This is a genomic window from Mesorhizobium sp. M0145 (assembly GCF_040322355.1).
Taxonomy (GTDB): domain Bacteria; phylum Pseudomonadota; class Alphaproteobacteria; order Rhizobiales; family Rhizobiaceae; genus Mesorhizobium.
The window spans coordinates 1-223,053 of record NZ_JAMYTK010000003.1 but is presented as its reverse complement, the minus strand read 5'-3'; the positions used below and the strand labels follow the sequence as shown (position 1 = coordinate 223,053).

226 protein-coding genes and 1 tRNA gene (1 of these 227 only partly in view) are annotated in these 223,053 nt (G+C 63.1%); 105 read left to right on the top strand and 122 right to left on the bottom strand.

The window, feature by feature from the left end; translation table 11 throughout:
* The 9 genes from NKJ28_RS08145 to NKJ28_RS08105 all read left to right on the top strand — a co-directional run.
* Window positions 1-429, top strand: partial view of a CocE/NonD family hydrolase gene (locus tag NKJ28_RS08145; RefSeq protein ID WP_352634914.1) — the end only. Its footprint begins 1,554 nt before the window's first position; only the last 429 of its 1,983 coding nucleotides appear in the window; its start codon lies beyond the left edge, outside the window; the stop codon is at window positions 427-429.
* 154 nt (window positions 430-583) lie between these two features.
* Window positions 584-2,173 (top strand): ABC transporter substrate-binding protein, encoded by a 1,590-nt coding sequence (locus NKJ28_RS08140; protein WP_352590913.1) that lies wholly within the window; start codon window positions 584-586, stop codon window positions 2,171-2,173.
* 16 nt (window positions 2,174-2,189) lie between these two features.
* Complete coding sequence (locus NKJ28_RS08135) at window positions 2,190-3,149, top strand: ABC transporter permease (protein ID WP_352590910.1); 960 nt, start codon at window positions 2,190-2,192, stop codon at window positions 3,147-3,149.
* A gap of 10 nt (window positions 3,150-3,159) precedes the next feature.
* On the top strand, window positions 3,160-3,984 hold the full coding sequence (locus NKJ28_RS08130; protein WP_352590907.1) for an ABC transporter permease: 825 nt from the start codon (window positions 3,160-3,162) through the stop codon (window positions 3,982-3,984).
* Complete coding sequence (locus tag NKJ28_RS08125) at window positions 3,984-5,669, top strand: ABC transporter ATP-binding protein (protein ID WP_023676216.1); 1,686 nt, start codon at window positions 3,984-3,986, stop codon at window positions 5,667-5,669. The genes NKJ28_RS08130 and NKJ28_RS08125 overlap by 1 nt, the downstream gene beginning before the upstream one ends.
* Window positions 5,670-5,762: 93 nt before the next feature.
* Window positions 5,763-6,602, top strand: coding sequence for an alkaline phosphatase family protein (locus NKJ28_RS08120; protein ID WP_352634912.1), 840 nt, complete (start codon window positions 5,763-5,765; stop codon window positions 6,600-6,602).
* A 131-nt stretch (window positions 6,603-6,733) separates the two neighbouring features.
* Complete coding sequence (locus NKJ28_RS08115) at window positions 6,734-7,297, top strand: sigma-70 family RNA polymerase sigma factor (RefSeq protein ID WP_352452243.1); 564 nt, start codon at window positions 6,734-6,736, stop codon at window positions 7,295-7,297.
* The gene (locus NKJ28_RS08110; protein WP_352634910.1) at window positions 7,294-7,962 is read left to right on the top strand and encodes an anti-sigma factor; all 669 of its coding nucleotides are present in this window, start codon (window positions 7,294-7,296) and stop codon (window positions 7,960-7,962) included. The genes NKJ28_RS08115 and NKJ28_RS08110 overlap by 4 nt, the downstream gene beginning before the upstream one ends.
* Complete coding sequence (locus NKJ28_RS08105) at window positions 7,952-9,391, top strand: S8 family serine peptidase (RefSeq protein WP_352634908.1); 1,440 nt, start codon at window positions 7,952-7,954, stop codon at window positions 9,389-9,391. Before NKJ28_RS08110 ends, NKJ28_RS08105 begins: the two co-directional genes overlap by 11 nt.
* A gap of 5 nt (window positions 9,392-9,396) precedes the next feature.
* Here NKJ28_RS08105 and NKJ28_RS08100 read toward each other — a convergent pair whose 3' ends face one another.
* A complete protein-coding gene (locus NKJ28_RS08100; RefSeq protein ID WP_352634906.1) occupies window positions 9,397-9,891 on the bottom strand; it encodes a DUF8737 domain-containing protein in 495 nt (164 codons plus the stop codon).
* Between the two features lie 79 nt (window positions 9,892-9,970).
* On the opposite strand from NKJ28_RS08100, the gene NKJ28_RS08095 reads away from it, so the two are divergent.
* Entirely contained in the window at window positions 9,971-10,879 is a 909-nt protein-coding gene (locus NKJ28_RS08095) for a LysR family transcriptional regulator (RefSeq protein WP_352568409.1), read from the top strand.
* A 79-nt stretch (window positions 10,880-10,958) separates the two neighbouring features.
* On the opposite strand, the gene NKJ28_RS08090 is transcribed toward NKJ28_RS08095, so the two are convergent.
* Window positions 10,959-11,981: a substrate-binding domain-containing protein gene (locus NKJ28_RS08090; RefSeq protein WP_352568411.1), complete on the bottom strand. Its 1,023-nt coding sequence runs from the start codon at window positions 11,979-11,981 to the stop codon at window positions 10,959-10,961.
* Window positions 11,982-12,032: 51 nt separating this feature from the next.
* Between NKJ28_RS08090 and NKJ28_RS08085 the strand changes: the two genes are divergently transcribed.
* The 7 genes from NKJ28_RS08085 (at window position 12,033) to NKJ28_RS08055 (ending at window position 19,112) form a co-directional block, all read left to right on the top strand.
* A complete protein-coding gene (locus NKJ28_RS08085) occupies window positions 12,033-12,185 on the top strand; it encodes a hypothetical protein (RefSeq protein ID WP_352634904.1) in 153 nt (50 codons plus the stop codon).
* Window positions 12,186-12,343: 158 nt separating this feature from the next.
* A complete protein-coding gene (locus NKJ28_RS08080) occupies window positions 12,344-13,699 on the top strand; it encodes an ABC transporter substrate-binding protein (RefSeq protein WP_352452249.1) in 1,356 nt (451 codons plus the stop codon).
* A 227-nt stretch (window positions 13,700-13,926) separates the two neighbouring features.
* Window positions 13,927-14,940 (top strand): carbohydrate ABC transporter permease, encoded by a 1,014-nt coding sequence (locus NKJ28_RS08075; RefSeq protein WP_023680221.1) that lies wholly within the window; start codon window positions 13,927-13,929, stop codon window positions 14,938-14,940.
* A 1-nt stretch (window position 14,941) separates the two neighbouring features.
* The gene (locus NKJ28_RS08070; protein WP_023680222.1) at window positions 14,942-16,096 is read left to right on the top strand and encodes a carbohydrate ABC transporter permease; all 1,155 of its coding nucleotides are present in this window, start codon (window positions 14,942-14,944) and stop codon (window positions 16,094-16,096) included.
* A 4-nt stretch (window positions 16,097-16,100) separates the two neighbouring features.
* Window positions 16,101-17,765: a beta-galactosidase BglA gene (gene bglA / locus NKJ28_RS08065; RefSeq protein ID WP_352568415.1), complete on the top strand. Its 1,665-nt coding sequence runs from the start codon at window positions 16,101-16,103 to the stop codon at window positions 17,763-17,765.
* A gap of 25 nt (window positions 17,766-17,790) precedes the next feature.
* Window positions 17,791-18,903, top strand: a complete 1,113-nt coding sequence (locus NKJ28_RS08060) for an ABC transporter ATP-binding protein (protein WP_352568417.1) — start codon at window positions 17,791-17,793, stop codon at window positions 18,901-18,903.
* The gene (locus NKJ28_RS08055; protein WP_352568419.1) at window positions 18,900-19,112 is read left to right on the top strand and encodes a hypothetical protein; all 213 of its coding nucleotides are present in this window, start codon (window positions 18,900-18,902) and stop codon (window positions 19,110-19,112) included. Before NKJ28_RS08060 ends, NKJ28_RS08055 begins: the two co-directional genes overlap by 4 nt.
* Here the strand turns inward: NKJ28_RS08055 and NKJ28_RS08050 are convergent.
* The 10 genes from NKJ28_RS08050 to NKJ28_RS08005 form a co-directional block, all read right to left on the bottom strand.
* Window positions 19,109-19,348, bottom strand: coding sequence for a DUF680 domain-containing protein (locus NKJ28_RS08050; protein WP_352454766.1), 240 nt, complete (start codon window positions 19,346-19,348; stop codon window positions 19,109-19,111). The genes NKJ28_RS08055 and NKJ28_RS08050 overlap by 4 nt on opposite strands.
* Window positions 19,349-19,415: 67 nt before the next feature.
* Window positions 19,416-19,622: a DUF680 domain-containing protein gene (locus NKJ28_RS08045; protein ID WP_023680226.1), complete on the bottom strand. Its 207-nt coding sequence runs from the start codon at window positions 19,620-19,622 to the stop codon at window positions 19,416-19,418.
* A gap of 71 nt (window positions 19,623-19,693) precedes the next feature.
* Window positions 19,694-19,897 carry a DUF680 domain-containing protein gene (locus NKJ28_RS08040; RefSeq protein WP_023680227.1) on the bottom strand — a complete coding sequence of 68 codons (204 nt, stop codon included), beginning with the start codon at window positions 19,895-19,897 and terminating at the stop codon, window positions 19,694-19,696.
* 442 nt (window positions 19,898-20,339) lie between these two features.
* Window positions 20,340-21,086 (bottom strand): FAD-binding oxidoreductase, encoded by a 747-nt coding sequence (locus NKJ28_RS08035; RefSeq protein ID WP_023680228.1) that lies wholly within the window; start codon window positions 21,084-21,086, stop codon window positions 20,340-20,342.
* Window positions 21,083-21,694: a molybdopterin-dependent oxidoreductase gene (locus NKJ28_RS08030; RefSeq protein WP_023680229.1), complete on the bottom strand. Its 612-nt coding sequence runs from the start codon at window positions 21,692-21,694 to the stop codon at window positions 21,083-21,085. The genes NKJ28_RS08035 and NKJ28_RS08030 overlap by 4 nt, the downstream gene beginning before the upstream one ends.
* Before the next feature lie 133 nt (window positions 21,695-21,827).
* Complete coding sequence (locus tag NKJ28_RS08025) at window positions 21,828-23,366, bottom strand: DegQ family serine endoprotease (RefSeq protein ID WP_352634901.1); 1,539 nt, start codon at window positions 23,364-23,366, stop codon at window positions 21,828-21,830.
* Window positions 23,367-23,722: 356 nt separating this feature from the next.
* Window positions 23,723-24,448: an MBL fold metallo-hydrolase gene (locus NKJ28_RS08020; protein ID WP_352568425.1), complete on the bottom strand. Its 726-nt coding sequence runs from the start codon at window positions 24,446-24,448 to the stop codon at window positions 23,723-23,725.
* A gap of 16 nt (window positions 24,449-24,464) precedes the next feature.
* Window positions 24,465-25,631 carry a diphosphate--fructose-6-phosphate 1-phosphotransferase gene (locus NKJ28_RS08015; protein ID WP_352620682.1) on the bottom strand — a complete coding sequence of 389 codons (1,167 nt, stop codon included), beginning with the start codon at window positions 25,629-25,631 and terminating at the stop codon, window positions 24,465-24,467.
* A gap of 79 nt (window positions 25,632-25,710) precedes the next feature.
* The gene (locus NKJ28_RS08010) at window positions 25,711-26,031 is read right to left on the bottom strand and encodes a putative quinol monooxygenase (protein ID WP_352568568.1); all 321 of its coding nucleotides are present in this window, start codon (window positions 26,029-26,031) and stop codon (window positions 25,711-25,713) included.
* Between the two features lie 218 nt (window positions 26,032-26,249).
* Window positions 26,250-27,014 carry a L,D-transpeptidase gene (locus NKJ28_RS08005; RefSeq protein WP_352634899.1) on the bottom strand — a complete coding sequence of 255 codons (765 nt, stop codon included), beginning with the start codon at window positions 27,012-27,014 and terminating at the stop codon, window positions 26,250-26,252.
* A 188-nt stretch (window positions 27,015-27,202) separates the two neighbouring features.
* Between NKJ28_RS08005 and NKJ28_RS08000 the strand changes: the two genes are divergently transcribed.
* The 3 genes from NKJ28_RS08000 (at window position 27,203) to xylB (ending at window position 30,806) form a co-directional block, all read left to right on the top strand.
* On the top strand, window positions 27,203-27,826 hold the full coding sequence (locus NKJ28_RS08000) for a LysE family translocator (RefSeq protein ID WP_352634896.1): 624 nt from the start codon (window positions 27,203-27,205) through the stop codon (window positions 27,824-27,826).
* Between the two features lie 8 nt (window positions 27,827-27,834).
* Window positions 27,835-29,160 (top strand): tetratricopeptide repeat protein, encoded by a 1,326-nt coding sequence (locus NKJ28_RS07995; RefSeq protein ID WP_023680237.1) that lies wholly within the window; start codon window positions 27,835-27,837, stop codon window positions 29,158-29,160.
* Between the two features lie 191 nt (window positions 29,161-29,351).
* Window positions 29,352-30,806: a xylulokinase gene (xylB, locus tag NKJ28_RS07990; RefSeq protein ID WP_352635050.1), complete on the top strand. Its 1,455-nt coding sequence runs from the start codon at window positions 29,352-29,354 to the stop codon at window positions 30,804-30,806.
* A gap of 38 nt (window positions 30,807-30,844) precedes the next feature.
* Here xylB and NKJ28_RS07985 read toward each other — a convergent pair whose 3' ends face one another.
* A complete protein-coding gene (locus NKJ28_RS07985) occupies window positions 30,845-31,207 on the bottom strand; it encodes a nuclear transport factor 2 family protein (RefSeq protein WP_352634894.1) in 363 nt (120 codons plus the stop codon).
* Window positions 31,208-31,317: 110 nt separating this feature from the next.
* Between NKJ28_RS07985 and xylA the strand changes: the two genes are divergently transcribed.
* The gene (gene xylA, locus NKJ28_RS07980) at window positions 31,318-32,643 is read left to right on the top strand and encodes a xylose isomerase (protein WP_352634892.1); all 1,326 of its coding nucleotides are present in this window, start codon (window positions 31,318-31,320) and stop codon (window positions 32,641-32,643) included.
* A 132-nt stretch (window positions 32,644-32,775) separates the two neighbouring features.
* Here xylA and NKJ28_RS07975 read toward each other — a convergent pair whose 3' ends face one another.
* Window positions 32,776-33,408 (bottom strand): TetR/AcrR family transcriptional regulator, encoded by a 633-nt coding sequence (locus tag NKJ28_RS07975; RefSeq protein WP_352634890.1) that lies wholly within the window; start codon window positions 33,406-33,408, stop codon window positions 32,776-32,778.
* Between the two features lie 93 nt (window positions 33,409-33,501).
* Between NKJ28_RS07975 and NKJ28_RS07970 the strand changes: the two genes are divergently transcribed.
* Together NKJ28_RS07970 and NKJ28_RS07965 are read left to right on the top strand one after the other, a co-directional pair.
* Window positions 33,502-34,158, top strand: coding sequence for an O-methyltransferase (locus NKJ28_RS07970; protein ID WP_352634888.1), 657 nt, complete (start codon window positions 33,502-33,504; stop codon window positions 34,156-34,158).
* Window positions 34,159-34,324: 166 nt separating this feature from the next.
* Window positions 34,325-34,534: a hypothetical protein gene (locus NKJ28_RS07965; protein ID WP_023680243.1), complete on the top strand. Its 210-nt coding sequence runs from the start codon at window positions 34,325-34,327 to the stop codon at window positions 34,532-34,534.
* A gap of 86 nt (window positions 34,535-34,620) precedes the next feature.
* On the opposite strand, the gene NKJ28_RS07960 is transcribed toward NKJ28_RS07965, so the two are convergent.
* Entirely contained in the window at window positions 34,621-35,601 is a 981-nt protein-coding gene (locus tag NKJ28_RS07960) for a GlxA family transcriptional regulator (RefSeq protein ID WP_352634886.1), read from the bottom strand.
* A gap of 76 nt (window positions 35,602-35,677) precedes the next feature.
* On the opposite strand from NKJ28_RS07960, the gene bcoG reads away from it, so the two are divergent.
* The 7 genes from bcoG (at window position 35,678) to NKJ28_RS07925 (ending at window position 43,683) form a co-directional block, all read left to right on the top strand.
* Window positions 35,678-36,589 carry a 3-dehydrocarnitine:acetyl-CoA trimethylamine transferase BcoG gene (bcoG, locus tag NKJ28_RS07955; protein WP_352451615.1) on the top strand — a complete coding sequence of 304 codons (912 nt, stop codon included), beginning with the start codon at window positions 35,678-35,680 and terminating at the stop codon, window positions 36,587-36,589.
* Between the two features lie 31 nt (window positions 36,590-36,620).
* On the top strand, window positions 36,621-37,250 hold the full coding sequence (locus tag NKJ28_RS07950) for an HD domain-containing protein (protein WP_023677594.1): 630 nt from the start codon (window positions 36,621-36,623) through the stop codon (window positions 37,248-37,250).
* The gene (locus tag NKJ28_RS07945) at window positions 37,247-38,320 is read left to right on the top strand and encodes a carnitine 3-dehydrogenase (protein ID WP_352464602.1); all 1,074 of its coding nucleotides are present in this window, start codon (window positions 37,247-37,249) and stop codon (window positions 38,318-38,320) included. The genes NKJ28_RS07950 and NKJ28_RS07945 overlap by 4 nt, the downstream gene beginning before the upstream one ends.
* A 4-nt stretch (window positions 38,321-38,324) precedes the next feature.
* Window positions 38,325-39,488, top strand: a complete 1,164-nt coding sequence (locus NKJ28_RS07940) for an acyl-CoA dehydrogenase family protein (RefSeq protein WP_352464604.1) — start codon at window positions 38,325-38,327, stop codon at window positions 39,486-39,488.
* Window positions 39,489-39,674: 186 nt separating this feature from the next.
* Window positions 39,675-41,753, top strand: coding sequence for an acetate--CoA ligase family protein (locus NKJ28_RS07935; protein ID WP_352634883.1), 2,079 nt, complete (start codon window positions 39,675-39,677; stop codon window positions 41,751-41,753).
* Window positions 41,746-42,528 (top strand): carnitinyl-CoA dehydratase, encoded by a 783-nt coding sequence (locus tag NKJ28_RS07930; protein ID WP_352464608.1) that lies wholly within the window; start codon window positions 41,746-41,748, stop codon window positions 42,526-42,528. The genes NKJ28_RS07935 and NKJ28_RS07930 overlap by 8 nt, the downstream gene beginning before the upstream one ends.
* A 216-nt stretch (window positions 42,529-42,744) precedes the next feature.
* Entirely contained in the window at window positions 42,745-43,683 is a 939-nt protein-coding gene (locus NKJ28_RS07925) for an alpha/beta hydrolase (RefSeq protein ID WP_352464610.1), read from the top strand.
* Between the two features lie 46 nt (window positions 43,684-43,729).
* On the opposite strand, the gene NKJ28_RS07920 is transcribed toward NKJ28_RS07925, so the two are convergent.
* The 3 genes from NKJ28_RS07920 to NKJ28_RS07910 form a co-directional block, all read right to left on the bottom strand.
* A complete protein-coding gene (locus NKJ28_RS07920) occupies window positions 43,730-43,996 on the bottom strand; it encodes a hypothetical protein (RefSeq protein ID WP_352634881.1) in 267 nt (88 codons plus the stop codon).
* A gap of 95 nt (window positions 43,997-44,091) precedes the next feature.
* Window positions 44,092-44,877, bottom strand: coding sequence for a DUF899 domain-containing protein (locus tag NKJ28_RS07915; protein ID WP_352634879.1), 786 nt, complete (start codon window positions 44,875-44,877; stop codon window positions 44,092-44,094).
* A 157-nt stretch (window positions 44,878-45,034) separates the two neighbouring features.
* A complete protein-coding gene (locus NKJ28_RS07910) occupies window positions 45,035-45,334 on the bottom strand; it encodes a hypothetical protein (RefSeq protein ID WP_352634877.1) in 300 nt (99 codons plus the stop codon).
* A gap of 355 nt (window positions 45,335-45,689) precedes the next feature.
* Between NKJ28_RS07910 and NKJ28_RS07905 the strand changes: the two genes are divergently transcribed.
* Window positions 45,690-46,436 (top strand): GntR family transcriptional regulator, encoded by a 747-nt coding sequence (locus NKJ28_RS07905; protein WP_023677587.1) that lies wholly within the window; start codon window positions 45,690-45,692, stop codon window positions 46,434-46,436.
* 164 nt (window positions 46,437-46,600) lie between these two features.
* On the opposite strand, the gene NKJ28_RS07900 is transcribed toward NKJ28_RS07905, so the two are convergent.
* The 5 genes from NKJ28_RS07900 to NKJ28_RS07880 all read right to left on the bottom strand — a co-directional run bounded on the left by NKJ28_RS07900 (window position 46,601) and on the right by NKJ28_RS07880 (window position 51,617).
* A complete protein-coding gene (locus NKJ28_RS07900; RefSeq protein WP_352634875.1) occupies window positions 46,601-48,259 on the bottom strand; it encodes an FAD-binding dehydrogenase in 1,659 nt (552 codons plus the stop codon).
* Between the two features lie 58 nt (window positions 48,260-48,317).
* Window positions 48,318-49,304 (bottom strand): Gfo/Idh/MocA family protein, encoded by a 987-nt coding sequence (locus NKJ28_RS07895; protein ID WP_352590821.1) that lies wholly within the window; start codon window positions 49,302-49,304, stop codon window positions 48,318-48,320.
* A gap of 139 nt (window positions 49,305-49,443) precedes the next feature.
* Window positions 49,444-50,019: a YceI family protein gene (locus tag NKJ28_RS07890; protein WP_352634873.1), complete on the bottom strand. Its 576-nt coding sequence runs from the start codon at window positions 50,017-50,019 to the stop codon at window positions 49,444-49,446.
* A gap of 68 nt (window positions 50,020-50,087) precedes the next feature.
* Window positions 50,088-50,666 (bottom strand): cytochrome b, encoded by a 579-nt coding sequence (locus NKJ28_RS07885; protein WP_352568460.1) that lies wholly within the window; start codon window positions 50,664-50,666, stop codon window positions 50,088-50,090.
* Between the two features lie 60 nt (window positions 50,667-50,726).
* Window positions 50,727-51,617, bottom strand: a complete 891-nt coding sequence (locus tag NKJ28_RS07880; protein ID WP_352568462.1) for a LysR family transcriptional regulator — start codon at window positions 51,615-51,617, stop codon at window positions 50,727-50,729.
* Window positions 51,618-51,722: 105 nt separating this feature from the next.
* On the opposite strand from NKJ28_RS07880, the gene NKJ28_RS07875 reads away from it, so the two are divergent.
* Window positions 51,723-52,718, top strand: a complete 996-nt coding sequence (locus tag NKJ28_RS07875) for an aldo/keto reductase (protein ID WP_352568464.1) — start codon at window positions 51,723-51,725, stop codon at window positions 52,716-52,718.
* 270 nt (window positions 52,719-52,988) lie between these two features.
* Here NKJ28_RS07875 and NKJ28_RS07870 read toward each other — a convergent pair whose 3' ends face one another.
* From NKJ28_RS07870 to infC, 9 genes are all read right to left on the bottom strand, one after another.
* A complete protein-coding gene (locus NKJ28_RS07870) occupies window positions 52,989-53,591 on the bottom strand; it encodes a nucleotidyltransferase family protein (RefSeq protein ID WP_352568466.1) in 603 nt (200 codons plus the stop codon).
* A gap of 108 nt (window positions 53,592-53,699) precedes the next feature.
* The gene (locus tag NKJ28_RS07865) at window positions 53,700-54,071 is read right to left on the bottom strand and encodes a hypothetical protein (RefSeq protein ID WP_352568468.1); all 372 of its coding nucleotides are present in this window, start codon (window positions 54,069-54,071) and stop codon (window positions 53,700-53,702) included.
* Window positions 54,072-54,099: 28 nt separating this feature from the next.
* Window positions 54,100-54,693, bottom strand: a complete 594-nt coding sequence (locus NKJ28_RS07860) for a prolyl hydroxylase family protein (protein WP_352568469.1) — start codon at window positions 54,691-54,693, stop codon at window positions 54,100-54,102.
* Window positions 54,694-54,703: 10 nt separating this feature from the next.
* Complete coding sequence (gene pheT, locus NKJ28_RS07855; RefSeq protein WP_352568470.1) at window positions 54,704-57,112, bottom strand: phenylalanine--tRNA ligase subunit beta; 2,409 nt, start codon at window positions 57,110-57,112, stop codon at window positions 54,704-54,706.
* A 106-nt stretch (window positions 57,113-57,218) separates the two neighbouring features.
* On the bottom strand, window positions 57,219-58,304 hold the full coding sequence (pheS, locus tag NKJ28_RS07850; protein WP_352451635.1) for a phenylalanine--tRNA ligase subunit alpha: 1,086 nt from the start codon (window positions 58,302-58,304) through the stop codon (window positions 57,219-57,221).
* A gap of 96 nt (window positions 58,305-58,400) precedes the next feature.
* The gene (rplT, locus tag NKJ28_RS07845) at window positions 58,401-58,802 is read right to left on the bottom strand and encodes a 50S ribosomal protein L20 (protein WP_006201247.1); all 402 of its coding nucleotides are present in this window, start codon (window positions 58,800-58,802) and stop codon (window positions 58,401-58,403) included.
* A 146-nt stretch (window positions 58,803-58,948) separates the two neighbouring features.
* Window positions 58,949-59,152 (bottom strand): 50S ribosomal protein L35, encoded by a 204-nt coding sequence (gene rpmI / locus NKJ28_RS07840; protein ID WP_006201248.1) that lies wholly within the window; start codon window positions 59,150-59,152, stop codon window positions 58,949-58,951.
* Between the two features lie 191 nt (window positions 59,153-59,343).
* On the bottom strand, window positions 59,344-59,985 hold the full coding sequence (locus NKJ28_RS07835) for a methyltransferase family protein (protein WP_352568471.1): 642 nt from the start codon (window positions 59,983-59,985) through the stop codon (window positions 59,344-59,346).
* Window positions 59,986-60,187: 202 nt separating this feature from the next.
* Window positions 60,188-60,724 (bottom strand): translation initiation factor IF-3, encoded by a 537-nt coding sequence (gene infC, locus NKJ28_RS07830; RefSeq protein WP_023677573.1) that lies wholly within the window; start codon window positions 60,722-60,724, stop codon window positions 60,188-60,190.
* A gap of 215 nt (window positions 60,725-60,939) precedes the next feature.
* Here infC and NKJ28_RS07825 point away from each other — a divergent pair, with 215 nt between their 5' ends.
* Window positions 60,940-61,707: an alpha/beta hydrolase gene (locus tag NKJ28_RS07825; protein WP_352568472.1), complete on the top strand. Its 768-nt coding sequence runs from the start codon at window positions 60,940-60,942 to the stop codon at window positions 61,705-61,707.
* A 2-nt stretch (window positions 61,708-61,709) separates the two neighbouring features.
* On the opposite strand, the gene NKJ28_RS07820 is transcribed toward NKJ28_RS07825, so the two are convergent.
* Window positions 61,710-62,723 carry a 1-aminocyclopropane-1-carboxylate deaminase gene (locus tag NKJ28_RS07820; RefSeq protein WP_352568473.1) on the bottom strand — a complete coding sequence of 338 codons (1,014 nt, stop codon included), beginning with the start codon at window positions 62,721-62,723 and terminating at the stop codon, window positions 61,710-61,712.
* A 170-nt stretch (window positions 62,724-62,893) separates the two neighbouring features.
* On the opposite strand from NKJ28_RS07820, the gene NKJ28_RS07815 reads away from it, so the two are divergent.
* The 4 genes from NKJ28_RS07815 to NKJ28_RS07800 all read left to right on the top strand — a co-directional run bounded on the left by NKJ28_RS07815 (window position 62,894) and on the right by NKJ28_RS07800 (window position 64,960).
* Window positions 62,894-63,358 (top strand): Lrp/AsnC ligand binding domain-containing protein, encoded by a 465-nt coding sequence (locus tag NKJ28_RS07815; RefSeq protein WP_352568474.1) that lies wholly within the window; start codon window positions 62,894-62,896, stop codon window positions 63,356-63,358.
* Entirely contained in the window at window positions 63,339-63,602 is a 264-nt protein-coding gene (locus tag NKJ28_RS07810) for a hypothetical protein (protein ID WP_352568475.1), read from the top strand. The genes NKJ28_RS07815 and NKJ28_RS07810 overlap by 20 nt, the downstream gene beginning before the upstream one ends.
* A 13-nt stretch (window positions 63,603-63,615) precedes the next feature.
* Window positions 63,616-64,104, top strand: a complete 489-nt coding sequence (locus NKJ28_RS07805; RefSeq protein WP_023677569.1) for a DUF2852 domain-containing protein — start codon at window positions 63,616-63,618, stop codon at window positions 64,102-64,104.
* 97 nt (window positions 64,105-64,201) lie between these two features.
* Window positions 64,202-64,960, top strand: a complete 759-nt coding sequence (locus tag NKJ28_RS07800) for a M48 family metallopeptidase (protein ID WP_352451640.1) — start codon at window positions 64,202-64,204, stop codon at window positions 64,958-64,960.
* Window positions 64,961-64,962: 2 nt separating this feature from the next.
* Here the strand turns inward: NKJ28_RS07800 and NKJ28_RS07795 are convergent, their stop codons facing one another.
* Entirely contained in the window at window positions 64,963-65,430 is a 468-nt protein-coding gene (locus NKJ28_RS07795; RefSeq protein WP_352634869.1) for a T6SS immunity protein Tdi1 domain-containing protein, read from the bottom strand.
* Window positions 65,420-65,638: a hypothetical protein gene (locus NKJ28_RS07790; protein WP_023677566.1), complete on the bottom strand. Its 219-nt coding sequence runs from the start codon at window positions 65,636-65,638 to the stop codon at window positions 65,420-65,422. The genes NKJ28_RS07795 and NKJ28_RS07790 overlap by 11 nt, the downstream gene beginning before the upstream one ends.
* 167 nt (window positions 65,639-65,805) lie before the next feature.
* On the opposite strand from NKJ28_RS07790, the gene NKJ28_RS07785 reads away from it, so the two are divergent.
* From NKJ28_RS07785 to NKJ28_RS07760, 6 genes are all read left to right on the top strand, one after another.
* The gene (locus NKJ28_RS07785; protein ID WP_023677565.1) at window positions 65,806-66,465 is read left to right on the top strand and encodes a phosphoribosylanthranilate isomerase; all 660 of its coding nucleotides are present in this window, start codon (window positions 65,806-65,808) and stop codon (window positions 66,463-66,465) included.
* Between the two features lie 33 nt (window positions 66,466-66,498).
* Complete coding sequence (gene trpB / locus NKJ28_RS07780; protein ID WP_352576311.1) at window positions 66,499-67,749, top strand: tryptophan synthase subunit beta; 1,251 nt, start codon at window positions 66,499-66,501, stop codon at window positions 67,747-67,749.
* Window positions 67,750-67,751: 2 nt separating this feature from the next.
* Window positions 67,752-68,591 (top strand): tryptophan synthase subunit alpha, encoded by an 840-nt coding sequence (gene trpA, locus NKJ28_RS07775; protein ID WP_023677563.1) that lies wholly within the window; start codon window positions 67,752-67,754, stop codon window positions 68,589-68,591.
* A 37-nt stretch (window positions 68,592-68,628) separates the two neighbouring features.
* Window positions 68,629-69,555, top strand: coding sequence for an acetyl-CoA carboxylase, carboxyltransferase subunit beta (gene accD / locus NKJ28_RS07770; protein ID WP_352634867.1), 927 nt, complete (start codon window positions 68,629-68,631; stop codon window positions 69,553-69,555).
* Between the two features lie 55 nt (window positions 69,556-69,610).
* Window positions 69,611-70,936 (top strand): bifunctional folylpolyglutamate synthase/dihydrofolate synthase, encoded by a 1,326-nt coding sequence (locus NKJ28_RS07765; RefSeq protein WP_352472565.1) that lies wholly within the window; start codon window positions 69,611-69,613, stop codon window positions 70,934-70,936.
* Window positions 70,937-70,997: 61 nt separating this feature from the next.
* Window positions 70,998-71,417, top strand: coding sequence for a VOC family protein (locus NKJ28_RS07760; protein WP_352634865.1), 420 nt, complete (start codon window positions 70,998-71,000; stop codon window positions 71,415-71,417).
* 48 nt (window positions 71,418-71,465) lie between these two features.
* Here NKJ28_RS07760 and NKJ28_RS07755 read toward each other — a convergent pair whose 3' ends face one another.
* The 13 genes from NKJ28_RS07755 to NKJ28_RS07695 all read right to left on the bottom strand — a co-directional run bounded on the left by NKJ28_RS07755 (window position 71,466) and on the right by NKJ28_RS07695 (window position 89,392).
* Window positions 71,466-71,747 (bottom strand): cupin domain-containing protein, encoded by a 282-nt coding sequence (locus tag NKJ28_RS07755; protein WP_023718287.1) that lies wholly within the window; start codon window positions 71,745-71,747, stop codon window positions 71,466-71,468.
* Window positions 71,748-71,879: 132 nt separating this feature from the next.
* Window positions 71,880-72,203, bottom strand: a complete 324-nt coding sequence (gene trxA, locus NKJ28_RS07750; protein WP_023677558.1) for a thioredoxin — start codon at window positions 72,201-72,203, stop codon at window positions 71,880-71,882.
* Window positions 72,204-72,276: 73 nt separating this feature from the next.
* Window positions 72,277-75,789 carry a double-strand break repair helicase AddA gene (addA, locus tag NKJ28_RS07745; protein ID WP_352590799.1) on the bottom strand — a complete coding sequence of 1,171 codons (3,513 nt, stop codon included), beginning with the start codon at window positions 75,787-75,789 and terminating at the stop codon, window positions 72,277-72,279.
* A complete protein-coding gene (addB, locus tag NKJ28_RS07740; protein ID WP_352634863.1) occupies window positions 75,786-78,923 on the bottom strand; it encodes a double-strand break repair protein AddB in 3,138 nt (1,045 codons plus the stop codon). The genes addA and addB overlap by 4 nt, the downstream gene beginning before the upstream one ends.
* Window positions 78,920-79,663 (bottom strand): nucleotidyltransferase family protein, encoded by a 744-nt coding sequence (locus tag NKJ28_RS07735; protein WP_352635048.1) that lies wholly within the window; start codon window positions 79,661-79,663, stop codon window positions 78,920-78,922. The genes addB and NKJ28_RS07735 overlap by 4 nt, the downstream gene beginning before the upstream one ends.
* A 56-nt stretch (window positions 79,664-79,719) precedes the next feature.
* Window positions 79,720-81,231 (bottom strand): tRNA (adenosine(37)-N6)-threonylcarbamoyltransferase complex ATPase subunit type 1 TsaE, encoded by a 1,512-nt coding sequence (tsaE, locus tag NKJ28_RS07730; protein ID WP_352576322.1) that lies wholly within the window; start codon window positions 81,229-81,231, stop codon window positions 79,720-79,722.
* A gap of 8 nt (window positions 81,232-81,239) precedes the next feature.
* On the bottom strand, window positions 81,240-83,801 hold the full coding sequence (locus NKJ28_RS07725) for a sensor histidine kinase (protein ID WP_352634861.1): 2,562 nt from the start codon (window positions 83,799-83,801) through the stop codon (window positions 81,240-81,242).
* Between the two features lie 188 nt (window positions 83,802-83,989).
* On the bottom strand, window positions 83,990-85,390 hold the full coding sequence (gene ahcY, locus NKJ28_RS07720; protein WP_023677552.1) for an adenosylhomocysteinase: 1,401 nt from the start codon (window positions 85,388-85,390) through the stop codon (window positions 83,990-83,992).
* 156 nt (window positions 85,391-85,546) lie between these two features.
* Entirely contained in the window at window positions 85,547-85,843 is a 297-nt protein-coding gene (locus NKJ28_RS07715) for an HPr family phosphocarrier protein (protein WP_023677551.1), read from the bottom strand.
* Entirely contained in the window at window positions 85,840-86,241 is a 402-nt protein-coding gene (locus NKJ28_RS07710; RefSeq protein ID WP_023677550.1) for a PTS sugar transporter subunit IIA, read from the bottom strand. Before NKJ28_RS07710 ends, NKJ28_RS07715 begins: the two co-directional genes overlap by 4 nt.
* 164 nt (window positions 86,242-86,405) lie before the next feature.
* Entirely contained in the window at window positions 86,406-86,852 is a 447-nt protein-coding gene (locus tag NKJ28_RS07705; protein WP_023677549.1) for an HPr kinase/phosphorylase, read from the bottom strand.
* Window positions 86,853-86,883: 31 nt separating this feature from the next.
* Complete coding sequence (locus tag NKJ28_RS07700; RefSeq protein ID WP_023677548.1) at window positions 86,884-88,668, bottom strand: sensor histidine kinase; 1,785 nt, start codon at window positions 88,666-88,668, stop codon at window positions 86,884-86,886.
* Window positions 88,669-88,690: 22 nt separating this feature from the next.
* Window positions 88,691-89,392 (bottom strand): response regulator transcription factor, encoded by a 702-nt coding sequence (locus NKJ28_RS07695; protein ID WP_023677547.1) that lies wholly within the window; start codon window positions 89,390-89,392, stop codon window positions 88,691-88,693.
* Window positions 89,393-89,734: 342 nt separating this feature from the next.
* On the opposite strand from NKJ28_RS07695, the gene NKJ28_RS07690 reads away from it, so the two are divergent.
* The 3 genes from NKJ28_RS07690 to NKJ28_RS07680 all read left to right on the top strand — a co-directional run bounded on the left by NKJ28_RS07690 (window position 89,735) and on the right by NKJ28_RS07680 (window position 92,612).
* Window positions 89,735-91,345 carry a phosphoenolpyruvate carboxykinase gene (locus NKJ28_RS07690; RefSeq protein WP_352590790.1) on the top strand — a complete coding sequence of 537 codons (1,611 nt, stop codon included), beginning with the start codon at window positions 89,735-89,737 and terminating at the stop codon, window positions 91,343-91,345.
* A gap of 80 nt (window positions 91,346-91,425) precedes the next feature.
* A complete protein-coding gene (gene arfB, locus NKJ28_RS07685; protein ID WP_023677545.1) occupies window positions 91,426-91,863 on the top strand; it encodes an alternative ribosome rescue aminoacyl-tRNA hydrolase ArfB in 438 nt (145 codons plus the stop codon).
* Between the two features lie 131 nt (window positions 91,864-91,994).
* Window positions 91,995-92,612 carry an alpha-ketoglutarate-dependent dioxygenase AlkB family protein gene (locus NKJ28_RS07680; RefSeq protein ID WP_023677544.1) on the top strand — a complete coding sequence of 206 codons (618 nt, stop codon included), beginning with the start codon at window positions 91,995-91,997 and terminating at the stop codon, window positions 92,610-92,612.
* On the opposite strand, the gene NKJ28_RS07675 is transcribed toward NKJ28_RS07680, so the two are convergent.
* The 14 genes from NKJ28_RS07675 to hisB form a co-directional block, all read right to left on the bottom strand.
* Entirely contained in the window at window positions 92,575-94,161 is a 1,587-nt protein-coding gene (locus NKJ28_RS07675; protein ID WP_352634859.1) for a hypothetical protein, read from the bottom strand. The two genes, NKJ28_RS07680 and NKJ28_RS07675, sit on opposite strands and share 38 nt — an antisense overlap.
* A 119-nt stretch (window positions 94,162-94,280) precedes the next feature.
* Window positions 94,281-95,855: a hypothetical protein gene (locus NKJ28_RS07670; protein WP_352634857.1), complete on the bottom strand. Its 1,575-nt coding sequence runs from the start codon at window positions 95,853-95,855 to the stop codon at window positions 94,281-94,283.
* Entirely contained in the window at window positions 95,845-96,240 is a 396-nt protein-coding gene (locus NKJ28_RS07665) for a GtrA family protein (RefSeq protein ID WP_023677541.1), read from the bottom strand. Before NKJ28_RS07665 ends, NKJ28_RS07670 begins: the two co-directional genes overlap by 11 nt.
* 7 nt (window positions 96,241-96,247) lie before the next feature.
* Window positions 96,248-97,018 (bottom strand): class I SAM-dependent methyltransferase, encoded by a 771-nt coding sequence (locus NKJ28_RS07660; protein ID WP_023677540.1) that lies wholly within the window; start codon window positions 97,016-97,018, stop codon window positions 96,248-96,250.
* Entirely contained in the window at window positions 97,018-98,025 is a 1,008-nt protein-coding gene (locus NKJ28_RS07655) for a glycosyltransferase family 2 protein (protein ID WP_352454814.1), read from the bottom strand. Before NKJ28_RS07655 ends, NKJ28_RS07660 begins: the two co-directional genes overlap by 1 nt.
* A 77-nt stretch (window positions 98,026-98,102) precedes the next feature.
* Window positions 98,103-99,062, bottom strand: coding sequence for a type I pantothenate kinase (gene coaA, locus NKJ28_RS07650; protein ID WP_023677538.1), 960 nt, complete (start codon window positions 99,060-99,062; stop codon window positions 98,103-98,105).
* An 18-nt stretch (window positions 99,063-99,080) separates the two neighbouring features.
* A complete protein-coding gene (locus tag NKJ28_RS07645) occupies window positions 99,081-99,407 on the bottom strand; it encodes a phosphoribosyl-ATP diphosphatase (protein ID WP_352634854.1) in 327 nt (108 codons plus the stop codon).
* A 36-nt stretch (window positions 99,408-99,443) separates the two neighbouring features.
* A complete protein-coding gene (hisF, locus tag NKJ28_RS07640) occupies window positions 99,444-100,238 on the bottom strand; it encodes an imidazole glycerol phosphate synthase subunit HisF (protein ID WP_352635046.1) in 795 nt (264 codons plus the stop codon).
* Window positions 100,235-101,071 (bottom strand): arginase family protein, encoded by an 837-nt coding sequence (locus tag NKJ28_RS07635; RefSeq protein WP_352634852.1) that lies wholly within the window; start codon window positions 101,069-101,071, stop codon window positions 100,235-100,237. The genes hisF and NKJ28_RS07635 overlap by 4 nt, the downstream gene beginning before the upstream one ends.
* A gap of 3 nt (window positions 101,072-101,074) precedes the next feature.
* Window positions 101,075-101,818: a 1-(5-phosphoribosyl)-5-[(5-phosphoribosylamino)methylideneamino]imidazole-4-carboxamide isomerase gene (gene hisA, locus NKJ28_RS07630; protein ID WP_023677535.1), complete on the bottom strand. Its 744-nt coding sequence runs from the start codon at window positions 101,816-101,818 to the stop codon at window positions 101,075-101,077.
* Between the two features lie 2 nt (window positions 101,819-101,820).
* Entirely contained in the window at window positions 101,821-102,111 is a 291-nt protein-coding gene (locus tag NKJ28_RS07625; protein WP_023677534.1) for a DUF1330 domain-containing protein, read from the bottom strand.
* Window positions 102,112-102,114: 3 nt separating this feature from the next.
* Window positions 102,115-102,765, bottom strand: coding sequence for an imidazole glycerol phosphate synthase subunit HisH (gene hisH, locus NKJ28_RS07620; RefSeq protein ID WP_023677533.1), 651 nt, complete (start codon window positions 102,763-102,765; stop codon window positions 102,115-102,117).
* Window position 102,766: 1 nt separating this feature from the next.
* Window positions 102,767-103,240: a DUF2628 domain-containing protein gene (locus NKJ28_RS07615; RefSeq protein ID WP_023677532.1), complete on the bottom strand. Its 474-nt coding sequence runs from the start codon at window positions 103,238-103,240 to the stop codon at window positions 102,767-102,769.
* A gap of 4 nt (window positions 103,241-103,244) precedes the next feature.
* Window positions 103,245-103,844 carry an imidazoleglycerol-phosphate dehydratase HisB gene (gene hisB / locus NKJ28_RS07610; RefSeq protein WP_352634850.1) on the bottom strand — a complete coding sequence of 200 codons (600 nt, stop codon included), beginning with the start codon at window positions 103,842-103,844 and terminating at the stop codon, window positions 103,245-103,247.
* Window positions 103,845-104,070: 226 nt separating this feature from the next.
* Between hisB and hslV the strand changes: the two genes are divergently transcribed.
* The 5 genes from hslV (at window position 104,071) to NKJ28_RS07585 (ending at window position 108,215) form a co-directional block, all read left to right on the top strand.
* The gene (gene hslV, locus NKJ28_RS07605) at window positions 104,071-104,622 is read left to right on the top strand and encodes an ATP-dependent protease subunit HslV (RefSeq protein ID WP_023677530.1); all 552 of its coding nucleotides are present in this window, start codon (window positions 104,071-104,073) and stop codon (window positions 104,620-104,622) included.
* Complete coding sequence (locus NKJ28_RS07600) at window positions 104,612-105,154, top strand: GNAT family N-acetyltransferase (protein ID WP_352634848.1); 543 nt, start codon at window positions 104,612-104,614, stop codon at window positions 105,152-105,154. The genes hslV and NKJ28_RS07600 overlap by 11 nt, the downstream gene beginning before the upstream one ends.
* A 4-nt stretch (window positions 105,155-105,158) precedes the next feature.
* Window positions 105,159-105,755 carry a DUF2585 domain-containing protein gene (locus NKJ28_RS07595; RefSeq protein WP_352634846.1) on the top strand — a complete coding sequence of 199 codons (597 nt, stop codon included), beginning with the start codon at window positions 105,159-105,161 and terminating at the stop codon, window positions 105,753-105,755.
* A 4-nt stretch (window positions 105,756-105,759) separates the two neighbouring features.
* Window positions 105,760-107,073, top strand: a complete 1,314-nt coding sequence (hslU, locus tag NKJ28_RS07590; protein ID WP_352454824.1) for an ATP-dependent protease ATPase subunit HslU — start codon at window positions 105,760-105,762, stop codon at window positions 107,071-107,073.
* A gap of 182 nt (window positions 107,074-107,255) precedes the next feature.
* A complete protein-coding gene (locus NKJ28_RS07585) occupies window positions 107,256-108,215 on the top strand; it encodes a DUF1402 family protein (protein ID WP_352576350.1) in 960 nt (319 codons plus the stop codon).
* Window positions 108,216-108,249: 34 nt separating this feature from the next.
* Here NKJ28_RS07585 and NKJ28_RS07580 read toward each other — a convergent pair whose 3' ends face one another.
* From NKJ28_RS07580 to NKJ28_RS07570, 3 genes are read right to left on the bottom strand one after another with little or no spacing between them, the layout of a single operon-like run.
* On the bottom strand, window positions 108,250-109,479 hold the full coding sequence (locus NKJ28_RS07580; RefSeq protein WP_352635044.1) for an NAD(P)/FAD-dependent oxidoreductase: 1,230 nt from the start codon (window positions 109,477-109,479) through the stop codon (window positions 108,250-108,252).
* Window positions 109,480-109,481: 2 nt separating this feature from the next.
* The gene (locus NKJ28_RS07575; RefSeq protein ID WP_352454826.1) at window positions 109,482-109,796 is read right to left on the bottom strand and encodes a MocE family 2Fe-2S type ferredoxin; all 315 of its coding nucleotides are present in this window, start codon (window positions 109,794-109,796) and stop codon (window positions 109,482-109,484) included.
* 40 nt (window positions 109,797-109,836) lie between these two features.
* On the bottom strand, window positions 109,837-110,967 hold the full coding sequence (locus NKJ28_RS07570; protein WP_352635041.1) for a fatty acid desaturase family protein: 1,131 nt from the start codon (window positions 110,965-110,967) through the stop codon (window positions 109,837-109,839).
* A gap of 133 nt (window positions 110,968-111,100) precedes the next feature.
* Here NKJ28_RS07570 and NKJ28_RS07565 point away from each other — a divergent pair, with 133 nt between their 5' ends.
* The 7 genes from NKJ28_RS07565 (at window position 111,101) to NKJ28_RS07535 (ending at window position 118,801) form a co-directional block, all read left to right on the top strand.
* Window positions 111,101-112,132: a LacI family DNA-binding transcriptional regulator gene (locus NKJ28_RS07565; RefSeq protein WP_023677522.1), complete on the top strand. Its 1,032-nt coding sequence runs from the start codon at window positions 111,101-111,103 to the stop codon at window positions 112,130-112,132.
* 310 nt (window positions 112,133-112,442) lie between these two features.
* Entirely contained in the window at window positions 112,443-113,384 is a 942-nt protein-coding gene (locus NKJ28_RS07560; protein WP_352451673.1) for a sugar ABC transporter substrate-binding protein, read from the top strand.
* 114 nt (window positions 113,385-113,498) lie between these two features.
* Window positions 113,499-114,575 carry an ABC transporter permease gene (locus NKJ28_RS07555; protein WP_292655972.1) on the top strand — a complete coding sequence of 359 codons (1,077 nt, stop codon included), beginning with the start codon at window positions 113,499-113,501 and terminating at the stop codon, window positions 114,573-114,575.
* A 2-nt stretch (window positions 114,576-114,577) separates the two neighbouring features.
* The gene (locus NKJ28_RS07550) at window positions 114,578-115,345 is read left to right on the top strand and encodes an ATP-binding cassette domain-containing protein (RefSeq protein WP_254815918.1); all 768 of its coding nucleotides are present in this window, start codon (window positions 114,578-114,580) and stop codon (window positions 115,343-115,345) included.
* A 68-nt stretch (window positions 115,346-115,413) separates the two neighbouring features.
* Window positions 115,414-116,415, top strand: coding sequence for an inositol 2-dehydrogenase (gene iolG / locus NKJ28_RS07545; RefSeq protein WP_352634844.1), 1,002 nt, complete (start codon window positions 115,414-115,416; stop codon window positions 116,413-116,415).
* Window positions 116,416-116,438: 23 nt separating this feature from the next.
* On the top strand, window positions 116,439-117,233 hold the full coding sequence (locus NKJ28_RS07540) for an SDR family oxidoreductase (RefSeq protein ID WP_352634842.1): 795 nt from the start codon (window positions 116,439-116,441) through the stop codon (window positions 117,231-117,233).
* Between the two features lie 476 nt (window positions 117,234-117,709).
* Window positions 117,710-118,801, top strand: a complete 1,092-nt coding sequence (locus NKJ28_RS07535) for a 3-deoxy-7-phosphoheptulonate synthase (protein WP_352634840.1) — start codon at window positions 117,710-117,712, stop codon at window positions 118,799-118,801.
* A 213-nt stretch (window positions 118,802-119,014) separates the two neighbouring features.
* Here the strand turns inward: NKJ28_RS07535 and NKJ28_RS07530 are convergent, their stop codons facing one another.
* A complete protein-coding gene (locus NKJ28_RS07530; protein WP_352634838.1) occupies window positions 119,015-120,124 on the bottom strand; it encodes a Gfo/Idh/MocA family protein in 1,110 nt (369 codons plus the stop codon).
* 151 nt (window positions 120,125-120,275) lie between these two features.
* On the opposite strand from NKJ28_RS07530, the gene NKJ28_RS07525 reads away from it, so the two are divergent.
* Window positions 120,276-121,121, top strand: coding sequence for a MurR/RpiR family transcriptional regulator (locus NKJ28_RS07525; RefSeq protein ID WP_023677514.1), 846 nt, complete (start codon window positions 120,276-120,278; stop codon window positions 121,119-121,121).
* Here NKJ28_RS07525 and NKJ28_RS07520 read toward each other — a convergent pair.
* Window positions 121,118-122,008 (bottom strand): AraC family transcriptional regulator, encoded by an 891-nt coding sequence (locus tag NKJ28_RS07520; RefSeq protein ID WP_352634836.1) that lies wholly within the window; start codon window positions 122,006-122,008, stop codon window positions 121,118-121,120. The genes NKJ28_RS07525 and NKJ28_RS07520 overlap by 4 nt on opposite strands.
* Before the next feature lie 138 nt (window positions 122,009-122,146).
* Here NKJ28_RS07520 and NKJ28_RS07515 point away from each other — a divergent pair, with 138 nt between their 5' ends.
* The 9 genes from NKJ28_RS07515 (at window position 122,147) to phnN (ending at window position 131,612) form a co-directional block, all read left to right on the top strand.
* Window positions 122,147-122,875 (top strand): SDR family oxidoreductase, encoded by a 729-nt coding sequence (locus NKJ28_RS07515; RefSeq protein ID WP_352619345.1) that lies wholly within the window; start codon window positions 122,147-122,149, stop codon window positions 122,873-122,875.
* 199 nt (window positions 122,876-123,074) lie between these two features.
* Window positions 123,075-125,009 (top strand): bifunctional 5-dehydro-2-deoxygluconokinase/5-dehydro-2-deoxyphosphogluconate aldolase, encoded by a 1,935-nt coding sequence (locus NKJ28_RS07510; RefSeq protein ID WP_352634834.1) that lies wholly within the window; start codon window positions 123,075-123,077, stop codon window positions 125,007-125,009.
* Between the two features lie 34 nt (window positions 125,010-125,043).
* The gene (gene iolD, locus NKJ28_RS07505; protein WP_352588519.1) at window positions 125,044-126,918 is read left to right on the top strand and encodes a 3D-(3,5/4)-trihydroxycyclohexane-1,2-dione acylhydrolase (decyclizing); all 1,875 of its coding nucleotides are present in this window, start codon (window positions 125,044-125,046) and stop codon (window positions 126,916-126,918) included.
* A 15-nt stretch (window positions 126,919-126,933) separates the two neighbouring features.
* Window positions 126,934-127,851 (top strand): myo-inosose-2 dehydratase, encoded by a 918-nt coding sequence (iolE, locus tag NKJ28_RS07500; RefSeq protein WP_352634832.1) that lies wholly within the window; start codon window positions 126,934-126,936, stop codon window positions 127,849-127,851.
* Window positions 127,852-127,877: 26 nt separating this feature from the next.
* Window positions 127,878-128,096 (top strand): DUF3329 domain-containing protein, encoded by a 219-nt coding sequence (locus NKJ28_RS07495; RefSeq protein ID WP_254815905.1) that lies wholly within the window; start codon window positions 127,878-127,880, stop codon window positions 128,094-128,096.
* A gap of 2 nt (window positions 128,097-128,098) precedes the next feature.
* Entirely contained in the window at window positions 128,099-128,911 is an 813-nt protein-coding gene (gene iolB / locus NKJ28_RS07490; protein ID WP_352619340.1) for a 5-deoxy-glucuronate isomerase, read from the top strand.
* Window positions 128,912-129,059: 148 nt separating this feature from the next.
* Entirely contained in the window at window positions 129,060-129,767 is a 708-nt protein-coding gene (locus NKJ28_RS07485; RefSeq protein WP_352619339.1) for a DUF1045 domain-containing protein, read from the top strand.
* Between the two features lie 79 nt (window positions 129,768-129,846).
* Window positions 129,847-130,986 carry an alpha-D-ribose 1-methylphosphonate 5-triphosphate diphosphatase gene (locus tag NKJ28_RS07480; RefSeq protein WP_352464729.1) on the top strand — a complete coding sequence of 380 codons (1,140 nt, stop codon included), beginning with the start codon at window positions 129,847-129,849 and terminating at the stop codon, window positions 130,984-130,986.
* Window positions 130,983-131,612, top strand: a complete 630-nt coding sequence (phnN, locus tag NKJ28_RS07475; RefSeq protein WP_352464731.1) for a phosphonate metabolism protein/1,5-bisphosphokinase (PRPP-forming) PhnN — start codon at window positions 130,983-130,985, stop codon at window positions 131,610-131,612. The genes NKJ28_RS07480 and phnN overlap by 4 nt, the downstream gene beginning before the upstream one ends.
* Window positions 131,613-131,703: 91 nt before the next feature.
* Here the strand turns inward: phnN and NKJ28_RS07470 are convergent, their stop codons facing one another.
* From NKJ28_RS07470 to NKJ28_RS07455, 4 genes are all read right to left on the bottom strand, one after another.
* Complete coding sequence (locus NKJ28_RS07470) at window positions 131,704-132,234, bottom strand: DUF2231 domain-containing protein (RefSeq protein WP_352634829.1); 531 nt, start codon at window positions 132,232-132,234, stop codon at window positions 131,704-131,706.
* Window positions 132,235-132,387: 153 nt separating this feature from the next.
* On the bottom strand, window positions 132,388-133,383 hold the full coding sequence (locus tag NKJ28_RS07465) for an ABC transporter permease (protein WP_023677502.1): 996 nt from the start codon (window positions 133,381-133,383) through the stop codon (window positions 132,388-132,390).
* A gap of 23 nt (window positions 133,384-133,406) precedes the next feature.
* Entirely contained in the window at window positions 133,407-134,951 is a 1,545-nt protein-coding gene (locus tag NKJ28_RS07460; RefSeq protein WP_352634827.1) for a sugar ABC transporter ATP-binding protein, read from the bottom strand.
* A gap of 114 nt (window positions 134,952-135,065) precedes the next feature.
* Window positions 135,066-136,028 carry a sugar-binding protein gene (locus tag NKJ28_RS07455; RefSeq protein ID WP_023677500.1) on the bottom strand — a complete coding sequence of 321 codons (963 nt, stop codon included), beginning with the start codon at window positions 136,026-136,028 and terminating at the stop codon, window positions 135,066-135,068.
* A 539-nt stretch (window positions 136,029-136,567) separates the two neighbouring features.
* Here NKJ28_RS07455 and NKJ28_RS07450 point away from each other — a divergent pair.
* Complete coding sequence (locus NKJ28_RS07450) at window positions 136,568-137,590, top strand: LacI family DNA-binding transcriptional regulator (protein ID WP_502902163.1); 1,023 nt, start codon at window positions 136,568-136,570, stop codon at window positions 137,588-137,590.
* 69 nt (window positions 137,591-137,659) lie between these two features.
* Window positions 137,660-138,802, top strand: coding sequence for an alpha-hydroxy acid oxidase (locus NKJ28_RS07445; protein WP_352634823.1), 1,143 nt, complete (start codon window positions 137,660-137,662; stop codon window positions 138,800-138,802).
* Between the two features lie 46 nt (window positions 138,803-138,848).
* On the opposite strand, the gene NKJ28_RS07440 is transcribed toward NKJ28_RS07445, so the two are convergent.
* The 3 genes from NKJ28_RS07440 to NKJ28_RS07430 form a co-directional block, all read right to left on the bottom strand.
* A complete protein-coding gene (locus tag NKJ28_RS07440) occupies window positions 138,849-139,163 on the bottom strand; it encodes an antibiotic biosynthesis monooxygenase family protein (protein WP_352634822.1) in 315 nt (104 codons plus the stop codon).
* 646 nt (window positions 139,164-139,809) lie between these two features.
* Window positions 139,810-139,886, bottom strand: a tRNA-Arg gene (locus NKJ28_RS07435).
* 312 nt (window positions 139,887-140,198) lie between these two features.
* Window positions 140,199-141,686, bottom strand: coding sequence for an ATP-binding protein (locus tag NKJ28_RS07430; protein WP_352455990.1), 1,488 nt, complete (start codon window positions 141,684-141,686; stop codon window positions 140,199-140,201).
* A 334-nt stretch (window positions 141,687-142,020) separates the two neighbouring features.
* Between NKJ28_RS07430 and rpmH the strand changes: the two genes are divergently transcribed.
* From rpmH to yihA, 5 genes are all read left to right on the top strand, one after another.
* Window positions 142,021-142,155, top strand: a complete 135-nt coding sequence (gene rpmH, locus NKJ28_RS07425) for a 50S ribosomal protein L34 (protein WP_008833937.1) — start codon at window positions 142,021-142,023, stop codon at window positions 142,153-142,155.
* Window positions 142,156-142,178: 23 nt separating this feature from the next.
* Entirely contained in the window at window positions 142,179-142,532 is a 354-nt protein-coding gene (rnpA, locus tag NKJ28_RS07420; RefSeq protein ID WP_352517615.1) for a ribonuclease P protein component, read from the top strand.
* A 13-nt stretch (window positions 142,533-142,545) separates the two neighbouring features.
* Complete coding sequence (yidC, locus tag NKJ28_RS07415) at window positions 142,546-144,357, top strand: membrane protein insertase YidC (protein WP_352517616.1); 1,812 nt, start codon at window positions 142,546-142,548, stop codon at window positions 144,355-144,357.
* Window positions 144,358-144,501: 144 nt separating this feature from the next.
* Window positions 144,502-145,140: a CatB-related O-acetyltransferase gene (locus tag NKJ28_RS07410; protein ID WP_352634819.1), complete on the top strand. Its 639-nt coding sequence runs from the start codon at window positions 144,502-144,504 to the stop codon at window positions 145,138-145,140.
* Window positions 145,137-145,796 (top strand): ribosome biogenesis GTP-binding protein YihA/YsxC, encoded by a 660-nt coding sequence (gene yihA / locus NKJ28_RS07405; RefSeq protein WP_031193748.1) that lies wholly within the window; start codon window positions 145,137-145,139, stop codon window positions 145,794-145,796. Before NKJ28_RS07410 ends, yihA begins: the two co-directional genes overlap by 4 nt.
* 21 nt (window positions 145,797-145,817) lie before the next feature.
* On the opposite strand, the gene NKJ28_RS07400 is transcribed toward yihA, so the two are convergent.
* Complete coding sequence (locus NKJ28_RS07400) at window positions 145,818-146,567, bottom strand: TetR/AcrR family transcriptional regulator (RefSeq protein ID WP_352455986.1); 750 nt, start codon at window positions 146,565-146,567, stop codon at window positions 145,818-145,820.
* A gap of 143 nt (window positions 146,568-146,710) precedes the next feature.
* Between NKJ28_RS07400 and NKJ28_RS07395 the strand changes: the two genes are divergently transcribed.
* The gene (locus NKJ28_RS07395; RefSeq protein WP_023677489.1) at window positions 146,711-147,889 is read left to right on the top strand and encodes an HlyD family secretion protein; all 1,179 of its coding nucleotides are present in this window, start codon (window positions 146,711-146,713) and stop codon (window positions 147,887-147,889) included.
* 67 nt (window positions 147,890-147,956) lie between these two features.
* Window positions 147,957-149,510: a DHA2 family efflux MFS transporter permease subunit gene (locus NKJ28_RS07390; RefSeq protein WP_245274730.1), complete on the top strand. Its 1,554-nt coding sequence runs from the start codon at window positions 147,957-147,959 to the stop codon at window positions 149,508-149,510.
* Between the two features lie 126 nt (window positions 149,511-149,636).
* Here NKJ28_RS07390 and msrB read toward each other — a convergent pair whose 3' ends face one another.
* From msrB to NKJ28_RS07370, 4 genes are all read right to left on the bottom strand, one after another.
* Window positions 149,637-150,137 (bottom strand): peptide-methionine (R)-S-oxide reductase MsrB, encoded by a 501-nt coding sequence (gene msrB, locus NKJ28_RS07385; RefSeq protein ID WP_023677487.1) that lies wholly within the window; start codon window positions 150,135-150,137, stop codon window positions 149,637-149,639.
* 174 nt (window positions 150,138-150,311) lie between these two features.
* Window positions 150,312-150,869, bottom strand: coding sequence for a fasciclin domain-containing protein (locus NKJ28_RS07380; RefSeq protein WP_352588546.1), 558 nt, complete (start codon window positions 150,867-150,869; stop codon window positions 150,312-150,314).
* 204 nt (window positions 150,870-151,073) lie between these two features.
* Complete coding sequence (locus NKJ28_RS07375) at window positions 151,074-151,778, bottom strand: anti-sigma factor (protein ID WP_352635038.1); 705 nt, start codon at window positions 151,776-151,778, stop codon at window positions 151,074-151,076.
* Complete coding sequence (locus NKJ28_RS07370; RefSeq protein WP_023677484.1) at window positions 151,775-152,314, bottom strand: sigma-70 family RNA polymerase sigma factor; 540 nt, start codon at window positions 152,312-152,314, stop codon at window positions 151,775-151,777. The genes NKJ28_RS07375 and NKJ28_RS07370 overlap by 4 nt, the downstream gene beginning before the upstream one ends.
* Window positions 152,315-152,440: 126 nt before the next feature.
* Here NKJ28_RS07370 and NKJ28_RS07365 point away from each other — a divergent pair, with 126 nt between their 5' ends.
* Together NKJ28_RS07365 and argB are read left to right on the top strand one after the other, a co-directional pair.
* On the top strand, window positions 152,441-153,937 hold the full coding sequence (locus NKJ28_RS07365; RefSeq protein ID WP_352634817.1) for an amidase: 1,497 nt from the start codon (window positions 152,441-152,443) through the stop codon (window positions 153,935-153,937).
* A 96-nt stretch (window positions 153,938-154,033) separates the two neighbouring features.
* Window positions 154,034-154,927 (top strand): acetylglutamate kinase, encoded by an 894-nt coding sequence (argB, locus tag NKJ28_RS07360; protein WP_023677482.1) that lies wholly within the window; start codon window positions 154,034-154,036, stop codon window positions 154,925-154,927.
* 16 nt (window positions 154,928-154,943) lie between these two features.
* Here argB and NKJ28_RS07355 read toward each other — a convergent pair whose 3' ends face one another.
* From NKJ28_RS07355 to NKJ28_RS07340, 4 genes are all read right to left on the bottom strand, one after another.
* Window positions 154,944-155,864 carry a hypothetical protein gene (locus NKJ28_RS07355; protein WP_352634815.1) on the bottom strand — a complete coding sequence of 307 codons (921 nt, stop codon included), beginning with the start codon at window positions 155,862-155,864 and terminating at the stop codon, window positions 154,944-154,946.
* A 143-nt stretch (window positions 155,865-156,007) separates the two neighbouring features.
* Window positions 156,008-156,745: a hypothetical protein gene (locus NKJ28_RS07350; protein WP_352634813.1), complete on the bottom strand. Its 738-nt coding sequence runs from the start codon at window positions 156,743-156,745 to the stop codon at window positions 156,008-156,010.
* 104 nt (window positions 156,746-156,849) lie between these two features.
* Window positions 156,850-158,397, bottom strand: coding sequence for a magnesium-protoporphyrin IX monomethyl ester anaerobic oxidative cyclase (gene bchE, locus NKJ28_RS07345; protein ID WP_352634811.1), 1,548 nt, complete (start codon window positions 158,395-158,397; stop codon window positions 156,850-156,852).
* 102 nt (window positions 158,398-158,499) lie between these two features.
* A complete protein-coding gene (locus NKJ28_RS07340; protein WP_023677481.1) occupies window positions 158,500-158,976 on the bottom strand; it encodes an Lrp/AsnC family transcriptional regulator in 477 nt (158 codons plus the stop codon).
* A gap of 140 nt (window positions 158,977-159,116) precedes the next feature.
* On the opposite strand from NKJ28_RS07340, the gene phhA reads away from it, so the two are divergent.
* Window positions 159,117-159,950 carry a phenylalanine 4-monooxygenase gene (phhA, locus tag NKJ28_RS07335; RefSeq protein WP_352634809.1) on the top strand — a complete coding sequence of 278 codons (834 nt, stop codon included), beginning with the start codon at window positions 159,117-159,119 and terminating at the stop codon, window positions 159,948-159,950.
* On the opposite strand, the gene NKJ28_RS07330 is transcribed toward phhA, so the two are convergent.
* The gene (locus tag NKJ28_RS07330) at window positions 159,945-160,445 is read right to left on the bottom strand and encodes a MarR family winged helix-turn-helix transcriptional regulator (RefSeq protein WP_023677479.1); all 501 of its coding nucleotides are present in this window, start codon (window positions 160,443-160,445) and stop codon (window positions 159,945-159,947) included. The two genes, phhA and NKJ28_RS07330, sit on opposite strands and share 6 nt — an antisense overlap.
* 93 nt (window positions 160,446-160,538) lie before the next feature.
* Here NKJ28_RS07330 and NKJ28_RS07325 point away from each other — a divergent pair, with 93 nt between their 5' ends.
* On the top strand, window positions 160,539-160,706 hold the full coding sequence (locus NKJ28_RS07325; protein ID WP_352588558.1) for a hypothetical protein: 168 nt from the start codon (window positions 160,539-160,541) through the stop codon (window positions 160,704-160,706).
* A gap of 49 nt (window positions 160,707-160,755) precedes the next feature.
* Here the strand turns inward: NKJ28_RS07325 and NKJ28_RS07320 are convergent, their stop codons facing one another.
* Entirely contained in the window at window positions 160,756-161,517 is a 762-nt protein-coding gene (locus NKJ28_RS07320) for a GGDEF domain-containing protein (RefSeq protein ID WP_023677477.1), read from the bottom strand.
* Window positions 161,518-161,678: 161 nt separating this feature from the next.
* Here NKJ28_RS07320 and NKJ28_RS07315 point away from each other — a divergent pair, with 161 nt between their 5' ends.
* On the top strand, window positions 161,679-162,386 hold the full coding sequence (locus NKJ28_RS07315) for a pyrimidine 5'-nucleotidase (RefSeq protein WP_352634807.1): 708 nt from the start codon (window positions 161,679-161,681) through the stop codon (window positions 162,384-162,386).
* A gap of 34 nt (window positions 162,387-162,420) precedes the next feature.
* Here NKJ28_RS07315 and NKJ28_RS07310 read toward each other — a convergent pair whose 3' ends face one another.
* Window positions 162,421-163,260 (bottom strand): LOG family protein, encoded by an 840-nt coding sequence (locus tag NKJ28_RS07310; protein WP_352634805.1) that lies wholly within the window; start codon window positions 163,258-163,260, stop codon window positions 162,421-162,423.
* Window positions 163,261-163,405: 145 nt separating this feature from the next.
* Between NKJ28_RS07310 and dapD the strand changes: the two genes are divergently transcribed.
* From dapD to NKJ28_RS07290, 4 genes are all read left to right on the top strand, one after another.
* The gene (gene dapD, locus NKJ28_RS07305; protein WP_352634803.1) at window positions 163,406-164,260 is read left to right on the top strand and encodes a 2,3,4,5-tetrahydropyridine-2,6-dicarboxylate N-succinyltransferase; all 855 of its coding nucleotides are present in this window, start codon (window positions 163,406-163,408) and stop codon (window positions 164,258-164,260) included.
* Window positions 164,261-164,290: 30 nt separating this feature from the next.
* Window positions 164,291-164,668: a DUF805 domain-containing protein gene (locus NKJ28_RS07300; protein ID WP_023677473.1), complete on the top strand. Its 378-nt coding sequence runs from the start codon at window positions 164,291-164,293 to the stop codon at window positions 164,666-164,668.
* A gap of 21 nt (window positions 164,669-164,689) precedes the next feature.
* Window positions 164,690-165,478 (top strand): hypothetical protein, encoded by a 789-nt coding sequence (locus NKJ28_RS07295; protein ID WP_352634801.1) that lies wholly within the window; start codon window positions 164,690-164,692, stop codon window positions 165,476-165,478.
* Between the two features lie 335 nt (window positions 165,479-165,813).
* On the top strand, window positions 165,814-166,914 hold the full coding sequence (locus NKJ28_RS07290) for a GGDEF domain-containing protein (protein ID WP_352634799.1): 1,101 nt from the start codon (window positions 165,814-165,816) through the stop codon (window positions 166,912-166,914).
* Here the strand turns inward: NKJ28_RS07290 and NKJ28_RS07285 are convergent.
* Window positions 166,904-167,935, bottom strand: a complete 1,032-nt coding sequence (locus tag NKJ28_RS07285; protein ID WP_352634797.1) for a 2-dehydropantoate 2-reductase — start codon at window positions 167,933-167,935, stop codon at window positions 166,904-166,906. The two genes, NKJ28_RS07290 and NKJ28_RS07285, sit on opposite strands and share 11 nt — an antisense overlap.
* Before the next feature lie 129 nt (window positions 167,936-168,064).
* Between NKJ28_RS07285 and dapE the strand changes: the two genes are divergently transcribed.
* Complete coding sequence (dapE, locus tag NKJ28_RS07280; protein WP_352634795.1) at window positions 168,065-169,264, top strand: succinyl-diaminopimelate desuccinylase; 1,200 nt, start codon at window positions 168,065-168,067, stop codon at window positions 169,262-169,264.
* 2 nt (window positions 169,265-169,266) lie between these two features.
* Window positions 169,267-169,875, top strand: a complete 609-nt coding sequence (locus NKJ28_RS07275) for a hypothetical protein (protein WP_023677470.1) — start codon at window positions 169,267-169,269, stop codon at window positions 169,873-169,875.
* Here the strand turns inward: NKJ28_RS07275 and truA are convergent.
* The 4 genes from truA to def are packed head-to-tail and all read right to left on the bottom strand — an operon-like array spanning window position 169,857 to window position 172,614.
* Window positions 169,857-170,612: a tRNA pseudouridine(38-40) synthase TruA gene (gene truA, locus NKJ28_RS07270; RefSeq protein ID WP_023677469.1), complete on the bottom strand. Its 756-nt coding sequence runs from the start codon at window positions 170,610-170,612 to the stop codon at window positions 169,857-169,859. The genes NKJ28_RS07275 and truA overlap by 19 nt on opposite strands.
* A gap of 18 nt (window positions 170,613-170,630) precedes the next feature.
* On the bottom strand, window positions 170,631-171,140 hold the full coding sequence (locus tag NKJ28_RS07265) for a GNAT family N-acetyltransferase (RefSeq protein WP_352634793.1): 510 nt from the start codon (window positions 171,138-171,140) through the stop codon (window positions 170,631-170,633).
* Entirely contained in the window at window positions 171,137-172,066 is a 930-nt protein-coding gene (gene fmt, locus NKJ28_RS07260) for a methionyl-tRNA formyltransferase (RefSeq protein ID WP_352635036.1), read from the bottom strand. Before fmt ends, NKJ28_RS07265 begins: the two co-directional genes overlap by 4 nt.
* A gap of 17 nt (window positions 172,067-172,083) precedes the next feature.
* Window positions 172,084-172,614: a peptide deformylase gene (gene def, locus NKJ28_RS07255; protein ID WP_023676950.1), complete on the bottom strand. Its 531-nt coding sequence runs from the start codon at window positions 172,612-172,614 to the stop codon at window positions 172,084-172,086.
* 103 nt (window positions 172,615-172,717) lie between these two features.
* Here def and NKJ28_RS07250 point away from each other — a divergent pair, with 103 nt between their 5' ends.
* Complete coding sequence (locus tag NKJ28_RS07250; protein WP_352568528.1) at window positions 172,718-173,980, top strand: DNA recombination protein RmuC; 1,263 nt, start codon at window positions 172,718-172,720, stop codon at window positions 173,978-173,980.
* 39 nt (window positions 173,981-174,019) lie between these two features.
* Here the strand turns inward: NKJ28_RS07250 and NKJ28_RS07245 are convergent, their stop codons facing one another.
* The 3 genes from NKJ28_RS07245 to NKJ28_RS07235 all read right to left on the bottom strand — a co-directional run bounded on the left by NKJ28_RS07245 (window position 174,020) and on the right by NKJ28_RS07235 (window position 176,386).
* Window positions 174,020-174,424 carry a GFA family protein gene (locus tag NKJ28_RS07245; RefSeq protein ID WP_352634790.1) on the bottom strand — a complete coding sequence of 135 codons (405 nt, stop codon included), beginning with the start codon at window positions 174,422-174,424 and terminating at the stop codon, window positions 174,020-174,022.
* Window positions 174,425-174,491: 67 nt separating this feature from the next.
* The gene (locus NKJ28_RS07240) at window positions 174,492-175,454 is read right to left on the bottom strand and encodes a cation diffusion facilitator family transporter (protein ID WP_352634788.1); all 963 of its coding nucleotides are present in this window, start codon (window positions 175,452-175,454) and stop codon (window positions 174,492-174,494) included.
* 122 nt (window positions 175,455-175,576) lie between these two features.
* Complete coding sequence (locus NKJ28_RS07235) at window positions 175,577-176,386, bottom strand: transglutaminase-like domain-containing protein (protein ID WP_023676954.1); 810 nt, start codon at window positions 176,384-176,386, stop codon at window positions 175,577-175,579.
* A gap of 214 nt (window positions 176,387-176,600) precedes the next feature.
* Between NKJ28_RS07235 and NKJ28_RS07230 the strand changes: the two genes are divergently transcribed.
* Complete coding sequence (locus NKJ28_RS07230; protein WP_013528464.1) at window positions 176,601-176,726, top strand: hypothetical protein; 126 nt, start codon at window positions 176,601-176,603, stop codon at window positions 176,724-176,726.
* Window positions 176,727-176,880: 154 nt separating this feature from the next.
* Window positions 176,881-177,195, top strand: coding sequence for a quaternary ammonium compound efflux SMR transporter SugE (gene sugE / locus NKJ28_RS07225; protein ID WP_352588587.1), 315 nt, complete (start codon window positions 176,881-176,883; stop codon window positions 177,193-177,195).
* 82 nt (window positions 177,196-177,277) lie between these two features.
* On the opposite strand, the gene NKJ28_RS07220 is transcribed toward sugE, so the two are convergent.
* Complete coding sequence (locus NKJ28_RS07220; RefSeq protein WP_023676956.1) at window positions 177,278-177,706, bottom strand: DUF6481 family protein; 429 nt, start codon at window positions 177,704-177,706, stop codon at window positions 177,278-177,280.
* Window positions 177,707-177,937: 231 nt separating this feature from the next.
* On the opposite strand from NKJ28_RS07220, the gene NKJ28_RS07215 reads away from it, so the two are divergent.
* The 3 genes from NKJ28_RS07215 to NKJ28_RS07205 all read left to right on the top strand — a co-directional run bounded on the left by NKJ28_RS07215 (window position 177,938) and on the right by NKJ28_RS07205 (window position 181,451).
* Complete coding sequence (locus NKJ28_RS07215) at window positions 177,938-178,999, top strand: LLM class flavin-dependent oxidoreductase (protein ID WP_352635034.1); 1,062 nt, start codon at window positions 177,938-177,940, stop codon at window positions 178,997-178,999.
* A gap of 133 nt (window positions 179,000-179,132) precedes the next feature.
* Complete coding sequence (locus NKJ28_RS07210) at window positions 179,133-180,293, top strand: AI-2E family transporter (RefSeq protein WP_023676958.1); 1,161 nt, start codon at window positions 179,133-179,135, stop codon at window positions 180,291-180,293.
* Window positions 180,294-180,449: 156 nt separating this feature from the next.
* Complete coding sequence (locus tag NKJ28_RS07205) at window positions 180,450-181,451, top strand: LLM class flavin-dependent oxidoreductase (RefSeq protein ID WP_352634785.1); 1,002 nt, start codon at window positions 180,450-180,452, stop codon at window positions 181,449-181,451.
* Window positions 181,452-181,607: 156 nt separating this feature from the next.
* Here the strand turns inward: NKJ28_RS07205 and NKJ28_RS07200 are convergent, their stop codons facing one another.
* Complete coding sequence (locus tag NKJ28_RS07200) at window positions 181,608-182,231, bottom strand: L,D-transpeptidase (protein WP_352634783.1); 624 nt, start codon at window positions 182,229-182,231, stop codon at window positions 181,608-181,610.
* A 254-nt stretch (window positions 182,232-182,485) separates the two neighbouring features.
* Entirely contained in the window at window positions 182,486-183,505 is a 1,020-nt protein-coding gene (locus NKJ28_RS07195; RefSeq protein ID WP_023676961.1) for a LacI family DNA-binding transcriptional regulator, read from the bottom strand.
* Window positions 183,506-183,722: 217 nt separating this feature from the next.
* On the opposite strand from NKJ28_RS07195, the gene NKJ28_RS07190 reads away from it, so the two are divergent.
* Genes NKJ28_RS07190 through NKJ28_RS07180 form a run of 3 tightly spaced genes read left to right on the top strand, consistent with a single transcriptional unit; the run spans window position 183,723 to window position 187,578 of the window.
* A complete protein-coding gene (locus NKJ28_RS07190; protein WP_352634781.1) occupies window positions 183,723-185,306 on the top strand; it encodes a sugar ABC transporter ATP-binding protein in 1,584 nt (527 codons plus the stop codon).
* Window positions 185,303-186,616: an ABC transporter permease gene (locus NKJ28_RS07185; RefSeq protein ID WP_023676963.1), complete on the top strand. Its 1,314-nt coding sequence runs from the start codon at window positions 185,303-185,305 to the stop codon at window positions 186,614-186,616. The genes NKJ28_RS07190 and NKJ28_RS07185 overlap by 4 nt, the downstream gene beginning before the upstream one ends.
* A complete protein-coding gene (locus NKJ28_RS07180; protein ID WP_254815861.1) occupies window positions 186,613-187,578 on the top strand; it encodes a substrate-binding domain-containing protein in 966 nt (321 codons plus the stop codon). Before NKJ28_RS07185 ends, NKJ28_RS07180 begins: the two co-directional genes overlap by 4 nt.
* A 68-nt stretch (window positions 187,579-187,646) precedes the next feature.
* Here the strand turns inward: NKJ28_RS07180 and NKJ28_RS07175 are convergent, their stop codons facing one another.
* From NKJ28_RS07175 to NKJ28_RS07150, 6 genes are read right to left on the bottom strand one after another with little or no spacing between them, the layout of a single operon-like run.
* Window positions 187,647-188,108 carry a MarR family winged helix-turn-helix transcriptional regulator gene (locus NKJ28_RS07175; RefSeq protein WP_023718174.1) on the bottom strand — a complete coding sequence of 154 codons (462 nt, stop codon included), beginning with the start codon at window positions 188,106-188,108 and terminating at the stop codon, window positions 187,647-187,649.
* Window positions 188,105-188,689: an amino acid synthesis family protein gene (locus NKJ28_RS07170; protein WP_023676966.1), complete on the bottom strand. Its 585-nt coding sequence runs from the start codon at window positions 188,687-188,689 to the stop codon at window positions 188,105-188,107. The genes NKJ28_RS07175 and NKJ28_RS07170 overlap by 4 nt, the downstream gene beginning before the upstream one ends.
* Entirely contained in the window at window positions 188,682-189,557 is an 876-nt protein-coding gene (locus NKJ28_RS07165) for a UPF0280 family protein (protein WP_352634779.1), read from the bottom strand. The genes NKJ28_RS07170 and NKJ28_RS07165 overlap by 8 nt, the downstream gene beginning before the upstream one ends.
* Window positions 189,554-191,098, bottom strand: coding sequence for a 6-hydroxynicotinate reductase (locus NKJ28_RS07160; RefSeq protein ID WP_352588604.1), 1,545 nt, complete (start codon window positions 191,096-191,098; stop codon window positions 189,554-189,556). The genes NKJ28_RS07165 and NKJ28_RS07160 overlap by 4 nt, the downstream gene beginning before the upstream one ends.
* Window positions 191,095-193,851, bottom strand: a complete 2,757-nt coding sequence (locus tag NKJ28_RS07155) for a molybdopterin-dependent oxidoreductase (protein ID WP_352634777.1) — start codon at window positions 193,849-193,851, stop codon at window positions 191,095-191,097. Before NKJ28_RS07155 ends, NKJ28_RS07160 begins: the two co-directional genes overlap by 4 nt.
* Window positions 193,851-194,711, bottom strand: coding sequence for an FAD binding domain-containing protein (locus NKJ28_RS07150; RefSeq protein ID WP_352539932.1), 861 nt, complete (start codon window positions 194,709-194,711; stop codon window positions 193,851-193,853). Before NKJ28_RS07150 ends, NKJ28_RS07155 begins: the two co-directional genes overlap by 1 nt.
* Window positions 194,712-194,983: 272 nt before the next feature.
* Between NKJ28_RS07150 and pncA the strand changes: the two genes are divergently transcribed.
* Together pncA and NKJ28_RS07140 are read left to right on the top strand one after the other, a co-directional pair.
* Window positions 194,984-195,583: a bifunctional nicotinamidase/pyrazinamidase gene (pncA, locus tag NKJ28_RS07145; protein WP_352634775.1), complete on the top strand. Its 600-nt coding sequence runs from the start codon at window positions 194,984-194,986 to the stop codon at window positions 195,581-195,583.
* A 40-nt stretch (window positions 195,584-195,623) separates the two neighbouring features.
* On the top strand, window positions 195,624-197,051 hold the full coding sequence (locus tag NKJ28_RS07140) for a sodium:proton antiporter (protein ID WP_352634773.1): 1,428 nt from the start codon (window positions 195,624-195,626) through the stop codon (window positions 197,049-197,051).
* On the opposite strand, the gene NKJ28_RS07135 is transcribed toward NKJ28_RS07140, so the two are convergent.
* The 8 genes from NKJ28_RS07135 to gcvA (NKJ28_RS07100) all read right to left on the bottom strand — a co-directional run bounded on the left by NKJ28_RS07135 (window position 197,052) and on the right by gcvA (NKJ28_RS07100) (window position 206,098).
* On the bottom strand, window positions 197,052-197,771 hold the full coding sequence (locus tag NKJ28_RS07135) for an ABC transporter ATP-binding protein (protein WP_352634771.1): 720 nt from the start codon (window positions 197,769-197,771) through the stop codon (window positions 197,052-197,054). It abuts the gene before it with no gap.
* Window positions 197,764-198,492: an ABC transporter ATP-binding protein gene (locus tag NKJ28_RS07130; RefSeq protein ID WP_352578164.1), complete on the bottom strand. Its 729-nt coding sequence runs from the start codon at window positions 198,490-198,492 to the stop codon at window positions 197,764-197,766. Before NKJ28_RS07130 ends, NKJ28_RS07135 begins: the two co-directional genes overlap by 8 nt.
* Complete coding sequence (locus NKJ28_RS07125; protein ID WP_352619435.1) at window positions 198,489-199,451, bottom strand: branched-chain amino acid ABC transporter permease; 963 nt, start codon at window positions 199,449-199,451, stop codon at window positions 198,489-198,491. Before NKJ28_RS07125 ends, NKJ28_RS07130 begins: the two co-directional genes overlap by 4 nt.
* Window positions 199,448-200,329 (bottom strand): branched-chain amino acid ABC transporter permease, encoded by an 882-nt coding sequence (locus NKJ28_RS07120; RefSeq protein WP_352455934.1) that lies wholly within the window; start codon window positions 200,327-200,329, stop codon window positions 199,448-199,450. The genes NKJ28_RS07125 and NKJ28_RS07120 overlap by 4 nt, the downstream gene beginning before the upstream one ends.
* Window positions 200,330-200,550: 221 nt before the next feature.
* Entirely contained in the window at window positions 200,551-201,855 is a 1,305-nt protein-coding gene (locus NKJ28_RS07115) for an ABC transporter substrate-binding protein (protein WP_352634769.1), read from the bottom strand.
* Between the two features lie 162 nt (window positions 201,856-202,017).
* Window positions 202,018-203,457, bottom strand: a complete 1,440-nt coding sequence (locus tag NKJ28_RS07110; RefSeq protein ID WP_352634767.1) for a hypothetical protein — start codon at window positions 203,455-203,457, stop codon at window positions 202,018-202,020.
* A 169-nt stretch (window positions 203,458-203,626) separates the two neighbouring features.
* Window positions 203,627-204,931 carry a nicotinate phosphoribosyltransferase gene (pncB, locus tag NKJ28_RS07105; RefSeq protein ID WP_254815847.1) on the bottom strand — a complete coding sequence of 435 codons (1,305 nt, stop codon included), beginning with the start codon at window positions 204,929-204,931 and terminating at the stop codon, window positions 203,627-203,629.
* Window positions 204,932-205,123: 192 nt separating this feature from the next.
* Window positions 205,124-206,098 (bottom strand): transcriptional regulator GcvA, encoded by a 975-nt coding sequence (gcvA, locus tag NKJ28_RS07100; protein WP_352634764.1) that lies wholly within the window; start codon window positions 206,096-206,098, stop codon window positions 205,124-205,126.
* Between the two features lie 183 nt (window positions 206,099-206,281).
* Between gcvA (NKJ28_RS07100) and speB the strand changes: the two genes are divergently transcribed.
* The 4 genes from speB to NKJ28_RS07080 all read left to right on the top strand — a co-directional run bounded on the left by speB (window position 206,282) and on the right by NKJ28_RS07080 (window position 209,609).
* Window positions 206,282-207,343, top strand: coding sequence for an agmatinase (speB, locus tag NKJ28_RS07095; protein WP_352588634.1), 1,062 nt, complete (start codon window positions 206,282-206,284; stop codon window positions 207,341-207,343).
* 137 nt (window positions 207,344-207,480) lie between these two features.
* Complete coding sequence (locus NKJ28_RS07090) at window positions 207,481-208,290, top strand: transporter substrate-binding domain-containing protein (protein ID WP_352588638.1); 810 nt, start codon at window positions 207,481-207,483, stop codon at window positions 208,288-208,290.
* A gap of 6 nt (window positions 208,291-208,296) precedes the next feature.
* Complete coding sequence (locus tag NKJ28_RS07085; RefSeq protein WP_352634762.1) at window positions 208,297-208,965, top strand: amino acid ABC transporter permease; 669 nt, start codon at window positions 208,297-208,299, stop codon at window positions 208,963-208,965.
* The gene (locus tag NKJ28_RS07080) at window positions 208,962-209,609 is read left to right on the top strand and encodes an amino acid ABC transporter permease (protein WP_023722520.1); all 648 of its coding nucleotides are present in this window, start codon (window positions 208,962-208,964) and stop codon (window positions 209,607-209,609) included. The genes NKJ28_RS07085 and NKJ28_RS07080 overlap by 4 nt, the downstream gene beginning before the upstream one ends.
* 16 nt (window positions 209,610-209,625) lie before the next feature.
* Here the strand turns inward: NKJ28_RS07080 and NKJ28_RS07075 are convergent, their stop codons facing one another.
* Window positions 209,626-211,029 (bottom strand): MATE family efflux transporter, encoded by a 1,404-nt coding sequence (locus tag NKJ28_RS07075; protein ID WP_352634760.1) that lies wholly within the window; start codon window positions 211,027-211,029, stop codon window positions 209,626-209,628.
* A gap of 234 nt (window positions 211,030-211,263) precedes the next feature.
* On the opposite strand from NKJ28_RS07075, the gene NKJ28_RS07070 reads away from it, so the two are divergent.
* Window positions 211,264-211,845: a histidine phosphatase family protein gene (locus NKJ28_RS07070; RefSeq protein ID WP_352635032.1), complete on the top strand. Its 582-nt coding sequence runs from the start codon at window positions 211,264-211,266 to the stop codon at window positions 211,843-211,845.
* Between the two features lie 14 nt (window positions 211,846-211,859).
* On the opposite strand, the gene NKJ28_RS07065 is transcribed toward NKJ28_RS07070, so the two are convergent.
* The 9 genes from NKJ28_RS07065 to gcvA (NKJ28_RS07025) all read right to left on the bottom strand — a co-directional run bounded on the left by NKJ28_RS07065 (window position 211,860) and on the right by gcvA (NKJ28_RS07025) (window position 221,970).
* Window positions 211,860-213,446 carry an FGGY-family carbohydrate kinase gene (locus NKJ28_RS07065; protein ID WP_352619426.1) on the bottom strand — a complete coding sequence of 529 codons (1,587 nt, stop codon included), beginning with the start codon at window positions 213,444-213,446 and terminating at the stop codon, window positions 211,860-211,862.
* Entirely contained in the window at window positions 213,443-214,126 is a 684-nt protein-coding gene (locus NKJ28_RS07060; RefSeq protein WP_352588650.1) for an HAD family hydrolase, read from the bottom strand. The genes NKJ28_RS07065 and NKJ28_RS07060 overlap by 4 nt, the downstream gene beginning before the upstream one ends.
* 15 nt (window positions 214,127-214,141) lie before the next feature.
* On the bottom strand, window positions 214,142-215,620 hold the full coding sequence (locus tag NKJ28_RS07055) for a mannitol dehydrogenase family protein (protein WP_352588653.1): 1,479 nt from the start codon (window positions 215,618-215,620) through the stop codon (window positions 214,142-214,144).
* Window positions 215,621-215,691: 71 nt separating this feature from the next.
* Window positions 215,692-216,462 (bottom strand): L-iditol 2-dehydrogenase, encoded by a 771-nt coding sequence (locus NKJ28_RS07050; protein WP_023676990.1) that lies wholly within the window; start codon window positions 216,460-216,462, stop codon window positions 215,692-215,694.
* Window positions 216,459-217,463 (bottom strand): ABC transporter ATP-binding protein, encoded by a 1,005-nt coding sequence (locus NKJ28_RS07045; protein WP_023676991.1) that lies wholly within the window; start codon window positions 217,461-217,463, stop codon window positions 216,459-216,461. The genes NKJ28_RS07050 and NKJ28_RS07045 overlap by 4 nt, the downstream gene beginning before the upstream one ends.
* Before the next feature lie 51 nt (window positions 217,464-217,514).
* Window positions 217,515-218,339, bottom strand: a complete 825-nt coding sequence (locus NKJ28_RS07040) for a carbohydrate ABC transporter permease (protein WP_023676992.1) — start codon at window positions 218,337-218,339, stop codon at window positions 217,515-217,517.
* Between the two features lie 207 nt (window positions 218,340-218,546).
* Window positions 218,547-219,419 carry a carbohydrate ABC transporter permease gene (locus NKJ28_RS07035; protein WP_023676993.1) on the bottom strand — a complete coding sequence of 291 codons (873 nt, stop codon included), beginning with the start codon at window positions 219,417-219,419 and terminating at the stop codon, window positions 218,547-218,549.
* A 114-nt stretch (window positions 219,420-219,533) separates the two neighbouring features.
* Window positions 219,534-220,844, bottom strand: coding sequence for an ABC transporter substrate-binding protein (locus tag NKJ28_RS07030; RefSeq protein ID WP_352634758.1), 1,311 nt, complete (start codon window positions 220,842-220,844; stop codon window positions 219,534-219,536).
* Between the two features lie 214 nt (window positions 220,845-221,058).
* Complete coding sequence (gene gcvA, locus NKJ28_RS07025; RefSeq protein WP_352634756.1) at window positions 221,059-221,970, bottom strand: transcriptional regulator GcvA; 912 nt, start codon at window positions 221,968-221,970, stop codon at window positions 221,059-221,061.
* Window positions 221,971-222,080: 110 nt separating this feature from the next.
* Between gcvA (NKJ28_RS07025) and NKJ28_RS07020 the strand changes: the two genes are divergently transcribed.
* Window positions 222,081-222,266: a hypothetical protein gene (locus NKJ28_RS07020; RefSeq protein ID WP_254815832.1), complete on the top strand. Its 186-nt coding sequence runs from the start codon at window positions 222,081-222,083 to the stop codon at window positions 222,264-222,266.
* A 75-nt stretch (window positions 222,267-222,341) separates the two neighbouring features.
* On the opposite strand, the gene NKJ28_RS07015 is transcribed toward NKJ28_RS07020, so the two are convergent.
* Window positions 222,342-223,053: sugar-binding transcriptional regulator (locus NKJ28_RS07015; protein ID WP_352634754.1), on the bottom strand; the 712-nt coding region annotated here is incomplete at its 5' end.

Sequence of the window (223,053 nt, the reverse complement as noted above, 5' to 3'; positions counted from 1 at the left end):
CGCCCGCCGGCGACAGGCGATGAGGTCACCTTCCCCGCCCCCGAAAGCGCCACGCCCTGGGCAACCGAAACGGTCCGCGCCGCCAATTCCGAGCGTCATGTCGATCGCCACGAAAAGACCGGAATGACCACGCTTTCCATCGTCGACGATTTTGGCGAGGTGCGCGACCTGGGGCATGGCCTCGCCAATGGCAGCGTCGCCAGAGAGACATGGGCGATCCATCCCGACAATCCGCTGTCAGCGTCGGGCAAGACGCATTGGACCCAGACGCTGTCGCGAAATGAATGGTCGGTGCGCACCGAAACCTTCGCCGAAATGCGCTCCGACGCGCAAAGCTTCATGGTTAGCGCCAGAATCGAAGCCTACGAAGGCGAAAAACTGGTCTTCGAGCGCAACTTCGAGGAGAAAATCCCGCGCGCATTGCTTTGAGCGCTTATAGCGATTGGTCCAATTGCGACGCACGATTTACGCCACGGCATGTCGCATTCGGTCTTGCTTACGGCTTTCCCTTACGGTCATTATTCTCCCGATAGAAATGAGAAAAACGACCATAAGGTCGGACCAACAGAGTGAGGAACTCAACATGTCGAACGAACTGGAATATCTGAGCCGGCGCGTTGCGTCCGGCAAGCTGAGCCGTCGCGATTTTCTCGGCCGGGCGGCAGCGCTCGGTGTCACCGCAACCTTCGCCAACTCGCTGCTTTCAAACGCGGCGCGTGCCGCAGGCCCGGTCAAGGGCGGCACGCTGAAGGCCGGCCTGGTCGGCGGCTCTTCGGCCGACAGCCTCGATCCGGCCCTGTTCCTGACCCAGGTGCCGTTCGCCTTCGGCAAGATGTGGGGCGAACTGATCGTCGAGCTTTCCCCGGAAGGCACTCTCGAGAACCGCATCGCCGAGGAGATCGGCTCGTCGGACGACGCCAAGACCTGGACGCTGAAAATCCGTGACGGCGTCGAATTCCACAATGGCAAGACGGTGACCGCCGAGGACGTGGCCGCCACGCTCGAACGTCATTCGGACGAAAAGTCGAAGTCCGGCGCACTCGGTTACATGAAGGGCATCGAGAGCATCAAGGTCAGCGGCAAGGAAGTCGTTCTGACGCTGAAGGAGGCCAATGCCGACCTTCCTTATCTGCTCAGCGACTACCACCTGATCATCCAGCCGAACGGCGGCAAGGACAAGGCCGACGCCGGCATCTCGGCCGGGCCTTACAAGGTCACTACCAACGAGCCTGGCGTGCGTCATGGCGGCGAGCGTTTCGCCAACTACTGGCAGAGCGACAAGATGGGCCATGCCGACCAGGTCGAGGTCATCGTCATTAACGATGCCACGGCGCGGACGGCCGCCCTGCAGGGCGGACAGGTCAACATGATCAACCGCGTCGAGCCGAAGATCGTCGACCTGATCAAGCGTCTACCCGGCGTCACCATCCGCAACCATGCCGGCCCTGGCCACTACGTCTTCATCATGCACTGCAACACCGCGCCATTCGACAATAACGATCTGCGTATGGCGCTGAAGCTGGCGATCGACCGCGAGGAGATGCTCGACAAGATCCTCAGAGGCTACGGCTCGCTCGGCAACGACTTCCCGATCAATGCGGCATACCCGCTGTTTTCCGATGATATCGAGCAGCGCAAATACGATCCCGACAAGGCAAAGTTCCACTTCAAGAAGTCGGGCCATGACGGCTCAATCTTGCTCAGAACATCGGACGTCGCCTTCCCGGGCGCTGTCGACGCCGCGCAGCTCTATCAGCAGAGCGCGGCCAAGGCCGGCATCACGCTGGAGATCAAGCGCGAGCCGGGCGACGGCTACTGGAACGAAGTCTGGAACAAGCAGCCCTTCTGCGCGTCCTACTGGGGCGGACGCTCGACGCAGGACCAGATGTATTCGACTGCCTACCTGTCGACGGCCGACTGGAACGATACGCGTTTCCTGCGTCCGGATTTCGACAAGATGGTGCTGGCGGCACGCGCCGAGCTCGACAACACCAAGCGCAAGGCGATGTATCGCGACATGGCGATGCTCGTTCGCGACGAGGGCGGCCTCATCCTGCCGATGTTCAACCAGTTCATCGACGCGACGGGCGCCAAGGTTGCCGGCTGGGTCGACGATCCGCATCAGGAGCTGATGAACGGATACGCTCTGGCAAAGTGCTGGCTCGAAGCCTGAGCCCGGCCTTGCGGATATGTCCTCACCCATCGTGAAACTTGTGGCCCAGCGCATCGCGCTGGGCATTCTGCTGCTGTTGGCCGTTTCGGTCCTGATCTTCGCCGGCACCCAAATCCTGCCCGGCGACGTCGCGCAAGCTATCCTCGGACAGTCGGCGACCCCGCAGTCGCTCGCCAATCTGCGCGAGCAGCTCGGTCTCAACGATCCGGCCTATATCCGCTATTTCCGCTGGCTCGGCGGCGTGCTCACCGGCAATCTCGGCACGGCGATGTCGAGCGGGCAAGATATTGCGACCTCGATCAAGGGGCGGCTGTGGAATACGTTGTTCCTCGCCTTCTGGGCGGCGATCGTGGCGGTGCCACTGGCGATCATCCTCGGCCTGATCGCAGTGCGCTACCGCAATGGCTGGGTCGACAAACTGATTTCCGGATTGGCGCTCGCCTCGACGTCCTTTCCCGAATTCTTCATCGGTTATGTGCTCGTCTATTTCTTCGCCGTGAAGTACCAGATCTTCCCGGGCATCTCGACCGTCTATGACGGAATGCCTTTCGGCGAACGCATTCTGGCGATCACGCTGCCGGCGGCGGCGCTGACCCTGGTGGTGCTCGCCCATATGATGCGCATGACGCGCGCCGCGATCCTCAACGTCATGCAGTCTGCCTATGTCGAGACGGCGGAGCTCAAGGGGCTGTCGGCCTTCGCCGTCATTCGCAGGCATGCCTTTCCCAATGCGATTGCACCTATCATCAACGTCGTCATGCTCAACCTCGCCTACCTGATCGTCGGCGTTGTCGTCGTCGAAGTGATCTTCGTCTATCCAGGCATGGGGCAGTATCTCGTCGACCACGTCACCAAGCGCGACGTGCCGGTGGTGCAGGCGGTGGGGCTGATCTTTGCCGCCGTTTACATCAGCCTGAACATCATCGCGGACATAGCGGCGATCGTCGCCAACCCGCGCCTCAGACATCCGAAATGAGGGGGCGGGTATGCTCGTCATAAAACGCATCCCCATCCCGGCGCTGATCGGGCTAGTGCTGACGGCATTGTTCGTGCTGGCGGCGATCTTCGCGCCATGGATCGCGCCGCATGGAAATGGCGAGATCATCGGCGATGTCTGGGAACCAATGTCGGCGACGCATTGGCTGGGCACCGACAATCTCGGCCGTGATCTGTTGTCGCGCATGATTTACGGCGCCCGCATCACCCTGTTCATCGCGGTGCTGGCGACGGCGCTGTCGTTCTCGCTCGGTGCCATCCTCGGCTTCTCGGCCGCGGTGTTCGGCGGCTGGTTCGACACGCTTCTGTCGCGTCTCGTCGATCTCCTGATGTCGATCCCGACATTGATTATGGCGCTTGTCGTGCTGTCGGTGCTGCCATCCAATTTGGTGACGCTGATCTTGGTCATGGGCGTTCTGGATTCGACCCGCGTCTACCGCCTGTCGAGGGCGGTCGCCGTCGACATCAACGTCATGGATTATGTCGAGGCGGCCAAGCTGCGCGGCGAAGGCAGCGGTTGGATCATCTTCCGCGAGATCCTGCCCAATGCGCTGTCGCCGCTGGTTTCTGAACTCGGCCTGCGTTTCATCTATGCCGTACTGTTCCTGTCGACGCTCTCCTTCCTCGGCCTTGGCGTGCAGCCGCCTAGCGCCGATTGGGGCGGCATGGTCAAGGAAAACAAGGACGGCATCGTCTTCGGCATAGCCGCCGCCCTCATTCCGGCGGCGGCGATCGCCGCACTGGCGATTTCCGTCAATCTGGTCGCCGACTGGGTGCTCAACCGCACGACAAGCCTGAAGGGAGGACGCGGGTAATGGCTGACAAGCAACCGAAGCCCGGGCAACCGAAGCCCGGGCAACCGAAGTCCGGCGTGCTGCTCGACATTCGCAATCTGCGCATCGAGGCCACGGTATATCCGCCGGGTGAGGCACCGAAGAACATCGTGCTGGTGCACGATGTCTCGCTGACGCTGGAGAAGGGCAAGGTGCTTGGCCTGATCGGCGAGTCCGGCGCCGGCAAATCGACCATCGGCCTGTCGTCGATGGGCTACGGCCGCGGCGGCGTGCGCATCACCGGCGGCGAGGTCATCCTCAATGGCCGCGACATCCTGAAGGGCGGCAACGAAGGGTTTCGCAAATTGCGCGGCCGCGAGGTCTGCTATGTCGCGCAATCGGCGGCAGCCGCTTTCAATCCGGCGCACAGGCTGATGGACCAGGTGGTCGAGGCAGCACTCCTGCACGGCACGGCGACGCGGGCCGAAGCCGAAAAGCGCGCCGTGGCGCTGTTCAAGAAGCTCAGCCTGCCGAACCCCGAAAGCATCGGCGAGCGCTTCCCCCACCAGGTCTCGGGCGGTCAGCTGCAGCGCGTGATGACGGCAATGGCGCTGTGCTCGGAACCCGACCTGATCGTCTTCGACGAGCCGACCACGGCGCTCGACGTGACGACGCAGATCGACGTCTTGGCGGCGATCAAGGATGCCATCCGCGACACGCATGTCGCGGCGCTCTACATCACTCACGACCTTGCCGTCGTCGCCCAGGTCTCGGACGAGATCATGGTGCTGCGCCACGGCCGGCTGGTCGAATGGGGCGGCACCCGCCAGATCATCAAGGAGCCGCGCCAGGAATACACCAACGCGCTGGTTTCGGTGCATGAGATCGAACACCAGGAGCAGAAGCCTGGCACGAGCCCGTTCCTGTCGGTCAAGAACATCACCGCCGCCTATGGCCGCAGTCACATCAAGGTGCTGAAGAACGTCTCGATCGATATTTTCCCCGGCCAGACGCTGGCGGTGGTCGGCGAGTCCGGCTCCGGCAAATCGACACTGGCGCGCGCCATCACCGGCCTCTTGCCGCCCGAACAAGGCACCGTCACCTTCGACGGACGGCCGCTCGCCAACCGGCTTGCCGACCGGCCGAAAGAGGATCTTCGCCAACTGCAGATGATCTACCAGATGGCCGACGTGGCGATGAACCCGCGCCAGACGGTCGGCACCATCATCGGCCGGCCGCTGGAATTCTATTTCGGTCTGCGCGGAAGGCAACGTGACGCCCGTGTCGCGGAACTGCTCGACAAGATCGAAATGGGCAAAGGCTATGTCGACCGCTATCCGGCCGAGCTTTCGGGCGGCCAGAAGCAGCGCGTCTGCATCGCCCGCTCGCTCGCCGCAAAGCCGAAGCTGATCATCTGCGACGAGGTGACCTCGGCGCTCGATCCGCTGGTCGCCCACGGCATACTGGAGCTGCTCCTCGGGCTGCAGAAAGAGGAAAACGTCGCCTATCTGTTCATCACCCACGACCTGGCCACGGTCAAGTCGATCGCCGATTCAATCGCCGTGATGTATCGCGGCGAAGTGGTGCGCTACGGCGCCAAGAGCACCGTGCTGACGCCACCCTTCGATGCCTACACCGATCTTTTGCTATCGTCGGTGCCAGAAATGGAGATCGGCTGGCTAGAGAAAGCGATCAAGGGACGGCGCATGGCCAGCGCGGGGAACTAGCGGGCCGCCCTTTGCGCCCGACGATCCTGTCCGGGCGTGGATTGAACGGCAGGCCCGCCCTGACTTTTCCGATTAAGCCGCATGGAGGCGCCCTTGGCGCTCAACACAAAACTATTGCTCATCATCCTCGACGGCGTGCCTTACCGGAACTGGCGACGGCTGATGGGCAATCTCGAAGGCTGGGTGCAATCAGGCGAAGCCCGCGTGTGGAAGATGCGCTCCGTGCTGCCGTCGACCTCGGCATCCTGCTATGCCTCGATCCACACCGGCGTGCCGCCTCAAGTGCACGGCATCCTGTCCAACGAGAACCGGTTTCGCGTCGAACAGCCGGACATCTTTTCCGAAGTCAGCAGGGCCGGCGGCAAGACCGGTGCGGTCACCCACTCCTACTGGTCCGAATTCTTTCGGGCCTATCCGTTCGACCTGGTCGAGGACATGGAGTTCGACCAGCCGGGCAGGCCGATCAGCCATGGCCGGTTCCACACCATGACCGGCTACAATGCCAGGAACCAGATGACGCCGAGCGACGTCGACCTGTTCGCGACGTTGACCATGCTGACCAGGCGCTACGGCATCGACTACGGCATCCTGCACAGCTGCACGCTGGACTCGATGGGCCACCGCTTCGGCCATGACTGCCACGAGATGGATCATGCCGTCTATGCAATGGACGCCATGCTCGCCGGCTTTCTGCCGCGCTGGCGGGAAGCCGGCTACGAGGTGATCGTCACCGCCGATCATGGCCAGACCGATCGCGGCCATCATGGCGGCCACGACGAGGAGATGCAGGATTTCGCACTTTACTACTTCGGATCCGGCGAGGGTCCGGAAGCCAATACGCTGCTCGATCAGCTGCAGCTCGCGCCGACGGCGCTTGCGCGCCTCGGCGTGCCGGTGCCGGCGACGATGAAGGCCGAGCCATTCCTGAGCTGAGCGCGCCCTCTTCTCCCTCTGGCAACGCTCCCGCTCTTCAGTTAGCCTCCGCAAATATACGGGCGGATGCGGTGAACCTTTTTGGGCCGATCAGCGACAGAGCAGGCAGGAGCCAGGCGGCTCGACCGGCGATGACGGCCGCGGAGACCGATCGCGCGCTTGTCGAGCGGGTCGCGAAAGGTGACCGTGCCGCCGTGCGGCTCCTGTTCATGCGCCACCACGCGCGGGTCTACCGCTTCGTGGCACGCCAGACGGGATCGGAACTGATGGCCGACGATATCGCGAACGAGGTGTTCCTCGAACTCTGGCGGCAGGCACCGGCCTTCGAGGGGCGCTCGGAGGTCTCGACATGGCTGCTCGGCATTGCCCGCTTCAAGGCGCTGTCCCTGCTGCGCAAGAAGAAGGAAGACTGGATCGACGACGATGACGCGGCCCAGGTCGCCGACGGCGCCGACACGCCGGAAGTCGTGACGATGAAGGAAGACAAGGCCGCCGCCTTGCGACGCTTTATCGATGCCATGCCGGAAGAGCACCGCACGGTGATCGACCTTGCCTATTATCACGGGCAATCGGTGAGCGAGATCGGCGAGGTACTCGGCATCCCGGTCGCAACGGTCAAGACCAGGATGTTCTACGCCCGCAAGAAACTCGGCGAAGCCCTCAAGGCCGCCGGTTACGACAGGGGGTGGCCATGAGCGCCGCTGAAAAAATGTCACGCCGCGACGAAATGGAAATGCTGCTGCCGTTTTATCTGAACGGCTCGCTGGAGGGCACCGAGCTCGAAGCCATCGAGGAATGGCTGGCGAGCGATCCGGCGGCGATGGCCGCACTAGGCGAGGCCGAGGCCGAATTCTCCGGCACCGCTGCCGCAAACGAGGCAATCCGCCCGCCGGCCGATGCGCTCAGCCGCTTTGCCAAGGCGCTCGACGCCGAGGCCGGCCCGTCCGGCGCGCCTGCGGCATCGTCCTGGCTGGCGCAAGCCTGGAGCCGCTTCATGGCGGTGCCCGCCGGGGTCGCCTGGGCCGCGGCCGCGGTGCTGCTGGCCCTGGTCGTCGCGCAATCCTTTGTGCAGACCGGCAACAGAGGTGGCGATTTCGAGATTGCCGGATCGGAGGACGATCTGGCCAAAATGCCGTTTGCCCTTGTGAAGTTCAAACCGGATGCGAAGCTGTCCGACATCATCGCTTTTCTCGACCAGAACCAGTTGAAGATCGCCGGCGGGCCGACCGCCGACGGCGTCTTCCGCATCGGCGTCCCGGCCAAGACCGCCGCCGACTATCAGAAGCTGCTTGGCCTTATCGCCGCCCAGCCTTTCACCGAAGCTGCCCTGGAGGGAAGGAAACCGGCTGATGGCGGCTGAGGCGGTCATTCGATTGACGGCGGCGATGACAATCTTCGCCGCGTCCGCAATGGCGCAGACCAATGACCCGAACCTCACCCAGGCTGAGATCGACTGCCTGAACGGGGGAAATGCTGCCAACGCCGACTGCGCCAAGGATGGCGGCGCCGTGAAGGATGGCGGCAAAGCGCTGGCTCCTGGAATAACGGGCGCGGTTTTTCTTCCGGACTTGATTGTCGACCTGTTCCCCAATCCTGCCGTAGTCACCGAGGCGCCTATACCTCCTGGCAATACTGCAACCCCACCCGCCGTCGCGCCGGCAATACAGGCTGCCGCGCCGGGCGGTCCGGTCGTAGCACCCACCGATCTTGTGGCAACCGAGCCGCCGCGCGCCGTGATCGGCGATTTCGTGTCCGACGAGGTGCTGGTCACGGTCAATGGCGATGCCGGCGCGGTCCAGCAGATCGCCGCCTCGTTCGGCCTCGAGATACGCTCGCAGCGGCAGTCGCGGCTGCTCGGCAACACGCTGGTGCGCTTCGGCATTCCCGATGGCCGCCCGGTCGGCGTCGTGCTGGCGCAACTTGCCGCCGACGGCCGTACGTTGCGGCGTGAGGCCAACCATGTCTACTCGCTGCAGCAGGCGGCCAGCATCGTCAATTATGCGTTCGAGCGCATCGCGCTCGATGCCGACAAAGCCAGCGGCGAGAATGTGCGCGTCGGCGTCATCGACACCGGCATCGACGACGGCAATCCGGCGCTCTCCGGCGTCATCGCCGGGCAGTTCGATGCCATGCCCGACGTGCCGATCAAGGCGCGCGACCACGGCACTTCGGTCGATGGACTGATTGCTGGCACCGGCGCGTTCAAAGGTATGGCGCCGGGCGCCAGGATCTATCACGCCCGCGCCTTCGAGGGCGGCAAGTCGACCATGGACGTCATCCTTTCGGCGCTCGACTGGGCGGCGGAGCAGGATGTCCGCATCATCAATATGAGCTTCGTCGGTCCGAAGAACGACCTGCTCGGCATCGCCTGCCGCAATGCGCGCGCGCTCGACATCGTGCTGGTCGCGGCCGCCGGCAATAACGGACCGAAGGCGCCCTATGGTTATCCGGCCGCCTTCGATGGCGTGATCGCGGTGACGGCCACCGATGCCAAGGACGGGCTGATGCCGCAGGCCAATCGCGGCGCCTACGTCTTCATCTCCGCTCCCGGCGTCGAGATGGTGGCGCCGAGCGGCGCCGGCTCCGATGTGGTGACCGGAACTTCCTTTGCAGCGGCGATCGTGACCGGCGCGATCGCCAATCTGTTGCATGCCGCACCCGACCGCTCCGCCGACTGGGTCGAGAAAGCACTTGCCGCCACGGCAAAGGATCTCGGCCCCAAGGGGCGCGACAATGATTTCGGCTTTGGGCTGCTGAATACCAAGGCGGCCGAGGCGGCGAAGGAATAGCCCGCTCAAGTCGCGTTTTGCTGAGGACGTAGCAGAAAATAGAATGCGGCGATGTGCGTTATCATCAGCAGCGGTACGTAGATGATCGGGATCGCGTAGGTGGCGCCCAGTTCGCCTGCGCGTGCAGGAAGGCCGATCTGAATGGCGTGGTAATAGTCGACGATGAGGTCGACCGTCCCTGCGACATTGAAGGCGACGACCAACGGCCAGAAGAGCGGGCGTATCCTCACCGTGAGCAGCGCCAGCATGGCCAGCACGCCAGTCGCGAAATCGCCGTAGGCGGCGAATACGGCGAAGTCGGTGGGCAGATTGGGGCTTACGACACCTGGAACCATGAAGACGAGCCCGAAGAAGCGGAAGCTGTGCAGCGTGGCGATGGCGCGTTGCGCCGCGACCCGGTCCATCGACCTGAGCCACGGCAAACCGTACGCGCCGAAGCAAAGCAGCCACGCGACGTAGCCGAGAACAAGGTGGGTTTGGAATACCATTTCCGTGGACATTTGGCTTCCTCAACAGTTGATTCACGCGGCTTTAAGCCCGCTACCGCAATTCGACTATCCGGTGTAATCACAACAACCTATGAAGCAGAACTACACAGTCCGACATGGTGCGCTGGAGGGCGTCGAGGCGTTCCTGGCCGTCGCCAGGCGCCTCAGCTTCCGCCGTGCCGCCGCCGATCTCGGCGTGACGCCATCCGCCGTGAGCCAAGCGGTGCGCGCGCTGGAAGCCCGTCTGGGCACGGCGCTGTTCGTCCGCACGACGCGGAGCGTTGGTTTAACCGAGCCTGGCCAGCGATTCCTCGACCGTGCCGGCCCGGCATTCGAAGAGCTTGTCGCGGCCGGCGAGGCCGCCCGCGATATCGGCCAGCGGCCGACCGGTCTGCTGCGCCTGTCTGTGCCCCGCGCTATCGTGCCGCTGATGCTGGAGCCGCTGATCGCGTCGTTCTGCCAAGCCTATCCTGAGATCGAACTGGAGATCGCCGTGAGCGACCAGATGGTCGATCTCGCGACCGGCGGGTTCGATGCCGGCATCCGCCTCGGCCAGCTCATCGCCGCCGACATGGTCGCGGTGCGGCTGACAGCGCCGTTCTCGTTCGTGGTCGTCGGCAGCCCTGACTATCTTGAGCGCCACGGCCGTCCCGAGCGTGTCGACGACTTGCGCCACCACGCCTGCTTACGCTTGCGCCGCTCGAATGGCAGCATCGCGCCCTGGTCGTTCATCGACGGCAACGGCGCGATCGAAGCGGTCGTCTCAGGCCCGCTGATCGCGCACGACTATTCGACGTTGGTCGGGGCTGCGTTGCGGGGCGTCGGGCTGGCGCAGACACCGCGACCACTCGCCGAAGGTCTGATAGCCGAAGGAAAACTCAAGTCGGTACTGGACAGCATCGCCACGACGACGCCGGGTGTCTTCCTCTATCATCCCGGCAAGCGCCAAGTCCTGCCGAAGCTGCGCGCCTTCATCGATCACCTCAAATCCGCGGCCTGAGACCAGGACGCACCCGCTGGTGCTGGCCAACAGCCGCCAAGAGTCGACCTTGGTCGTTCAGAGTGATTGAGTTATGCCCCTAGGCAGGTGCGCCGGCGACCGATCCCCTGACCACGAGATCGACCGGCCAGACCTCGCCGCGAGCGCCCTCCTCCAGGCCGGAAATCCGCGCCGCCAGCCGTTCGGCGACGCGTGCGCCGGCCAGGCGGATCGACGAACGTGTCGTCGACAGCGGCACCGAAAAATTTTCCGGCTTCAGCCACGGAAAGACGTCGTCATGGGCGATCAGCGACAGGTCGCCCGGAATAGTCAGGCCGAGATCGCGTACCGCGCGCACCACGCCGAGCGCCATGATCAGGCTGGAGCAGGCGATCGCCGTCGGCGCGTCGCTTTGTTCCAGCAAGCGCCTGGCAGCGCGATAGCCGTTCTCCTCGGTCATGGTCAGCGAACAGACATGCTGATCACGAAGCACCAGGCCGCTCGCCGCAAGCGCGCGGCGCACGCCGCGCTCGCGATGAATGGCGAAGGTCTCGCGATCGTCGCCATTGATCAGCGCCAGACGCCTGTGACCGAGCTGAACGAGTAGCCGCGCCGCCTCGTGGAAGGCGCCCTCATTGTCGATGTCGGTGAAGGGATAGTCGAAATCGAAGCCTTCGCTGCGGCCATGGACGATGAAGGGAATGCCGAGCGTATTGACGAGTGCCACCCGCCGGTCGGCCGGCCTCGGCGAGGAGATATAGACCGCGTCGACCTGCCGGTTGGCGACAATGCGGCGGTACGTCGTCTCCTGGTCGTCGACATCGGCCGGTGACAGCACCAGGTCGAGCTCGTGCGAACGCGCATAGTCGCCGAGGCCGGACAGGAACTCGACGAAATGCGGGTCGATGTCGACCGTCGTCCCCGTCGGCAGCACATAGCCGATCATGCCCGTCTTGCCGGTCGCCAGCCGGCGGGCGCTCGGATTGGGGCGATAGCCGTGACGCTTGGCGGCATCGACCACCCGCCGGCGCGTTTCCTCGTTGACTTCCGGGTACCCGTTCAATGCGCGGCTCACCGTAGTCTGCGAAAGCGCCAGCATGTGGGAGAGCTGCTTGAGGTTCACCGGAGGCCTCCAAACCTCAAAGCGCTTTTAATCTGAATCGAGCTGGCCGCTATGAACCGCCTTGCCGAGCGCAATGACCATACGCACGGTTCGGACCGGTTTGAAGCCGAATTTGCTGCTGCACCGCCAGAAAACTGTGCTGCAGCGCACTTTCGCCGGCACTCGACCGCAGAAATTAAGTCGATTAATTTGGCTTTCTCTTGACTCCGGATCAATTCAGTGGCGAGATCGAAATCACCAAAGCGCTTTGGAAGACCCTACGAAAGGTTGCAGTTCCTTTCCGACTGAGTCACAGTCCTGCAGCGCCGGCGAACGGAATGGAGGTTTCGTTCGGTGTTTGTCACCACTGGGAGGGAATACCGATGAAGAAAATGCTTCTGCTGGGCGCTGCGTTTGCCACGCTTGCGCTCGCCATGCCGGCGCAAGCCGAACTGAAGTTCAAGCCGGGCGAAGATCCCCGTTTCAACTGGGCCAACTACGAGGAGCTCAAGAAGGTCGACCTCAAGGGCGAGACGCTGACGATCTTCGGGCCGTGGCGCGGCGAGGACGAAGGGCTTATCCGCACCGTCCTCGATTACTTCTCCGAAGCCACCGGCGCCGAGATCAAGTACTCCTCGTCGGAGAATTACGAACAGCAGATCGTCATCGACACGCAGGCCGGCAGCCCGCCCAACATTGCCGTGCTGCCGCAGCCGGGCCTGATCCAGGATCTGGCATCGAAGGGCCTTTTGACGCCGCTCGGCGACGACACGGCCAACTGGGTCAAGGACAATTACGGCGCCGGCCAATCCTGGGTCGACCTCGGCACGTTCAAGGACAAGGACGGCAAGCCCGGCTTCTTCGCCTTTCCGTATAAGGCCGACGTGAAGTCGCTGGTCTGGTACTCGCCGGACAATTTCGAGGAAGCGGGCTACAAGGTGCCGAAGACGCAGGAAGAGCTTGCCGAGCTCGAAAAGAAGATCATCGCCGACGGCGGCACGCCATGGTGCATCGGGCTTGGTTCGGGCGGCGCCACCGGCTGGCCGGCGACCGACTGGGTCGAAGACATCATGCTGCGCACCCAGACGCCCGAGACCTACGACAAATGGGTTAAGAACGAAATTCCGTTCAACGATCCGGCAGTGGTCAACGCCATCGACATTTTCGGCAAGATCGCGACCGACGACAAGATGGTCGAGGGCGGCGCCAAGGCGGTTGCGGCGACCGATTTCCGTGACAGCCCGAAGGGCCTCTTCTCGGTGCCGCCGAAATGCTATCTGCACCACCAGGCATCGTTCATCCCGACCTTCTTCCCGCAAGGCACCAAGATCGGCGAGGATGCCGACTTCTTCTATTACCCGCCCTACGCCTCCAAGCCCGAGCTCGGCACTCCGGTGCTCGGCGCCGGCACGCTGGCCATGATCACTAAAGATAGCAAGAGTGCCCGCGCGTTCATCGAATTCCTGAAGCTGCCGCTCGCTCATGAGATCTGGATGGCACAGGGCGGCTTCGTGACGCCGTTCAAGTCGGTCAACAAGGACGCCTATGCTAGCGACGCGCTGAAGAAGCAGGGCGAGATCCTGGCCAACGCCTCGACCTTCCGCTTCGACGGGTCCGACCTGATGCCGGGCAAGATCGGCGCCGGTGCGTTCTGGACCGGCATGATCGACCTGGTCGGCGGCAAGTCCGCCCAGGACGTCGCCACTGACATCCAGAAAAGCTGGGACGCGATCAAGTAAGCGGCCGGCTTGAGTTCCCAATGTGATGTGGTCCGGGCCTCAAACGGCCCGGACCTTATCCGGTGTTGGCGTCGCGTCGATTGTCGTGAGCACAACGCATTCCGGCATGACGCGCGCCCAGTAACCTGCTTTCCGGCTGGTCGCGCTCCAGACAACTGAATCGGCGCATGATCCCGTCGCCAAAAGCCATTCTCGACTGGCGGATCCGTGCGCAGGGGGAGGGACCCATGGCGGCTCAGATTTTTTCGGCGATATTCGTCATCATCATCGGCGTGGGCGGCTGCGTCGCCTATTTCTGGGGCGCCAACAAGGCACTCGACACGATCTTTCCGGCGCGCGGCGTTTCCGGCAAGGCGGCGATTAACAATCTGCGCCGGCAGGGGGTGATCCGACCCTGGCTGTTCGTCGGCCCGGCGATGATCATCCTCACCATCTACCTGATCTACCCGGTGGTGGAGACACTGAGGCTGTCGTTCCTCGATCGCGGCGGCGCCCATTTCGTCGGCTTGGCCAACTATCAATGGGCGTTCGGCGACCGCGAGTTCCGCAACTCGATCCTCAACAACATCATCTGGCTGGCGGTGGTGCCGGCCGCCTGCACCTTCCTCGGGCTGATCATCGCCGTGCTCACCGACAAGATCTGGTGGGGCACCATCGCCAAGAGCCTGATCTTCCTGCCGCTGGCGATCTCGTTCGTCGGCGCCAGCGTCATCTGGAAATTCATCTACGAATATCGCGGCGACGGGCAGACGCAGATCGGTCTGCTCAACGCCATCATCCAGTATTTCGGCGGCCAGCCGCAGGTCTGGATCTCACTGCCGTTCTGGAACAACTTCTTCCTGATGGTCATCCTGATCTGGATCCAGACCGGCTTTGCCATGGTCATCCTGTCGTCGGCCTTGCGCGGCATTCCGGAAGAGACGCTGGAAGCCGCCGTCATCGACGGCGCCAACCCTTTCCAGATCTTCTGGAAGATCATGGTGCCGCAGATCTGGGGCACCATCGCCGTGGTCTGGACCACCATCACCATCCTGGTGCTGAAGGTTTTCGACATCGTGCTGACCATGACCAACGGCCAGTGGAACAGCCAGGTGTTGGCCAATCTGATGTTCGACTGGATGTTCCGCGGCGGCGGCGATTTCGGCCGCGGCGCCACCATCGCCATCATCATCATGATCGCGGTCATTCCGATCATGGTCTGGAACATCCGCCAGGCGAACAAAGAGACGGAAGGACATTGAGATGGCCGCGTCGACCGGAAAGTCCTTTGTCAGCCGTTTCGGCGTCCATATCGCCGTCTTCATCTTCGTTGCGATCTGGACGATCCCGACGCTCGGCATTCTGGTCTCGTCGCTGCGCGACAAGGATCAGATCATCGCTTCGGGCTGGTGGAACTCGTTCACCAGTTCCAGCCAGACGGAGGCCGGCCGGCTGCCGCCAGCCTCGGCGCAGGTCGAGAAGGAGGGCAAGTTCGTCCTGCAAGGCAATATCTTCGGCGACGGCCCGGCCCGCAACATCAGCGCCTTTGGCGTCAAGTCGGCCGCGCCGACGCAATATCCCGCCGGCACGACAGCCGATCTCGGCGACGGCGTCACCCTGCAGCTCAATGCCGACGGCAGTTTCGTCATGACCTCGCCGAAGGCTTTCGAAAGCGAACGCGGCCAGCGCGTCTATTACGCCTCGTCGGCGCCGCCGAAATTCACCACCGACAATTACGACACGGTGCTGTTTTCGGAAGGCATCGGCCGCTCCTTCATGAACTCGCTGACCGTCACCATTCCGGCGACCGTCATCCCGATCCTGATCGCCGCGTTCGCCGCCTACGCGCTGGCCTGGATGCGCTTTCCCGGCCGGGCGCTGCTCATCGCCGTCATCATCGGCCTCCTGGTCGTGCCGCTGCAGATGTCGCTGATCCCGCTGTTGAAGCTCTATAACGGCGTCGGCAGCTTCTTCGGCGTGCCGTCGAAGACCTATCTCGGCATCTGGCTGGCGCATACCGGCTTCGGCCTGCCTTTCGCCATCTATCTTCTGAGGAGCTATATTGCCGGCCTGCCACGCGAGATCATGGAGTCGGCGCGTATCGACGGCGCCAGCGATTTCGAGATCTTCGTCAAGATCGTGCTGCCATTGTCGTTCCCGGTGCTGGCCTCGTTCGCCATCTTCCAGTTTCTCTGGGTGTGGAACGATCTGCTGGTGGCGATGGTTTTCCTTGGTACCGAGGGCGACCAGATCGTGCTGACCGCCAAGCTCAATGCGTTGCTCGGCTCGCGCGGCGGCGACTGGGAGATCCTGACGACATCGGCCTTCGTCACCATCATCGTGCCGCTGATCGTGTTCTTCTCGCTGCAGCGCTATTTCGTCCGCGGGCTGCTTGCCGGCTCGGTGAAAGGAGGTTGAGATCATGCAATCCGCTTTGAAGGCCACCCCGAAGCCAGATCTCGCTATAGATCGCGACTGGTGGCGAGGTGCCGTGATCTACCAGATCTACCCGCGCAGCTATCAGGATTCGAACGGCGACGGCATCGGCGACCTCAGGGGCATGATCGGCCGGCTGGCCTACATCGCCTCGCTCGGTGTCGACGCCATCTGGATCTCGCCATTCTTCAAATCGCCGATGAAGGATTTTGGCTACGATGTGTCGGATTATTGCGATGTCGATCCGATGTTCGGCACGCTGGCCGACTTCGACGCGCTGACCGCAGAGGCGCATCGGCTTGGCCTCAAGGTGATGATCGACGAGGTGCTCTCGCACACCGCCGACATCCATCCCTGGTTCAAGGAGAGCCGCTCGAGCCGGAGCAATCCAAAAGCCGACTGGTATGTCTGGGCGGATGCCAAGCCGGACGGCACGCCACCCAATAACTGGCTGTCGATCTTCGGCGGCTCGGCCTGGCAGTGGGACACCAGCCGCCAGCAATATTATCTGCATAATTTCCTGGCCGAGCAGCCCGACCTCAATTTCCACAGCCGCGCGGTCCAGGACGCGCTGCTCGACGTCACCCGCTTCTGGCTGGAGCGCGGCGTCGACGGCTTCCGCCTCGATACCATCAATTTCTATTTCCACAGCCAAGGCCTGGAAGACAATCCGCCGCTGCCGCCCGAGCAGCGCAACGACCAGACGGCGCCGGCCGTCAACCCCTACAACTACCAGGACCATCTCTACGACAAGAGCCGGCCTGAAAACCTCGGCTTCCTCGAACGCTTCCGCGCCTTGCTCGACGAATACCCGGCGACGGCCGCGGTTGGCGAGGTCGGCGATTCGCAGCGTGGGCTGGAAGTGGTGGCGGCCTATACGGCCGGCGGCAAGCGCGTGCATATGTGTTACTCCTTCGACTTCCTGGCGCCGGAGAAGATCAGCGCGGCAAAGGTACGCTCGGTGCTGGAAACCTTCGGCAAGGTGGCCAGCGACGGCTGGTCGTGCTGGGCCTTCTCCAACCATGACGTGATGCGTCCCGCCTCGCGCTGGGCAGCCGGCGAGCCCGACCCGACCGCCTACCTCAAGGTCATCTCGGCGCTGCTGATGTCGTTGCGCGGCTCGGTCTGTATCTATCAGGGCGAGGAGCTCGGGCTCAGCGAGGCCGAGCTCAGCTTCGAGGATCTGCAGGACCCATACGGCATCCGCTTCTGGCCTGAATTCAAGGGACGCGACGGCTGCCGTACGCCGATGGTTTGGGACGGCGCTGCCCGCAATGGCGGCTTCTCGACGGCAAAGCCCTGGCTGCCCGTGCCCAGCAAGCACCTTGCGCAAGCCGTCAATGTGCAGCAAGGCGACGACGGCTCGCTGCTCGAGCACTACCGGCGCTTCCTGGCTTTCCGCCGCGCCCATCCGGCACTGGCCAAGGGTGATATCGAGTTCATCGAAAGCGAGGGCGACACCGTCGCCTTCACCCGCCGTGAAGGCAACGAGCAGATCGTCTGCGCCTTCAATCTCGGAGCAAAGCCGGCCGAAGTCGATCTTGGCGGCCGCTCATTGCAGCCCTTGCCGGGACACGGGTTTTCGGGACAGACTGGCGCCGGCACTATCCGCTTCGGCGGCTACGGCGCCTGGTTCGGGCGTATCGACTGAATTCAAGGAAGAACTGGAGGGTACCATGGCCGATGTCACGCTACGGCAAGTGAAGAAATCATACGGCAATCTCAACATTCTGCACGGCGTCGACCTCGATATAAAGTCGGGCGAATTCATCGTCTTCGTCGGTCCCTCTGGTTGCGGCAAGTCGACCTTGCTGCGCTGCATCGCCGGGCTGGAGGAGATCACCTCGGGCGAGCTCAAGATCGATGGCGAGATCGTCAACGACGTGCCGCCGTCGAAGCGCGGCATCGCCATGGTGTTCCAGTCCTATGCGCTCTATCCGCACATGACCGTCTACGACAACATGGCCTTCTCGATGAAGATCGGTAAGGAAAGCAAGGCCGAGATCGACAAGCGGGTGCGCCAGGCGGCCGAGATCCTGCAGCTGACCAAATATCTCGACCGCCTGCCCAAGGCGATGTCGGGCGGCCAGCGCCAGCGCGTCGCCATCGGTCGCGCCATCGTGCGCAATCCCAAGGTTTTTCTGTTCGACGAACCGCTATCCAACCTCGACGCGGCGCTGCGCGTCGCCACCCGCATCGAGATCGCCAAGCTCAAGGAGTCGATGCCGGCCACAACGATGATCTACGTCACCCACGACCAGGTCGAGGCGATGACGCTGGCCGACCGCATCGTGGTGCTGAAGGAAGGCCATATCGAACAGGTCGGCACGCCGATGGAGCTCTACAAGCGGCCCGGCAATCTGTTCGTCGCCCAGTTCATCGGCTCGCCGGCGATGAACATCCTGCCGGCGACGATCGACAAGACCGGCAACCCGACGGTCGTCAGCCATGTCGGCGGCCGCAAGGCGACGGTGCCGATCGCAACGCCTGCCTCGGCGAAAGGCGCTGCGGTGAGCTTCGGGGTGCGGCCGGAGGATCTGATGATTGCCACCGGCGCCGACTATTTGTTCGAAGGGACGGTCGATTACGTCGAGCAGCTCGGCGAGGTCCAGCTCGTCTATGTCGACATCGGCCGCGCCGACCTGCCGCTGGTGACCAAGCTGCCGGGCAATGTCGAGGTCAAGCGCGGAGCGACGCTGCGGCTGACGGCGGACGCCGGCGACCTGCATATTTTCGACGCGGACGGGCGCTCTTTCGCGCTCCATGAAGCAGAAGCAAAGGCGGCTTGAAGCAGGCGTTCTTCCGCCATGCAAAAAACAAGAGCGGCGGGCATGGCCCGCCGCTCTTGTCTGGAATTCCAGTTCGGCCGTTAGAGCGGTTCATCGTTTCACGGAACGCCGAACCGCTCTATCTCTTTGTTTTGACGCAATTCCCAAGGGAAAGCGCTACGCGCTTTTCCCGGGAAAACCGTTTCACACTTTTCCTGGAATTGCTCTAGTTGTTGCCGAAGAGGTTGCGGTCGGCGCCCTGAGGCGCGGACTTGGGCACATCGCCAGACGAATTCAGCAGCTTGTAGATCGGCGAATTGCTGTCACGTACCGAATACGTCTGCGTCTTGTCGACGTTGACGGTCGACTGCTTGTTGATGTCGGTCCCGCCAACATTGTCGTTGCGGGCATAAGCGCTGCCGGCGGCAATCAAGAGAGCGGCGGCAGTAAGAACAATCTTTTTCATTTTGGGTACTCCTGGATTTTCGAATCAAACGGCGGGCATGCCGCCGCCTTGATGGTGGGATCGGCTGTTAGTTGTTGCCGAAGAGGTTACGGTCGGCGCCCTGGACAACCGGCTGCTTTTCAGCCTGGTCCGACGTCTTGACGGAAGCCGTGTAGGAGCTGTCGACCGAGACAGCGGGCTGGTTGGCTCCGTTGGAACCAAAGTTGTCGCTGCCCGCGAAGGCGCTGCCGGTGATGGCCAAAACGGCGGCGGCAGCAAGAACGATCTTTTTCATCTTAATACTCCTGAATTTTTCAGATCCCCGGACGGCGGATATGCCCGCCGCCCTGATGCTGGGATCGGCTGTTAGTTGTTGCCGAAGAGGTTTCGGTCGGCGCCCTGGACAGGCTGCTGGTCAGCATGAGCCGGCTTCTGAATGGAAGCCGTATACGAGCTGTCGACCGAAGCGGCAGGCTGGTTCGCACCCTTGGAACCAAAGTTGTCGCTGCCAGAGAAGGCGCTGCCGGTGATGGCCAAAACGGCGACGGCGGCAAGAGCGATCTTTTTCATGTTAGTACTCCAGTATCTCAGTTTTTCCGTCCGTCCAGCGGCGTGTCTTGGGAGGAATTCGCGTCGTTCGGACAGCCCCGATGTGGGAAAGGCGATGGCCAGTTTCCAATCACGAAGTTGTTTGGTGTGGACCAAGAATCTACACCTTGAAATTGTGCCAGAGATTCCCTTCGCCACAATTTTATTGCTAAATATCAAGTAGATAGCCCATAGTATCGGTCTGGCTGCAAGGTGACTTGGGGAGGCAGCGTTCACAGCGTCCTGCACGCATTGTCAACAGAAACGAACCGTTCGGTTCGATTTTTTAAACCGATAAAAGTCGCAGCCGAGGCTCTTTGTCGAATCGTTAACCATTTCGGCCAAACGCGGCGTCGGCGTTGCGGCTGCTTTTGGCCTGCTTTATGCCGCCCAACAAAGGCAGCAACCGGGCAAGCAGAACCGGTCAGACCCCGTAGCGTTCGGTGCGGATGAGTGCCGCAGGCACCCCGGCATCGATCAGTGCCTCGGCGGCGGCCGTCACGAATGCGTTCGAGCCGCAGACAAAGGCGAGCTTCGGCGGCGCGGGCAGCCTCGTCATGGCTTGCACCATCATCGCGGCGTCGACCCGCCGCGCATGATCTGCCGGACGGCGGGCCGGCTCGCGCGTCAGCGTCAGCACCAGGTCGAAGCCATCCCGGCGCTCGGCGAGGTCGATCAACTCGTCGCGAAAGATCACCTCGTCCCAGACCCGCGCCGAAAACACCAAGGTGGCGGCGACCAGCGATCCCCGCATCGCCCGGTGACGGACCATCGACATCAGCGGCACCACGCCCGACCCGCCGCCGACGAGCAGGAGCGGTCCGCCATCGCCGTCGGACCAGACGAAATGGCCGCCGAGCGGCCCGCGCAATTCGACCTCGTCGCCCACCGCCGCGATCTCGTGAAAGAACGGCGAGACCTCGCCGTCCTCGAGTTTTTCAATCGCCAGTTCGATGGTCTCGCCGGTCTCCGGCGCCGAGGCGATGGAGTAGGAGCGGCGCGCCTGATAGCCGTCCGGCGCTGTCAACCTGACATCGACATGCTGTCCGGCATGGTAGACGAAGGGCCGCGACGGCTGCAGGAAAAAGCTGGTGACGCGCGGCGTGCGCTTTTGGATGCGGGTGATGGTGACCGTCTGCCAGGGCGACTGCGCCGCCGGTGCGTCGCTCATGGATCGTTCGTGTAGCGCTGCTCGCGCCACGGATCGCCGTAGATATGATAACCTCGCAATTCCCAGAAACCCGGCTCGTCACGCTCGGTGAACTGCAACCCGTTCAGCCATTTGGCCGATTTCCAGAAATAGAGGTGCGGAACGAGCAGCCGGGCCGGGCCGCCATGATCGGGGGTGATCGGCTTGCCCTCGTAAAGCAGTGCCACCATCGCCTTGCCGCCGGTGAGATCCTTCGTCGGCACATTGGTGGAATAGCCGTCGAAACCCAGCGCCAGCGTGAAGGCGGTGGGCGGCTCGATGCCGGCGTCGGCAAGGATGTCGTCGACCAGCACGCCCTGCCACGCGGTGTCGAACTTGGTCCATGCGGTGACGCAATGGATGTCGCGTGTCATCTTGGTCAAGGGCAGCGCGTTGAACTCGGCCCAGTTCCACTTCTTGATCGGCCGCGGCCCGTGCTTAAGCGTGAACGACCAATCCTCGGTGCGGACATGCGGCGTCGGGCCGGCCGACAGGACCGGGAAACCTTGCTCGAGATATTGCCCCGGCGGGATACGTGCATCCGTATCCGTCGGCGGCTTTCGTCCGGAAGAGAAGCCTCGGGTAACCATCGAGAATATCCGTTTGCGCAAGGTCCAATCGACCTTTGTCAGTTTTCTCGAAGACGCGTGCGCGGGCAACCGAAATCTTGGCTCCGGCCTGGCGGCAATGCTCTACATCGATCTTGGCAGCGCGGCGCCCGCTTCAGCCACTGGCGAAGGGGACGGCGACGAACATCTGGGCGTCGCCACGCTCGACAAGCAGCAGCACCGATTTCTTGCCAGATTTGGCAGCCTGCACAATCGCCTGGTTAGCCTGCCTGGCGTTCCTCACCGGATGCTGGTCGACGGCGACGATGATGTCGCCGGGCTGGATGCCGGAAGCCGATGCCGCCTTGTTCGGGTCGACGCGCTCGACCAGCGCGCCGTGCTGGTTGCCTGCCAGGTTCATTGCCTGGCGCACATCCGGGGTGACGTCCATCAGGCCGAGACCGAGCGCCGGTGCGCGAAGGCCCTGCTCCGTCGACGGCTGACGCCGATCGCCGGTCACCGATCCCGTTGCCATGTCGTCTTCGTTGCGCCCGACCTCGACGGAGATCTGCAGGCTTTGCCCCTGGCGCCAGACATTGAGGGTTTCCCTCGTGCCGGGCGCAACGTCGGCGACGGCGCGCGACAGATCCCTTGGATCCTTTATGTCGCGGCCGGCGAAACTGGTAATGACGTCGCCGGTCTCGATGCCGGCCTTGGCGGCCGGCGATCCGTCGCTGACCTGCGCGACCAGCACGCCGGCTGGGTGATCGAGGCCGATGGCGCTCGCCATGTCAGGCGTCACCGGCTGGATCTGGACGCCGAGATAACCGTACTGGATGGAGCCGCCCTTCATCAGCTTGGCGACGACCTTTTGCGCCTGGTCCGAGGGGATGGCGAAGCCGACGCCGACGCTGCCGCCATTCGGCGAAAAGATCGCCGTGTTGATGCCGACGACATTGCCGTTCACATCCGTTAGCGGGCCGCCGGAATTGCCCCGGTTGATCGGTGCGTCGATCTGGATGAAGTCGTCAAACGGCCCGCTATGCAGGTCGCGGCCGCGCGCCGAGACGATGCCGGCCGTGACCGTAGTGCCAAGGCCGAAAGGATTGCCGAAGGCGAGCACCTGGTCGCCCGGCATGAGCTTGTCGGAATCGCCCCATTTGATGATCGGCAAGGGCTTGCCGGCTTTGACCATGAGCACGGCAAGATCGTTCTTGGCGTCATGACCGATCAATTTGGCGGGAAGCTCGGTGCCGTCGTCGAGCGTCACCTTGATCGACTGGGCGCCCTCGACGACGTGATTGTTGGTGACGATGGTGCCGTCGGCGCCGACGATGAAGCCTGAGCCGAGGGCCTCGGTGCGCGGCGCCTGTTCCGGCGGTGTCTTGGGGGCGGGCTGTCCCTGGTCATCGAAGAAATGGCGGAAATAGTCGTCGAAAGGCGAGGTTCCGCCAAAGGGAGAGGCGTCGCTCATGGTGTCCGGCTGTTGTACTTTCATGACCGTCGCGATGGTCACCACTGCCGGTTTGTCGGCCGCCACGACCGGAGCGAACGAACCGCTGGGCGCCGTCATGCCGGTGACAGGTGGGGTCACTGTTGCCGCCAGGACATCATTCAGCCTGGGAGCGAGGGGCAGGGCGAAGGGGCTGACGATCAGCGCGGCGCCCAGCAGAGCGGCGACGCGATGTCTGCGAAGGGTCTGGATTGGTGACATGGCCGTTGTCCGGGCGAGAGATTGATCGGGCGCCGCAGCGTTCCGTCACCGGAATGCTCTATCGGCGTGTCGGCCTTGCCTGTCTCGCCTGGCACGGCGGCCGACCGGATCGACAGCCCCGCATCTAGGGCGCCGATCGTGGTTTCCAGATAATATTACGAAGATTTAATTTCCGGCTGGCAGCCGCCTTGCCGGGCTGGCGCCGAAACCCGAAACAAAAACCCGCCTTGCGGCGGGTCATTGGGGCGAATCAGCACCACACCTAGATTACTAGCATAGCTGCCGGCACAAAGCAAGAACAAAATAGCTGCGCAAGACAAATCGCTTCAGATTTGCGCCGCCTCAGCCGAGGCCTCCTATTCGCCTTTCCAGTCGGTCCGGCTGAGATAGGTGGTGGCGATCTCGCGCATCCGCCTGCCGTCGAAGCTCGGTCCATGGCCGCCATGGCCGATGCGGATCGGCAGCTCGAGCAGGCGCTGCATCGTGCGGCGATAGGCGGCACGATCCGAATCCGGCAGGTCGTCGATCAGCATGGCGTCGTAGATGGCGTCGCCGGCAAAGAACAGGCCGTCAGCCTCGTCGAACAGCGCGATCGAATCCGGAGAGTGGCCGGGCAGATGCAGGACGCGGAATTGGCGGTCGCCGAGGTCGATCCTATCGCCCTCGTCCAGGGTCCGGGCCAGAGGCGCCGGCTGAATCCTGTAATCGGCCGCCTTCCAGCCCTTTGCCGGCAGCCTGGAGACGGCGCCTTCCAGATCATGGAACATGTAGGCGTAGGTCACCGCTTCATCCATGCTGTCGAACTGTGCGGCGCTGTGGCGCGGCCCTGCCCGCAACGGAAACTCGTGCAGCGAGCCGACATGATCGAGATGGATATGCGTGGCGACGACGAGCAGCGGCTTGCCGGACGGCGTGTCGATCTGCGGCGCCAGCGGGCAGATCCCCATGCCGGTGTCGACCAGCAGGTCGACATCGCGGCCGCGCAGATGCCAGATGTTGGCGCGCACGAATTCGTGCACGAAGGGCTCGGTCAGCATCGTCGTCTTGGCGTCGACGATGGTTTTGCTGAACCAGCTGTCCATCAGATCAAGGCCGGCATCAGACGAACGGCTTGCCGACCTTGTACTTTTGCGGGACCAGCCGCTTCAGATAGGCCATCCCCGCATCGGACAGCCGGTTGACTTCCGGCAGCATGAAATCATCCGGCATATGGCGCGTCTTGCCGGCGACGTTCTTCAGCGGCACCTTCTTCAGCACGGTTTTCTTGCCGTCATATTGCAGCGCCACCGAACCGCCCCCCTCGTCGGCCACCGTGACCGCGAAGGCACCGGCATCGAAGGCCTCCTGCGCGTCCACCGCGCTGATGGCGCCGACATAGCCGCGCGGCATATAGCCGAGCGCATCGACGCGCGCCCGCTTGCCCGGCAATCCTTCGGCGAGCGCGCGCTCCAAGGCTGCCGGCAGGTCGCTGCCCGACAGCTTGACGTTGCCGTGCTGGTCGCGCTCCAGCCTTTCCGGCGGCACCAGGCTTTCGACCAGCGCTTTGCCGTCGGCGGTGCTGACGCCTTCGGAGACGGCAACGATGCAGCGCTTGTGGCGGTCGAGCGTTGCACGAACGTCGTCGATGAAGCCCGCCGCGGAGAACGGCCGCTCCGGCACGTAGACGAGATGCGGGCCGCTGTCCTGATCGAGCTGCCAGGCCGCGGACGCGGCCGTCAGGAAACCGGCATGCCGCCCCATGACGATGCCGACATAGATGCCCGGCAGAGCGCGGAAATCGAGATCGACCGAAAGGAATGCTCCAGCGACGAACTCGGCCGCCGACATGAAGCCGGGCGTGTGATCGTTCTCCTGGAGATCGTTGTCGATGGTTTTCGGCGCGTGGACGAAGGCGATCTTGCCGCCGGCGGCGTCGGTGAGGATCTGCTGCGTGCCCGAGGTGTCGTTGCCGCCGATATAGATGAAGGCATCGGCGCCGGCGTTCTTCAAGCCGTTGAGGATGAGGTCGCAATAGGCGGCATCCGGCTTGTCGCGCGTCGAACCAAGCGCGGCGCTCGGTGTCGCCGCGATCAGCCGCAGGCGGTCCTCGGGGATGGCGGAAAGATCGACGTAATTGCCGTCACGAATTCCGCGCACGCCGTGGATGGAACCAAGCACCTTGGCGCCGGGATGCCGCTTGCGGATTTCGAGCGTGGCGCCCACCACGGTCTGGTTGATGACGGCGGTCGGGCCGCCGCCTTGCGCGATGACAAAAGTTCCGGCCATTGTTCACGTCTCCCGGGCGGTGAAAATCGCAGGCACATTCGCCTGTCTTGCGGCATCGCGCAACGGCAGAGGCAGTGGGTCAGTTTGAAATCGGGCCACTCTTCGCCTGCAGCGCGATAGGATCCGTTTCGATGAGCCGAAGTGACCTGACCATACTCGCCGTCCGCGCCTTGTATTTGAGAAAGTGCGGCGTGGTCAGGTGGGCCTCATAGGCCGCCTGATCGGCGTAGCATTCGATCACGCGCACCTTTTCAGGCGTGCCTTTTACTGCCACCGCATGAAGGAAAAGCACGCCCGGCTCGACGCGTACAGAAGCCTCAATCTCTTCAGCAAGCAGGGCCTTGTAGCTGCCGATCTGCTTAGGATCGATTTCCAGTTCGGCTATCCTGACAAGCGGCATCAATTGCTTTCTTGCTTCTTGCAAGGGACCACGCATGGTCGGCTTCTCCGCTTCGCTCGCCTCGATCAGCGCAACGATGTCGCGATCTCCCAAAACTTGTCAGTCACGCGAGCGGACATGGCTGGGCAAGGCGAAGCGTCGCATGAATTCGCACAAAATTGTAGTACATGGGTGTGCAGCGCTGCCGGCAGAGTAATCGCTCGAGCCTTGGCCGCCGGTCAGACGACGACGACCGGATTCTTCTTGGAGACGCGGCTGTAGAGATCGATGATGTCCTGGTTGATCAGGCGCACGCAGCCCGACGACATCGCCTGGCCGATGCTCCACCATTCGGGCGAGCCGTGGATGCGATAGCCGGTGTCGCTGCCGTTCTGATAGATGTAGAGGGCACGCGCGCCGAGCGGATTGTCGAGGCCGCCCGGCTGTCCGCTTTGCCATTTCACCAGTTCCGGCCTGCGGGTGATCATCTCGGGCGGCGGGGTCCAGACCGGCCATTCCTTGCCGTACTGGATGTTGGCGCGGCCGGACCAGCGGAACCCGTCCTTGCCGATGCCGACGCCGTAACGGATCGCATCGCCGCCGGGCTGCACCAGATAGAGCAGCCGTTCCTGCGAGTGAACGACGATGGTGCCGGGTTGCTCGCCGGTCGGATCGACGACGATCTGGCGGCGGAACTCCGGCTTGACCTTGAGATAGGGCACTTCCGGCACATTGAAGCCACCGTCGGTGAGCGAAGCGTACATCACGTCGGGGCTGGTGATGTTCTTGTCGACGCTGATACTCGGACGGATGGGCCGGATCGAGCCGGTGGTGACGTCGTCGAGCTGGAGCGACGGCAGATCCAGCGTCTGGCTGCAGCCGGCGACGCCGAGCAGCGCCAGCGCACCGGCGCCGGACAGCACCGCGCGGCGGGAAAGCTGTATTTCGGTTTCGATTGCGTCGCCATTATGCGGCAGCGACAGACCTTGCGGCAACTCACGCATTTACCCAAACCCTACGCTGTCGGCGGGAAACACCATCCGGCCGGATAGCAGGCATTTTCACCAATCATGGTTGAAAAAGCGTGAAGGCCGGCCGCCTCGCGTTAACGAGGGGCTTTTTCGATTTTTGCCTCTTTACATCTGCGCGGGACCAAGGATTTATCCTCTTCTTTGAGCTCAAGGAGAAGAAAATGTCCTTCGAAAACTGGGCCGCCTTTGCCGCCGCCTCGGCAGTCCTTCTGGTCATTCCGGGCCCGACCATCCTGCTGGTGGTGTCCTATGCGCTCGGCCAGGGCTGGCGCACCGCGCTGCCGATGGCAGTCGGCGTGGCGCTCGGCGACTTCACCGCGATGACATTGTCGATGCTGGGCATCGGCGCGCTGCTGGCGGCGTCGGCCACCGTGTTTGCCGTGCTGAAGGTGATCGGCGCCGGCTATCTGATCTATCTCGGCATCAAGCTGTTTCGCGCCGGCGGCGCGCTCCGGGCCGAACCGCGCACCGATGCGGTGTCATCGGCGAAAATGACGGCGCACGCCTGGCTGGTTACCGCGCTCAATCCGAAAAGCATCACCTTTTTCGTCGCCTTCCTGCCGCAGTTCCTCGACCGGCATGCGGATTTCTGGACACAGATGCTGATCTTCGAGACGACCTTCCTGGCGCTCGCCTTCGCCAATGCCTTCGGTTATGCGCTGATCGCGGCAAGGGCGCGCAACGTGGTGCGCAACCCAAAGGCGATCCGCATCTTCAACCGCACCGGCGGCACGCTGCTGGTCAGCGCCGGGATCGCGACAGTGGCGATGCGCTCGGGCAACTGAGGCAAACCATGGCGGTGAGCGACGCATTTGGCCTGACGCTGTCTGGCGCGACGGAGGCCGGGTTCTCGTCCTACAGCCGGGCTGTGCGCGAATTGCAGTGCTTCATCGGCGATCCTGTCGGTTCCGTTGACCGGGCAATCGCCGAAGTTCCCGGCTTCGTCATGGCGCATGTGTTCAAGGGTTATCTCTTTGGCCTCGCCACCGAGCGCGAAGCGACGGCAGTGGCCAAGGCATGTCACGAGGCAGCGCTGCCACTTGCCGCGACGACGCGCGAGCAGGCGCATGTCGCCGCCCTTGGCCACCTTGCGGATGGACGCTGGCACGAGGCCGCCCGCGTGCTGGAGGATATCGCCATCGAGTTTCCGCTCGATGCGCTGGCGCTGCAGACCGGCCACCAGATCGACTTCTTCACCGGCAATGCGCGCATGCTGCGCGACCGCATCGGCCGCGCGCTGCCGTCCTGGCAGAGCGGCATGCCGGGCTACCATGCCATACTCGGCATGCAAGCCTTCGGGCTGGAAGAAATGGGCGACTACGCGCGCGCCGAAAAACTTGGCCGCACGGCGGTGGATCTCGAGCCGCGCGACGGCTGGGCCCAGCATGCGGTGGCCCATGTCATGGAGATGCAGAGCCGGCAGAAGGACGGCATTCTGTGGATGCGCGCCAATCCCGAAGCGTGGACGCGGGAAAGCTTCCTGCAGGTGCATAATTGGTGGCATCTGGCGCTGTTCCATTATGATCTCGGCGAGACCGACGAGGTGCTGGCGCTCTACGACGGGCCGATCTATGGCGAGCGCTCGACGCTGGCGCTCAACATGGTCGATGCCTCGGCGATCCTGTGGCGGCTGCATCTCGGCGGCGTCGATGTCGGCGAGCGCTGGACGGCACTCGCCGCCAACTGGTTGCCCAAGGCGAGCGCCGGCCATTATGCCTTCAATGACGCCCACGCGATGATGGCGTTTGTCGGCGCCGGCCTCGAAGCGCCGGCCCGCGGCTTGCTCGAGGCGCAGCGCGAGGCGATGCGCGGCAAGGACGACAACGCTGCTTTCACCAGGGATGTCGGCCATCCCCTGACGCTCGCCATCAAGGCGTTCGGCGAGGGCAATTATGCCGGGACGATCCGCTTGATCCGGCCGATCCGGGCAATCGCCCATCGCTTCGGCGGCAGCCACGCCCAACGCGACGTCATCGACCTGACGCTGATCGAAGCGGCATTGCGTTCCGGTGATGGCGCGCTGGCGAGGGCGCTTGCGGCGGAACGCGCGCTGGCACGGCCGGACAGCCCGTTGTCGGCACTGTTTTCACGGCGTGCAACCGCTCTCGCGGCGAATTGACCAAGGCCACATCTTGCCTTAAAAACTGCCCCGACCAGATTTTTTCGAGCGTCGAAAAAATCTTCGCGTGTTGACCGGGGTGCGTTTCCGGCGGCACGATTGCCGGGATATCTTCGCCGCCCGTGTCACAGGACTGGGCGGGGAAGCAAGAAAGACCGTCGCCGCCAGGCATGACGGACATGGGAGGAAACATGTATCTCGGCCTCGATCTCGGCACGTCGGGCGTCAAGGCGCTGCTGATCGATGCAAGGCAGAGCATCGTCGGTTCCGGCCATGCGCCGCTCGACGTGTCGCGCCCGCATCCCGGCTGGTCCGAGCAGAACCCGGCCGACTGGATCCGCGCCTGCGAAGCGGCGGTCGGCGAGCTGCGGTCAATGCATGCGAAGGAACTCGCGGCGGTCAAAGGCATCGGCCTTTCCGGCCATATGCATGGCGCCACTCTGCTCGATGCAGCCGACCAGGTGCTGCGCCCCTGCATTCTATGGAACGACACACGCAGCCACGCCGAGGCGGCCGCGCTCGATGCCGACCCGCGCTTTCGCAAGCTGACCGGCAACATCGTCTTTCCCGGTTTCACCGCGCCGAAGCTGGCCTGGGTCAGGAACAACGAACCGGCTGTTTTCGCCAAGGTGGCAAGGGTCCTGCTGCCGAAGGACTTTTTGCGGCTCTGGCTCGCCGGCGAGCATATTTCGGAAATGTCGGATTCGGCTGGCACGTCGTGGCTCGATGTCGGCAGACGAGCCTGGTCCGCCGAACTGCTCGCCGCCACATCGCTCGACGAAAGGCAGATGCCGTCATTGGTCGAAGGCACGGCCAAGGCCGGTGCCTTGCGCGCCGAATTGGCCGCCAAATGGGGCATGCAGGCGGGCATCCCGATCGCCGGCGGTGCCGGCGACAATGCGGCTTCGGCCTGCGGCATGGGCACGGTCGGCGCCGGCCAGGCGTTCGTCTCGCTCGGCACGTCGGGCGTGCTTTTCGCCGCCAACGCGTCCTATCTGCCCAACCCGGAAAGCGCCGTGCATACCTTCTGCCACGCACTGCCCGGCACCTGGCACCAGATGGGCGTCATCCTGTCGGCAACCGATTCGCTGAACTGGCTGTCGGGGATCGCTGGAAAAAGCGCCGGCGAGTTGACCGCCGAACTCGGCGATGCGCTGCAGTCGCCGACCGGCGTCTCCTTCCTGCCCTACCTGTCAGGCGAGCGGACGCCTCACAATGATTCCGTCATTCGGGGCGCGTTTACCGGGCTTGCCCACGAATCCGGCCGCGCGGCGCTGACCCAGGCCGTGCTCGAAGGCGTCGCTTTCGCTTTCCGCGACAGCCTCGAAGCTCTGGCCAAAGCCGGCACGACGCTGACCCGGGTGACGGCGATCGGCGGCGGCTCGCGCTCGCGCTATTGGCTGAAGGCCATCGCCACAGCGCTTGGCCTGCCAGTCGATATTCCAGCCGACGGCGATTTCGGCGCTGCCTTTGGCGCGGCCCGACTTGGCCTGATCGCGGCGACAGGTGCCGATCCGCGCGCCGTCTGCGCGGCGCCGGCGACCGACGCCACGGTCGAGCCGGTCGCCGCCCTCGGTGACGCCTATGCGCAAGCCTATCAGCGCTATCGCCAGCTTTATCCGGCGATCAGAGGCGCCACGGCGTGAACGGTTTCCCGCCCACGCCGCGGCCTGCCGAGAAGGCCTCATTGTGCCGGCACTTTGTCGAGAAAGCCGGTGACGCTTTTCAGCCGGCCATTTTCGATGACGCCGATATCCGTGCCTTCGATGACGGATTCGATGCCGTCCGGCCCAAGATTCCACGAAAAGCGGATGGTATCGGCGAAGCCGTCCGGCTTGCCTTTCAGCGAGAACCTGAAGCCGGCAAAGCGCTGCTGCACGCCGTCGATCAGCGCCGCGATGCCGTCATGGCCGTCGCCCCGCATGATCGGATCGCGATAGCCGACGTCCTCGGTGAAGGTTGCCTCGAGCAAGGCTTTTCTGCGCGCGGCGTCGCTCTCGTTCCAGGCGGCGATGTAATTTTCGGCAATGGTGTTGAGGTCGGTCATGGTCTGTCTCCTTCGTTGGGTGGCTTTGACATGAGCCTTTTCGACCAGCGTCAGCGCGAAACCAATTACGCCTGAGGTAATCAGGCCGAACCATGCGAGAGGAAAAGAACATGAGCAGCGGTTTTTTCGGCGACATCCAACAGATCAAATATGAGGGACCGGATTCGACCAATCCGCTGGCCTACCGGTTCTACAATCCCGACGAGATCGTCGCCGGCAAGCGGCTGGAAGACCATCTGCGCTTTGCCGTCGCTTATTGGCATTCCTTTGCCTGGCCGGGCGGCGATCCGTTCGGCGGCCAGACATTTGAGCGGCCGTGGTTTCCGAAGGCCGGCGGCACCGACACCATGGAGCTGGCCAAGCTCAAGGCCGACGTCGCCTTCGAGATGTTTTCGCTGCTGGGCGCGCCTTATTTCTGCTTCCACGATGCCGACGTGCGGCCGGAAGGCCGGGACTTTTCCGAAAGTGCGGCGCGGCTCGACGAGATCGCCGATTACTTCTCGGGAAAGATGAAGCAGACCGGCGTCAAGCTGCTGTGGGGCACGGCCAACCTGTTCTCCAACCGCCGCTTCATGTCAGGCGCCGCCACCAATCCCGATCCGGACGTCTTTGCCTATTCGGCGGCGACGGTGAAACACTGCATCGACGTCACCAAGCGTCTGAACGGCGAGAACTACGTGCTGTGGGGCGGCCGCGAGGGCTATGAGACGCTGCTCAACACCGACCTTGCCCGCGAGCAGGAACAGGCCGGCCGTTTCCTCAACCTGGTCGTCGATTACAAGCACAGGATCGGCTTCGAAGGCACCATCCTGATCGAGCCGAAGCCGCAGGAGCCGACCAAGCACCAGTACGATTACGACGTCGCCACCGTCTACGGCTTCCTCAAGCGTTTCGGACTGGAGAACGAGGTCAAGCTCAACATCGAGCAAGGCCACGCCATCCTGGCCGGCCATTCGTTCGAACATGAGTTGGCGCTGGCCAATGCGCTCGGCATTTTCGGCTCGATCGATATGAACCGCAACGACTACCAGTCGGGCTGGGATACCGACCAGTTCCCGAACAATGTACCGGAGATGGCACTCGCCTATTATCAGGTGCTGCAGGCCGGCGGCTTCAAGACCGGCGGCACCAATTTCGATGCCAAGCTCAGGCGCCAGTCGCTCGATCCGCAGGACCTGCTGATTGGCCACATCGGCGGCATGGATTGTTGCGCCCGCGGCCTCAAGGCAGCGGCACGCATGGTCGAGGACAAGGCGCTGTCCGCCCCGCTCGCCGAGCGCTATGCCGGCTGGGATTCGGCCGAGGCCAAGGCGATGCTTGCCGGCAAGCGCACGCTGGAGGAAATCGCCGAGCGCGTCGTCAAGGAGAAGATCGAGCCGCAGCCCAGATCCGGCCGCCAGGAATTGCTCGAAAACATCGTCAACCGGTACGTCTGAGGCGTACCGTTTTCACGGCCACATTGTTCAGCGGCCGCCGGCTAAAGACGGCTTTCCGCGGGGCTGAACCGACGAAGGTTTTGCCCCGTGTGAAACTCGCGTGGCCTGTTCGCTGACCGGGTTTGGCGCGTCTTAGCCGTGATCGAGGCCTCTCAGGTAGGCGCAGAACATGTCGGCCATGGCGTCGGCGTAGGCTTCAATCTCCGCGGGGGTTCGGGGCAACTCCGAGAACTGCTTCCCCACCGTGCTGAGCGTCGTCATGACCAGATCGCCGGCCAATTCGCGAGTCGCTTGCGCGGCGTTGGGCAACGCTTCCTGCATGAAGAGCTGGATGGTGCGGTCTCCGGACGCCCTTGCCGTCTGCGCCTCGGGCGCGTCGCGGTAAAGCGGTGCGGCGTCGTCGAGCGCCACACGCACCGCGGCCTCCTCACACTCCGAGCGGAGGAAGGCGTGGACCAGGTCGCGCAGCCGGTCAAGTGGCGGTTTCCTCACGTCCTCGAGGATGTCGCGCAGCAAATCGGTCGTCTGCCGCCATTCGTCGCTCTGGAGCCGGAACAGGATCGCCGCCTTGTTCGGAAAATACTGATACAGCGATCCGACACTGACACCGGCCTTCTCGGCCACCCGCGCCGTGGTGAAGCGCTGCGCGCCTTCCCTCGCCAAAACCTGAACAGCAGCCTGCAAAATCGCAGCGACGAGCTCCGCCGAGCGGGCCTGCTTCGGCTGTTTTCGCGAGGAAATCCGCGGACTTCGGTGATCGCTCATTGAGAGCCGCGCCAATGCGATTAGTGAATGCGAATGATTAGTCGTATTTTGAATGCCGCACAAGAACGCATTCAATTCCGACTGGAGACCGATATGACCACACTGACGACAACGCCGCTCGCGCCCCTGCTGGACCGCCTGTTCGAGGAAGCCGCCGCCGCAACGAGCCCCGCGGTGGCGGAACTCTCCGCCGAGGAGCGGATGCGCCTCATTCGAAGCAAGACCGAATACCTCGATTTCTATGGGCGGCTAAAGGACCTCTGGCTTCCCGTCTCGCGAGAGACCGGCACGCTGCTCTACATGCTGGCACGAGGCAGCGATGCACGGACGATCGTTGAATTTGGAACCTCGTTCGGCATCTCGACCCTGCACCTTGCCGCAGCCTTGCGGGACAATGGCGGCGGCCGCCTGATCACCAGCGAGTTCGAGCCATCCAAGGTCGCGCGCACGAGGAGTAATCTGACAGCAGGTGGTCTCATCGACATGGTGGAAATCCGCGAAGGAGACGCGCTGCAAACATTAAGCGTCGATCTTCCCGAAACGGTCGACCTGCTTCTGCTCGACGGCGCCAAAGCGCTCTATCCCGAGATCTTGAGTCTGGTTGAAAGCCGCCTCAGGCCGGGCGCCTTCGTCGTTGCCGACAACGCAGATCTTTGCCCCGAATACCTCGAGCGGGTGCGCTCGACCGGGAGTGGCTACATGTCCACGCCGTTCGGCGAGGATGTTGAACTGTCGATGCGGCTTGGCTGAAGCACTGCCTGACCTGCCGGAACGATCGTGCCCAAGATGGGCGGCGGCGGACAAAACTTTGCCCGGCATCGCCCATCAATCGCCTCGCTCTTGCCTTCAAACAGCCGTCACGAACCTCCTATAGTGTGGTTCGTGGCGGGATTCAGAAAGAAGGAGGCGAAACGATATGCAGCACGAACGCGAAATCGACGCCCTGCTCTCATCTGGCGAGGCTGGATCGATCATCGACCGGCTGATGGCGCTGCCGCACCCGAAACAAGGTGCGCTGAGTGCAAACGAATGGGATCGCGCGGTCGCCAGCCGCTTCGAGACCCATCTTGCGAGACAGATGCGCTCGCAGATCGACGGCAGCAGCGACCGCCAGGACGCTGCCTGATCTACCTTTGTCTATGCATGTCGTTATCCCAAAACCGCTCCGCACCCTCGGGTCAAGCCCGTGGCCAAGCTTTTGGGCGACATGCATTATCCCCGACGCAGCCTGACCGGCGCTTCGCCGAACGCTCTTGAAAACGCTCTGGAAAATGCCGCGGCGGACGAAAACCCCGTTCGCCCGGCAATGTCCGCCATGGCGATGCGCGTGTCGACCACCAGCCGGCGCGCGGCGCCGAGGCGCAGCCTGAGGTAATAAGCGCCGGGCGTTTCGCCGATCGACTTGCGAAAGATGCTTTCCAGCGTCCGTGCCGTCACCCCGGCGCGCTTTGCCACGGCGGCGACAGTCAGCGGCTGGTCGACATGCGCTTCCATCAGCCGGATGGCTTGCGCCAGCCTGGGATCGTAGCCGTCGAGACGGCCGAGCGAGACCAGCGGTTGCGCGTCCGTCGCGGCGCGCGCCTGGTCGTAGATGAAGACGCTCGCGACATCGAGCGCCACGGCCATGCCGAGCCGCGTGCGGATCAGATGCAGCATCAGGTCGAAGGTCGGCGAGGCGCCGCCGGTGGTGAACACCGGGCCATCGATGACGTAGCGGTCGGGGCGCACGTCGACGCCGGGAAAGGCCGACGAGAAATCCTCCATGTCCTCCCAGTGGGTGGTGGCGCTGCGCCCCTCCAGCAGACCCGCGCGGGCAACCAGCCAGGTGCCGGCCTCGACGCCGCCGCAGGCGCGTGCCGCGCGCGCCGCCCGGCGCAGTCCGGACAGCAGGGCCGATGTGGCGTAGTTCTGCGTGCCGAAGCCGGCGACGACGACCAGCATATCGGTTGTGTCAGCCGCATCGAAGCGGCCGCTGACCACCACCGGCAGGCCGCATGTGGTGACCGGCGCCTCGCCTGTCACCGAGACCAGCCTGAAATCGAACAGCGTCTCACCGGCAATGCGGTTGGCGGCGCGCAACGGATCGACGGCCGACGCGACGCACATGATCGACGAGCCGGAGAATACCAGCAGCGTCACCTTGAGCGGCAAACGCTCGGCCCGAAAGATCGTCGGTTTTTCGTTTTTGGTCACACGATCTTCGTAAAACGCAAAACAGTTTCCGGCAAGTCAGGCATTCTTGCCCTACGTTCTATTGGGAGAGAGTCCGATGCCGTTAGCGATGAACCGTGAGGTTTTCATTACCTGTGCCGTGACCGGGTCCGGCGGTTCGCAGGACCGCAGCCCGCATGTGCCGCGCTCGCCCAGAGAGATCGCCGATTCGGCCATCGAGGCGGCAAAGGCAGGTGCTGCAATCGTGCACTGCCATGTGCGCGATCCCGAGACCGGCAAGCCTAGGCGCGACGTGCATCTCTATCGCGAAGTAACCGAGCGCATCCGCGCGGCAGACGTCGACGTGGTGCTGAACCTGACCGCCGGCATGGGGGGTGACATGGTATTCGGCCCGCCGGAGAAGCCGCTGCCGCTGAACGAAAAAGGCACGGACATGGGCGGCGCGAGCAACCGCATGGAACATGTGCGCCAGTGCCTGCCGGAAATCTGCACGCTCGATTGCGGCACCATGAATTTCGCCGAGGCCGATTATGTCATGACCAATACGCCCGGCATGCTGCGTGCCATGGGCGGCATGATGACGGCGCTCGGTGTCAAGCCGGAGATCGAGGCCTTCGACACCGGGCATCTGTGGTTCGCCAAGCAATTGGTCGAGGAAGAAGTGCTGAAGCCGGACGCGCTGGTGCAATTGTGCATGGGCGTGCCGTGGGGCGCGCCGGACGACCTCAACACCTTCATGGCCATGGTCAACAATGTACCGTCGACCTGGAACTGGTCGGCCTTTGCCATTGGCCGCAACCAGATGGCCTATGTCGCGGCCGCGGTGCTGGCCGGCGGCAATGTCCGCGTCGGACTGGAGGATAATCTCTGGCTCGACAAGGGCGTGCTGGCGACCAATGCGCAGCTGGTCGAGCGGGCGGTCAGCATCGTGTCGAATATGGGCGCCAGGGTCATCGGCCCGGACGAAGTCCGCAAGAAGCTGAACCTGACGAAGCGCGCACCGCTTTGAAAAGCCGGTAGCCGGTTGGGAGGAGCCGCCGATGAAGACCGTGAAATTCACCGCCATGAAGGACGGCGACCGCGAGGACTATGCCTTCCTCACCGAGCACGAGATCGACTATGCGGCAAAGACCGGCGAGCGGCTGCTCGACGCGCTCGTCCAGCTTGATGCGGGCCTCTCGGGCTACAAGATCACCCGGCTCGGCCATTCACTGCAAGCGGCAACACGGGCCTGGCGCGACGGCGCCGACACCGACTGGATTGCCTGCGCCTTGCTGCACGATATTGGCGACATCTACGCGCCCTATAACCACGACGAGTATGCGGCGTCGATCCTGAAGCCTTTTGTGCGCGAGCAATGCACCTGGGTGGTGGAGAAGCACGGCGATTTCCAGCGCCTCTATTACGCCCACCACCTCGGCGGCAATCCACACGCCCGCGACCGTTTCGCCGGGCACATCTACTTCGACGATTGCGATAAGTTTTGCGAACGCTGGGATCAGTCGAGCTTCGATCCCGACTACGAGACATTGCCGATCGATTTCTTCCGGCCCTTCGTGCTCGAAGTGTTCGCGCGCAAGGCCTATGACGCATCCGTGATCCGTGCCGGCGAGCGTGTCGCCCTCACCGACCCCGCAACAGCCCGCACAAGAACCGGAGCTTCCGCATGAGCATCATCAACAAGGCGGCCGCGATCGGCGGCGGCGTCATCGGCGCCGGCTGGGTGGCGCGGCTGCTGCTCAACGGCATCGACGTGTCGATCTTCGATCCCGATCCCGAGGCGTCACGCAAGGTCGGCGAGGTGATGAAGGGCGCACGCCGCGCCTACAAGCAGATGCTGCCCGGCGGCCTGCCGAAAGAGGGCAAGCTTACCTTCGCCAAGACGATCGCCGAGGCGGTGGCCGACGCCGACTTCATCCAGGAAAGCGTGCCGGAGCGGCTCGACCTGAAGCACCGCGTGCTGGCCGAGATCGACCTTTATGCACCGGCCAACGCCATTATCGGCTCCTCCACCTCCGGCATCAAACCGACCGACATGCAGGTGGCGATGAAGAAGCACCCGGAGCGGCTGGTCGTCGGCCATCCGTTCAACCCCGTCTATCTGCTGCCGCTGGTCGAAATCGTCGGCGGCGAACAGACCTTTCCCGAGGCGATCGAAGTCGCCACGGAGATGTATGCCTCGATCGGCATGAAGCCGGTGGTGATCCGCAAGGAGATCGAAGCGTTCGTCGGCGACCGGCTGCTCGAAGCGGCCTGGCGCGAGGCGCTGTGGCTGGTCAAGGACGGCATCTGCACGGTCGAGGAGCTCGACGACATCATGCGCTACGGCTTCGGCCTGCGCTGGGCGCAGATGGGCATGTTCCAAGTCTATCGCGTCGCCGGCGGCGAGGCCGGCATGCGCCACTTCATGGCGCAGTTCGGCCCGTGCCTGAAATGGCCGTGGACCAAGCTGATGGACGTGCCGGAGTTCAACGATGAGCTGGTCGAGCTGATCGCCACCCAGTCGGACGATCAGGCGCACGGTCTGTCGATCCGCGAGCTCGAAAAGATCCGCGACGACAATCTGGTCGCCATCATGGAGGCACTGTCGAAGCAGAACAAAGGCAAAGGCTGGGGTGCCGGCGCCCTGCATAAGGACTACACCAGGCAGCTGGCCAAGCTCGCGGCCAAGAAGCCCACCGCCTCCAAGGCGGCCGAAAAGGCAAAGGCTGAAAAGCCGAAGAAAAGGAAGAAAGGCTGAGACCATGGATTTTGGTCTTTCGGAGGAGCAGAAGCTCATCGTCGAGACGACGCGGGCCTTCGTCGAGAACGAGCTTTACCCACATGAGCGCGAAGTGGAGCGTACCGGCGTGCTGCGCCGCGAGCTGATCGAGGAGATCAAGGCCAAGGCGATCGAAGCCGGCCTCTATGCCGCCAACATGCCGGCCGATGTCGGCGGCGCCGGGCTCGATACGGTGACCTGGCTGCTCTATGAAAAGGAACTCGGCCGCGCCAATTACGCGCTGCATTGGACCTGCGTGGCGCGGCCTTCGAACATCCTTCTCGCCGGCACGCTGGAGCAGCGCGAAAAATATCTGTTTCCCTGCATTCGCGGCGAGAAATGGGATTGCCTGGCAATGACCGAGCCGGGCGCCGGCTCCGATCTGCGCGGCATGAAGGCAACCGCCGTGCAAGACGGCGACGACTGGGTGCTGAACGGCACCAAGCATTTCATCAGCCATGCGGACCTCGCCGATTTCGCCATCGTCTTCATGGCCTCGGGTGAGGAAGAGTCTTCGCGTGGAAAACGCAAGAAGATCACCGCCTTCTTTGTCGACAAGGGCACCAAGGGTTTTACGGTGCGCGACGGCTACCGCAACGTCTCGCATCGCGGCTACACCAATGCCATCCTCGAATTCGACGATTGCCGGTTGCCCGGGGCCCAAGTGCTCGGCGAGGTCCACAAAGGCTTCGATGTCGCCAATTCATGGCTTGGCGCGACGCGCCTGCAGGTCGGCGCCACCTGCCTCGGCCGCGCCGAGCGGGCGCTTGGCCACGCCATCGAATACGCCGCGCAGCGCCAGCAGTTCGGCCAGCCGATCGGCAAGTTCCAGGGCGTGTCGTTCAAGCTCGCCGACATGGCGACCGAGCTGAAGGCCGCCGACCTGATGGTGTTCGAAGCCGGCTGGAAGTACGATCAGGGCACCGTCACCGACCAGGACATGGCCATGGCCAAGCTGAAGGCCACCGAGATGCTTGCCTTCGTCGCCGACGAGGCGATCCAGATCCATGGCGGCATGGGGCTGATGGACGATTTGCCGCTCGAGCGCATCTGGCGCGACGCCCGCGTCGAGCGCATCTGGGAAGGCACTTCGGAAATCCAGCGCCACATCATCTCGCGGGCGCTGCTGCGCCCGTTCGGGGGCTGAACAGCGCAATGTTTGCATTCCTTCCCACCCCCCTCTGTCCTATCGGACATCTCCCCCTCAAGGGGGGAGATCGGCCGCCATTCCTGATTTCGCCAGTTATTACCGTTGCATGCCTCGGGCCGGCGGCCCAGCTGCCAATCTCCCCCCTTGAGGGGGAGATGCCCGGCAGGGCAGAGGGGGGTCTTCGTGCACAGGCTTGAACGTCTTTTGCGGCCGAAATCGATCGCGGTCTTCGGTGGTGCGCAGGCTGCCGCCGTCGTCGCGCAATCGATCAAGATGGGCTTTGCCGGCGAGATCTGGCCGGTGCATCCGAGCAAGGCCGAGGTCGCCGGCCGCAAGGCCTATCGCTCGGTGGCCGAATTGCCCGGTGCGCCGGATGCCGCTTTCGTCGGCGTCAACCGGCACTTGACCATCGAAGTGGTCAAAGCACTGGCCGAGCGCGGCGCCGGCGGTGCGGTCTGCTTCGCCGCCGGCTTCCTCGAAACCGAGGCCTATGACGAGGACGGCGAGCGGCTGCAGGCCGAGCTGGTCGCGGCGGCGGGCCAAATGCCAATCATCGGGCCGAACTGCTACGGGCTCATCAACTATGCCGACGGCGCGCTTTTGTGGCCCGACCAGCATGGCGGCATCAGGCTGCCAGAAGGCGGTCGCGGCGTTGCCATCATCACCCAGTCGTCGAACATCGCCATCAACATGACGATGCAGAAGCGCGGCCTGCCGATCGCCTTTCTGATGACCGCCGGCAACCAGGCGCAGACCGGGCTTTCCGAAATGGCGCTCGGCCTGATCGAGGACGACCGTGTCACCGCGCTCGGCTTGCATATCGAGGCTTTCGATTCGGTAGCCGGCTTCGAAAGGCTGGCGGCACGGGCGCGCGAGCTGAAAAAGCCTGTCATCGCCATGAAGGTCGGCCGCTCCGAGCAGGCGCGGCAGGCGGCCGTTTCCCATACCGCGTCGCTGGCCGGCTCGGACGCAGCGTCCGGCGCCTTCCTGAAGCGGCTCGGCATCGCGCGCATCGATTCGATCCCGGCCTTCATCGAGGCGCTCAAGCTGCTGCACGTCACCGGCCCCCTGCCCGGCTACCGGCTGTCGTCGATGAGCTGTTCGGGCGGCGAGGCGTCAGTGATGGCCGACAGCGCCGAAGGCCGCTGGGTGACGTTTCCGCCACTCACCCCCGAGCACCGCGCGCATGTCAAATCGACGCTCGGGCCGCTGGTCGCGGTGGCCAACCCGCTCGACTACCACACCTTCATCTGGAACAACGAGCCGGCGATGACCGCCACCTTCACCGCGATGGTGTCGGGCGGCTTCGACCTCAACATGCTGGTGCTCGATTTCCCGCGCCCCGACCGCTGCTCGGACACCGACTGGTGGGCGACGCTGCGTGCCTTCGAATCGGCGCTGAAGACCAACAGCGCGCAAGGCGCGATCGTCTCCTCGCTGCCGGAGAACCTGCCCGAGGAATACACTGCCGGGCTGATGGCGCGGGGCATGGTGCCGCTGTTCGGCATCTCCGAAGCCATTGACGCCGCCCAGGCGGCGGCCTTCATCGGCTGGGCCTGGCGCGAGCCGCAGGCGCAGCCGATCGACACTTCGGCGTCCGGCGCGCCGGCCGGCGACCATGTCACGCCGGACGAGGCCGAGGCGAAGGCGCGGCTCATCGAGGCCGGGCTCCCCGTGCCGAAGGGCGAGCGCGCCGGCAACGCGGTCGAAGCTGTCATCTCCTCGATGGCGCTCGGCTTCCCGGTGGCGCTGAAGGCCCTTGGTGTCATCCACAAGTCCGAGCTCGACGCGGTCCGGCTCAATTTGAGGGATGCCGAATCCGTCAGCACCGCCGCCCACGATCTCGGCCCGCTCGGCACGGGCCTTTATGTCGAGCGCATGGTGCGCGACGGCGTCGCCGAGCTGCTCGTCGGCTTCACCCGCGACCCGATGTTCGGCGCGGTGATGACGCTCGGCACCGGCGGCGTGCTGGTCGAGCTGTTGCGCGACAGCGTCACGCTGATGCTGCCGGCGACCCGCGACGATATCGAGGCCGCTTTGCGCGGGCTGAAACTGTTCCCGCTGCTCGACGGCTATCGCGGTCGGCCGAAGGCCGATGTTGCAGCGGCAATCGATGCGATATCTGGCATTGCCGCTTTCGTGCAGCAAAACGCCGGCGAGATCGAGGAACTCGACATCAATCCGCTGATCGTCTGCACCGAAGGCAAGGGCGCCTGGATCGCCGATGCGCTGCTGGTACTTGGAGACAAGAAGAATGTCTGAAATCATTTCGACCCGCCGCGAAGGCGCTGTCCTCGAAGTCACGCTCGACCGGCCCAAGGCCAATGCCATCGACCTGAAGACGTCGCGGCTGATGGGCGAGACTTTCAAGGCGTTTCGCGACGATCCCGACTTGCGCGTCGCCATCGTCAAGACCGCCGGTGACAAGTTCTTCTGCGCCGGCTGGGACCTGAAGGCCGCGGCCGGCGGCGACGCGGTCGACGGCGACTACGGCGTCGGCGGCTTCGGCGGGCTGCAGGAACTGCGCGACCTCAACAAGCCGGTGATCGCCTGCGTCAACGGCATGGCGGTCGGCGGCGGCTTCGAACTGGCGCTATCCTGCGACCTCATCTATGCGTCGGACCACTCCTCCTTCGCGCTGCCCGAAATCCGCGCCGGCACGCTGGCCGATGCGGCGACGATCAAGCTGCCGAAGCGCATCCCCTACCATGTCGCCATGGACCTTTTGCTCACCGGCCGCTGGATGGACGTCGCCGAGGCGAATCGCTGGGGCCTGGTCAACGAGGTGCTGCCCAAGGACAGGCTGGAGGACCGCGTCTGGGAGATCGCGCGGCTGCTCGCCAGCGGCCCGCCGCTGGTCTTCGCCGCGATCAAGGAGACGGCCCGGGTCGCAGAATCGCTGACTTTCCAGGACGCGATGAACCGGGTGACGCGCCGGCAACTGTCGACGGTTGACGCACTCTACGGCTCGGAGGACAATCTCGAGGGCTTTCGCGCCTTTGCCGAAAAGCGCGATCCGGTGTGGAAGGGGAAGTAGTGGTATTGCAGGAATGATGGCGCTCACCCCCCTCTGTCCTGCCGGACATCTCCCCCTCAAGGGGGGAGATTGGATGTCATCATCGCTTTCGCCAATTGTCGACGCCGGAGAAAAGGCGGTTTCGCCGAAGCTGCCGATCTCCCCACTTGAGGGGGAGATGGCCGGCAGGCCAGAGGGGGGTGTTCAGGCGGATTCATTGCGATCCATCCAGCGCCCATGACCGACTACAAAACCCTCATCGACGCCGAGACCTGGGCCTTCATCGAGCGGACCAATTCTTATTATCCGCCCGATACGATCGACTACACCATCGCCGAGCAGCGCCAGATCTATAACCGGATGTGCCGCGAGTTCTTTGCCGGCTATCCCCAAGGCGTCACGGCGGAAACCACCGCCATTGCCACACCATGGCACATTCCGATCCGCGTCTACCGCGCCCCGGCGCCGGAAGCGGCGGCGATGGTGCTTTATTTCCATGGCGGCGGTTTTATCCTCGGCGGGCTCGACAGCCATGACGACCTCTGCGCCGAGCTTTGCAGCCGCACCGGCTACGAAGTGGTTTCGGTCGACTACCGGCTGGCACCGGAACACCTTCATCCGGCCGCCTTCGACGATGCCATCAGCGCCTTCGAATGGGCGGCGGCGACTTACGAGCGTCCTGTCCTGCTCTGCGGCGACAGTGCCGGCGGCAATCTCGCCGCCGCTGTCAGTCACGCAACGCGCGGCCATGCGCGCAAGCCGATCGGCCAGATTCTGGTCTATCCCGGCCTTGGCGGCGACAGCTCCGCCGGTTCCTACGTCACCCACGCGGAAGCGCCGATGCTTACCGCGCGCGACCTCGTTTTCTACAGGGACATCAGGACCGGTGGCGAGGATCGCACCGGCGATCTCACTCTGTGGCCGCTCGCCGACGCCGAGTTCGCCAATCTGCCGCCCACCGTCGTGATCACCGCTGAATGCGACCCGCTGTCGTCGGACGGCGAAGCCTATCGCGACCGCATCGTTGCCGCGGGCGGGCGCGCCTGGTGGCTCGAGGAGCCGGGGCTGGTGCATGGCTATTTGCGCGCCAGGCACACGGCCGGCCGCGCCCGCTCGAGCTTTACCCGGATTGTCGATGCGGTAGCGGTTTTGGGAAGGGGCGAGTGGATCTGGTGAGGGATGTCTTCCCGACCAGAACGGGCCTTTGTCGGCCGGTACAGCTCTATTTGCGGCGGCGTCGCCGGCCGGAAACCTGCTTCAGCCAAGGTCCTAAATGAAAGCCGCTCATCAGCAGGTACATCGGGACCATGCCGCCCAGCGGTGACGCCTCTTGCCCGGTCGAGCACATCATGTCCGGCGCTCCGCCGAGAAGCGTCAGCAGCGCCATGGTTGCGAGGGTCGGCGCGGCCGCAAAGGACAGCCAATCGGCTGCACTATGGCCGGCCGGGCTCGCATCGCCGGTGGATCCGCCTGCATGAATCTCGCTCATGTCCGTAGTCCTACATAGCGAGCGGGATGCGGTCGAACCGTGCATCCCGCTCCATCCATTTGCCCTAGCCGCATTTCCGCGACGCCAAAGACGTTCTATTCGGTGCGGTTCCGGAACGCGGCCTCTCCGGCGTCCGACACCTCGACCCACTTTTTGTCGGGAACGGCTTCGGCGCCGTAATTGTCGTGCCAGTTCCACCACTTGTACGTCGGCGTCTGCGGATAGCCCTCGGGCGAATCCTCCCAAACCTCCTGGCGGCCGAGCGGCGACAGGTCGAGATAGCTCCATACGGTCCCCATCGCCTCGTCACCGCGGTTGTTGATGAAGTAGGTGCGGAACACGCGGTCGCCGTCGCGGATGAACACGTTGTGGCCGTGCCACTCGTCAACGCCGAAGTCGGCATCGAAGCTGTCGGTGATGGTGTACCAGGGCATCTTCCAGTCCATCCGCGCCTTCAGCCGCGCAATGTCGGCCTGCGGTGCGCGCGAGGCGTAGGCAAGCGTGGTGTCGCGGGCGTTCAGATGGGCGAGGTTGCCGACCTCGTCCGCCCCCAGCGAACAGCCGCGGCAAGCGTGGTCGGGCCAGCCGAATACGCCGGGCTCGAAGAAGGCGCGGTAGACGATCAGTTGACGGCGGCCCTCGAACAGGTCGAGCAGGCTCACCTTTCCGTCGGGCCCTTCGAACGTATAGGTCTTCTCCACCGCCATCCACGGCATCCGCCGGCGCTCGGCGGCCAGTGCGTCGCGAGCCCGGGTCACGGTCTTCTCTTTCACGAGCAGCTGCTGGCGCGCGGCCTCCCACGCGTCAGGCGAAACGACCGGTGGTGTCTTCATCGCGAGCCGCGTCGTCTGCTCGCCTGTGCCATTCTGATGTGCCGTCATTGTGCATCTCCCTTGCTGGTCTGTCGCCGCATGCGCGACGTGTTGGGTCGTCAGATAGGATAGGGGCGATAGCGGATTGGCGAGAGTGACAAGTGTGACGCGATTCCGACGGGTCCGCTGATCACGGCCAATTTCGCCGCCCGCGACGCCCCTGCGCTCATTCGTGCCCGGACTGCTGAATGGGCCGAGCGCCGGCCAGATAGCGGTCATTGTCAAACGGCTCGGCGTGGTTGCTGTCCGGACTCCACAGCTGCCGGTGGGTTCGTGTGAGATCGCCGAGGTAGACATGCAGCGCACCCGATCGCGCACCGCCCGTATTCGCAACCGCATGCACGGTATTTGACGCCATGTGCACCACGGCAGGCGCTGCGATGTCCTGCCTTTCGGGAACATCGAGTTCGCTGCCGGCAACGGGATAGATGAAGTTCGTCTCGCTGCCCTTGTAGATGCCGATCAAGGCATCCATCAGGTGGTTGTGAGGCGGGTACTGCAGGCCGGGCGACAGAGTGATGTGATAAGATCGTCAGGTTCGGACTCGCATGCAGAAGCACCTCGTCGTCGTCTTCTTCGTGAGCGAGTGTTCCCGATGCGTGAAAGCGGTTGGTGTAGTCGCCCAGGACCGTCCTTACCGCTTCGAGGGGACCTGGCCCCTTCGCGGCATTGACGATATCATCGGCAGCGGCGTAGAGAGGCGAGTTGGCGGGTAAAGGCATATCAGTTATCCTCCCTGAGATGCTCAGATTATCAATCTGAGATGCTCACGCTAGCGAATGCTGATGCCAGCGTCAACCGGACAGCCAGACGGACAGAATATGAAAACGACGAAGTTGACCGCCGAACCGGCAAGGCCGGCCACGGTCGAGGCGACAGCACTGTCAGCCGCCGACGTCCTTCGCAGGGAACAGGCATATGAGCAGCTGAGGAACGACATCATTGCCTGCGTGTTGCGCCCCGGCGAAGCGCTGACGGAGAAACAGATCGGTGATCGATACCAGATCAAAAAGGCGACCATCCGCGCGGCGCTGGCCCGACTGATGCAGGAAGGACTGGTCAGGAGCGAGCCGCGCCGCGGCTACGTCGTTGCTACGCTCAGCCTGCGGGATGTCAACGAGATCTTCGATGTCCGCAGCTTGATCGAGCCGGAAGTGTTCAGGGTGGCGGCATCGAACATGACCGAGCGCGGGCTCGAGGATGTCAGGCTGGCAGCGCAAAAAGTGCTGAAGCCGGAGACGCTACGCAGCCACGTTGCCTTTCTTGCGGCCGACCGTGCCTTTCGTCTGGCCCTTGCGGAGCTCTCGGGAAATTTACGACTGGCGCATCTCCTGGACCAGATACTCGACCAGTCGGCGCGGGTTCTCCACCTCGGCTTCAAGTCCCGCGACTTCACCCAGTTGATCATCGCCCAGCAAAAGGAGCTGGTCCTTGCCTGCGAGGCAGGCGAGGTTTCCGCCATCGTCAAACTTGCCCGTTCGCAGTGCCTGTCTCTCAAGAAGCAGGTGCTCGAGGCTTTGCTTGCCGGTTCCAAGCTTCAAGACGTCAATTTGCAGCCCTTCGCCTAGAGCGGTTCCGGTTCTCCTGGAACCGGTAACCCGCTCTAACCATCTGTTTTGCCGCATTTATGCGGACGCCAAATGATTCCATTTTGGCTGCAAAATGCTCTAAGGGAAGTTGGCCATTCGGTGCAATCGCCACCTTGGCGCAACGGCCGCCGGCGGGCCTTGTTTCACCCCACCGCGCGTGCCGCCGCCCGTCCGGCACTGCGGCCGGAAAAGATGCAGCCGCCGAGAAACGTGCCTTCGAGCGCCGCATAGCCGTGCATGCCGCCGCCGCCGAAACCGGCGGCCTCGCCCGCCGCGTACAGCCCCTCGACTGGTTGGCCGCCGGCGCCCAGCACGCGGCTGTCGAGGTCAGTCTCCAGCCCACCGAGCGTCTTGCGGGTCAAGATGCTGAGCCTGACGGCAATCAGCGGGCCATTGGCGGGATCGAGCAGCTTGTGCGGCCTAGCCGTGCGGATCAGCCGGTCGCCGAGATAGGCTCGCGCGCCGCGCAACGCAGTAATCTGCATGTCCTTGGAGAACGGATTGTCGAGCTGCCGGTCGCGGGCGCGGATTTCGCGCTCAACCTGCGCCAGTTCGAGCAGCGGCTCGCCGCCGGCCACTGCGTTCATGCGGGCGACCAGCGCCGGCAAATCAGGCTCGACGATGAAATCCTCGCCCTTCTCCATGAACGCCTTGACCGGCGCGGGCACGCCGCTGGTGGCGCGGCCGAGCACCTGGCGCCAGCTCTTCCCCGTCAGATCGGGGTTCTGCTCGGAGCCCGACAGCGCGAACTCCTTCTGGATGATCTTTTTGGTCAGGATGAACCAGGAATGATCGAAGCCGGTGCTCATGATGTGGCTGAGCGTGGCCAACGTGTCGAAGCCGGGATAGAGCGGGACCGGCAGGCGCTTGCCGCGCGCATCGAGCCACAGCGATGACGGGCCGGGCAGGATGCGGATCGCATGATCGGTCCAGATCGGTGCCCAGTTCCTGACGCCCTCGACATAGTGCCACATGCGGTCGCGGTTGATCAGCCGGCCGCCGGCGGCTTCGGCGATCGCCAGCATGCGGCCGTCGACATGATCGGGAACGCCAGTGATCATGCGTTTCGGCGGCGCGCCCATCCGCTTCGGCCAATTCTCCCGGACCAGCTGGTGATTGGCGCCGATGCCGCCGGAGGCGACGATGACGGCCTGCGCCTTCAGCTCGAAATCGCCGGTGATCTCGCGCGAGCTCTTGCGGCCGCGCTCGGCATCGCTCGCCGCCAATAGGTCGCCGCGCACGCCGTCGACGACGCCGCCCGTCCGCGTCAATTCGTTGACCCGGTGACGGAATTTGAAGCGGATCAGCCCGCGCTTCTCGGCCTCGCGTACGCGCTGCGCGAACGGTTCGAGCACGCCAGGGCCGGTGCCCCAGGTGATGTGGAAGCGCGGCACCGAATTGCCGTGGCCGACGGCATTGCCGCCGCCGCGCTCGGCCCAGCCGACCACCGGAAAGAATTTCAGGCCGCGCTGCATGAGCCAGGAGCGCTTCTCGCCGGCGGCGAAGCCGAGATAGGCCTCGGCCCAGCGGCGCGGCCAGAGATCTTCCGTGCGGTCGAAGGCTGCGGTGCCCAGCCAGTCCTCGAGCGCCAGCTCATACGAATCGCGGATGCGCATGCGCCGTTGTTCGGGCGAATCGACAAGGAAGATGCCGCCGAGCGACCAGAATGCCTGGCCGCCAAGCGACTGTTCCGGCTCCTGCTCGACGATGATGGTCTTCTTGCCGGCCGCAGTCAGTTCGGCCGCAGCGACAAGGCCGGTAAGGCCGGCGCCGACAATGATCACATCCGCATCGTCGGACATCTATTTGGCCATGATCTTGTCCAAAAACCGGTCCCCACTTTTTGGGATCATGGCCGGCCTAGACTGTTTCCCAGCCTTCCTTCTCGCCGGCGCGGAAGATGGCATCGATGACCTTCTGGTTGAGCACCGATTCTTCCAGAGTGAAGACGCGGTCCTTGCCGCCCTGGGCCGCCCGCGCAAAGGCCTCGACTTCCAGCCGGTATTGCTGCGTGCCGGGAAAGCGGAACACCTGCGCCTCGCTGTGGTTCTGGTTGTGCAGCTCGACGCGGTGATGGTCGTAGAGCCCGGCGTTGAACGGTGAGAACACCTCGATGAAGCCCTTCTCGCCGTGCAAGACCATCACCTGGCGTGCCGCCATCTGCGTCGACAGGTAAAACGACAGCTCGAAGTCGCCGAAATCGGCGCGGATCGAGGAATAGATGTCGGTGCCGAATGTCTTGTCGCGCTCGATCGTCGCCTGGACGCGCAGAGGCTCCTTGCCGGTCGAAAAGCGCGTCGATACCGTCGGATAGACGCCGATGTCGGGCAGCGCGCCGCCGCCGAGATCGAGCTTGTTGCGCATGTTGTTGGGGTCGACATTGTAATAGGAGAACGCGCCCTGGACATGGCGCAGCCGGCCGATGGCGCCGTTGGCGATCAGCTCGCGCACCTTGATCCACTGCGGATGGTAGACGACCATGAAGGCTTCGCAGACCAGCACCTTCCTGGCATCGCGCAGCTTGATCAGCGGCGGAATGTCCTTGGCATCGAGCGCCAGCGGTTTTTCGACCAGGACATGCTTGCCGGCCTCGATCGCCTTGGCCGTCCATTCGACATGCTGCGAGGTCGGCAGCGGAATGTAGACGCCGTCGATGTCGCTGGAGGCGAGCAGCTCCTCATAGGAGCCGAACGCGTGGCGCGCACCGAAGCGTTCGCCCAGCGCCCGCGCTTTCGACAGATCGCGGCTGGCAATCGCGGACAGCACGCCGTTCTCCGCCTCGACGATTGCCGGCAAAAGCTGCTCGCGGCCGATCTTGGCCGTCGACAAAACACCCCATCGGAACATCAAATTTCTCCTCTCGATTGCAGGCCTGGAGGTTTGCCCTAATTCAGGAGAAAAGCCAATGCGGGAGCATGGCGGCGAACAGGGCGATCATCTGCGGCTTGTCCGGATGCCCGCGCTGCCCTGGCGGAACCTGCAAAGGCTATCCCCTTCTACCCGTCAGCGTCATGTCGAAGTCGACGACGTTGGAATAAATCGGCGTGCCGACATCCATGCCGTAGCGCGACCGCAGCACCTTGCCGGTGACGTGGAATTTTATCGTGCCCGCCTTGAGGCCGCCGAGATCGGCGGTGAATTTTTCCTGAAAGGTCTTGCCGCGCGCCGTCAGCCTGCCGGTAACCAGGGCTGACGTGTCGCCGGTCCGTTTGACGCTGGTCGAACGGAACTGGATCTCCGGATTGTCGGCCGCGTCGAACACCGCGTCCGAGCGAAGAAAGGCATCGATGCGGCTTTGGCCGGTACCGACGCTTTCGGGGAAGATGGTGAAATTGACCTGGGACCGGCCGACATCGCTGTTGTCGATCAGGATACTGCCCTTGAAGCGGGCGAAGGCGCCGTCGAGCCCGCCGCCGCCGAGCTTGCCGATGGAGAAGTGGATGCTGGAACTCCCCGGGCGGATGATGTAGCTGCCGGCCGCGTCGCCGAGGGCAACGGCGGCGAAAACAGGCATGGCAAAACAAGCGGCGGCGGCCGCAAATCCGAAGATGCGCGCGTACATGGAAATGGTCCTCTTGGCAGGCAACGCTTTCTTGCGTCCTCGCCCCATCAACGAATGAGCCGTCCGCTCTATTCCCTGTCGTGATGTGACGAAGCCGTGATCATGCGCGTCAGCACGGTATCCCTCAGCCAGAAATGATGGCGCAGCGCTGCGGCGAGATGCAAAGCGACAAGTCCGATGCCGGCATAGGCGAGATACCAGTGCGTCGCTGCCCAGAAGCTTTCTGCCGTGTCCGATTCACCGAGCGGCAGATTGGGCATGACGAACAGATTGAACGGCACGCTCGGGATCTCCAGCACCGAGACCGAGACCAGCGCCCAGCCGGACAACGGCAGAGCGAGCTGAAACGCATAAAGCGCGAGATGGACCAGCGGCGCCGCACGGCGCTCGAAAGGCCCGACCGAGCGCGGCAGCGGCGGGGCCGGTCTGCCTAGGCGCCAGGCGATGCGCAGGATGACCAGTCCAAGCAGCAGGAAGCCGAAGGATTTATGCAGCTGGATCAGCTCGAAGGCGGTGCGCTGGCTGGACAGCCGCACCATGACGAAGCCGAGCACGAACTGGCCGATAAAGAGCGCCGCGATCAGCCAGTGAAGGATGATCGCCGTCCAGCCGTAGCCGGCCGTCTGGTTTTTGGGCAGTGCTGACATGGTCGGTGAACGAATGCCAGGTCGGCTTTCTTCCACCTCTCCCTTGTGGGGAGGGTTGGCTTACTCGCCGACCTTGAAAAAATCGACAAAGGCCCTGAGCGCCGGCCGCATCTGGCGGCGGCTGGGGTAATAGACGAAGAAGCCGTCGAAGCGCGGGCACCAGTCCTCCAGCACGCGAACGAGCTTGCCGGCGGCGAGCGCGTCGCGGACATAGTCCTCGAACACGAAGGCGAGCCCGGCGCCGTCGACTGCGGCGTTGGCAATCAGATGGTCCTCGTCGAGGATCAGCGGCCCTTGCACCGGTATCTCGATCTCCTCGCCGTTTTGCTCGAATTCCCAGCGGTAGAGAATGCCGCTGGAGAAGCGGAAGCGGATGCAGCGGTGAGCGGCGAGATCGCGCGGATGCTGCGGCTTGGGCATGGTCTCGAAATAGGCTGGCGCGCCGACCACCGCGCCGCGAAGGTCTGGTCCGATACGCACCGCGATCATGTCGCGCTGCAGGCTCTCGCCCAGTCGCACACCGGCATCGAAGCCGCCCTCGACCACATCGGTGAAGCGGTCCTCGATGACGATCTCCAGCACGATGTCGGGATAGGCAGCAGCAAAGGCGCTGAGCCTTGGCGTCAGCGCCAGATGGGCGGCGGTTCGCGGCACCGTCAGCCTGAGATTGCCCGCCGGCCGGTCGCGCGCCTCAATCGCCGATTCCAGCGCCAGGTCGATTTCCGACAGCGCCGGCCTGAGGCGCTCGAGCAGTTGCGCGCCCTCCTCGGTCGGAGCGACGCTGCGCGTGCTGCGCGCCAGAAGGCGCACGCCGAGGCGCGCTTCGAGGCTGGACACCGCGTGGCTGACCGCCGATGGCGCGATTGCCAGTTCCTTGGCGGCGCCGCGAAAACTGCCGCATTGGGCGACCATTGCCAGTACCGCGAGCTGTGAAAGATGGGTTCGCTTCATTGATCTATTTCTTGGAACAGCCCGTGCAAATGAGAGCCGATTATCGAACTCGGCGCAAGACGCTATCTCTGCGGCATCACAACCATCACAACAAGGAGACACGTGATGCAAACCCGCAAGCTTGGCAATAAACTTGACGTCTACCCGGTCGGCCTCGGCTGCATGGGGATGAGCTTTGCCTATGGTGGCCAGCCGGAGGCGGAGGCGATTGCCACGCTGCGCCATGCCGTCGAGATCGGGGTCAATTTCTTCGACACGGCCGAGGTCTATGGCCCTTACGAGAACGAGATCCTGGTCGGCAAGGCGCTGAAGCCGGTGCGCGACAAGGTGACGATCGCAACCAAATTCGGCTTCAAGATCCTCGAAGAAGGGAGCGGCATGGAGCGCATGGCCGGTGTCGATAGCCGCCCGGAGCATGTCAAGGCCGTGGCCGAAGCGTCATTGAAGCGGTTGGATACGGAGGTGATCGATCTCTATTACCAGCACCGCGTCGACCCCAACGTGCCGATCGAGGATACGGTCGGCGCCATGGCCGAGCTGGTGCGCGAGGGCAAGGTGCGGGCGCTCGGCCTGTCGGAGGCGAGTGCGGCGACCATCCGCCGGGCGCATGCCGTGCACCCGATCGCCGCCGTGCAGAGCGAGTATTCACTGTGGAGCCGCGATCCGGAGGGGGAAGTGTTTGCCGTCTGCCGCGAGCTCGGCATCGGCTTTGTCCCGTATAGCCCGCTCGGCCGCGGCCTGCTCACCGGCACGATCGCCAAGCCCGATGTTCTCGGCGCCGACGACTGGCGCCGCGGGTTGCCGCGCTTCCAGGCCGACGCCATGGCGGCCAATGCGGCGGTCGTCGCCGTGCTGGAAAAGATGGCCGCCGGGAAGGGCGTGACGCCGGCGCAGCTGGCGCTCGCCTGGGTGCTGCATCAGGGCGACTTCATTGTCCCGATCCCCGGTGCGCGAAAAATGCGCCATCTGGAGCAGAATACGGCGGCAGCCGATATCGTGCTGAGCCAGGCCGAGGTGGCATCAATCGGCGACGCCCTGTCGCCGGAAAAGGTGGTCGGCAAGCGCTATACCGAGGAGCTGCTGGCGCTGGTTAACGGGTGAACGGCAATCGACGGCGTAATCGAAACGGGGCGTTTCGGCACCCCTTTTTGACTAATACGGTGCGATGCAAAGCGTTGTGAGACCTCGGCGCGAGGCACCCCCCTCTGTCCTGCCGGACATCTCCCCCTCAAGGGGGGAGATTGGCAGTTCCCGCGCCCTGCCCGCCCTTCCGGCGCCGGTGATTGGCGAAAGCCGAGGCGACATCCGATCTCCCCCCTTGAGGGGGAGATGCCCGGCAGGGCAGAGGGGGGTGCCTCGCGCCGACATTTCCTACCAAGGCACGACACTGATCTCCGGCCAGTTCTCCCTGGCACGCGCGCCCTTCATCTCGTGCGTCTGCCGATTATCCAGTGCACGGTTCGGGGTAACGCGAAACGAGAAGATGTCGTCGAGCCCGAACGGCGCCACGAGCGCGAGTTGCCCATCGGTGCCGAATCTAACGCCGACCGCATGGGTTTTCGAAGCGAAATAGGACAGCGCCTCGGCGGACGACGACAGTCTGGGATAGGAACCGCCAAAGCGCGCCTCAAACCACAGATGCACCCGCGCCTGGTTGCGCACTTCGACCGGCAGCGTCAGTCCTTCGAACTGCTTCGCCGCCCGGCGGATGACCGTGTCCTCGGCTTCATAGGACAGATCGCTCTCATCGAAATAGAACAGGTCGACATCCCGGATGCCGTACCCCGAGGGCTTTCCGGTCAGGTGATTCCAGACGCTGTTGTAAAGCGCGCCGGACACGACCAGCCAGTCCCGCAGGTCAAGCGCCCGCACTCGCGACAGCGTCTCGCCAATCAGCGGATCGGCCGAGACGATATCGAGAAAGGCTGCACGCTGTTCCTCAAAGGGCAGCCCTGAATAGCGCAAATGGTCCATCGCCCTTTGGACGGCGATTCGTCACCTGCCGGCAACCCCTCTAGGTCCTCAGCGCGCCATGCGTTGTGCAATTATCGGAAAGGGCGTCGTGACGCCCATTTCTGCAGGCTAGTTTCCCTCCCGCCCAAGGCTCATTGTTCGGTCGGTCTCGGACCAGAAGACTGGCTCCTCGATTGACGGCCATTCTTCGCCATACACAAAGCCTTCGATCGCATCTAGCTTTCCTTCAATCTCATCGAAGAACAGCACCATGCCGCAAAGAAGCTGGTCAGGTCCAACGCACGCTACCCGAAGCGAACTGAACACTCGACTCTCAAAGCGCAATTCCGGGGGAACCGATGAGGGAGTGACTCTGGTCATGAATCCTACAGGATCGCGGCTGCGTACTTTGACTTTCAGCGCACGCATCATGTCAGGAGAAACGCCGGCGGAACGGCAGAACTCCTTGACGAAAAACACTTCCAGCGGGGTCAGGTGCATTTAGCTCAGCGGCAGAACGGACAGCGTTTCATTGGCGCTTGTACATCACGTCCGTCCGGATGACGTACTTGCGCCCCGACAGCACCTCGTCGCCGCGATGCTCGATCGGATGGTAGAACGCCAGTGCCATTCCTTTCTTCGGCTTCACCAGAAGACTGCTACCGGCATAGCCCGGCATCTCGCCGCGAAACGAGGTTCCTCCCCCTTCAAATCCATCTGATAGATAAATCATGAACGTGAACTGACTGCGCTCCAAGGCGTGGCGCTCGAAATAGCCGTCATGGTGCCAATCGAACTTCTGGCCCGGCCCATAGCGATAGAAACGGAAACGCTCATTCAGCCCGGTCAAGCGCCAGTCGCCGAGACCACGATAGAGCAGAGGCCGCGCCCGTGCGAAGAGCAAATCCGCAAGGTCCTCGTCATCGAAGACAACCCGGTCGTTATTGCGAAGCTCCTTCAGGACGGTGGCGCCGCCGGAGCTGTTCACCTTGGCCGCCTCGAAACCGCGCCGTTCACTGTCAGCGATCAGATCGGCGCATTCCTGGTCATCCAAGAAGCCGTCGATCGTCCCGATGTGAGTTGCCAGCCAGGTGATGGAGAGTTTGCTGGTGTGAACCATCATCGCATCCGTTCTAGGTTCTGAGCACGCCGCCGGTCTGCTTGCCGACATTCTCGACGATGCGCTTGGCCAGCGCCTCGAAATCGTCGTCGGTCAGCGTCTTTTCGACCGGCTGGATCGACACTTCAATGGCGATCGATTTTTTCGCCGCGCCGAGCGCTGCACCCTCGAAAACATCGAACACCGAGACGCCGGAAATCAGCTTTCGGTCGGCGGCAAGGGCGGCGCGAACGAGTGTGCCGGCTTCGACCGCCTTGTCGACAACGAAGGCGAAATCGCGCTTGACCGCCTGGAAGGCGGACAGATCAAGCCTCGGCTTCGTCCGCGTCGGCTTGGCCTTCGGCTCGGGCACCGCATCGATGAACACTTCGAAGCCGCAGAGCGGGCCGGAGACGTCCAGCCCCTCCAGTGTCTTCGGGTGGAACTCGCCAAACGTGCCAAGGATTACCTTCGGCCCAAGCTTGATCGTGCCGGAGCGGCCGGGATGATACCAGGCCGGGCCGCCAGCCTCGATCTGCAGCCGCTCGACCGGCGCGCCGCAGGCTTCGAGTGCTGCGATCGCATCGGCCTTGGCATCGAAGACGCCGACGGCGCCGGCGTTGCCGGCCCAATGGCGGCCGGAGCCCTCGAGCTTGGCGGTGCCGCGCCGCACGCCGGCGGCAACGCGCCGCTGCTGGTCGGCGCCGTCGCCCTCGTAAGTGCCCGACACTTCGAAAAGCGCGATATCGCCGATGCCCCTGTCGGCATTGCGCTGTGCTGCCGCAATCAGCCCCGGCAGCAGCGACGGCCGCATGTCCGACATATCGGCGGCGATCGGGTTGGCAAGCTTCAGCGCCTGCTGGCCGCCGCCGAACAATTCGGCGTGTTTTGCCGGAATGAACGACCAGGTGACGGCCTCCATCATGCCGCGCACGGCAAGTGCCCGCTTGGCGGCGCGGGTGCGGATCTGCAGCACAGTCAGGATCCTGGCGTTGACCGCATCGTGCGAACCGAGCGGCTGCGGCGCGATGTTGTCGACGCCGTGGATGCGCATGACCTCCTCGACCAGGTCGGCCTTGCCGTCGACATCCGGCCGCCAGGACGGGACCGCCACATTGACGACATCGCCCGTGCCCTCCGGCCTGAAGCCGAGGCGGGCAAGAATGTCGAGGCTTGTCGAGCGCGGCACTTCGATGCCGGTCAGCCGCTTCACTTCCGACAATGGGAACGAGACGATCTTCGGCTGATGGCCGGCATAGCCGACGACTCGGGTTTGGGCCGGCGTACCACCGCAGAAATCGAGCACCAGCTTCGTTGCCAGCTCCAAGCCGGGAACCATCATTTCCGGGTCGACGCCACGCTCAAACCGATAGCGCGCGTCGGTGATGATGCCGAGTGTGCGGCCGGTGCGGGCGGTGGTGATCGGGTCCCAAAGCGCCGACTCGATCAGCACGTCTGACGTGTTCTCGTCGCAGCCGGAATGCTCGCCGCCCATGATGCCGGCAATCGATTCGATGCCGTCCTGGTCGGCGATGACGCACATCTCCGGCGTCAGCGTGTATTCGCGGCCGTCGAGCGCCAGCACCTTTTCGCCGTCATGCGCCCGGCGCACGGTGAGATTGCCGGTGACCTTCGCAGCGTCAAAAACATGCAGCGGCCGACCGCGGTCGAAGGTGACGTAATTGGTGATATCGACGAGCGCGCTGATCGGCCTCAAGCCGATGGCGAGAAGCCTTTGCTGCAGCCATTTCGGCGACGGTCCGTTCTTGACGCCGCGTACCAGGCGCAGCGCAAAGCCGGGACAGAGCTCCGGCGCTTCGATCGTCACCTTGACCGGCGTCTCGCCCTTGCCGGGGATCGGCTCTATCGGCGCGATCTTCAGCGTGCCGAGCCCGCTCGCCGCCAGATCGCGGGCGATGCCATGGACACTGGTCGCATCCGGCCGGTTCGGCGTCAGATTGATCTCGATCAGCGGGTCGTCGAGATGGGCATAGGCGGCGAAGCTGGTACCGACCGGCGCATCGGCAGGAAGGTCGATGATGCCGTCATGCTCCTCGGACAATTCGAGCTCGCGCTCGGAGCACATCATGCCGTGGCTTTCAACGCCGCGGATCTTGCCGACGGTCAGCGTCACGTCGATGCCGGGAATATAGGTGCCCGGTGCTGCAAAGGCGCCGATCAGGCCCGCGCGGGCGTTCGGCGCTCCACACACGACCTGCACCGGCGGCTTGCCGTCGCCGGTGTCGACGGTCAGCACGCGAAGCCGGTCGGCGTCGGGATGCTGGACCGCCGTCAGCACCTTGGCGATGACGAAGGGAGCCAGGCTCGCCCGGTCGTCGACATGCTCGACCTCGAGGCCGATCGAGGTGAGACGCCCGACGATTTCCGCCAGCGAGGCGTCGGTCTCGAGATGATCCTTGAGCCAGGAGAGGGTGAGTTTCATGACTGTGTTCCGTCTGGTCTGGGCACGTTGCACTTGAAGCTATGCGGCCGCGCGTCGGACATGTGCAGGAAGGCGAGCTGCCCGCGGATTTGCTGCGGCCCGGTCGTCACGCGCTCAAGCCCCCGAACAGCGTCGGCATGTCAAGTGGCCTAAAACCGTAATGCGACAGCCAGCGCACATCGGCGTCGAAGAAGGCGCGCAGATCCGGCATGCCGTATTTCAGCATGGCGATGCGGTCGATGCCCATGCCCCAGGCGAAGCCCTGGTATTCGTCGGGATCGAGCCCGCCGTAACGGAGCACATTGGGGTGGACCATGCCGCAGCCGAGGATCTCCATCCAGTCCGAGCCCTCGCCGAAGCGCACCTCGCCGGGCCGCGAACGGTCGCACTGGATGTCGACCTCGAGGCTGGGCTCGGTGAACGGGAAGAAGGAGGGCCGGAAGCGCATCTTGACGCTCGGCACTTCGAAGAAGGCCTTGCAGAACTCCTCCAGCACCCATTTCATGTTGGCGACGTTGGCCGATTTGTCGATCACCAGCCCCTCGACCTGATGGAACATCGGCGAGTGGGTGGCATCGGAATCCTGCCGGTAGGTCTTGCCGGGAATGACGATGCGGATCGGCGGCTTCTGCATCTCCATGGTGCGGATCTGCACCGGCGAGGTGTGGGTGCGCAAAAGCTTGCGCTCTCCCTGCTCGTCCGGCTGGAAGAAGAACGTGTCGTGCATCTCGCGCGCCGGGTGGCCTTCCGGGAAGTTCAGCGAGGTGAAATTATAATAGTCGGTCTCGATGTCCGGACCTTCGGCGATGGCAAAGCCGAGATCGCCGAAAATCGCCGCGATCTCGTCGATAACCTGGCTGATCGGATGGATGCGGCCGCGCTCGGCCGGCGATTGCCTGACCGGCAAGCTGACGTCGACCTTCTCTGCGGCAAGCCGTGCCGTGATCGCCACATCTTTCAGCTCGGCGCGGCGCGCCGAAAGTGCCTCGGTGACGCGGTTCTTGAGGCCGTTGATTGCCGGGCCTTTGACCTGTCGCTCCTCGGCGCTCATCGAGCCGAGTGTCTTCAGCATCTCGGAAACCGAGCCCTTCTTGCCAAGGGCAGAGACACGCACCGCCTCGATCGCCTGCTCGTCGGCGGCCGAGGCGATCTCGGCCATCAGGGAATTTTCGAGAGTTTCCATGTCACTCATGTTCCGGATCCGATTGGAAGCAAAGAAAAACCCGCGCCAGCCCTGCCAGCGCGGGTTTCCCAAATCAAGTGTCGAATAGCTTGGGAAGCGCTGGTCTTAAGCGACAGCGCTTTCAAAAGCATTCGGCGTGGTATTCTTCAGGTATTCGAGCGCGACCTTGGCCTTGGCCACGAGTGCGGCGAAGGCCTGCGGCTCGTGGATGGCCATGTCCGACAGGATCTTGCGATCGATCTCGATCCCGGCCTTGTTGAGACCGTCGATGAAACGGCCATAGGTCAGGCCATGCTCATGCGTCGCCGCATTGATGCGCTGGATCCACAGCGCGCGGAACGAGCGCTTGCGGTTCTTGCGGTCGCGATAGGCGTACTGCAGCGACTTTTCCACCGCCTGCTTGGCGATGCGGATGGTGTTCTTGCGACGGCCGTAAAAACCCTTGGCGGCTTTCAGGACCTTCTTGTGCTTGGCGTGCGAGGTGACGCCTCTCTTTACGCGTGCCATGTCATGATCTCCTTAAAAGCAATTCCAGGAAAGTGCCTGGCGGTTTTCCGTTCGGAATTGCGTAAAACAAATGCGTGCCCAGACCGAATGCTCTTATTTTGGCGCATGATGTTTCCAAAAAGTCTGCAACTTTTTGGCATCATGCCCTAGAGGCCGTTCGGCAGAAAATTCTTGATGACCTTCTTGCCATCCGGTTCAGCCAGAACCATCGTGCCGCGGGCATTTCGAATGAACTTGTTGGAACGCTTGATCATGCCGTGACGCTTGCCGGCCGCAGCCGACAGAACTTTACCCGTACCTGTGATCTTGAACCGCTTCTTGGCGGCCGACTTGGTCTTCATCTTGGGCATTTTGCTACTCCGTTTATATGCGCACCAATGCGCTTTTTGTTCGCTTCAGGCCGACCAAAGCCCGAAAAGCAAATGAAACCGCCACGGCATGCCCTGCCGGGCGGTTTTTTGGGAACGGCGGTCCTATACGTCAAAGCGGGGGCGCGTGCAACACCCCGTGCTCAGCAACACTGTACTCAGCAACACTGTACTCAGGGGAAACGGAACAGCACCGGCAATATGCCGGACTGCTGGGCGCCGTCGATCAGTTCGAAAGCCGGCAAGGCAACGAGGAACACCAGCCCGTCCAGTAACGTGGTTCGCAGCAGGCGCGGCTTGAAGCTGCCGGTGTCGCCTTCCTGATACAGCGACAGTTTCGGGAAGAAGCGCGGCACTTTCGCCAGGTAGGCCTGGTATTGCGCGCCGAGAGCCTGCTTGAGGAATTTCTCCTCGCGCAGGATAACGATGTAAAAGGCACCCGCGCAGAGCACTCCAAAGCCGATCGTGGCCGCGATGGAGCCGATCTGTGCGCCGACACCGGCGGCAGCTAAAGTGGAGAAAAGGTAGAGTGGGTTGCGCGTAATCGAATACGGTCCGCCGGTCACCACTTCTGAGGATTTGCGTCCACCGATGTAGAGCGTCGACCACAAGCGTCCGACGACGCCGAGAAAGATCAGCACGACGCCGACCATTTCGATCGTTTCATGCACTGGCGTATCGGGAGGGAAAACCGACTGGCCGAACAGCAGCGCCGCAAACATCACCACGATCAGAACGGCAAGTACCATCCTGCGCGTGTGCTGATAGCTGCCCAGTCCATATCTGGCTTCCGAATGCTTGACTTCATTGACCATGTCGGGAATCCGATCGTCGAGGGAACTAGAGCGTCTTTGCTCTCGCCGGCGATCGCAGCGTCTGGCCAAGAAAACAGGCGCCCCGCCGATCGCCGGGACGCCTTGCAACATGATTCAGGCGGATTTTATGCACGTCGCCCAACAGTGCGCAGCGGTTTTGCGACAACGACATGCACAAAACAGAACTAAAGCGCAACGCGCTTTAGCGGGGCGCCAGCACCATCATCATCTGACGGCCTTCGAGCTTCGGTTCGGCTTCGACCTTGGCGATGGGCGCCACTTCCTCGCGAACCTTGTTCAGAAGCTGCATGCCGAGTTCCATATGCGCCATCTCGCGACCGCGGAAGCGCAGCGTCAGCTTAACCTTGTCGCCTTCCTCGAAAAAGCGCCGGACGGCCTTCATCTTGGTCTCATAGTCGTGGCTGTCGATGTTCGGGCGCATCTTGATCTCCTTGATCTCGATGACCTTCTGGTTCTTGCGCGCCTCGGCCGCCTTCTTCTGGTTGGCGTATTTCAGCTTGCCGAGATCGAGGATTTTTACGACGGGCGGCACTGCATTGGGCGATATCTCGACCAGATCGAGCCCCGCCTCTTCGGCGAGCAGCAATGCATCGTTGATGGAGACATCGCCGCGGTTCTGGCCTTCGGCGTCGATTAGCTGGACCCGGGGAACCCGGATGTCACGGTTGGAGCGCGGGCCTTCCTTGGTGGGCGCCGCTGCTTTGAAAGGTCTGCGAATGGTCGTGGTCTCCTTGAGCCGTTTCGTTAAGGGGTTCTTCAGTTCAGAATTGCGAACGCGCAATGTGGTGAGCGCGCGGTCGGAGTCAATAGCACAGCATTCTCAGGAAATCACCTGCTCGATGGAATGCTCCTCTGCACCAAGCGAAGAAAGTGGCGGAGCACTTTTCGTTGAATGCCTTGCTGTGTCAAAAGACCGGCGTGAGGGAATACACCATGACCACCACCCCGATCTTTCTGGACGTCGACGGGACGAGCATCGCCGTCAGGCATGCGACAGGTGCCGAGCCCGGCATCGTCTGGCTCGGCGGCTACAAATCGGACATGCTGGGCACCAAGGCCGAAACACTGTCGGAATGGGCGCGCAAAGAAGGTCGCGCCTTTCTGCGCCACGATTATTCCGGCCACGGCGAATCGGGTGGCGCCTTTGCCGACGGCACCATCTCGAAATGGCTGGGCGAGAGCCTGGCGGTTTTCCGCCGCTTCACCCAGGGCAGGCAGATCCTGGTCGGCTCCTCGATGGGCGCCTGGATCGCACTGCGCATGGTGCAGGAGTTGCGCAAGGCGGGCGAGAACAGCGTCGCCGGCCTTGTGCTGCTGGCGCCGGCGCCCGATTTCACGTTCGAACTGGTGGAGCCGGTGCTGACCGGGGCACAGAAGCGCGACCTCAGGAAAAAGGGCTTTTTCGAGGAGCCGTCGGACTATTCAGCCGAGCCTTACATCTACACGCGCGCACTGATCGAGGACGGCCGCAACAACCGGGTGATGACCGGGCCGATCGACACGCACTGTCCGGTCCACATCCTGCAAGGCCTTGCCGATCCCGACGTGCCGTCGAGCCATGCGTTGAAGCTGGTCAGCCTGCTGCCGGCCGACGACGTCACGCTGTCGCTCATCCCCGACGGTGACCACCGCCTGTCGCGGCCTCAGGATCTCGACATGCTGGTGCGGGCAGTGGACGCGATGGTGCGGCAGGCGGGATAGATTCAGCCGTTGCGGAACGTATAAGCATATCCGTTGATGGCCGGAGCGCCGCCAAGGTGGGCGTAGAGCACTTTCGATCCCTTGGGAAAATAACCCTTGCTCACGAGATCGATCATGCCCTGCATGGATTTTCCCTCATAGACCGGATCCGTGATCATGCCTTCAAGACGCGCGCAGAGACGGATTGCTTCCTTCGTCTCCTGCGAGGGGACGCCGTAGACCGGATAGGCATAATCTTCGATCAGGACGACATCGTTCTCATCGAGCTCCTTGCCGAGTTCGACCAGCGTCGCGGTGCTCTGCGCGATCTTGAGCACTTGCGCCTTGGTCTGCGCCGGAGTGCAGGATGCGTCGATGCCGATCACCTTGCGCTCGCGGCCGTCCTTGGCGAAGCCGACCAGCATGCCGGCGTGAGTCGAACCGGTGACGGTACAAACGACGATGTAGTCGAAGGCAAAGCCGAGCTCCTTCTCCTGCGCGCGGACCTCCTCGGCAAAGCCGACATAGCCCAGGCCGCCATATTTGTGTACCGAAGCCCCGGCCGGAATTGGATAGGGTTTGCCACCCGTGGCCTTCACATCCGCGATTGCCTGTTCCCAGCTTTCCCTAATCCCGATGTCGAAACCCTCATCGACCATCTGGACATCAGCGCCCATGATCCGGCTCAAAAGGATATTGCCGACGCGATCGTAGACGGCGTCCTCGTGGGGCACCCAGCTTTCCTGCACGAGGCGGCACTTCATGCCGATCTTCGCCGCGACGGCCGCCACCATGCGCGTATGGTTGGATTGGACGCCACCGATCGACACCAGCGTATCGGCGTTTGAGGCGATCGCGTCCGGGACGATGTATTCGAGTTTGCGCAGTTTATTGCCACCGAAGGCAAGACCGGAATTGCAATCCTCCCGCTTGGCATAGAGATCGACCTTCCCGCCGAGATGACCACCAAGCCGCTCCAGTTTCTCGATATGGGTCGGCCCGAATGTGAGCGGATAACGTTCGAATTTCTCGAGCATGAGAGTGCCCTCGCTTGTTCCATTCATTGCGGTGTGGTGCGATGAACACTATCAGCTCTGACTTGAAATGTGCTCTCAAAGATCGAGCCCAGAATATCCAAAATATCGCTTCATGGCATTAAAATGTCATATATATTTAATTCTTAATCCGAATAGCGGAAGAATCTTTCATGCGCGCAGCGCTCGACCGGATCGACCTGAAAATGTTGCGCCTGCTCCAGGGCAATGGGCGACTGACCAACGCGGAGCTGGCGCAGTCGGTCGCTGTTAGCCCGGCGACGTGCCACCGCCGGACGCAACGCCTGATCGATGAAGGCTACATCAGCCATGTCAGGGCGATGGTGACCCCGCAGAAGGTCGACAGAGGCGCGTTGGTGATGGTTGGCGTCGTACTCGACCGTTCGACCCCGGAGAGTTTCGCGGAATTCGAAAAGGCCGTCGCCAAACTGAAATTCATCCTCGACTGCCATCTGGTGGCAGGCGACTTCGATTATTTTCTGAAGATCAGGGTTGGTGACATGGCGGATTTCAACCGAATCCACGGGGATCAATTGATCGCACTGCCTGGCGTTCGCCAGACGAGAACCTTCTTCGTGATGAAAGAGGTCGTCGACAATGCGCCTCTGGATTTTTGAACGGACGGCTTCGAAGCGTCAAACCATTGCACTAAGCCAGCAGACGCGATCGGCGCTGGATTTTCACTACGAACCGTCGGCGGCATTGCCCCCTTACGGGGCTTGGCTGCTCTTTTCCTCGAAATGCTCAAAAAGCGATAATCATTTCAGCCGCTTGTCCGGTTTTGGCGGTTGCTGTCTTGAATCGCCGTTTTCTTCATCCCATTTCGATTCCACGCAGCCGGAATTGGCTGTCTCCAACTGAAGGATTGGGAGAAATGAACACATCTGCATTGATCCGTCCGGCCTGGACGCCGGCGACCATCGCGTTGATGGTGATCGGGTTCATGGTGTTCTGGCCGCTCGGCTTCGCCATGCTCGCCTACATCATCTGGGGCGACCGGCTCGAGGGCTTCAAGCGCGACGTCAACCGCGCGACCGACGGCATCTTCGCCGGCTGCCGCCGCGGCTCCGACAAGGCCGCGCGCTGGGGCCATGGCTCCGCCCGCACCGGCAACGTCGCTTTCGACGACTGGCGCGAAAAGGAACTCGAGCGGCTTGCCGAGGAACGCCGCAAGCTCGACGAGATGCTGAGCGAGTTCGATGAATATGCCCGCGAATTGCGCCGCGCCAAGGACCAGGAAGAGTTCGACCGCTTCATGGCCAACCGCAACAAGTCGACATCGCCCACGACCGGCGGGTCAACCGGCTCGACGACGAACAACAAACGCGGCGGCAACTCCACGCCAGGCCTGCTCGACGAGTAAGGTCCCGTGCCCAGATAGATAATCCAACGGCGTCGCGTCAGCGGCGCCGTTTCTTTTTTGTTCTAGTCGTTTCCCTCGAATCACGTATCGTCCCGGAATGTCCTTCGGCTTCTTCCGCACCCCGACGAAACCCAAGCCCACGCCCGTCGTGGAGCGCGAGCATTGCGTTGCCGGCCGCACGCTGCCGCTCAAGATCGTCGAGAACGACCGGGCGCGGCGCCTGACGCTGCGCATCGATTCCGGCGGCCGCGGTTTGCGCATCACCGTGCCGCCGGGGCTGCGCCGCGGCGAGGTGGAAAAATTCCTCGACCGCCATCAGGACTGGCTGGAGCAAAGGCTGGCCAAGGTACCCAACCGGCCGCAGGTGCGGCCCGGCATCAAGGTGCCGGTGCGCGGCGTGCCGCATCGCATCGTCCATGAACCGTCGAAACGCGGCACCGTCACGCTGTCGCGCGACGAGCGCGGGCCGCTGATGATCGTGCATGGCGAACGCGTGCATCTGCCGCGCCGCATCGCCGATTTCCTCAAGCGCGAAGCCAAGCGCGAGATCGAAGCGCTGGTGACCAAGCACAGTGCTGCGGTCGGCAAGCGCGCCAAGGCGATCCGCTTCAAGGATACGTCGAGCCGCTGGGGATCGTGCACGTCGGACGGCAATCTGTCGTTTTCCTGGCGCATCATGATGGCGCCGCGGCCGGTGATAAACTACCTCGTCGCGCATGAGGTGGCGCATCTCAAGGAGATGAACCACGGCCCGAAATTCTGGAAACTATGCGAGCAGCTTTGCCCGGATACCGAGCGCTGCAAGGATTGGCTCAAGCGCAATGGCGGCGCGCTGCAGGCGATCGCGTTCGAGTGAGTTTATTGTCCACGAATTTGCCTGTGCAACTGGCCTTGAATACTTAGATACGCCCGCCTCGGGAAGGTCATTATCTCATCTACGCCGAACTGCCCGCCAAGGATTGGAGCGATTTTCCACCCCAGACATTCGTCATCTTTGGGGACGATCCCGCTTTGCAGCGCAATATTGGCCCAGCCCCACTGAAACCAGCTATCGACATTTTCTGGATCACCTTTCAGCCGGTTGAACTCTGCGCCGGTCCTGGCAATCCGTTCATACTCCCCGTCCAGCGTTGATAACAACGAAAGCGATCCGTCCGGTGCTGCAAACACCGTGTCCCCGAAATGACCTACCATCAGTGGGGTGTGGCTGGTCGGCACAAGCCAGGACCAGTCGTGGAACAATCCAGAGCAGTCGATGTCTTCACAGTTGATCGTAGCTTTGGCCATGTCGGTACACTCGCCTGGACCGTAGGAGTCAATCGTCATTGGCCGCGTTCAACTCCTCCGGCCGCAATCCCTCATCGGCGTGGCGCGGCCAGGGCAGGAAATCCTTCTCGAAGCCATCGTTGCTGAAATAAGCCAGCGCCCGGTGCGCCTCGGCGCCGTTGAAGGCTGCCTTGTCCATCAAATGAGCGATGACCTCATGGGCCTGCGCCAGCTTTTGCCTGAGTTCCGCGACGGTCTTTTCCGGCATGATCTTTGTTCTCCCGCCTTAGTGCCTGAGCAAGGTAGCGCGTTGCGCTCTTAGATTAGCAAGGTACCGCGTTGCGCTCTTACATTAGCAAGGTAGCGCGTTCCGCGCTGGCGGCAAACAGGATGCTTTTTCTCGACTCTTTGGCCGTTTCGTGCCAATCCCGCGCCATGGCGCTCGACATCAAGATATGCGGGTTGAAGACCGACAAGGCACTGGCCGCGGCATTGGCCGGCGGCGCCAGCCATGTCGGCTTCATTTTCTTTGCCAAAAGCCCGCGCTATGTCGAGCCGGCGGAAGCTGGCCGCCTGCGCGAAGCGGCGCGCGGCAGGGCCAAGGCGGTTGCGGTGACGGTCGACGCCGGCGACGCGTTTCTGGATGAGATCGTCGAAAAAATGCAGCCCGACATGCTGCAGCTTCACGGCGCCGAAACCCCTGAGCGGGTGGCCGAGGTGAAGGCGCGCTACGGCTTGCCGGTGATGAAGGCGCTGCCGGTCAGCGAGGCTGCCGATCTCGAGCAGGTAAAACCCTTCGTCGGCATTGCCGACCGCTTTCTGTTCGATGCCAAGCCGCCTAGGAATTCGGAATTGCCGGGCGGCAACGGTCTTGCCTTCGACTGGCGCATTCTTGCCGGCCTTGACGCCGGCGTCGATTACATGCTTTCCGGTGGGCTCAATGCTGGAAATATCGGCGACGCCGTTCGGCTCGTGAACCCGCCCGGAATAGATATTTCTTCGGGCGTGGAAAGCGCGCCGGGCGTCAAGGAACCGGCGCTGATCGAACAATTTTTCCGGGCCGTCGGGGCAGCACGCGACAACCGCGCCGCCTGACCACGCTTCAAACCGCAGACCAGGAGATCGGCGATGGATAAGCCGGCGATACCGAATTCCTTCCGCACCGGCCCCGACGAGCAGGGCATGTTCGGCATTTTTGGCGGTCGTTTCGTTGCCGAAACGCTGATGCCGCTGATCCTCGAGCTGGAGCGGCACTGGAACGAGGTCAAGAACGACCCGGATTTCAAGGCCGAGCTGACCGATCTCTCGACGCATTACGCCGGGCGGCCTTCGAAGCTCTATTTCGCCGAAGGCCTTACCCGGCATCTTCGCGGGGTTTCCGCGGCTAAGGGCCTCGGGGGCGGCGCAAAAGTCTATTTCAAGCGCGAGGACCTGAACCACACTGGCTCGCACAAGATCAACAACTGCCTCGGCCAGATCCTGCTCGCCAAGCGCATGGGCAAGACGCGGATCATCGCCGAGACCGGCGCCGGCCAGCATGGCGTCGCGTCCGCTACAGTGGCGGCGCGCTTCGGGCTTCCTTGTATCGTCTATATGGGTGCAACCGATGTCGCCCGGCAAAGCCCCAACGTCTTTCGCATGAAGCTTCTGGGCGCCGAGGTGCGGCCGGTGACCGCCGGCCACGGCACGCTGAAGGACGCCATGAACGAGGCGCTGCGCGATTGGGTGACCAATGTCGAGGATACCTATTACCTGATCGGCACCGCCGCCGGCCCGCACCCCTATCCGGAGCTGGTGCGCGACTTCCAGTCGGTGATCGGCACCGAGGCGCGTGCCCAGATCCTCGAGCAGGAAGGCCGGCTGCCGGACACCATCATCGCTTGTGTCGGCGGCGGCTCGAACGCCATCGGCCTGTTCCATCCCTTCCTGGATGACAGGCAGGTGCGCATCATCGGCGTCGAAGCCGGCGGCCGCGGGCTCGACGGCATCGAGCATTGCGCCTCGATGAGTGCCGGCGCGCCCGGCGTGCTGCATGGCAACCGCACCTACCTCCTGCAGAACGCCGACGGCCAGATCATGGACGGCCACTCGATCTCGGCCGGCCTCGACTATCCCGGCGTCGGGCCGGAGCACTCATGGCTGCGCGATTCCGGCCGCGTCGACTATGTGCCGATCCTCGACGACGAGGCGCTGGAGGCGTTCCAGCTGACGACACGCGTCGAGGGCATCATTCCGGCGCTGGAATCGGCCCATGCCATCGCGCAGGCGGTGAAGATCGTGCCTGATATGGACAAGGACCAGATCGTCATCGTCAACCTGTCCGGCCGTGGCGACAAGGACGTGCACACAGTGGCCAATATGCTGGGCATGGAGATCTGATCATGGCCACTCGCATCGACCGCCGCATGGCAAAGCTGAAGGCCGAAGGTCGACCGGCACTCGTCACCTATTTCATGGGCGGCGACCCGGACTACGACACCTCCCTGTCGATCATGAAGGCGCTGCCCGGCGCCGGCAGCGACATCATCGAGCTCGGCATGCCGTTTTCCGATCCAATGGCCGACGGCCCGGCGATCCAGGCGGCCGGCCTGCGGGCGCTGAAGGGCGGCCAGACACTGGTCAAAACGCTGAAGATGGCCTCGGAATTCCGCGCCGGCGACAGTGAAACCCCGATCGTCTTGATGGGCTATTACAATCCGATCTACATCTACGGCGTCGAGCGCTTCCTGAGCGATGCGCTGGCCAGCGGTATAGACGGGCTGATCGTCGTCGACCTGCCGCCTGAGATGGACGAGGAGCTTTGCATCCCGGCACTCAAGGCCGGCATCAATTTCATCCGGCTGGCGACGCCGACCACCGACGACAAGCGCCTGCCCAAGGTGCTGCAGAACACGTCGGGTTTCGTCTACTACGTCTCGATGACCGGCATTACCGGTTCGGCGCTGGCCGACACCGGCAAGGTGGCGGCAGCGGTCAAGCGCATCAAGAGCCATACCGACCTGCCGGTCTGCGTCGGCTTCGGCGTCAAGACCGCCGAGCAGGCGCGCACCATCGGCGCGTCGGCCGACGGCGTCGTTGTCGGCACCGCGATTGTCAATGCCGTCGCCAACGTGCTCGGGCCGAAGGGCGAAAAGACCGCCGATCCGGCCGAGGCCGTCGCCACGCTGGTCAGCGGGCTTTCGCAAGGGGTTCGCGCGGCTCGCCTTGCTGCCGCCGAATAATCTTCCTACGTCTTCTTAAGGGACAGGAGCCGAAGCGATGAACTGGATCACCAATTACGTCCGTCCGAAGATCAATTCGATGCTCGGCCGCCGCACCGACATGCCGGAAAACCTGTGGATCAAGGATCCCGAGACCGGTGAAATGGTGTTCCATAAGGATCTGGAGCAGAACCAGTTCGTCATTCCGTCCTCCGGCCATCATATGAAGATATCGGCAAAGGAACGGCTGAAATTCTTCCTCGACGACGGCAAATACGAGACGCTGGAAAACCCCAAGGTCGTTCAGGATCCACTCAAGTTCCGCGACGAAAAGCGCTACATTGACCGGCTGAAGGATGCCAAGGCCAAGACCGGCATGGAAGATGCCATCATCAATGCGCTGGGCACGGTCGAGGGCCTGCCGGTGGTGGTGACGGTGCAGGATTTTGCCTTCATGGGCGGCTCGCTCGGCATGGCGGCCGGCGACGCCATCGTGCATGGTTTCGAGGTCGCCTTGCAGCGCAAGCGGCCGCTGATCCTGTTTGCGGCCTCCGGCGGCGCCCGCATGCAGGAAGGCATCCTGTCGCTCATGCAGCTGCCGCGGACCACGATTGGCGTCGACAGGCTGAAGGAGGCTGGCCTTCCCTATATCGTCGTCCTGACCAACCCGACGACCGGCGGCGTCACCGCCTCCTATGCCATGCTGGGCGACGTGCATATTGCCGAGCCCGGCGCCCTGATCGGCTTTGCCGGCCCGCGCGTCATCGAGCAGACCATCCGGGAAAAGCTGCCCGACGGCTTCCAGCGCGCCGAATATCTGATGGAACACGGCATGGTCGACATGGTGGTGTCGCGGCTGGAGATGCGCCAGACGGTTGCGCGGCTGCTGAGAATGCTGCTCAAGCTGCCGGAAGAGCAAAAACCGCAGGAGCCGGAAATCCTGCCGCCGTCGGTGATCCCGGTCGAAGCCCGGCCGCACGCCTGACGCATTCGCCACGAACCGCGATTGCGCGCCGTCCGTGGCGCGCCTAGGATTCGCCATGACCACGCTTGCCGCCGACCGCGAAATCGAAAGCCTGATGGCGCTTCATCCGAAGGGCTTCGACCTTTCGCTCGACCGCATTTCGCGGCTGCTCGAGCGGCTCGGCAATCCGCAGGACCAGCTGCCGCCGGTCATCCACATCGCCGGCACCAACGGCAAGGGCTCCTGCGCTGCTTTTTCACGGGCGCTGCTCGAAGCCGCCGGCTACCGCGTCCACGTCCACACCTCGCCACATCTGGTGAACTGGCACGAGCGCTACCGGCTGGCCGCGGATGGCGGCGGCAGGCTGGTGGACGACAAGGTCTTCGCCGAAGCCATCGCCCGCGTCGCCAAAGCCAATCAAGGCCAGAAGATCACCGTCTTCGAAATCCTCACCGCCGTCACCTTCCTGCTGTTTTCCGAACATCCGGCCGATGCCGTCATCCTCGAGGTTGGCCTTGGCGGCCGCTTCGACGCCACCAATGTCATCGCCGAGCCGGCCGTGTCGGTGATCATGCCGGTGTCGCTCGACCATGAAGCCTATCTCGGCGACCGCGTCGAGCTGATCGCCGCCGAAAAGGCCGGCATCATCAAGCGCGGATGCCCGGTCGTCATCGGCGCGCAGGAAAGCGAGACGGCCCAGCAGGTGCTCATCGAAACCGCCGAGCGGCTCGACTGCCCCGCCTTCGTCTATGGCCAGGATTTCCTTGCCTATGAGGAAAACGGCCGCATGGTCTATCAGGACGAAGACGGATTGATGGACCTGCCGCCGCCGCGCCTGCCGGGGCGCCATCAATTCGCCAATGCGGCGGCGGCGATCGCGGCGGTCAAGGCAGCGGGCTTCGAGATCAGCCACCGCGCTGCCGAGAAGGCGATGGCGAATGTCGCCTGGCCGGGCCGCATGCAAAAGCTGCCACAAGGCCGGCTGAGCGAACTGGCGCCGAAGGGCGCCGACATCTGGCTCGACGGCGGCCATAATCCCGGCGCCGGCGTGGTCGTCGCTGAGGCCCTGGCCGAGCAGGAGGAAAAGAACCCGCGGCCGCTGTTCCTGATCTCGGGCATGATCAACACCAAGGACCAAAGCGGCTATTTCCGCGCCTTCAAAGGGCTGGTGCGGCACGTCTACACCGTGCCGGTGAGCCTGAGCGACGCCGGCGTGCCGAACGACGAGCTGGCGACCCGCGCCATTGAGGCAGGCTTGTCGGCCGAACCGGTTAGTTCCGTTGCAAACGCACTGATGCTGCTGCGCGACACATGGGACGGACCGCCGCCGCGCATCCTGATTGGCGGGTCACTTTACCTGGCCGGCGCGGTATTGGCCGAAAACGGCACGCCGCCGGTTTGAGGCGTGCTTCAGCCGGGCCACGGTGACGCCACACTTATCAGACCACCGCGAGGAGCCAATCATGATCAAGGTAAAGCAGCTCGCTCACGTTTGCATTTTCGCGAATGACCTGGAGATGACGCGAAGCTTCTATCGGGACGTCCTCGGCATGGACACCCAGTTCAATTTCCTGCGCGACGGGAAGATTTTCGGCTTCTACCTCAATTGCGGCAGCCGTAGCCATGTCGAGGTGTTCCAGAAAGACGGCGCCAGCTATGGCGACTTGAACCAGATCAACCACTTCTGCCTCGAAGTGGAAAACATCGACGCCGCGATCGCCCATCTGAGGTCAAAGGGGGTTGATGTCACTTCAAAGAAACGCGCGTGCGATGACACCTACCAGGCTTGGATCCGCGAGCCCAACGGCGTGAAGATCGAACTGTTCGAATATACTGAGAAAAGCGCACAATTCGTCGGTGGCGATCGTATCGCGGATTGGTGATCGCGCCTCGCCGGGACAATTGTAGCGGCGCAGCCGATGGTTGGTGGACTACTTCAGCTCGACCTCGATGAAGGCGAATTCGCCATCGTTTGCGCTGATGACATCATGTTCGACGCCCTCGTTGCGGAAATACGGCGCGCCCTTCTTCATCTCGGCAAAGGATTCGCCGTCCTTGGTCAGGAGCTTCACCTTGCCGTCGGTCAACGGCACGATCACATAGTCGTGGCCATGGCGATGCCAGCCGGTGTTGTCTCCCGGGGCGAAGCGGTATTCGGTGACGATGACGCGCTCATTGTCGATGAAGACGGTGGCCTTGGCGGATCCGGTCATATCGCTTCTCCTTTGAATTCAGAAGAGAAGAATACCGGGCGGCAAGCCGCGAGTGCCAGAGCGGCCCACCAATGACGCCAGCAAAAGAAGGCCCGGCGCGAGGCCGGGCTTTTCTGCAAAATTTTGATCGGATCAGGCGAGGCTGCCGTTGATCCAGTGCGACAATGCCGTTTTCGGCGCAGCACCGACCTTCATGTCGGCGACTTCGCCGCCCTTGAAGATCATCAGCGTCGGGATCGAGCGTACGCCGAACTGCGCGGCCAGCTCAGGATTCTCGTCGATGTTGAGCTTGGCGATCTTTATCTTACTGCCGAGTTCGATGGCGATGTCCTCGAGCGCCGGGGCGATCATCTTGCACGGGCCGCACCATTCCGCCCAGAAATCGACCACGACCGGCTCCTTGGCGTTGAGCACGTCGGCCTGGAAATTGCTCTTGTCGACCTTGACGGTGGCCATGCTGAGATCCTTTCGATTTGTTCGTCGCACCAAATGTGGTGGTGATCGCGTCCGTCTTCAAGCAAGTGTTGTGTCACGCTCCCGTGAGTCTAGCAAGCGCATCGTCCAAGGCCGCCGCCGGCAGCTCGATCAGCCGCGGCGCCTCGGTGAACAGCAGCGCCGCCGAGACCTCGCGTCCCGGATAGAGCGGCTGAAGCAGCGCGCGATAAAGTGCGAGCTGCAGAACATAGGCTTGCGGCACTTCGGCGAGCGTAGCTGGCGCTGGCCGATTGGTCTTGTAGTCGACGATCGAAACCTTGTCCGGCGTTACTGCCAGCCGGTCGATCTTGCCGGAAATCGAGCGCAGTTTGCCCCTTACCTCCAGGCTGCCCATGATGGCGACTTCGGCGCGCGAGTTTGGCGCAAACAGCGGCGCGAAGCGGCTGTCGGCAAGAATTCTGAAAACGCCAGCCAAGGCCTTGTCGTGCTCGTCGTCGAGCCATTCCGCGCCGGCTCTTGCCAGATAGCGTTCGGCGGCATCCCGGCGTTTTCCCTCGGCGATGCCGGGCAGCATCTGCAGCAATTTGTGCAGCGCCAGCCCGCGCATGACGGCAAAGCCGGGCTCGGCGTCGGCATCCAGTACCGGCGAACGCGTGTCGGCCACCGCTTGCCGCGCCTCCTCGATCAGCACCGAGGCGCCGGACGGCGAGAGCGGCCGCGGCAATTCCTCGAAGGGCGGCAGAGGCCGGAACAGGGTTTCAAGCAGTGGTGCAAAGCGTTCCGCCTGTCGTGCCTCATTCACTGCCGCCAGTGGCATGGGCGGCAGTTTCGTCACCTGGAAACGATGCACGGTCTCGCCAGTGGCGGGATGCCGGCGTTCTTTGCTCTCCGCGGCACCGACCAGTGCGCGGCTGACGATCGAATGCCAGGTGCCGGTATTCGGCGCCCGCTTGCCATGGTAGCCGCAGACGATCAGCCGATCCTCGGCGCGGGTCATGCCGACATAGAGCAGCCGGCGGTATTCGTCGTCGGCGAGCTCGCGGGCGCGGGCCGATGCGGCGCGTGAAAACCCATTGGCGACATCGCTGGCCGAACGCCAGAGATAGCCCTTGCCCTCCCAGCAGTCGCCCGAGCCTTCGAACGGCATCAATCTCGGCAGATGCTGGTCGCTGAACGGCGCGGAGCCGCCATCGACAAGGAATACCACCGGCGCTTCCAGGCCTTTGGCGGCATGCACGGTCATGACGCGAACCTCGTCGCGGGTCTGGTCCATTTCGCGCTTGATCTCGGGGCCGGCGTTTTCCAGCGTCGACAGGAAGGATTCCAGCCCTGGCAGGCCGGTTCGCTCCTCGGCCAGGCAGAAATTCAGGAATTCGTCGAGGATATCGCCGGCCTCCGGACCGAGCCGCGCGATCATCTTCTTGCGCAGGCCGTCGCGGGCGAGAGCTGCGGCATAGAATTCGAACACCGGCTTGAATGCGGCCTCGTTCGACCATGTGTCGAGCCGGCTGACGACGGCGGCCAACGCCTCGCTTTCGCCGACATGCCGGCGCAGCGAGGCGATCAGCGAGACGCCCGACGGCCTCTGGGCAGCAAGCGCGAAAAGCTGCTCTTCCGAAACATCGAAGATCGGGCTGCGCAGCACGGCGGCCAGCGACAGATCGTCCTCGGGCTGGATGAGAAAATGGCCAAGTGCGATCAGGTCTTTCACCGCGACGTGGCCGGGCAGGCTGAGCCGGTCGGCGCCGGCCACCGGAATGTCGCGGCGCTTCAGCGCCCGCGTCAGCGCATGGACGAAGCGATCGCGCTTGCGCACCAGCACCAGCACGTCGCCGGGGCGGAGTTTCTTGCCGCGGCCTTCGATGACCTCACCGTTGCCGATCCAGCCGGCAATCGTTGCGGCGACGTTTTCAGCGACGCGGACTGCCGGCGCGTGGGCATGGTCGACCGCTTGCGTCCAATCGTCTGGTTCGTCGACGACGTTGGCGCCGATCGACGGCCAGACCTCGACATGACCCGGCGCATCGGTGCGGATCGCCTTGTGGTCGAGCGGATCAGGATCGTGGCTGATGCCGCGCCGCACGTTCGGGTCGGCAAAGACCCGGTCGACGGCGGCAAGAACATCTTCGGTCGAGCGGAACGACCAGGTCAGCTTGAGATCGGCGAAGGCGGCGGCGGCGGATCTAACTTTGCCGGCAAACAAAAGCCGGCTGTCGGCAAAGGAATCCGGGGCGGCTCCCTGGAAGGAATAGATCGACTGCTTTTCGTCGCCGACAGCAAAGATGGTGCGGTGGACCGCGTCGCGTGCGCCGAGCCCGGCAAAGAACTCCTCTGCCAGCCGCTTGACCACCTCCCACTGGTCGGGACTGGTGTCCTGCGCCTCGTCGAGCAGGATGTGGTCGATGCCCTGGTCGAGCTTGTACTGCACCCAAGGGCCGGCATCGGGCCGTGCCAAAAGGTTGACCGTGCGGGTGATCAGGTCGTTAAAGTCGAGGAAGCCGCGGGCGCGCTTCAATTGCTCGTAACGGGCGATCAGCCAGTCGGCGATGGTCAGCGCCGCACGCGTGCCTTCCAGCATCCTGAACAAGGCCAGCCGGTCGGAGATTTCGAGAATGGCGTCGACCGCCGCCAGATAACGTTCGGCAAGATCGGGCAGCCGGTCAAGCAATGCCCTTTTAAATGTCTTTGCCGGATCGTAAGGCTCGCCGTCGGCCCTCAGGAAAGCCTTGGAGAGCAAATTCAGGCGACGTACCGGATCCTCCTCGGCAAAGGCAAGGCGGGCGTATGGCAGCAGATTGTTCAGCACGATGCGCGCATCGGCGGCCTCGGCCGCCCGTGAAAAGGTGACGAGATAATCCGGCAGGAAGCCGGGCAGCGGCCAGACCGAGGCGGCTATACCTTCGGCCGTCTGGCCGGCGCGGAAATGGAACTCGTCGAACAGCGCCTGAAAACCATCGCCGCCGGCCGCGGTGATGAACGCACGCAAACCATCGCGCTTGCGCACGATCTCGGCCAGCAGTGCGTCGAGCCCATGCTCGCCGCCGCGCTCCAGCACGGTGGCGAAGGCGTCGGACAATGCCGCATCGCCTGCAACGCCGCCCGAAATCATGTCGCGGCGGGCGGCGGCAAACAGCGATGCCTCCATTTGCGGATCGAGCATTTCGAAATGCGCAGGGATATTGGCTTCCAGCGGGAACTGATGCAGCACCGATTCGCAGAAGGCGTGGATGGTCTGGATCTTCAGCCCGCCCGGTGTTTCCAGAGCCTCGGCAAACAACCGCCGCGCCCGGCGCATGGTTTCGCGGTCGGGCTGGCGGCCGTCCAGCGCCTCTATCCGTGTCGAGAGCTCGGCATCGCCCAGGGCCGTCCATTGCGACAGGGTCGAAAACACCCGGTTCGACATGTTGGCGGCGGCGGCACGCGTATAGGTCAGGCACAGGATCTTGGACGGATCGGTGCCGCGCAGCAACAGCCGGATAACGCGCTGGGCGAGTACATGGGTCTTGCCGGATCCGGCATTGGCCGACACCCATGCGGAATTGCGCGGATCGGAGGCGCTTGCCTGACTGGCGACAGTGTCGCTTGGAATGGGATAGGCCTTTTTCATGCCTCCCCTCCCTCGTCGTCGGCATCGCCGCCGGCCGACCATTCGAGCACGCGGGCGAGATGGTCGTAATCGCCGTCGGTCTCACCCTCGCGGAACGGCAACGCCCGCGACAAATACCCGGTCGTCGGGTCGGCATAGTGGATCAGCAGCTTTTCCAACCTCGCCCAGGCCTCTTCGGTGAGATCGGCGGCGGTTCGCGGCTTGCGGTTGTATTCGAGGATCGATTCTTCGAACACCTCGCCATTCGGCCTCAGCCGCACGAAAGCCAGTTGCGACGGCTCACAGGCGCCAAGCTCCTTGAAGGCGCCGCGACGCAGCAGCGCGCCCTCCAGCGCCAGTTGCGGCGCGAGCAGCGTGTGCGCCTGCGCTTTGGATGGCGAGGAGCCGGTCTTGTAGTCGAGGATGTCGGCCATGCCGCCAGCCAGCAGATCGATTCGATCAGCGTAGCCGGACAGGGTCACGCCGGATCGGCCGACACCGGTCTTTTCGGCGCGTTCCTCGGCGTGCCGCCGTGCCACGGCGGCGGCCCGGCCGCGCTCCCATTCGATGATGCCGGCGGCAAGCTTTTCAAAACGCGGCCACCACACCGCCTCGACATCGGCCGGCAGGGCCGCCTCGGCAAAGCAGGAGCGGCCTGCGGCGATGAGCCCGTCCAGCGCCTCCGGCGCGCGCGGGTCGGCCACCCTCGCCGAGAAGAGGTGCAGAATGGCGTGAAACAGCGTGCCACGCTCGGCGGCGCCCGGATCGCGAATGACCGGATCGAGCGGCATCAGGCCGAGTATCCTTCTGGCATAGACCGCATAGGGATCGCGGCGTAGCGTTTCGATCTCGGTGACCGAGAAGTGGTGCGGCCGCGCGGCGAGCGGCGGTTTCGGCTGCGGCCTCGGCGCAAAGTCCTGCTTTTCGCCGGCATCGAGCGCACGCGCCCAGGCAAGCAGTTCGTCGCCGCGCCGGCGAAGTGCAGCAGCGTGGTCCTCGCCGACGAATGTAAGGATGCGCTGCAGCCAGCGCGAAGGTACCGACGGTGCGTCGCCGGAGCGGCCGGAGCGAGCCAGCACCACTTTTTTGGCGCCCATGGCCATCTGGAAATCATGGGCGGCAAGGCCGATGCGCCGCTCGGGCGGTTCAAGATCGATGCCGGTCTTCATCAGCCGCGACATGAAGCGGTCGCTCTCCGGCTTGCGCGGCCACACGCCTTCGTTGAGCCCGCCGACGACCAGCGTGTCGACATCCTGAAGCCGCGCTTCCAGCACACCCCAGATGGCGATGTTCCTGTCGCTGCCCTGCGCCGGCTTGACCGTCTCGGGCGCGATCAGCGCCTCCATCACGTCAGGCCATTCGTCAGCGGCGAAGGAGAACGACACCGAGGCCGCGACCAGCCCGCGCAAGAGCTCGGCGAGCTTTTCGCCGGCATCGCCCGCATAGAGTTCGCTCAGGCTGCCATCAGCGGCGCGGCCGAGACTTTCGAGCGCAACGACGCTGGCGCGCACAAGGGTGGCAAGATCGGCATTCTCGTCGCCGCGAAAAGCAACCAGCGGCGCCAGCGCGGCCGTTAGCCGGATCAGCAGGTCGCGCGCCTGTTCGATGCGCCTGACCGAAAGCCGCGGCCACCAGAAGGGTGGACGGCGATTGCCGCCGCCGTCGAATTCGAGGAGCCGGGTGTCGAAGAGCTGCGGCAGCGACGCCACGTCCGGACGCCCTGTGCCGCCGCGCAGCCCCACGAGTTCGACGATTTCGGCCGCATAGCGCACGCTTGCCCGCTCCAGGCCGAGGCCAAGCAGGGGATGCTTGAGCAGCGACAGCAGGGCGACGGGGTCGCCCGGGCGGAAGGCTGCCTGCAGCGCCAGCCTGAGCAGGCTGGCGGCTGGTGTGTTGATCAGCGGCGTGCCGCCGGAATCGTCGGCGGCAACGCCGAAGCGCAGCAGCTCGACTGAGACCCGCCGCGCCAGAGCGCGGTCGCCGGTGACGAGTGCGGCGCGCTGGCCGGGCCGTTCGACGGCCTGTTTGAGCGCGACGGCGATCGCCACGGCTTCGTCGCGTTCGCTGGCGGCTTCGAGAAGCGTCACATCGGCGAAGGCCTCGGCAATATCGCCGGCCCTAAAGCGGGCGCGCGTCTCGGCCCAGAGCTCGGTGGTCTCCGCCGGGCGCAGCGCTTCGCCGACAAGTGCGGCGCGCAGCGCAAGCGGTCGCGGCGCAACAGCAATCTCCTCGACATCGGCGCGCGGCACGCCGATCTTGCCGATCAACTTTGCCAGGCCGTATTGCGGGTGGCCAAGCACGGCTGGGCGCGCGCCCGGTGTGGTGATCGCGGCAAAGGACGGCTCGTCCAACGCCCGGTCGAGCCCGGGCAGCACAACGGCGCCATTGGGCAGACCGGCGATCACGGCAAGCAGCTCGGCCGTGGCGGGAATGGAGCCGGTGGAACCGGCGGCGATCACCGGTCCGGCTGGCGGATTACGCTTCAGCCGCGCCGCCTCCAGCCTTATCAGGGCATTACGATGCGCGGCCTGATTGGAACGATGGCGTTCCTCGAGCAGGTTCGGCCAGTTCTCCGTCACGATGGTCAGGAAGTCGAGTGTCACCTGCCACCAGCCTGCAAGATTGCCGGTTACAAGGTCGGCGAGCCTTGCCCAATCCGTGCCTTCGGTGTCGATCTCATCCATCAGGCGTGCAAGGTCGCGCGCCAGCCAGATGGCGTCGGCGGCGGAGGCCGGTATGACGATCTCCTCGTCGAACAATGCCGCGACATGTGCCGGCAGGCGGCGTTTCCACGCCCGCACCAGCGGCGCAAGCAGCAGAAGACGCTCGACCGCGGCGATCGGCGGCGCAAGGTCGATGGCGACCGAAGCTCCTGCCTCGAAGGCGGCTTCATCTTCATCGAACTCACCAAGCGGGCGGATGACCGGCAGGATCGCCGAGCGGCTTCCCGAGCGCGAGAGGGCATCGACGAAGACGCCGCGAAGCGCCCGCGCCGCACGGCGCGTCGGCACATAGATGGTGAGATCGGCCAGCGCCAGCGGATCGCCGTCATAGGCGAAGCCGGGAACCAAGCGCCCCGCAAGCAGCGCCTCGGCCAGCGTCGGCAGGAACGGCGCTCCGGGCGGGATCGAGAAAACGCGGCGGGAGCCGCTCATTTCGCCTCGGTAAAAGCGCCGGGTGCCTCAGCAACAGCATTGGGCGTGCCGGCAAGCGCGGCGGCGACGGCCGCTTCCGCAAGCGGAATGGCGTCGGGCGTGCCGACAGTAATCCAGTGACCCTGCATTTTCATGCCGAACAGGCGCCCAGTAGCGATGGCCGCATCGAAATAGGCATTGAGCGAGTGCGGCCCGGTCGGAGCGTCCTTGAAAAGGCGCGGATGGGCGATTGCGGCGCCGGCATAGATCAGACCGGCGGGATCGTTGTTCGCACGCCGCAAGGCGCCGCCCGGCGCCATCAGGAAGTCGGTGCCGCCGCTATGTCCGGTTGCCGACTGGAGATCCGCAAGCATCAGCAGAATGTCCATTGTCGCGCCCTCCCATGCAAGGGCAAGTCGCCTGAGATTGGAGACGCCGCTGTCGATCCAGAAGGTGTCGGCGTTGAGCACATAGAAGGGCGCCCCTAACCTGGGCAATGCCTTGACGATACCACCGGCGGAGTCAAGCAAGCCCCTGCTCTCATCCGAGATGACGATTCTCGGCGCACTGCGGCGGGCTACATGGTCCACGATCTGTTGCGGGAGGTAATGGACGTTGACGACGGCCGTGGCGACGCCGGCTTCGGCTAGGCAGTCCAGCCCCCAGTCGAGCAATGTCTTGCCGGCGACCTTGACCAGCGGCTTCGGCATGGTGTCGGTGATCGGCCGCATGCGCTTGCCGAGCCCGGCGGCGAGCACCATGGCGGTCGTCGGCATCGACTGCTCATCCGACGCCTTCAGGCCCAAATCCTTAGCCGTCAAATCGAGCGTTCCTCCAGCAAGTCGTGGGCGATGTAGAAATCCTGCAGCCCGGCCAGCGCCGGATGCGCCAGTGCCCGGCGAAGATAGTCGCGGATGCGCGGCAGATGCTTCAGATAATAAGGCTTGCCGTCGCGTTTTTCGAGCCGCACGAAGATGCCGAGGATCTTGGAATTGCGCTGTGCGGCCATGATTGCATAGGTTTCGCGGAATTCGTTCTCATCGAAGGCACCGGCAGCGCGTCGCGCGGCGATGTAGGCGGCGAGCGTGTGCTTTTCGATTTCGGGTGAGATAGTGACGCGCGCGTCCATGGCTAGCGAGGCGACGTCGTAGGCGGACGGCCCGATCAGCGCGTCCTGGACATCGACGACGCCGAGGCGATCGTGACCGGAACGGTCAGCGCGCCAGATCAGGTTGGGTGAATGGAAATCGCGCAGCATCAGCGTGTATTCGCGTCCCTCCAGCCGATCGAGCACCGCACTCCATTCGCTGCGGTAACCGGCGCGCAGCGCCTCTCTAGGCGGAGCGCCTGATATCGCCGGGACATACCAGTCGACCAACAATTCGGCCTCGATCATCATGGCGTCGCGGTCGAAAGGCGGCACCTCATGGAAGACGCCGGGGCCGGCCTGCATGCGGGTCGGCCATGTTTTGCCGTGCATCATGGCAAGCAGTCCGGCCGCCGCAGCGTAGCGCTCGGCCACCGGCTGGCCGCGCTTGTCGAGAAACCCTTGGGAACCGAGATGCTCCAGCAGGAGAAAACCCTGGTCGAGATCCTGGGCATAGATTTCCGGGACGCTGACGCCGCCGGCCCGCAAGGCCCGGTCGATGGCGACGAACGCCGAAACGGATTGCGCGGTGTGAGCGATCTCGGCATAGGGTTTGCCGTCGCGGACTGGCGGTCCGAGCACCAGCCTTGGCGAGTTCATCAGCACCCGCGGCGGAAATCTGGCGAGCGTGACGATCTCGTAGGAGCGAGCCGAGGCATCACCGATGAAATATCGTCGCTGCGCTTCGCCCCAACCGGCCTGCCCGAGAAAATCGCGCATTGCCAGCGATCGCGCCGCGCGCTCGAAGGCGGCGCCCTCTCCCGATAGTCTCGCCAATCGGCCGTCGCCCTGCTGGAGAAGTTCGACCAGCACCGAGGTTTTCGGCAGATATGCCTCTGCCCGCTCCGGCCATTCGACCAGCGCGGCGCCTTGCGTCAGCGCCTCGTCGAAGCCCAGCTCATCCAGCTCGGATGCCGTGCCCAAGCGGTAGAGATCGAAATGATGAACCGGCACACGCGTGTCGTAGCTCTGGACCAGCGTGAAGGTCGGGCTCGGCACGTCGAGTCCGGCATCGTCGGCCAGTGCCCTGATCAGCGCCCGTGCCAAGGTCGATTTGCCGGCGCCGAGATCGCCCTTGAGGGCGAGCACGTCGCCAATGCGCAGCGACATGGCGAGATCCTCGCCGAACCTTGCCGTCGCAGCCTCGTCGGCGAGAAAATGCTCCAGCACCAATACCGCCATCGAACGCGCTACTCGGCCGCCGCGCGGATGCCGGACGGCGTGTCGGGAAAGGTGCAAACAACCGTGGTGCCCTTATCCCTGCCGGTCTCGATGCGGACGCTGCCGCCATGCAGTTCGACAAAGCTCTTGACGATCGACAGGCCGAGCCCGGCGCCACGGCGGCGGCCGCCATTGGTGCGCGGCTCGAAGCGCCGGAACACTGAGTCAAGCAGGTCCGGCGGCATGCCGGGGCCGTCATCGTGAACGGAAAATTCCACGCCGTCGGCAAGTTGGCGGCAGGCGAGCGTTATGGTGCTCGCCTCCGGCGCGTAATTGGCGGCATTGCTGAGCAGATTGTAGAGGATCTGGCGGACGCGGATCTCGTCGCCGTGGAAGGTTTTCGGCGCGGCCGCCGCGTCGATCCTAAGCTTGATCGCATGTTCCTCCAGCCGGTCGGCGACCAGTTCGGCGGCAGCCGTAATGGTTCGATCGATGTGAACTTCGGAAATGTCGAGTTCCATGATGCCGGCATCCACCGTCGCCAGGTCGAGGATGTCGTTGACGATGGTGAGCAGGACCGAGGAGGACGAGCCGACATGCCCGATATATTCGCGTTGCTTCTGGTTCAGCGGACCAGTCGACGGCAGTGAAAGAAGCTCGGTAAAGCCGATGATGTTGGTGAGTGGCGAGCGCAGCTCATAGGAGACGTGCTGCACGAATTCGTTCTTGATCTGGTCGGACTTTTGCAGCGCCTCATTCTTGTCCTTCAGCGCCCGCTCGACATTGACGCTGTCGGTAACGTCGACGAAGGTCATCATCACCTGGCCGTTGGGCAAAGGGATGACGGCGTAGCGCAAAACGGTGCCGTTGTTCAATTCGGTTTGGCCGTGGCGGTCGCGGCGCTCGTCGTCGAAGCCGGTGATGGCGGCAACGAACCCGCCCCACGGACTGTCGACGGCACGGCGGTCGCAAAGGTCGCGGATCGTCGAGACATGGACGTTGGGTTTTGAGGCATCGGCATCCAGCCCCCACAATGCCGCGAACGCCGGGTTCGACAGTCTCAGCCTGCCGTCGGGGCCGAACACAGCGACGCCTTCGGCGAGGTTGTCGAGCGTCTCGCCCTGGACCCGGACGGCGGTCTGGTAGCGGCTTTCAAGGTCCATCTTCTCGGTCAGGTTCTCGAACACCCAGGTGACGCCGCCCTTGGGCTGCGGATTGGCGACGACGCGAATGGTCTTGCCGTCCGGCAGATGCCACCAATGCTCCTGCGATTCAACCGCGCGGTAAGCGCCGAGCAGGCTCTCTTTCCAGCGCCGCCATTCGGGCTGCTCGGCGATCTTGCCTTCGCTGCGCAGGCGGTCGAGCAGCAAGGCGTTGTCCGGCGCGCTGTGCAGGAAGCCGCTGTCGAGGCCCCATAGTTTCTGGAACGCCTGATTGAAAAACCGCAATTTCTCGTCGGTGTCGAAAATCGCCACGGCGGTGTTGAGCTGATCGAGCGTGTCGGCGTGGCTCTGCATGGTCCGCTCATATTCGGCGCGAATGGCCTCGATAGCGCTGATGTCGCAGGCAAGACCAGCCGAACCATCCGCCCCGGCAAAATCGGTCACGGCAAACATACGGCGGTCGCCTTCGATGACCGTGGAGAGCGTCTGTTCAAAGACCGCGCGCGACTTGTGCTGCGCAGCGATCGTGTCGCGCGCCTGGCCGCCGAGGAATTCCTTGCCATCGCGGACCGCCGCTTCGGCATTCTCGGCCTCGACCGCTTCGGCGTAGGCGCGGTTGACCCATTTCAGCCGCCCGTCGACAGTACGCAGCCATGACGGCATCTTGAGCGCATCCAGAAGACCGATCAGCGTCTCATGGTCGGCGGCTAAGCGCTGGTTCTCGATCTTCAGCCTGGCCTGGCTTCGCTGTGTCTCCGAAAGCGAGACGAAGCGAACCAGCCCATGCGCCGCACTCTTGCGGCCGTGAACCTCGAGCGGCTGGCCGGCCTGCGATTCGATGACCAGATCGAACGGCTTTGCCTTGTCCCGCAGTGCCGCGACGGCATGTTCGAGTGCGGCCGCCGAACGCGGCATCAGCCAGCGGCCGAAAGCCAGGAAGGCCGCCCGGTCCTCCGGCGCGCCGCTCTCGATCGGCAATGTCCCGACAAGCTCGGGCTTCTTGTTCTCGGCCGCCCATACCACCACGCGCTGATCGCGGGAATGGAGCAGCGCCTCCGAGCGCTGCAGCGCGGCATTGACGTCGGCGATACGGGTCCTGAGCTCGGCATTTTCCGCCGCGGTGCGCGCCCGTTCGCGGATCAGAAAGATGGCCGACAGCAATGCCGCCCCCATGACGCCGACGAACATGGCGAGTTGCATGACCTCGACCGTGCTGACCGACAGCCCGGCCTTTTGCGCCACGCGGGTTTGGGCATGTGCAGTAAAGCCAAGCAGCGGACTAACCAGCGCGGAAGAAGCAAGCAGCACCCCGACACGGCTGCCGGCGCGCCATAGAAGGCTGCCGCCTCTGGCAGCGGAGCCCGTGATCGAATCGTTATGGCCGCCGGAAACGGCCTGTCCCGCGCAAGGCGGGTTATCCCCCGGCATGTCTTGGTCCTCTTCGCCGCCTGAATGCAAGACCGCCCTGATGCGTGCGCCCGGGCCTCGTCCCCGGACCGCGAATCAGCACCATAGCGCTTGCGCGAATCGGCGTGAAGAATCAATCAGCGCAAAAATAAAGCCGGGCGAAAAGTCAATCGCCCGGCTTCAATATCTAGTGGCAAGTTTCGCCGTGGTTAATAGCGGTAGTGTTCCGGCTTGAACGGTCCCTGCGGAGTGACGCCGATATAGGCGGCCTGTTCGCCTGACAATTCGGTCAGGCGGGCACCGAGCTTGTCGAGATGCAGGCGCGCGACCTTTTCGTCGAGATGCTTCGGCAGGACATAGACCTGGTTCTCGTACTGGCCGGGCTTGGTGTACAGCTCGATCTGGGCCAACACTTGGTTGGTGAAGGACGCCGACATGACGAAGCTCGGGTGGCCGGTAGCGTTGCCGAGGTTGAGCAGGCGGCCTTCCGACAAAAGGATCATCCGCTTGCCGTCCGGGAAGGTGATCATATCCACCTGAGGCTTGATGTTGGTCCATTTCAGGTTGCGCAGCGAGGCCACCTGGATCTCGTTGTCGAAGTGACCGATGTTGCCGACGATCACCATGTCCTTCATCAGGCGCATGTGGTCGAGGGTAACGACGTCCTTGTTGCCGGTGGTGGTGATGACGATGTCGGCCGTCGGCGCTGCGTCTTCGAGCGTGACCACCTCGAAACCGTCCATCGCCGCCTGCAGCGCGCAGATCGGATCGACCTCGGTGACCTTGACGCGGGCGCCGGCGCCCTTGAGCGAAGCCGACGAGCCCTTGCCGACGTCGCCATAGCCGCAGACAACCGCGACCTTGCCGGCCATCATCGTGTCGGTGCCGCGGCGAATGCCGTCGACAAGCGATTCCTTGCAGCCATATTTGTTGTCGAATTTCGACTTGGTGACGGAATCATTGACGTTGATCGCCGGGAACGGCAGCAGGCCTTTTTTCTGCAATTGATAGAGCCGGTTGACGCCGGTCGTCGTCTCTTCGGTGACGCCGCGGATCGCTTCCTTCTGCTTGGTGAAGAAGCCGGGCGATGCCTGCATGCGCTTCTTGATCTGGGCAAACAGGATCTCTTCCTCTTCGCTGCCCGGATTGGACAGCACATCCTCGCCGGCCTCGGCGCGGGCGCCGATCAGGATGTACATGGTGGCATCGCCACCGTCGTCGAGGATCATGTTGGAGGTGCCGCCATCGGCCCACTGGAATATCTTGTCGGTGTAGACCCAATAATCCTCAAGCGTCTCGCCCTTGACGGCAAACACCGGAATTCCGGCCTCGGCAATGGCCGCGGCAGCGTGGTCCTGGGTCGAGAAGATATTGCAGGAAGCCCAGCGGATATCGGCGCCGAGCGCCTTAAGCGTTTCGATCAGCACCGCCGTCTGGATGGTCATGTGCAGCGAGCCGGTGATGCGCGCGCCCTTGAGCGGCTTCTTGTCGCCGAATTCTTCGCGGCAGGCCATCAGGCCCGGCATTTCGGTTTCGGCGATCTCGATCTCCTTGCGGCCCCAGCCGGCAAGCGCGATGTCTGCGACCACATAGTCCTTGCTACCCGTCATGGCAGTGCTCCGATGCGAATTGATTGCGGGACGCGCCCGCCCCGAAAGCGTGTCGGAGGGCGCGAGGTGCCGGCCTGACTAGCAGATCGGGAGTCGGACGACAATGGGATATAAAGAAATCTTTATCCGTGCATGTCTTCAGAAGCGATCAGCACGTCAGCATTCCTCGCCAAAACGGGAAGCAACCAGTTGCTCCAGCGCATCGATGACCTCTTCGGCCTCCGGGCCGGTGGCGGTGACGCGGATCGAATAACCGGGGCTCGCCGCCAGCATCATCAGGCCCATGATCGAGGTGCCGCCGACCTTGACGCCGTCCTTCTCGACCTGGACCGTGGCGTTGAAGCCGCTGGCGATTTGAACGAACTTGGCCGAGGCGCGTGCGTGCAGGCCGCGCTGGTTGACGATCGGAAAGTCGCGAACGATCTTGTCCTTTTCCGGCAACAGCGCGCTCATTTGCTGCTCAGGAGTTGACTGGCGACATTGATGTATTTACGGCCGGCAGCCTGCGCCTCATCCAGCGCGGCCGTCATGTTGTCGCCCTTGCGAACGCTGGACAGCTTGATCAGCATCGGCAGGTTCATGCCGGCAATGACCTCGATACGCCCGGATTCCATCACGGAAATGGCGAGGTTAGAGGGCGTGCCGCCGAACATGTCGGTCAAAACGATGACGCCTGATCCCGTATCGACGCGGCCGACTGCCTCGATAATGTCGCGGCGGCGCTGTTCCATATCGTCGTCGGCACCGATCGCCACGGTCTCGAAATTGTCTTGTGGCCCAACGACATGTTCCACGGCATTGCGGAACTCGGCGGCCAGTTGACCGTGCGTTACAAGCACGAGTCCGATCATTCTTTGGTGGCTCCCGTCATCGCCGCTTCACAGGCGCATTTTATGCTCGCCGACCGTTCCAGGTGGCGGGAGCGCTATCTTGTCGACGCAAGGCCCGTTGACAAGCCCAAAATTGCGCCGGCCCAAGCCAATTTGACGCATTGCAGCAAAAAATCGAAATCGGATCACAGGAAAGGCGCAATCGACAGGCGCGACATCAATGCCGGCAAGGCCGCCGCTACATTGCGCTCGGCAAGATCGATGCGCGGCACTGGTACGCCGACAACGAGTTCGCTGCAGTCTTCCTGGAAGCGGGCCATTTTGCCGGCTGGCACCAGCCGGATAATGAGGTCGATCACACAGCTTGGCTCGAACTGTATCGGTTTGGGGCCGAATCCCGGCACCTCGACGAGGCCGGCTATGCTGGCTGGTGCGCGGCAGACCAGCCGCCCGTCGCAATCTGCAGCATAGAGCTGGTCATCGCCGATCAGCCGGGAAAACAGCCCACGCTGGCTGCAATGATCGATCAAGGCGAGCGCCAGCGTCGTCTTGCCCAAGCCGGACGGTCCGGTGATGAGAATGCCGCGATCACCTATCAGGATCGCGGTGCCGTGAATATTTTCAGGCTGCACAATAGGACCAGGCGTGATTGGAATTCATCCGTCAGCCTTCCGCCGGCAGCGTCACCACGAAGCGCGCGCCCTTGATCTCGCCAGGCTTGGTGCCCGGGATGTTCTCGGCGCTCAGCGTGCCGCCATGGGCTTCAACGATCTGCCTGGATATCGACAGGCCAAGGCCCGAGTTCTGACCGAACGCCTCGCCGGCCGGCCGATCGGTATAGAACCGCTCGAAAATGCGATCGATGTTATCGGCCCGGATACCGGGTCCATTGTCGTCGATGGTGACGATGTTGAACTTGCCGGCGCGCGCCAGCGATATGGTGATGTGGCCACGTTCCTCGGGAACGAACGAGCGGGCATTCTCGATCAGGTTGGTGATCACCTGGCCGATCCTCAGATCATGACCGACGACGAAGTAGCCTTTCACGCCCTGTGGCAGTTTGGCGACCTTGAATTCGATCTCGACCGCCTTCTTGTTGCGCGTGGCCTCGCGCGAGACGGCGACCAGATCGGTGATGAACTTCTTGAGGTCGACGGTTCCCGCATCTTCCCGCGCCAGCTCGGCATCGAGACGGGAGGCATCGGAAATATCGGTGATGAGACGGTCAAGCCGCCTCACATCGTGCTGAATGATATCCATCAGCCGGCTGCGCGAATTGTCGTTCCTGGCCAGCGGCAATGTCTCCACCGCGCTGCGCAGCGAGGTAAGCGGGTTCTTCAACTCGTGCGAGACATCCGCGGCAAAACTTTCGATCGCCTCGATGCGGGCGTACAGCGCATTGGTCATGTCGCGCACGGCGATCGACAGATTGCCGATCTCGTCCTGCCGATCGGAGAAGTCGGGGATTTCCTCGCGGTTCTTGACACCGCGGCGAACCCTGACGGCTGCCGCGGAAAGCCGGCGCAGCGGATTGGCGATGGTGGAGGCCAGCAGCATCGACAGGATGGCGGTAACCAGGGCGGCAATGCCGAACACGCGCAGGATGGCCTTCCGCTCGGCCGCGACGATCTTGTCGATGTCGCCGCCTTCGGTCGACAGCATCAGCACGCCGAGAACGGCACGGAAGCGCTGGATCGGCACCGCCACAGAAACGATCTGCTCGCCTTGCTCCGAGATCCGCACGATCGTCGACGGGCTGCCGGTAAGCGCCTTGACCACTTCCGGAAACGCGGCGCCGTTGCCACCCGGCTGCTCGCGATAGACGGGCAGCTGCTTGTTGCGGAAGAAATCGAAGACGAATTTCTGGATGCGCTCCAGAAGGTCCGGCTGTTCCTCTTCGACCGGCGGCAGGTCGTAGCGAAGGATCTGGCCGCGCGAATAGAGATGGCGGGAATCGAGCAGCAGGTTGGCGTCGCGGTCGTAAATGCGGGCGCGGGTCCGCGTCGGCGAGATCAACCGCCTGAGCACCGGCGCCACGCGCTCCGGATTGATCGGGAAATCGAGGTTATCGAGCTGATCGGAGCCCGGGCCGAGGCTTTCGCCGGCCTGCAACTCGAGCAGCTTCTCCGGATCGATGCTGATCGAATCGGTCTCGACCGTCGCCGAGGCGGCGATCGCGCCGGCGATGATCTCGCCTTGAGTCATCAGGCTCTCGACACGGGCGTCGATCAGCCCGTCGCGAAAGGTATTGAGATAGAGAATGCCGGTGACCAGGACGGCAAGGCCGGCAAGGTTGAGAAAGAGGATACGCCGCGTCAGGCTGGAAAAGATGTGATGGCCGAGAAACCGGCGCATCGGCACCGTAATTTTCGACACGAAGGCGGGCAGAATCCGCGGCGGGCGCCTGGCGGCGCCCGACCGTCTCACTCGCTCTACTTGCACTGCCATCGAATAGCAGCTCCCGCTCGACTCAAGCTTCGCGGAACCGATATCCGACTCCGTAAAGGGTTTCGATCATTTCGAAGTCATCATCGACGGCCTTGAACTTTTTGCGTAGCCGCTTGATGTGACTGTCGATGGTGCGGTCATCGACATAAACCTGCTCATCATAAGCCGAATCCATCAGCGCATCACGGCTTTTTACAACGCCCGGACGCTGGGCCAGCGAATGCAGGATGAGGAACTCGGTGACGGTCAGCGTCACCGGCTCGCCCTTCCAGGTGCAGGTGTGGCGCTCCTGGTCCATGACAAGCTGGCCGCGCTCAAGCGACCGGGCCTGCTGGTTGGGCGCCTTGGCCGCCGCCTCGCGGGTGCTGGCGCGGCGCAGCACGGCGCGGACGCGCTCCACCAGAAGACGCTGCGAGAAGGGTTTGCGGATGAAGTCGTCGGCGCCCATCTTGAGGCCGAACAGTTCATCGATCTCGTCGTCCTTGGAGGTCAGGAAGATCACCGGCAGGTCGGATTTCTGACGCATCCGGCGCAGCAACTCCATGCCGTCCATGCGCGGCATCTTGATGTCGAGGATGGCGAGGTTCGGCGGGCGCGCCGCCAGTCCCTCCAGCGCCGATGCCCCATCCGTGTAGGTTTCGACCCGATAACCCTCGGATTCGAGGGCGATCGAAACCGAAGTCAGAATGTTGCGATCGTCGTCGACAAGCGCGATTGTTGCCATTTCAAGCGGCTCCCTCATGAGCTGTCCCTTCTTTCGTCGAGAAGGGGCTTTTGCAGGACAAATTAGGTACAAAATGTGGCATAGGCTGTATCCGCTGTCACGCGCGGCATGTCGACGGCCACAATTGTACCTCGATATGGATTGGACGAATGAACATCGCCAATCCTTTGGGCAACCATCAGTGTTTTTGCACATATAAACGATTTAAACAACTTTCAAAATATTTAAATCGATTAATGATTTGATATCATTCGCCTTTTCTGGTTTTGACGTTTTTAGCTCCTGCAATGGGGGTTCCGGAATTCGCCGGTAAAGACGCGGTAAATCGAAGAAGGGACACCCATGTCGGAAGCCGGCAAACGCAATCTTGCATGTGCAATCGATCGGATCGGCCTAAGAACCACGGGCGTGGTGCGCTATAATTTCGGCGCGGCCGCGCTCTACGAGGAGGCAATCCGCCGTGGCGAGGCCCGACTCACCGCGCATGGCGCGCTTGCCGCCGAGACCGGGCAGCACACCGGCCGCTCGCCCGGGGACAAATTCGTGGTGCGCGACGAAAGCACCGCGCCGCATGTATGGTGGGACAACAACAAAGCGATTTCGCCGATCCAGTTCGATACGCTGCTTGCCGATTTTCGCGCCCACGCGGCTGGAAAGGACCTTTATGTGCAGGACCTGGTCGGCGGCGCCGACGAGGAGCTGAAGCTGCCGACCAGGGTGATCACGGAGCTTGCCTGGCACTCCTTGTTCATCCGCAATCTGCTCATCCGACCGGCCGCCGCCGAACTCGAGCATTTCATGCCCGATTTGACGATCATCGACCTGCCGTCGTTCCGCGCCGATCCCGCCCGCCACGGCACGCGCGGCGAAACGGTGATTGCCGTCGATCTTTCGCACATGATCGTGTTGATCGGCGGTACCTCGTATGCCGGCGAGATGAAGAAGTCGGTGTTCACCGTGCTCAACTACCTGCTGCCGGCAAAAGGTGTGATGCCGATGCACTGCTCGGCCAATGAAGGGCCCGTCGGCGACGCGGCCGTTTTCTTCGGCCTTTCCGGGACCGGCAAGACGACGTTGTCGGCCGACCCGTCGCGCACGCTGGTCGGCGACGACGAGCATGGCTGGGGACCGCACGGCATCTTCAATTTCGAGGGCGGCTGCTATGCCAAGACGATCAAGCTTTCGGCCGAAGCCGAGCCGGAGATCTTCGCCACCACCCAGCGCTTCGGCACGGTGCTGGAGAATGTGGCGCTCGACGCAGGCCGCGTGCCGGATTTCGACGACGGCGGGCTGACCGAAAACACACGCTGCGCCTACCCGCTCCACTTCATCCCCAACGCCAGCAAGACGGGGCGCGCCAGCCACCCGAAGAACATCATCATGCTGACCGCCGACGCATTCGGTGTGATGCCGCCGATCGCGCGGCTGACCCCGGCGCAGGCCATGTACCATTTCCTCTCCGGCTATACCGCCAAGGTGGCGGGGACCGAGAAGGGCGTTACGGAACCCGAAGCGACATTTTCGACATGCTTCGGCGCACCGTTCATGCCGCGGCATCCGTCGGAATACGCCAATCTGCTGCGCGAGCTCATCGCCCGCCACGGCGTCGATTGCTGGCTGGTCAACACCGGCTGGACCGGCGGCGCCTACGGCACCGGCAAGCGAATGCCGATCAAAGCAACGCGGGCGCTGCTTGCGGCGGCGCTCGACGGCTCGCTGAAAGCGGCCGACTTCCGCACCGACGCCAATTTCGGTTTCGACGTACCGGTGACGGTTGCCGGCGTCGACCGCGCCATTCTCGACCCTAGATCGACCTGGATCGACAAGCCCGCCTACGACCGGCAGGCGGCAAGGCTGGTCGGTATGTTCGTCGACAATTTCGAAAAGTTCGAAGCCCATGTCGACGCCACCGTGCTCGGCGCCGCACCACGCATGCAGATAGCGGCTGAATAGCCGTCGCCCCCTGGTGATGCTTCAAGGCCCGGCTTCGATCGGGCCTTTTCTTTTTTCGCCTGCCGCGCCATGAGTGCGGCATGAACGCCGACGACAAGATCATCATTACCGACGATGCGGTGATTAATCCGGGCGACCTGCACGAGGACTTCATCCGTTCGTCCGGCCCGGGCGGCCAGAACGTCAACAAGGTGGCGACGGCAGTGCAATTGCGCTTCGATGCCGCCAATGCGGCTGGCCTGTCGGAGCGGGTGCGCGAACGGACCATCAAGCTTGCCGGCCAGCGCGCCACCAAGGACGGCGTCATCGTCATCGAAGCTGGACGCTTCCGCACCCAGGAGCAGAACCGGGCGGACGCCCGGGCGCGGCTGACGGCACTGGTCGCCAAGGCCGCCGAACCACCACCACCGCCGCGCAAGAAGACCAGGCCGTCCAAAGGCGCGGTCGAAAGACGGCTCAAGAGCAAGGCCGGGCGCGGCTCGATCAAGAAACTGCGCGGCCGGGTCGGGGATGAGTGACAGCCGAAGCGGCTTCGGATCTCAGATCGCCGGTTAAAGCGCGCAGCCACCGTCGGAGGCGGCTTTCGGGTCGCCGTTTTCATTTGACGGTGGCATTCTGATTTCTCCAGACCAACGGATTAAGCGACGCGATGCTCGTACTGCCCAAAGGCGTCCGCCATATGCCCGGCTACCTGTCGCGCGCCATGCAGGAAGTGCTGGTGGAAGATATCAGGCAGGTCGTGCAGAAGGCGCCGCTGTTCGTGCCGGCGATGCCGCGTACCGGCAAGGAGATGAGCGTGCGCATGACCAATTGCGGTCCGCTGGGCTGGGTCACCGACAAGGAGCACGGCTATCGCTACCAGCCGACCCACCCGGTGACCGGAAGGCCTTGGCCGCCGATCCCGGAGATGCTGCTCGAACTGTGGCGGGATGTATCTGCCTATGCGCACCCGCCGGAAGCCTGCCTGGTCAATTTCTATTCGCAGGATGCCAAGATGGGTCTTCACCAGGACCGCGACGAGAGCGATTTCTCCGCGCCTGTCGTCTCGGTGTCGCTCGGCGACGATTGCCTGTTCCGGGTCGGCCAGACGACGCGCGACGGCGCCACCAAATCGTTCAGGCTGAGGAGCGGCGACGTCGTCGTGCTTGGCGGCGAAGGGCGGCTCTGCTTTCACGGCGTCGACCGTATCTACCCGTCGACCTCGGCATTGCTCAGGAGTGGCGGCCGCATCAATCTGACGCTGCGACGGGTGACGATGCCGAAATAGGCTGTTCGGGTGGCCGGTGGCCCGCGCGGACATAATCGTCGCGCAGATAGATGCGCTCGGTCTCGTCCTCGATAAGAATGCGGTAGTGCGCCAGGATGGCGTCAAAGCCAAAACGCCCCATCAGTTGGCTTGTCCACATTGTGTTGTTTTTCTTGAAGACGACGATATCCGGGCGCAGACGCGCGAACTCTTCGCGTTTGCTTTCGACGTAGCGCGCCATGATGGCTTGGTAACGCATGGCTTCGGCGGTGTCACCCGAGAGAGCTGCCTGCCGGGACAGGGAAAGTGCGAACGCTCCAAGCCAATCGCTGACGTGGGTCGAAACGAACTGCCCATCGATCATACGGTTCAACGGATGTCCCGAGGAAATATCCGAACTGACCAACGCTACGGTCGGCCGATCGGTGGCGGCGCGAATTGCGGCAATCAGCGCCGGCCCTGGTTTCTGGGTACTCCAGTACGGCAAGAAAGCGATTGCCACCGCCGCCAATGCCCAAGCTCGCGAAGGAGCCGTCACGAACGTCAACAGCTTCGACGGCTGCTGCACGATCCTGGGCAGTGCCAGCAGGCAGAAAATGGCTGCCACAGCGCAAAAGATCGCGGGATAGGCATGATAAGACCAGCCTTTGGCTTGGTAGAACAGGGGAAACATGCCGGCGATCGATGCAGCCAACGCTACCGCCGCCAGCTCTGGAACCCGCCTGGCCGGCCACAGCCACCAGATCAGGAAGACAAGGAAACACCACGAGAAACCGTAGCCGATCACAATCGGCCAAAAGATGCCGATCTTTGCATAAACATCCGCCAAGAGGGGATAGATGTCGCGCACGAATTCCGGATGGATCAGCGTGACCGTGCCGAGATAGACAACGCAGATGCCGCCAATGACCCAGTGTTCCAGGGCGAAGATCGATTTCAGACTGCGCCGGCGCACTGCAACGACCAGCGCCGGCGCCAACACCATGATCGCATAGTAGGGCTTGACCAGCAGCAGAATGCTGCCCGACAGGCCGGCGAGTACGGCGAGCCCGGGGTCTGGTTGGGCAGCTGCATCTCTGCGCGCGCGCCAGGCATGAAGCGCAAGCAGCGGCATGAAAAGTGCCATGCCGATATGCTCCCGCTCGCTGAAGGCATTTCCGGGGAAGACCACCAACATTGCGCAAAACGCTGGCCCCAGTGCAAACAATGATGCAGTTTCGGTGAAACCCGCACGCTTGACGATCACGCCCGAGAGCGAAAGTCCGATAAGCACGGCAAGGTATGTCCAGGCCTCAACCAGGATTTCCGGGGCGGTGCCCAGCAATCTGGCCGCAGCCACTGGCGGCAGATAGAGCCAGACGCTGAATGGGGGATTGGTCTCGTAGATTTGCGAGTAAAGCCGCTCACCGGACAGCATACGCTCGCAGACCGTGATCAGCCAGCTAGTGTCGGGAACAGTCCCCCAACGTCGCTGCCAGAAGATCGAGAAGACGGTGACTGCGGCAATGGCCAGGACATTGCGGCTAGGAAGCAGCGACGCCGCAATATCCCGGTCGCGCCAGCGGCTCAAGCCGCCAATGTCGTTCGAGACGCTCATGCTGTTGCACCGAGGCTCTCGAGATCGAGCCATATGTCGTCCAGCGGAGCGATTGGATCCAGCCGTGTCATGGGTTTCCGGGGGGCTCCTGCTCAATCGGTTTGGAGCGGCGCAGGCGCCGTGTAACGCAGATAGACAGTGATTTCCGGCTCGGCGTGCAGCAGACGATAGTCGGCCAAGGCGACCTGGATCCGCTTGTCCTGCAGCATCAAGGCAGTCCACGCGGGCGAGCCTGACAGCACGATATCGGGCTTCTTCGCTGATATCTCGGCGGCGTTTTCGCCGATCACCCGATCGCGGATGCTTTCAAGTTCCGGTCTCCGTTCGAGATCGCCGGTGACGCGGGCGAGCGTGTCCGCGTTGGAGACCGCCCAGGCGCTCGGATGGCGTGATATGAACCTGCCGCCGACCAGCCTGGCGAGGGGATGGGCAACCTGCATCTGGTCGGCAATCGACATGATGGTCGGAGTTTCGAACGTTGCGCGGATCGCGGCGACAGACCGGGCGACCGGGCCGTTATCCGTCGTCAGCGCCGCGTACTGTGCCCTGACCGCTATTTGCAGCACCAGCACGCAGCCGAAGATCAGGGCGGCTTTGCGAACGAAGCCTGCACTGCCGAATGTGCCGAACCGCACAAGCTGGATGCCAAATGCAAGTGTCGCAACAACGACCATCGGCAGCGCGTGATTGGGCCAACCCTTGCCCATGACGATGAAGGCCGGAATGAACCCCAGGGCGGTCAGGAGCGGAATCCTGACGTCCCAGTTCGTCTTTCTCAGGCCGCCGGCCGCAAGCACGGTGGCGGCGGCCAGAAGCAGCACCACTTTCGGCCAGTTTGCCAGCATATCGGCGGCAGAGGCCCTCAACGGAAGATAGACCTCCCTGACCAAGGGCAGGACGTCGCTGATGTAAGCGCGGTCGAAGAGCGCGATGGACGCGATATAGGCGGCCACGATCGCAGCGCCCACCAGGTTCTCTGCGACGAAGAGCGGTCTCAGCGACCGCCTTTCAAGCGCAAGACAGAGCGACGGCACCATGAAGGCCAGCACAAAATAGGGCGGCTTGACCATGACCACGACCGCCGCGCCGAAGCCCGCGACCATGTGCTCCAGGCGCGAACCCGCGCTGAAATCCAGGTTCCGCTGACGTGTGCATTGCAACGCCACCCAAGGCAGAATGGCAATCAATGCGAAGTGCTCGCGTTGGCCGAATTGATCCGGCATGAAACACAGGATCAAAAACAGGGCCGCCGCTGCCGCCCACAGCGCATGAGGCTGCCGGTAGACCGGTTCATCGCGCGCGAGAATGCGGACGGAAACGAAAAGACTGGCCAGGCTCAGGCAAACGACGCCAAGCGTCAGCCAGAATTCCGCACGCATGCCAGTGAGCTTTTCCAGGAGCATGAACGGCATGTAGAGCCAGATCGAGAAAGGGGGGTTGGTCTCCACGATGTCGGTGTTGAGCCGCTCTCCGCCAAGCAGGCGGTCGCAGACGACCAGAAGCCACGACACGTCAACATTGGTCGGAATTGCAACGGTCGATAGCCAGACGGCGTATGTGACGACCAGACTGGCCAGCAGCAACGGAGCACCCGCTACGCCCACAAAGGGCGAGAAGCGGTTGGCGCCGGGCAGCAGTTCACTGAGCGATCGCGCGCTAGAGACCACGAAACACCCACCGCCCGAGGACGACATAGTTGATGACCGGCACGGCAATGCAGGTGAGCAGGATCGGGATTGCGGCAGGGACGCCGAGCATCTGGGTCAAAAGCCCCGGCAGGGCGATCGCGACGGCGAGGCCGGAAGCGGTGAGCAGGAGGAAGCGGGGCAATTCCATAGCGTGGCTGCCGCCCGAGGTGAACGTGAAATATTTATGCCCGGTGTAGGAGAACAGCGCGGCGACGGCGTAGGCCGCAAACGATGTGAGCGCCGCCGGCAGGGCCGCCGTTGCCTGTCCACGCGACAGCAGAAAAGCGCAAACGGCGTAGATCAGCGTCGACGCGATGCCAATCAGCGCAAAGCGCGATAGTCGACGATACGAGCCGGTGCCCATGACGCGGTCAAGCTGCCAATTTCTCGTCGAGGCGAGCGGTTTCGACGGCGCTGTCCTCGCGGAATACCGCCAGCAGCGAAACCCCGAAGGGCAAGCTTGCATTTGGTATGATGCGGCCTTCCGCCGAAAACACTGCCTTCATCGCCGCATTCAGTGGTTTTGGCGGCGTGGCATGGCCGGCTGGCAAGGCCGACTTGCGCAACCTGTCCACCAGTCGTGCCAGCGCCGCTACCGGGAAGAGCGCGGCATTTGTGTAGCTCAGCCGGTCGATCGCGAAACCAGCCCTTTCGATTCGTTCACGCAGCAGATTGCGTGAATAGCGCCGCATATGATGCAGCCCCACATCATGCGTGCTCCACAACCATTGGTGTGCGGGCACAGTGAGGACGACGCTGCCGCCCGGTTTCAGCACTTGGCGGATCGCGGCAAGCGACGCCTCGTCTTCGGCGACATGCTCCAGCACGTCGAACAGGCAGACGAGGTCGCAGCTTTGCGGCGCGACGGGAATGTTGTCCGGCAGATGTCCGGCGAGGAAGTCGCGGCCGGTCTTTTCCCAGGCAATCCTGCGCGCGAGATCGCTCATCTCGACTGCCGTCACTGCGCCGAACTGCTCCAGCATCCGGATGTTGCCGCCGGTGCCGGCGCCGATCTCGACGATGCGCGCGTTTTCAGGCAGGCCGATGCTGCGAATGACCGCCTCGGCGATGGCGCGACGCCCGCAGAACCACCAATGCTCGTCTTCGGTGGCGGCCATCTGTCGGTAGGCGTCGATCTCCATCAGCTCATTCCCTCATATTTGCGGCGCACGATGTAGATCGGACGCTGCTTGATCTCGGCGTAGACCCTGCCGAGGTATTGTCCGATAATGCCGATGCCGAGTAACTGGATGCCGCCAAGGAAAAGAACACTGACCAGCAGGGAGGCGTAGCCGGGCACATCAACGCCAAAGATCATTGTCTTGGCGACGATCAGCAGGCCGTACAGGAACGACAGCGCGGAAATCGTCGCGCCGACATAGGTCCAGATTTCAAGCGGAGCGGTGGAGAAGCTGGTGATGCCTTCGAGCGCGAAGTTCCACAGCTTCCAGCCGGAGAATTTCGACTGGCCGGCGATGCGCTGATCGCGGACATATTCGACGCTTGCGGTGCGGAACCCGACCCAGGCGAACAGGCCCTTCATGAAACGACGGCGTTCGGGCAAAGACCGCAGCGCCTGGATGACCTGGCGGTCGATCAAACGGAAGTCGCCGACATCGTGCGGGATCTTCTGCTGCGCGATCCAGTTGTGAACGCGGTAGAACATCGAGGCGGAGCGCTGCTTGAGAAAGCTGTCGCTCGACCGATTGGCTCGCTTGGCCAGAACAACCTCAAAACCCTCGCGCCACTTTTCCACAAGCAGCGGAATGACATGCGGCGGATCCTGCATATCGACATCCATCGGGATCGCTGCATCGGCATCGCAGCTGTCGAGCCCCGCGGTCATCGCGGCTTCCTTGCCGAAATTGCGTGAAAGGTCGATTACGTGGATACGTGGATCGGTTTGTTGGGCTTCGATCAGCTTTTCGAGCGTCGTATCGCTGCTGCCGTCGTTGACGAAGATGAACTCGAGGGCAACGCCTTTGTCCTTCAGCGGCGCGGTGCTTTCGCATACCGCCTTCAGGAATGGAGCAATTGCGCCTTCCTCATTGTGGACAGGCACGATCAGGGCAATCGTTGCGCCGCCGCTGCCCGGACGTGCGATGCGGTCAGCTGCCGGCCGATCGATGTTTAGGAATGGCGCATTCATTTGTTTGCCGAGCCCGCAGATCAGGCCCGACAATAGAAAGACTGGGTTAAGATGACTTTAAGGAATGTCCCGGGATTTCACAGTTTCCTGAGCGCCACTTCCTCGACCAGATGGTTGGCGCCCTTGCGCAGGATGAGATCGGCTCGGGCGCGGGTCGGCAATATATTCTCGCGCAGATTCTTCAGGTTGATGTTGGTCCACAGGCCCTCGGCGATGGCGCGGGCCGCATCCTCGGAAAGTTGCGAATAGCGGTGGAAGAAGGAGGCCGGGTCGCGGAAGGCGGTTTCGCGCAGCCGCATGAAGCGGGCGATATACCAGTGATGGATCAGCGCCTCCTCGGCATCGATATAGATGGCGAAGTCGAAGAAATCCGACAGGAAAGGCACGATCTTGCCGTCCTTGGGCAGCTTGCCCGGCTGCAGGACATTAATGCCTTCGAAGATCAGGATGTCGGGCCGGTCGATGGTCTGGAACTCGCCCGGAATGACGTCATAGGTCAGGTGCGAATAGACCGGCGCGCGGACGTTGCGCTGCGCCGATTTGATGCCAGACAGGAAGCGCAGCAGCGCGCCGACGTCGTAGCTGTCCGGAAAGCCCTTGCGCTCCATCAAATTGTTGCGGCGCAGGATTTCGTTCGGCAGCAGGAAACCGTCGGTGGTGACCAGGTCGACCTTGGGACTCGACGGCCAGCGCGCCAGCAGCTCCTTTAGCACGCGCGCCGTGGTCGATTTGCCGACCGCCACGGAACCTGCAATGCCGATGATGAACGGTGTCTTGGCCGCGTCCAGCGCGTTGAAGAAGGCCTGGCGTTGCCTGAACAGGAGTTGACTGGCTTCGACATGAGCCGACAACAGCCGTGACATCGAAAGATAGATGCGCTCGACCTCGTGGAGATCGACCGGATCGTTCAGCGACCGCAGACGACGGACCTCGTCCTCGGTGAGCGTCATCGGCGTATCGGCGCGGAACCGCGACCATTGCTCGGCCGAGAAGAAACGATAGGGTGAATACTTCTCGGTAGGAGCGAGCTGGTCCATCGAGTTCCTCCGCAGCGATCAGCCCCGGTCCAGCCGAGACGCCTTTTCGGCGATGCCCGAACGACCGGTGCGGCGTTCAAGCTCGTTGAGCACATTGCTCAGCGGAATGTCCGCTATGCCGAGAACGACAAGCCAATGATAGATGAGATCGGCGCTTTCCGAAACAAGCGCGTCCCGGTCGGCGCTGACGGCTGCGATCACCGTTTCGACCGCCTCTTCGCCGAGTTTCTGCGCTGCCTTGCTCATGCCGCGCTGAAAGAGCTTGGCCGTCCACGAATCCGGATCGCCGGAACGTGCGCGTTCGCCAATAATCTTCTCCAGTTCGGAGAGCGAGAACTCGGTCATGACGGCGTTTACGGCCTCTTCTTAGCCGGAAAGGCTCTAGGACCGATTACCCGGCGAGTCCAGCCGCATCGGCAGTCCGGCCTGAGCCATGTGCAGCTTGGCTTCGGCGATGCTGTAGGTGCCGAAATGGAAGATCGACGCCGCCAGCACCGCGCCGGCATGGCCGTCGCGAATGCCTTCGACAAGGTGGTCGAGCGTGCCGACGCCACCGGAAGCGATGACCGGCACGCATACGGCATCGGCGACCGCGCGGGTAAGGGCTATGTCGTAGCCGGCCTTGGTGCCGTCGCGGTCCATCGATGTTAGCAGGATCTCGCCGGCGCCGAGATCGACCACTCGCCGAGCGAACTCGACGGCGTCGATGCCGGTCTTCTCGCGGCCGCCATGGGTGAATATCTCCCAGCGATCAGCCTCGCTCGCAGCGGACACTTTCTTGGCATCGATGGCGACGACGATGCACTGGTTGCCGAATTTGTCGGCAGCCTCGGCGACAAAATTTGGGGTCTTCACCGCCGCCGTGTTGATCGACACCTTGTCGGCGCCGGCCAGTAGCAGCTTCCTGATGTCGGCGACCTGACGGACGCCACCGCCAACGGTCAGCGGCATGAAACATTGTTCGGCGGTGCGGGCGATGACATCGAAAATGGTCTCGCGGTTTTCCGACGAGGCGGTGATGTCGAGAAAGCAGAGCTCGTCGGCGCCGGCCGCGTCATAGGCTTTTGCCGCTTCGACGGGATCGCCGGCATCGACCAGGTCGACGAAATTGACGCCCTTGACGACACGGCCGTTCTTGACGTCGAGACAGGGGATGACGCGGGCTTTCAGCATCAGATCCTCTCGATCGCCGCAAGAAAGTCGACAAGCAGCTGGCCGACGACGGGCGGAACTTCGGACTGGGAATCAAAGGCCGGGTCGTAGGCCGAGAGCGTCACGCCGACGATTGGGATTGACCTGGCCAGTCCGCAGGCAAGCTGCCGTAGCTGTTCCGGACTCGGGCCGCCCGGGTGCGCGTAGCGGTTCACCTGCAACACATCCGGATCGAGGACATCCAGGTCGAGATGCAGATGCGCCCGCACAGTCCCTGTCGCCGTGAGCTTTCCGATCATATCGAGTGCACCGGCACATTCGGTGCGCACGATCGGCAAAGTTTCCAGCAGTCGCTTTTCGTCGGGATCGAGGTCGCGGGCATCGACCAGCATGCAGCGCGCCGGGTCTATCGGCCGGAACGCCGGAATTGCTGCCGCCATCGGATGCCAGCAGAGCCCGAGCGTCGCCGCCAGCGCCATGCCGTCGAGAAAGCCGTAGGAGGACGTCTCCGGCGTGTTGAGATCGCCATGCTGGTCGATCCAGATGATCGAATCCGCAACTTCACCGGCGACCGCACCGGCGGCGGTCAGGCAATTTCCAGCAAGGATAATGGGGAAGCGTCCTCCATCGCGGGCGAGGTTAACCCTGGTCGCGACGGCGTTGCAGACGGCGAAGCCGGTTGCAATTTCGCGCCCCTGCTCGTCTCCGACCTTGCCGATATCTTCGACGGCGACGTCATGGCCAGCCACGGTCAGGGCTTCGACCAGCCCACCGCCGATGATGGCGTCCGGCCCCTGGCCGCACCCTTCGTGATAGTGCCCGCTGTCGTAGGGAGCAACGATAATCGAGACCTTCACGTTTCACACCCCTGCCATCGGTTTGCCACGCAGGATCGCCAATGCCTCGGCCGGGTCGATGCGGCCGTCGTAGAGGGCGCGTCCGGAGATCGCGCCTTCGAGCTTGCGGGCATCGGGCAGGGTCATGCGCACGATGTCGGCGATCGAGGCGAGCCCGCCCGAGGCGATAACCGGGATCGACACCGCGTCGGCGAGATCGATGGTGGCGTCCCAGTTGATGCCGGTCAGCACACCGTCGCGGTCGATATCGGTGTAGATGATGGCGGCGACGCCGGCACCCTCGAATTTCCTCGCCAGTTCAATGACGCCGAGGCTCGAGGCTTCAGCCCAGCCTTCGACCGCGACCTTGCCGCCCTTGGCGTCGATGCCGACGGCGATCTTGCCCGGGAATGCCTTGCAGGCCTGCCTGACCAGATCCGGATCGCGCACCGCCACCGTGCCAAGAATGACGCGGGCCAGCCCACGGTCGAGCCAGTCCTCGATCTGCGCCAGGGTGCGGATGCCGCCGCCGAGCTGCACCGGATTGCTCGTCGCCTTCAGGATGGCGCCGACCGCGGCGCTGTTGACGCTCTGGCCCTTGAAGGCGCCGTTGAGGTCGACGACGTGCAACCATTCGAAGCCCTGCTCTGCGAAGGCGCGCGCCTGAGCGGCGGGATCGTCATTGTAGATGGTGGCGGTCGCCATGTCGCCATGCCTGAGGCGCACGCATTTGCCGTCCTTGAGGTCTATCGCCGGAAACAGAAACACCTTCAGGCGCCTTCGACGATGACAAAGTGGCCGGTCGAGCCGGCGAGCCTGTACTTCAAGGCCTCCTGGTATTCAGGCGAGCCGTAGCATTCCAGCGCCTTTTCATAGGATTCGAATTCCACCAGCACGTGGCGATTGCCTGCCGGTCCTTCCGGGCTGGTGTACCGCCCGGCGCGCACCGGGAACTTCGCGCCGTATTTCGCGAAAGCCGCGGCATTGGCCTCGATGTACTGCTTGTAGATCTCGGGATCGTGGACATCGACCATTGCCATCCAATAGCCCTTCTTGCTCATGGTTCAGGGCCTCCAGCCTAGGAAATTGGTGATCAGCGCCAGGCCCAGCGCCTGGCTCTTCTCGGGGTGGAATTGCGTTCCGGCTAGGTTGTCGCGGGCGACAGCGGCCGTTACCGGGCCGCCATAGTCGGCAACCGCCAGCACCTCATCCTCCTTCCGTGCATCGAGATGGTAGGAGTGGACGAAATAGGCGTGCAGTCCCTTGCCACCCGTCGCAATGCCGGAAAACAGCGGATGCTTGCGCTTCAGGTCAATCGTGTTCCAGCCGATCTGCGGGATCTTCAGTGTCGGATCGGCCGGCGTGATCTCCTTGACGTCGCCGGCGACCCAGCCAAAGCCCTTTGTGACGGTCTTTTCCAGGCCTCGCTCCGACATCAGCTGCATGCCGACGCAGATGCCGAGGAACGGCCGAGCCTTGGCGATCGCCACCTCCTCGACCGCTTCCCACATGCCGGCGACCGCACGCAGTCCAGCGGCGCAATCGGCATAGGCACCGACGCCGGGCAGGACGATGCGGTCGGCGGTCCTGACCCGCTCGGCATCGGCGGTGAGTTCGATCGCGGCGGCAATGCCGGCTTCATGCGCAGCACGCTCGAAGGCCTTGGTGGCCGAGCGCAGATTGCCCGACCCGTAATCGATGATCGCCACCCTCATCTCAGGGCTTTCCCGGAATATGGTTCAGCCCCAGCGCCAGGCCCATCTGCGCCGACCGGGCATGTGCTGCGTCTGGGACGATGCGTTGCACCGTCGGTTGTTCATCCGACTGAGCATCGGCTTCCAATGCATAGCGGACGTCTGCGTCGTCGAGCCTGTCGGCCTCGACCACGCCCCATTCATGCCAGCCGCGACGGCGCAGGGCTGCGATCCGCAAGCCCTGCCCTTCCAGTCCGACAAAGAGCATGACAAGCAGGGATAAAAGCGAGCCGGCTGTTTCCAGGTCCAGCCTTTCGCCCAGCATCGAGAGCAGGCCCATGGCGACAAACGCCAATGCCGCCTCGACCCACAGCCGGTGCCAGGCCAGCCACAGCGGCGGCACTAGGAAGCCGAGCCAGGCAAAGCCGTCACGGATAAAGGTAGTGTCCACGCTTTCGCTGCGGCCTGGCGGCTCCATTACGACATAGATGGCCATGGCGTTACCCTTTCAGGGATCCCTTGGTGGAGGGAACCGCGTCCGGCTGGCGCAGGTCGCGCTCAAGTGCCGAACGCAACACACGCGCCACGGCCTTGAAGCAGGTCTCGGCGACGTGGTGGTTGTTGGCGCCGTAATGATTGGTGACATGCAGCGTGATGCCGGCATTCTGCGCCAGCGCGTGGAAGAATTCGCGCACCAGCTCGGTGTCGAACGTACCGATCTTCGGCGACGAGAATGAAACATTCCAGACCAGAAAAGGCCGGCCGGAGACATCGATTGCCGCCCGCGTCAGTGTCTCGTCCATGGCGAGATCGATCGAGGCGTAGCGCATGATGCCGCGCCGCTCGCCCAATGCCTTGGCCAGCGCCTGGCCGAGCGCAATGCCCGTATCCTCGACCGTGTGGTGGTCGTCTATGTGCAGGTCGCCCTTGGCCCTCACGGTCATGTCGATCAGCGAATGGCGCGACAACTGGTCCAGCATATGGTCGAAGAAGCCGACGCCCGTCGAAATGTCGGATTTGCCCGAGCCGTCGACCTGAACCGATACGGCGATGTCGGTTTCCCTGGTCTTGCGGCTTATCTCGGCGGAACGGGGCGCCATGACCTCATCCTTGTCTCAGATTTTGCACGATTCAGGCGTTCACATGCCTGAAAACGAAAGCCTTCTAGCAGCATGATCCGGCGATTGCCAGTTACCGCTGCGGAGCCCGATCCGACCCGGTGGATGGCCGGTTTGCAATCGTCCGGCCTATGCATACATATGGCCGATCAAGTCACTCGTAACGCGCCGATCGCCTCGATGGGATCGGTGCTTATCGGAGCAGAAAATGTCGAATGAACTGACCATGCATGCCACGACCATCCTGACCGTGCGCAAGGGCGGCAAGGTGGTGATCGCCGGCGACGGCCAGGTCAGCCTCGGCCAGACCATCATGAAAGGCAACGCCAAGAAGGTGCGCCGCATCGGCAAGGGCGGCAACGTCATCGCCGGTTTCGCCGGCGCCACCGCCGATGCCTTCACTCTGCTCGAGCGGCTTGAAGCCAAGCTCGAACAATATCCCGACCAGCTGACACGCGCCTGCGTCGAGCTTGCCAAGGACTGGCGCACCGACCGCTATTTGCGGCGGCTGGAAGCGATGATGCTGGTGGCCGACAAGTCGGTGTCGCTGGCGCTGACCGGCACCGGCGACGTGCTGGAGCCCGAATTTGGCGTCATGGCCATCGGCTCGGGCGGCAATTACGCGCTGGCAGCGGCACGCGCGCTGGTGGACAGCGACAAGGGCGCAGAGGAGATCGCCCGCAAGGCGATGCAGATCGCGTCAGACATTTGCGTCTACACCAACAACAACTTCGTCGTCGAAACCCTCGATGCCGCCTGAGCGGAGCCTCCGCTATGGTTTTCGGCCGGTGACCCAGAGGGACCTGCCGATGATCGCCGGCTGGCTTGCCGAGCCGCATGTCGCCGAATGGTGGAACGACCCAGAGACCGAGATTGCGGAGATCCGCGAGCATATCGACAGCATTTCGGTCGAGCCGCTGATTATCGAGCTCGACGGAAAGCCCATCGGCTATTTGCAGAGCTACGATCCGCATCTGGAGGACGGCCATCCCTATAGCGACCAGCCGTTCGGCACGCTCGGCATCGATCTGTCGATCGGCGTGCCGGAGCTTGTCGGGGTCGGCCACGGCTCGGCGATCGTCCGGCAGTTCGTCGAGCAGCTTTTCGAGGAAGGTACGCCGCGCGTCATCATCGACCCGGACCCCGCCAATGCACGGGCTATCCGTGCCTATGAAAAGGCCGGTTTCACGGCTATCGATCGCAGGAAGTCGGAATATGGCGATGCCGTGCTGATGGCGATTGATGCCCCAGAGGGTGATGCCGAACAGGGTGACGCAGAAGAGGGGCAATAGCAGCATGAGCGTATCCAGCGACAAAACCGTCTCGGCCTACTACGACAGTTGGCGAATGGGGCTTCTGCTGGTTCTCGGCCTGGTCATCTTCCAGGCCGGGGTCCTCTACGGCATGGGGCGGACGCCGATCTGTACCTGCGGCTACGTCAAGCTGTGGCACGGCATTGTGCAAAGCTCGGAGAATTCCCAGCATATTTCGGACTGGTACAGCTTCTCGCACATCATTCACGGCTTCCTGTTCTATGCGCTGGCGTGGTTCGTTTTCCCGCGCTCGCCGATCGGGCTCAGGCTGGCCTTTGCGGTGGTTATAGAGGGCGGCTGGGAGCTGCTCGAGAACAGCCCTTTCATCATCGATCGCTATCGCGCCGGCACGATCTCGCTCGACTATTATGGCGACAGCATCATCAATTCGGTGTCGGACACGCTGGCCATGGTGCTGGGGTTTGTCATGGCGCGAAGGCTTCCTATATGGGTGATCGTAACCCTCGCCCTCATCTTCGAATTCGGTGTCGGCTATCTCATCCGGGACAATCTGACACTCAACGTGATCATGCTGCTGCATCCGTTCGAGTCCGTTCGGCAGTGGCAAAGTGGAATTTAGTGACATGAGCACCTTCTCTCCTCGCGAAATCGTTTCGGAACTCGACCGCTTCATCATCGGCCAGAAAGACGCCAAGCGTGCCGTGGCGATTGCCTTGCGCAACCGCTGGCGCCGCCAGCAGCTCGAGGGCCAGATGCGCGAAGAGGTGATGCCGAAGAATATCCTGATGATCGGCCCGACCGGCGTCGGCAAGACCGAGATTTCGCGCCGCCTGGCACGCCTTGCCGGTGCGCCTTTCGTCAAGGTCGAAGCCACCAAGTTCACCGAGGTCGGTTATGTCGGCCGCGATGTCGAGCAGATCATCCGCGACCTGGTCGAGATCGCCATCGGGCTGGTTCGCGAGAAGATGCGCGAGGACGTCAAGGCGCGTGCCCACATCAACGCCGAGGAACGGGTGCTCGAAGCGCTCGTCGGCAAGACGGCGAGCCCGGCCACCCGTGACAGTTTCCGCAAGAAGCTGCGCGACGGCGAGCTCGACGACAAGGAGATTGAGATCGAAGTGGCCGATACCGGCAATGGCGGCATGCCCGGCTTCGAGATCCCCGGCATGCCTGGCGCCAATATCGGCGTGCTCAACATCAACGACATGCTGTCGAAAGCGATGGGCGGCAAGAAGACCAAGTTGCGCAAGACGACCGTCAAGGAGTCCTACGGGCTGTTGATCAGCGACGAGTCCGACAAGCTGCTCGATCAGGACGAAGTGGTGCGCAGGGCACTCGAATCGACCGAGAATGACGGCATTGTCTTCCTTGACGAGATCGACAAGATCGCCTCGCGCGAAGGCGGCATCGGTGCCGGTGTTTCGCGTGAAGGTGTGCAGCGCGACCTGCTGCCGCTGGTCGAAGGCACCACGGTTGCGACCAAATACGGACCGGTGAAGACCGACCACATCCTGTTCATCGCCTCGGGTGCGTTCCACGTCGCCAAGCCCTCCGATCTGCTGCCGGAATTGCAGGGCCGCCTGCCGATCCGCGTCGAGCTGCGGGCGCTGGAGAAGGGCGATTTCGTCCGCATCCTCACCGAGACCGAAGCCAGCCTGATCAAGCAGTATATCGCGCTGATGAAGACCGAAGGCGTCGATCTGGTCTTCACCGACGACGCCATCGATTCGTTGGCCGGCATCGCCGTGGACCTCAACGCCAGCGTCGAGAATATTGGCGCCAGGCGGCTGCAGACGGTGATGGAACGGGTGCTGGACGATATCTCCTATGACGCGCCGGACCGCAACGGCACCTCGGTGACCATCGATGCCGCCTATGTCGAGAAGCATGTCGGTGACCTCTCCAGAAACACGGACTTGTCGCGTTTCATCCTGTAGGAGACGCTTCATTCTCGAAGAGGGTCGGGGAATTGCTCCCGGCCTCCCCAATTTGGCCCAGCATTCCCGATGTGTGGCCAAATGGAAGCATCCGGCAAGCTTTCGTCCCGTCGGGTGCAGGCGTCTCTCGACTCCCGGTGGAGCATTACCTAGTTTGCCGGCGACTATTTGGGCGGCGGCGCATGAAAAAACTAATCCTCGTCATTTTGGGGCTGACGCTGGCGGCAGCCATGTTCGCCGCACAAGCGGCAACGATGGTGCCGCCGGGCAACCGCAACACCGAGCAGCCCGACATACCGGGCGCTTCGAGCCGGCGCACCCAGGCGACCAACACCACCTTCCAGGCGAAATACCGCAAAGTCTTTGCGCTGCTCCAGAACGATGCCGAGCTGCGCGGCAAGATCAAGCAGGCAGCCGCGGCCTATGACATCGACCCAATGCATATCGTTGGAGCCATCGTCGGCGAGCATACCTATAATGTCGATGCCTATGACCGGCTGCAGACCTATTACGTCAAGGCGATCTCGTATCTGTCGAGCAAGCTCTCCTTTGCCTATGATGGCGAGGACATCACCGATTTCGTGCAACGGCCGCAATTTGCGAAATGCGCAGGGAAGTCCGACAGCTACGATCTGTGGGAGTGCCGCGAACAGGTGTGGAACCGGTCGTTCCGCGGCAAAACCGTCAACGGCGAGAGCTTTCCCAACGACCGCTTCGGCGCCACTTTCTTCCAGCCTTATTATGCCGGCCAGACTTTTGGCCTTGGCCAGCTCAATCCGCTGACGGCACTGCAGATGAGCGATCTCGTGCACAAGGTTTCCGGCCTGCCGGAACTCGACGTCGGTGACCCCAATGCGGTCTACAAGACGATCATGGACCCTGACCTGACACTGCCTTATGTCGCGGCGACGATAAGGAAGTCGATCGACGCCTATAAAAGCATTGCCGGCTTCGACATCTCAGGCAATCCCGGCATCACGTCGACGCTCTACAATGTCGGCAATCCCGAACAGCGCGCCTATGCGCTGAAAGCCGAGAACGACAAGCGCCGCGCTGCGGGCGAGCCGGAAAAGCTGCCCGAGGAAAATTACTATGGCTGGCTGGTCAACGACAAGCTGCCGGAGCTGAAAGCGCTGTTTTAGCCGAACGCGTTCGGCCAATTATCCACGCGGCGGATCAAGCCGCCAGCAGCGATTTTAATTTGACCGCCTGCGAGACTAGCGCTTCCGGCGCCGGCCTTGCCTGCTTTGCAATCAGCATCTCGGCCAGCCTTATGTCGCGGGCGACCGCGTTGCCTGGGCCGATGCCGCTTGCCGCAACCAGCCTGCCGTCCTCGGCGAGGTGGAACAGGATGAAGGCGCCGTAGCCGAGGTCGCGGCGCACGATGCTGCGGCCTTCGTCCGACAGGCCGGCGATCTGCAAGGTCAGGCCGTACTGATCCGACCAGAACCACGGCACCGCCGCATGGGACTCGCCGGCGCCAAGCATATTCCTTGCGGCGAGCGCGCCCTGCTCCTGTGCATTGCGCCAAGCTTCGAGCCGCACGCGCCGGCCGCCATAGATGGCGAGCGGAAACGAACAGCAATCGCCGGCGGCAAAGATATCCCGGTCGCTGGTGCGAAGCTCGGCGTCGACGGCGACACCATTGTCGACGGTCAGCCCCGCCTCCGCGGCAAGTCCGGTCACCGGCACGGCGCCGATGCCGATCACGGCAAGATCGGCGACAATGTCGTGTCCACCGGCGAGCGCGATGCGCACTTCGGCGCCATCATCGGCAATGGCGGCGATGCCCTCGCCGCACAGGATTTTCACGCCTTCGGCTTCATGCGCCTGATGGATGATCTCAGCGATCTCGGCCGGCACGCCGCGCATCAAGATGCGCGGCTGCGCCTCGATAACTGTGACCGCCGCACCCAGTCTGCGTGCCGCCGCGGCAAGCTCAAGCCCGATGAAGCCGCCGCCAATGATGGCGATGCGATTTCCGGCGCTGAGATGGGCGCGAATGGCCAGCGCGTCGTTGAAGGTCCGGAGGTAGACGCAGCGCCCGCCAAGGCCCGGCATCGGCAGCTTGCGCGGCACCGAACCGGTCGCCAGCAGGAGCTTGTCGTAGGCCAGGACGGAACCGTCCGAGAGGCGCACGACATGCGCCGCGCGGTCGATCGCCACCGCCTGAACCGAATGGATATGCCTGATCGATCTTTCGGCCAGGATCGCGTCGGTGGCGATTGCCTTGAGCAGCGGCGCGTCGGCAACCATCGCGTCTTTCGACAGCGGCGGCCGCTCATAGGGCAGATGCGGCTCGTCGCCGACCAGCGTCACCGGTCCATCATAGCCGAGCTCGCGCAGCGCAAGGGCGGCGCGCCCGCCGCATTCGCCGGCGCCAATGATGACCATTCCCTTCGTCATCATCAACCGATCCGGACAAGGACTTTGCCGGCGTCGACCTTGACCGGATAGGTCCTGAGATCGACGCAGACCGGCGCGCCCCTGGCAGCCCCTGTCTTGTAGTTGAAGCGGCCATTATGCTTCGGGCATTCGATGATATCGTCCATCACCAGCCCGTCGGCCAGATGCACCTTCTCATGCGTGCAAAGCCCGTCGGTGGCGAAATACCCGTCGTCGGGGCTGCGATAGATGGCAAAGGTGCGGCCGCCATGGTCGAAGCGCATCACGTCCTCTTCGTCGATGTCCTCGGCGTCACAGGCCTCGACCCAGTCGCTCATTTACGGGTCCCTCGATGTTTGATGCCTTGGCATGGGCTTGTCATTCAGCAGCCACCGCAACAGCAGCGTTATCGCTGTGGAAATCCTCGCGATAGGGCCTCGCCGTCGGCGGCAGTTCGCGCTTGATGAAATAATCCTCATTGCGCAGCTGGCGCAGGAAAGCCGGTATCATCTCGCGGTAGCCGGCCAGGATGGACGGTGTCGGCGCAGGCAGATCGTGCTTGATCAGTTCGTGCAGCCTGGGCAGCGCGTGATAGGGCACCATGGGAAACATGTGATGCTCGACATGGTAGTTCATGTTCCAGTAGATGAAGCGGCTTATCGGGTTCATGTAAACGGTGCGGCTGTTGAGCCGGTGATCGGTGACGTTTTCAGCCAGGCCGCCATGCTGCAGCAGGCCGACCATGACATGGTGCCACGCGCCGTAAAGCCTGGGCAGCCCGACAAGCATCAGCGGCAGGAGCGAGCCCGTGTAGAGCGCCAGCGCAACGGTCGCGGCATAGATCGCCGTCCAGATGCGGGCAATGCGAATTGCCTTCGGCTGCTCCTGGTCGGGAATGAAGGTTCTTTCGGCCGGACTGACGATACCGGCTGCATTGCGCAGCATGTCGCTCATCGCATGCCAGGCGTCGAGAATGCCGACGAAGTTGAGCACCACGCGCAGCAGATCGGGCGGACGCATCACCGAGATCTCCGGATCGCGGCCGACGATGATGGTATCGGTATGATGGCGCGTGTGGCTCCAGCGCCAGGTCACCGGGTTGCGCATGATCATGAAGCAGGCGATCTGATAGACCACGTCGTTCATCCACTGCGTCCTGAAAGCGGTGCCGTGGCCGCATTCGTGCCAGCGTGAATCGGTGGAGGAACCGTAGAGGACGCCGTAGACGAAGAAGAACGGCACGCACCACCAGCTGCCCCAGAACCAGGCGGCGCCGGCGCCGCTGAGGATCATGGCGCCGAGCCAGACGATGGTATCGCGGATCGCCGGGCCGTCGGAGCGCTGCATCAGCTCCTTCATCTGCTTGCGCGGCACGTCGGTGTGATACCACTCGGCCGCCGCCAGCCCGCTCTCGACGGCAAGCTTCGCGTCGCGGCCGATCAGGCTATAGTCGCGTCGGGACGCCGCTGCGGAGCTCGTATTCCCGGTTCGGAGTCCAATATCCACCATAGCGGAGGCCTCGATCATGTTCGGTAGCGTTCAAAATAACGCCGAGCCCTGATAGGCTCAATATCACAAAGATAGTTTCTATCATTTTCCATCAGAATGGTGTAAAAGGGCCAAACAGTGGAATGAGGCAGCGATGGCGAAACGGCCGACGATCACCGACCTGGCGCGCATTTCGGGGGTCAGCGTTGCCACCGTCGACCGGGTGCTGAACAACCGCTTGCCGGTGCGCGAGGAAACCGCGCGCCGCGTCTATGAGGCCGCGACCAGCATCGGCTATCACGCAGCCGGATTGATCAAGCAGCGGATGCGCCATGAATTGCCCGAATACCGGCTCGGGTTCCTGCTGTTGAGACGGGAGGACGTCTTCTACAGTGAATTTGCCCGCGAGCTTGAACTGGCGGTATCGCAGTCGCCGCGCTTTCGCGGCGTGGCCACCATCGACTTCGCCGCTTCGCTGGCGCCGGACGAGATCGTCGAGCGGATGCGCAAGCTGGCCGCCAAATCCAGGGCCGTCGCCCTGGTCGGGCCTGATCACCCGACGCTGACGGTCGCCGTCGAGGCTCTCAAAGCCAATGGCGTACCGGTGTTCTCCCTGCTTTCCGACTTTGCGTCCGGTATTCGCGAGGGCTATGTTGGCCTGGACAATCGCAAGGTCGGCCGCACCGCTGCCTGGATGATCTCGAAGGCCGCGAAGAGACCTGGCAAGGTTGCCCTCTTCGTCGGCAGCCATCGCTTCCACGGCCATGAGCTTCGCGAGATCGGTTTTCGCTCCTTCTTTCGCGAGCAGGCGCCGGAATTCACTCTCCTCGAGACGTTGGTCAATCTGGAAGCGAACCAGATCACGCATGATGCAATGATCGAGCTTCTGGCCCGCCACCCTGATCTCGCCGGTTGCTATGTCGCCGGTGGCGGCATGGAAGGCGCGATCTCGGCGCTGAGGGAGGCAAAGCCGGCTGAGATGCCGGCGGTCGTCTGCAACGAGATCACGCCCGACTCCCGCGCGGCGCTGGCAGATAATTTCCTGACCATGGTGATCTCGACGCCACTGGCGGCGCTTTGCCGCGAGCTTGTCGGGCTGATGGCGCATGCCATCGAGACCGGCGCTGCGAATGCGCCGGGCCAGACCTTTCTGCCCTTCGACATTTATCTGCCGGAAAACATCTGACGTCGCGGTCATCGGCGGCAGACATGATGTAATCTATCAGAACGCTTTCAGGCCTGGCTTGCGTTAGCGTCCGTCTAAAAGCGCTCGAAATGCCGAAAATCCATTCCTCATGGCGAAATCTCGCTTGACGCCCAAGCGAAATGGAATAAATATTTCACCAACTGAGAATTTTGGTTCTTTCGTTCCGGAAGATCTGTTTCAGGCAAAATGCCTCCGGAACCAAAAATGGCAATCGGGAGAGAATTCCCTGCGAGATCGGGGATTCCGGGTAGATCGGTGCAGCCGGACACCAATGTGGAGGAGAAATAAAATGAAAAAACTGCTTTTGGGCGTCGCGTTCGCGGCGCTGATGAGTTCGTCCGCCTTTGCTGCCAAGATCGGCGTGTCGATGGCGTTGTTCGACGACAATTTTCTCACCGTGCTGCGCAACGGCATGATTGAACAGGCCAAGGGCATGGACGGCGTCGAGCTGCAGGTGGAGGATGCGCAGAACGACGTCGCCAAGCAACTCGACCAGATCAAGAACTTCGCCGCCTCAGGCGTCGACGCCATCATCGTCAACCCGGTCGACACCTCGGCGACTCAGGCGATGTCGGACGCAGCCGCCGCTGCCAAGATTCCACTGGTCTATGTCAATCGCGAGCCGGTCAACGTCGACACGCTGCCCGAAAACCAGGCCTTCGTCGCCTCGAACGAAGCCGATTCCGGCACGCTCGAGACCAAGGAGGTCTGCCGCCTGTTCAAGGAGGCCGGCAAGACTGAAGCCAACGTCTATGTGATCATGGGCGAGTTGTCGAACCAGGCAGCGGTGCAGCGCACCAAGGACATTGACGACGTGATCGCCACGCCGGAGTGCAGCTTCATCAAGATCATCGACAAGCAGACGTCGAACTGGAAGCGCGAAGAAGCGCAGAACCTGATGACCAACTGGCTGTCGACCGGCAAACCGTTCGACGGCGTCATCGCCAATAATGACGAAAGCGCCATCGGCGCCATCCAGGCGATGAAGGCCGCCAACATCGACATGAAGTCGGTTGTCGTCGGCGGGGTCGACGCTACCCAGGATGCGCTTGCCGCGATGCAGGCGGGCGACCTCGATGCGACGGTGTTCCAGGACGCGGCCGGCCAGGGTGCCGGCGCGCTTGACGCGGCGCTCAAGCTGGCGAAGGGCGAGAAGGTCGAGCACAAGGTCTACATCCCGTTCCAGCTGGTCACGCCGGCAAATATCGACAAGTTCCTGAAGAAGAACTGAGGCGGACCTGTCCGATACGGAGCGGCGCGCCAAAGTAAGACAGCGCCGCTCCGCTTTTTCCCTCTCGGCCTGAACAGCGCCGAGTGGAGACCGTGGCTGACGGAGGAAGCACGATTGGCACAGACATCTCACGGCGTCGGCGGGCTCAGCTATGATGCGAAGCGGCGCGCATGGCCGGCCGAATTCAACGTCTTCCTGGCGCTCGTCATCCTGGTCGGCGCTTTCGAGCTGATCGGCCGGGTTTTCCTGGGCGACAGCTTCCTGTTCAACACCCGCGACAATATCGATGCGATCTTCAACGAAGCGCGCCTGCAGATCATCATCCTGCAGGTGTCGATCGTCGGCATTATTGCCATCGGCGTGACGCAGGTGATCATTACCGGCGGCATCGACCTGTCCTCAGGTTCGATCGTCGGCGCCACGGCAATGATCGCCATGAGCTTCGCCCAGGTGGCGACGGTCAACGGCAACCCGAACCCGAAGGCGATGTTCATCGCCCAGGGCTGGACCGACCTGCCGGTGATCGTGCCGGTGCTGGTCGCGATCGGCTGCGGACTGCTGGCCGGCCTGGTCAACGGCGCTTTGATCGCCTACACGCGCATCCCGCCGTTCATCGCCACGCTCGGCATGATGGTCACCGCACGCGGCATCGCCAAATGGTGGTCAAAGGGGCAGCCGATCTCGTTTCCGACCGAGAGTTTCGCCGCCATCGGCAAGGGGCTGATGCCGGTCATCATTTTCATATCGCTCGCAGTGCTGTTCCAGCTGATCCTGAGTTACACCAAATATGGCAAGCACTGCTATGCAATCGGCTCCAATGAGGACGCCGCGCGCATGTCCGGCATCAACATCGCCAACCACAAGATCCTCGTCTACGTCATTGCCGGCGTCCTCGCCGCGCTCGCCGCCGTGGTGCTGAGCTCCAAGAATCTCACCGCCCAGGCCGGCATGGGTGTAATGTACGAGCTCGACGCGATCGCCATGGCGGTTATCGGCGGCGTCTCGCTGTCGGGCGGCCGCGGTTCGATTATCGGGACGGTGATCGGCTCGCTGATCTTCGGCGTCATCATCTCCGGCTTCACCTTTCTGCGCCTCGACGCCTATTATCAGGAGATGGTCAAAGGCGTGATCATCGTCGGCGCAGTCGTACTCGACCAGTGGCGCCAACGCCTGCGGGCGATGAGGGCTTGATCATGTCGGACATCGTCCTGAAGACCGAAAACCTGACCAAGTATTATGGCGGCGTCCATGCGCTGGAGGGTGCCAACTTCGAGCTGCGCAAGGGCGAGCACGTCGCCATCATGGGCGACAACGGCGCTGGCAAATCGACCTTCGTACGCCAGATCACCGGCGTCGAGCAGCGCACCAGCGGCAGGATGTGGTTCGACGGCAAGGAAGTGAATTTTGCCGGCCCGATCGAAGCCCGCGAGGCGGGCATCGAGACGGTGTTCCAGAACCTGGCGCTCGCCGACGACCTCGACGTCCCGTCGAACCTGTTCCTCGGCCGCGAGCGGGTGCTTTTCAATCTCGGGCCCTTCTCGATCCTCGATCGCAAGTTCATGCGCAAGGCGACCGAGGCAGCCTTGGTCCGGACAGCGGTCAAGATCCCCAATCTTTCCAATACTATCCGCCACATGTCGGGCGGCCAGCGCCAGTGCGTGGCGATTGCCAGAACCGCGACCTTTGCTTCCAAGCTCATCATCATGGATGAGCCGACGGCGGCACTCGGCGTGCAGGAGACGATGCAGGTCGAAAACATCATCCGCACGCTGAAGGAGAATGGCGAACCGCTGATCCTGATCTCTCACAACATGCGCCAGGTGTTCGACCTGGTCGACCGCATTGTCGTTTTCCGGCGCGGCCGCATCGTCGCCAATTTGCGCAAGCAAGACACCGACGGCAACGATATCGTCTCCTACATCACCGGTGCCAAGACCGGGCAGGCAGAACTTGCGGCGTAACGGCCAACGCCGAGCCACAGGCGCTGACACGCCCTCCCTTCCGAACCATCCTCAAAGGAAAATTCTTCATGCCTCTTCGCTTTGCTCTTCTCGGTGCCGGCCGTATCGGCAAGGTCCATGCTCGCGCCGTTGGTTCCAATCCGCAGGCCAGGCTGGTTGCGGTTGCCGACGCCTTCGAGAAGGCGGCGACCGATCTGGCCTCTGCCTATGACGCCGAAGTGCGCAGCATCGACGCCATCGAGAAGGCCGGCGATATCGACGCGGTCGTCATCTGCACGCCGACCGACACTCATGCCGATCTGATCGAACGCTTCGCCAAAGCGGGTAAAGCGATTTTCTGCGAAAAGCCGATCGACCTCGACGCCGCCAGGGTGGAACGTTGCCTGGCCGTCGTCGACAAGGCCGGCGCCACCCTGATGGTCGGCTTCAACCGCCGCTTCGATCCGCATTTTGCCGCCGTGCGCAAGGCGATCGACGACGGCGCCATCGGCACTGTCGAAATGGTGACAATCACCTCGCGCGATCCCGGCCCGCCGCCGCTCGACTATATCGGCCGCTCGGGCGGCATCTTCCGCGACATGACCATTCATGATTTCGACATGGCGCGCTTCCTGCTCGGCGAGGAGCCGGTGGCGGTCAGCGCGCATGCTTCGGTGCTGGTCGACAAGAAGATCGGCGAGGCCGGCGACTTCGACAGCGTCAGCGTCATCCTCGAAACTGCCTCCGGCAAGCAATGCGTTATCTCCAACTCACGCCGCGCCACCTATGGCTACGACCAGCGCATCGAGGTGCATGGCTCGAAAGGCATGATTGCGGCCGAGAACCAGCGGCCGGTGTCGATCGAACTGGCCAATGAGAAAGGCTATACGCGGCCGCCGCTGCACGATTTCTTCATGACCCGTTATCTCGACGCTTATGCCAACGAGATCGCTGCCTTCATCGCGGCAGCGACGTCAGGCAAGAAGGCGACGCCGAGCGGCAAGGACGGGCTGGTGGCGCTCAGGCTGGCGGATGCGGCGCTGAAATCGGCCAAGGAAGGCAAGACCGTCCGCCTCGACAAAACAATCTGACTATCAAGCACAGGAGCAAGGCGATGAACGGTTCAGCCGGTCGCAATTCCGAAACACGCGCCATCGTCACCGGCGGCGCACAAGGCATCGGCTTTGCCGTCGCCGAAGCGCTGGCCGATGAGGGCTGCCGGGCGCTGGCGCTGATCGGCCGCTCGCAGGAGAAGGGCGACAAGGCTGTCGCCATCCTCGAGGGGGCAGGCGTCGATGCCATCTTCATCAGCGCCGACGTCTCAAAAGTGGCCGACTGCAAGCGTGCGGTCGAAACGGCGATTGGCCATTTTGGTACCGTCAACGCGCTGGTCAACGCCGCTGCCACCTCGGCTCGCGGCTCGCTGGTCGAGACCTCCGAGGATCTGTTCGACCAGATATTCCAGACCAATGTGCGCGGCCCGTTTTTCCTGATGCAGGGCGTGGTGGCGCATTTGCTGGCGCGCCAGGCACCGGGCTCGATCGTCAACGTGCTGTCGATGTCGGCGCATTGCGGCCAGTCGTTCCTGGCGCCCTATTCGTCGAGCAAGGGAGCGCTGGCGACACTCACCAAGAATGTCGCCAACGCCTATCGCGGCAATCGCATCCGCTGCAATGCGGTGCTGCCCGGCTGGATGGACACCGAGGGCGAGGCGATCGTGCAGAAGAAATGGCACGACGCGCCGGACGACTGGCTGGAAAGGGCCGAGGCCGCGCAGCCGATGGGTCAATTGGTGAAGCCGGCGCAGCTTGCCCGGTTGATCAGCTATATGATCAGCCCGCAGTCCGGCGTCATGACCGGGTCGCTGGTCGATTACGATCAGAGCATCGCCGGGGCGTCACCGGAATAACGCTGGCAAGTCTAGCGGAACGCCGCCCATCACTTCGTCATCCACGGGCGGAGCAAGGAGCGCAGCGACGCGGCGCAGACCCGAGGATCCATGCCGTGACATCTAGGCGTCGCTACAATGCAGAATTTAGTTCCGCAGCACTCCTTGGCCAAGGCAACGGCATGGATCCCAGGGTCTCCGCGACGGAGCTCCGCTCCTGCTTCGCCCTGGGATGACGAAGTTCGGGGGGCTTCAGCCAATCGCGAATGGGCTGGAGTAAACCTCCTCCTCACCAGGCACGTGACAAGCGCCTCCGCATCGACTATATCAGCCCTCATGATCAACCTGACCGCCACCTATTGGTACTTTATGAGCTCGCTGGCGGCGGGAGGATTGCGCTCGATCTGAAGATTGCAGCAACAAGATCCGAACAGCCGCCAGACCTGGCGGCTTTTTTGTTTCAGCCGGCAGGTCTCCCCAATCAGGAGCAGAAAGCCATGTTGACGACCACAGACGATCTTCGGGTCAAGGAAATCAGAGAACTGAGCACACCCGACGAGGTGATGCGGGAAATACCGCGCACGCTGACGGCGACGCGGACCGTTGCCGCGTCACGCAACGCGATCCACGCCGTGCTGACCGGCACCGACGATCGTCTGGTGGTCGTCGTCGGCCCCTGTTCGATCCACGACCCGGCCGCTGCCGTAGACTATGCCAGCCGTTTGGCATCGCTGCGTGAAAGCCTGTCGGACCGGCTGGAGATCGTGATGCGCGTTTATTTCGAGAAACCGCGCACGACGGTCGGGTGGAAGGGCCTGATCAACGATCCCGACCTGGACGGCAGCTTCAACATCGACAAGGGTCTGCGGATGGCCCGCAACGTGCTCTCGGCGGTCAACAATCTCGGCCTTCCCTCAGCGACCGAGTTCCTCGACATGACAACTCCGCAATACATTGCCGACCTCGTCGCCTGGGGCGCGATCGGCGCGCGCACGACCGAGAGCCAGATCCACCGCGAACTCGCATCAGGCCTGTCCTGCCCGGTCGGCTTCAAGAACGGCACCGACGGCAATTTGCGGATCGCGGCCGAGGCCGTGAAATCCGCCGCCCAGCCGCACCATTTCATGGCGGTGACGAAAGGTGGGCGCAGCGCCATCGCGACGACCACCGGCAACGAGGACTGCCACGTCATCCTGCGCGGCGGCATTGTGCCCAACTACGACGCGACAAGCATAGCTGCTGCCTGCGCTGAGCTCGGCCGGATCGGCGTGGCACCTCGGCTGATGATCGATGTCAGTCATGCCAACAGCAACAAGAAGCCGGAAAACCAGCCGCTGGTGGCGGCTGACGTGGCGGGCCAGATCGCGGCAGGCGACGAGCGCATCATCGGCATCATGATCGAGAGCAACCTTGTCGCCGGCCGGCAGGACGTCGTGCCCGGCAAGCCGCTCGTCTATGGCCAGAGCATCACCGATGGCTGTATCGACTGGGAAACCACCGAAACGGTGCTGCACGGCCTTGCCGACGCCGTCGAGCAGCGCCGGTCGGCGCGACGCGCCATGATCGCTGGCCGTCCGGGAGCCGCCTGAGGCAGCCAATGCCGGCCCTGACCCTTCTCCCCTTGTGGGAGAAGGTGGATCGGCGCGCAGCGCCGAGCCGGATGAGGGGTGCTGGAAGAAACTCGGCGCAAAAATATTGAGGGATTTTAAGCGTTTATTTCTTCGCTGTAGCGATCCGTCCAACACCCCTCATCCGACCGAGCTTCGCTCGGCCACCTTCTCCCACAAGGGGAGAAGGGCTTATTACCGCACCTCCACCCAGCGCTGTTCCGCGAACGAGCGCGCCATCGCGTGCACCGTGCGCTCGATCTCCAGGCCTTCGTCGAAATCGATGATCCGCGCCGGCTTGCCGGCAAGTCGCGTCAACAGTTCCCGGCATTCGATAATCTTGAGGTCATTAAAGCCAAGGCCGTGGCCGGGCGCCGGCAGGAAGGCGTCATAAGGCTTATGATGCGGCGCCACCAGGATGGTGCGATAGCCTTGCTCGGTCGGCCGGTCGGCCGTCAGATAGAGTTGGAACTCATTCATCCGCTCCTGGTCGTACAGGATCGAGCCCTTCGAGCCAAAAATCTGGATGGCGATCCGGCCTTTGCGGCCCCAGGCCGAACGGTTGACCAGCAGCGTGCCGGCGATGCCGTTTTCGAGATGCATCAGGATGCTGGCGATGTCGTAGGTCTCGACCGCGCGGCGCCCGCCCGAGGCGACGCGGCGGTCGGCATAGGGTTTGGCCATGTCGCACATGACGCGGGCAACGCGGCCGAACAGTACGGCGATGAGCGACAGCGGATGCACGGCGAAATCGTCGAGCGCGCCGTAACCGGACGCCGCCTCGTGCTTCCAGAAGAACAGCGCCTCCGGATCGGCCATGAAGTCCTCGTCCATCTCGATACGCAGATGGTTGACCTCGCCGATGATCTTCTCGTCGAGCAGCGCGCCGATATGGCGGATCGCTGGGTTCTGAATATAGTTATAGCCAAGCGCGGCCACCTTGCCGGACTTTTGGGCCGCCGCAGCCATTGCTTGCGCCTCCGCAAAACTTGGCGCCATCGGTTTTTCACACCACAGATGCTTGCCGGCTTCGAGGATGGCGATGGCCATTTCCGGGTGGAACTGGTTCGGCGTGGTCAGCGAGATGACATCGACCTCCGGGTCGTCGACGACAGCGCGCCAATCGCCGGAGGCCTTGGCGAAGCCGAATTCGGTGGCACGCCGTTTGGCAAGGTCCTCGTTGACCTCGCCGAGATGGACCATCCTTGGCTTGTCCACATCGGGAAAGACGGTGCCAACTGCGTTCCAGGCGATGGCGTGGCACTTGCCCATGAAGCCCGTACCGATAAGACCTACCCCGATCATCTGCCTTGCCTCCGTGTGCGCAAATTGTGTGGATGAATTAGTCCATTTTGTTTGTAAATGGAACGCTTGCCTCATTTTTTATGGTGTTCTTGCACAGGCCCGCTATGATGGGGCACAGAGGGAACCGACGATGAGCCTGGGCGGAGCGACGATGGACGAACGGGTGCCGCGCGATTTCGAGACGCTGCGGGCGACGATCCTGGAGCGGCGCCACAGCCTGCCGAAACGTATCGCCCAGATCGCCGCCTATGCGCTCGACAACCCAGACGATATCGCCTTCGGCACCGCTGCCAGCATCGCCGCTTCCGCCGGTGTCCAGCCTTCGACCCTGATCCGCTTTGCCCAGCAGCTTGGTTTTGACGGTTTCACCAGCCTGCAGTTGGTGTTTCGCGAGCGCCTGCGCGAGCGCAATTCATCCTATGATGAAAGGCTGGCGGCATTGCGCGCCAAGGCCGAGGAAGGCGCCGGCCACCGCGCGATTTTCGACGGTTTTGTTGCCGCAGCCAGTACCTCGCTCAACGACATTTCGCGCACGCTGAATGAAGACCATTTCGAAGATGCGATCACCGTGTTGGCCAAGGCCGAAACCATTTACGTGCTGGCCAAGCGGCGCTCCTACCCGGTCGCCTCCTATATCGCCTATGCATTGGGCAAGCTCAAGATCCGCAACCAGCTGATCGAATCGGCCGCCGGCCTCAATGCAGAGATGATCGGCTTTGCCTCTCCAAGGGACGCCGTGATCGCTATCAGCTTTTCGCCCTATGCCCCGGCCACCATCGAGGAGGCGCGCGTCATTTCGGAGCAAGGGGTGCCGATCGTGGCGATTACCGACAGCTCCTTTTCGCCACTCGCCCAATTCGCCAGGGTCTGGTTCGAGGTCGCCGAGGCCGATTTCGCCGGCTTCCGCTCGCTGTCGGCGACGATGGCTTTGGCTATGGCGCTGACCGTCGCGGTCGGCGAGAAGCGGCGCGATACTGGCAAGAAGCGCAAGCCTTAGATCACCTCTATTGCCGTTTCGCCTTCTGCCGAAAGCCGCGCTGCGTCGCGGGCAGGCGGCGACCCGAACTGGCGGGCATACTCCCGGCTGAACTGGGAAGCACTCTCATAGCCGACGGCGAAGGCGACACGTGCGACGTTGCCCGGCTGGGCAATCAGCAGATGGCGGGCTTCCAGCAAGCGGATTTGCTTTTGATACTGGATTGGGCTCATGGCCGTCGCCGCCTTGAAGTGACGATAAAACGCAGCACTGCTCATACGGGCAATCTCGGCCAGATCGCCGACCCGGACCGGCTGATGGGGATGCGAACGGATCCAGGCGATCGCCCGGCCAATCCGGGACAGATGGCCATCGGCGCGCGCAAGTTCACGAAGCTTTCCGCCTTGGGGGCCTTGCAAGAGCCGAAACAGCATCTCCCGCTCGATCATGGTCGCGAGCACGGGAATCTCCGCTGGCCGGTCAAGCAGCCGCATCATTCGACGCGACGCGTCGAGCAGATCGTCATCAGCGGGAGAGGTGGAGAAACTGTCGCCACTGAGGGCCGGCGCGTGCTCGACGAGGAGCGCGGCGACGGCCTGCAGGTCAAGGGTCAAGCCAATGGCCAGGTAAGGACGCGCCGTGCTCGCTTCGATTATCTGGCTGATGGTGGGCGTCTCGACAGTATAGATGAAATAGCTGGCCGGATTGTAACGAAGAGCCCGGTCGCCGATCAGAACCGTCTTCGCGCCCTGCAGTACGAATAAGATCCCCGACCCCCACACCCCTGACAATGGCGGCGTGGCGACTTCGCTGCGGCCGATCGAAACGCGGGGAACCGCCGTTCTTGTTCGTCGCCCGCGCGCATGGCGGCTGGCGATCTCGATCAACTCCTGCAGCGCTTCGCTCATTGCGCCAGCATCGCACATTCGCACCGGCGGCGCAACAGCGTGAGAGGATTAGGCAAGAGCTGGAGAGTTTCCGGCGCGCAACGCCCGCTGCCTCGCACCATTTGTGGGTCTTCCACAAGAAAAATGGAGACACCGATTATGAGAACATCGAAAAGCGCGCTGGTGACCGGCGCCAACAAGGGTATAGGCCGTGAAATCGCCCGGCGACTGGCGACCATGGGCTTCAAGGTCTGGCTCGGCGCCAGGAGCGCCGAACGCGGCATGGCGGCGGCGCAGGCATTGCGCGCCGAAGGCCTCGACGTGGAGTGGCTCGAGCTGGACGTCACGCGGGATGACAGTGTGAAGGCGGCAGCCGAGGCATTCAGGCAGGCCAGCCCCTGCCTCGACGTGCTGGTGAATAACGCCGGCGTCGCCATCAATTACGACCTGCCGCCGAGCCAGCAGCGGATCGCCGACATCCAGGCCACCTACGACGTCAATGTCTTCGGCCCGATCCGCGTGACCCAGGCATTCCTGCCGCTGCTGCTGGCAGCACCTGCTGCCCGGATCGTGATGGTGAGCAGCTCCACCGGGTCCATCGGCCGGGCGCTCGATCCCGCCACTGCGAACCACGCCGTTAACATGATGGGCTACGGCAGCTCCAAGACAGCCTTGAATGCCATCACGGTGGCGTTCGCCAGGGAGCTCGCGCCGCAAGGCATCAAGGTCAACGCCGCGGCGCCCGGCTACACTGCCACCGATCTCAACGGGTATAAAGGTCACCGCACGGTGCAGCAGGCGGCCGAGATCGTCATTCACCTGGCGACCTTGGACGCCGATGGCCCGACCGCCGGGTACTTCAACGATGACGGCCCGCTTCCTTGGTAAATCAGCTGGTTTCAGTGGTAGACACTTGACGTTCGTCTGACTTCAAAGTTTCTGAACGCGCGAGCCTTGTACAGCACTTTTCAGCCTTGGGAATGCTCGTTCCATATTGACTATGGATTGGAATTATTATTTCATATTGCCGGCGCCACGCTGCCGCTCGCGCGTGTTACCCAATACAACAAGCCGATGGGAGGTTCGAATGGGCGAAGCCGTGGAAGCGAGACATGCGCCGCTCGACATCATCACCATCGGCCGCGCTTCCGTCGATCTCTATGGTCAGCAGATCGGCTCGCGCCTCGAGGACATTACTTCCTTTGCCAAGTCGGTCGGCGGCTGTCCGGCCAATATCGCGGTCGGTACTGCCAGGCTCGGCCTGCGCTCGGCGCTGCTCACCCGCGTCGGCAATGAGCAGATGGGCCGCTTCATCCGCGAGCAGCTGACCCGCGAGGGCGTTTCGGTCCAAGGCCTCAAGACCGATCCGGAGCGGCTGACCGCCCTGGTGCTGCTGTCGGTCGAGGATGAAGGCGTCTCGCCGATGATCTTCTATCGCAGCGATTGCGCCGACATGGCGCTTTCGAAAGACGATATCGACGAGGCGTTCATCGCTTCGGCACGCGCGATCGTCGTCACCGGCACGCATTTTTCGCGGCCCAACAGCGACGCCGCCCAACGCAAGGCGATCCGTGTCATGAAAGCCAAGGGCGGCAAGGTGGTGTTCGACATCGACTACCGCCCCAACCTCTGGGGTCTCGCCGGCCACGCCGAAGGCTTCGAGCGCTATGTGAAATCCGACCGCGTCTCGGCGCAGTTGAAGACGGTGCTGCCCGATTGCGATCTCATCGTCGGCACCGAAGAGGAAATCATGATCGCCTCGGGCGCAGACGATTGCCTGAGCGCGCTGAAAACCATCCGCTCGCTGTCGGCGGCAACCATCGTGCTGAAACGCGGCGCCATGGGCTGCATCGTCTATGACGGGCCGATCAGCGACGACCTCGAGGACGGTATTGTCGGCAAGGGATTTCCAATCGAGGTCTACAATGTGCTCGGCGCCGGCGACGCCTTCATGTCGGGCTTCCTGCGCGGCTGGCTCGGCGAGGAAGGCCTGGCGACGGCGGCGACCTGGGCCAATGCCTGCGGCGCCTTTGCCGTGTCGCGGCTGCTCTGCGCACCGGAATACCCGACTTTCGAGGAATTGAATTTCTTCCTGAAAAACGGCAGCAAGCATCTGGCGCTGCGCAAGGACGAGGCGATCAATCACATCCATTGGGCGACCACGCGCCGGCGCGACATCCCCTCGCTGATGGCGTTCGCCTGCGACCACCGCGTCCAGCTGGAGGATGTCGCGGCAAAAGCCGGCGCCGATCCGTCGCGAATCCCAGCTTTCAAGGTGCTGACGGTCAAGGCTGCGGCCAAGGTCGCGGCTGGCCGCGCCGGCTACGGCATGCTGCTCGACGAAAAATACGGACGCGAGGCGATGTTCGAATTCGCCCACCATTCCTTCGCCTGGCTCGGCCGGCCGGTCGAGTTGCCGGGTTCGCGACCGCTTCGCTTCGAGTTCTCGCAAGACATAGGTTCGCAACTGACCGAATGGCCGGTCGACCACTGCATCAAGTGCCTGTGCTTCTATCATCCCGACGATCCCGCGGCGCTGAAGAGCGAACAGCAGCAGAAACTGCGCGCTTTGTTCGAGGCCGCGCGGAAAGTGGGCAGAGAACTTCTGGTCGAGATCATCGCCGGCAAGCACGGCAGGCTCGACGACATGACCATCCCGCGCGCGCTCGAGGAACTCTACGCACTCGGCATCAAGCCCGATTGGTGGAAGCTCGAACCGCAGGCATCGGCCGGCGCATGGGCAAAGATCGAGGCGGTGATCCTGAAGAACGATCCGTGGTGCCGCGGGATTGTGCTGCTTGGCCTCGAAGCGCCGCAGGACGAATTGGAAGCGGCCTTTGCTGCCACCGCCAAGGCGTCTATCGTCAAGGGCTTTGCCGTCGGCCGCACCATCTTCATCAACGCGGCCGAACAATGGCTTGCCGGCAAGATGTCAGACGATGAAGCGGTTGCCGACATGGCATCTCGCTTCGAGAGACTGACCGAGGCATGGCTTGCGGCGCGCGGCCGCAAAGCAGCATAAGAAGGCGCGGCATAAGGACTGCGGAGGAACCGACATGACCAAGACAATCCGCCTGACGATGGCGCAGGCGCTGACCCGCTTTCTTGCTCGACAGATGACCGAGATGGACGGGAAGAAAGTGCCGATCTTCGGCGGCGTCTGGGCGATCTTCGGCCACGGCAATGTCGCCGGCGTCGGCGAGGCGCTCTACCAGGTTCGCGACGAACTGCCGACCTTCCGTGCCCATAACGAGCAGGCAATGGCGCATGCGGCGATCGCCTACGCCAAGGCCAATTTCCGCCGTCGCTTCATGGCCGCGACCAGTTCGATCGGCCCCGGCGCGCTCAACATGGTGACCGCTGCGGCACTTGCGCATGTAAACAGGTTGCCTGTCCTGTTTCTGCCCGGCGACGTCTTCGCCAATCGCATTCCCGATCCCGTCCTGCAGCAGGCCGAGGATTTTTCCGACGGCACGGCGACGGTCAATGACTGCCTCCGCCCGGTGTCGCGCTATTTCGACCGCATCACGCGGCCGGAGCAGATCATGCCGGCGCTCAACCGCGCCATGCAGGTGCTGACCGATCCCGCCGAATGCGGCCCGGTGACGCTGGCGCTGTGCCAGGACGTGCAGGCCGAGGCCTATGACTACCCCGAGAGTTTCTTTGCCGAGCGACTCTGGACGCCGCGACGGCAGCGCCCGGACCGCAACGAACTGGCGGCCGCAGTCGCGGTACTCAAAGCGGCGAAAAAGCCGCTGGTGATCGCGGGCGGCGGCGTACTCTATTCGCAGGCGTCCGAGGAGCTGGCAAAACTGGTGCAAGACACCGGCATTCCGGTCTGCGAGACGCAAGGCGGCAAATCCTCGCTGCCAGACGATCATCCGCTGAACATGGCTGCGGTCGGCGTTACCGGCACCTCGGCGGCCAACAGGCTGGCCGAAGAGACCGACGTCGTGCTTGCCGTCGGCACCAGACTGCAGGATTTCACCACCGGCTCCTGGGCGCTGTTCAAGAATGCCGGCAAGACCCTCATCGGGCTCAATGTCCAGCCTTTTGACGCCGGAAAGCACCAGGCGCTGCCGCTGGTCGCCGATGCGGCGGAAGGGCTCGCCGAACTCGCTGCGGCGCTGAAAGGCTGGAAAGCCCCTTCAGACTGGACCGACAATGCGATTAGCGGCAAGAAGGAATGGCAAGCGGATGCCGACAAGGTGACGGCGTCGACCAATGCCGCCTATCCGTCCGACGCGCAAGTGATCGGCGCAGTACAGCGCGCCATGGGCTCCGGCGTGGTACTGCTTCATGCCGCCGGCGGCTTGCCCGGCGAATTGCACAAGCTATGGCAGGCGGGCGCGCCCGGCTCCTATCACGCAGAATACGGCTTCTCGACAATGGGCTACGAAATCGCCGGCGGGCTTGGCGTCAAGATGGCCAAGCCGGACGAAGAGGTCGTGGTGATGATCGGCGACGGCTCCTATCTGATGCTCAATTCCGAGATCGCGACCTCGGTGATGCTCGGCCTCAAGCTGACCATCGTGCTGCTCGACAACCGCGGCTATGGCTGCATCAACCGGTTGCAGATGGCGACCGGCGGCGCCAACTTCAACAATCTGCTGAAGGACGCCCGTCACGAAACCTTGCCCGAGATCGACTTCGCCGCGCATGCTGCGAGCATGGGTGCGATTGCCGAAAAAGTGCCATCGATCGCCGGGCTGGAAACGGCGCTGGCGCAAGCGAAGAAGAACACGCGAACGACCGTGCTGGTCATCGACACCGACCCGCTGGTTTCGACCGAGGCCGGTGGAAGCTGGTGGGATGTCGCAGTGCCGGAAGTCTCGGCACGGCCGCAAGTGAATGCGGCGCGCAAGAAATATGAGGAAGCGCTGAGCGGGCGGGTTTCTTTAGCCATCCGCGAACGCGCCTCGAATGTCTGAAACTGGAGTGACGACTTGAAAGCCAAACTGGGCATGTCCCCCATTGCATGGTGGAACGACGATCTTGCCGAACTCAGCGATGATGTGTCGCTGGAGGAGTGCCTGCGCCAGTCGCGCTCGGCTGGCTTTACCGGAATGGAAATGGGCCGCCGCTTTCCCAACGATCCGCAAATCATGCTGCCGATCCTGAAAGAGGCCGACGTGACGCTTTGCGGCGGCTGGTTCTCGGGGACGCTGGTCGACGAAGACATGGCGAAGAACAAGGATCGTATCCAGCCGATGATCGACCTGTTCAAGGCGGTGAACGCGCCCTGCATCGTCTATGGTGAAGTCGGCCGCTCCATCCAGGGCGACCGCTCGAAGCCGCTCGCCAGCAAGCCCAGGCTTTCGGACGAGGAAATGAAAGCCTACGCCCGGCGGCTCACGCAGTTCGGCGAATGGTGTGCAGAGCAAGGCATGCGGCTCTCCTACCATCATCATATGGCGGCAGTAGTTGAGACCGAGCCAGAGCTAGATGCCTTCATGCGCTATTCGGGAGAAGGCATTCCATTGCTGCTCGACGCGGGTCACCTGGCCTTTGCCGGCGGCGATGTGCTGCGCGCTATTGATAACCACCACCCGCGCATCAACCATGTGCATGTGAAAGGTGTGCGCATGGAGGTGATCGCGGGACTGGATCGCGAGAAGCAATCGTTCCTCGACGCGGTGGCACTTGGCGCCTTCACCGTGCCGGGAGATGGCTCGCTGGATTTTGGCGCCATCGTCCAGAGGCTCGCCGACCATGGCTATGAAGGCTGGTTCGTGGTCGAGGCCGAGCAGGATCCGAAGAAGAACCCGCCGCTCAAGATGGCGCAGGTCGGCTACAAGGAATTGATGCGGGCTATGACGGCGGCCGGCTATACGGTGGAGACACAGGGCTTTCCCAATGCTTGAGGCTCGCGAGGAAAGGTGTTGATCCGATGAAAGACTCCGAGCACCCGTTTTTCCGGCCGCTGTGGCGGCGCGTTGCCGTTGTCGCGGTCTGCCTGGTCTGGTCGGTGATCGAATTCGCTACGGGCACACCGTTCTGGGGCGTGATCGCGCTCGGCTTCGCCGGCTATGCCGTCTGGCAATTCTTCTATCTCTACAAGCCGGCTGACGAGGACAAGCCATCGGCAGACGCCAAACCGAAGGAATGACCATGTCGAAGCTGCTCGTCAAAGCCAATAAGGGCCACGGCCGCATCGCCCATGTGACGCCGCAAAGCGCCGGCTGGACCTATGTCGGCTTCGATCTGCATCGGCTCAGGCCCGGCGAGAGCGCTTCCGGGCAAACCGCGGATCGTGAGGTCTGCCTGGTGTTCGTCACCGGCAAGGGCAAGGCCAAGGCCGGCGGCAAGGATCTCGGCTTACTCGGCGAACGCATGTCGCCCTTCGACGGCAAACCTTGGTCGGTCTATGTGCCGCAGGGCTCGGAGTGGTCGGTGAGCGCCGATACCGATCTCGAACTTGCCGTCTGCTCGGCGCCGGGACTGGGCGGCGGTCTGCCGGTCCGTGTCATCGGGCCCGACGATCTCGGCCAGGAGGTTCGCGGCAAAAGCACCAACACGCGCTATGTCACCAACATCCTGCCGGAGGGCAAGCCGGCCGATTCCTTGCTGGTGGTTGAGGTCATCACACCCGGCGGCCACACATCGAGCTATCCGCCGCACAAGCACGACCAGGACAATCTGCCGGCTGAATCCTATCTCGAGGAGACCTATTACCACCGTCTCAACCCGCCACAGGGCTTTGCTTTCCAGCGCGTCTACACCGATGCCGACGAGAACGGTGCTCGTTCGCTCGACGAGACGATGGCGATCGAGGACGGCGACGTCGTGCTGGTCCCCAAGGGTTATCACCCCTGCGCAGCCTGCCACGGCTATGATCTCTATTATCTCAACGTCATGGCCGGACCGAAGCGGACGTGGAAATTCCATAACGCGCCCGAGCACGAATGGCTGATGAAGGCCTAACCACTTCCCCTTCGCCCCAACCGCTGGTCCAAGCGAAAAATCGTCGGCTAACGACCCGGCTGTGTGGTTTTGTTACCGAAAACGCCGCAAAGCTTCGTCAATTCGTCATGGAAATCACCTATGGCAGCGGGGCTGACGAGGACTTTCGATGCGCTACGCGATCTATTTCACCCCCCGACAAGACGAACCGCTGGCACGTATCGCCGCCAACTGGCTCGGCCGCGACCCATTCGGTGCCGCCACAAAGCCGGTCGAGGCTGCGGGCGAGTTGTCGGCGGCAGAAGTTGCCTTCCATACCGCCTCGGCGCGCCGCTATGGCTTTCATGCGACACTGAAGGCGCCCTTCAGACTGGCCTCCAACGAGACGGAAACGTCGCTTCGTGCAGCACTCGACGATTTTGCCGAGGCGACGCCGGTGGTTACGATCCCGCGCCTCATCGTCAGCCAGATCGACGGCTTCTTCGCGCTGTTGCCGGAAGCACCGCTGCCGGCGCTCAACCGCTTCGCCGACGACGTGGTGCGCGACTTCGACCGCTTCCGCGCGCCGTTGACGGAAGCCGAGATCGAACGGCGCAGCCCCGATTCGCTGAAGCCCGACGAGTTCCGCAATCTCTGCCAGTGGGGCTATCCCTATGTCTTCGAGACGTTTCGCTTCCATATGACGCTGTCCGGCCGGGTGTCGTCACAGGAAAGCCCTCGTCTTCGCCTAGCAATCGACAGCCTGTTTGCGGACGTGCTGCAACGGCCGGTGGCGGTGGACGCGCTGACGCTGTTTGTGGAAACTGAACCGGGCGCACCGTTCATGGTGCTGTCCCATCACGCGCTCGGGCGCCGCCCGGCCAGAAGAACTGCCTAAATGACTATTTGCTTTAACCGCATGGTGCGACGCCAATTCATTTTCAATTGGCTGCAAAATGCTGCAAGGACTGCCTGAAATGACCGCCGAGACCGTTCTTGACAATGCCCGTATTGTGCTGGCCGACCAGATCGTCGAAGGGTCGATCGTGCTGCGCGATGGGGTGATCGCCGCCATCGATCCCGGCGCTGGCCGCAGCGGCGAGGACATGGGCGGCGACTTCATCATCCCTGGCCTGGTCGAGCTCCACACCGACCATCTCGAAGGCCATTACGCGCCGCGGCCGAAAGTGCGCTGGAACCCGATCGCAGCTGTGCTCGCGCATGACGCGCAGGTGGCGACCGCCGGCATCACCACCGTGCTCGACGCCTTGCGCGTCGGCATGGACGAGGATGCCGACCTGACGGCCGCCGACATACGCAAGCTGGCCGACGCGATCGAGGACAGCGTGCAGCAGGACCGGCTCAGGGCCGACCATTTCCTCCATCTGCGTTGCGAGGTTTCGGCGCCGGACTGCCTCACGGCCTTCGCCAATTTCGACGGCGACGAGCGGGTCAGGCTGGCGTCGCTGATGGACCATGCGCCCGGACAGCGCCAGTTCGTCAATTTGGAAACCTACGCCTATTACTACCAGCGCAAGCTGAAGCTGACCGATCACGATTTCCAGAAATTCTGCGAAAAGCGGATGGCGGAATCGGCGAGGAATTCGAGCCCGAACCGCAGCTTCATCGCCGCTGCCTGCCAAGAGCGCGGCATCGTGCTCGCCAGCCATGACGACGCAACCGTCGGCCATGTCGACGAAGCGATCGAGCAAGGTGTGCGCGTCGCCGAGTTCCCGACCACTGAGGAGGCGGCGCGGGCTTCAAAAGAGGCAGGGCTCGGCGTATTGATGGGCGCGCCGAACGTCATGCGCGGCGCGTCGCATTCGGGCAATGTCTCGGCCCGCACGCTGGCCGGCGATGGCCTGCTCGATATCCTGTCGTCGGACTACATTCCCTTCAGTCTGATCCAGTCAGCCTTCTTCCTCGGCGACGTGGTCGAGGGCATTTCCTTGCCACAGGCGGTGGCGATGGTCTCGAAGAACCCGGCCGAGGCGGTCGGCCTCAGCGATCGCGGTGTCATCGAGCCCGGCCGGCGCGCCGATCTGGTTCGCGTGCGCGTCGACGACCATGTCCCGGTCGTCCGCACGGTCTGGCGGCAGGGACGCCGAGTCGCATGATGGTATCGGCATCGGTCGAGCGTGAATTGTCCGCTACGGGATTTCCGATCCGCGACGGTGTCTTCGTCGCCGTCGTCGGGCCGAGCGGTGCCGGCAAGGACACGGTGATCGGCTATGCGCGCGCCGTGTTTGCCGACGAGAGCCGGCTGGAGTTCGTGCGCCGGGTGATCACCCGGCCGAGCGATGCGGCCACCGAGGATCACGACACGCTCGCCGACGTTGCCTTCGTCGAGGCCGAAGCGGATGGCGCCTTCGCGATTTCCTGGGAAGCGCATGGCCTGCGCTATGGCATCCCGGCCGAAGTCGATTGGTCGGTCTCCAACGGCCGTGTCGCGATCGCCAACGTCTCGCGCGCGATCATCCCGGCGCTGCGGGAGCGCTACGCCAATCTGGCTGTCGTCGAGATCACGGCTACACCGGATATCCTGGCCGAGCGGCTGGCATTGCGCGGTCGCGAATCGCGCGGCGAAGTGCTGGCACGGCTGGCGCGCAGTGCCAATGTCGCGCTGTCCGGACCGGGTGTCACCTCGATCGACAATAGCGGCCCTCGTGAAGCCGCCGGCGAGCGCTTCGCCGAGGTGCTGCGCAAGGCCATGGCCTTCTCCGACATGTCGGGCCTTATCTAAAGTAGCGCCCATCCGATGCATTCGGTATGGGCGCTACTTGTCTAACCGATATCTTTTTGGAAACCGGTATCCACTTTTCGGGATTATGGCCTCATGCGGCGTGCCGGTCCCGACCAGCGTGACGAGTATCCGTGGCAGTGGTTGTCGAAGGCTTCGCTGGCGCATCCGCTGGTGTATCCAGAACTCCAACGTGGTGCCGATACACCATCTCCCAGCCCTTCCAGCCGGTGAACAGCAGTATGCAGACCACTATGAACGACAAGAGCGCACCCCATGGGCGGACCGCGGCTTCGGCGCCTTGCGCATAGCGAAGGTAGAAATTGATCAGTGCCACAACGACCGCGGTCAAGTTGCCCAGCATGTGGTACCAGGCGTCGGACAAGGCGCGAATGCGCGGCTCGTTGAGGAAGTCGACAAAACCGGCTGTCGCAGCGAGAAGGGCCATTACTATGGCTGCCCCGATCAGCCACATCGATGCCCGTGCCCAGAAGGCATCGGCAGTTCCCCAGAAAACCAGGTCGGTGACAAACGCACCGACAAGAAACGCGACAGGAAAAGGTATCAGCATCGGGTGGAGGGGGTGAGTTCCTACTTTGGCGGAACTAACTGGATTCGTAGGCATGGAACGCCTCCGCGTAGCAAAGCTTAAACAAACGCTCAGATACGGGTTTCGTTCCAAATAGAGACCGACCTGAACTGCTGTCGCGAAGCTCCGGCTGACTCTTTCACGCCACCTGCCATGGCAGTCGGCGTATTTCATCCAGCTATTTTTGCGTCACTCAGCGGCAGCACCCGCCACGCCCTTGCGTGTGGCTTCCAGCATCCGCCGCCGCGCCCTGAACACGCCCCATTGCTGGTCGACCAGCACGCCGATGAGGATCACCCCGCCCATGACGGCGAAGTTGAGCGAGGACGGGATGCCGAGCAGGTTGACGAGGTTCTGCAGCTCCTGCAGCAGCACGGTGCCGAGCAGGACGCCGATCAGCGAGCCTTCGCCGCCACGCAACGAGAAGCCGCCGAGCACCGCTGCCGCGATGGCGTAGAGTTCGTAGAACTGGCCGTGGCTCGCCGGCGAGATCGAGCGTGTGTACATGGCGAAATAGATAGCCGACAGCGCCGTCAGTACGCCGCAGATGACATAGGCGGCCATGACGATGCGGCCGGTGCGGATGCCGGAATATTTTGCCGCTTCCTCGTTCTTGCCGATGGCATAGAGATAGCGCCCGAACACCGACCGGTGCAGCACCACCCACATGACGACGGCGATGACGATCAGCGCGATGAAGCTGTTCGGCACGCCCCAGGACCGCCCCGCCGTCAGGAACTCGAGTTCCGGGAAGTTCTGTCCGAAGGCAAAGCCGGCGGTGCCGTCGGCGGTGTAGAAGCGCGCCACGCCGCGATAGATCAACAGGCCGCACAAAGTCACCACGAAAGGCTGCAATTTGAGCCGGGTGATCAGCCAGCCATGCGCCAGCCCGATGATGCCGCCGAGCACCAGGATCAGCGGCAGGGCGACCGGCCAGGCCATGCCGCGCGTGGCGATGAAGTCGATAAACAGCACGCCGAGCAGCGCAACCACCGAGCCGACCGACAATTCGATGCCACCGGTGATGATGACGAAGGCTTGGCCAATCGACAGGATGCCGAACAACCCGATCAGGTTCGAGGTGTTGGCGAGATTGATCGGCAGCAGGAAGCGCGGGTTGATGATCGCCACCACCGCACCGACCACCAGGATCAGGATCAGCAGGCCGAGATCTTTCTTGCTCATCGTCTTCTCCCAGTGCCTGCGAACTACTTCGGCTGCTTGCCGACCGCCAGCAGCAGCACGTTTTCCTGGCTGAACCGGTCCTTATCGAGAATGCCCGAGATCTGGCCTTCATGCATGACGGCAATGCGGTCGGAAACGCCGATCACCTCCTCCATGTCGCTGGAGATCATCAGCACGGCGACGCCGGCATCGGCCAGCGCCCGCATCAGTCCGTAGATCTCGGCCTTGGCGCCGATGTCGATACCGCGGGTCGGTTCGTCGAGAATCATCACCTTCGGCTTCATCGCCAGCCATTTGGCCAGCACGACCTTTTGCTGGTTGCCGCCCGACAGCGTACCGGTACGCGTCTGCACGGAGGGCGCCCTGATGCCGAGATCGGTCTTCTGCTTCTCGGCGGTGGCGGCCTCGGCGCTGGCCGAGACCAGCGAGCGCCGCGAATGTGCCGGCAGATTGGGCAGCGAGATGTTCTGGGCGATCGAAAGGTCGAGCAGGATGCCGGTCAGCTTGCGATCCTCGGGGACGAGGAAAATACCGTTGGCCACTGCGTCCGCGGCCGAACCAAGAACCAGATCTTTTCCGTCAAGCTGGAACGAGCCGCCAAAGCTCTTGTCGATGCCAAACAGGACGCGCGCCAGCTCCGTCCGACCGGAGCCGACGAGACCGGCGAGGCCGAGGATCTCGCCATGCCTGACATCGAGGTCGACGGGCCGGTCGGGATAGGCAGTGGTGCGAATGGCCTTGACCGACAGCGCGACAGAGCCCGGCGGGCGCGCCGATTCTGCGGCCTTCTCCCTCTCCTTCAGCATGCGGCCGATCATCAGCTTGACCATCTGGTCGTGATTGATGGCGCTCTTCGGCAAGGTTCCGGCGAGCATGCCGTCCCTGAGCACGACGACGCGGTCGGCGACGCGCTCGACCTCGTGCAGGCGGTGCGAGATGAAAATGACGCTGATGCCGTCTGCCTTCAGCGCCTTGATGACACCGAGCAGCTTGTCGGTTTCGGCGATCGGCAGGCTCGATGTCGGTTCGTCGAGGATGACCAGCCGCGCCTCGATCGACAGCGCCTTGGCGATCTCGACCATTTGCTGCTGGGCCAGCGACAGCGCCGACACCGGCGTATCGGCCGAGAAATTGGCGCCCACGCGTTTGAGCAGCGGCGCCGCCAGCGCTCGCAGCCTGGCGCGGTCGACCAGCCTGAACGGGCCGGCGCGCAGCGGTTCGCGGCCGAAGAAAATATTGGCGGCGACGTCGAGGTTCTCGAACAGGTTGAGTTCCTGGTGGACGAAGGCGATGCCCGAACCGATGCTGGCCTCGACGGTCAGACTGTCATGGGCGACGCCATCGACGGTGATGGTGCCGGTGTCCGGCCGGGTCACGCCGCCGAGGATCTTCATCAGCGTCGATTTGCCGGCGCCGTTTTCGCCGACCAGGCCGATGACCTCGCCGGGCCTGACCTCGATCGAGAACCCGTCCAGCGCGACAACGCCGGGATAGGTCTTGCGCACGCCGTCGAGGCTCAGGAACGGAGCGGCCGTGGATGCAACGATGGATGGATCGGAATAATTCATCACGCCTGACAGCAGCCGGTGAGCCGTTTTGGCCTCAGACTGACGGGCCTTGCGAGGCGCGTCAATAGAATCGCCGGCTCAGGGCGAACCCTTGAGCCGGCGCAACTTATTCGCTCAGTTTCCCGACATCGCCTTGAGGTTGGCGGCGTAGGCGTCGACATCGTCCTTGCCGATGATCTTGGTCGGCACGATGATCAGGCCATCGGCGGGAACGCCCGACTTGTCGCCCTCGAGATAGGCGGCCATCAGCTTCATGCCCTGATAGGCCCATTCGAAAGGCTGCTGTACGACGGTAGCGGCGACGGTGCCTTCCTTGACGCCGCCCAGCGTGATCGGATCGTCGTCGAAGCCGACGACGGTGATCTGGCCGAGCTTGCCGGCATCGCGCAGCGCTTCATAGATGCGCGGCGTGTTGTAGGAGTAGAAGCCGACCATGCAGGTGACGTCGGGGCTGGCGACCAGCGCGTCCTCGACGTTCTTCTTGGCGCGGGCCTGGTCGATGTCGTCGCCACGCACGTCGACCAATTCGATCTTGGTGCCGGCGAGGCCGTCCTTCATGCCCTGGATGCGTTCCTTGGCATTGTCGGCGCCTAGCAGGCCAACGAAGCCGAGGCACTTGCCGCCGTCGGGCATTGCCTTCTTGGCGATCTCTGCCGCCTGCTTGCCGGCATCGACATTGGAAGAGCCGATATAGGCGACACGCTTGGTCTGCGGTGCGTCGCTGTCGGTGGTGAACAACGCCGTTTCCGAGGCGATCTTGTTCAGCCCGTCGGTCGACGTCTTGGGATCGACGGCCGAAACCATGATCGCCTTAACACCGGCCGTCACCAGATCGTCCATAAGGCGCTGCTGGATGGCGACCGAGGACTGCTCCGGATATTTGAGTTCGAGATTGTAATTGGGCAATTCGCCTTGAGCCTTCTTGACGCCGGCTTCGGCAGCCTTCCAGAAATCGGAAGCGCCGTTGACGACGAAGGCCAGTGTCGGCTTGTCGTCGGCCCGCGCAATTGCGCTGACGGACAGGCCGAGCAGCAGGGCCGCAGCGGCGACGGACGCATTTCGTATCGCAGATTTCATATTCAACCTCCCATTTGACTCAGTAATTTTCGCTGATGATGAACGTGCCGGCGCGGCTTGGACGCCCTCCTCCTCAGGGTTTCGGCAGCGAAGAACGACGCCATTCCAGCCGCGATCATCGACTTTAGAGACTCATTCGCCGTTCGTAAATAGTCCGATTTGTCTGACATTTCGCCGAAACGGCAGGCGAACTCCGGCTGACGGGAACCGTCCGATACCAGGCTGGCTTGCGTTCCGAACATGCACGGTCCGATGTCGTCCGGGCATGACGGATTGACGTTATAGGGATGCCAGATATTAGTAAAGAGTATTAGTTTAATCGGAATTCTCACAAAAAAGGAGAGGCCTCCCAAGTCGCTGCCGTTTCGGATTGGCGACTAAAATCACCTGAGAGGGCGCTTATATCTATTAGTAGCGCTTCGCGTTATAAATGCGAGATTTGAGGGACGAATGACATGAACGAACCACTGCGCGATCCCATCCTTGAGGGTACCAGGCGGCGCAAGCCGTCCGGGAAAAATCCCAAGGGCCGCGTTACCATGACCGACATCGCCAGGGCTGCCGGATGTTCGCAGGCGACGGTTTCGTTCGTCCTCAATAACACGCCGGGCATCAGGCTGTCGCAGCAAACCCGAGAGCGGGTGATCGAGACGGCGCGAACGCTGGGCTATTCGCCGCCGGTGTTTTCTGCCTTGCGAGCCCCGGTTGCCGCATTCGACGGGCTGGATGGCGTGATCGGCTTCGCCGTCGACCAGTTGGCGACCAGCCCGGAGGCGGTCGTCGCCATTGAAGGGGCGCGGCAAGCCTCGTGGAACGCCGGCAATGTAGTGTTGGTGGCGCAGACCATGGGCGACGAGGTGATGGAGCCCCGGGCCATCGCGGCACTGACCAAGCGGGGCATTTCGGCGCTGATCTACATGACCATTTTCACCCGCGAGATCGTCGCGCCGGACTATCTCTACGGCCTCGACATTCCGGTCATCCTGCTCAACTGCTACACCGCCGACTATGCCTTCCCCGCCGTGGTGCCGAGCGAGATCGCCGGCGGCCAGAGCTCCACCCGCCACCTGATCAGCCATGGCCACAGACGTATCGCCACCATTACCGGCGAACCCTGGATGCAGGCGGCGCAGGACCGGTTGAAGGGTTACCGCCGGGCGCTGGCGACAGCCGACATCCCGTTCGACCCGGCGCTGGTCGTCGAAGGCGATTGGTCGGCGAGCGCCGGCTATGCCGCGACCGTCAAGCTCTTGGCGCTGAAGGACCGGCCGACCGCCATCTTCTGCCAGAACGACCGCACCGCGATCGGCTGCTACGAGGCGCTAAAGGAGGCCGGCCTGCAGATCCCCCGGGATATTTCGGTGATCGGTTATGACGACGAGGAGATCGCGCGACATCTGTTCCCGCCGCTGACGACGTCGATCCTGCCGCATATGGCGATGGGACAATGGGCGATCGAGCAGCTCGAAGTCCCCGCTGCTCCCGGTCGTGGCCGCTATCCCATCACAAAGCTCGAATGCCCGCTGGTGGAGCGGGAGTCGGTTGGCGCTGCGGCGGGCTGAGGCGAGAGCGCCGGCGATCGACAATGGCACAGGCTTGACATCGGGCCCGGCATATACCCGATTGATTTCATGAGATTGCAAAGCTGCTACAATTTTCAGGACTTCCGCCGGCTGGCAAAACAGCGCCTGCCAGGTCCGATCTTCAATTATATCGATGGCGGCGCGGACGACGAGACGACGCTGCGGCGCAACACGGCGGCATTTGAGGATTGCGATCTCGTCCCCAACGTCCTTGCCGGCGTCGGACAGGTCGACATGTCGGTCACCGTCATGGGCCAGAAGCTGGCGATGCCGGTCTATTGCTCGCCGACGGCTCTCCAGCGGCTGTTTCACCATAGCGGCGAGCGCGCCGTCGCCGCGGCGGCGGAGAAGTTCGGCACGATGTTCGGCGTCTCGTCGCTCGGCACGGTCAGCCTGGAGGAAGTCCGCAAGCACAGGACGCCGCAGGTCTATCAGTTCTATTTCCACAGGGATCGCGGCCTGAACCGCGCCATGATGGAGCGCGCCAAGACGTCCGGCGTCGACGTGATGATGCTGACGGTCGACAGCGTCACCGGCGGAAACCGCGAGCGTGACCTGCGGACCGGCTTTTCCATCCCCTTTCGGCTTACGCTCGGCGGCATGATGCAGTTCGCGATCAAGCCGAGATGGGCCATCGACTATTTGGCGCACGAAAAGTTCAGCCTGCCGCAGTTGGACGGCCATATCGATCTCGGCGGCGGAGCACTTTCCATCAGCCGCTATTTCACCGAGATCCTCGACCCGTCGCTGGATTGGAAGGACGTCGAAGACATGGTCCGCTTCTGGAACGGCCAGTTTTGCCTGAAGGGGATCATGAGCGTCGCCGATGCCAGAAAGGCGGTCGACATCGGCTGCACCGGTATCGTTCTGTCAAATCATGGCGGCAGACAGTTGGACGGCTCGCGCAGCCCCTTCGACCAACTGTCGGAGATTGCCGACGCGGTGAGCGACAAGATAGACGTGATCATCGACAGCGGCGTCCAGCGCGGCACGCATGTGCTGAAGGCCCTGTCGTTGGGCGCCAAGGCCGTCGGCGTCGGGCGCTACTATCTCTTCCCGCTGGCAGCCGCCGGACAGGCCGGCGTCGAACGGGCGCTCGGCCTGATGCGAACCGAGATCGAACGCGACATGCGGCTGATGGGATGCAGGTCGGTGGCAGAGCTTTCCAGGGGGAATGTGCGGTTTAGGTAATAGAGCCGGGACGTGGCGCACGGCATAAGCTTTTCGAAGTGCGAAACTATACCGACCTGCCGCTGCTCCTGCCGTCCGTTTCGAAGACAGCCTCGCCGGAAACAGCATCCGTATATCCGCCCTCAAGCTGCTGCAACGTATGCCGGAACCGATCAAGATTGCCCAGCATTTTGGGCCTGGCATCGACCATGTGGTGAAAAGTGTCCCACTCTCCAATCGAGAAGAAGGCGCCATCTCCCGATTTGATGAGAGCCATTTTTCGCAATCCCTCGAAATTGCGCGGAGCGCTGCTGAATAGTTCGACGAATTCGTCTTCACTACCCGGCTTGACCCGGAAGCGGACGCTGTTGAATGCCGTCATGTACGTTCCCCCGTGAAAGAACTGAAAACCTCGAATATGCGAGGCCCTAACGCGCCTCGAACCCTTCGAACAGGTGTACAGGAAAATCGGAAGGTTGGCTTCAGTCACCTCTGGCCGAAAGCCCCGTTTCTGGCGCTATTTTGCCAGGAAGAGGACGACGCTCGATCTCAATCGGTACGCCCTTCCGACCGGCAATGAAACGCGCTGTTAACGCCGTTCGCGGGTGACAGGATGTTGGCCGCAGTTCGAAGGTATAATCTGCGTCTCGCTGTCAGTTGCGGAGGCGAAAATGAATTTGCTTCGGATTGCGCTCTTGTGCACGGCCATGATCGACCTTGGAATGCCGGCCGTTCGCGCTGAGGATCGGCCTGTGCCGCAGAACAATAAAGCCGCAACAACGCAGCCGCCCGTTCATTGTGAAGGCCAAAATTGTCTCCCGCCGGCGAAAGATCCCGTGCAGGAATGCACTGGCCAGGATTGCACGCCAGGCCCGCCGACTGAACCGGGCCCGGAGATTAAGCAGGCCGACTGAGCAGCATTAGCTGACGATCCCCTTTTTGGCATGGATGGCGCTCAGCCCTCGCGACTTTCCGGCCACCGGTGGTAGATTCTGTTACCTATGTTCCCGGGGTAGGCATGGGTTTAATGGCGCGCCCGAAGAGATTCGAACTCCTGACCCCCAGATTCGTAGTCTGGTGCTCTATCCAGCTGAGCTACGGGCGCGCAACAGGCCATGCTTTGCATAGCCCCGCGATCCGATCCTGGCGACCGGCCGCGAATGTGAGCTGTTCCCTAGCGACTGAATTTGCGAAAAGCAAGCCGATCCTGGCCAAAAGTTTTGCCGTCATGTGCCGGCCGGCGAAGGCAAGATCGCGTCACGCGGCGGCCGAGCCGATAGGTCGTCGTCTTGGATCAGTCATTTGCCAATCGGAACGGCCCGTAACGAAACACGCCGTTGCACGGCGGCCGAGCCGACGGCTCGTAGTCTCGGACCAACCATTTGCGAATTGAAACGGTCCGTAACGAAACGGTTCGTTACGCCGGGCGGCGCAGACCGTTGCGGGCCTGGTCGAGCCGGACCGGCTGGTCGGGAATGGTGACCGCGAATGTGGTGCGGCCGCCGATGCTTTCGACCAGCTCCACCGTGCCGCCATGGGCGCGGATCAATTCATGGGCGATCGCCAGGCCAAGGCCGGTGCCGCCGCTGCGGGCCGAGCCGCGAAATGCCGCGAACAGGTTTTCTCGCGCCTTTGGCGGCAGGCCGGGGCCGGTGTCGGTGACGACGATGCGGCTGACGCTGCCGATGCGCTCGGCCGATATGGTCAGGCGGCGCACCACGGCGCTCTCGGTGTCGGCCGCCATCGCCTGCACGGCGTTGCGGCTAAGATTGGTGAGCACGCGGAACAGCTGGTCGGAATCGGCGTCGACCTCGAGCACCGGATCGACGGCGTTGACGAATTCGATGCCGCATTCGATGTCGAGCAGGCCCTGGACGTCCTCGACCAGCTGGCGCAGCCGCAGCCTGCGGCGCGACGGCGGCGGCTCCTGGGTGCGGCCATAGGCCAGCACGCCCTCCGAGTAGGACACCGCACGGTCGAGCGCGCGCAGCAGTTTTGGTGCGAAGGCCTGCACGGTCGGGTCCTTGACCTGGCGCAGGCGGTCCGACATCAGTTGCGCCGAGGCGAGGATGTTGCGCATGTCGTGGTTGATCTTCGACACGGCCAGGCCGAGATCGGCCAGGTGCTTCTGCTCGGTCAGCATCTTCTGCAGCCGCTCCTGCATCTGCGACAGCTCGCGTTCGGCGACGCCGATCTCGTCGGCCCGGGCGGCGGGGTGAATGATGCGGCCGGGGTCGTCGGGCGCCTCGGAAAAGGACAGCATCGAGCGTGTCATCGTCCTGATCGGGCCGATCATGATCAGGTCTATCGCGGCGTAGACCAGCATGGCGGTGAACAGCGAGATCAGCAGCGAGACGAAGGCGACGTTGCGCGAATAGATCAGCATGGCATTGCGCAGGCGGTGGTCGGGCATGATCAGCTCGAATTCTTTGTCGCTGTCGCCGACCGGCCCGAAAACGCGCAGCATCCGCTTGCCGCCGAAAAACAGCGTGTCCAGCGCGCCGGTCATACCCTCGATCATGCCGACATTGGCGATATCGATATGCTCGTCGACCTGCGGCGGCATTTCGGCCACGACCAGAAGCCGCGAGACGCCGCCGTCGCGCACGGCGATCGCCTTGGCGCCGATCGCCATCAGTACGTCGTTCTGGGCGGCACGCGACAGCGAGGCAGGTTCGCCCTGCACTAGGACGATGGAAACCGCGGCGGCGGTGCTCAGCCTCTCCTTCAGCCAACTCAGCCTGTAGCTGGCGATCCAGGGCACGAAGATGAGGATTTCGGCCAAGAGCACGAAGACGATGGTGAGCAGCAGCAACTTGGTCGACAGGCCGCGCGCCAGCGGCACCCTGCGGGTGGCCGCCTTCGCCTGGGCGATGCTTTCGTCGGTTGCTGGGACTTCACTCATGCTCGTCGTCACGGCTGCCTGTCATCACGGCTGCTTGTCTTAGGGACTGCTCGTCTTCACGATCGCTTGATCGGGTGAGATTAGGCGATTGCGGCTTTTTTGCCAAATTCATCCTTGGCCGAAGCCGGACAAAGGGCCGCAAGACTCCGATGCCGGTCCGACAATGCCGGCCCGACACGCTGGATTGACTTCCAAAACCCTTCTTTCTATAAGCCCGCTCACGCTCGGGCCATTCGTCCCGGCGCGGTTTCGATCGCGCCAAAACCGGCCCGGCAAAGCTCCTGTTACAAAGTGACAGAATCAAGAAGGGCCGCACCCCGCGGTATTTAAACAAATGAAGCGTACTTACCAGCCGTCCAAACTCGTCCGCAAACGCAGGCACGGTTTCCGCGCCCGCATGGCCACCAAAGGTGGCCGCGGCGTCGTCGCAGCCCGCCGCAACCGCGGCCGCAAGCGTCTCAGCGCCTGAGCACCAAGCGAGAGACAAGATCGTTGCCCGCAACCGGCAAGCCAACGGGTGCCCATCCCAAGCGGCTTCTGAAGCGCGCGGAATTCCTGGCTGTCCGCCGCGGCGAAAAGCGCCGCGGGCGGCTTTTCCTCGTCGAGGTCGTGGGCCGCGGCGACAGCGAGGCGCCGCGCGTCGGCTACACCGTCACTAGGAAGGTCGGCAACGCCGTCGTTCGCAACCGCATCCGGCGGCGGCTCAGAGAGGCCGTGCGCACGCATGCCGCGGATGACATGGCGCCCGGCAATGATTATGTCATCGTCGGGCGCGAAGACGTGCTTACCACTCCGTTCGGCCAGTTGAAGGCCGAACTCTCCCGCAGATTGCGTGGAACACGATAGGCCAAGGGCTTCGATGGAAAACAACCGCAACTTCTTCATCACCATCGCACTGTCGGTGCTGATCCTGGCGCTTTGGCAATATTTCTATGTGATGCCGCGCAGCGAGATGCAGCGCGAAGCCGCCCGCATCGAAGAGCAGCGCGTGGCGGAGCAGAAGAAGGCCGCCCAAGGCACCAGTCCGGGCGCCAGCGAAACACCGGTGCAGCCCGGCGCCATTCCGAGCGCGCCTGGCGGCGAAGCCGTCGCCGCGGCTAGCCGCGACCAGGCGATCGCCTCGACCAAGCGCGTCAAGATCGACACGCCGAGCCTCGAAGGCTCGATCAACCTCACCGGCGCGCGTCTCGATGATCTCAAGCTCAAGCACTACACGGAGACGGTCGACAAAAACTCACCCAAGATCGCGCTGCTCAATCCTGAGTCGCTGCCGAACGGATATTTCGCCGAGATCGGCTTTGTTGGCGAAGACAAGGTGGGAACGCTGCCGGGACCCAAGACCGTTTGGAACGTCGACGGCAATCCGACGCTAACGCCGGCTACACCAGTGACGCTCACCTTCACCAACGACAAGGGCCTGACTTTCAAACGCACACTCTCGGTCGACAACGACTACATGTTCACCGTTTCCGACACCGTGCAGAATTCCGGTAGCAGCTCTGTCTCGCTGTTCAATTACGGCCGCATCACCCGCTTCGACAAGCCGGCGGTCGCCAGCACCTATGTGTTGCACGAAGGCCTGATCGGCGTCACCGGCAGCGAAGGCCTGCAGGAACACAAATACGCCGATCTCGAGAAAAACAAGCAGTACACACCGAGCAAGTCCAAGGACGGTTGGCTGGGCATCACCGACAAATACTGGGCGGCGACGCTGGTGCCGACAGAGGCGCAGGAGTTTCAGCCAAACTTCGCTTATTACGAGGACGGCCGTCATCGCTATCAAGCTGACTTCCGCACGGACGCGATTGCGCTGCAGCCCGGCGAATCCAAGACCATTGAATCGGAGATCTTTGCCGGCGCAAAGGAAGTCAACAAGATCAATGCTTACGAGAAAGATCGCAAGATAAGGCTTTTCGAAAAGCTGATCGATTGGGGCTGGTTCTGGTTCATAACTCAGCCGATGTTCTCGCTGATCGACACGCTTTACAAATTCTTCGGCAATTTCGGTCTGGCGATCCTCGCCACCACCGTCATTGTCAAGGCGCTGTTCTTCCCGCTCGCCAACAAGTCCTATGCGTCGATGGCGAACATGAAGAAGGTACAGCCCAAGATGCTCGAGATCCGCGAGAAATACGCGGACGACAAGATGAAGCAGCAGCAGGCGATGATGGAGCTCTACAAGACCGAGAAGATCAATCCGCTCGCCGGCTGCTGGCCGGTGGCATTGCAGATCCCGGTGTTCTTTTCGCTCTACAAGGTGCTCTACATCACCATCGAGATGCGGCACGCGCCGTTCTTCGGCTGGATCCAGGATCTGGCGGCGCCGGACCCGACATCGATTTTCAACCTGTTCGGGCTGATCCCCGTTACCTTGCCGCACATGCTGATGATCGGCGTCTGGCCGCTGATCATGGGCGTGACGATGTTCCTGCAGATGCGCATGAACCCGACGCCGCCGGACCCGACGCAGGCGGCGATCTTCACCTGGATGCCCGTGATCTTCACCTTCATGATGGCGGGTTTTCCGGCCGGCCTCGTCATCTACTGGGCCTGGAACAACACGCTGTCGATCCTGCAGCAGGGCGTGATCATGAAGCGGCAAGGCGCCAAGATCGAATTGTGGGACAATCTGGTCGCGCTGTTCCGCAAGAAACCGTCGCCGGCGGAATAGCCGGCGCTCCTAGGACGCGAAACCAAAAAGCCCCGGTTCGTCCGGGGCTTTTTGCAAAAGCTGCCCGCCTGGATTAAGCGATTGGTACTGCCGGACGGATCGCGCTATTTTGACCTGCCTGGCAGTTGCTCGACGGAGCTCGATATGACCGGACCCAATCCATCGATCAAGCATCCGATCCCGTTGCACACACGCCTCGGCTTTCTGAAACCGCTGGTGACGGCGCCGAATATCGAGATCGGCGACTTCACCTATTATGACGACCCTGACGGACCCGACAAATTCGCCGAAAAATGCGTGCTGCATCATTATCCGTTCATCGGCGACAGGCTGATCATCGGCAAGTTCTGCGCCATTGCCGAGGGTGCGCGCTTCATCATGAACGGCGCCAATCACGCCATGTCCGGCTTTTCGACCTATCCGTTCAACATCTTCGGCCATGGCTGGGAGGAAGGCTTCGACCCGGCGACATGGTCGAAGGAGGTGCGTGGCGACACAATCGTCGGCAATGACGTCTGGATCGGCATGGAAGCGGTGATGCTGCCGGGCGTGAAAATCGGCGACGGCGCTATCGTCGCGGCAAAGTCGGTGGTGACGCACGATGTGCCAGCCTATGCGATTGTCGCCGGTAATCCGGCCAAGGTGGTGAAGATGCGCTTCGATGACAGGACCATCCGGCGGCTGCTGGCGCTGGCGTGGTGGCACTGGCCGGTGGAAAAGATCAGCCGCAATCTCGATGCCATTCGTGGCAGCAACATTTTTCTTCTGGAGGCAGCGGTTTGAACGCGTTGAACAAGACCACGATCGGCATCGAATTGTTCACGCGAGCCTGGATCTTCATCCGCGGCGTGCCGGCGATGAAATTCCTGCCGCCGGAGGGTCCACCCGAGATCGCCTTTGCCGGCCGCTCCAATGTCGGCAAATCGTCGCTGATCAACGCGCTGGTCAACCAAAAGGGGCTGGCGCGCACCTCCAACACGCCGGGCCGCACGCAAGAACTCAACTATTTCGTGCCGGGCGGATTTTCGGGAGAGGGCGCCGATCTGCCGCCGATGGCCCTGGTCGACATGCCGGGCTATGGCTACGCCACGGCGCCGAAGGAAAAGGTCGACGAGTGGACGAAGCTCGTGTTCGACTATCTGAAGGGCCGGGTGACGCTGAAGCGCGTCTACGTGCTGATCGATGCCCGCCATGGCATCAAGGCCAAGGACGACGAGGTGCTGTCGCTGCTCGACAAGGCGGCGGTGTCGTATCAGATCGTGCTGACCAAGACCGACAAGATCAAAGCGGCGGGGGTACCGCGGCTGATCGAGGAAACGCTCCAGAAGATCAAGAAACGCCCGGCGGCATTTCCCTTCGTGCTCGCCACGTCGTCGGAAAAGAGCGAGGGCCTCGAGGAATTGCGTGCGGCGATCGTGCTCGCCGCCAACGGCGGATAGGCAACGGATTCCGACGGCTGGTCAGGCGGGGCTGGAGGCCCGTTCCTGCTCTGCCAGCTGTTCGGTGCCGTAGGCCTTCAGGAACACATCGACGCCCGACCTGACGATGTGTTCGATCTCGGCCGCACTTGGCGCCTTGGTGCGATAGGCGAATATGCACTGGCGGAAAAGACCGGCCAGGCACAGCTCGGTGAACTGATAGGCGGCAAGCTCGACGTCGTCGATCTTCAGCAGGCCGCGTTCGATAGCCATGTTGAGGAAAACGACAACCCTGTCATGGCCGCGCTTTGGGCCGCGTTCGTAAAATCGCGCGCCAAGCTCCGGAATGCGTTCCGACGCGCCGATCACCGTCCGCTGCGCCAGGATGACCCTCGCCGAAGTGATCTTCATGGATAGCACGATGCCGAACTTCACCAGCGTCTGGCGAAGGTCGCCGATCTGGTCGAGCACTTCGTACATGTTCTTGAAAATCGTGCCGCGCTCTTCCTCGATCAGCGCTTCGAACAGCTCTTCCTTGTTGGCGAAGTAGACATAGATGGTGCCCTTGGACACGCCGGCCTCGCGCGTAATGTCGTTCATCGACGCGGCTTCGAAGCCCTTATCGATGAAGACACGGCGCGCACCCTCGATGATCTGGCTGCGCTTGACCGGGTCTTGCCCCGCGGCCGGGCGGCCGCGCGGCAGACTGTCCAGCAGATCGCACTGGTCCTTGCCGGCGCTGGGCAATGGGCCTGAATCAGGCAAAGGAGCGGCCTTGGGGGCTTCGGCCATAATGTCACACCTCGTAAAATAATTCGAACCACCCGGTTCGATTGCTCTTGATATGGGCCTCTTTAAGCGCTAAGTCAACGTCGAGATCGAACCGAACGGTTCAGTCTGACGAAATTCAGCGCCAGTTAATTTAGAGAGATATCATGTCCTCGAACGCGCCCACCAGTGCCGAAGTCCGCCCCTTCCCCAGTGCCAAGGTCCAGCCTGCGATCGAAGCGCCGGAAACCCCTCTCAAGCCCGCCGACGTCACCCCGCTGGCTCCCGCCAAGAAGAAGCGCTCGATGCGCTCGATGTTGCTGCCCATCATCGGCCTAGCCCTGCTGGGCGCCGGCGCCTGGTATGGCTATGATTACTGGACCGACGGGCGCTTCATGATCACGACCGACGACGCCTATGTTCAGGCCGACACGGCGTTCATCTCGCCAAAAATCTCGGGTTATGTCGATCAGGTCAAAGTGACCGAGAACCAGCAGGTGAAGGCCGGCGACCCGCTGCTGATCGTCGATGACGGCGACTACAAGATAGCCGTTGCCCAGGCCGAGGCGCAGATCGCCACGTTGAGCAAGACGCTCGACCGCATCGATGCCCAGACCGAAGCGGCGCGCGCCTCGCTCAAGCAGGCGCAGGCGCAGAAGACCGCCGACCAGGCCGCGGCCGATAATGCGAAGCGAGCTCAGGTTCGTGCCGCCCAGTTGCTCAAGACCCGCGTCGGTACCCAGGCCCAGTTGGACGATGCCCAGACGGCGGTCGAGCAAGCCAATGCCGCACTAGCCGGCGCCGACGCGCAGATCGCGGCGGCTCAGGCCAATATCGGCGTGCTTCAGGCGCAGCGGGCGGAATCGGCAAGCACGCTGGCCTCGCTGCAGCTTGCCCACGACAAGGCGGTGCGGGATCTGTCCTTCACCGTGCTGCGCGCACCCTATGACGGCGTGGTCGGCAACCGCTCGGTCGAGCAGGGCGACCTGATCAGCCCCGGACAGAAGCTCGCCGTCATCGTGCCAATGGACAAGCTCTACATCGTCGCCAACTTCAAGGAGACCCAGCTTGCCCGGCTGGTGCCTGGTGAAAAGGTCAGAGTGTCGGTCGACGCGATCGACGGTCAGGACATCGAGGGTACCGTGTCGTCGCTGGCCCCGGCTTCGGGAGCAGTGTTCTCGCTGCTGCCGCCGGAGAACGCCACAGGCAATTTCACCAAGGTGGTGCAGCGCGTTCCGGTTCGCATCGACGTGCCCGCGGATGTGCTGAAGACGGGCAAGCTGCGCGCCGGCCTGAGCGTCGTCGTCGCCGTCGACAGCCGCACGGCGCCTTCGGCATCGAAGTAAAGCGGAACCGGGAGCAAAGGTCATGGCGACCGCAACCCTAACTGCAGGATCGGCGCCGACGCCAGCCATGCCGGTGCCGGTTGACCACATCTCGACACGCCGCGTCATCGCCTTCCTGGCAATGGTGTTCGGCATGTTCATGGCCATCCTGGACATCCAGATCGTCTCGGCCTCGCTGGCCGAGATCCAGGCGGGCCTGAGCGCCAGTTCGGACGAGATTCCTTGGGTGCAGACGGCGTATCTGATTGCCGAGGTGGTGATGATCCCGCTGTCGGGCTTCCTCAGCCGGATGCTGTCGACGCGGGTGCTGTTCACAATCTCGGCGGCAGGTTTCACCGCGGCCAGCGCGCTGGCGGCGACCGCAACCAATATCGACCAGATGATCGTCTACCGCGCCGTGCAGGGCTTCATCGGGGGCGGCATGATCCCGAGCGTCTTTGCAGCCGCCTTCACCATCTTCCCGCCGTCGCGTCGCGCCATCGTCTCGCCGATGATCGGCCTGGTAGCGACGCTGGCGCCAACCATCGGCCCGACCGTCGGCGGCTATATCAGCCATGCCATGTCCTGGCACTGGCTGTTCCTGGTCAACGTCGTGCCCGGCATTCTGGTGACGACGGCCGCCTGGTCGCTGATCGACTTCGACAAACCCAATCTCAAGCTGTTCAGCAAGTTCGACTGGTGGGGGCTTGCCGGCATGGCCGCCTTCCTCGGCTGCATGGAATATGTGCTGGAGGAAGGTCCCAACAACGACTGGCTGCAGGATCAGGCGGTGTTCATCTGCGCCGTCATCATGACCTTCGGCGCGGTGCTGTTCTTCTGGCGCGTGTTCACCGCCGAGGAGCCGATTGTCGATCTGAGGGCTTTCAGCAATATCAATTTTGCCTTCGGCTCGCTGTTCTCCTTCGTCGTCGGCATCGGCCTCTACGGTCTGACCTATCTTTATCCGGTGTTCCTGGGGCGGATCCGCGGCTACGATTCGATGATGATCGGCGAGGCGCTGTTCGTCAGCGGCCTGGCCATGTTCTTCACTGCGCCGATCTCCGGCATCCTGTCGAACAAGATGGACCCGCGCATCATGATGATGATCGGCTTCTTCGGCTTCGCCACGGGGACCTGGTGGATGACGCATCTCACCGCCGACTGGGATTTCTATGAACTGCTGATCCCGCAGATCCTGCGCGGCTGCTCGATGATGCTTTGCATGGTGCCGATCAACAACATTGCGCTCGGAACCTTGCCGCCGGAGCGGCTGAAGAATGCGTCTGGCCTGTTCAACCTGACCCGCAATCTCGGCGGCGCCGTCGGCCTGGCAGTCATCAACACCGTGCTGATCGACCGCAATGCCTTCCACTACGCCAGGCTCTCCGAGCACGTGCAATGGGGAAGTGCCGCTGCGCAGCAGAAGCTGCAGAACATGACGCTCAACTTCGAGCAGACCGCCGGGCTCGACGCCTCCAAGGCGGCCATCTCCAAACTGTCAGGCATGGTCCAGCAGCAGGCGTCGCTGCTGTCGTTCATGGACGTATTCTTCATGCTGACGGTTTTGTTCGCGACGCTTGGGCTCTTCACCCTGGTGATCCGCAAGCCAGCCGCTCAGGGCGGCGGTGGCGGAGGCCATTGAGGCGCGCTGGATCCCCCGCCTGGCGCCCTCGCGCATGACCCCGAAAAGCGATTTTCGGGGTCATGCGCAAAATCAACCATTACGAAGTCCTCTCGCGCTCCGACAAAGTCAGGGTCGCAGCCGTCCTCACGCCGTCGCCGGCTTGAAGGTCAAGGCAACGCCATTGATGCAGTGTCGCAACCCGGTCGGCGGCGGACCGTCGTCGAATACGTGGCCGAGATGGCCGCCGCAGCGGCGACAATGGACCTCCGTGCGGGTCATGCCCAAAGACCTGTCCACGGTCTTGCCGACGGAATTCGGGATTTCCTGCCAGAAGCTCGGCCAGCCAGTGCCGGAATCGAACTTGGTCTCTGACGAATAGACCGGCAGGCCGCAGCCGGCGCAAGCGAAGATGCCTTTGCGGTGCTCGTTGAGCAGCGGACTGGTGCCCGGGTATTCCGTGCCCTCCTTGCGCAGCACATTGAAGGCCGCGTCGGACAGGATGGCGCGCCACTCGGCTTCGGTCTTGGTAACCTCGAAAGTCTCAGCCGCGCGTGCATCCTGGGCTCCGCCCATGCGCAGCGCGGTGGCGCCTGCGACAACGCCAATGGCTGCCGCACCACTCAAAAGAAGCTCGCGACGGTTCATGGCCATTCCTCCTGTCATTGCTTGTGCCAAATTCGACCGCCACACGGAAATCAAAAGCCGGTGACGATCGCTGTCCTCAAAGCGGGACTCCGCGCCTATCCACATCTTGCGTGAACGGCGCGGAGTGTGCGCAGGGAGGCCCTTAGTGATATCTTCGCCGGCAGCGTGCGTTTGTTACATCTTCGGCAGGAGAACCTTGTCGACGACGTGGATGACGCCGTTGGACTGCTCGACATCGGCGATGGTCACATTGGCGACGTTGCCGTTCTCGTCGGTCACGGTGACCTTGCCGCCGTCGGCCTTGAGCGACAGTTCGCAACCACCGACCGTCTTGACCTTGTGGGTGCCGCCGTCGTTCTTGACCATCTTGGCGACGTCGGCGGCCATCGCTTTGGCGCCGATGACATGGCAAGTCAGGATCTTGACGAGCTTGTCCTTGTTTTCAGGCCTGAGCAGCGTCTCCACCGTGCCGGCTGGAAGTGCCGCAAAGGCCTCGTTGGTCGGCGCGAACACAGTGAAGGGGCCAGCGCTTTGCAGCGTATCGACCAGGCCGCCTGCCTTGACGGCAGCGACCAGCGTCGTGTGGTCCTTCGAGTTGACAGCATTTTCGACGATGTTTTTCTGGGCATACATGGCGGCGCCGCCGACCATCGGATTTTGAGCATAGGCAATGGTGGCGAGCGCGGAAATGGCGACCGTGCCGGCAAGCAAAATGGTGGCGAATTTACGCATAATTTCAATCTCCTCGGGTTATTGTTCCCCTCATTTGGGAACGCAAGGAGATACGCGATAGAAATGCTGGAGTTTCGCCCTCTCCGCAAAAAAATATTTGTCGCTGCAATTTGCCCGGCGCGGATCGACAGCCGCCAACAAGCTTTGCAGGCGTTTAAATCGCGGGAGATAGATTTAAGGTCTGCTTCCGGAGATGAGAAGCGGTCAGATGCTCTTCAGATCGCCCGCTGCGACCACCGGTCCAGTCGGCTGGCCGGTCGGTGAACCGCCGGCAGGCTCAACGCTGACCGCAAGCACGGCGCCTTGCGCCAATTTCTCCTGGACGGCGGGCGGGATGGCCAAATGCGCGGTCGCACCGGCCGGGATGACGCCCATCGACACCGGCGCCTTCTTGCCTTCGATCATCCACAGCTCGAAGTCCTTGCCGGCGGCCCGCTCGCCGGAAACGTGGGAAAGACCGACCTCGTGACGGGCGGCATCGTAGACGACGAGATATTTGACGTCGCTGCCTTCGGCCGCCAGCGAGGCGACAAGCCGCGCCTGCGGCGGTTCGGTGGACGGGCGGAAGTAAGGCACGGCGATGTAGATCGCCAGCGCCGCAATGGCGGCGGCGGCAAGACCGCGCCAGAAGCCAAGGCTCGACCACAGGCCGGCGCGCGGCTCTGCAGCGAACAGCCGGCGGTCCAATGCTTCCTTGACCCTGATCGGAGGCTCTGTCTCCGGATAGGCGGCGGCCATCGGCGAAAGATGCGCCTCCCAGGCATCGACAAGGCGCGCGAAGGCGGCGTCCGCATCGATGCGGCGCGACGCGATCTCGCGTTCATCGGCGGCCAGAACGCCAAGAACGTATTCGGCGGCGAACAGGTCGTCGCCCCCACGTTCCTGTCCGTTGTCGTCAGCCAGCGTCATCTTTCCAGGCATTCTCTCAGTTTCAACAGGCTGCGCCGCAGCCAGGTCCGCATCGTGTTCAGCGGTACGCCATAGCGCTCCGCCAGTTCGGCATAGCTTTTGCCATCCAGATAGGCGCCCCGGACGGCCGCCGCCCGATCCTTCTCCAATTCCTTGAGACAATGGTAGATGCGTTCGGACTCACCGCCCGCCACGGCCATGGCCTCCGGCCCCGGCGCCGGATCGGCCACGTCGAGCGCGGCATCGATATAGGCGGCAGGCTCTCGCCGCGCTCTGATCCGATCGATCGCATGATTGCGCGCAATGGCCACCAGCCAGGAGATCGGGCTCAGATCCGAAACGGCGAAACGGTCCGCCTTCGTCCATATCTTGACGAAGACCTCTTGAAGCGCCTCTTCTGCATCTCCCCGATCCTTCAATACACGAAGGCAGACGCCGAAAAGTTTCGCGCTGGTCTGCCGGTAGAGCAGATCGAACGCAGCCCGGTCCTTCATCGAAGTCCGGACAATCAGGTTGCTGATGTCCTGCGGCGTCATCCGCCGCCAAATTAGGCGATTGCAATGTATTTGCAACGACTGAAATGGTCTTGCGCACCGGCAGCGCCAGCGTCGATTGCCAATGAAATCGCCGCCCGCTAGCTTGCAATGAGCGGGAGGGCGACCATGTCGATCGAGCGGGTTCTGTGGGAGCATGACGCAACCGGCCAGGCCGCACTCGTGCGCAAGGGAGAGATCACACCGCAAGATCTCGTCGATGCGGCGATCGCCCGGGCCGAGGCCACCCTGCCGGAGATCAACGCCATCGCCGAACCGCTTTTTGAGGCGGCGCGGGCGCGAGCGAAAACCGTCGACCACAAGCTGCCGCTTGCCGGAGTGCCCTTTGCGTTGAAGGACCTCGGCATCGCCATGAAGGGCGTGCCGACGCATGGCGGCAGCCGCATCCCGGCTTTCACCCCCGATTTCAGCTCGGTGATGACGGAACGCTATCTGGCCGCCGGCCTGATCCCGATCGCCACCAGCACCGCACCCGAACACGGGCTGAGGCTGGTGACCGAGTCGGTGGCTTACGGCGTCACCCGCAATCCATGGAACACCGCGCACACGACCGGCGGTTCCTCGGGCGGTGCGGCTGCGCTGGTCGCGGCCGGCGTCGTGCCGGTGGCGCATGCCTCGGATGGCGGCGGCTCGATCAGGGTGCCTGCGGCTTGTACCGGGCTGATCGGGCTGAAAACCTCGCGCGGCCGCGTACCCTTGACGCCGCTCGTCACCGAAAGCTGGTACGGCTTCGTCGTCGACCATGCGTTGGCCCGCTCGGTGCGCGATACGGCCCTGCTGCTCGACCTGACCCACGGGCCCGACCCGCTGTCGCCCTACGCGGCACCCTCGCCGAACGGCAGTTTCACTGCGGCCGCCGGGCGCGATCCGGGCAAGCTCAAGCTCGCCTTCTATCGAAAATCGCCGCTCGGCCTGCCGATATCGGAAGAGACGTTGAAAGCTCTGGATGCGGCGATCGGGCTGGCGCGCGAAGGCGGACACAGCGTCGAGGAGATCGACCTGCCCTATATCGATCGCGATTTCATCGCCGATTTCGCCAGAACCGTCGCTGCGGCGGTGGCCGGCACGATGCGTGGCGAGGCCTTGCGCGTCGGCCGCTCCATCTCAGGCGACATCGAACGCGCCACGCGCGTGATGAGCCGGTTCGGTGAAATTCTCTCGGCCGGCGAAATCTATGCCGGCCTGCAGCGGCTGCACGCAACCTCGCGCCGGCTTATCACCGAAACCGCGCATTATGATGCAGTGCTGATGCCTGTCATCGCGCACCCGCCGCTCGCCTGCGGCACCATGGACCCGAAAGGCGCCGACGAATTCATCGAGAATGTTCTGGACAGACTGCGCCTCGCCGGCCTGCTGAAGTTCAAGCCGCTATTCGGCCAGCTGATGGACAAGAGCCTGTGGTTCACCCACTGGCCGGCGATCCAGAACGTCAGCGGGCAACCGTCGATCACGCTTCCGGTTTACGTCACCGATGCCGGCCTGCCGCTCGGCGTCCAGGCCGCCGGCCGCCCCGGCGACGAGGAAACGCTTTTGTCGTTCGCCGCGCAGATGGAAAGGATCTCGGGCTGGTTGGGCCGACGGGCGCCGCTGCAGCGGCCGGCATAGGCGGTGATTTGATCGATCGTGACAGCAAAGCCGTTTGCCCCCTCGTCCAATTCCCGCTAAGACGCCGCCGTTCATGCCAAGCTGGGAACCACGCCGATGACGGATGTCGCCGCCACCGCCGAAATGCAGGCCGCGCTGCTTTCAAGGGCGCTGCCCTATATGCAGCGCTACGAGAACAAGACGGTCGTGGTGAAATATGGCGGCCACGCGATGGGCGACATCGCGCTCGGCAAGGCTTTCGCCCGCGACATCGCACTTTTGAAACAATCCGGCGTCAACCCGATCGTCGTGCATGGCGGCGGGCCGCAGATCGGCGCCATGCTCAGCAAGATGGGCATCGAATCCAAATTCGAGGGCGGCTTGCGCGTCACCGACCAGAAGACCGTCGAGATTGTCGAGATGGTGCTGGCCGGGTCGATCAACAAGGAGATCGTCGCGCTGATCAATGCCGAGGGCGAGTGGGCGATCGGCCTGTGCGGCAAGGACGGCAACATGGTGTTTGCCGAAAAGGCGCGCAAGACCATGATCGATCCGGATTCCAACATCGAACGGGTGCTCGACCTGGGCTTCGTTGGTGAGCCTGTCGAGGTCGACCGCACATTGCTCGACCTCCTGGCGCGGTCCGAAATGATCCCGGTGCTGGCGCCGGTGGCGCCCGGCCGCGACGGCCATACCTACAACATCAACGCCGACACTTTTGCCGGCGCCATCGCCGGCGCCTGCCAGGCGACGCGCCTGCTGTTCCTTACCGACGTGCCCGGCGTGCTCGACAAGGACAAGAAGCTGATCGACGAGCTGACCGTGGCCGAGGCCAAGGCCCTGATCAAGGACGGCACGGTCTCGGGCGGCATGATCCCCAAAGTCGAGACCTGCATCGAGGCAATCGAGCGCGGCGTCGCAGGCGTCGTCATCCTTAACGGCAAGACGCCGCATGCGGTGCTGCTCGAGCTGTTCACCGAACACGGCGCCGGCACGCTGATCGTGCCGTGATTGGCGGCCTCGGGATTCAATCGTCTTTGAGCAGGCTTCGCGTCAAATCCTCTTCGTTTGGCATGCTTCCGTGCAGCAGGATTGCTTGTAGCGCGTCGCGTAAGAGCAACCAAGCCCGCGCCCAATTCTCCATGCTAACCGGCTTTTGTGAACCATGAGAAATCCTGCTGCGGTCCCCATAACTTTTTTTCGCGGCCTCATATGTGACGGAACGGGAATTGAGCGGGGCTAGTAGCTCCGCTAACAGCAGAGATGTTCGAAACGTTATCTCGGTGCTTATCGATGGAAAAAGGCCTTCGATTCCCTGCCAGATATGAAGGATCGAGCTCCCCAGATCAGGGATTAGCGGGGCTTTGACCAAGGCACGGCGCGCCGCGCGCAGTACGGGCGTCTCTTTTTCGAAAGCGAGCCACTTTGTCATATCTTGGGCGACCCCATCGGCGACACCCTCACTTACGTTTCGGGTAAATTGACCCGGTTCGCCGACGATGCATACAAAGGATAGCTCATGCGACCAGGTCTCAACCCGCGCGGTCGCGTGCGTGATTCCTTCGCGCATTCCTTCGTGCATTGTCGCTTGATGGCCGGATGAGCGGGCGTTTATGCCGGCGTAAGCGTTGAGCGACGTGTTGCAACCAAACGGCGCGACTGTGGGGCAAGTCCCACGAAGGTATAGCATCGCGCGGTACGCATCGATGCGATCGGCGGCCTCGGGAAAATCTCTGCCAGTAGTCTCAAATTCGAGATTTACGCTTTGCAGAAAGACTTGCATCAGCTCGGCCGGCACCCTGATGGGATGATGTTCCGCGACGAGGGAATACAAATCGAAGATCGGGACCTCCCATTTGCGCTTGTGCACGCGTACGAGGTCGTTGCCGCACACATCCCCCTCGAATTCAGGGAGCAGCCAGGTTATGGGGAAAAAGAAGTTCGGCATGGGGATATTATAACCTAATGCCCCATTTGCGGCATCGGAAGTTCAAGCGCGCAGTGCTAATTACCTGGACGCGTCGGCGACCAAGCGCCGCGTGAAGCTACAAAGGGAATAGAGAGCCTCTCGCCACTATCGGCAAAAACCGATTAAGCGACCAGATCCGTTGCGCGGCAAAGGCCCTTGGCCTGCACTTGATCGTCAATGTGACGGGCCAAGGCGCATATCGCGTGCCTCGCATCGTTCACGAATGGGAAATCAAGTTTAATGCGCCCTTCCGATATCGCGATTGCAGCGTATTTCGCAGTATAAGCCGCATCTATTTTACCGTCGTTGTGAACAATTATGTGCCGCGCGTCCAGGAAGGGCATGGCGGCATCAATCGTCACCTGCGTCAATTCCAGGCCCAGTCGTTTGTCTATTTTTTCGATTAGCTTGATCGTGCTCCGCTCATTTTCCAGGGAACGGAAGATCGTCTCGGAAACCTTTTTGATCATCTCATTCCAAGAACCCGTCGCGAGAAGGTCGCTTAGTTTAATATCGACCTTGAGGTCACCGATTATGCGTGCAGGATCGAAGCCAGCGAGAGCGGCGACGCCTACGATCGAAGTCAAGAACTCGCCAAAATCCTCGTAAGCATCCTTGATGAAGGACCCATAGACAGTCCTTTTGAGATGGATACCCACGATTTTCCGGGAAGTCTTTGTGTTTACCCTGCCATCGAGTTTTTGATGAGTATGGGGGTTCGCATTGATAGCGACGGCCACCGTTTGGTTACTGTCCGGCGTTTGATTGATAAATTTATTGAGTAGTACATTTGAAAGCTCAAGGTCCGTCTCGTACGCGGCGATTCGAGCAACAAATCTCTGATGCACTTTCGTCTGCATGCGGCCCTCCCCATTCTCCATCGCACATATCAGTTTGCGCACCGCATCGCACTTTATCTCTAGAGGTCGCGCGAGCGGTCGTACGTCATGCGCATAGTCAGGTATCAGGCGCCGGGCGAGATCGCGACGACTGTTTCTACCGCCTTGCGGGCCGGGCGCGCGACCACCATCGATTCCTCCTCCTCGTCTTGCGGCGCGCCCCAGAATTCGGCGAGCGTCGGGCCATTTTTCAGGCGGCGGTCGCGGACCAGAAAGCCCCAGACTTCGCGGAACCAGACGCGGCGGCCCATTTTGGTGTACCAGCGCATCGAATGCCGTTGCTCCGGATCCTTGTGGAACAGGATGCGCGCCAGCGCCTTGGGCCGCGACTGCACGGCCAGTTCGATCAGCTTGACGGCGAAGAACAACATCCACGGCTTGAGGCGCGTCATCCGCAGCACCTGGTGCTTGTAGTCCCACAGGCGGGCGTCCAGCTGGATCACCTTGCGGTCCCTGGCAATCCTGAAGAACGGCGTCCAGCGGTGCGGCGTTACATAGAGCGCCTGGATCTGGTCGGGGTCATAAGCGATCAGCTGGCGGAAGCCGCGCCAGAGGTCGCGCAAACTTTCGTCCTCGAAACCGGCCACCCAGGTCGCCATCGACAAGATGCCATTGAGGCGCAGCAGCCGTATCGCCTCGCGGTCGGACGAGGTGCTGCCGCCCTTGCGGATCAATGCAAGCGTCTGCTCGTCGGTATTTTCCATGCCAAGCAGCCAGCGGATGACGCCGGCCTGGCGATAGAGATGCAGGCTGTCGGCGTCGCGGACGATGTCGTCGGCGCGGGTGGAGCCGACGATCAGCACCGGCACATTCTCGGCGATCATCGCATCGAGAAAGGCGCGCCAGGCTTTTTTGGACGACGTCGGGTTCTCGTCGGCAAGGTTGATCAGCTCGACGCCATGCTCGCGGTATAGCCAGGCAATCTCCCGCGCGAACTTCCCGGGGTCGCGGTGCCGCCAGCGCGTCCAGAAGCCGCGCTGGCCGCAATAGTTGCACAGATGCGGACAGCCTCGCGAGAACTGCATGACTACTGCGCGCTTGCCGCCCCAATAGCTGTAGCGACTGAAGTCGATCAGTTCCCAGCCGATGCGGTAATCGTCGAAACTGGCGATCGTCCTTGCCGGCCGGGTGGCAAAAGGACGGCGCAAATCGTCAGGAAAAGCGATCCCCGCCACGTCCGACAGCGGCTTGCGTTTCTCAAGCGCTTCGACCAGCGCGACGATGGTCGCCTCGCCCTCGCCGCGCACGATGAAGTCGAAGACATTCGTTTCGGCCAGTATGTCGCGCCAGTGATAGGTCGGAAACACGCCGCCATAAATCAGGATTGTCGCTGGCTCGATGTCCTTGACCATGCCGGCGATCAGCAGGGCTGTCGGATGTGCAGAGGTCGAGCCGGAATGGCCGATCAGAATGCAGTCGGGATGGTCGCTCAAGGCGTCCCAGACCAGCGTGGCAAGCGGCATCGGCCCGAATTCGGCATCGACGAGCCGCACCTCGTGTCCCGCGTCGATCAGCGGACCGCCCAGTGCCAGCAAACCGAGCGGCGGCAGATGGTCGTCCGGCACACGGCTGCCGATGGCGGTATGCGGCGGGTTGATCAGGACGATTTTCATGGCGGGCCTTATGCAATGGCGGTCCGCATGTCGTAGTCGGCGATCTAGCTCTGGAGATTGGCCAGCTTCAGCAGTTTGTGTGCAGCTTTTCCGCAGAAATGCCTATCGTCTGAGATGTGCCAGCGGCACATGGCCGGGCCCCTTGATGTTCTGCAGCACAAGCTGCGTGTGTACGTCGCGCACGCCTTCGAGCCGCATCAGCCGGTGCATGACGAAGGCATTGAGCTCGTCGACCGACGGCACCATGACATGCAGCAGGAAATCGTAGTCTCCAGTCATCGTCCAGCACGACGACACCTCGTCCATGCGCTGGACGGCGGCGATAAAGGTTTCGGGCGAGCCGTCGCTGTGGGTTACGAGGCGCACCTGGATGAACACTTCGACCATCAGCCCGACGGCGCGGCGGCTGAGCACCGCAGCAAAGCCCTTTATGATGCCCGCCTGCTGAAGGGCCTCGAAGCGCCGCGCGCAAGGTGTCGTCGACAGCCCAATCTCCTGCGCCAATTCGGAGACCGGCTTGCGCCCGTCGCGCTGCAGGATGTCGAGCATCTTGATCTCGAATTCATCAAACTGAGGCATTTTCACTCTCCCAAAGCTCGATCGTGGAGTCTTTTACCTCCAACCCCGCATTTGAGCCACCATCAAAGCTGATTTGCCTCGCGCCATCCCGCTAGAATTTCCGGCAATCCGCTGATCATGATTTCCAGGGAGAGCAAGCCATGACAATGAACGTTGCCGACTATGCCCGCGAATGCGCTGCGCGAGGCCTTCGCGGCGATTATTCGGTCTGCCGTGCCGATTTCACCGTGGCGCAGGGCTACAATTATAGCGACGAAGAACAGGCGGTGTGGCGCACGCTGTGCGACCGCCAGACGAAGCTGACCAGGAAGCTCGCCCACCATTCCTATCTCGATGGCGTTGCGGCGCTCGGCCTTCTCGACAAGATCCCGGATTTCGGTGAGGTCAGCGAGAAGCTGCGCAAGCTCACCGGCTGGGAGATCGTCGCCGTGCCGGGGCTCATCCCCGCCCAGCCGTTCTTCGACCACCTCGCCAACCGCCGGTTCCCGGTCACCAACTGGCTGCGAACCCAAAAGGAGCTCGACTACATCGTCGAGCCCGACATGTTCCACGATTTCTTCGGTCACGTGCCGATCCTGACGCAGCCGGTCTTTGCCGACTTCATGCAGATGTATGGCAAAAAGGCCGACAGCGTGATTGCGCTCGGCGGCGACGAGATGATCACCAGGCTTTACTGGTACACCGTCGAATACGGGCTGATACGCGAGCCGGGCCAGCCGCTGAAGGCTTTCGGCGCCGGGCTTATGTCATCCTTCACGGAGCTTCAGTTCGCGGTCGAAGGCGGTGAGGCGCACCATGTCCCCTTCGACCTGGAAACCGTGATGCGCACCGGCTACGAGATCGACAAGTTCCAGCGTGCCTATTTCGTGCTGCCGTCGTTCGCCGCCCTGCGTGATGCTTTCGAGACCGCCGATCTTGCGGCGATCGTGGCGCGCCGCAAAGGCGAGCCAGCGCTCGACCCGGCGAGCCTATAGGCTGTCGGCTGTTTCCAAAGCCTCGGCCTTCAGCCGGGCCAGTTGGTCGCGCTGAAGGTCGAGGGACGCCGTGACGAAGCGCAGGATCGTGGCGAGCTCAGTGTCGCTGAATGTGGCGATCACCTTTTCCCCCTCCTGCGCGATCGCGCCATAATAGCGCGTCGATAGTTCTCGCGTGAGTTCCGTCGCCTCTATGACCACCTTGCGCCTGTCCTCAAGGCTGCGCGTTCGTGTCAGCAGGCCGCGCGCCTCTAGCCGGTCGATCAGCGCGGTGACCGCGGCCGGCGTCAACCCTGTTGCGGCCGCGACCTCGCCAGCCGATCGCGGGCCGCCATAGAGCAGCGCTAGGCAATGGCGTTCCGCCATACTCAGCCCAAGCCTATCGCCCACTGCCTCGTCATAAGCCTGCGTCGCGTCCTGCCAGCCCATAATGGCAAGGCTGATGGCGGTCTTCATGTCGGCCCGATTCATGCTTGACGAATTTATTTCGACCATCTAACTATCAATCTGCCTAACATTACGGCCGTTATAGTAATGTGCTGCATCAGGCGCAAGGCAAGGCCTGTCGCAGCCTGCAAGGAGTGAAACATGAATCAGACCCCAACGCGCGGCCTACTCACACCGGCCGAGGAGTTCAAATATGCCAAGCTGGCGATGGAGTGGTATGGCTGGGGCTCTCCCATTGGCCTTGGCATCGCTCTGGTGGCGCTGGCGGCGGCCGCTCTGCTGTTCCGCATCGCCATCTTCGGATTTTGACGGTCTGGCAGCGGCGCGGTTGAATGCAGCAGAAGGCTTAGGGCCGAGCTCAGGCGGCTTCGGAAATATCGCGGTCGATGATCGACAGATTGCGGCCGCGATGCTTGGCCTCGTAGAGCCGCTGGTCGGCGGCGCGCATTAGCTCCGACACTGCGGCGTCTCTGCCGCAGGTGATGCCGCCAATACTGACTGTCAGCGGAACCGTTCGTTCGTCGACGGGCCGGAAACGGATACGCTCGACTTCACGCCGGATGCGCTCGGCGATGCGCCTGGCCTCGTGTTCGGTGGCACCAATCAGAAGGGCGCAGAATTCCTCGCCGCCGATGCGGCCAAGCACGTCGCCACTGCGCACGCCACGCTCTATCGCGTTTGCGATCAGGAGCAGCGCATCGTCGCCGATCAGATGGCCGTAGCTGTCGTTGATGGTCTTGAAATGGTCGGCATCGACGATCAGCAATGCCCCGCGATCGGATTTGCGCCGGGAGCCGTCGAGAGCGGCAAAGAAACTTTCGCGGTTGAGCATGCCGGTCATGTCGTCGCGGCTCGCCTTTTCCGCCAAGCGCCTGTGCGCGGCGGCGAGTTGGGCATGGGCGCGGGCGAGCTCGCGATGCGCGGTCTGCAACCTTTCGCCCTGCCAGAACGTATAGGCGCCGACGCTCCAGGCAAGCGCGAGCGGGCACACGGTGGATGTCAGCCAGATGGTGCGATTGATCGGAAACCCCATTGCCGGCACGACGATCAGCGTCAGCAAAAGCGAGACCGCGACGGAGGCGAAAGCGATGGCGGCAGACTTTAGAAATATGCGATTCATCGCTTGCTCCCACTGGTCCGCCTTGGTTCCAGCAAAGCGCTGAATGTCACCTTTCGGCGATGCTTAAGATTTTAATCATGGCGCCATTTTTACTACCCAGGGCGCGCATAGGTTGTGGATAAACCTCCTGTTAGAAAGATCGTTTCGTGCCATAAGGACGTATGACCACACTTCCCGACCCCGCCCGCTTTGCCCATGTCACCGACTGGGTGTTCGATCTCGACAACACGCTTTATCCGCATCATTCGAATCTGTTCTCGCAGATCGATGTGAAGATGACCGCCTACGTCGGAGAATTGCTGACGCTGCCGCGCGAGGAAGCACGCAAGCTGCAAAAGGAGCTCTACCGCGAATATGGCACGACGCTGAACGGATTGATGACGCGCCACGGCATCGACCCCGATGATTTTCTCGAGAAGGTCCACGACATCGATTATTCCTGGCTGGTTCCAGATCCCGTCCTAGGCACCGCCATTCGCCAGCTTCCCGGCCGTAAATTCATCTTCACCAACGGGGATCGCCGGCATGCCGAACGCACCGCGCGGCAGTTGGGCATTCTCGAGCATTTCGATGATATTTTCGATATCGTCGCAGCCGGACTGAACCCCAAGCCGGCGCCGCAATCCTATGAGAAATTTGCCGAACTCCACGCCGTTACCGGGCAAAATGCGGTGATGTTCGAAGATCTTGCCCGCAACCTGTCGGTGCCGAAATCGCTGGGCATGACCACAGTGTTAGTGGTGCCGCGCAATTTCGAGCCGACCTTCTCGGAAATCTGGGAACGCGACCCGGCCAACGAGGACGATGTGGACTTCGTCACCGACGACCTCGCCGGCTTTCTCACGGCGATCGTGGAAGTCCCTGCTTGAGGCAGCCGGCGCGCTTCAAGTCCTTGCTTGCATGTCAAAGTTTATAGAAGCGGCTGACGATCCCCCAGGCCTCGTCGGCAGTGTCGACGAAATCGATGATATCCTGGTCGCCGGGCGTGATCGTGCCTTGCTCGGCGAGGAAATCGAGGTCGATCGCCCTTGCCCAGAAAGCCTTGCCGAACAGGATGACCGGCACGCGTTCCATGCGGCCGGTCTGGATCAGGGTCAGCGTTTCGAAGAACTCGTCCATCGTACCGAAGCCGCCTGGAAACACCGCAACGGCCTTGGCACGCATGACGAAATGCATCTTGCGGACCGCGAAATAGTGGAAGTTGAAGCAGAGTTCCGGCGTCACGTAGGCGTTTGGCGCCTGCTCGTGCGGCAGCACGATGTTGAGACCGATCGACGGCGCGCCAACATCGTCGGCGCCACGATTGCCGGCCTCCATGACGCCCGGCCCGCCGCCGGTCACCACGACGAATTCGCGATAGTACGAGATGGCCGACTGCTGCGAGCAGAGGCGGGCGAATTTGCGCGCCTCCTCGTAATATTTGCTGTTTTGCTCGAGGTTCTTCTTCTGCGTCTCGTTCTTGGCCGCCCAGGCTTCGCCGCCGGGCTCGGGGATGCGGGCACCGCCGAACAGGATGACGGTCGATTGGATGCCGCGCTCGGCCAGGATCATCTCCGGTTTCAGCAGTTCGAGCTGCAGCCTGACCGCGCGCAACTCGCGCCGCGTCATGAAATCGGGATCGTTCCAGGCCAGCCGGTATGTCTCCGCGCGCGTTTGCGGCGTGTCCGGCACGCTTCTCGACCGCTCCAGATCCTCGTCCGAATGCGGCAGCGGCGTCCATCCCGCCTTTTCCATGGGAGTCATATTTGCTTTACCCGTCCAATCATTCACTTGCGCCGTCCCGTGACGCTGCCGCGATTGACCCTCCCCAAGCCTTCACATAGGGTCCGCGCGACTTTCAAACAGGTTAAGGCGCCGGCCCTTAACAGCTTGGTAATGGAGCGAATTCATGTCGAAGCCCGATCTCGCGAGCCTCGAGGAGATCATCGAGAACGCCTTCGAGGAACGCGACACGATTTCGACCGCAACCCGCGGCGAGACGCGCGAGGCCATCCAATCGGCGCTCGACCTGCTCGACCGGGGCATCGCCCGCGTCGCCGAGCGGCAGGCCGACGGCAAATGGCACGTCAACCAGTGGCTGAAAAAAGCGGTGCTGCTGTCTTTCCGGCTCACCCCGATGGAGATCATAAAGGGCGGTCCCGGTCAGGCGGTATGGTGGGACAAGGTGCCTTCGAAGTTCGACGGCTGGAGCGCCGTCGATTTTGAGAAGGCGGGCTTCCGCGCCGTGCCGTCGTCGATCGTGCGCCGCTCCGCCTATGTCGCGCCCGGCGCCGTGTTGATGCCGTCCTTCGTCAATGTCGGCGCCTATGTCGACAGCGGCACCATGGTCGACACCTGGGCTTCGGTCGGCTCCTGTGCCCAGATCGGCAAGAATGTGCATCTGTCGGGCGGCGTCGGCATCGGCGGTGTGCTGGAGCCGATGCAGGCCGGCCCAACCATCATCGAGGACAATTGCTTCATCGGCGCCCGTTCCGAAGTGGTCGAAGGCTGCATCGTTCGCGAAGGCTCGGTGCTCGGCATGGGCGTCTTCATCGGCCAGTCGACCAAGATCGTCGACCGCGCCACCGGCGAGATCTTCTACGGCGAGGTGCCGCCTAATTCCGTCGTCGTCGCCGGCTCGCTGCCGGGCAAGCCTTTTCCAAACAACGAGCCCGGCCCCAGCCTATACTGCGCCGTCATCGTCAAGCGGGTCGACGCCAGAACCCGTTCCAAGACATCGATCAACGAATTGCTGCGCGATTGATCTTTCTCAACGAATACGGACGGAATTCGCTTGCCTGACAGATCAGACCTCATCTGGCTTTTCTTCAGAACTTCGGGCCGCGTCAGCCGCGCGGCCTATTTTCTGGGAGGACTGCTGGTGGCCATCATACAGGCCCTCCCACTCTACCGTTTCACGCTGGTTCCGGAAGGCACTACCGAGAGCAACATGTGGTCGTTCATTTTCTTCATCGCCTTCATTGCCTCGCTTTGGTCGAACGTGGTGCTGGCGGTGAAGCGGTTGCATGACCTCGACAAGCCGGGCGTTGCGGCGCTGGTGCTGTTCGTGCCGGTTGTCTCGATTATCGCTTTCCTCGTGCTTTGCCTATTTCCCGGGCAGCCGGGACCCAACCGCTACGGCAAGCGCACCAACGCACCGGCCGAACCCTGAGCGCCGATCGGATATTTCGTCATGCGCTACCGCTCGCTTGATTCGAAACTGATCCTCGAAACCGCCGAACGGCTGGAAGAGCGCGTCGCCGAGCGTTTTCCCGATGCCGGCTTGCGCGGCGTCGCCGCCGAGCTCGTGTCGCTGTCGCGCGATCTGGCAAAGGCAGCCAAGGCGCTGGAGGCGCCGATCTGGTGGCTGCGCGGCCTCATCATCGCCGCCTTCGTCGCCGGAGCGCTGATGTTCCTGTTCGTCGGCACAATCCTGCCGCTCGGCCGCATCTCGGGAAACCACGATGCCTTCCAGTCGGTGCAAGGCATCGAAGCCTCCCTCAACATGATCATCCTCGCGGTGCTGGGCTTCCTGGCCCTGATTCGCTCCGAGGAGCGGATCAAGCGCAAGCGGGTGTTTCGCCAGCTCCACGGGCTGCGGTCGCTGATCCACGTCATCGACATGCACCAGCTGACCAAGGATCCGGCAACGCTTTCAGCCAGTTTCAAGCCGACTGCGCATTCGCCAGCCCGCATCACCAACGCCGCCGACCTTGCCCGCTATCTCGACTACTGCTCCGAAATGCTGTCGATCACCGGCAAGATCGCCGCGCTGTTCGCGCAATCGGTGAATGACGCCGTGGTCATCGACGGCGTCAATGACATCGAGAACCTGGCTTCGAACCTCTCGCGAAAGATCTGGCAGAAGATCACGCTGATCGAAACCCCTCATGGGCAGCCGGCACGTGCGGCGAAGACCGATCCCGAGCCGGGTACGCCGCGTCGGCCTGCAGTCCGCAGACGACCGGGGCCGGCAAGCTAAAACCGGCCACCCGGCGGCAGATCCGCTAGAACGGTTCATCGTTTCGCAGAAACGCCGAACCGCTCTATCTTTTTGTTTTGACGCAATTCCGGACGGAAAACCGCTTCACACTTTTCCTGGAATTGCTCCAGAGCGGCGGAACGGGGAGTTCCGAAAGCCCGGTTTTGCGCCGGATGCTCTAAGCGAATGTTAATCACCCTGGCCCAGCATGCCGGCGAAGACTGTGTCGACCGGCACGGAGCGCTCGACTGGCAAGCGACCTATCCCTGACCACCAAGGAGCCGCGCAAAACGTGGAGCGCCGCCGCTCGCCTGTTTGCCTGGTTCTCTTCGCCGATGAAATTGGAACCGGAAGCTGTCCGCGCCCGGCTTCTCGACACCACCTTCGACCGCAAATTCGCGGTCCTGTTCGGCACCATCAGCGTTCTGTTGGTTGCGGTCAGCGCCGCTCTTGCCACCGGGGATTGGTGGCCCTACGCCTGGATTGCCGCCGACCTGATGCTTTTCACCGTCCGCGTTCTGCTGATGCGGGAATGCGAGCAGGCCCGCTGGCGCGGCTCGAAAGGGCCGCTGGCGGGCCTGATGGCAGCCAGCGGCGTCTGGTCGGTCGTTTTCGGCCTCGGCTGCTATGGCTGTGTTGCCAGCGGGAATATGGCGCTTTCCGTACTTGACGCCTTGAATGTCGCAGGCGTCGTCGGCGTGGTGTCGTCACGCAATGCGGCGACCCCGCGCTTCGCCATATTCGTCATGTTGGCCGTAAGCCTGCCTTACGTGGTCGGTGCATTGTTTTCTGCGGCGCCCGGAATGCCGATCGTCGGAATTCAAACGCCGTTCTATGTGGCCGGCGTCATCATCGTGCTGCTTCAGAACCACGCAATCAATGCCCGCATGATCCGCGCCGAACTGGACAATCGCGACCTGGCCATCAAGGACGCGCTGACCGGCCTGCCAAACCGCATCTTCCTGCAGGAGAAATTGCGCGACATGTGCCGCGACCTTGCGGCGCCGGCCGCCAATGGCGGCAAGCCGTTTGCAGTGCTCAGCATGGATCTCGACGGTTTCAAACAGGTCAACGACCGTTTTGGCCACGCCGTCGGCGACGTGCTGCTGCGCAAGGTGGCCGAGCGATTGAAGCGCGGCTTCCGTCCGGGGGACGTGGTCTTCCGCATTGGCGGCGATGAATTTGTCATCCTTTTGCCCGCAACCTCGGAGATCGAGGCCACCTACCTGGCAAAGCGGGCCATCGAAAAGGTCTCGGTGCCTTTCGACCTCGGGGTCGGTTCCGCCATCCATGTCGGCTTGAGCGTCGGCAGCGCATGCGCACCCGCCGACGGAGGCGATCCGGAAATCCTGCTCACCTGTTCCGACCATGCGCTCTACGAAGCCAAGCGCACCGGCAAGGGCCGTTACTGGGCGCCTGTGCGGGCTACGATCTGACGGTCGCGACAACGGCTTCCGGCGTCAGGCAGGGCGATCCGCGCCTCTTCTGCTCGGCCGCGCGCACCAGTGCCGTGACATGCTTCAGCAACGGCGCCGGCGTGCCGGCCTTTTCGGCCAAACGCAGGACCGCGCCTTGCAGTTCGCCGATCTCCGTCGGCCGGCGGCGCTGAAGGTCATCCCACATCGACGAACGCGCGGCCGGATCGATGGCAAGCATCCGCCGCGCCAAGAACTTGAACAGCCAGTCGGGCAGGCGAAGCACTTTCGGCAGCAGCGCGGGACGCAGGCCGGCGATGCGAGCGGGTTCGATGCCTGTCGCCATCATTGCCGCCAATGCTTCGTCGATCTGGCCGGCCAGGATCAGCCGCCAGCGGCGATCGGCAAGCTCTGCCGCCAGCGGCAGGCCAGAAAGCGCCACCAGCGCGTTGTTGAGGTTGAGCAGCAGCTTGCCCCATAGCACCGCTTCGATGTCACCATGCGTGGCGACGGCAAAGCCCTCGACGTCAAGCAGTTCGTCAAGGCCTGTCGGACCCTGTTCGATCATCACCTTGCCGCCGCTGGCGCGGTGCAGGCGAAGCGGCAATTCGCCCTCCGCCGATTGGACCACGTTGAACGGCACCATGCCCGCGAGCACCCGCCGGGCGGCGAGATGGGCTCGCAACTTATCGGCATTGTCGACGCCGTTCTGCAGACTGAGTACCACCGCATCCGGTCGCGCATGGGCCGCAATAAGCCCGGCCATGTCCTGCGTCGCGCCGCTCTTGGCCGTTAGCAGGATGACATCGGCACCGGGGAATGCCGCGGCCGGATCGGCGGTGACCGACAATGCCTCCGGCTTGACGGATCGGTCGCGGCCATCACGGTCGGTGATGCGCAATCCACCTTTTTGCAGCGCCTTCTCGATGCGAGGCCGCGCCAGCAGAACCACCTTTCGCCCGGCAAGTATCAGGCAGCCGCCGGCGTAGCATCCGATACTGCCGGCACCGGCGATTACGATCGTCCTGCCATGCGTGATCATGCGATGGCCCTGTCCTGGTCGAGAGGCCTGGCCGCAACTATACGGCATGAAAACCATAATGTCGGCGGCATGGCTGGCCCTTATGTCTGGCCGTGACAGGCCTTGCGCTTTCGACTATCGCTTTTGCCCATGACGCTGCCTACCGATCCGACCAGAAATCTGGCTGCTCTCATCCGCTGCGCTTCCGTGACGCCCGCCGAAGGCGGTGCGCTGAGCGCGCTGGAAGAAATGTTGAAGCCGCTCGGCTTTGCCGTCGAGCGCCCGGTGTTTTCCGAATCCGGCACACCTGACATAGAGAACCTTTACGCGCGGCGTTCCGGCAACGGCCCGCATCTGATGTTTGCCGGCCATACCGATGTCGTGCCGGTGGGCGATGAAACAGCCTGGACGCACCCGCCCTTTGCCGCCGACATCGCCAATGGCGAGATGTTCGGCCGCGGCGCCGTCGACATGAAGGGCGGCATTGCTTGTTTCGTCGCGGCGGTAGCGCGACATATCGCGCAGAAGGGCGGCCCGAAGGGGTCGGTCTCGCTGCTGATAACCGGCGACGAGGAAGGGCCGGCGATCAACGGCACGACGAAACTGCTCGAATGGGCGGCTGTCAAGGGTGAGAAATGGCATGCTGCGATCGTCGGCGAGCCGACCAATCCCGACGCGCTCGGCGATATGATCAAGATCGGCCGGCGCGGCTCGCTATCGGGCACGGTCGTCGTCAACGGCCGCCAGGGCCACGCCGCCTATCCGCAGCTAGCCGACAACCCGGTGCGCGGCCTGGTGACGCTGGTCGACGCCTTGCTTCACCCCGTCTTCGACAACGGAACAAGGGATTTCCAGCCGACCAATCTTGAGGTGACCTCCATCGATGTCGGCAATCCTGCCACCAACGTCATCCCGGCGAAGGCGGCGGCTAGCTTCAATATCCGCTTCAACGACACATGGACCGCCGAGACGATCCAGGCCGAGATCCACAACCGCCTCGACCGGGCGGCGAAACGCAAGAAATACCGCGCCGGCAAGAAGACGCCGGTCGACTACGAGATCGTCTGGCGCGACGGGCCGAGCCATGTTTTCCTGACACGCGACGACAGGTTGATCGAGACGCTTGGCGGCTCGATCAAGGCGGTGACCGGCAGGAAGCCGGCGCTCTCCACCTCCGGCGGCACCTCCGATGCCCGCTTCATCAAGGATTATTGTCCGGTGGTCGAATTCGGACTGGTCGGCAAGACCATGCACATGGTCGACGAACGCGTGGCGATTGCCGACCTCGAGACGCTGACGCAGATTTATCTGCGCTTCGTTGAAGACTGGTTTGCGCAGGACATATCCTAGTGATGCTTTCAGCGGATGAAACCTACGCTTCGCTTGCCGGTGCCTGGCGGCTGATGCTCGGCAAGGCCGACGGATTTCGCCTGCTCGACCTTTCGGCGGACGGATTCTGGAACTCCTTTTTTGCCATCGTTGTCGCGGCGCCGGCACTGATCGTCGGCTGGGTCGGTATTGCCAACGAAATCGGCGATCCCAACGCATTCGTCGGCCGTTTCAGCATGTTGATCCGCCTGGCAACCGTCGATATCGGCGCCTGGGTGCTGCCGCTCATAGGCCTCGCCCTGGTGGCGCCGCGGGTCGGCGTCGGCGGCCGTTTCGTCCATTATGTCGTGGCCAGCAATTGGGCCTCGGCGATCATCGCCTGGATGATGCTGCCATCGGCGTTGATCCGGCTTTTCCTGACGTCGGCCAACGAAGTCTCCGGACTCGTGTCGCTGCTGTTGTTCGCGCTGTCGATGGTCTTGACCTGGCGGATGACCAACGTTGCGATCGGCAGGGGTGCGGCCGCCGGCAGCGCCGTTTTTGCCGGCATGTTCGTGGCGTCGCTGATCGTCCTGTTCGGCCTGCAGGCGCTGCTCGGGATCAGCGTTCCGGATCAGCCAGGCGTCGGATAATCGACGCCGACGAGAAACAGCCCGTCGGGCGGCGCCACCTGACCGCAGGCCGCACGGTCGCGCGCCTCAAGCGCCGCCTTGAGGTCGGCAACAGTCCAGCCGCCTTCGCCGACACGTTTGAGCGAGCCGACCATCGAGCGCACCTGGTTGTGCAGGAATGACCGCGCCGAAGCGCGGACCTCAATGAAATCGCCCGCCCGGCTGACATCCAGCCGGTCGAGCGTGCGGACGGGGCTGGTGGCTTGGCACTGGGTCGAGCGGAAGGTGGTGAAATCATGCCGGCCAAGCAGCACCTTTGCCGCTTCGTGCATGGCACCGGCATCGAGCTGCTTCGGTACCCACCAGATCTTGCCCTTGTCGAGCGCCGCCGGCGCGCGGCGATTGACGATGCGGTAGAGGTAATGGCGGCTGATCGCCGAGAAACGCGCATCGAAGCCATCCGGCACGACGGCGGCCTTCAGGATGGCGATGCGCACCTTGGCCGCCTGCAGATGCGCGTTGACGGCGTCGCGCACCTTGTCGCCGGGCCATGCCTTGATCAGATCGACATGCGCCACCTGAGCGGTCGCATGGACGCCGGCATCGGTGCGGCCGGCGGCGCGCAGCGAAACCTGCTCACCACAGAACTTCTCGATCGCCTGCTCGATCGCCTGCTGCACCGATGGCTGGTTGGCCTGGCGCTGCCAGCCGGCGAAGAGACTGCCGTCATATTCGATGTCGAGGCGAAAACGCGGCATTCCCGGATCGAGGCGAAATCAGGCGGCGAGGGCTGAGCCGAAGGCCGAGGCGTAGACCAGCCTGCCGGTCTCCGGCGCCTCGCCCCAGGCAAGCGCCTGCAAAGCCTCGCTTTGGTAGTCGCTGTCGAATTTCGCGGCACGGGCACGGCTGTAGCCGAAACGCCCATAATAGGCCGGATCGCCGAGCACCACGGCGAGCGTCTCGCCGGCAGCTTTCAGGCGGATATGCGCCTCGCGGACCAGCGCACCGCCGATGCCGGTGCCGTGGAACGACGGCTCGACCGCTAGAGGCGCCAGCGCCACCGCCGGGAAACTCTTGCCGCCATTCTGCACGAAGAGCCGTGAAAACAGGATATGGCCGACCACTTGCCCGTCTTCGTCCGCCACCAGTTCGACGACGGCATCACCGCCGGTGACCAGCGCGTCGACCAGTCCGGCCTCCGTCTGCTGGCCGAACGCGTGTTCTTCGACAAGGCGGATCGCCTCGCGGTCCCGCGGCGTCGGCGCGCGTATGGACATCATGCTCATGACAATTTCATTCCTTTTTCGAGCTTGGCCCCGCGCAGAAACTCCTGCGCGGCAATGGGCCTTCCGCCCGCACGTTGAACTTCGACCGGCCTGATCGCGCCTGACCCGCAGGCGACCGTCAGCCGGTCATCGAGAATTCCTCCCGGTTCGCCGGCGCCTTGCGAGAGCGTCGAGCGAAGCAGTTTCAGCCGTTCCACGCGGCCGCCGATTTCGGCCTCGCACCATGCACCGGGAAAGGGCGACAGGCCGCGAATCTGGTTGTGCACGTCGCCGGCAGGTCGCAGCCAGTCTATGCGAGTCTCCGATTTATCGATTTTCTTGGCGTAGGTCACCCCCACCTCCGCCTGTGTGGTAAATGTCAGCGTATTCCGCTCCAGCCGTTCGAGCGCTTGCACGATCAGCGCAGCACCGAGGACCATCAGCCGGTCGTGCAGATCGCCGGCCGTCATGTCGGGTCCAATGGGACATTTTTCAACCATTGCCACCGGCCCGGTGTCGAGGCCTTCCTCCATCCGCATCACCATAATGCCCGTTTCGGTATCGCCGGCCATGATGGCGCGCTGGATAGGGGCAGCGCCGCGCCAGCGCGGCAATAGCGATGCGTGACCGTTGAGGCAACCTAGCCGCGGCGCCTCGAGAATGGGTTTGGGTAGAAGCAATCCGTAGGCGACGACCACGGCGACGTCGGCGCGCAAGGCGCGGAACGCCTCCTGCTCCGCCTCGCTCTTCAGCGACACCGGCGACCGCACCTCGATGCCAAGCCGCTCCGCCTCGCGCTGCACCGGCGACGGCGTCAGTTCGAGCCCGCGCCGGCCGCCGGCGCGCGGCGGCTGCGTGTAGACGGCCGTCAACCCGTGCCCGGCCCCGGCAATCGCCCGCAGCGTCGGCACAGAGAATTCAGGCGTACCCATGAAGATGACACGCAGGGGCATTTCGTCGACGCCTACCCCACCATCTTGCCCGGCGCCTTGTCCCTGGCGAGCTTCTTGAATTTCTTGACCACCATGTCGCGCTTCAGCTTGGAGATGTGATCGATGAACAGCACGCCGTTGAGGTGGTCGATTTCATGCTGCAGGCAGGTCGCCATCAGCCCCTCGGCCTCGATCTCCTGCAGCTTGCCGTCGCGGTCGAGAAACTTCACCCGCACCGCCGCCGGACGCTCGACCTCGGCATAGTAATCCGGGATCGACAGGCAGCCTTCCTCGTAGACCGAACGCTGGTCGGAGCTTTCGAGGATTTCGGGATTGATGAAGACGTGCGGTGCCGGCGTCTCGTCCTCCTTGGCCAGGTCGATCACCAGCATGCGCAAGGGTTCGCCAACCTGGATCGCCGCGAGGCCGATACCGGGCGCGTCATACATGGTGTCCAGCATGTCGCCGGCCAGTTTGCGCAGATCGCCGTCGACACGCTCGACCGGTTTTGAAACCTGGCGCAGGACGGGATCGGGGAGGATGATAAGCGGCTTGATCGACATGGCGTCTCACCTAAGACCTCGCAGGAAAAGCGTCAACCGGGGCGCCTTCGGGTCGTTCACGTTTTGATCTGTGCCGGCAGACCGAATCATCTATGCTGTCGACATGAACGATCTGGCCACCATCCTGTCCGAACCTGTCGCCCGCCTCGGCGCCACCACGATCACGCTCGGCCAAGCCCTGGGTTTCGGCGCAATGCTGTTCCTCGGCCTGTTCGTGGCGCTCGTCGTTGCGCTCTGGCGATCGGCCAAGGCGCGTGCAGTGGCGGCCGCCGAAGCCGCCGACCACGCCCGCGACGCCGAGGTGCGGATGGCTGGTATCTTGGCAAGCCAGGCGGAAATGCAGGGCCGCATGGGCGCCATCGCCGAAGTGTTCGGGGCGCGCCAGGCGGAACTGACACAGTCGATCGGCCAGCGTCTCGATGCCATGACCGGCCGCCTGGGCCAGACCATGACCGAGCAGACGAGATCGACGCATGAGAGCCTCGCCAAGCTGCAGGAACGGCTGGCGGTCATCGATATCGCGCAAGGCAACATCCAGTCGCTGGCCGGCCAGGTCGTGCAATTGCAGGCGATCCTTTCCAACAAGCAGACGCGCGGCGCCTTCGGCCAGTCGCGCATGGAAGCCATCGTCGCCGACGGATTGCCGCACGGCGCCTATGAATTCCAGGCGACCTTGTCGAATGGCAGCCGGCCCGACTGCCTGGTGAAGATGCCGAACGGCGCACCGTCGCTTGCCATCGACGCAAAGTTTCCGCTCGAGGCGTGGAATGCCATCCGTGCCGCCGAAGGCGCCGACCTGCAGAAGTCCGCCGCACAGGCTTTCCGCCGCGACATCGAGGTGCATGTCCGCGATATTTCCGAAAAATACCTGATCCAGGGCGAGACGCAGGACACCGCCTTCATGTTCGTGCCTTCGGAATCGGTGTTCGCCGAAATCCATGAGAATTTCGAGGCCGTTGTCCAAAAGGCGCATCGCTCGCGGATCGTCATCGTCTCGCCATCGCTTTTGATGCTGTCGATCCAGGTCATCCAGGCAATCCTCAAGGATGCCCGCATGCGCGAGCAGGCACACCTGATCCAGGGCGAGGTTATCCGGCTGATGGAAGATGTTTCCCGGCTCGACGAGCGGGTGCGCAAATTGCAGACGCATTTCGGCCAATCGGCCAAGGATATCGACGACATTCTGGTCTCGACATCGAAGGTGACCAGGCGCGGACAAAAGATCGAGGCGCTAGAGTTTGGCGTGCAGCCGGCGGAGGACACCGCTGGTTCGAATGGCAGCGGAGCAAAAGCGGAAAGTAGCCCGCGCGTCGCCGATTCGAAAACCGGGCAGTTGAGGCTAAGGGTCGTCGAAGGCGACGATTGAGAGCTACGCCGGAACCGGAGGCTTCGCCCGGGTCTGGCGCTACTGCTCCTCGATGATGGTTGTGCCTTCGAATTCCGGCAGCCAATGCAGCGCCGAGCGGTGCCAGATCTGCTTTCTCGGCACCAGTTGCTCGCGCTGCCGTGCCGTGCCGACCCTGATACCGTAAACCTTCGGTCCCTCGCCCGCCGACGTGGCGTAGAGATGCGAGCCGCATCCACCGCAAAATGCCTGGGCGCGCTTGGCGCCGCTCGAACCGGTCTTGATGTAGATCTTCGGCGTGCCCTTGGTGATCCTGTAATTGTCCTCGGACGCCGGCACGGTGACGCGAAAGGCCGTTCCGGTTAGCTTCTGACAATCGATGCAGTGACAAATGGTGGTCTTTTCCGGATCGACTTCGGCCTCGTAAGTGATAGCGCCACAATGACACGCGCCGTCGATTTTCATCTTCGTTCCTCCTGGAGCTTTTGCCCGCAATCATAACCGGGACTGCCCGATGGCGCAGCCATTTTCCTCAGGCCGGTTCCCCTCCGGACGCCGCCAAGGCCTTGCTCCGGCGTTCCCAGGTGCCGGTGGTCTGCGGCTTGACGAAGAGCCGCGTCACCTCCGGCATCTCCGCCTTCAGCCGCGTCTCGAGGCGCTCGACACAGGTCTCTATCTCCGGCGCCGACAAATGATCCTCGAACTCGATGCTCAAAGCGGCGACGATCTCCTGCGGACCCATATGCAGCGTCAGCGCGCCATTCGCCCGCTGCACCGCCGGGTCCTGCTGGACGATGGCCAGCACCTCTGTTTGCACCTCGGGCGAAGCCGGCTCGCCGAGCAGCAGGCTTTTGCTTTCGCGCGCCAGGAAGATCGCGGTCCCGCCCAGGATCAGCGCGATGCCGATCGACGCGGCGCCGTCGAGCTTCGGCATGTCCAGCAGTTCCGCCGCCGATATCCCGGCGAAGGCGACAACGAGGCCGAGAAGTGCCGCGCTGTCCTCGAAGAGTACGGTGTAGACACTCGGATCCTTGCTGAGCTGCACCGCCTCGAGCCAGCCGTGGCTGCCTTTTTGGTGGCGGAATTCCTTCAGCGCCACCAGCCAAGAGGTGCCTTCGAAGAGGAAGGAAACGCCAAGGACAGCGTAGTTCACCTTGGCGTTGGCAATCGGCTCCGGCGCCATGATGTGCGTCACGCCTTCGTAGAACGATATGCCGGCACCCAGTGCAAAGACGAGGAGCGCGACGATGAAGCTCCAGAAGTACAGCTCGCGGCCATGGCCGAGCGGATGCGTACGGTCGGCCGGCCGGGCGGCACGGTGCATGCCGTAAAGCAGCAGGCTGCCATTGCCGGTATCGACGAGCGAGTGGACGCCTTCCGAGAGCATTGCCGAGCTGCCCGTGAACAAGGCAGCGGCAAATTTGGTCAGTGCGATCGCAAGATTTCCGGCGAGCGCCGCATAGATCACTTTTTTCGACCCGCCATGCGCCGCCATGGTGTGCTGCCTTGGTTGATGCACCGAGATTGGCGGAGCGCCCGCCCACGCTCCACAGTCCCCACAACGCCCGAAGTGCCCAGTTGTTCACAGGGTCAGTTGTTCAAAAGGGCGGCGCGGGGCTATTCGACGACCTCGTCCGTCCAGACCTTGAAGCCAGCCAGCGCGCCCGGCCCAAAAATGTGGGTCAGCGGCACATCGGCGGCATCGCGTCCGGAGGCAATCAGGATGCGGCCGATGCGCGGCGCGTTATTGCGCGGGTCGAACGCATGCCAGCGGCCGCCGAGATAGACCTCCATCCAAGCGGCGAAATCCATGTCCGACCACGGCTTTGGCAGGCCGATATCACTGATATAGCCGGTGCAGTAGCGGGTCGGAATGTTCAGGGCGCGGCAGAAGGCAACAGCGAGGTGAGCAAAGTCGCGGCATACACCACTCTGCTCGCGATAGGCCTCGGCGGCGGTGCGCGTCGGCCGTGCATTGAAATAGTTGAAGACGATGTGGTTATGGACGAAGTCGCAGACCGCCTGGACGCGCGGAATGCCGAGCGGGGTGTTGCCGAACAGCCGCCACGCTTCATTCGACAGCACGTCGCTCTCGCAATAACGGCTGGGCAGCAGGAACAGCAGCGTCTCCGACGGCAGATCGCGCACCTCGTGCTGCCACGCCGTCAGCTCGCGCGTCTCGAAGGAGCCGGGGTCGCGGATCACCGCGTCCGTGCCGAACGCAAAGCGCCCGGCCGGCGCAACGAAACGGTTGCACCAATTGCCGAAACTGTCGCGGTAGCTTTCGATCGGCACCGGCGGGTTCGACGTCAGGAAGTCCGGCCGCTCAAGATCGGATGCGCGCGAATAATGGACGTTTAGCATCGCGATCAGCGGTGTTTCCTGCGGGAAGTCGAAGCTCATCTGGCAACCGATGTGGATCCGCATTGTCGTCCTGACCGGCCTGCCTGATCATCAGCCGGCGAAACGCAAGGGCTGATGCTGCAGTGCGAAGAAGACCATGGCACGGACCGCTGCGGTTTACGAGGGAATTAGAAACCAGTTGACAGCCATCGGCCAGGGCGACTGCACGGCAGCGGCCTCTTGCAGTCGAGCGTTTCTCTTGTTTCACTTCGCCAGACATCAACTGGAGGAACGAATCATGGCTAAGGGTGCGATGAAGGCAGGCAAGGAGGCCCGCAAGCCGAAGAAGGACGCGAAGAAACCGGCTCCGGCGCCGGCCCTGAAGGCACCGCCGGTGAAGGCGATGAAGCTGAAGGACAAGTAGGGCCGCAGCTACCGTTTCGGCTTATCTCGACCGGCCGCAAACGCGGCCGGTATGATTGTTCACTAAGCTCACGCGCATCCCCTATGGATGCGGCGAAGGCAATTTTTGCGCTTTTCAAGAAATCGGCCGGAAGCCATCGAAACGGAGCGTTCCGATGTCGTGGATCTTCCTGTTGTTCGCCGGACTGTTCGAGATCGGCTGGGCGATCGGCCTCAAATACACCGACGGATTCTCGAAGCCGCTGCCGAGCGTCCTGACGGTAGCCTCGATGATCGTCAGCCTGACCTTGCTCGGCCTGGCGCTGAAGGCGTTGCCGGTCGGCACCGCTTACGCGGTGTGGACCGGCATCGGCACCGTCGGCACGGCGCTGTTGGGGATATGGCTGCTCGGCGAGCCAGCGACGGCGATCAGGCTGGCCTGCATCGCGCTAATCGTCTGCGGCATCATGGGACTGAAGCTCGCGGCTTAGCCGATTCTGACAGACGAACGCGTTCGGGGCCGCTGCAAGGCGGCCCTGATTCTTGAATTCGGCTGATCAGTGCCGGAAGGCGCTATCGCGCGGAGAAGCCGGGCGGCGTCCTGCCGGTGCGCTGCTTGCGCGCCGCATAGCGTGCGTCACGCTTAGCCTTGCGTTCGGCCTCGTCGGCAAGAAAACGGGCGATCCGCTCGTTCTCTTCAGCTTCCCGGATCTTCGCTTCGGCCTGTGCGGCTTCTTCCGCGGCGATGCGTGCCGCTTCGGCAGCTGCCTCGCGCTCGGCCTTTTCGGCCGCTTCGCGCGCCAGCTTTTCCTGCTTCAGCCTGGCCTTTTCGGCCTCGCGTATCGCGCGGGCCTCGAGGATCGCCTTGCGCTCGGCCTGTCGTGCCAGCACCGCTGGATCATCTGGCGCCGGCTTTGCCTTGAAGCGCTCCAGAAGCGCCTTCTTTGCCTCGTTTGCGGCATTGCGCCGCTCGAAAACGTCTTTTTCCCTATAGATAGCCAAGTCCACTTCCCTGAAGTCAATTTGCGAGGCTTACATACGCGCGAAAACCGAGAGTTCAAGCGCCAAAACGGTATGCCAGCCATGAAATTCTGATCTGTTGCAGCCGGGAGACGCCATTTCGATTGAATTCGGCTGAAACGGACATGCACTGTTCACCATCCGGCCCTCTGGCGGCGCGGCGGGCGGGTCGCTACCTCTAGCGCGAAAAACAAAACGCCAGGATGACACATGATGGAACTCGGTCTCTATACCTTCGCCGACGTCAGCCCGGAAACGGGGCCAGGCGCCATCGGTGCGCATGAGCGGCTGCGCAACCTGATCGAGGAGATCGAACTGGCCGACCAGGTCGGCCTCGACGTGTTTGGGCTGGGCGAGCATCACCGTCCCGATTATGCCGCTTCGGCGCCAGTCGTGGCCCTGGCCGCGGCGGCCGAACGCACCAAGCGCATAAAGCTGACCAGCGCGGTCACCGTGCTTTCCTCCGACGATCCGGTTCGCGTTTTCCAGCAGTTTGCGACGCTCGACCTTTTGTCCGGCGGCCGGGCCGAGATCATGGCCGGGCGCGGTTCGTTCATCGAATCGTTTCCGCTGTTCGGCTACGAACTCGAAGACTATGACGAGCTCTTTGCCGAAAAGCTCGAACTGCTGCTCGCCATCCGCGATCATGTCAAGGTGACCTGGTCGGGCAGTCTGCGCGCGCCGATCAACGACCGCGGCGTCTATCCGCGGCCCTTGCAGGACAAATTGCCGATCTGGATCGCCGTCGGTGGAACACCGCAATCCGTCGCCCGCGCGGGTGTGCTCGGGTTGCCGCTGGCACTGGCGATCATTGGTGGCGAGCCGGCGCGGTTCGCACCGCTGTTCGACATCTACAGGGATGCAGCCAGGCGCGCCGGCAACGATCCGGCAAGCCTTGCCACCAGTCTCAACGTGCACGGCTTCATTGCCGACACCACGGACCAGGCAGCCGACGATTTTTACGGGCCGCAGGCCGAGGTGATGAACCGCATCGGCCGCGAGCGCGGCTGGGGGCCGACATCGCGGGCGCATTTCGACCAATCGCGCGGCCCAAACGGCGCGCTGTTCGTCGGCAATCCAGAACAGGTGGCCGAGAAGATCATTGCCCAGCACAGAATATTCGGCAACGACCGCTTCCTGCTGCAAATGGCGATCGGCACCATGCCGCACGCCAAGGTGATGAAGGCCATCGAACTCTACGGCACCAAAGTGGCGCCGATCGTGCGCCGGGAAACTGCGAAGGCCGTTCCCGCCGTGGCGGCGCCGGTTGCCTGATTCCCGGTCACCTGATTCATTGCCAAGGCCGCGAGGCGGCCTTGCCGGTGACGCCAGCTAACGGAACCTTGAAGCGACAGAGGCGTTTTCGCCAACGGTCTGCACCAATCGCGGTGTGCCGCCGAGGGTCAGAATGAAAGCCGAACCCGACGCTTCGGGCGCAAGCGCTGCCGAAAGCCCGGATCCGCGCGTCGAGGCGCGGGCGGATGCGCATCTGATGCGTTCGCTGCTCGTCGGCATCTTCATCCTCATGGCGATCTACGCGCTTTACTTCGCCCGCGCCTTCTTCATGCCGGTCATTCTGGCTTTCCTGCTGGCGCTGACGCTGACGCCGATCGTTCGCTTCCTGCGCAAGCATGGCATGCCCGATGTCATTTCAGCGACACTGTTGGTGCTGCTTTCGTTCTGCCTCGTCGCCGTCGCGGGATATCTGCTCAGCGGCCCGGTCATCGACCTCATCAACAACACCTCGACGATCGGCCAGCAGCTTACCGAACGGCTGGCACAACTGCGCCGTCCGTTCGAACGGATCGTGGAGATTTCGCGCCAGATCGAGGGCCTGACACAGACATCCCAGGAGCCGGGCGTTCAGAGGGTGGCGACGGCGCCATCCGGTATTCTCTCGCAGGCCGCCGGCAATGTGCTGTCGGCCGGCGCCAGCGTTACCATCGTCTTCGTCCTGTCGCTGTTCCTGCTCGCCTCGGGCACGATGTTCTATGAAAAGATCGTCCAGTCCTTCCCCAGTCTCAGCGAAAAGAAGCGGGCGCTGCGCGTCGTCTACGACGTAGAACGTGAAATCTCGCATTATCTGCTTACTGTCACGGTCATCAATACATGTCTCGGCGTGGTCATCGGGCTCGGCCTGTGGGCGCTCGGCGTGCCCAACGCGCAGGTCTGGGGCGCGGCAGCGGCTCTGCTCAATTTCCTGCCATATATCGGGGCGCTGACCACCATCACGCTGGTTACGATCATCGCGCTGATAAGCTTCGACACGATTTCCTATGCGCTGCTGGCGCCGGCCTTCGTCCTTATGTGCGATGTCGTCGAAGGCCAGTTCGTGACGCCGACGGTGGTCGGCCGCCGTCTCGAAATCAACGCAGTGGCGATCCTCATCGCCATCGCCTTCTGGTCGTGGCTGTGGGGTTTTGTCGGCGCGCTGCTGGCGGTGCCGCTGCTGGTCGTCATCAAGGTGTTCTGCGATCATTTCGACGGTCTCAGCCATGTCGGCAATTTCCTGGCGGCGCAACACACGGCAGCGATCGAGGACGAAGAGATTCCCGAGGTGAAAAAGTAGCGGCTTAAAGGGTCAAAAGCGTCCCCCCGATGGTGCAGATCACGACCTTGCATCGGTCGCACGTCCGTTGTGCCCTCAGCGCTCCATCAACATTTTGAATTTGCCGCCTCGGCAACGGCTTCCTACATCCCTTCGGCCCACAGGAAACCCGCGCCGATGACCGTTCTTTCCGTTCTCGACCTGTCGCCGATCGTCGAAGGCAGCAACGCTTCACAGTCACTCGCCAATTCGCTCGATCTCGCCCGTCATGCCGAGCGGCTGGGTTACCGGCGCTATTGGCTGGCAGAGCACCACAATATGCCGGGCATCGCCAGCGCCGCCACCTCGGTGGTCATTGCCCATGTGGCCGGCGGCACCAATACGATACGCGTCGGCGCCGGCGGCATCATGCTGCCCAATCATTCGCCGCTGGTCATCGCCGAGCAGTTCGGTACGCTTAACGCTCTGCATCCCGGCCGCATCGATCTCGGCCTCGGCCGGGCGCCCGGCACCGACATGGCCACGGCACGGGCGCTGCGCCGTAACCTCGACGCTGGCGCCGACAATTTCCCGCAGGACGTCGTCGAGCTGATGGGCTATTTCCAGCCGGCCGAAGACGGCCAACGCATCCGCGCGGTGCCCGGCGAAGGCGAAAAGGTGCCGATCTGGATTCTCGGTTCCAGCCTCTACGGCGCGCAGCTTGCCGCCATGCTCAGCCTGCCCTACGCCTTCGCCTCGCATTTTGCGCCGGCCGAGCTCGACCATGCTCTGGAGATCTACCGCTCGCGTTTCCAGCCTTCGGAGCAGCTCGACAAGCCTTATGTGATGCTCGGCCTCAACGTCTTCGCCGCTCCTTCCGATGCCGAGGCGCGGCTGTTGTTCACCTCGCTGCAGCAGGCCTTCGTCAATCTGCGCACCGGCCGGCCCGGCCGATTGCCGCCGCCGGTCGAAGGATATGAGCGCGACCTCGATCCAATGGCCAAGACCATGCTCGGCCAAGCGCTTTCCTGCGCCGTCGTCGGCTCCCCGGAAACGGTCAGGCAAGGCATCGAGGCGTTTGTGCGCCGCACAGGGGCCGACGAGCTGATGGTCACAGCGCAGATTTTCGACCATGCGGCGCGGGTGCGCTCGTTCGAGATCCTGGCCGACGCTCACAAATCGCTGTCGGAAGCTGCCTGAGAGTTGGTTCGCCACTTGCCACTGTTGCGGGCAAGGCCGGCCTTAGGCAGGGAACATCGCGAACAGGTGTGCGAAGACATAGCGAACATTTCGCGCGTTTTACGCGGAGGTTTTCGATCCGTCATGCTCGTCCGTTAGCGGGAAACGCGGCGTCCACTAAATAACGATCACCTTGGTGCCGATTGTGGCGCGGTCATAAAGATCGATGATGTCCTGGTTCATGAGGCGAATGCAGCCCGCAGACACGGCTTTGCCGATGGACCACCATTCGGGGCTACCGTGCAGGCGATATCCAGTGTCACCCTTCTCGTTGAAAAGATAAAGCGCCCGCGCACCGAGCGGGTTCACGAGTCCGCCCTCCATATGGGCCGGTATGATGCGGCCTCGCTTCTGCTCGCGTACAATCATGGCGGACGGCGCGCTCCAATCCGGCCATTCGCGCTTCCTCGCAACGTGAGCAGTGCCATGCCACTCGAAGCCCGCCTTGCCGACGCCGATGCCGTAGCGCAGTGCCTGACCGTCTCCTAACACGTAGTAGAGGAACTTCGCTCCTGTATCGACAATGATGGTGCCCGGCGCCTCTTCAGTCGCATAAGGCACTGTCTGCCGACGGAACTTTTGGTCAACCTTGTAGATCGGAACCGGCGGAACGCGAAAACCGGCGTCGGTGAGGCCGCCATAGGCCGAGGGGAAAGTCTTTAATGCGCCGCCGGTGGTGCAGCCGAAGAATGCGACCATCCCAGCAAGTACCAGCCCGATTAGGATCGATCTCACGCGCATGACTCAAGCCGGCGCCCGTGTGGGCGATCAGCCGCATCTCGTCATATTCCTAAACCGACATGCTTCGATTGCCAAGATTTTCCTGACTGTCGGCTGGCTGATTGTTGGCCACTTGGCTCGATCGGCGCCGCGTCCTTCAATTGCTCGGTTTTCGAAAGACGAACGCCCGTAGTGGCTGCGAAGGCCCGGGGTCGGCAGGACAGAGGGAGCGCTGTCCGTCCGGCATTGCAAAGTTTCTGAACAGAGCCCAAGCGCTACGCGCTGACGCTCTGCGCGATCGCACCTGGCGGACGGCATGAATTGCGGATCATCAAGCGTCCCTTGAGCGTCAGTTTGCGCGGCGGCGCATCCCTGTTTCCGGCGAGCCGGTCGAGCAGCAGATTGGCCGCCTGTTCGCCAATCGCCTGCACCGGCTGGGCGACCGTGGTCAATTGCGGCCGGAACACATCCGACCACGGAAAATCGTCGAAGCAGGCGACCGAAATATCCTCCGGACAGGACAGGCCGATATCGCGAATGGCCTTCATGGTGCCGATCACCATCGGGTTGTTGGCCGAAAAGATGGCGCTCGGCCGGTCGTGCAGCGAAAGCAGCTGCATGGTTGCGTTGTAGCCATCGACTTCGTGGAAGTTGCCGAAGCGGACGAGTTCGGTCTCGGCCGGCAGGCCGGCGGCCTGGAGGGCCTCGCGGTATCCCGCCATGCGGTCATGCATCGGCGAGATATCGAACGAGCCGGAGATGTAGCCGATGCGCCGATGGCCGAGATCGATCAGGTAAGTGATGGCGTCGAACACCGCGCGCTGATTGTCGAGAACGACGGCATCGGTGTCGACACCCTGGCAAACACGGTCGAGCAGCACGACCGGCACATTGGCGTCGTCGACAATCCGTTTGAGGATCGCGCCGTCACCGACACGCGCGACGATCAGTCCGTCGACCATGCGGTCGAGCAGCAGCCTGATCTGGTCGTCCTGCGTGTTCAGGTGCTCGTCGGTGCAGCACAGCATGACGGCGTAGCCGGCCCTGTCGAAAGCCTGCTGGATGACCGAAACGACGTCGGTAAAGAACGGATTGGTGATGTGTGGGACGGTGAGCCCGATGGTGCGTGTGGTGCCCATCTTCAGGCTGCGGGCAATGGCGTTGCGCTTGTAGCCGATGTCGCGGATCGCCTGTTCGATGCGCTGGCTGAGCTCGGGGCTGACGGTCGCGGTGCCGTTGATCAGCGCCGATACGGTGGCCACGGAAACACGCGCGGCCTCGGCCACATGAAGCATAGTCGGAGCAGTGAATTTGCGCTGCTTTTTTCGTCCTGACGCTGTCATTTTCGAAACGTTTCACCACTCCACGGTAGCAATACGTACGGAATCTTATGATTTTGCGCAAGAATTGAAATGGAACAATCTCAGGCTCCAGATATTGCCTTGACATGATCGAAACGTTTAGATTAGCGTTTGAGGTGTTCGGTGACGACGGAGGGAGGCCGTCCTTGTCATGCAGCACGGCAATTCCATCCCTGCGCAAGGCGTTATGGCGGACGGCTCGGCTGTCGTACTGAGCGCCGAGCACATCTCCAAGTCCTTCGGCGGTATCGCCGCGCTTGTCGATGTCGGCTTCGAACTGCGGCGCGGCGAGGTCCATGCGCTGATGGGCGAGAACGGCGCCGGCAAGTCAACGCTGATGAAGATCCTGTCCGGCGTCTATACGGACTATAACGGAACGGTCAGTATCGATGGCTATCCGGTGCGCTTTGCCGGCGTCCGCGAAGCCGAGCGCGCCGGCATCGCCATCATCCACCAGGAGCTGAACCTCGTCCCCGAACTCAGCGTCGCCGACAACATTTTTCTCGGCCGCGAGAAGCTGATCGCCGGACTGATCGTCGACCGCAAGACGAGCAGCCGCGCCGCCGGAACGCTCTTGCAAAGGCTCGGCATCGAGCTCGACCCGGATGCACGCGTCGGTGCCTTGCGCGTCGGCGAACAGCAGCTGGTCGAGATCGCCAAGGCGCTGTCGATGTCGGCACGCATTCTGATCATGGACGAGCCGACCTCGGCGCTTTCGCCAGCCGAATGCCAGCGGCTGTTCCGCATCATCCGCCAGCTCGCCGACAGCGGCGTGGCGATCGTCTACATTTCGCACCGCATCGACGAGGTCATGCATCTGGCCAGCCGCGTCACCGTGTTTCGCGATGGACGCCACGTCCTGACGTGGGCGATGGACAAGCTCGACGAAGACGCCATAATTTCGGCGATGGTCGGGCGAAACCTGCTTGCTTCCTCCCAGGAGCACCGCATCCCCGGTGGCAACACGGTCCTGTCCGTAAGCGAGCTGTCGCTGGCGAAGCCCAATCGCCATGGTTGGCGCACCGTGCTCGACGGCGTCAGCTTCGATCTTGCCGCAGGAGAAATCCTCGGTATCGGCGGGCTGCTGGGCTCGGGCCGTACCGAAATCCTGGAAACCATCTTCGGGTCCAGCGGCGGTCGTGCCGGCGGTGAGATCAGGCTCGATGGCGAGGCAGTAGAAATCCGTTCGCCGCGCGATGCGCGCCGGCTCGGCATCGCTCTGGTCACGGAAGACCGCAAGACGCAAGGCCTGCATCTCGAGGCCTCGATCACCGACAATGTCGCGCTGCCGCTGGTCGGCGCGCTGGCGCGGTTCGGCGTGCGCTCGCTGGCCGGTGAGCAAGGGCTGGCACGGGACGCCGTCAAGGCGCTCGGCATTCGCTGCGAGACCGTCGAGCAGCCGGCCGGCACGCTGTCCGGCGGCAACCAGCAGAAGGTCGTCATCGGCAAATGGCTAGCGACGAGGCCGCGGGTGCTGCTGCTCGACGAGCCGACACGCGGCATCGATGTCGGTGCCAAGCGGGAAATCTACGATCTCATCTTCAAGCTGGCGCGAGACGGGCTGGCGATCGCCGTCATCAGCTCGGAATTGCCGGAGCTGCTGCATCTTTCCGACCGTATCCTGGTCATGGCCGACGGCCGCCAGACGGGAATCCTGTCCCGCGCGCAAGCCAGCGAGGAGGCCATCATGCGGCTTGCGGCGCCGCGACGGACGATGACGAGGCCTGCCGCATGAGCATTTTGCATATCCTGTCCCGGACGAAGCTCTATTGGGGCCTGATCGCCATCTTCCTGATCGGCGTGCTCGGCTCGCCGATCAGCTCCAAGGGCAACAACATCTTCCTGTCCTACGGCAACCTGCTCGATGTGCTGCGCCAGGTGTCGACCACCGGGCTGATTGCCACCGGCATGACTGCGGTGATCATCACCGGCGGTATCGACCTTTCCGTCGGCTCGCTGATGGCTATCTGCACGGTCGTCTGTGCCATGCTGCTGACGGTCCCCGGCGTGACGCCGGCGGTGGTGCTGGGGGTGCCGACAGTTGCCCTGGCAGCCCTTTGCCTCGGCATTCTCGTCACTCGTTTCATCCTGCTGAACATCGAAAAATCCCGCGCCGGCGCGCAGGCCACGCACGACATCAGGTTGGACAGCGTTCGCGGGCTGGTGACACCCGGCATTGTCGGGGTGATCCTGTGCAGTCTGGTGCTGTGGTTCCTGCTGCCGCAGGTGGGCTCAAAATTCGGCGTGCTCGGCGTGCTGCTGGTGGCGCCTTGCGTCGGCCTGCTGTTCGGCGCGCTCAACGGCTTCATCATCGTCGCCGGGCGGCTGCAGCCCTTCATCGTGACGCTGGCGATGATGGTCACTGCGCTCGGCATCGCCCGGCTGACGGCCGGCCAGAACAATGCGGTGCTGCCGGTCTACACCGGCTCGAATGCCACCGCCGATTTCGAAATGCTGCGCTCGCTGGTATTCGGCGTGATCCCGATGCCGGGCCTGTTCTTCCTCGGCGCCATCCTGATCTACGGCGCCGTGCTGCGCTTCACTCCGTTCGGCCGCTATGTCTATGCGATCGGCGGCAATGAGGAGGCGGCGCGGCTGTCGGGCATCGCCGCAGGCCGCGTGAAGATCGCCACCTATGCCGTGTCAGGGCTGCTGGCCGGCATCGCGGCGGTGCTCTATGTCGCGCAGTACCGGCAAGGCAAGCCGGACGCCGGCGCCGGGCTGGAGCTCGACGCGATTGCCGCCGTGGTCATCGGCGGCACCAGCCTGATGGGCGGACGCGGCAGCCTCACCGGGACGTTCTGCGGCGTGCTGATCTTCGGGCTGCTCTCCAACATCCTGCAGCTGCACAACATCAATTCGAACCTTCAGCTGGTGCTGAAGGGGATGATCATCATCGGTACCGTGCTCGTACAGGAGCGCAGTGCCGGTGATCTTCTCTTCTATCTGCGACTGCCCGGTGGGCAAGCGCACAAGGAAACGGCCGCGGCAAAGCGGCCGTCGCAAGAGACCGCGTCTCTGAATATTGGAGGAAACAAGAAATGAAACGACGTGAATTGTTGAAGCTCGCCGGGCTGACAGCGGCACTCCTGACCACGACCGCCATGCTTGCCGGCGGCGCCCATGCGCAGGACAAGAAGTGGAAGATCGGCTTCTCGCAGGTGACGACCATCGAACCCTGGCGCGCCCAGTTCAACAAGGACATCCTGGCCGAAGCGGCCAAGCATCCGGAAGTCGAGCTGATCATCACCGACGGCGAGGACAAGACCGAGAAGCAGGTCGCCGATGTCGAAAACCTTATCCGTCAGGAGGTCGATGCGCTCTTGGTATCACCGAAAGAATCCGCCGGCCTGACCGGTGTCGTGCAGCAGGCGATCGATGCCAAGATCCCGGTCTTCGTGCTCGACCGCAACGTCGAAACCAACGACTACACGCAGTTCGTCGGCGGCGACAACAAGCTGATCGGCCGGGCTGCCGGTGAATATGCCGTCGAGCTGCTTGGCGGCAAGGGCAAGGCCGCCGGCAACGTCGTCGAGATCTGGGGCGGCATGGGCACCCAGCCGGCACACGACCGCCATGATGGCTTCCATGAATTCACCGACAAGGAGCCAGGCATAAAATACCTGCTCGACCAGCAGTCGGGCGACTGGAAGCAGGACCAGGCCTACAACATCATGGCGACGGCGTTGCGTAACAACGAGAAAATCGATCTTGTCTACGGCCACAATGATCCGATGGCCTATGGCGCCTATCTTGCCGCCAAGGACGTCGGACGTGAGAAGGACATCAAGTTCATCGGCATCGACGGCCTGCCCAATGAAGGCGTGCAGCTGGTCGCCAATGGCGAGCTGACGGCGACGTTCACTTATGTGACGCCGGGCGCCGAAGGGCTGCGGCAGGCGATCAAGTTCCTGAACGGGGAGAAGGTGGAAAAGACCATCACCCTGCCGACGCAGAAGATCACCAAGGAAAATGCCGCCCAGATCCTGAAGGACAACGGCCTCTGAGACGAGGCTTTCCTGCCGGGCGTTCAGCGCCCGGCAGGAACAACAACCAAACGCCGGCAGGCAGCAGATTAAGCCAGCTTGGCCAGCAGCTTCATGAAAATGGCCGCTTCCTTGGCGGAAAGCGGCGCCAGCGTTTCCTGCGTAATCTCACGGGCAAGCGGAATCAGCCGCTCGATCGCGTCGCGCCCCTCGGCGGTCAGATTGACCAGCAGGCGCCGTTTGTCGACTTCGTGTTTGCTAAGTTCGACAAAGCCACGCGCTTTCAGCCGGTCGATGACGCCCTTCACGGTCGCCGCATCCATGGCGATCAGGCTGCCAAGCTGGTTCTGCGAGGTCTCGCCGACGTCGCGCAATTTGGCCAAAGCGGCAAATTGCGGCGGCGTCAGATCGGCGATGTGTGCGGCGAAGATCGAGACATGGCGCTGATGCGCCTTGCGCAGGATGAAGCCGACCTGCTCCTGCAAGCGATAGTCGTTTTCGTCAGGCTCCTCGGCCTCGACCAGCTTGAGCAGATTGTCTTCGGCGCTCACCGCAGCCCATCCCATGCCTTAATGTCCTTGGCCGCCAGCCCACCCATGCGGTCGTGCACGCGCGGGCCGCAGGTCATGGCGAGGCAAAACAGGATCTCGTCGGGACGGGGGCCATCGCTGATGCCGATTTCCATGGCATCGAAATGGCTGCGCACATAGGCGGCGTTGATGTGGCCGAGCGGCACATCGAGCCGCGCGCCGAAACCGCCGACCTTCTTCGCCGAGGGCACGATCGCCTTGGCGTCGCCGAGCCGTTCGCGCATGGCATAGCCGCCCGGCACATGCCACAGCGCGCCATGCTCCAGCTCGCCCGCCATGCCGACGATGGCGCCCTTGCCGTAACCGTCGATCTGTTTGACGTCGCCGCCCAATGCGGCAATAAGCCTGTCGGAGAGCAGCAGCCCGAGCGGCTTCAAATCCTCCATGGCGCTCTGCAGTTCCTCGACGTAACGGCCGGCGAACGGGTTCTTGACCACAGCCATTGCCGCGGCACGGCGCCGCGGCACCTTCGCCACCGGCCCGCCTTCGTGAAAAATCTCTTCGGTCAGCACGGCGATCTTGCGGATCGGAAACTCAGGCATGAGCAATTTCCCTCTCTAAAACTTTATTGGCGAGCGCCATCGGACCTGCGATGCGCGCCTGACCGCCGAGGAAAAGCGCCGCGGCGGCAATCAGGCCGCGCCGCCGAAACTCCTCGGCAACGGCAAATCCGCCTTCCAGCGCAATAGCGATTTCAGCGGCGGAAAGCAGCCCCACGCCCTGCGTCACGAAACGGTCGCCGAGGTCGCTGTCAGGTGCGAGATCGCGCGCCCGTACGCGCCTAACGGCCGGATGACCGGGCAGGTCGACGGCGTTGGCGATCAAGGTCGCCGCGGCATCGGCTTCAGCACCCGTTCGCGCCAGCACCGTGACCGCGTCGGCGATGCCCAGCGAAAAGGAGCGGCCGCGCCAGCCGCTTGTCGCGACACCGCGGATCCCGTCTTCGGGGCGGATCGTGAGACGATCTGCCAACCCATGACCTGTCCCGGCAATGGCAAGCGTCATCGACTGCCCGTGGCCGAGATAGATCGCGCTGTCGCCGCCATTGTTGACATAGGCGCGCTCGAGCCGGCGGCCGGCAAGCAGCGCGCCAAGCACTTCGTCGGCTACCGAGCCGGCGACGGCCGCCATCGGTGTGATGAATTGTTTCGCTAGCGGAACGACCGCCGCTTCCATGCGGCGCGCCGTCGGGCCAGCGAAAGCACGTGGCCGGGAGGCGGCCGGGCGCCGCAGTTCGGGCAACTCTTCGACCAGTTCGGGCAAGATTGTCTGGAAGCGCGCCACTGCCTGGCGATATGCGGCGCTGCATTCACTCGCCTCGCCGAATGCCTCGACGATCAGGTCGATCGGCCCATGATTGAGGTGAAGCCTCCGGCCGTCCTCGAGCCAATGCGCCTGCGGGCCGTTCATCGCCCGGCCCCGTTTGCGGCCGCGCGACGCAACTGCGCCAGCGGCGGCCAGGGATTGTCACGGGGTGCGGCCGTGCCGCGGCGCGGATTGAGATATTCGCCGCCCTTGGCCAGGATATCGTCGACGCTGCGGATTTCGCCTTCGTAGCCGCCAAGCCTGACATAATCGTCGCGGCGCATGGTGAACTCGATCGGCGCCACCAGCGCCGGGGTCGGCACATAGCCGAAGGCGCCTTCCGGCACGCGGGTGACGTCGACCATCAGCGTGATGCCGCCGCCCGGCCAGACATAGACCGGCGCGCCGCCGACCGTCACATAGGTCGTCAAGCCCTGCACCGAGCGGGTCAGATTGACCGGGTTCTCGGTGACGCCGGCGCGCAGCGAGCCGCCGGCGCCGCCGACGAAAAGCACGGTGCAGAGCGCCGGCTCGCAATTGTCCTCGATCAGTTCGACCGACTTCCGCAGCCGCTCCGGGAACGGTTTCTGGACCGGCTTCAGTTCGTCGTCGAGCTCGTAATAGGCGAATTGCTCGCCGGTGGTCGAGACCATCAGCAGCGACATGCCGGGGCGCGCACCCTTTTTGGCGTTCCATTCACCAAGGATCGACAGCGGGTCGGAAATGCTGGTGCCGCCCCAGCCGAGGCCGGGCTCCGACACCTTGAAATAACGGCCCGGCGTCGAACGGCGGCCGATGATCTTGATGCCGGTATCCTGCCAGCCAAGCACCTTGCCGGCCTGATGCTCGGAGACGACGCCGGTGATGTGGTCATCGACCACCACCACCTCGTCGACAAGGCCGCGCCATTGGGTCGCGAACATGCCTATGGTAGCCGAACCGCAGCCGACGCGCATGCGCTGCTCGAGCTTGCCGTCGATGACCGGCGGCTTGCCGGCTTCGACGATGACGGTGGCGCCGCCGTCGATGACGAGTTCAACCGGTTTGCGGTTGCACAGGGCGAGCATGGCGTCGCAGGTGGCGCGCCCTTCAGCCTTCGAGCCGCCGGTCAAATGATGTACGCCGCCCAGCGACAGCATCTGCGAGCCGTATTCGCCGGTCGTGACGTGGCCGATCGCCTCGCCTTGGGCACGGACCGTCGCCGTTTCGGGGCCGATATGACGGTCGGTGTCGATCTTCACCTTGACGCCGCAATAGGAGAAGATGCCCTCGGTGACGACGGTGACCAGATCGACGCCCTCGACCTCCTGGCTGACGATGAAGGGCGCCGGCTTGTAATCGGGATAGGTGGTGCCGGCGCCGATGGCGGTGACGAAGCGGCGGCCGGTGTTGACCAGTTCGCCGTCCCATGCCTCGCCTTCTTCGGCAAAGGGTACGATTGCGGCGCCGGTCTCGGCCGCGTGGTCGAGGATGGTCAGTGGATCCATCCGCACGATCCTGCCGCCAACATTGCCGTAGCGGTCGCAGGCGCCGGTGCGGCCATCGGCGATGTAGCACATGACCGGACAGGCATCGCAGCGGATCTTCTCGGCCACCAGCTTCTCGCCGGGATCATGCGTCTCGAAGCGTTCGGCAAGCTCGCTCATCGGCGCGCCTCCTTGTCGAGGATGGCGGCGCGGATGCGGGTCGGCGTCGCCGGAATTTTGGTGACCAGCACACCGGTGGCGTGGCGGATGGCGTTGAGGATCGCCGGCGCCGTCGGGATCAGCACATGCTCGCCCAAACCCTTGGCGCCGAAGGGTCCTTCCGGATCCGGAACTTCTATCAGGATGGTCTCGATCGGTGGCACGTCGCCGATCGTCGGGATCAGATAATCGTGCAGGTTTTCGGTGCGGCCGGGGATGAATTCCTCCATCAGCGCCATGCCGATGCCCTGGGCGATGCCACCCTCGATCTGGCCCTCTGCCAGTAAAGGGTTGATGGCCTTGCCGACATCGTGAGCGGCGGTGATTTTTATAAGCTTCACGGTGCCGAGCCTGAGGTCGACCTCCAGTTCGGCGATCTGGGCGCCATAGCCATAGACGGCATAAGGCTTGCCCTGGCCCTTGGCATCGAGCGGCAGCGTCGGCGGGTCGTAGCTTTCCTCGGCGCGGAAGACAAAGCCTTCGGCGTCTACCTTCAGCGAGGAAAGATCGATGCGGCGCGTCGCTTCGCCTTCCCCGATGCTCAGACTTGTGCCGTCCAGCGCAATCGCCGCCTTTTCCGAGACATTGGCGAAACGCAAGATCTCATCGCGCAAGGCGCGGCCGGCCTTTTCGGCGGCCTTGCCGGTGACGAAGGTCTGGCGCGAGGCCGATGTCTTGCCGGCGTCGGGGGTGATCGCCGTGTCGGCGCCTTTCAGCCGCAGCTTTTCAAGCGGAAGACCCAACGCGTCGGCGCAGATCTGCGCGATGACAGTGTTCGAACCTTGCCCGATATCGACCGCCCCCTGATGCAGCACGACTTCGCCCGATGCCGAGATGCCGACCTTGATGGTCGACGGATTGGGCAGCGAGGTGTTGCCGCAGCCGTACCAGCAAGAGGCGACGCCGACGCCGCGTTTTTTTTCGCTGCTGCTACGGGCGTTGAACGCGTCGGCGTCAGTTAGGGCACGCCGCCAATGTGAGCGCAGGGCCCCCAGGCAGTCGGCGATGCCGACGCCCGACTCGAGCCGCTGCCCGGTAACTGTTTCGGATCCGTTCCGAAGGCAGTTCTTCAGGCGAAAGTCGAGCCGATCCATGCCGAGCTTGTCGGCTAGCTCGTCATAGAGGGTCTCCTGCATGATCGTCGCCTGCGGCACGCCGAAACCGCGAAAGGCGCCGGCAATCGGGCCATTGGTGTGGATGGCGCGGCCTTCGGCGCGATAGTTCGGCGTCGCATAGGGGCCGGAGGCGTGCACCGGCACGCGGTTGGCGACCGTCGGCCCCCAGCTGGCATAGGCGCCGGTGTTGAAATCGCCGGCGAAGACCATGCCGGTGATGCGGCCGTCGGCATCGGCGCCGATGCTCGCTCTCATCTGAGCGGGATGGCGCTTGGTGGTCGAGATCATCGATTCGGTGCGGGTATAGGCGAGCGCCGCCGGCCGGCCGGTTTTCATGGCGACGAGGCCGATGAGCGGTTGCAGCGAGACGTCGAGCTTGGAGCCGAAGCCGCCGCCGGTGGCGGTCGGCACGATGCGCACCTGTTCCGGGGCAAGGCCGAGCACTTTTGCCGTGTCGTCACGGTCCATATAGGGCGCCTGCGTGCAGGCGACGACGACCAGCGTGTCGCCGTCCATGAAGGCATAGCCGGCTTCCGGTTCGATATAGGCGTGCTCGACATAGGAAGTGTCGATGGCGCCGGAAACGACGAAAGCCGCACCGGCGAGCGCGGCTTCGGGGTCGCCACGCTCGACAAAGCCGGAGGTGAGCAGGTTCGAGGGCCGGTTTTCATGGACCAGTGGCGCGCCGCCGGCCTGCGCTTCGCAAGGCTCCAGAAAATGCGGCAATTCGGTCCAACTGACAGGAAAATCGGCAAGGTCGAGATCGAGGATAGCCTCGCGTTCGCCGGCAACCAGCGCCACCGCCTCGCCGCGAAAGCGCGAAAACCCTTCGGCGAGCGCCGGCTGGTCGGCGAAGGGTGCGATGACGCCGAAACAATTCTTTCCCGGAATGTCGGCGGCGGTGAAGACGCCGGCAATGCCGGGACGGGATTTCACCCAGCCATCGAGATCGCCGAAGCTGAAGGCCGCATGATAATGCGGCGAGCGGACCACCAGCACCGACAATGCGTCGGCCGGGAATGAATCACCGCCGAATTTTTCGCCGCCAGTGACTTTCGGAAGGCCATCGAGGCGGATCGGGGAGGAGCCGACGGCATGGCCAGAGGATGGCATGCGCTGATCGAGGCCGTCGGCGTGGCGCCAAGCATCCATCACCGCGGCGACGATCTTGCGGTAGCCGGTACAGCGGCAGAGCACGCCGCCCAGCGCATCCTGCGTTTCGGCCTCGCTCGGGCAAGGCGTCCTGTCCAGGAGTGCCGTTGCGGCGACCAGCAGGCCGGGCGTGCAGGCGCCGCATTGCGCTGCGCCATGGCTGAGGAACGAAGCCTGCAGCGCCGACAACCGGCCATTGGCGAGGCCTTCGACTGTCGTCACCACGGTGCCGGAGGCGGAAGCCGCGGGCATCAGGCAGGCGCAGACCGGCTCGCCGTCGACCAGCACCGTGCAGGCGCCGCAATCGCCGGCATCACAGCCGATCTTGGTGCCGGTCAGCCGCAACTCGTCGCGCAGCACCGCGGACAGCCGCCGCACCGGCGGCACACAAACGCTGACGGCGGCGCCGTTGACTTCGAAGGCGATGTCGGCGCGCTCCCTGCCCATCAGGCCGCCGCCCTTTCGTCGGGAACAGCGCCCATCGCACCAAGCACGGCGCGGGCGACGATCTCGCGCGCAGCGTCCAGCCGATATTCGGCGCTGCCGCGCACGTCGCCGATCGGCGACAACTCGTCCATCGGTGCGGATTGGATCGCAGTGGCCAGCGCGTGGCCGACGGGCCGGCCGCGTAGCGCCGCCTCGACACCCGCCAGGCGCCTGGCGACAACCGAGCAGGAACCGACGGCGACGGCCGCGTTCCTGACCATACCATCTTCGACGGCCAGGCGTGCGGCGGCCATGGCGATGGAGATGACGAGATAACGCCGCGCGCCGAGTTTCACGAAGGCGGAGCTGCCGGCGGTCGCGGGTTTGGGAATGCGGATTGCCGTGACCATTTCGCCGGGCTGCAGTGCGGTGCGACGGTTGCCGAGGATGAATTCTGCAAGGGGCAGATGCCGGGTCGCCACAGCGGAACGCAGTTCGACTTCGGCATCGAGCACCAGCAGCGCCGGCACGCCGTCGGCGGCCGGCGAGGCGTTGCAGAGATTGCCGGCAATCGAGGCAACGTTCTGGATCTGCACCGAGCCGACTTCCCGCGCCGCCTGCTTCAGCGCGTCGAAAGCCGCCGGCAGAGGATGGCGGACGAGATCGGTCCAGGTGGTGCGCGCGCCGACGAGCCAATGGTTTTCGGCTTCGGCAATGCCGCGCAATGCCACCAGGCCATTGATATCGAGGACATTGTCGCGGAAAGGCTTGCTGCCCTGTGCCGGATAGAAGTCGGTGCCGCCGGCGAGGATGCGCCATTGCCCTTCGCCCAGCAAAGCGAGGGCGTCGTCGACCGTGGTGGGTTTTGCGTAACGGATCACGCTTTGCCTTCCCAGAATGGGCTTCCCGAGAGGGGATCCTGCCGAAAGATTTTCCCGAGCATTCAAGGCAGGAAATTCATTCGTATGCAAATGATATCAAGCCGGCAGGAATTGTCAAAGCCAGAGTTTGCACGGCTGTTGGCACCGGTGCACCCGGAACGCATTTGTTATGCCATGAGAGGTTGACGCAGCCGGCCATCTGGTCAAGTTTCTGCGTCCGGTCGCGTTTTCATTGGAGCCTAAGCTCAAGACCAAGAAAATAAGGAGGCTCCATGGCCGACGAAGCGCTTGTCGTTATCGACCTGCAGAACGATTTCTGCCCGGGTGGCGCCCTTGAAGTGGCCGGTGGCGACGAAATCGTGCCGTTGGTCAATGACCTGATCCGGCGGACCGAGCACGTCCTGCTGACGCAGGACTGGCACCCTGCCGGCCATTCGAGCTTTGCCTCCAGCCACCCCGGCAAGCACCCGTTCGAAACGATCGACGTGCCTTATGGCCACCAGACGCTGTGGCCGGATCACTGCATCCAGGGCAGCCTGGGATCGGATTTCCATTCGGGCCTCGCCTGGAGCAAGGCCGAGTTGGTGATCCGCAAGGGGTTCCGTCCTGCGATCGACAGCTATTCCGCATTCTTCGAGAACGACCGGACGACGCCGACCGGCCTTGCCGGCTATCTCCGGGATCGGAACATCGAGATGCTGACCCTGGTCGGCCTGGCGACGGATTTCTGCGTCGCCTTTTCGGCGCTCGACGCGGTCAAGCTCGGTTTTGAGACGTCCGTGCGGCTCGACGCCTGCCGCGGCATCGATCTCAACGGCTCCGTGGAGAGGATGCTGGGCCGGATGCGCGATGCCGGCGTGACACTGATTTGAACGTCATCCAGCCGAACCTGACAGACTTTTGAGGGGCTTCATGCGGTTTGCGGCGTTGACGGCAAGTGCTGCACTTATTGCAGCAATCTTTTCTCCGAATGCGGTTCTCGCGGCCGAAGCGCACGAATTGCCGGGCGCCGCCATGTCGCTTTGGTGGGTGCTGCCGTTTGCCGGGCTATTGCTTTGCATCGCGACCGGCCCGCTGCTGTTCCATCATGCTTGGGAGCACCATTACGGCAAGATCGCTGCCTTCTGGGCAGCGTTGGTGATCGGGCCGCTGGCCATCGCCTTCGGCATCCCGTCCGCCACGCAGGCGGTGCTGCATGCGCTGCTCACCGAATACATGTCGTTCATCATCCTGCTGTTTGCGCTGTTCACCATTTCGGGCGGTATCTTCGTTGCCGGCAACATACACGGCACGCCGCTGGTCAATGCCGGGCTGTTGCTGGGAGGGGCGCTGCTTGCCTCGATCATTGGCACAACCGGCGCCTCGATGATCCTGATCCGGCCGCTCATCCGCGCCAACGACAACCGGCGCTTCAACGCCCATGTCGTCATCTTTTTCATCTTCCTGGTGTCCAACATCGGCGGGTCGCTAACGCCGCTGGGCGATCCGCCGCTGTTCGTCGGCTTTCTGCGCGGCGTCGATTTCTTCTGGACGACAGTTCACCTGCTGCCCGAGACGCTGTTCGTCGCCGGCGTGGTGCTGGCTGTTTTCCTGGCGATCGACATCATCATGCATCGCCGGGAGGAAGGCGCGCCGAAGATCAAGGATCCGACGCCCGACAGCAAGGTGCGCATTCGCGGCCTGGCCAACATCCCGCTGCTGGCCGGCGTAATCGCCGCGATCCTGATTTCCGCTGCCTGGAAGCCGGGAGTGAGTTTCTCTTTTCAGGGCGTCAGCCTCGAGCTGCAGAATCTGGTGCGCGACGCCGCCATCCTGATACTGGCCTTCACTTCGCTTGTCGTCTCGCCGAAGGAGTTTCGCGGCGCAAACGCCTTCAGCTGGGGGCCGATTGCCGAGGTGGCGAAGCTGTTCGCCAGCATCTTCATCTGCATCGTGCCGGTCGTCGCCATATTGCGGGCCGGGCTCGACGGCGCGCTGGCGCCGTTGGTGCTGCTGGTCAGTTCGTCGACCGGCGCGCCGGACAACCTTGCCTATTTCTGGCTGACCGGAGCGCTGTCGTCCTTCCTCGACAATGCGCCGACCTATCTGGTGTTCTTCGAGCTGGCTGGCGGCGATGCGCAGCATCTGATGACCGAGTTCGCCTCGACGCTGGCGGCGATCTCGGCAGGCGCGGTGTTCATGGGCGCCAACACCTATGTCGGCAATGCGCCGAATTTCATGGTCTATGCCATTGCCAGGCATCGCGGCATCAAGATGCCGAGCTTCTTTGGCTATATGGCATGGTCGGGCGCGGTGCTGATCCCGACATTCCTGCTTGCCGGCTTGCTGTTCTTTGCCTGATCATCCGACGCCGACATAGCGACGGACCGCCGAGGGATCGGAACGCAGTTCCTCGACATCGACCGCCTCGCGGTTGCGGCCGTTTTCGATGAAGCAAACGCGGTCTGCGACCGACAGCACGGCATCGACGCGCTGCTCGACAAGAATTGTCGACACGCCAAGCGCACGCAGCTTCGACACCGTTTCGCGGATCTTGGCGATCATCGACGGCATCAGCCCTTCGGTCGGCTCGTCGAGCAGAAGCACCTGTGGTTCCAGGCACAGGGCGCGGGCCATGGCCAGCATCTGCTGCTCACCGCCGGACAGCGTGCCGGAACGCTGCCTGAGGCGCTGGCGCAGCAGCGGGAAAAGATCGAGCACGTTTTCGCGCGTCGCCTTGCCCTTGTTGCGGGCCATCAGGCCGATCTCGATGTTTTCCGCCACCGTCATCTCGGCGAACAGCCGCCGGCCCTGCGGCACGTAGGCGACGCCGGCCTTGGGCACCTCGTGCGCCGGCAAGCCGGTCAATTCCCGCCCTTCGAGCCGGATCGAGCCGGAGCTTACCGGCACCAGGCCCATGATTGCCTTCAGCGTCGTCGTCTTGCCGGCGCCGTTGCGGCCGAACAGGCAGAGCACTTCGCCCTCGTTCAAGACAAGATCGAGGCCATAGAGCACCTGGACCTCGCCATAGAAGCAGTCGACCCCGGAGATCGTCAGTGCCTTGGACTGGGCCTCAGCCATGGGTCGTCCCCAGATAGGCGTCCTGCACCGCGGCATTGGCGCGGATCTGCTCGGGCGTGCCTTCAGCCAAAATCCTGCCGGCGTTGAAGACGGTGATGCGGTCGGCGAGCCGCATGACCACCGGCATGTTGTGCTCGATCAAAAGCACGGTGGCGCTATCGGCGATCTCGCGCACCAGCTCGATGAAATTATCGATCTCGCTGTCGGCCAGCCCTTGCGTCGGTTCGTCGAGGATCAGCAGCCGCGGCTTCAGTGCCAGTCCCATCGCCACTTCCAGCAACCGCTGGTGACCGTAGGACAGCTGCCCGGCCGGCATGTCGGCGCGGTCGGCAAGGCCGGTACGCTCAAGCGCGGCCATGACGCCGGTGTGAACCGCGCCCTTCGAGCGGCCGTCGGTCAGCGTGCGCTGCACCGGCAGGGCAACATTGTCGTAGGCGCTGAGATTGGCAAAGACGCTGGTGATCTGGAACGTATAGGCGATGCCAAGGCGAACCCTGGCGTAGGCAGGCAGGCTGGTGATGTCGGCGCCGTCGAAGACGATCATGCCCGACGAGGGCTGGATGCGGCCGCTGACCAGGCTGACGAAGGTGGTCTTGCCGGCACCGTTGGGGCCGATGATGGCGCGAATCTCGCCCGGTATCAGCGCGAAGTCGACGCCGTCGACGGCACGCAAGCCGCCGAAACTGCGCGACAGGCCTTTGGTGGTGAGCAGCGGCATCATGGCAACCACCCGAGCCAGCGCTGGCGGATGCTGCCGAGAATGCCTCTCGGGAAGAACAGCACCAGCAGGATGAGCGCTATGCCGACGATCAGCAGATAGGCCGAGGTGTAGCCGCTGGCGACGTCGATGACATAATACATGAACAGCGTGCCGATCAGCGGACCGAGCGTGGTGGCGGCACCGCCCAGCAGCACCCAGAGCAGCGGCAGGATGGAGTATTGCACCGAGGCGAAGCTCGAGCCGACATAGCCGAACAGCAGCGCATAGGCCGCGCCGGAAGCCGCGCAGATGCTGCCTGAGATGACGACGGCGGCGAGCTTGCTGGAGAACGTGTCGTAGCCAAGCATCTTGGTCCGCTCTTCGTTCTCGCGGATGGCGACCAGCACACGGCCATAGCCGGAGCGGACTATCGCCAGGCTTATGAGCAGCACGATCGAGAACTGTGCCAGCGCACTCATATAGCGCACGGTCGGGTTGGTGAGGTCGAGCGACGTGCTGCCCAGGACAAGGACCCGCATCGGCTGCGGCACGACCATGCCCTGGTCGCCACCGGTCCAGGCAGCGAAATAGAGGATGACGAGATAGAATACCTGCGCGAACATCATGGTGACGATCATGAAGGCGACGCCGGAGGTGCGCAGCGCCAGCAGCCCGATCACCAGCGCCAGAAGCGCGCCGCAGGCAAGCCCGGCTGCGAAGGCGGCCGGCACGCTCCAGCCGAGATGGATGACGGCAAGGCCGGCGCCATAGAGCCCGGCTGAAAAGAACATGGCATGGCCGAGGCTAAGCAGCCCGACATAGCCGAACAGCAGATTGTAGCCCATGGCGAAGACCGCCAGCACCATGATGCGGGCGAGCAGGCCGTGATGGTATTCCGGCAGGACGAAGCTAAGCCCGAAAAGCAGGGCGATGACGCCGAGGTGCAGCGCATATGGCTTTGCCGGCGAAGCATCCTTCATCGCGATGTCGTCCCGAACAGGCCCTGCGGCCGGAACACCAGCACCATGGCGACGAGCAAGGTGGCGATGATCTTGGCCAGCGTCGGTGAGAAGAACACCGAGATGATGCCGTCGGAAAGGCCGATCAGCACCGCGGCGACGACCGTGCCGCGCAGCGAGCCGAGGCCGCCGATGATGACGACGATGAACGACAGCAGCAGCGGGTCCTGTCCCATCAGATAGTGGGCCTGGCTGATCGGCACGATCAGCACCGCGGCGACAGCAGCCAGCATGGCGCCGAGCGCGAAAACACCGGCATAGACTCTGGTCACCGGGATGCCGAAGGCCTGCGCCGTCTCGCTGTCATATTGCGTGGCGCGCATGACGAGGCCGATTTTCGTGCGCGTCAGCACCAGCCAGGTCGCGACCAGCAGCAGCGCCGACGCGGCGATGATCGACAGCTTGTAGCCGGAATAGCCGAACCACGGCAGGAGGATGCGGTAGCTGAACGGCGGCTCCACCGGCCGCGCCTCCGGGCCGTAGAAGGTCAGCGCCAGTTGCTGGATGATGTAGAGCATGCCGATGGTGGCGACGATGGTGGCTTCCGGATTGTAGTTGAGCCGGCGCAGCACCAGCCGTTCGGCGAGCAGCGCGATCAGGCCGACGATCAGCGGCGCCAGCACCAGGGCGGCCAGGAAGCCGAGCGCCGGATGGCCGGATATCGCCGTTGAGATCGCCCAGGCAAGCACCGCGCCCAGCATGAAGAACTCGCCATGCGCGACATTGACGACGCGCATGACGCCGAACACCAGCGACAGGCCAAGCGCCGTCAGCGCCAGCACGGCGGAGGTGACGAGGCCTTCGAGAGCGGCGAGGAGCAGGTGAGGTCCGAAGTGCATCGGTTACACACCCATCGCAGGTGCGAGGCGCACCCCCCTCTGTCCTGCCGGACATCTCCCCCTCAAGGGGGGAGATTGGCAGTTCCCGCGAAGGCGGCCACCTACCGGCCTTTGCGATTGGCGAAAGCGCTGGTGACAGCCAATCTCCCCCCTTGAGGGGGAGATGTCCGGCAGGACAGAGGGGGGTGGGCCGAAGCGCACTGTGCTTAATGAAACCAAGCTCACAGCGTCTGCGTCGTGTAATCCCCCTCAGGCTCGTAGAGGCCGTCCTCGATCTTGGTCTTGTGGACGACATTCAGCCGGCCGCCTTCGACCTTGGAGATGTTCTGGATACCAAAGCACTGGTGGATCTTGCCGTTGAAGGTTTTCGGTCCCTGCGGATGCTCGGGCCCCTCGGCGAACTCGGTCAACGCCTCGGTCGCCTCGACCAGCTTGGCGCGGTCTTCCGGGCCCTTGTAGCCGGCATCCTCCATCGCCTTCTTGACGACGTAGAGCGTTTCCCAGCAGCCGAACATGTGCGCGGCGGTGGAGACGTCCTTGGGGTCGCCGACGGCGGCACCATTGTCATCGATGCCGACGGCGGCGCGGTAGGCCTTCTGTGCGGGGGAATCATCGGGCTGCGCGTAGCGCGGCGAGCCTTCCCAGAAATGGCTACCGTCGAGGAATTCGAGGCCGGGGCTGTTGATGTCGGTGGCTTCGAGCGAATCGATGAAGCCGAACAATTGCGGCCGATTGAAGCCGTAGAACTCGCCGAGCTCCTTGACGAAGGTGAGCACCGCCGGGCCGACCATGACGTGGTAGATCACCTCGGTCTCCGCGGGGATCTGCGGGAAATATTTGGTGAAGGAGGATTCCGTCGGCGGGATGGCGATCTGGGCGATGACCTCGGCGCCTTGCGCCTTCAGCGCCGGCGGCAGGTAATCGCGATGGTCGTAGCCGAAGGCGAAATCGGGGAAGATCTGCGTCACCTTCTTGCCGGCGTTGGCCGCAATCCACGGCGCCATCGACTGGATCTGGCTCTTCACGTCGGTGATGCCGGGCTGGAAGACGTAGCGGTTCAATTTGGTCGAGGCGACGTGGTGGCCTTCGCTGACAACGAAATAGGGCATCTTGGCCTCGCCGGCGGCCGGCGCCGAGCCGATGACGACATGCGAAAACAGCGTGCCGTAGACGATGTCGGTCTTGTGCTGGGAGGCGAACTTGCCGACGACTTCGGCGCCCCGGCCGGGATCGGTGCCGTCATCCTCGATGATCACGTCGACCGGCCGGCCGTTGATGCCGCCGGCTTCGTTGATCGCCTTGACGGCAGCCGCTGTGGTCTTCTCGTACCAGCGGCCATAGGCGGCGCCGATGCCGGTGCGGTGCGACTGGAAGCCGATCTTGATCGGCGCCGAGCTCTGCGCCTGGCTGTAACGCACGAAACCCGGCGCGACGGCAAGACCGGCGCCGGCGGCAAGGCCCTTCAGCGCCGTGCGGCGGGTGAGAGCGGATCTGGAGAGATCGAAAAACCCATTCTTGTCAGTCACGGCAGTTCCCCTTGTTTTTGAGCTTTGACCAATGGCTGTAGCAGGCAGGCCACTCTTGTTAAGAGGGGCGAAAATTGCATGTGTACAAACTAAATCACCAAAGCTCTGACGTGGCAAGCGAGCTTTCCCCAAGGTTCGATTGACGGGCATCGCACACCTCGTTCATCCGGCGCTCGGCGTCGCAAGCAGCCATAGGCCGAGGACGGTGTAGGCGATCATCAGCACGGTGAGCGGGAACTGGCTGAGCGCGGCGCGAGCCGGAATGGCGTGCAGCCGCCAGGCCAAGCCATGGGCGACAAGCACAGCAAGCATGTGGCCGGCTATGATGACGCCGGCCTGGAGGTTCCACAGCCACCACGCCGAACCGGCACCGGCGACGACGCCGGCTTCAATTGACATGTCGGCGGTACCGAACAGGTTCCAGCCCAGCGCAAACGGGTCGGAGAGAGCGGCAATCGCATATTGGCCGTCGACCAGCAGCGCCGTCAGATAATGCGCGAAGTGGTAGGCGAGCGCGATCGGTACGATCGACCAGACCAAAAGCCCGGCGGCGTGACCGAGCGAATGCTTGCTGCCGGCAAGGTTCTGGCCAAGAAAGACGGCGAGCTCGAACACGGCCGCAAGCACGGCAAAGGTCATCACAAGGCCGAAGCTGCCGATGCCGATCAAAGCGGTGCGTCCCGGAAATTCCACCGGATTGATGCCGAACCAGCCTAGCCAGAAGAAGGTTTTCGACAGGCCGTCGAAGGACACCGACGACAGCGCAAGCAGCAGGAAAGCGACGCCGCTGAGCGGTAGCGGCGCGGCAGCGAGCAGCTTGGCGCCCGGCCAGCAGAGTTTTAGCCGGCCGTCTGCAATACGTTCGACGATGGCGAAGCGCGCCACCATGGAAAAGAACACGGTCAGGAACTCACCGCGCAGGGTCCAGTCGCGGTAGCCGAAGACCTGCATGGCGGCGAAGCTCAGCAGCCAGTAGAGGCCGGCGGCCCAGGCCAGCCGCGCCGGATCGTCGGGCGCAGGGTCGATCAGCTCGAACCAGGCGAAGGCGAAGAACAGCAGGAAAGCCGGCCAATAGCCGAGCCGTTGGGGGAGCAGATACGGCTGCGTTCTGCCGGACAGGCGCGAGGCGACGCGGTATGGCCCGTACCAGGGATTGAGCCACGACCAGAGATCGCCGGCGAGCCCCTGCAACAGAGCCAGGCCAACCCAGAGAAGCGTCCATACGGTCAGCGGCATCGGATTGGAAAGCGGATCGCGGCTGCCGAACAGGCCGGCGGCAATCAGAATTGCAAAGCCGGCAAAGGATACCAGGCTGACGGCAGTCCGCGCGGTGTCACCGAAGGTGAACAGCGGCAGGCGTTTGCGCCAGAAGCGGTCGAGGGAGTCCGGCGGCAGTAGCGCCAGGACAAGGAAACTGGCGGCAACCGCGAGCGCGCCGCCGGCAAGGTAGTAGCGGGTGGGAAGGAGCAGGACGTGGCCGCGGTCGGAGGCGTGGGCGAAGGCGGGCGTGGATGGGAATGCCAAGGAAGCGACGAGGCCGGGAAAGGGCCTGATTGCAGAAATGCAGCGCTCTACGGCGCCCCCCTCTGTCCTGCCGGACATCTTCCCCTCAAGGGGGGAGATCGGCGGTTCCGCCGTCGGCTCTCCTTCTGCAACTTTAGCGATTGGCGAAAGCAGCAATGAGGGCGCAATCTCCCCCCTCGTGGGGGAGATGTCCGGCAGGACAGAGGGGGGCGCGAAGGAACTCATACTACGCAAGAGTTCCCCTACCTCACACCTTCACCAACTGCTCCACGCGGTCCTTCTGGCCGAAGATGCGCAAATAGCGCTCGATCTCTTTCTCGTCGCCTGTCGACTTGGCCGGATTGTCGGAAAGCTTGACCGCCGGCCTGCCGTTGGCTTCGGTGACCTTGCAGACCAGCGAGATGGCGTCTAGCCGGTTGGTCTCGGTCGGCGCGCAGCCCTCGAAATCGTTGGTCAGGTTGGTGCCCCAGCCGAAGGACATGCGCACCTTGCCGCGGAAGTGGCGGTAGGTTTCCTCGATGGTCTCGACCTCCAGCCCATCCGAGAAGATGAGCAGCTTCTGCTTGGGGTCCTTGCCCTTTTCGCGCCACCAGGAAATGATTTTCTCGCCGCCTTCGATCGGCGGCGCGCTGTCGGGGCGGAAGCCGGTCCAGTCGGCGACCCAGTCCGGTGCATCGCGCAGGAACGCCGCGGTGCCGAAGGTGTCCGGCAGTACGATCAGCAGGTTGCCGCCGTAGTAGCGCTGCCAGTCCTGCAGCACGTTGTAGGGCGACTGTTTCAATTCCTTTTCCGAATTGGTGAGCGCGGCGAACACCATCGGCAGTTCATGCGCATTGGTGCCGAGCGCCTCGAGATCGTTGTCCATGGCGAGCAGCACGTTGGAGGTGCCAGTGAAGGCCTCGCCGATGCCCTCCTTCAACGCTTCGACGCACCAGCGCTGCCACAGGAAAGAATGACGGCGGCGGGTGCCGAAATCCGAGATGCGGATGCCGGGCAGCGCCTTCAGCCGCTCGGTCTTGGCCCACATCTTGGCCTTGGCGCGGGCATAGAGCACGTCGAGCGCGAACGGCCCGAACGCCCGCATGGCCGCGCGAGATCGAAGTTCATTGATAATTGCCAGCGCCGGGATCTCCCACAGCGTCGTGTACATCCACGGACCGCTGAAGGCGAGTTCGTATTGACCGTCGCGCTTGGAAAGCTCGTATTCGGGCAGCCGGAAATTTTCCAGCCAGGCGAGGAATTCCGGTTCGAATATCTGCTTGCGGCCATAGAAGGTGTTGCCGCCGAGCCAGATCATCTCTTTCTTAGAGAAGCGCAAGGTGCGGGCATGGTCGAGCTGCTCGCGCAGCTCCGTCTCATCGATCTCCTCGGCAAGGCGGACCGAGGTGGTGCGGTTGATCAGCGAGAAGGTGGCGTCGACCTTGGGATACATGCCCCAGATCATCTGCAGCATCAGAAGCTTGTAGAAATCGGTGTCGAGCAAGCTGCGGACGATCGGGTCGAGCTTCCAGGTGTGATTGTAGACGCGCCGCGCTATATCGGTCTTTGCCATCGCTCAATGCGCCTTCGCTGCTCGGTCTAGCTTTTGTCTAGCGCAATTCCGGACGGAAAACCGCTGCGCACTTTTCCTGGAATTGCTCCAAATGCCTCTTAGCATCGAATTTTTGAACGCGCCTCCCGCTTTGCGGGCTGGCCCGACAAAAAGAAGCCCCTGCGGCAAGCGGCGCCTACGGCAGTTTCGGCCTCAGGATGCGGTCTTGGCGCCGACCACCTTGAGCGCTGGACGCTTGCGGCGAATGCCGATGCGGCCTGCCACCGGCGCGTCGGCGCGGCGGTCGGCCTGCTCTTTCTCGGCAAACAGCCAGTCGATGAACAATTGCACGATCGGCGCCGACCGCATCTCGTTGCGGCAGACGATGTAGAAATCGTCGACGGCCGGCACGGAAAGACTGAACGGGGCGACAAGCAGGCCCCTGGCGAGCAGTCCGCTTGCCGTCACCGTGTCGCCGAGCGCCACGCCATGGCCGTGGACAGCGGCCTCGGTCGCCATGCGCGCGTCGCCAAGATGGTGGCGGCGGCCGCGCTCCAGGTCCAGCGCGTCAGCGGCGGCCAGCCAGGTATGCCATTCGCGGCCGTCGTCGCCATGCAGGAAGACGTGATCGGCGAGGTCGCGGACGGTGCGGATCGGGCGGTTGTTGATCAGCGTCGGGCTGACCACCGGGAACAGTTCGAGGCCCGACCATTTGCGCATCCAGCAGTCGGTCCAGCTGCCGTCACCATAGTGCACGCAGACATCGATATGCGGTGCGCGGACGTCCTTGGCATCATTGGATGGGATCAGCGTCAGCCTGATATCCGGATATTGCGACGTGAAGCTGCCCAGCCGCGGGATCATCCACAGCAACAGTAGCGCCGGCACGCAGGATACAGAGAGAACGCCGGTGCTGGCCGGCCTCGTCATGCGCTGCGTGGCGGCGGCAATGCCGTCGAAGGCGGTCGACACCGCCGGCAGCAACTCGGCGCCGTGTGGCGTCAGCTTCACCCGCTGACCGGCACGCTCGAACAGCTTGACACCCAACGATTGCTCGAGCGCCTTGATCTGATGGCTGATGGCGCCGTGGGTGACGTTGAGCTCAGCCGCCGCCTTGGTCAGCGAGGCGTGGCGCGCCGTCGCCTCGAAGGCGCGCAGCGGGTTGAGCGGTGGCAAACGCTTGGCCATTTGGACCCGAGGCTCTGTGAGATTTTCTCACAGATAACACACTAACAATATCAATTGATTTTTCAATGCAGCTACGGGACACTTTGCCCAGGCATTGCATCAAGACGTGAAATCTGCAGGCAGCCGACGGCTGCGGCTATCGGGACCGCTGTCCGCGCGCCGCACCAGCCATGGAGGACCGACATGGGTTACGACCGCGGCAAGCTCGAAGCGTTGCGCCGCAAATACGGCGAGAGCCATGGCGGCGAAATGTTCGACCCGAAATTCCAGCGTGTCGCCGACAAGATCTTCTCCAAGACCGGCACGCGACTGGCGCCCTATTCCGGCATCCCGACCTTCCTCGCGGCGCCCTATCGTGAAATCGCCGCCGACAATCCGGATTTCGGCGATCTGCAGGTGGCGATGATCGGTGTGCCGATGGATCTGGGCGTCACCAACCGGCCGGGCGCCCGTTTCGGGCCAAGGGCGCTGCGCGCCATCGAGCGCATCGGCCCCTACAATCATGTGCTGGAATGCGCACCGACGCATGAGCTGAAGGTCGCCGACATCGGCGATGTGCCGTTCCAGAGCCGCTACCGGCTAGAGACCAGCCATGACGACATCGAACGCCGCACCAACCAGATCGTCGACGCCGGCGTTCTGCCGCTTTCGGTCGGCGGCGATCATTCGATCAGCCATCCGATCCTGAAGGCGGTCGGCAAAAAGGCGCCTGTGGGCATGATCCATATCGACGCCCATTGCGACACCAGCGGCCTGTTCGACATGACCAAGTTCCACCATGGCGGGCCGTTCCGTAACGCGGTGCTGGACGGCGTGCTCGACCCGAGCCGCACCATCCAGATCGGCATTCGCGGCTCGGCCGAGTATCTGTGGGAGTTCACCTATGAGTCCGGCATGACCGTCGTGCATGCCGAAGAGGTGACCGGCCTCGGCATTCCCGCCATTATCGACAAGGCGCGCAGGATAGTCGGCGACGGCCCGACCTATGTCTCGTTCGATATCGACAGCATCGATCCTGCCTTCGCGCCGGGCACCGGCACGCCGGAGGTCGGCGGGCTGACGACGCGCGAAGTGCTCGAGCTGCTGCGCGGCCTGAAAGGCCTCAACATCGTCGGCGGCGACGTCGTCGAGGTGGCACCGCAGTACGACGCGACCAGCAACACGGCGCATGCCGGCGCGCAGGTGCTGTTCGAGATCCTCAGCCTGATCGTCTTCAGCCCGGCAATCACCAGCAAGGCGGGCTGACACGCTCGACCATGATCCCGAAAAGGCGGAACCGGTTTTCGGAGAAGATCATGGTCCACTAGAGAACCCAAAGGCGACCGCCGCGCTGGAGTCGGCGGTTGCACTCAAACAAACAAGCTTCCAGCAGGGGAATGACAATGACACTTCACATGAAGCTCAAATCATCCATCGCCGCCGTGCTGATGCTCGGCGCGACCGGTCTTGCTTTCACCAACCAGGCCGCCAATGCCGACGCGATCGACGACATCGCCAAGGCCGGCGCCATCAATGTCGGCATCTTTTCCGACTTCCCGCCCTTCTCCTCGGCCAGCGCCGACATGAGCATCAAGGGCTACGACATCGACGTGGCGCAATCCATCGCCGACCAGCTCAAGGTCAAGCTCAATCTGGTCAGCGTGACCGGCCAGAACCGCATTCCGTACCTGACCGACAAGCGCGTCGACCTGCTGATGAGCGTCGGCTATTCCAAGGAGCGTGAGCAGGTGATCGATTTCGCCGCCGCCTACGCGCCCTATTACATCGCCGTCATCGGCCCGGCAGCTCTTGCGGTCAAAGGCAAGGAAGACCTCGCCGACAAGTCGATCGCCGTCAATCGCGGCACGCTGGAGGATACCTCGCTGACCGAGGCGGCACCGGCCTCGGCCGACATCCGCCGCTTCGACAACTATAATTCCGTCATCCAGGCCTTCATTTCGGGCCAGACCCAGCTGATGGTGGTCGGCAACGATGTCGGCGCCCAGGTGCTTGCCCGCCAGGAGGAACTGAAGCCGGAGCAGAAATTCCAGCTTCTCACCTCGCCCTCGCATATCGGCCTCAACAAGAAGGAAGACCGCCTGAAGCAGGCGGTCAATGACGCGGTTGCCAAGATGCTGGCCGACGGCAGACTGGACGAAAGCTCGAAAGCCTGGCTGAAGACGCCGCTCGATCCCGCCAATCTCAAGGATTGATGGCCGGTGAGCTATAGCCTCGACTTCGGCTGGCTTGCCGGGGCGACAGGGGCGATCGCGCGCGGCGCGGCCACGACGATCCTGTTGATCGCCGTGACCACGCTGGCGGGAACGTTGCTCAGCATCCTCGGCGCCGCAGGGCGGCGGAACGGTCCGCTCCTGCTCAAGCGGGCGATCGGCGTCTATGTCGAGGTGATCCGCAACACGCCGTTCCTGGTGCAGCTATTCTTCATCTTCTTCGGGCTGCCCAGCATCGGCGTCAGGCTCGATCCGGTGCTGGCAGCCATGCTGGCGATGACGCTCAACATGGCCGCCTATACGATCGAGATCGTTGGCGCCGGGCTCGACGCGGTGCCGCCCGGGCAGACGGAAGCGGCACTGGCGCTTGGGCTCAGGCCGCGCCAGGTCTTCATCAAGATCGTGCTGCCGCAGGCGCTCAAGGTGATCTATCCGGCGCTGACCAGCCAGATCGTTATCATGATGCTGGAATCCGCCGTGGTATCGCAGATCGCCGTTCGCGAGCTGACCTATGAAGCCGACATGCTGCAGGCGCGCACGTTCCGGGCTTTCGAGACCTATCTCATCGTGACGATGGTCTATCTCATCCTGTCGATTGGGCTGCGCCGGCTGCTGGTCGGCGGCGGGCGCCGGCTTCTCGGAGCCGGCGTGTCATGATCGAATTTACCTTCTGGGACATTCTGCGCAACCTGCTGCTGGCGGCGCGCTGGACGGTGCTCTTGTCGCTGGCCGCCTTTGTCGGCGGGGCCGTGGTCGGCATGATCGTGTTGTTCTTCCGGATCGCCAAGAATAAATGGGCGCGCCGGTTTGCCTCCGGCTACATCGCGCTTTTCCAGGGCACGCCGCTGCTGATGCAGCTCTTCCTGATGTTCTTCGGCTTGCCGATGCTGGGCCTGCGCATCGAGCCGTGGACCGCGGCGGTGCTTGGCCTGACCTTCTTTGCCAGCGCCTATCTCGCCGAGATCTGGCGCGGCGGCGTCGATGCACTGCCGCGCGGCCAGTGGGACGCCGGCGCCAGCCTCGGCCTGCACTATCTACAGGAACTCCGGCTGATCATCTTGCCTCAGGCGTTTTCGATCACCCGCGCACCGACCGTCGGCTTTCTGGTGCAGCTGATCAAGTCGACCGCGCTGACGTCGATCATCGGTTTCGAGGAGCTGGTGAGGACATCCAACGCGATCAACAATGCGACCTTCGAACCGTTCAAAGTCTATGGGCTGGTAGCGCTGATCTTCTTCGTCATGTGCTTTCCGCTGACGCAATACGCACGTTCGCTCGAGCAGCGGGCGGCGGCCCGCTGAGCGTGCGACCAGCAATTCAACGCCCGAATACCAGCGGCGGCGCGATCCTGTCACGCCGCAGCCAGCGCCCTAGCAAGAGCGCCGCAACTACCGCCAGTCCCGACGACAGGCCGATCCAGATGCCGACGCCGTTGAAGCCGAAACGAAAGGCCAGCAGCACGCCGAGCGGCAGCCCGATGCCCCAATAGCCGATCGCGGCATAGATCATCGGCACCTTGGTGTCGTGCAGGCCGCGCAGCATGCCGCTGGCGACCGCCTGCGCACCGTCAAAAACCTGGAACAGCGCGGCAAAGGCGAGGAACGACACGGCAAGCGCCACCACCTCGGCATTAGCCGGATTGCCGAGATCGATGAAGGCGCCGATCAAGAGATGCGGCCACAGGATCATCACTAGCCCCATCAGCGCCATGAAGGAGACACCGACGACATAGGCGGTCCAGCCAGCCCGGCTGACACCTTCCGGATTGCCGGCGCCGTGGGCAAGTCCGACGCGCACCGTCACCGCCTGGTTGAGGCCGAGCGGCACCATGAAGGTGATCGAGGCGATCTGGATGGCGATCGCATGGGCGGCAAGCGAAGCTGCATCGATCAGGCCCATGAGAAAGGCCGCCGCGTTGAAGATCGTCACCTCGAACGCCAGCAGGCCCGCGATCGGCAGGCCGAGCCGCAGCAGGCCCTTGAAGCGCGGCCAATCGGCGCGCCAGAAGCGTCCGAACAGACGATAGCGCCGGAATTTCTTCTCAAGCATCACCACCGCCGCCATGCCGGCGAACATCAACGTGCTGGACAGAGTGGTGGCGAGGCCGGAGCCGGCGATGCCCATCGATTGGATGCCGAGATTGCCGAACATGAACAGCCAGTTGAAGAAGGCGTTGCAGGCGACGGCAACGAACACGATGATCAGCGCCCAGCCCGGCCGCTCCAGCGCCGAAATGAACGAGCGCAGGACGATGTAGCCGAAAAAGGGCAGCACCGCCCATTCGAGCCAGCGCAGATAGATGCCGGCCTGGTGCGCCAGCGCCGGTTCCTGACCCATGGCCAGCAACACGCTCTCGCCGTGCCAGAGAAGGGCCCAGATCGGAATGCAAATGAGGATCGCCAGCCACAGACCCTGGCGCACGGTGCGGCGCAGGTCGCGCACCGAGTGCCGACGGCGGCCGAGCTCGGTCGCCATCATCGGCGAGGTCGCCAGCATCAGGCCGAGCCCGAAGATAAGCGGCATGAAGTAGAGGTTGGCACCAAGCGCACCGCTGGCCAGCGTGTCCGGCCCCAGCCGCCCCATCATCATGACGTCGGTAGCGGTCATCGCGGTCTGGCCGAGATTGGTCAGCACCATCGGCCAGGCGAGCGCCAGCATCGCCCTGATTTCCCGACGCCAAAGGTTTTCCGGCGCGCGAGCGTCGGCTTCGATCGCAGACATTCTAGTTTTCCGCCTATCCGATTGCGGCACGTCGGCAAGAGCCGGAAGCCGCGTCTCAGCGCGGAAAATGGCCAAGATCGGCCGGATTCCGCATTACGACGGGTTTGTCTATCAAATGGGCACCGGTGGCAAGAGGCTGACTTGCGGAAGGGTTAAGCCAGTCGGTTCAATGCAGGCTATTGGAGAGGCTATGGAAGCCGCTATGGTCGCGGCAGAATCCATTTGAAAGGCAGCCTGATGAGCGCGTTTCCCGAAATCTATCTGGTTCGGCATGGCGAGACGGAATGGAGTGCGTCCGGAAAACATACCGGCCGAACCGACATACCGCTGACGCCGGCCGGCGAGGAAGCGGCAAGGCGGATCGCTGAGCGGCTCAAGGGCCTGTCCTTCTCGGCGGTGTGGTCGAGCCCGTCGCAGCGCGCCTTCAACACCTGTGCGCTGGCCGGCTTCGGCTCGTCAGGCGTGAAGAAGGACGATCTGGCGGAGTGGGATTATGGTGCCTATGAGGGATTGACCACCAAGCAAATCCTCGCCGAGCGCCCCGGCTGGCGTCTCTTTCGCGACGGCTGCCCGAGCGGCGAGTCCGCCACGGATGTCGGCTCGAGGGCGGACCGGATCGTCAGCCAGTTGCGCGAGGTCGGCAGCAATGTCCTGGTCTTCTCAAGCTCGCATTTCCTTAGGGTGCTGGCCGCACGCTGCCTCGGCCTGCCGCCGCAAGCCGGCGCGTTTTTCGTGCTGGATACCGCCGGCATAAGCGTGCTCGGTTATGAGCACGACCTTGACGAGCCGGTCATCCGGCGCTGGAACCAGAGATAGCAACCGATCCCGATTTATCGGATCGCGTCCAGCGCCTGCCTTTGCCTGTGCATTTCGAGAAACACGCGGTAGTCGCGATCGAACCGGCCGGCGGCAGCCGGATTGGGCTCTCGCGTCCTGCCGCCCTGTTGCATGGCGACGCAGGCAGCGTTCAAATCGGGAAAAAGCCTGGCCGCGGTGGCGGCAATCATGCCGGTGCCGAGCAGCACCGCTTCATCCGCCAGCGGCTCGACCACCGTGCAGCCGGTGGCATCGGCATAGAGCTCCATCAACAGCGGGTTCTTGGTGTGGCCGCCGGTGACGTGCAGCGTGTCGATCAGATAGCCGTTCTCGTTCAGCGCTTCCAGCACATGACGGACGCCAAGCGCGATGCTGACGGCGGTGCGCCAGTAGAGCTTGCACAGACTGTCGAAGGAGGCATCCAGCGTCAGCCCGCTGATGACGCCGACGGCATGCGGGTCGGCGAGCGGCGAGCGGTTGCCGTGGAAATCGGGCAGTACGTGCAGCCTTGCGGCGAGGTTGTCGCCCTCGGCGGCGCGCAGCTCGGCGACGCGGTGGGCAATCCTGGCATGCATGGCGGCATCCGGCTCGCCGCCGGCGCCATGCCAGCGGATGATGTGGTCGAGCAGCGCGCCGGTGGCCGACTGGCCACCTTCCGACAGCCACAGGCCGGGAAGGGCTGCGCCATAATATGGGCCCCAGACACCGGCGAAAGGCTGCGGATCGGGCGACATCGCCATGACGCAACTCGACGTACCTGCAATCAGGGCCAGATGGCGGCCGATGTTCGTCGCGTCACCGGCGAAACCGCCGAGCACGCCAAGCGCGCCGGCATAGGCATCGATGACGCCGGCGCCGACCCGGCATTTTTCGGTGAGGCCAAGCTCCGTCGCGGCTTGCGCGCCGAGCGGGCCGATATCGGCACCGACCGGGCTTGCCTTTTCCGGCAGGTTGCCGTGCTCAAAGATATCGCCGAGCCCGACGGCTTCGAAGAAGTCGCGCCGCCAGCCGGTCGCTTCATGGGCTAGATAGGTCCATTTGGCGGTCAGCGTGCATTGTGAACGGGAGAGCGAGCCGCTTGCCTTCCAGGTGAGGAAGTCGGTGAGGTCGAATAGATAGCCGGCTTCGTTCCATGTTCCGGGCAGGTTGCGCTTCAGCCACATCAGCTTCGGCGTCTCCATTTCCGGCGACATGACGCCGCCGATATAGTCGAGCACAGCGTGGCCGCTTTCAGTGCATTCGTCGGCCTCGGCAATTGCGCGATGGTCGAGCCAGACAATGGTGTCCCAGCGCCTTTCACCAGTGACGGACACGCTGAGCTGGCCGCCATGCCGGTCTCGCACCACCAGCGAGCAGGTGGCATCAAAGGAGATGCCGACGATATCCTCGGCCCGCACGCCCGCCTTTTCGCGGGCAGCGCGGACGGCCATGCACACCGCCGACCATATATCCTGCGAATCGTGCTCGGCATGGTCGGCCTTCGGCTGTTGCATGGCGATCGGGTGCTCGGCGCGGCCGAGCAAGGCGCCACCGGTGTCGAGAATGCCGGCACGAGCGCTTCCGGTGCCGACATCGACCGCGCAAACGAAACTGTTGGTCAAGGTGTTCTTGCTCTCGCTCCCAGGCCTGCAATCAGATCGGGCAATTGCAGCATGTCAGCGAATATAAAGTCCGGCTCACTCGACGCAAGCCGCGCTTTCAATGCCGGGTTGCCGGTGTGCGAGCCGCCGGTGAAGGCAAGGACGCGCATGCCGGCCGCCCGCGCCGCCTCGATGCCGGCCGGGCTGTCCTCGACGACGAGGCAGTTTCGCGGGGCCGCTCTCATTTTATCTGCTGCGTGGAGAAAGAGATCGGGCGCCGGTTTGCCCCGCGCCACCATGGCGGCGCTGAACAAATGCGGCTCCAGCAGCCCAAGCAACCCGGTGACGGCGAGCGCATAGCGGATGCGTTCCAGGGTGCCGGAGGAGGCGACGCAGCACGGTACGCCGAGCCTCGGCAGGACCTGTGCGATACCTGGCATCGGTTTCAGCTCCTCGCGGAATCTGCGCATCAGTTCGGAGCGCATCTCGGTCAGATGCTGGTCGGTGAGATCGAGCCCGAAGTCGCTTGCGAGGATTTCGCGGACGCTCTTCATGCTCTTGCCGAGGAAGTGCTCGTAGGCAATGTCCTCGCTGACGTTGCCGCCGGCAAGCGCGATCATCTCCAGCAATGCCGAGACGGACAGCATCTCACTGTCCACCAGCACGCCGTCACAGTCGAAAATGACTAGTTCAGGCGTCATCGCGCTGGATCGGCTTCAGAGGTCGCCGGCGAGATAGCGCGTCAGTGTCGCGCGCGCGCCGTCCGCCCACAGCAGTCTCAGCGCTTGGCCGAAGGCTTCAGCGAACGGCGGCGAGCGGCCGACATCGCCATAGATGTCCTCCATGGCAAGCCAGGCGGCAGGCATGTCCCTGGCCGCCTTGGCCGTCGCCTGCAACCGGCCCCAGTTCGGGTCGTTGGGCTCGGTGACGGCACCGGAATCCGTCGTGCCGAAGCAGTAGCGACACCAGAGCGCCGATTCCAGCGCAAGGCCGGTGACACTTTTGCCAGCCTTCAGCCGGTCGGCGATGGTCGGGATGATGAATTTCGGCTGGCGGTTGGAGCCGTCGAGGCAAAGCCGGCGTATGGTGTCGCCGATCTTCGGATTGGAGAAGCGGTGCTCGATGAGCTGGTAGTAATCTTCGAGGTCGGTGTCCGGAACCGGCGGCACGGTCGGGATGATTTCGTCATGCTCGAGCTTGTCGAGGAAGCCGCGTACCAGCGGCTCCTGCATCGCCTCATGGACGAAATGGATGTCCATCAGCCCGGCCGGATAGGCGATGGTCGCATGGCCGCCATTGAGGATGCGGATCTTCATCAGCTCATAGGGCGCGACGTCGCTGACGAACTGCACGCCGACCTTTTCCAGCGGCGGGCGGCCGTCGGTGAAACGGTCCTCCAGCACCCATTGCTTGAACGGTTCGCAAAACACCGGCCAATTGTCGTCGAGGCCGAACTCGCTGGAGAGAATGCCGCGCTCGCGGTCGGTGGTGGCCGGCGTGATGCGGTCGACCATGCCATTGGGAAAGGCAACGTTCTCGCTCACCCAGTTTGCCAAACCTTCGTCGATCAGCCGCGCAAGGCCGATGACGCCATCTGAGGTGACGTGGCCGTTATGGGGGATGTTGTCGCAGGACATAATTGTGAAGGGCACGATACCGTCGGCGCGGCGGCGCAGCAGCCCGGCGAGGACGAGGCCGAAGACGGTCTTCGGCGTCGCCCCCGGCTCAGCGTCGGCAACGATGTCGGGATGTGTCGGATTGAAGACGCCGGATGCCGGATCGATGAAATATCCGCCCTCGGTAATGGTCAGGGAGACGATCTTGATCGACGGATCGGCAAGCCGCTCGACGATTGCGACCGCATCGCCCGGCACCAGAAAGTCGATCATGACGCCGGTGACGCGCGCGCTCATATGGCCGCTGTCCTGCTCGACCACGGTGGTCAGCCAGTCCTGCTCCTGCAACTTGCCGCGGCCGACCTTCTCGCCCTCGAAGACGCCGGCGCCAACAATGGCCCAGTCGTGGCCGACACCCGAATTGAACAGGTCGTCGAGATAGACGGCCTGGTGCGAGCGATGGAAATTGCCGACGCCGAAATGCACGATGCCGGCCTTGAGCGCGGCGCGATCATATTTCGGGCCGGCGACCTTGGGCGGCAGCTTGGCGAGGATGGAAGAAGAGAGTTTCACGGTCATCTGCTTTTACCCTTTAGCGGGACGGCTCTTCCCCCCGTGGAGGAGACGGGGGGAAGAGCGCCTTCGCCCCCTCAACTCATCCACTGGCCGCCATCGACATTGTAGGTCTGGGCGACGATGTACTCGGCCTCATCGCTGGCCAGGAACACCGCCATGCCGGTGAGGTCTTGCGCCGTGCCCATGCGGCCATAAGGCACGGCTTCGCCGACCAGCCTCTTCTTCTCGCCCCTCGGCCGGTTCTCGAACTTGGCGAACAAGGCATCGACATGGTCCCAATGCTCGCCGTCGACGACACCCGGGGCGATGGCATTGACGTTGATGCGGTGTTTGATCAGATCGAGCCCTGCCGACTGGGTGAGCGAGATGACCGCCGCCTTGGTGGCGCAGTAGACGGTGACCAGCGCCTCGCCGCGGCGCCCGGCCTGGCTTGCCATGTTGATGATCTTGCCGCCCTTGCCCCGGGCAATCATCGAACGGGCGGCGGCCTGCAACGTAAACAGCGTGCCGGCGACGTTGACCGAAAACAATTTGTCGTAGCTTGTCTTGGTGATCTCGACGATCGGCGCCAGGTCGAACAAAGCAGCGTTGTTGATCAAGATATCCAGGCCGCCGGCCCTGGCTTCGACCGCCTTGACGGCCTCATCGATAGACGCGAGATCGGTGACGTCGAGCTTTACCGCGTAGGCGTTGCGGCCGATTTCCGAAGCCGTCTTCTCGGCGGCTTCGAGATTGATGTCGCCAATCGCGACCGTCGCCCCTTCGCGCATGTAGGCTTCGGCAAACGCCCTGCCGATGCCGCGCGCCGATCCGGTAATCAGCGCCGATTTACCCCGGAGCCTCATTGCAGCATCGCCTTCCCGTCGGCGCCGAAACGATGCAGCTTGGCCTTTTCCGGCGTCAGGTAGATCGTGTCGCCGTGATGGGCGGCCAACTCGCCGTCGGCACGCACCGTCAGCTGCCCGACACCATCCGCCTGGACGTGCAAAAACGTGTCGGAGCCGAGATGCTCGGCAACCCCGACCGTCGCCTTCCAGTCGCCTGACGTCTTCGAAATGTTCATATGCTCCGGGCGAATGCCGACTGTCTTGGCGCCATATTTGGCGGCCGGCGCGCCTTCGATCAGGTTCATCTTCGGCGAACCTATGAAGCCGGCGACGAACAGGTTCTTCGGCGTCTTATAGAGCTCCATCGGCGAGCCGACCTGCTCGATATTGCCGGCATTGAGCACGACGATCTTGTCGGCCATGGTCATCGCCTCGATCTGGTCGTGGGTGACGTAGACCATGGTTGTCTTGAGCTGGTGATGCAGCTCGCTGATCTCCAGCCGCATGGTGCCGCGCAGCGCCGCGTCGAGATTGGACAAAGGCTCGTCGAACAGGAAGGCGGACGGCTGGCGCACGATGGCGCGGCCGATGGCGACGCGCTGCCGCTGACCGCCGGAGAGCTGGCCGGGGCGGCGGTCGAGGTAGTTGGTGAGGTTCAGGATCCGCGCGGCGTCCTTCACCTTCTTGTCGATGGTCGCCTGGTCCTCGCCCGCCATCTTCAGCGGGAAGGCGATGTTCTTGGCCACCGTCATGTGCGGGTAGAGCGCATAGGACTGGAACACCATAGCCAGCTTGCGCTTGGCCGGCGCCTCGCCGGTGACGTCGCGACCATCGATGATGATGGTGCCGCCGCTGGTATCCTCGAGACCGGCGATCAGACGCAACAGGGTGGATTTGCCGCAGCCCGACGGGCCGACGAAGACGACGAACTCTCCGTCCTCGATGACGAGATCGAGGCCGGGGATGATGGACGTCGCCCCGAAGGATTTGGAGACGTTCTTGAGCGTGATGTTTCCCATGGTTTCCTCCCCCGAAGGGCTATCTTTTCGTTTTGCGTCAGGCGATGCCCGCTACTTTACCGCACCGAATGTCAGGCCTCGGACCAGCTGCTTCTGGCTGAACCAGCCCATGATCAGTATCGGCGCGATCGCCAGCGTCGAGGCGGCCGAAAGCTTGGCCCAGAACAGCCCCTGCGGGCTGGAGAAGGAGCTGATGAAAGCGGTGAGCGGCGCGGCCTCGGTGGTGGTCAGCCGGATCGTCCAGAACGCCTCGTTCCAGGCGAGAATGATGTTGAGCAGCATGGTCGAGGCGATGCCGGGGACCGCCATCGGCGTCAGCACATAGATGATCTCGTTCCAGAGCGATGCGCCGTCCATGCGCGCCGCTTCCAGGATCTCGCCCGGGATCTCGCGAAAATAGGTGTAAAGCATCCAGACCACGATCGGCAGGTTGATCAGCATCAGCATGACCATCAGGCCGATGCGGCTGTCGAGCAGACCGGTATCGCGGAAGATCAGATAGATCGGAAACAGCACGGCGACGGCCGGCATCATCTTGGTGGAAAGCATCCACATCAGGATGTCCTTGGTGCGTTTGCCCGGCGAAAACGCCATCGACCATGCCGCCGGTATGGCGACGAGCAGAGCCAGGATGGTCGAGCCGACCGACAGGAACACCGAGTTCAGGAAGAATTTGAAATAGCCGTTCTGCGCCTGGACCTCGGAATAGCTCTCCGTGGTTCCCGACGGGAACAGGTTGAAGCCCTGGATAGCCTCCTGCTCCGACTTGAACGAGGTGATGATCGTATAGAGGATCGGGAAGAAGATCAGCAGCGCGACGATCCAGGCGGCCGCGGTAGCAATCGTCTTGTGCTGGGTGGTGACTGCACGTGCCATGGTCAGGTCCTCCCTATCGGCGATGTTGGCGGCAGGGTCGACCCCCACTCCGGTTTGCTGCGCAAACCACCTCTCCCCCGATCGACGGGGTAGAGGAAGGGCGCGGCTTCGATGCAGGCCTTTCCTCTCTCCCGGGCAGGGGGAGAGGTGTCCCGCGCAGCGGGACGGAGTGGGGGTGGTTCAGCGCACGTGCCATCTTATCCTCCCTTATTTATCCAGGTTCTTGCCGACAGCGCGCATGGCGAAGAAGGCAACGATGTTGGCGAGAATGACGGCAATGATACCGCCGGCGGACGCCTGGCCGATTTTGAACTCCAGCAATGCCTTCTGATAGACGAGGAAGGGCAGGTTGGTGGAGGCGTAACCCGGGCCGCCATTGGTGGTGACGAGGATCTCGGCATAGACCGACAGCAGGAAGATCGTCTGGATCAGGATGACGACGGTTATGGCGCGCGACATATGAGGCAGCGTCAAATAGATGAAGCGGCTGATGAAGCCGGCGCCGTCCATTTCGGCGGCTTCCTTCTGCTCGACGTCGAGCGACTGAAGCGCGGTCAACAGGATCAGCGTAGCAAACGGCAGCCATTGCCAGGCAACGATGATGATGATCGCCAGGAGCGGGTGCTGCCCGAACCAATCGATCGGCTGCCCGCCGAAGAAGCGCGCAATATCGGCGAAAACCCCGTACTGCGGATGCATGATCATGTTCTTCCAGACCAGTGCTGCCACCGGTGGCATGACGAAGAACGGCGAGATGACAAGGATGCGGACGATGCCCTGTCCCCACATCGGCTGATCGAGCAGAAGGGCGAGCAGAATACCGCCGATCACCGTGATCAAAAGCACGCTGACGACGATGGTGAGCGTGTTGAGGATCGACTGCAGGAATGCCGGGTTGGAATAGAACAGCGCGTAGTTCGAAAACCCGACGAAGCCGTCGCGCATCGGATTGAGCGGGTTGTATTGCTGGAAGGAAAACCACAGCGTGAATGCCAGCGGCACAATCATCCAGACCAGCAGCAGCACCACGGATGGCGCCATCATGAAACGGGCAAGCGAACGGGTCTGCTGAGTAGCCATGACGGTCACCCTTCGAGGTCGGCCAAGTTTTTCAGCGGTGTGAAAGCTGGCCGCCCGAACTGGGATTCGGGCGGCCGTTGCCGGTCGCCATTGGCAACCGGCACCGGGAGGAGCTTACTTGATGTAACCGCCCTCGGTCATCGTCGCGGTGGCGGCGTCCTGCGCCTGCTTCAAGGCATCGTCGACGCTCGACTGGCCGGCAAGTGCCGCCGAGAAGAGCTGGCCGACGGTGGTGCCGAGACCCTGGAACTCAGGAATGGCGACGAACTGGACGCCGACATAAGGCACCGGCTTGACGGTCGGGTGCGTCGGATCGGCGGAGTTGATCGAGTCCAGCGTCATCTTGGCGAAAGGTGCTGCCTTCTGGTATTCGGGATTGGCATAGAGCGACGAGCGCGTTCCCGGCGGAACGTTGGCCCAGCCTTCCTTCGAGGCGACGAGCTCGGCATAGTGCTTGCTGGTTGCCCAGGATACGAACTTTTGAGCGGCGTCGGCCTTCTGCGTGCCGGCGGGGATGGCTAGCGACCATGCCCACAGCCAATTGCCGCGCTTGCCGAGGCCATTGTCCGGCGCCAGCGCATAGCCGACCTTGTCGGCGACGGTGGAGTTCTTCGGGTCGGAAACGAAGGAGGCAGCGACGGTAGCGTCGATCCACATGCCGCATTTGCCCTGCTGGAACAGCGCCAGGTTTTCGTTGAAGCCGTTGGACGACGCGCCCTCGGGGCCGTCGGCCTTCATCAGGTCGACATAGAACTGCAGCGTGTTCTTCCATTCGGGCTGGTCGAATTGCGGCTTCCAGTTCTCGTCGAACCAGCGCGCGCCGAATGAGTTCGACATGGCGGTCAGGAAGGCCATGTTCTCGCCCCAGCCGGCCTTGCCGCGCAGGCAGACGCCGTTCACGCCGTTGGCGCGGTCGGTCATCTTGTCGGCGGCCTGCTTGATGAAGTCCCAGGTCGGTGCATCGGGCATCTTGAGCCCGGCCTTGTCCATCAGGTCCTTGCGGTACATGACGAAGGAGCTTTCGCCGTAGAACGGGGCTGCGTAGAGCTTGCCGTCGACCGACAGGCCGCCGGCTATGGCCGGGATGATGTCCTTGACGTCGTAATCGTCGCCGAGCTTGTCGAGCGGCAAAAGCCAGTTCTGCTTGGCCCAGATCGGCACTTCGTAGGTGCCGATGGTCATCACGTCGTACTGGCCACCCTTGGTGGCGATGTCGGTGGTGACGCGCTCGCGCAGGACGTTTTCCTCGAGCGTGACCCACTGCAGCTGAATGTCGGGATTTTTGGCGGTGAAGTCGTCGGTCAGCTTCTGCATGCGGACCATGTCGCCATTGTTGACCGTGGCGATGGTGATGGATTCGGCATGCGCGGCGAAAGCGAGGGCGCCGGCCGAGAACAGGCCTAGGGTGAACGTGCGAAGTTTCATCAAAATTCCTCCCATAAACCAAGATGAGCATTTGCCTTGGCTGTGAGCAATTACTCACTTGCGATGAATTATGTCAAGACGGATTCGTTGCTGCAGCGCAGCACGCCGGGTCTCGTGCAGCGGCAAGCCTGGGACGTTTGCGGCATGTCTGACGAAGGATTCGGCCGGGCTGATTGGGCCCGGCGCTTTGCTATCGGGCTTGCTGGGATTCAGCCTACTGGCAAGCGATCTCGCTCAGGATCCAATCGCGGAAGGCGCGGATCTTCGGCACGTTGCGTCGTGCCGTCGGATAGACCAGCCAATAGGCGTGGCCGTCGTCTCCGACCAGATCAAAGGGCTGGATCAGGCGGCCGTCGGCAAGTTCGGTCTTGAACAGCGCCTTGGTAACGATCGCCACGCCGTGGCCGGCAATCGCGGCATTGGCCTCGTAGGCCTGCGCGCCCATGCTGGTGCCGGGACGCCTGGCCAGTTCCTCGACCGGCAGGCCGGCGGCGGCAAACCAGTCCCGCCACCAGATGTCACCCGGGTCGAGGATCGGCAGCCGCAGCAGGTCGGCCGGCTCCTTGACGCCGCCGATGCTTGCCGCGAGCTTTGGACTAAGGACCGGCGTGAAATCGGCCCTGAAAAGCATATGGGTCTCGACGCCCGGCCAGTTGCCGCCGCCGGAGCGGATGGCGATGTCGATATCCTCTCTGGCAAAGTCGACAACCCTGTTCGAAGTATCGACGCGCACCGCCAGCGACGGATGCGCGACCTGGAACGAACCGAGATGCTGCGCCAGCCAGTTGGAGGCAAATGTCAGCAGCGTCGAAACGCAAAGCAAGCCGTCGGCGCCGGTGCGCGCGGCGGCATAGGCGCCGCTCAACAGCGCGAACGCCTCGCTGACCGCAGGCGCCAGGCGCTGGCCGGGTTCGGTCAGCACGATCTGTTTTGGCTGGCGCAAGAACAGGGGCGCGCCGATGCGCTCCTCCAGAAGCTTGATCTGATAGCTTGCCGCCGCCTGCGTCATGCCAAGCTCCTGGGCGGCCTTGGTGAACGAGAGATGCCGCGCCACCGCCTCGAACACCCGGATCGCCTGAAGCGGAGGAAGCTGCGAAACCAGCTGTCGTGAATTGAGCTCCGGCATAAGCCCTCCTTATGGGCAGTGATCGACGTTTGATTGGCGGCACCGGCCGGTCCTACCGATATTCCGTATTGAAGATCAATTACGCCTAGAGATAGCGAAGGCTGACGATCATGACCACAATACAGGAAAAGCTGCTTCTTGCTCCAGCCCATGGCTGGTTTTCACGGTTGGCGCGGGGATTGGCAAGGCACGCGGCGCGGAAACGGGCCTATCTCGACGTCCGGGAGCTGCCGCCGCATCTGCAGCGCGACATGGGCTTTCTCGACGGCAACGATCCTTGCGGCCGGCACCAGTAGTGACGCTCGTTTTATCGGGGATTCAGATGCGTTTCGATTTCACATGATCGTTTCCGACCGCCAGCGGCTCGGAGATCATGCGCCCGCCAGCAAGGCGGCGGCGGTCCGCTCATCGGTGATGAGGCCGTTGACCAACCGCCGGTTGACGGCGGCGAAGATGCCCGGCAGCTTGCGGTCGCCCATGGCAAGCGCGATCACCAGCGACTTTTCGCGCGACGGCAGCGGCGCCGACGACACCCGATCATTGGTGATGCCCTCGATCATGCGGCCGTCACGATCGAATACCCAGCCGACGATCTCGGCGACGCCGCCGGCCTTCTGCAGCGCCTTTAATTCGCCCTCCGAAATGAAGCCGTCCTCGTAAAGCGGCGCCTTCGGGCCGAGATCGCCGATGCCGACAAAGGTGACGTCGGCCTCGGCCGCAAGCGCCAGCGTCGGCTGGATCATCGGCTGGCTGAGCAGCATCTCGCGCTCCTCGGGCGAGGAAGCGATGACCGGCAAAGGCATCGGAAACGAACGCGCCTTGACCCTGTCGGCCATGGTGAAGATGACGTTGTAGAAGGCCGCCGAGCCGTCCGGCGAGATGTTGCCGGTCAGCGACACCACTTTGTGCTGCGGGCATTCCATCGGCGGCAGTTGCTCGATCGCGGCCTTCAGCGTGCGGCCGGTGCCCCTAGCCCAGACGCTACGCCCCCGCGCCCCCCGCCCCCCGTCGAAAACCGCCCCCGCCGCCGCCGGGCCGGCGCAGGCGGGGGTGGGAGAAGTAGGGTCGCACGGCCCCACCGCG

Coding starts and splice junctions, on each gene's coding strand:
- NKJ28_RS08140 (WP_352590913.1), top strand. CDS start 584: ATGTCGAACGAACTGGAATATCTGAGCCGGCGCGTTGCGTCCGGCAAG.
- NKJ28_RS08135 (WP_352590910.1), top strand. CDS start 2,190: ATGTCCTCACCCATCGTGAAACTTGTGGCCCAGCGCATCGCGCTGGGC.
- NKJ28_RS08130 (WP_352590907.1), top strand. CDS start 3,160: ATGCTCGTCATAAAACGCATCCCCATCCCGGCGCTGATCGGGCTAGTG.
- NKJ28_RS08125 (WP_023676216.1), top strand. CDS start 3,984: ATGGCTGACAAGCAACCGAAGCCCGGGCAACCGAAGCCCGGGCAACCG.
- NKJ28_RS08115 (WP_352452243.1), top strand. CDS start 6,734: ATGACGGCCGCGGAGACCGATCGCGCGCTTGTCGAGCGGGTCGCGAAA.
- NKJ28_RS08110 (WP_352634910.1), top strand. CDS start 7,294: ATGAGCGCCGCTGAAAAAATGTCACGCCGCGACGAAATGGAAATGCTG.
- NKJ28_RS08105 (WP_352634908.1), top strand. CDS start 7,952: ATGGCGGCTGAGGCGGTCATTCGATTGACGGCGGCGATGACAATCTTC.
- NKJ28_RS08100 (WP_352634906.1), bottom strand. CDS start 9,891: ATGTCCACGGAAATGGTATTCCAAACCCACCTTGTTCTCGGCTACGTC.
- NKJ28_RS08095 (WP_352568409.1), top strand. CDS start 9,971: ATGAAGCAGAACTACACAGTCCGACATGGTGCGCTGGAGGGCGTCGAG.
- NKJ28_RS08085 (WP_352634904.1), top strand. CDS start 12,033: ATGAACCGCCTTGCCGAGCGCAATGACCATACGCACGGTTCGGACCGG.
- NKJ28_RS08080 (WP_352452249.1), top strand. CDS start 12,344: ATGAAGAAAATGCTTCTGCTGGGCGCTGCGTTTGCCACGCTTGCGCTC.
- NKJ28_RS08075 (WP_023680221.1), top strand. CDS start 13,927: ATGGCGGCTCAGATTTTTTCGGCGATATTCGTCATCATCATCGGCGTG.
- NKJ28_RS08070 (WP_023680222.1), top strand. CDS start 14,942: ATGGCCGCGTCGACCGGAAAGTCCTTTGTCAGCCGTTTCGGCGTCCAT.
- bglA (WP_352568415.1), top strand. CDS start 16,101: ATGCAATCCGCTTTGAAGGCCACCCCGAAGCCAGATCTCGCTATAGAT.
- NKJ28_RS08060 (WP_352568417.1), top strand. CDS start 17,791: ATGGCCGATGTCACGCTACGGCAAGTGAAGAAATCATACGGCAATCTC.
- NKJ28_RS08050 (WP_352454766.1), bottom strand. CDS start 19,348: ATGAAAAAGATTGTTCTTACTGCCGCCGCTCTCTTGATTGCCGCCGGC.
- NKJ28_RS08045 (WP_023680226.1), bottom strand. CDS start 19,622: ATGAAAAAGATCGTTCTTGCTGCCGCCGCCGTTTTGGCCATCACCGGC.
- NKJ28_RS08040 (WP_023680227.1), bottom strand. CDS start 19,897: ATGAAAAAGATCGCTCTTGCCGCCGTCGCCGTTTTGGCCATCACCGGC.
- NKJ28_RS08035 (WP_023680228.1), bottom strand. CDS start 21,086: ATGAGCGACGCACCGGCGGCGCAGTCGCCCTGGCAGACGGTCACCATC.
- NKJ28_RS08030 (WP_023680229.1), bottom strand. CDS start 21,694: ATGGTTACCCGAGGCTTCTCTTCCGGACGAAAGCCGCCGACGGATACG.
- NKJ28_RS08025 (WP_352634901.1), bottom strand. CDS start 23,366: ATGTCACCAATCCAGACCCTTCGCAGACATCGCGTCGCCGCTCTGCTG.
- NKJ28_RS08020 (WP_352568425.1), bottom strand. CDS start 24,448: ATGGACAGCTGGTTCAGCAAAACCATCGTCGACGCCAAGACGACGATG.
- NKJ28_RS08015 (WP_352620682.1), bottom strand. CDS start 25,631: ATGGCCGGAACTTTTGTCATCGCGCAAGGCGGCGGCCCGACCGCCGTC.
- NKJ28_RS08010 (WP_352568568.1), bottom strand. CDS start 26,031: ATGCCGCTTGTCAGGATAGCCGAACTGGAAATCGATCCTAAGCAGATC.
- NKJ28_RS08005 (WP_352634899.1), bottom strand. CDS start 27,014: ATGCGTGAGTTGCCGCAAGGTCTGTCGCTGCCGCATAATGGCGACGCA.
- NKJ28_RS08000 (WP_352634896.1), top strand. CDS start 27,203: ATGTCCTTCGAAAACTGGGCCGCCTTTGCCGCCGCCTCGGCAGTCCTT.
- NKJ28_RS07995 (WP_023680237.1), top strand. CDS start 27,835: ATGGCGGTGAGCGACGCATTTGGCCTGACGCTGTCTGGCGCGACGGAG.
- xylB (WP_352635050.1), top strand. CDS start 29,352: ATGTATCTCGGCCTCGATCTCGGCACGTCGGGCGTCAAGGCGCTGCTG.
- NKJ28_RS07985 (WP_352634894.1), bottom strand. CDS start 31,207: ATGACCGACCTCAACACCATTGCCGAAAATTACATCGCCGCCTGGAAC.
- xylA (WP_352634892.1), top strand. CDS start 31,318: ATGAGCAGCGGTTTTTTCGGCGACATCCAACAGATCAAATATGAGGGA.
- NKJ28_RS07975 (WP_352634890.1), bottom strand. CDS start 33,408: ATGAGCGATCACCGAAGTCCGCGGATTTCCTCGCGAAAACAGCCGAAG.
- NKJ28_RS07970 (WP_352634888.1), top strand. CDS start 33,502: ATGACCACACTGACGACAACGCCGCTCGCGCCCCTGCTGGACCGCCTG.
- NKJ28_RS07965 (WP_023680243.1), top strand. CDS start 34,325: ATGCAGCACGAACGCGAAATCGACGCCCTGCTCTCATCTGGCGAGGCT.
- bcoG (WP_352451615.1), top strand. CDS start 35,678: ATGCCGTTAGCGATGAACCGTGAGGTTTTCATTACCTGTGCCGTGACC.
- NKJ28_RS07950 (WP_023677594.1), top strand. CDS start 36,621: ATGAAGACCGTGAAATTCACCGCCATGAAGGACGGCGACCGCGAGGAC.
- NKJ28_RS07945 (WP_352464602.1), top strand. CDS start 37,247: ATGAGCATCATCAACAAGGCGGCCGCGATCGGCGGCGGCGTCATCGGC.
- NKJ28_RS07940 (WP_352464604.1), top strand. CDS start 38,325: ATGGATTTTGGTCTTTCGGAGGAGCAGAAGCTCATCGTCGAGACGACG.
- NKJ28_RS07930 (WP_352464608.1), top strand. CDS start 41,746: ATGTCTGAAATCATTTCGACCCGCCGCGAAGGCGCTGTCCTCGAAGTC.
- NKJ28_RS07925 (WP_352464610.1), top strand. CDS start 42,745: ATGACCGACTACAAAACCCTCATCGACGCCGAGACCTGGGCCTTCATC.
- NKJ28_RS07920 (WP_352634881.1), bottom strand. CDS start 43,996: ATGAGCGAGATTCATGCAGGCGGATCCACCGGCGATGCGAGCCCGGCC.
- NKJ28_RS07915 (WP_352634879.1), bottom strand. CDS start 44,877: ATGACGGCACATCAGAATGGCACAGGCGAGCAGACGACGCGGCTCGCG.
- NKJ28_RS07905 (WP_023677587.1), top strand. CDS start 45,690: ATGAAAACGACGAAGTTGACCGCCGAACCGGCAAGGCCGGCCACGGTC.
- NKJ28_RS07900 (WP_352634875.1), bottom strand. CDS start 48,259: ATGTCCGACGATGCGGATGTGATCATTGTCGGCGCCGGCCTTACCGGC.
- NKJ28_RS07895 (WP_352590821.1), bottom strand. CDS start 49,304: ATGTTCCGATGGGGTGTTTTGTCGACGGCCAAGATCGGCCGCGAGCAG.
- NKJ28_RS07890 (WP_352634873.1), bottom strand. CDS start 50,019: ATGTACGCGCGCATCTTCGGATTTGCGGCCGCCGCCGCTTGTTTTGCC.
- NKJ28_RS07885 (WP_352568460.1), bottom strand. CDS start 50,666: ATGTCAGCACTGCCCAAAAACCAGACGGCCGGCTACGGCTGGACGGCG.
- NKJ28_RS07880 (WP_352568462.1), bottom strand. CDS start 51,617: ATGAAGCGAACCCATCTTTCACAGCTCGCGGTACTGGCAATGGTCGCC.
- NKJ28_RS07875 (WP_352568464.1), top strand. CDS start 51,723: ATGCAAACCCGCAAGCTTGGCAATAAACTTGACGTCTACCCGGTCGGC.
- NKJ28_RS07870 (WP_352568466.1), bottom strand. CDS start 53,591: ATGGACCATTTGCGCTATTCAGGGCTGCCCTTTGAGGAACAGCGTGCA.
- NKJ28_RS07865 (WP_352568468.1), bottom strand. CDS start 54,071: ATGCACCTGACCCCGCTGGAAGTGTTTTTCGTCAAGGAGTTCTGCCGT.
- NKJ28_RS07860 (WP_352568469.1), bottom strand. CDS start 54,693: ATGATGGTTCACACCAGCAAACTCTCCATCACCTGGCTGGCAACTCAC.
- pheT (WP_352568470.1), bottom strand. CDS start 57,112: ATGAAACTCACCCTCTCCTGGCTCAAGGATCATCTCGAGACCGACGCC.
- pheS (WP_352451635.1), bottom strand. CDS start 58,304: ATGAGTGACATGGAAACTCTCGAAAATTCCCTGATGGCCGAGATCGCC.
- rplT (WP_006201247.1), bottom strand. CDS start 58,802: ATGGCACGCGTAAAGAGAGGCGTCACCTCGCACGCCAAGCACAAGAAG.
- rpmI (WP_006201248.1), bottom strand. CDS start 59,152: ATGCCCAAGATGAAGACCAAGTCGGCCGCCAAGAAGCGGTTCAAGATC.
- NKJ28_RS07835 (WP_352568471.1), bottom strand. CDS start 59,985: ATGGTCAATGAAGTCAAGCATTCGGAAGCCAGATATGGACTGGGCAGC.
- NKJ28_RS07825 (WP_352568472.1), top strand. CDS start 60,940: ATGACCACCACCCCGATCTTTCTGGACGTCGACGGGACGAGCATCGCC.
- NKJ28_RS07820 (WP_352568473.1), bottom strand. CDS start 62,723: ATGCTCGAGAAATTCGAACGTTATCCGCTCACATTCGGGCCGACCCAT.
- NKJ28_RS07815 (WP_352568474.1), top strand. CDS start 62,894: ATGCGCGCAGCGCTCGACCGGATCGACCTGAAAATGTTGCGCCTGCTC.
- NKJ28_RS07810 (WP_352568475.1), top strand. CDS start 63,339: ATGCGCCTCTGGATTTTTGAACGGACGGCTTCGAAGCGTCAAACCATT.
- NKJ28_RS07805 (WP_023677569.1), top strand. CDS start 63,616: ATGAACACATCTGCATTGATCCGTCCGGCCTGGACGCCGGCGACCATC.
- NKJ28_RS07800 (WP_352451640.1), top strand. CDS start 64,202: ATGTCCTTCGGCTTCTTCCGCACCCCGACGAAACCCAAGCCCACGCCC.
- NKJ28_RS07795 (WP_352634869.1), bottom strand. CDS start 65,430: ATGACGATTGACTCCTACGGTCCAGGCGAGTGTACCGACATGGCCAAA.
- NKJ28_RS07790 (WP_023677566.1), bottom strand. CDS start 65,638: ATGCCGGAAAAGACCGTCGCGGAACTCAGGCAAAAGCTGGCGCAGGCC.
- NKJ28_RS07785 (WP_023677565.1), top strand. CDS start 65,806: ATGGCGCTCGACATCAAGATATGCGGGTTGAAGACCGACAAGGCACTG.
- trpB (WP_352576311.1), top strand. CDS start 66,499: ATGGATAAGCCGGCGATACCGAATTCCTTCCGCACCGGCCCCGACGAG.
- trpA (WP_023677563.1), top strand. CDS start 67,752: ATGGCCACTCGCATCGACCGCCGCATGGCAAAGCTGAAGGCCGAAGGT.
- accD (WP_352634867.1), top strand. CDS start 68,629: ATGAACTGGATCACCAATTACGTCCGTCCGAAGATCAATTCGATGCTC.
- NKJ28_RS07765 (WP_352472565.1), top strand. CDS start 69,611: ATGACCACGCTTGCCGCCGACCGCGAAATCGAAAGCCTGATGGCGCTT.
- NKJ28_RS07760 (WP_352634865.1), top strand. CDS start 70,998: ATGATCAAGGTAAAGCAGCTCGCTCACGTTTGCATTTTCGCGAATGAC.
- NKJ28_RS07755 (WP_023718287.1), bottom strand. CDS start 71,747: ATGACCGGATCCGCCAAGGCCACCGTCTTCATCGACAATGAGCGCGTC.
- trxA (WP_023677558.1), bottom strand. CDS start 72,203: ATGGCCACCGTCAAGGTCGACAAGAGCAATTTCCAGGCCGACGTGCTC.
- addA (WP_352590799.1), bottom strand. CDS start 75,789: ATGAAAAAGGCCTATCCCATTCCAAGCGACACTGTCGCCAGTCAGGCA.
- addB (WP_352634863.1), bottom strand. CDS start 78,923: ATGAGCGGCTCCCGCCGCGTTTTCTCGATCCCGCCCGGAGCGCCGTTC.
- NKJ28_RS07735 (WP_352635048.1), bottom strand. CDS start 79,663: ATGGTGCTCGCCGCCGGGCTCGGCAAGCGCATGCGGCCGATCACCGAC.
- tsaE (WP_352576322.1), bottom strand. CDS start 81,231: ATGGCGGTATTGGTGCTGGAGCATTTTCTCGCCGACGAGGCTGCGACG.
- NKJ28_RS07725 (WP_352634861.1), bottom strand. CDS start 83,801: ATGCCGGGGGATAACCCGCCTTGCGCGGGACAGGCCGTTTCCGGCGGC.
- ahcY (WP_023677552.1), bottom strand. CDS start 85,390: ATGACGGGTAGCAAGGACTATGTGGTCGCAGACATCGCGCTTGCCGGC.
- NKJ28_RS07715 (WP_023677551.1), bottom strand. CDS start 85,843: ATGAGCGCGCTGTTGCCGGAAAAGGACAAGATCGTTCGCGACTTTCCG.
- NKJ28_RS07710 (WP_023677550.1), bottom strand. CDS start 86,241: ATGATCGGACTCGTGCTTGTAACGCACGGTCAACTGGCCGCCGAGTTC.
- NKJ28_RS07700 (WP_023677548.1), bottom strand. CDS start 88,668: ATGGCAGTGCAAGTAGAGCGAGTGAGACGGTCGGGCGCCGCCAGGCGC.
- NKJ28_RS07695 (WP_023677547.1), bottom strand. CDS start 89,392: ATGGCAACAATCGCGCTTGTCGACGACGATCGCAACATTCTGACTTCG.
- NKJ28_RS07690 (WP_352590790.1), top strand. CDS start 89,735: ATGTCGGAAGCCGGCAAACGCAATCTTGCATGTGCAATCGATCGGATC.
- arfB (WP_023677545.1), top strand. CDS start 91,426: ATGAACGCCGACGACAAGATCATCATTACCGACGATGCGGTGATTAAT.
- NKJ28_RS07680 (WP_023677544.1), top strand. CDS start 91,995: ATGCTCGTACTGCCCAAAGGCGTCCGCCATATGCCCGGCTACCTGTCG.
- NKJ28_RS07665 (WP_023677541.1), bottom strand. CDS start 96,240: ATGGGCACCGGCTCGTATCGTCGACTATCGCGCTTTGCGCTGATTGGC.
- NKJ28_RS07660 (WP_023677540.1), bottom strand. CDS start 97,018: ATGGAGATCGACGCCTACCGACAGATGGCCGCCACCGAAGACGAGCAT.
- NKJ28_RS07655 (WP_352454814.1), bottom strand. CDS start 98,025: ATGAATGCGCCATTCCTAAACATCGATCGGCCGGCAGCTGACCGCATC.
- coaA (WP_023677538.1), bottom strand. CDS start 99,062: ATGGACCAGCTCGCTCCTACCGAGAAGTATTCACCCTATCGTTTCTTC.
- NKJ28_RS07645 (WP_352634854.1), bottom strand. CDS start 99,407: ATGACCGAGTTCTCGCTCTCCGAACTGGAGAAGATTATTGGCGAACGC.
- NKJ28_RS07625 (WP_023677534.1), bottom strand. CDS start 102,111: ATGAGCAAGAAGGGCTATTGGATGGCAATGGTCGATGTCCACGATCCC.
- hisH (WP_023677533.1), bottom strand. CDS start 102,765: ATGAGGGTGGCGATCATCGATTACGGGTCGGGCAATCTGCGCTCGGCC.
- NKJ28_RS07615 (WP_023677532.1), bottom strand. CDS start 103,240: ATGGCCATCTATGTCGTAATGGAGCCGCCAGGCCGCAGCGAAAGCGTG.
- hisB (WP_352634850.1), bottom strand. CDS start 103,844: ATGGCGCCCCGTTCCGCCGAGATAAGCCGCAAGACCAGGGAAACCGAC.
- hslV (WP_023677530.1), top strand. CDS start 104,071: ATGTCGAATGAACTGACCATGCATGCCACGACCATCCTGACCGTGCGC.
- NKJ28_RS07600 (WP_352634848.1), top strand. CDS start 104,612: ATGCCGCCTGAGCGGAGCCTCCGCTATGGTTTTCGGCCGGTGACCCAG.
- NKJ28_RS07595 (WP_352634846.1), top strand. CDS start 105,159: ATGAGCGTATCCAGCGACAAAACCGTCTCGGCCTACTACGACAGTTGG.
- hslU (WP_352454824.1), top strand. CDS start 105,760: ATGAGCACCTTCTCTCCTCGCGAAATCGTTTCGGAACTCGACCGCTTC.
- NKJ28_RS07585 (WP_352576350.1), top strand. CDS start 107,256: ATGAAAAAACTAATCCTCGTCATTTTGGGGCTGACGCTGGCGGCAGCC.
- NKJ28_RS07580 (WP_352635044.1), bottom strand. CDS start 109,479: ATGACGAAGGGAATGGTCATCATTGGCGCCGGCGAATGCGGCGGGCGC.
- NKJ28_RS07575 (WP_352454826.1), bottom strand. CDS start 109,796: ATGAGCGACTGGGTCGAGGCCTGTGACGCCGAGGACATCGACGAAGAG.
- NKJ28_RS07570 (WP_352635041.1), bottom strand. CDS start 110,967: ATGGTGGATATTGGACTCCGAACCGGGAATACGAGCTCCGCAGCGGCG.
- NKJ28_RS07565 (WP_023677522.1), top strand. CDS start 111,101: ATGGCGAAACGGCCGACGATCACCGACCTGGCGCGCATTTCGGGGGTC.
- NKJ28_RS07560 (WP_352451673.1), top strand. CDS start 112,443: ATGAAAAAACTGCTTTTGGGCGTCGCGTTCGCGGCGCTGATGAGTTCG.
- NKJ28_RS07550 (WP_254815918.1), top strand. CDS start 114,578: ATGTCGGACATCGTCCTGAAGACCGAAAACCTGACCAAGTATTATGGC.
- iolG (WP_352634844.1), top strand. CDS start 115,414: ATGCCTCTTCGCTTTGCTCTTCTCGGTGCCGGCCGTATCGGCAAGGTC.
- NKJ28_RS07540 (WP_352634842.1), top strand. CDS start 116,439: ATGAACGGTTCAGCCGGTCGCAATTCCGAAACACGCGCCATCGTCACC.
- NKJ28_RS07535 (WP_352634840.1), top strand. CDS start 117,710: ATGTTGACGACCACAGACGATCTTCGGGTCAAGGAAATCAGAGAACTG.
- NKJ28_RS07530 (WP_352634838.1), bottom strand. CDS start 120,124: ATGATCGGGGTAGGTCTTATCGGTACGGGCTTCATGGGCAAGTGCCAC.
- NKJ28_RS07525 (WP_023677514.1), top strand. CDS start 120,276: ATGGACGAACGGGTGCCGCGCGATTTCGAGACGCTGCGGGCGACGATC.
- NKJ28_RS07520 (WP_352634836.1), bottom strand. CDS start 122,008: ATGAGCGAAGCGCTGCAGGAGTTGATCGAGATCGCCAGCCGCCATGCG.
- NKJ28_RS07515 (WP_352619345.1), top strand. CDS start 122,147: ATGAGAACATCGAAAAGCGCGCTGGTGACCGGCGCCAACAAGGGTATA.
- NKJ28_RS07510 (WP_352634834.1), top strand. CDS start 123,075: ATGGGCGAAGCCGTGGAAGCGAGACATGCGCCGCTCGACATCATCACC.
- iolD (WP_352588519.1), top strand. CDS start 125,044: ATGACCAAGACAATCCGCCTGACGATGGCGCAGGCGCTGACCCGCTTT.
- NKJ28_RS07495 (WP_254815905.1), top strand. CDS start 127,878: ATGAAAGACTCCGAGCACCCGTTTTTCCGGCCGCTGTGGCGGCGCGTT.
- iolB (WP_352619340.1), top strand. CDS start 128,099: ATGTCGAAGCTGCTCGTCAAAGCCAATAAGGGCCACGGCCGCATCGCC.
- NKJ28_RS07485 (WP_352619339.1), top strand. CDS start 129,060: ATGCGCTACGCGATCTATTTCACCCCCCGACAAGACGAACCGCTGGCA.
- NKJ28_RS07480 (WP_352464729.1), top strand. CDS start 129,847: ATGACCGCCGAGACCGTTCTTGACAATGCCCGTATTGTGCTGGCCGAC.
- phnN (WP_352464731.1), top strand. CDS start 130,983: ATGATGGTATCGGCATCGGTCGAGCGTGAATTGTCCGCTACGGGATTT.
- NKJ28_RS07470 (WP_352634829.1), bottom strand. CDS start 132,234: ATGCCTACGAATCCAGTTAGTTCCGCCAAAGTAGGAACTCACCCCCTC.
- NKJ28_RS07465 (WP_023677502.1), bottom strand. CDS start 133,383: ATGAGCAAGAAAGATCTCGGCCTGCTGATCCTGATCCTGGTGGTCGGT.
- NKJ28_RS07460 (WP_352634827.1), bottom strand. CDS start 134,951: ATGAATTATTCCGATCCATCCATCGTTGCATCCACGGCCGCTCCGTTC.
- NKJ28_RS07455 (WP_023677500.1), bottom strand. CDS start 136,028: ATGAAATCTGCGATACGAAATGCGTCCGTCGCCGCTGCGGCCCTGCTG.
- NKJ28_RS07450 (WP_502902163.1), top strand. CDS start 136,568: ATGACCGACATCGCCAGGGCTGCCGGATGTTCGCAGGCGACGGTTTCG.
- NKJ28_RS07445 (WP_352634823.1), top strand. CDS start 137,660: ATGAGATTGCAAAGCTGCTACAATTTTCAGGACTTCCGCCGGCTGGCA.
- NKJ28_RS07440 (WP_352634822.1), bottom strand. CDS start 139,163: ATGACGGCATTCAACAGCGTCCGCTTCCGGGTCAAGCCGGGTAGTGAA.
- NKJ28_RS07430 (WP_352455990.1), bottom strand. CDS start 141,686: ATGAGTGAAGTCCCAGCAACCGACGAAAGCATCGCCCAGGCGAAGGCG.
- rpmH (WP_008833937.1), top strand. CDS start 142,021: ATGAAGCGTACTTACCAGCCGTCCAAACTCGTCCGCAAACGCAGGCAC.
- yidC (WP_352517616.1), top strand. CDS start 142,546: ATGGAAAACAACCGCAACTTCTTCATCACCATCGCACTGTCGGTGCTG.
- NKJ28_RS07410 (WP_352634819.1), top strand. CDS start 144,502: ATGACCGGACCCAATCCATCGATCAAGCATCCGATCCCGTTGCACACA.
- NKJ28_RS07400 (WP_352455986.1), bottom strand. CDS start 146,567: ATGGCCGAAGCCCCCAAGGCCGCTCCTTTGCCTGATTCAGGCCCATTG.
- NKJ28_RS07395 (WP_023677489.1), top strand. CDS start 146,711: ATGTCCTCGAACGCGCCCACCAGTGCCGAAGTCCGCCCCTTCCCCAGT.
- NKJ28_RS07390 (WP_245274730.1), top strand. CDS start 147,957: ATGCCGGTGCCGGTTGACCACATCTCGACACGCCGCGTCATCGCCTTC.
- msrB (WP_023677487.1), bottom strand. CDS start 150,137: ATGAACCGTCGCGAGCTTCTTTTGAGTGGTGCGGCAGCCATTGGCGTT.
- NKJ28_RS07380 (WP_352588546.1), bottom strand. CDS start 150,869: ATGCGTAAATTCGCCACCATTTTGCTTGCCGGCACGGTCGCCATTTCC.
- NKJ28_RS07375 (WP_352635038.1), bottom strand. CDS start 151,778: ATGACGCTGGCTGACGACAACGGACAGGAACGTGGGGGCGACGACCTG.
- NKJ28_RS07370 (WP_023677484.1), bottom strand. CDS start 152,314: ATGACGCCGCAGGACATCAGCAACCTGATTGTCCGGACTTCGATGAAG.
- NKJ28_RS07365 (WP_352634817.1), top strand. CDS start 152,441: ATGTCGATCGAGCGGGTTCTGTGGGAGCATGACGCAACCGGCCAGGCC.
- argB (WP_023677482.1), top strand. CDS start 154,034: ATGACGGATGTCGCCGCCACCGCCGAAATGCAGGCCGCGCTGCTTTCA.
- NKJ28_RS07355 (WP_352634815.1), bottom strand. CDS start 155,864: ATGCCGAACTTCTTTTTCCCCATAACCTGGCTGCTCCCTGAATTCGAG.
- NKJ28_RS07350 (WP_352634813.1), bottom strand. CDS start 156,745: ATGCAGACGAAAGTGCATCAGAGATTTGTTGCTCGAATCGCCGCGTAC.
- bchE (WP_352634811.1), bottom strand. CDS start 158,397: ATGAAAATCGTCCTGATCAACCCGCCGCATACCGCCATCGGCAGCCGT.
- NKJ28_RS07340 (WP_023677481.1), bottom strand. CDS start 158,976: ATGCCTCAGTTTGATGAATTCGAGATCAAGATGCTCGACATCCTGCAG.
- phhA (WP_352634809.1), top strand. CDS start 159,117: ATGACAATGAACGTTGCCGACTATGCCCGCGAATGCGCTGCGCGAGGC.
- NKJ28_RS07330 (WP_023677479.1), bottom strand. CDS start 160,445: ATGGTCGAAATAAATTCGTCAAGCATGAATCGGGCCGACATGAAGACC.
- NKJ28_RS07325 (WP_352588558.1), top strand. CDS start 160,539: ATGAATCAGACCCCAACGCGCGGCCTACTCACACCGGCCGAGGAGTTC.
- NKJ28_RS07320 (WP_023677477.1), bottom strand. CDS start 161,517: ATGAATCGCATATTTCTAAAGTCTGCCGCCATCGCTTTCGCCTCCGTC.
- NKJ28_RS07315 (WP_352634807.1), top strand. CDS start 161,679: ATGACCACACTTCCCGACCCCGCCCGCTTTGCCCATGTCACCGACTGG.
- NKJ28_RS07310 (WP_352634805.1), bottom strand. CDS start 163,260: ATGACTCCCATGGAAAAGGCGGGATGGACGCCGCTGCCGCATTCGGAC.
- dapD (WP_352634803.1), top strand. CDS start 163,406: ATGTCGAAGCCCGATCTCGCGAGCCTCGAGGAGATCATCGAGAACGCC.
- NKJ28_RS07295 (WP_352634801.1), top strand. CDS start 164,690: ATGCGCTACCGCTCGCTTGATTCGAAACTGATCCTCGAAACCGCCGAA.
- NKJ28_RS07290 (WP_352634799.1), top strand. CDS start 165,814: ATGAAATTGGAACCGGAAGCTGTCCGCGCCCGGCTTCTCGACACCACC.
- NKJ28_RS07285 (WP_352634797.1), bottom strand. CDS start 167,935: ATGATCACGCATGGCAGGACGATCGTAATCGCCGGTGCCGGCAGTATC.
- dapE (WP_352634795.1), top strand. CDS start 168,065: ATGACGCTGCCTACCGATCCGACCAGAAATCTGGCTGCTCTCATCCGC.
- NKJ28_RS07275 (WP_023677470.1), top strand. CDS start 169,267: ATGCTTTCAGCGGATGAAACCTACGCTTCGCTTGCCGGTGCCTGGCGG.
- truA (WP_023677469.1), bottom strand. CDS start 170,612: ATGCCGCGTTTTCGCCTCGACATCGAATATGACGGCAGTCTCTTCGCC.
- NKJ28_RS07265 (WP_352634793.1), bottom strand. CDS start 171,140: ATGAGCATGATGTCCATACGCGCGCCGACGCCGCGGGACCGCGAGGCG.
- def (WP_023676950.1), bottom strand. CDS start 172,614: ATGTCGATCAAGCCGCTTATCATCCTCCCCGATCCCGTCCTGCGCCAG.
- NKJ28_RS07250 (WP_352568528.1), top strand. CDS start 172,718: ATGAACGATCTGGCCACCATCCTGTCCGAACCTGTCGCCCGCCTCGGC.
- NKJ28_RS07245 (WP_352634790.1), bottom strand. CDS start 174,424: ATGAAAATCGACGGCGCGTGTCATTGTGGCGCTATCACTTACGAGGCC.
- NKJ28_RS07240 (WP_352634788.1), bottom strand. CDS start 175,454: ATGGCGGCGCATGGCGGGTCGAAAAAAGTGATCTATGCGGCGCTCGCC.
- NKJ28_RS07235 (WP_023676954.1), bottom strand. CDS start 176,386: ATGCGGATCCACATCGGTTGCCAGATGAGCTTCGACTTCCCGCAGGAA.
- NKJ28_RS07230 (WP_013528464.1), top strand. CDS start 176,601: ATGGCTAAGGGTGCGATGAAGGCAGGCAAGGAGGCCCGCAAGCCGAAG.
- sugE (WP_352588587.1), top strand. CDS start 176,881: ATGTCGTGGATCTTCCTGTTGTTCGCCGGACTGTTCGAGATCGGCTGG.
- NKJ28_RS07215 (WP_352635034.1), top strand. CDS start 177,938: ATGGAACTCGGTCTCTATACCTTCGCCGACGTCAGCCCGGAAACGGGG.
- NKJ28_RS07210 (WP_023676958.1), top strand. CDS start 179,133: ATGAAAGCCGAACCCGACGCTTCGGGCGCAAGCGCTGCCGAAAGCCCG.
- NKJ28_RS07205 (WP_352634785.1), top strand. CDS start 180,450: ATGACCGTTCTTTCCGTTCTCGACCTGTCGCCGATCGTCGAAGGCAGC.
- NKJ28_RS07200 (WP_352634783.1), bottom strand. CDS start 182,231: ATGCGCGTGAGATCGATCCTAATCGGGCTGGTACTTGCTGGGATGGTC.
- NKJ28_RS07195 (WP_023676961.1), bottom strand. CDS start 183,505: ATGCTTCATGTGGCCGAGGCCGCGCGTGTTTCCGTGGCCACCGTATCG.
- NKJ28_RS07190 (WP_352634781.1), top strand. CDS start 183,723: ATGCAGCACGGCAATTCCATCCCTGCGCAAGGCGTTATGGCGGACGGC.
- NKJ28_RS07185 (WP_023676963.1), top strand. CDS start 185,303: ATGAGCATTTTGCATATCCTGTCCCGGACGAAGCTCTATTGGGGCCTG.
- NKJ28_RS07180 (WP_254815861.1), top strand. CDS start 186,613: ATGAAACGACGTGAATTGTTGAAGCTCGCCGGGCTGACAGCGGCACTC.
- NKJ28_RS07170 (WP_023676966.1), bottom strand. CDS start 188,689: ATGCCTGAGTTTCCGATCCGCAAGATCGCCGTGCTGACCGAAGAGATT.
- NKJ28_RS07165 (WP_352634779.1), bottom strand. CDS start 189,557: ATGAACGGCCCGCAGGCGCATTGGCTCGAGGACGGCCGGAGGCTTCAC.
- NKJ28_RS07160 (WP_352588604.1), bottom strand. CDS start 191,098: ATGAGCGAGCTTGCCGAACGCTTCGAGACGCATGATCCCGGCGAGAAG.
- NKJ28_RS07155 (WP_352634777.1), bottom strand. CDS start 193,851: ATGGGCAGGGAGCGCGCCGACATCGCCTTCGAAGTCAACGGCGCCGCC.
- pncA (WP_352634775.1), top strand. CDS start 194,984: ATGGCCGACGAAGCGCTTGTCGTTATCGACCTGCAGAACGATTTCTGC.
- NKJ28_RS07140 (WP_352634773.1), top strand. CDS start 195,624: ATGCGGTTTGCGGCGTTGACGGCAAGTGCTGCACTTATTGCAGCAATC.
- NKJ28_RS07135 (WP_352634771.1), bottom strand. CDS start 197,771: ATGGCTGAGGCCCAGTCCAAGGCACTGACGATCTCCGGGGTCGACTGC.
- NKJ28_RS07130 (WP_352578164.1), bottom strand. CDS start 198,492: ATGATGCCGCTGCTCACCACCAAAGGCCTGTCGCGCAGTTTCGGCGGC.
- NKJ28_RS07125 (WP_352619435.1), bottom strand. CDS start 199,451: ATGAAGGATGCTTCGCCGGCAAAGCCATATGCGCTGCACCTCGGCGTC.
- NKJ28_RS07120 (WP_352455934.1), bottom strand. CDS start 200,329: ATGCACTTCGGACCTCACCTGCTCCTCGCCGCTCTCGAAGGCCTCGTC.
- NKJ28_RS07110 (WP_352634767.1), bottom strand. CDS start 203,457: ATGTCCGGCAGGACAGAGGGGGGCGCCGTAGAGCGCTGCATTTCTGCA.
- pncB (WP_254815847.1), bottom strand. CDS start 204,931: ATGGCAAAGACCGATATAGCGCGGCGCGTCTACAATCACACCTGGAAG.
- gcvA (WP_352634764.1), bottom strand. CDS start 206,098: ATGGCCAAGCGTTTGCCACCGCTCAACCCGCTGCGCGCCTTCGAGGCG.
- speB (WP_352588634.1), top strand. CDS start 206,282: ATGGGTTACGACCGCGGCAAGCTCGAAGCGTTGCGCCGCAAATACGGC.
- NKJ28_RS07090 (WP_352588638.1), top strand. CDS start 207,481: ATGACACTTCACATGAAGCTCAAATCATCCATCGCCGCCGTGCTGATG.
- NKJ28_RS07080 (WP_023722520.1), top strand. CDS start 208,962: ATGATCGAATTTACCTTCTGGGACATTCTGCGCAACCTGCTGCTGGCG.
- NKJ28_RS07075 (WP_352634760.1), bottom strand. CDS start 211,029: ATGTCTGCGATCGAAGCCGACGCTCGCGCGCCGGAAAACCTTTGGCGT.
- NKJ28_RS07060 (WP_352588650.1), bottom strand. CDS start 214,126: ATGACGCCTGAACTAGTCATTTTCGACTGTGACGGCGTGCTGGTGGAC.
- NKJ28_RS07055 (WP_352588653.1), bottom strand. CDS start 215,620: ATGACCGTGAAACTCTCTTCTTCCATCCTCGCCAAGCTGCCGCCCAAG.
- NKJ28_RS07050 (WP_023676990.1), bottom strand. CDS start 216,462: ATGAGGCTCCGGGGTAAATCGGCGCTGATTACCGGATCGGCGCGCGGC.
- NKJ28_RS07045 (WP_023676991.1), bottom strand. CDS start 217,463: ATGGGAAACATCACGCTCAAGAACGTCTCCAAATCCTTCGGGGCGACG.
- NKJ28_RS07040 (WP_023676992.1), bottom strand. CDS start 218,339: ATGGCACGTGCAGTCACCACCCAGCACAAGACGATTGCTACCGCGGCC.
- NKJ28_RS07035 (WP_023676993.1), bottom strand. CDS start 219,419: ATGGCTACTCAGCAGACCCGTTCGCTTGCCCGTTTCATGATGGCGCCA.
- NKJ28_RS07030 (WP_352634758.1), bottom strand. CDS start 220,844: ATGAAACTTCGCACGTTCACCCTAGGCCTGTTCTCGGCCGGCGCCCTC.
- gcvA (WP_352634756.1), bottom strand. CDS start 221,970: ATGCCGGAGCTCAATTCACGACAGCTGGTTTCGCAGCTTCCTCCGCTT.
- NKJ28_RS07020 (WP_254815832.1), top strand. CDS start 222,081: ATGACCACAATACAGGAAAAGCTGCTTCTTGCTCCAGCCCATGGCTGG.